This window comes from Streptococcus sp. VT 162 (genome assembly GCA_000688775.2).
Classification (GTDB): domain Bacteria; phylum Bacillota; class Bacilli; order Lactobacillales; family Streptococcaceae; genus Streptococcus.
In genome coordinates, this window is sequence record CP007628.2 from 346030 (window position 1) to 576715 (window position 230686).

Below are 230686 nucleotides of genomic sequence, written 5' to 3' on the forward strand. Positions count from 1 at the left end.
TTGAAAATGAAATCAAGAACCTGAAAGAAGCTCAAACTAAGCTTCAAGTGGCTATTGATAAATTGAGTAAGGTTTCAAATGATCGTAGTGAATTAGTAGGTAAAGAGTTGGAAGCAATTGCCACTGTTACTTACGATGAATCTCAAAACATTGTAACTCTTGAAATCAGCGATAAGGATGTTCTCGAAGCCTTGAAGGGAAGTAAAGTAACTCTCGTTCTTTATACCAACTTCAGAGAAGGAACAGATTTTGCACAATTCGCGACAGGTGTACCAAATACGGCAAAAGTAAGCTTTAACGATAAATCAAAAACTACCAACAAGGTTGTGGTGACACCACCGGTTCCGGTAACGCCACCAGCTCCAAATATCCCACCAGCAGAGGGGGATATTCCGAAAAAACCAACAGAACCAGGTAAAACATTGCCAAATACAGGTTCTGAAGTTTCTACAGTTCTTGAAGTAGTTGCAGCTCTTGCTGCAGGACTTGCAGGGCTTCTAGTTTGGAAGCGTAAAGCTGAACGTTAGTACCATATAGTAAGAGGAGAGTAGAAAAATTTACTCTTCTCCTTACTGTATATTGAAAGTGTTAAGGGAAAAAATAATGAGTAGAAAAAAATTATTAAAGTTAGGGATTTCTATACTTGCTTTAAATGCTCTTGGAGTAGCAACTTATCATGTAGCTCCTGACTTGTATCAAATTCCAACAGTGCATGCAGAAGAGACTCCGGCAGAAGATGAAGAAATTCCAGACGGACAAGAGCGAAACATTGCAAATACGTTCAAAAGAATGCTCAATAATATAGAATCTTCGATTAAGGATTATACAGATAGTCCAGATGAGGAGAATAAAGAACTCCTAGAGGGTGATGTAGAAGAAGCAAAGAATTTTTTTGAGACTGCAAAGAAGGCAATGAAGAGTCCAGAAGGTCAAAAAAGTTTTGCGGCACTTGAAGCTCGTTACAATGAGCTGAAAGCCAAGGCTGAGGCGCTTCTCACTGGGGGAGATTTAAAAGAAGAACATCAAGAAGTCACAACTACTGAGGAGATTCCTTACCCATCTCGGACAGAAAACAATGCGGACCTCGCTGAAGGTACTCGAAAGGTAAAACAAGCGGGAGAAAAAGGTCAGAAGAAAGTTGTTTGGGATGTTACTTTGGTAAATGGCGTTGAGAAAAAACGTGATAGAAAAAACCAAACGGTAATTAAAGAACCAGTAGAAGAAATCATCGAAGTTGGAACTAAGAAAACAGGTGTAGAAACTAAAGAAACAGTGACTGTAGAGGAAAAAGTTGCTTTCAAAGAAGAAACGAAAGTAGACCCAGCGCTGGATAAAGGTCAAACACGTGTTGAAGAAGGTGAAGAAGGTATCGATGAAGTCACTTATGAAGTGACAAAAGTGGATGGTGTTGAAAAATCTCGTAAAGAAGTTTCACGCAAGACCAAGAAAGCTGCAAAAAACAAGATTACCTATACCGGTGGGAAAGCTGTTGTAACGACTAAGGAAGTAACCAAAACTGAAGAAGTTGCCTTCCAGACTCGTGAGGTTGAAAATGCACTCTTAGCTGAGGGTGTTCGCCGAGTGAAAACAGCTGGTAAGAAGGGTGTTCGCACCATTGTTTATACTGTCACTTACACAGATGGCGTTGAAACAGGTCGCGAGGTGAAATCAAACACAATCACTACTCCAGCAGTAGACGAAGTTGTCGAAATTGGAACTAAGAAAGTAGTAGCCCCAGTTGTAACGACTAAGGAAGAAACGAAGACAGAAGAAGTTGCTTTCCAAGTCAAAGAAGTGCAGAACGCAGACCTTCCAGAAGGAAGTCGTCAAGTGAAAGCTGTTGGTAAGAAGGGTGTTCGTACGATTGTTGAAACTGTCACTTACACAGACGGCGTTGAAACAGGTCGTGTTGAGAAATCAAACACAATCACAACCCCAGCAGTAGACGAAGTTGTCGAAGTTGGAACTAAGAAAGCAGTAGCCCCAGTTGTAACAACTAAGGAAGAAACGAAAACAGAAGAAGTCGCTTTCCAAACAAAGGAAGTACCAAATGCAGATCTTCCAGAAGGAAGTCGTCAAGTGAAGACAGCTGGTAAGAAGGGTGTTCGCACCAATGTTTATACAGTGACATACACAGACGGCGTTGAAACAGGACGCGAGGTGAAATCAAGCACAATCACCACTCCAGCAGTAGATGAGATTGTCGAAGTTGGAACTAAGAAGGTAACTTCTATGACAACCAACGGTGATAAGAATGATACTGCAACAACAGGGAACCAAGCTGAAAGCACTAAGAAAGAAGAAACTGCAAGCCAAGATCAGAAAGTTCTACCAAGCACAGGTACAGCTTCTACCAGTCTTCTTTCAATGATTGGTTTATTTATCGCCGGTCTAGTAGGCTTTGTCGTTCGTAAGAAGGACTAAGGCTCTCTAATTGTACAAAAGCATCTTTTGTACGAGAAATACTAAAAAGAACCCAGAATTTATTCTTGGGTTCTTTTTTATAAAAAATTAAATATATTAATGTTTGCGTGTGGCTTGAGTACGTTACGAAACTCATGGAGTGATAATAGTTTCAACTATAAAACAGCTATTTACATAGTGTAAATGCCTGTTCTGAAATTTTGATATTTTAATTATTCTCACCGAAAATTGACAATCTGAAAATACAAAATAATAAATTTTCATCTATAATCTACTTTTAATTGCCCCCTTTTTGTGTTAGAATGAGGTGAACATTTCTTTTTAAAATGATTGTATATAAATCATTTTTAGTTTGGAGGTTAATTATGAAATGGAAAAATCGCATGAGAATACCTTTTTCTACTATTTTCAGTAGAAAAAAACAGGCTTTTCTCGGACTAGTCGTTTTACTTTTTTCTATTTTTCTTATTCCGCTTCAATCTTATGCGGCTTTAGAAGAAATAAAAAACGGAACGGATATCTCAACCTTGGATATTCGTAAGTTTAATTTGAACATCAACAATTTTAGTGTTTTATCTAAATCACAGGCTGTTGATCAGTTTCATTTATCGAATCCCCACTATGAATATCTCTGGGGTGGTGCCTATCCAGGCGAGATGGAGAACTTTACTCTTAAAGTAGATAAAAGTAAAAAACAGGATCAAGTTTTCGAAAATCCTCTTTCTCTAAAATTCACAAATATTGGGACAGTCAATGGTAAGCAAGTAGATGCTTATCTAAATTTCAATAAAGTAACCCTACACTATCTTAATACTGCTCAGGCAGAATCTGAGATGAATAGTGCTCAAAAATCTACTGTTGAATTTTTCTCAATTTCTGAATTATGGGAAAGTAGTGCTTTTGAAATTGGGAATGTTCCCTATGTAGATGCGGCTCATGACTACATTATGAATAAGGCTTTTTGGCTTGATGCGGATGTAACAGCAGAGTTGCGTTATGCAGATGGTTCCGAGACAGATTTGAAGTTGGTTATGAAGCCAACAGACATCGATGCAATGGATGCCAACAACTTGAAGGAAACCTTCTATGTTAAGGATTATCAAAATGATGTTAATCTTCGTTTGATGAATAATGCCAATGTCTTAAGACAGGAAGATCAAGGAGATCGAACTGCTTGGGTAGCAACTCAGATTACAAGCGGTAGCTATTCTGAGAACAATATCTCTGGTTTTGCCCTTCGATCAAATAGTAATAGTATGAATTTTGGTTACTCATCAACAGAGGTTGCTTCGGCCGTCTTTGGTCTTTATATTGAAAAAATTGATCCGAGCCCTGTTCTAGCAGTGGATCCTACAGAGATTCCAGCTAAGGAAGGACAAGATGTAACCTATAAAGCTACGTTTAAAGTTCCGGTTCCAGGTAAGGACATTTTAGCAACGCCTTCATCTATCGAAATGGTTCAGAAATTTGATGAGCGCCTTAATTATCAAGGACTTAAAGTGGAATCAGGTGGAGTGACTTTACAGGAAGGGCGTGATTATACTATTGAAAAGAATGGTCAAACTGTTACTGTTAAAATGACACCTGAATACATAAAAGCAAATTCTTCTGCTGAAATTATTGTAACTTATAATACTACTACAAACAAAAAAGTAGAAGAAAAAGGTTCTGGAAAGATTGACAATACTGTAACATTGCATGTTGATAATTTATCAGCTCCTTCTAATCAGGTAAGCACGGCCCTCCTTTATGAAAAACATCATGAGTTTGTGAGTGGAACCCCAGGCAAAGAACTTCCACAAGAAGTGAAAGACCTGCTTCCAGCAACAGAAAAGAACTTGTCTAATGGTAGTCAAGTAACTCCAACACAACCAAGCCAAACAGAAGTGAAGACGGCAGAGGGTACATGGAGCTTTAAGTCTTATGACAAGGCATCAGAAACCACAACTCAGCCAAGTAAAACGGAAGTGAAGACAGCAGAAGGCACATGGAGCTTCAAGTCCTATGACAAGACATCTGAAACTATTAATGGAGCAGATGCCCACTTTATCGGTACTTGGGAATTCACTCCAGCGCCAACAGTGACTCATAAGGCAACTCACGAGTTTGTCAGCGGAACTCCAGGAAAAGAACTTCCACAAGAAGTAAAAACTCTGCTTCCAGCAGACCAAACAGACTTGAAAGATGGCAACCAAGTAACTCCAACACAACCAAGTAAAACGGAAGTTAAGACAGCAGAAGGCACATGGAGCTTCAAGTCATACGACAAGACTTCAGAGACTGTCAACGGTTCAGATGTTAAGTTTGTAGGAACATGGGAATTTACAGCGAGCCCAGCATCAACAGTGACTCATAAAGCAGTTCACGAGTTTGTCAGCGGAACGCCAGGAAAAGAACTTCCACAAGAAGTGAAAACCTTGCTTCCAGCAGACCAAACAGACTTGAAAGATGGCAACAAAGTAACTCCAACGCAACCAAGTAAAACAGAAGTGAAGACAGCAGAAGGTACCTGGAGCTTCAAGTTCTACGATAAGACATCGGAAACAATTAATGGATCAGATGTTAAGTTTGTAGGTACATGGGAATTCACCCCATCCCCAACCTATAAGGCAACTCACGAGTTTGTCAGCGGAACTCCAGGTAAAGAACTTCCACAAGAAGTGAAATCCCTGCTTCCATCAGACCAAACAGACTTGAAAGATGGCAGTCAAGCAACGCCAACGCAACCAAGTCAAACAGAAGTTAAGACAGCAGAAGGTACCTGGAGCTTCAAGTCCTATGATAAGACATCCGAAACCATCAATGGAGTAGACGCACACTTCGTAGGCACCTGGGAATTCACTCCGGCCCCAATTAAAGATTCTGGAAATACTAGTCAACCAGAAGAAAGAAGTAGTCAAAATCAGAACTTGTTACCAAACACAGGCTCAGCAGTATCTGGTCTTCTTTCAATCATTGGCCTTGCCTTTGCAAGCCTAGCAGTTTTTGTCCTTCGCAAGAAAGACTAAGCAACTCTTAGGAAATAACAAAATGACTTCTTAATTCCTGAGTCTAAGAAGAGAGAACGAGAAATCGTTCTCTCTTTTTCTTGCATTTTATATCGAGATGTGATATAGTTTATATAACGAGGTGCGATATATCGAACTAAATAGGAGGTGGGGTTAAATGGAATTGACGGATAAGATTCGTCGGGTTTATCTTCCGATGACGGAAACAGGATTTTATATCTTGTTCTGTCTACAAAAGGAACGTCATGGTTATAGTATTACACAAAAGGTCAAGGAGATGACAGATTCACAAGTTTTGATTAGTCCTGGAACTATGTATGGAACCTTGTCAAAAATGGAAAAGGATGGCTTGATCTCCTTTGTCCGAGAGGAGGAAAAACGGAAAATCTATCAGATAACAGATTTGGGACGAAAGGTTTTGGAGATTGAATTGAAACGTATTGAACGGCTCTATAGAAACAGTCAGGAGGAAGTATGATGGAAAAGAAGGTTGTATATCGGATATCTACAATTGCGGATTATGATAGAGAGGCCTTATACCTTGGGGAAATGCATGCTAAGGGCTGGAAACTTAAGGAAGTAAGCTACTCTAACTTAGTAGTTGCGGTTAAGTATACTTTTGAAAAGTGCCAACCGGAGCAGGTGTCTTATCAGTTGGACTTTTATCCCATGAAAAAATCAGAGAGAGCCTCCTATTTACAACTATTTAAAGACTGTGGCTGGGAGCATATTACAGACTTTAATAGTTTTTCCTATTTTAGAAAACCACATTCTGAAATTGAATCGGATACTGAGTTTGAAATCTATAATGACGCTACAGGGAAGTTAGCTATGATCAAACGGATTTTAATAATGCGGATGCTTCCTATTTTGATTCTATTTTTAGCTCTACTACCGGTTTTCTCTAAGTTTGTCAGTGGAGCTAGTTCTTTCAGTTGGGGAATGTTTTTGATTGTCATAATAGATTGTGTTTTATTGATAGTTTTTGCGGTTCAGATTTCTTATATTTTTTGGAGCTTGTTTCAAAAGTGGAAAGAATTATCTGAAAAATAAAACCATGTATGTTTTCTGATTTGGAGGTAAGACAATGAATAGCAAAGTACAATTTCGGATTTTTAGCATTGTTGATTTGGACAAGGAAGAAGAATATTTACATGAGATGCACTTGAAAGGTTGGAGATATAGAACGAGTCGTTTTGGTTTTTTCTATTTTTGCCAATGCCAACCTGACGATGTCATCTACCGTATCTATGATTCTAGATTTCTTAAAAAGTATAAGCATGAACTACAAGATTTTAGAAATAGCGGTTGGGAATTGATAGAAACAGGTTTTTGTTCAATTCTTCGTAAACCAACTTCTGATATACTTTCAGAGGAGAAAGTCTATATGAGTAAGGGTCTCAGATGGGAAGTTATGCGGTCTAGACTTCGTTCCTGTATAGCCACTTTTTCAGGTGGTCTTGTTGTTTGCATGAGTTTGTATCGAGAAAACTTGTCTCAGTCTTTCTTTATTATTTTCGTTTTATACGCTTGCTTGATTTCTTATCTAATCTACGGTTTTTTCAGACTTAAAAGGAAATACCAAGTAGATGAGAAGTAAGATTCTAGGTCTGTAGACTGATTTTTAGCACTCTTGATAAAAGAGTGCTAATTTTTTTAAGTTTTTGTCTTGACATTCTCTTCTAAGGGTGTATAATAGAATCATGAGTTAGCACTTGAGTGCATAGAGTGCTAATCAATCGGACAGAGAGGAGTGATGAGATGGTTACAGAGCGTCAGCAGGATATTTTAAATCTGATCATTGACATCTTTACCAAAACGCACGAACCTGTCGGATCCAAGGCGCTACAAGAGTCTATCAATTCTAGTAGTGCTACCATTCGTAATGACATGGCAGCTCTAGAGAAGCAGGGTTTGCTTGAGAAGGCTCATACCTCAAGCGGTCGGATGCCAAGTGTCGCGGGATTTCAGTACTATGTGAAACACTCGCTTGCTTTTGACAGACTGGCTGAAAATGAGGTATACGAGATTGTCAAAGCCTTTGATCAGGAATTCTTCAAATTGGAGGATATCCTGCAAGAGGCTGCTAATCTACTGACAGACCTGAGCGGCTGTACGGTAGTAGCACTGGATGTTGAGCCGAGCAGGCAACGGTTGACAGCCTTTGATATCGTTGTTTTGGGGCAACATACAGCCTTGGCAGTATTTACCCTAGACGAGTCCCGAACGGTTACCAGTCAATTTCTGATTCCAAGGAACTTCTTGCAGGAAGATTTAAATCGCCTCAAGACCTTGATTCAAGAACGTTTCCTCGGTCACACGGTTCTAGATATTCACTACAAGATTCGGACGGAGATTCCGCAGATTATCCAGCGTTACTTCACAACAACGGACAATGTCATGGATCTCTTTGAACACATTTTTAAAGAAATGTTCAACGAAAACATTGTGGTATCGGGCAAGGTCAATCTCTTGAATTTTGCCAATCTAGCGGCCTATCAGTTCTTTGACCAACCGCAAAAGGTGGCTTTGGAGATTCGTGAGGGTCTGCATGAAGATCAGATGCAAAATGTTCGTGTTGCGGACAGTCAGGAATCCTGTCTAGCTAACCTAGCAGTGATTAGCAGTAAATTCCTCATTCCTTATCGAGGTTTTGGAATTCTAGCGATTATCGGTCCAGTCAACCTGGATTACCAGCAATTGGTCAACCAAGTCAATGTGGTCAATCGTGTTTTGACCATGAAGTTGACAGATTTTTATCGCTACCTCAGCAGCAATCATTACGAAGTAAATTAATTTTGAAATCAATAAAGGAGGCGAAAATGGCCCAAGATAAAAAAAACGAAGAAATGAAAGAAGAGGAAGTTGTGGAAACAACTGAAGAAACAACTCCTGAAAAGTCAGAGTTGGACTTGGCAAATGAACGTGCAGATGAGTTTGAAAATAAATACCTTCGCGCTCATGCAGAAATGCAAAATATTCAACGCCGTGCCAATGAAGAACGTCAAAACTTGCAACGTTATCGTAGCCAAGACCTGGCAAAAGCAATCTTACCATCGCTCGACAACTTAGAACGTGCACTAGCCGTTGAAGGTTTGACAGACGATGTTAAAAAAGGATTGGAGATGGTGCAAGAAAGCTTGGTTTACGCTTTGAAAGAAGAAGGAATCGAAGAAATCGCAGCTGACGGCGAATTTGACCATAACTATCATATGGCCATCCAAACTCTCCCAGCAGATGATGAACATCCAGCAGATACCATCGCCCAAGTCTTTCAAAAAGGCTACAAACTCCATGACCGCATCCTACGCCCAGCCATGGTAGTAGTATATAACTAGGCAATTCTGATGGTTGCTGAAGCAACTCGTCAGAAAACGGCAATCGCTATGGCGTTTGCCTAGCCTCCTTACTAACTCGTCGTCGAAATAATATCGATTTCGACTCCTCGTGTCGTAACATATATACATTGAAAACTTGTCCGAAACGACAATAAACTATGAAGAAGGATAAAAAGCAAGCCGGAGGCTTGCAAGGAAGATATTTCCCGCCGTGGTGAAAGTTTCAGTAGCTTTTGCTACTGAAACAGGGGATTTTTGAGACAATAGGCTCAAAAATAAGTGATGAAATCCCGTAGGGAGTTGCTCACGTCCCCACCACTTAAGGGGAATATCAAAAAATCAAAATTCGAATTAAACTTTAAGGAGAAAAACACATGTCTAAAATTATCGGTATTGACTTAGGTACAACAAACTCAGCAGTTGCAGTTCTTGAAGGAACTGAAAGCAAAATCATCGCAAACCCAGAAGGAAATCGCACAACTCCATCTGTAGTGTCATTCAAAAATGGTGAAATCATCGTTGGTGATGCCGCAAAACGTCAAGCAGTTACAAACCCAGATACAGTAATCTCTATCAAATCTAAGATGGGAACTTCTGAAAAAGTTTCTGCAAATGGAAAAGAATACACTCCACAAGAAATCTCAGCTATGATTCTTCAATATTTGAAAGGTTACGCTGAAGATTACCTTGGTGAAAAAGTAACTAAAGCAGTTATCACAGTTCCAGCCTACTTCAACGATGCGCAACGTCAAGCAACAAAAGACGCTGGTAAAATCGCTGGTCTTGAAGTAGAACGTATCGTCAACGAACCAACTGCAGCAGCCCTTGCTTACGGTTTGGATAAGACTGACAAAGAAGAAAAAATCTTGGTATTCGACCTTGGTGGTGGTACATTTGACGTATCTATCCTTGAATTGGGTGACGGTGTCTTCGACGTATTGTCAACTGCAGGGGACAACAAACTTGGTGGTGATGACTTTGACCAAAAGATTATCGACCACTTGGTAGCAGAATTCAAGAAAGAAAACGGTATTGACTTGTCTACTGACAAGATGGCAATGCAACGTTTGAAAGATGCGGCTGAAAAAGCTAAGAAAGACCTTTCTGGTGTAACTTCAACACAAATCAGCTTGCCATTTATCACTGCAGGTGAAGCTGGACCTCTTCACTTGGAAATGACTTTGACTCGTGCGAAATTTGACGATTTGACTCGTGATCTTGTTGAACGTACAAAAGTTCCAGTTCGTCAAGCCCTTTCAGATGCAGGTTTGAGCTTGTCAGAAATCGACGAAGTTATCCTTGTTGGTGGTTCAACTCGTATCCCAGCCGTTGTGGAAGCTGTGAAAGCTGAAACTGGTAAAGAACCAAACAAATCAGTAAACCCTGACGAAGTAGTTGCTATGGGTGCTGCGATCCAAGGTGGTGTCATCACTGGTGATGTGAAAGACGTTGTCCTTCTTGACGTAACACCATTGTCACTAGGTATCGAAACAATGGGTGGAGTCTTCACAAAACTCATCGACCGCAATACTACGATTCCAACATCTAAATCACAAGTCTTCTCAACAGCAGCAGACAACCAACCAGCCGTTGATATCCACGTTCTTCAAGGTGAACGCCCAATGGCAGCAGACAACAAGACTCTTGGACGTTTCCAATTGACAGATATCCCAGCTGCACCTCGTGGAATTCCTCAAATTGAAGTAACATTTGATATCGACAAGAATGGTATCGTATCTGTTAAGGCTAAAGATCTTGGAACTCAAAAAGAACAAACAATTGTTATCCAATCAAACTCAGGTTTGACTGATGAAGAAATCGACCGCATGATGAAAGATGCAGAAGCTAACGCTGAAGCAGATAAGAAACGTAAAGAAGAAGTGGACCTTCGTAACGAAGTAGACCAAGCTATCTTTGCGACTGAAAAGACAATCAAGGAAACTGAAGGCAAAGGCTTCGATGCAGAACGTGACGCTGCTCAAGTTGCTCTTGATGAGCTTAAGAAAGCCCAAGAAGACAACAACTTGGACGACATGAAAGCTAAACTTGAAGCATTGAACGAAAAAGCTCAAGGACTTGCTGTTAAACTCTACGAACAAGCCGCAGCAGCTCAACAAGCTCAAGCAGGAGCAGAAGGCGCACAAACAACAGGAAACGCAGGCGATGACGTCGTAGACGGAGAGTTTACGGAAAAATAAAATAGTCCAGTGGACTATTTTATCCCGAGCTTGAAAATCAGGAGAGCGAGGTCGTTAAGAATGACTAATCACTAAAGTGATTGCCAATCTACTACAATCGCTATGATGACTTTTGCGTTGTAAGTATAAGAAGAAATCCAGAGGTTGCAACCCAGCCTCTGTTTTTCGGTAAAAAGGGGCTAAACCCAATTTATTTGAGTTTTTATCATCAATATGAAAGAAAGGAATTGAACCCGACCTAGATTGAGGTTTTGTTCCGCAATATTAACAGAAAGGAATAAGGGTGTTCGAGTAACTGAACTCGAGCGGAAAGCTTGGAAATTAGATAAACCTCCTAAGAAATCAGGATTTCTTGTCGGTTTCCTAAATTTCAGTCGTTTTCTGTTCGCTCTTAGTATCTTGTATGAACAATACTGAATTTTATGATCGTCTGGGGGTGTCAAAAAACGCTTCGGCAGACGAGATCAAAAAGGCTTATCGTAAGCTTTCAAAAAAATACCACCCAGATATCAACAAGGAGCCTGGTGCTGAGGAAAAATACAAGGAAGTTCAAGAAGCCTATGAGACTTTGAGTGACGACCAAAAACGTGCAGCCTACGACCAATATGGTGCTGCAGGTGCCAACGGTGGCTTTGGTGGTGCTGGCGGTTTTGGTGGCTTTGACGGAGCAGGTGGCTTCGGTGGTTTTGAAGATATCTTTTCAAGTTTTTTCGGGGGAGGCGGAGCTTCACGCAATCCAAACGCTCCTCGTCAAGGGGATGATCTCCAGTACCGTGTGAACTTGACCTTTGAAGAAGCCATCTTCGGAGCTGAAAAAGAAGTTAAGTACAACCGTGAAGCAAGCTGTCGTACCTGTAATGGATCTGGTGCTAAGCCAGGGACAAGTCCAGTCACTTGTGGACGCTGTCATGGCGCTGGTGTCATTAATGTCGATACGCAGACTCCGCTTGGTATGATGCGACGTCAAGTAACTTGTGATGTCTGTCATGGTCGCGGAAAAGAAATCAAGGATCCATGTACAACTTGTCATGGAACAGGTCATGAAAAACAAGCTCATAGCGTACATGTGAAAATTCCTGCTGGTGTGGAAACTGGTCAACAAATTCGCCTAGCTGGTCAAGGTGAAGCAGGCTTTAACGGTGGGCCTTACGGAGACTTGTATGTAGTGGTTTCAGTAGAAGCCAGCGATAAGTTTGAACGTGAAGGAACAACTATTTTCTACAAGTTAAATCTTAATATTGTCCAAGCTACTCTTGGAGATACTGTGGAAATTCCAACCGTGCATGGAGATGTTGAATTGGTTATCCCAGAAGGAACACAGACTGGCAAGAAATTCCGTCTACGTGGTAAGGGAGCACCTAGCCTTCGTGGCGGTGCCGTTGGTGACCAATATGTTACTGTCAATGTCGTGACTCCGACAGGTTTGAACGACCGCCAAAAAGCAGCGCTTAAAGAATTCGCAGCTGCAGGTGACTTGAAAGTCAATCCAAAGAAAAAAGGCTTCTTTGATCATATAAAAGATGCCTTTGAAGGAGAATAAACTAAAAAGAGCCGAGTGGCTCTTTTTAAAGCGTAAACCAGCTATATCCCATCAACTATACACCACAATTGAGACAACTCATTCACCGTTTCATAACTAATACTCTTCGAAAATCTCTTCAAACCGCGTCAACGTCGCCTTGCGTATATATGTAACTGACTTCGTCAGTCTTATCTACAACCTCAAAACAGTGTTTTGAGCAACCTGCGGCTAGTTTCTTAGTTTGCTCTTTGATTTTCATTGAGTATAAATCAAATACTTTCCCAGACTTTTCGCTGTAATGAAAACACCTGAAACCGATTGATTTCAGGTGTCCGGACACTTTGAGGCCTAGGCTCAAAGTTTAGGTATGGAGCTTCGAAGAAGGTCGCTACCGTCCGTCATTACTTAAGGAAAGTCTTAAGAAATCTATAAACTAAAAAGAGCCATCGGGCTCTTTTTACTTATCCTCAAGCTCCTGTGTTTCTTTTACCACAGTTAGTCTAGTTTGGAAATCTTTTTCCAAGACTTTGAACTTGTAGGTCAAATCTTTTTGGTATTCCTTGATAAGGGCTTTTTGTTGGTCGATGATTTGTAGGCTGTTTTGGATGATATCCAAATCATCCTTGATAGCTTCGACGCGGTCAGTTGTATCTAGCACTTCATCCTGAATGGCTTGGCGATTTTTCACGACAAAATAACTTCCGGCTGCAGCTCCTGCAAATAGCAATAGATTGGATAGTTTCATGGCAACTCCTTAAGCGTTTTTAATGGTTTCAGCGACTTGGGCAAGTTTGTCAAAGTCAGGTTCGTGGGCGATAAAGTCAATCTTGAGGTCATCTTCTGCACCGTAGCGGGGTACGAGATGCACGTGAGTATGAAAGACTGTTTGACCAGCAACTTCCTCACAGTTGGCGATGATATTCATGCCGACAGCCTTGGTAGCCTTCATGACTTTTTGAGCCACTGTTGGCACTTGGGCAAAGAGTTGGCTGGCACTTGCAGCATCCATCTCCAAAAGATTGCGATAGTGCTCTTTTGGTACAATGAGGGTGTGTCCAGGCGTTACTTGAGAGATATCAAGAAAGGCAAGAACATGCTCATCTTCGTATACTTTTGAAGCAGGAATCTCCCCTGCGATGATCTTACAAAAAATGCAATCTGACATAAAATCCACCTCTACTGTATTGAATTTTGATATAATATAGCTACATTATACCAGATTCGGAGAAAATATGTTAGAAATTAAAAACCTGACAGGTGGCTATGTTCACGTCCCTGTCTTGAAAGATGTGTCCTTTACCGTTGAAAGTGGGCAGTTGGTCGGTTTAATTGGTCTCAATGGTGCTGGGAAATCAACGACAATTAATGAGATCATTGGTCTGTTGACACCTTACAGTGGGGAAATCAAGATTAACGGTCTCACCCTGCGAGAAGATGCGACCAGCTATCGCAAGCAGATTGGCTATATCCCAGAAACGCCTAGTCTGTATGAGGAATTGACCCTCAGGGAGCATATCGAGACGGTTGCCATGGCCTATGGTATTGAGCAAAAAGTGGCTTTTGATCGTGTGGAACCTTTGTTAAAAATGTTTCGTTTGGATCAAAAATTAGACTGGTTTCCAGTACATTTCTCAAAAGGGATGAAGCAGAAGGTCATGATTATCTGTGCTTTTGTGGTGGATCCGAGTCTTTTCATCGTTGATGAGCCTTTTCTTGGGCTCGATCCGCTGGCCATTTCTGACTTGATTCAGCTTCTAGAAGTGGAAAAGCAAAAAGGCAAGTCCATTCTCATGAGTACCCACGTGCTAGACTCAGCAGAAAAGATGTGTGATGCCTTTGTCATTCTCCACAAGGGAGAGGTTCGGGCTCAGGGGAATCTCCAGCAACTGCGCGAGACCTTTAGCATGCCTGAAGCGAGTTTGAATGATATTTACTTGGCTCTGACCAAAGAGGAGGAGCTATGAAAGACTTGTTTTTAAAGCGAAAGCAGGCTTTTCGTAAGGAGTGTGTCAGTTATCTGCGCTATGTTCTCAATGACCACTTTGTCTTGTTCCTGCTAGTTCTCATCGGTTTTCTAGCTTACCAGTACAGTCAACTCCTGCAACATTTTCCTGAAAACCACTGGCCTATTCTCTTGTTTTTAGTAATAGTATCTATCTTGCTTTTGGCTTGGGGAGGAATCGCGACCTACATGGAAGGACCTGACAAGCTCTTTCTCTTAGTCAGTGAAGAGGAGGTTAAGTCTCACCTCAAAGGGCAGACAGTGCGCTCACTAGTCTTTTGGCTCTTTGTCCAAACCCTTTTCTTGCTTTTATTTGCGCCCTTATTTTTAGCCATGGGTTATGGCTTGCCAGTTTTTCTGGTCTATGTGCTTTTATTGGGAGTAGTAAAATATCTCCTCTTTCGTCAAAAGGCCAGCAAATTTTGTACTGAAACTGGCCTCGACTGGGACTATGTCATTGCCCAAGAAAGCAAGCGCAAGCAAGTCTTGCTTCGTTTCTTTGCTCTCTTTACTCAGGTCAAGGGGGTTTCAAATAGTGTCAAACGTCGCGCTTATCTGGATTTTATCCTTAAAGCAGTTCAGAAAGTGCCGAGCAAGATTTGGCAAAACCTCTATCTTCGTTCTTATCTGCGAAATGGAGATCTCTTTGCCCTCAGTCTCCGTCTCTTACTCCTATCCTTGTTAGCTGTGATCTTCATCGAGCAATCCTGGATCGCGACAGCAGTAGTAGTTTTATTTAACTATCTCCTGCTCTTTCAGTTACTGGCCCTCTATCATGCCTTTGACTACCAGTACTTGACTCAGCTCTTTCCACTAGAAAAAGGGGAGAAAGAGAAGGGATTGAAACAGATTGTGCTTGGTGTGGGAAGTGCAGTTCTTTTGCTGGAATTGCTAGTCGGAGCAGTGGTTTTTCAAGAAAAAATAGCCTTGTTGGCTCTTGTAGGGGCTAGTCTCTTCCTACAATTGTTTTATTTGCCTTACCAACTAAAAAGATTGGTTGACGAATAGACCAAAAACTAGTAGAATAGTAAGGAAACTTTATACGGAGGAAAGAAATGGACTTGGGTGATAATGAGCTAACGCTGACCCCTATCCCTGGGAAGAGTGGCAAAGCTTATATGGGAAGCTACCCTGATGGGAAGCGCGTCTTTGTAAAAATGAACACCTCTCCAATCCTACCTGGGCTAGCCAGAGAACAAATCGCTCCTCAATTACTATGGACTCGTCGTTTGCCAGATGGCCGTGATATGTGTGCTCAGGAATGGCTGACGGGTAAAATCTTGACCCCTTACGATATGAATCGCAAGCAGATTATCAATATCTTGAACCGCCTTCACCGCTCGCGTCCTTTGATGAAGCAGTTGAGCCGTTTGGGATACACCATGGAAACACCAGTTGATTTGCTACGTTCTTGGCAGCAAGGGGTTCCAGAAATCTTGAAGCAGAATCACTATTTGAACAGTGTGATTGCGGAGCTAGGTAAGACGGTTCCAGGTTTTAGGGAAGACCATGCAACGATTGTGCACGGGGATCTTCGTCATAGTAATTGGATTGAAACAGAGAGTGGACTCGTTTATCTAGTGGATTGGGATTCGGTTCGTCTGACGGATCGTATGTTTGATGTGGCGCATTTGCTATGCCACTACATTCCGGATCATCAGTGGCGCCAATGGTTGAGAGACTACGGCTATAAGTACAATCAGACAGTGTTAGATAAATTGTATTGGTATGGTCAGTATTCTTATTTGAACCAGATTGCCAAATACTGTGAAAATCAAGATTTAGACAATGTAAACCGGGAGATTTATGCCTTGCGCGTCTTCCGTGACAAGTATGGAAAGAAGAGATGAGAGTTAGAAATCGTAAAGGGGCGACAGAATTACTAGAGGCCAATCCTCAGTATGTGGTCCTCAATCCCTTGGAAGCTAAAGGGAAATGGCGAGACTTGTTTGGAAATGATCATCCTATTCATGTAGAGGTTGGAAGTGGGAAAGGGGCCTTCGTATCAGGAATGGCCAAGCAAAATCCTGACATCAACTACATTGGGATTGATATCCAAAAGTCGGTATTGAGTTATGCCTTGGATAAGGTATTAGAAGTTGGAGTGCCCAACATCAAGTTGCTGTGGGTAGATGGTTCAGATCTGACCGACTACTTTGAAGACGGTGAGATTGATCGTCTCTACCTAAACTTTTCAGATCCCTGGCCTAAAAAACGCCATGAAAAACGTCGTTTGACTTACAAGAGTTTCTTGGATACCTTCAAGCGCATCTTGCCTGAGAATGGGGAAATCCATTTCAAGACAGACAATCGTGGCTTGTTTGAGTACAGTCTAGTGAGCTTTTCTCAGTATGGGATGAAACTTAATGGGGTTTGGCTAGACTTGCATGCCAGTGATTTTGAAGGCAATGTCATGACAGAGTATGAGCAAAAATTCTCCAGCAAGGGTCAAGTGATCTACCGAGTTGAGGCAGAATTTTAAGAAATAGCTTGAAAACCAGCCGTTTGAGTGCTAATGCTTTACATAAATTGACAAACGTGCTATACTGATAGTAAGAATATGAGAAAGAGAGGCGGGGAAATATCTTCGCCTCTTGCTTATGAGGAGGTGGACACAATCGCAACAATCGTAGAATTAGTCAGAGAAGTTGTAGAACCTGTCATCCAAGCACCTTTCGAGCTCGTGGATATCGAGTATGGAAAGATTGGCAGTGACATGATTCTCAGTATTTTTGTAGATAAACCCGAAGGAATTACCTTGAACGACACGGCAGACTTGACAGAAATCATCAGTCCTGTTCTAGACACCATCAAGCCCGATCCCTTCCCAGAACAATATTTCCTAGAAATCACCAGTCCAGGCTTGGAACGTCCTTTGAAAACCAAGGATGCTGTCGCTGGAGCGGTTGGGAAATACATCCATGTCGGGCTCTACCAAGCCATCGATAAGCAAAAAGTCTTTGAAGGAACCTTGGTATCCTTTGAAGAGGACGAGTTGACCATGGAATATATGGACAAGACACGTAAGAAAACCGTCCAAATTCCATACAGTTTAGTATCAAAAGCACGTTTAGCAGTAAAACTATAGAAAAGAAAGGATAGCTTTTGAGGATTCAAAAGTAAAAAGAACATGAGTAAAGAAATGCTAGAGGCCTTCCGCATTTTGGAAGAAGACAAGGGTATCAAAAAAGAAGACATCATCGACGCAGTAGTAGAGTCGCTTCGTTCCGCTTATCGCAGACGCTATGGTCAATCTGACAGCGTAGCTATCGACTTCAATGAAAAGACAGGTGACTTTACTGTCTATACTGTTCGTGAAGTTGTAGATGAAGTATTTGATAGCCGTTTGGAAATCAGCTTGAAAGATGCCCTTGCCATTAATTCAGCCTATGAGCTTGGTGACAAAATCAAGTTTGAAGAAGCACCAGCTGAGTTTGGTCGTGTAGCAGCCCAATCTGCTAAACAAACCATCATGGAAAAAATGCGCAAGCAAACACGTGCCATCACCTACAATACTTATAAGGAACATGAACAAGAAATCATGTCTGGTACAGTAGAACGATTTGACAACCGCTTTATCTATGTCAACCTTGGCAGCATTGAAGCCCAATTGTCAAAACAAGACCAAATCCCTGGAGAAGTGTTTGCTTCCCACGACCGTATCGAAGTTTATGTCTACAAGGTTGAAGACAACCCTCGTGGTGTCAACGTCTTTGTTAGCCGTAGCCATCCAGAAATGATCAAACGCTTGATGGAACAAGAAATTCCAGAAGTTTACGATGGAACTGTTGAAATTATGAGCGTAGCCCGTGAAGCTGGTGACCGTACGAAAGTTGCTGTTCGTAGCCACAATCCAAACGTGGACGCTATCGGGACAATCGTTGGACGTGGTGGTGCTAATATCAAGAAAATCACCAGCAAATTCCACCCAGCTCGTTACGATGCTAAGAGCGACCGCATGATTCCTGTCGAAGAAAACATCGACGTTATCGAGTGGGTAGCAGATCCAGCTGAGTTTATCTACAATGCCATCGCACCGGCAGAGGTTGACCAAGTTATCTTTGATGAAAATGACAGCAAACGTGCCTTGGTCGTTGTACCTGATAACAAGCTATCTCTTGCCATCGGTCGTCGTGGACAAAACGTTCGCTTGGCAGCTCATTTGACAGGTTACCGTATCGATATCAAGTCTGCAAGTGAATTTGAAGCTATGGAAGAAGCAGGTCAAGTTGATTACGCAGCTGCGGATGAATTGACAGAAGAATAAAAGCTGCTAGAGGAGGGAAAGATGAAAACAAGAAAAATCCCTTTGCGCAAGTCTGTTGTATCCAATGAAGTGATTGATAAGCGTGATTTGCTCCGCATTGTCAAGAACAAAGAAGGACAGGTCTTTATCGATCCGACAGGCAAGGCCAATGGCCGTGGCGCTTATATCAAGCTAGACAATGCAGAAGCCCTAGAGGCAAAAAAGAAGAAAGTCTTTAACCGCAGCTTTAACATGGAAGTGGAAGAAAGCTTTTATGACGAGTTGATCGCTTATGTAGATCACAAAGTGAAAAGAAGAGAGTTAGGACTTGAATAAGCAAAAGATAAGCAATCTCTTGGGACTTGCTCAGCGAGCAGGCCGGATCATATCAGGTGAGGAATTGGTGGTCAAGGCCATCCAAGACCAGAAAGCCAAGCTAGTCTTTCTAGCCCATGATGCTGGTCCCAATCTGACCAAGAAGATTCAAGACAAAAGTGACTATTATCAAGTAGAAGTTATAACCGTGTTTTCAACACTGGAATTAAGCATAGCAGTCGGAAAATCGAGAAAGGTTTTGGCTGTGACAGATGCTGGATTTACAAAGAAAATGAGGTCTCTTATGGAATAGAAGAGGAGGACATGATTTGTCTAAGAAAAGATTGTACGAAATCGCAAAAGAACTTGGAAAAGAAAGTAAAGAAGTTGTAGCGCGTGCAAAAGAGTTGGGCTTGGATGTGAAAAGCCACTCATCGAGCGTAGAAGCAGTTGCTGCTGAACAAATCGCAGCTAGCTTTAAACCTGCACCTGCTCCTAAGGCAGAAGCAAAACCTGCAGCACCAAAAGTAAGTGTAGAAAAGAAAGTTGAAAAGCCTGTATCAGCTAAACCAGTTGTCGCTAAGGAAGAAAGTAAACCAGCTACACCTGCAGCTCCTAAGGAAGAAAAAGTAGTGGCCGCAAGACCACAGAGTCGAAACTTCAAGGCGGAGCGTGAGGCGCGTGCCAAAGAGCAGGCAGAACGACGCAAACAAAACAAGGGCAACAACCGTGACCAACAACAAAACGGCAACCGTCAGAAAAACGACGGCCGTAATGGTGGCAAACCTGGTCAAGGTAACCGCGACAATCGCCGATTTAACGACCAAGGGAAAAAACCACAAGGTCAAGGAAATCGTGGCAATGATCGCCGTCAGCAACAAGACTTCCAGCCCAAGCAAGTTGGCCCACGTGTTGACTTTAAAGCCCGTGCAGCAGCCCTAAAAGCAGAGCAAAATGCAGAGTACGCACGCTCAAGCGAGGAGCGCTTCAAACAATCGCAAGCTGCCAAAGAAGCCTTGGCTCAAGCTAACAAACGCAAGGAACCAGAGGAAATCTTTGAAGAAGCTGCTAAGCTAGCTGAACAAACGCAGCCAGCCGTAACAGTAGCTCCTGTAGCGAAAGAAGCGCCAGTGGATACACGTCGTAAAAAACAAGCTCGACCAGACAAAGAACGTGACGATTATGATCACGAAGAAGATGGTCCTAGAAAACAACAAAAGAATCGAAGTAGTCAGAATCAAGTGAGAAATCAAAGAAATAGTAACTGGAATAACAATAAGAAAAATAAAAAAGGGAACAAGCAAAACAACCGTAACCAGACTCCAAAACCTGTTACAGAGCGTAAGTTCCACGAATTGCCAACAGAATTTGAGTATACAGATGGTATGACTGTTGCGGAAATCGCAAAACGTATCAAACGTGAACCAGCTGAAATCGTTAAGAAACTCTTTATGATGGGTGTCATGGCCACACAAAACCAATCCTTGGATGGAGAAACAATTGAACTCCTCATGGTGGATTACGGTATCGAAGCCAAACAAAAGGTTGAAGTGGATAATGCCGACATCGAACGTTTCTTTGTCGAAGATGGCTATCTTAATGAAGATGAATTGGTTGAGCGTCCACCAGTTGTAACCATCATGGGACACGTTGACCATGGTAAGACAACCCTCTTGGATACCCTTCGTAACTCTCGTGTAGCGACAGGTGAAGCAGGTGGTATCACGCAGCATATCGGTGCCTACCAAATCGTTGAAAATGGCAAGAAGATCACCTTCCTTGATACACCGGGACACGCGGCCTTCACCTCTATGCGTGCGCGTGGTGCTTCTGTTACCGATATTACCATCTTGGTCGTTGCAGCCGACGACGGGGTTATGCCTCAGACTATCGAAGCCATCAACCACTCAAAAGCGGCAAACGTTCCAATTATCGTGGCTATCAACAAGATTGATAAACCAGGTGCCAACCCAGAACGCGTTATCGGTGAATTGGCAGAGCATGGGGTCATGTCAACAGCTTGGGGTGGAGATTCTGAATTTGTTGAAATCTCAGCTAAGTTCAACCAAAACATTGAAGAATTGTTGGAAACAGTCCTTCTTGTGGCTGAAATCCAAGAACTCAAAGCAGACCCAACAGTGCGTGCGATCGGTACGGTTATCGAAGCGCGTTTGGATAAAGGAAAAGGTGCGGTCGCAACCCTTCTTGTGCAACAAGGTACCTTGAATGTCCAAGACCCAATCGTTGTCGGAAATACCTTCGGTCGTGTCCGTGCTATGACAAATGACCTTGGTCGTCGTGTCAAGGTTGCTGGTCCATCAACACCAGTTTCTATTACAGGTTTGAACGAAGCGCCAATGGCTGGTGACCACTTTGCCGTTTACGAAGATGAAAAATCTGCGCGTGCAGCCGGTGAGGAACGTGCGAAACGTGCCCTTATGAAACAACGTCAAGCTACCCAACGTGTCAGCCTTGAAAACCTCTTTGATACACTTAAAGCTGGTGAGCTTAAGTCAGTTAACGTTATCATCAAGGCCGACGTACAAGGTTCTGTTGAAGCCCTTTCTGCCTCACTTCAAAAGATCGATGTAGAAGGTGTCAAAGTTACCATTGTCCACTCGGCAGTCGGTGCTATCAACGAATCTGACGTGACTCTTGCGGAAGCTTCAAATGCCTTTATCGTTGGTTTCAACGTACGCCCTACACCACAAGCGCGTCAACAAGCGGAAGCTGACGATGTAGAAATCCGTCTCCACAGCATTATCTATAAGGTTATCGAAGAGATGGAAGAAGCCATGAAAGGGATGCTTGACCCAGAATTCGAAGAAAAAGTTATCGGTGAAGCAGTTATCCGTGAAACCTTCAAGGTATCTAAAGTGGGAACCATCGGTGGATTTATGGTTACTAGCGGTAAAGTTACCCGTGACTCGAAAGTTCGTGTTATTCGTGACGGTGTCGTTATTTACGATGGTGAACTTGCAAGCTTGAAACACTACAAAGACGACGTCAAAGAAGTTACAAACGGTCGTGAAGGTGGATTGATGATTGATGGCTACAATGATATCAAGACTGATGATGTGATTGAGGCGTATGTCATGGAAGAAATCAAACGATAATAGAGAAACGATAGCCAATTTGACTCGTCGTCAACAGCGCCTTGATGAACCTCAGTTCTATCTAAGGCTTGTTTCCTAGATTCAAATGGCTCTAGTTCCTCTATCTAACAGAAATAGCTAGGTCTGCTGGCCTAGCTTTTGGTTCAAAGTAGAGAAAGGAATATCATGGCAAATCATTTCCGTACGGATCGTGTGGGCATGGAAATCAAGCGTGAAGTCAACGAGATTTTGCAAAAGAAGGTCCGTGATCCGCGTGTCCAAGGTGTGACCATTACAGATGTTCAGATGCTGGGTGACTTGTCTGTTGCCAAGGTTTACTACACCATTTTGAGTAACCTTGCTTCGGATAACCAAAAAGCTCAAATCGGGCTTGAGAAAGCAACTGGTACCATCAAACGTGAACTTGGTCGCAATTTGAAATTGTACAAAATCCCAGATTTAACCTTCGTCAAAGACGAATCCATCGAATATGGAAACAAGATTGACGAGATGCTACGCAATCTGGATAAGAACTAATACTCTTCGAAAATCAAATTCAAACCATGTCAGCGTCGCCTTGCCGTACTCAAGTACAGCCTGCGGCTAGCTTCCTATAGCTTCCTAGTTTGCTCTTTGATTTTCATTGAGTATAAGAAAGAGGGGGTACCCCTCTTTTTTCTTGTCAGAGTAGTCCATCTGCTAATCATCAATATGTTGCTCTTGTAAAAGGCAGTTTAAAAAATTTGTAAATTTCAAATAGTATGATATGATAAAGCTTGATATAAATGAAAAACGGAGAGACATATGGCTAAACAAGATATAGCTATGCAAGTGCTGCAACAAGTGGTAAAATTACCCGTAGTCAAAGTTGATCGAGAGAAATTTTTAGTAGAAAAGTTTTCAAAGGAATTAGACCGTAAGGATATTCCAACTTTGATTGAACAAGGACCTACTTCTTTGTTGCCTCAGGAAAGCTTGGATCGAGTGGCCAAGGCCTGTATTAAGGATAATGTCTTGCTGGCTAGTGGAACATCGGTGCTGGCAGGTCTACCTGGAGGCCTTGCCATGGCGATCACTATCCCGACAGATGTAGCTCAGTTTTATGCTTTTTCATTGAAATTAGCTCAAGAACTAGGGTATATTTACGGATTTGATGATCTTTGGGCATCGCGCAATGAGTTAAGCGAGGAAGCTAAAAACACACTCCTACTGTATCTCGGTGTGATGCTGGGAGTAAATGGCGCAGGTGCCCTGCTTCGATCAGGCGGTGTGACAGTAGCCAAGCAAGTCATAAAAGTAGTGAACAAGAAAGCCTTGACAAAAACTCTTTGGTATCCAATTTTAGAAAAAGTTTTGAAAATTTTTGGTGTCAATCTGACAAAAGGAGGCCTAGCCAAAGGGATGGGGAAAGTGATTCCTATCCTAGGTGGAGTCATTTCTGGTGGTCTAACCTTTGCGACCATGAAACCGATGGGAGAAAGATTGCAACAGGAATTGTCCAAGCTAGTCAACTACAATGAAGTGCAATATCAAAGAGACGTTGATACTATCCGAAAAGAGGTCGAAATCATCGAAGGAGAGTAATATGGGATTCATTAAAATTCTAGCCAAGACTTACGGGAATTACTTTTTCGTGATGCAAAGCATCAAAGTCCTGAAGAACATGAAAAAAGACGACAATGCTCTAGTAGGTTTCGGGAAAGTACTGCTTGCTGACAAGCTGATGGATGTAGCCCAGTGGCTCGCAAAACCAGATGATAAGGAATAACTTGAAATGAAAGAAACTAGCAGGAACTCTTCTGCTAGTTTTTTAATCTCTTCCCATATGGTATAATATAAGCAGTAAAATCATTTTATACTCTTCGAAAATCTCTTCAAACCACGTCAGCTTCACCTTGCCTAGCTTCCTAGTTTGCTCTTTGATTTTCATTGAGTATTAGAACATACAATGGAGGTCGTCATGGACAATATCATCGATGTGTCAATTCCCGTTGCAGAAGTGGTGGACAAGCATCCAGAAGTTTTGGAAATCCTAGTGGAGCTGGGTTTTAAACCACTTGCTAATCCCTTGATGCGCAATACAGTCGGTCGCAAAGTATCGCTGAAGCAGGGTTCTAAACTTGAAGGAACTCCTATGGACAAGATTGTCCGCACGCTAGAAGCGAACGGCTATGAAGTGATTGGATTAGACTAATGGCAGATGAACGGATTCATATCCTACGGGATATTTTGTTAGAATTGCACAATGGTGCCTCTCCTGAGTCAGTTCAGGAGCGTTTTGATGCGACCTTTACGGGTGTTTCAGCCATCGAGATTTCCCTCATGGAGCACGAGCTGATGAACTCAGACTCAGGTGTCACCTTTGAAGATGTCATGGAGCTCTGTGATGTCCATGCCAATCTTTTTAAAAACGCTGTTAAGGGCGTCGAAGTAGAGGACACCGAACACCCTGGCCATCCAGTTCGGGTCTTCAAGGATGAAAATCTGGCCCTCCGTGCTGCCTTGATTCGCATTCGGAGACTGTTAGATACCTATGAGTCTATGGAAGACGAGGAAATGCTTGCGGAGATGCGCAAGGGTTTGGTCCGTCAAATGGGGCTTTTGGGGCAATTTGACATCCACTACCAACGCAAGGAAGAGCTCTTTTTCCCCATCATGGAGCGCTATGGTCACGATTCACCTCCAAAAGTTATGTGGGGAGTGGATGATCAGATCAGAGAACTCTTTCAGACAGCTCTAGCGACGGCTAAGGCACTACCAGAAGTGCCGATTAGCAGTGTAAAGGAAAACTTCGAAGCTTTTGCGACAGAGTTTGAAAGTATGATTTTCAAGGAAGAGTCCATCCTCCTCATGATTCTTCTTGAGTCCTTCACCCAGGATGACTGGATTCAGATTGCGGAGGAGAGCGATGCCTACGGCTATGCCATTATCCGTCCGTCTGAAAAATGGGTGCCAGAGCGCCAGAGTTTCGTTGAGGAAAAGAGCTCAGAGGAGCCCGTACAACTAGACACGGCAGAAGGTCAAGTGCAGCAAGTTATCGATACACCAGAAGGACAGTTCACCATTACCTTTACCCCTAAGGAAAAGGAAGCAGTACTGGATCGTCATAGTCAACAGGCTTTTGGCAATGGCTATCTCTCCGTCGAGCAGGCCAACCTCATCCTCAATCATCTCCCTATGGAGATTACCTTTGTCAATAAAGACGATATTTTCCAGTACTACAATGACAATGCGCCAGCTGATGAGATGATTTTCAAACGGACGCCGTCCCAAGTCGGACGCAATGTAGAACTCTGCCATCCGCCCAAGTACATAGACAAGGTGAAGGCCGTTATGAAAGGTCTTCGTGAAGGGGTCAAGGACAAGTATGAAATGTGGTTCAAGTCAGAGTCGCGAGGCAAGTTTGTCCACATCACCTATGCTGCGGTACACGATGAAAACGGGGAATTCCAAGGCGTGCTGGAGTATGTTCAGGATATCCAGCCCTACCGAGAGATTGATACGGACTACTTCCGTGGATTAGAATAAGGAGAATCAATGAGTTACGAACAGGAATTTATGAAGGAATTTGAGGCCTGGGTCAATACCCAGATCATGATCAACGACATGGCGCACAAGGAAAGTCAAAAAGTCTACGAAGAAGACCAAGACGAGCGTGCCAAAGATGCCATGATTCGCTACGAAAGCCGCTTGGATGCTTATCAGTTCTTGCTTGGTAAGTTCGAAAATTTCAAAGCAGGCAAGGGATTCCATGATTTACCAGAAGGCTTGTTTGGTGAGCGAAACTATTAAAATACAGATACTTTCTTGATTTTTTCCCAAAATCTTGATAGAATATCTTTATTAAATCCTTGTCAGAGCAGGGATTTTTTATTGAAAGGATTTTATCATGTCAAAGAAACTCCAACGTAAAAAACAATTGCGAAATAGCCTTCGTCGTTCAGGTGCCTTTTCAAGTACGGTGACCAAGGTTGTAGAAGAGACCAAGAAAGTCGTGAAACACGCAGAAAAGTCTGCCAGCGAAGCAGGAAAAGTTGTCTCTAAAAAAGTGGAACAAGCAGTAGAAGCGACTAAGGAACAAGCTCAAAAAGTAGCCAATTCAGTAGAAGATTTCGCAGCGACTTTGGGTGGCCTCTCAGTAGATCGTGCTAAGACTTTCTATGATGAAGGCATCAAATCAGCTGCTGACTTTAAAAACTGGACTGAAAAAGAACTCCTTGCCTTGAAGGGAATTGGTCCAGCTACCATCAAGAAATTAAAAGAGCACGGAATCAGCTTCAAGTAATCTTTCTTGAGCCTTGCATTTCCGAGAAAAACTTGCTACAATAAAGCCATCAGAGGTGTTTTGAATCCCACATTTTACAGAAAGTGGCGGTGCTGAGAAGTCCACAAATGTATCAAAACTGGTTGCTGATGGATGAAAAATGAAATAATATTGTCTTTTTATTATAAAGACGAGAGTTGCGGGCTCTGCCCGAAATTGGGTGGTACCGCGGATAAACACATTCGTCCCTGTCATGTAGATGGCAGGGGCGATTTTTTGTAGAAAGCGAGGTAGAAGGATGACAAGAGCAGAGTTGCCAGAACGTTTAGAAACCGAACGGCTAGTCTTACGAGTCCGTACCGTGGCTGATGTTGTGGATATCTTTGACTATGCCAGTAGGTCAGAAGTTTCCTATCCAGCAGGCTTTCCGCCCGTCCAGAGCTTGGAAGATGAGATTTATTATCTAGAGCATATTCTGCCCGAGCGTAATGAAAAAAACAATCTCCCAGCGGGCTATGGAATTGTCGTTAAAGGAACCGATAAGGTCATCGGCTCTGTTGATTTCCCTCGTCGTCACGAGGATGATGTCTTGGAGATTGGCTATATCTTACATCCAGATTATTGGGGTTTAGGTTATGTTCCAGAAGCGGCGAGTGCCTTGATTGATCTAGGTTTTAAAGATTTAGGCCTTCACAAGATTGAACTGGTCTGCTTTGGCTACAATGTCCAAAGTCAACGAGTCGCAGAAAAACTTGGCTTTACCCTCGAAGCTCGCATCCGAGACCGCAAAGATGCCCAAGGCAATCGCTGTGACGATTTGAGATATGGCTTGCTGAGGAGTGAGTGGGAGGTGATTTGATGCATCTTTTCATCATTGGGGCTCCAGCTTCTGGGAAAATGACGATTGGTCAAGAGTTATCTCGACTGACGAATGCTACCCTCTTTTATAACCATCAAGCCATCGATTTTGCACTAGAAATCTATCAGGACTATACAGAGGAAATGTGGGAATTTGTTCGTGGAATTACCTTTTCTTTCCTTGGAGCAAGTGCTAGGAATCAGCGATCTGTGATTTTAACAGACGTAATTGATTTTTCAAATCAGTACCAGCTGCTGTATTTGAAGCAAATTCAGGATTTGTTGGATGATTATCATCAAGAGATTCTGTTTGTTGAGTTGGAAACGACACTTGAAGAGCGCTTACGTCGAAATCGAACGGAGAATCGATTAAAGCATAAACCCTTAAAACGGTATATTGAGATATCTGAAAGAGAAATTTTGGAGACTGCTGAAACACTTCAATTAAATTCCCAACATCAACCGAATGAGTTGCACCACTACTTTAAAATAAATAATACAAATCTGTCTGCAGAAGAAGTTGCCAAGCAGATTCAAAATAAAATGAATACAATAGAGAAAGGACAAACACATGTCTAAAGAACTTTCACCTAAATACAATCCAGCCGAGGTTGAGGCTGGTCGTTACCAAAAATGGCTTGATGCTGATGTTTTCAAGCCTTCAGGCGATCAAAAGGCTAAGCCTTATTCAATCGTGATTCCACCACCAAACGTTACTGGTAAACTCCACCTTGGTCACGCTTGGGACACAACTCTTCAAGATATCATTATCCGTCAGAAGCGCATGCAAGGCTTTGATACGCTTTGGCTTCCAGGGATGGACCACGCTGGGATTGCGACTCAGGCTAAGGTTGAGGAGCGCTTGCGTGGTGAGGGCATTAGCCGTTATGACCTCGGTCGTGAAAAATTCCTCGAAAAAGTCTGGGAATGGAAAGACGAATATGCCACTACTATCAAGGAACAATGGGGCAAGATGGGCCTCTCTGTAGACTACTCTCGTGAGCGTTTCACCCTTGACGAAGGTTTGTCAAAAGCGGTTCGTAAGGTCTTTGTGGACCTTTACAAAAAAGGCTGGATCTACCGTGGTGAGTTTATTATCAACTGGGACCCAGCAGCTCGCACAGCTCTTTCTGATATCGAGGTGATTCACAAGGATGTCGAAGGTGCCTTCTACCACATGAACTACATGCTGGAAGATGGCTCACGCGCCCTTGAAGTTGCGACCACTCGTCCTGAGACCATGTTTGGGGACGTTGCGGTTGCGGTCAATCCAGAAGATCCTCGCTACAAGGACTTGATCGGTAAAAACGTTATCCTTCCAATCGCTAATAAACTGATCCCAATCGTTGGGGATGAACACGCTGATCCTGAGTTTGGTACTGGTGTCGTGAAAATTACGCCTGCCCACGATCCAAACGATTTCTTGGTTGGTCAACGCCACAACTTGCCACAAGTTAACGTGATGAACGATGACGGAACGATGAATGACTTAGCCTTCGAACTTGCAGGTATGGATCGCTTTGAAGCTCGTAAGGCAGTTGTTGCCAAGTTGGAAGAAATTGGTGCTCTTGTTAAAATTGAAAAACGTGTCCACAGCGTTGGTCACTCAGAGCGTACAGGTGTTGTGGTTGAGCCACGCTTGTCTACTCAGTGGTTCGTCAAGATGGACCAATTGGCTAAGAATGCCATTGCCAACCAAGATACAGAGGACAAGGTAGAATTCTACCCACCTCGTTTCAACGATACCTTCCTCCAATGGATGGAAAATGTCCATGACTGGGTAATCTCTCGTCAGCTCTGGTGGGGTCACCAAATCCCTGCTTGGTACAATGCTGAGGGTGAAATATATGTCGGTGAAGAAGCTCCAGAAGGTGACGGATGGACTCAGGATGAGGACGTATTGGATACGTGGTTCAGTTCTGCCCTTTGGCCATTCTCTACCATGGGCTGGCCGGATGTCGACTCAGAAGACTTTAAACGTTATTATCCAACATCAACTTTGGTGACTGGTTATGATATTATTCCGTTCTGGGTGTCTCGGATGATTTTCCAAGGTTTGGAATTTACTGGCAAGTCGCCATTCAAAAATGCCTTGATTCATGGTCTCATTCGTGATGAGCAAGGACGCAAGATGTCTAAATCCCTCGGTAACGGGATTGATCCAATGGATGTTATTGATAAGTACGGAACAGATAGCCTTCGTTGGTTCCTTTCAAACGGTTCTGCGCCAGGGCAAGACGTGCGCTTCTCTTATGAGAAAATGGATGCTTCATGGAACTTCATTAACAAAATCTGGAACATCTCTCGCTACATCCTCATGAACAATGAAGGCTTGACCCTCGAGCAAGCAACTGCCAATGTCGAAAAAGTTGTTAACAAGGAAGCTGGAAATGTCACAGACCGCTGGATTCTCCACAACCTCAATGAAACAATCGGAAAAGTCACTGAAAACTTTGATAAGTTTGAGTTTGGTGTAGCTGGCCATATCCTCTACAACTTCATCTGGGACGAGTTTGCGGATTGGTACGTTGAATTGACCAAGGAAGTCCTTTATAGCGACAACGAAGAAGAGAAAGTCATCACACGTTCTGTTCTCCTTTACACTTTGGACAAGATCCTTCGTCTCCTTCATCCAATCATGCCATTCGTGACTGAAGAAATCTTTGGACAAATCTCAGAAGGTTCTATCGTTACAGCAGCATACCCAACTGTCAACCCAGCCTTTGAAGACCTTGCGGCCCACACAGGTGTCGAAAGCCTCAAAGACTTGATCCGTGCCGTTCGGAATGCGCGTGCCGAAGTAAACGTTGCACCAAGCAAGCCAATCACCATTCTTGTTAAGACAAGCGATAGCGGCTTGGAAGCATTCTTTAACAGCAATGTCAACTACATCAAACGCTTCACAAATCCAGAACACTTGGAGATTGCATCCAACATCCCTGCACCTGAACTGGCTATGTCAAGCGTCATCACAGGAGCAGAAATCTATTTGCCGCTCGCTGACCTCCTCAATGTCGAAGAAGAACTGGCTCGTCTCGACAAGGAACTAGCTAAATGGCAAAAAGAACTGGATATGGTTGGTAAGAAGCTCTCTAACGAACGCTTCGTAGCCAACGCCAAACCAGAAGTCGTCCAAAAAGAACGCAACAAACAAGCCGACTACCAAGCGAAATATGATGCGACCGTCGCACGTATTGATGAGATGAAGAAGTTGGTGAAATAAACACAGAAACACGGTGTAATGCCGTGTTTTTTTGGTATAATGGTTTTACATTTTTTGATAGAGGTCACTGTAATGATAGAAAATTATACTTATGATTTCCATGAATTTGACTCACTAATTAAATTACCTAATAATATAAAAAAAATAGATGAGAGAATAAATTCAATATTGCTTCAATTGAATGACAAATCAGTGGATGAAATCATACATATAACTAAAGTTAGCAATATCGTTGGAGATTTAAGTTTAGGTAAAAGCAGAGATTATAAAAATCTATTATTTGAAAAAATTAGTTCATTTGTAGAAAATAAATTTGACCTAGAGAATAAATTGGTATGGAAAAAGTTCAAGAATCAAGCTTTAATTTTAGATAAATTATATTCAGATTTCATTATCTCAAGAGAAAATTATTTTCGTAAAAATCCTACAAAAGTAGAAATTGATTTATCGCTCATTTTAATATGCTTAGAAAAAGTCTTAAGAAGTTACAATAGAAATCATATTTCTGAAACTTCTAAGCAAAATGAGTCAGAATTTGAAGCTAATATACATATACGAGATACGTTAAAAGGATATGCAGCTGAGATACTTAAATATTTTATGTTTAAGGACATTTCTTCTAAAAAAACAAATAAAATATATTGTATAAAAGATGTTGAAATTATATGCAAGCATTTTGAATTTTATGATGAGTATGAAAGTATTAAAGATATTATGGAATATTTTAGATTTTCACAGCTTGAAATAAAAAAAGATTCTCATTTAAGTATTGATGTTATTGGGGAAGAATTTAATAGAAGTGTATTAATTTCAAATTTTCGAGAGAAGGGAGCCAGACATAATAGATACTCTCGTCTAATTAGCAACTATAGGAAATCTAATATAGAGAAAAAAATGGATTATGATATAAATGATTATTATAGTATGATTGAGCTAGAAAGAATATTGGGAGAAGAATGGAAGTCATATGAAATAGACGGAATTTCTGTAGATTATTGGAATAGAGCATATTTATTTGTTAGAAAAATATCCAATAAGAAGTTAAATAAAGAAAACGATATTAACCAACTTGATAAATTATGTATTGTAAAGAGTAGAACACAATGGGCATTAGAATTAAAAAAATTTCTTAAAGTATCTAAAGAAATCGCAGAAAAAATATTAGATAATTTAATATTCAGTAAGGAATCTTATGACTTAATTGATGCACCTTTTATTCAATTAGGAGACTATTTAGCAATTATTCCATCGATTTCTCAAGATACTATCAGTGCATTTGCTATCATTTCAAATTTTTCTAAACGCTTAAATAAATTGAATGATCTATCTAAGAAAGGTTATTTCTTGGAAAAAGCAATAACATCGGTGTTGAATGATGGAAATATGCGTGTAATTTCTAACCTAAAAGATAGTTATCTAGGAGAAAATTACGAAATTGATCAAATATTCGCTATCGGAGATATTGTATATTTAGTTGAGTGTAAGACTTTACCATATCCATATACAGTAAAAGAGCATGCTGAACAGTTATGTATGATTTACGGATATCTTAAAAAATTTGAAAGAAATATAGATTATTTTATAAGGAATAGTCAATTATTTATTAGCAAGTTAGGAATAGAGAGAGTCCGTGATTTTAAAAAAATTTTTATTACTTCTACAATGTTAGGAGCACCTGATAGTTATAATGATATATACATTGTTGATGAGTCTTCTTTTAGTGCTTTTTTGCGTAGGTATCCGCCAGTTATCTGGGATTTTTGTAGTGGCAGAAATATATTTACAAAAGATATTTCTTATTATACCGGAGAAATAACAAATTCTAAGATGTATCAGTTTTTAAAACAGCCTGCTCCGATAGATGCTATGAAAGAGAAGATCAAAAAAGTAACAATTAATTATAGCTCATTCACAATCAGTCAATATTCTTTAGAAAATCAATCAGAATTCATAAGCGTAGAAGATTTAGATTTAATAAATAGAGATAGCAATTTTCCTTGGATTAATCTTGTAGACTAGTTTGTAGTAATTATATGGAATAGGACATGTGATGTAAGTTTATGAGCTTTAAAAAGAATTTTTAAGTTTTCTAAAATTTATATATTTATTTTTAATATTAAATAAAGGTCAATGTTTCGCTCTACATTTTTATAGTGAAATTGTTATACTGGTATAGTAAATAGATATAGAAAGCAGATTACTACACGACAAATTCTGTAAGTTCGCACCGACCTGAGAAGTACAACATTGTTACTTAATTTCATATACCATTGCATCGAGTTCATCTGGATTGATATCGAAAATCTACCTCATGATGCCATCGGTTGGATAGCAAAGAAATAAAAAGTCCTGTCACTTTCTCCCATTTAACCTTTGACTATTCCGCAAAATTATCGTACAATAAAGAGTACATGATAAAATGAGGTCAGAGTCTGTTTGCTCTGGCGATAGTAGTAAAAATGAGGAGAAACGCTTTGGAATTAGAAGTATTTGCTGGGCAAGAAAAAAGTGAACTATCTATGATTGAGGTAGCGCGTGCTATCTTGGAACTTCGTGGTCGCGATCATGAGATGCATTTTAGCGATCTTGTAAACGAAATTCAAAACTACCTTGGAACATCAAACAGCGATATCCGTGAAGCTTTGCCTTTGTTCTACACAGAGTTGAACTTTGACGGTAGCTTCATCTCTCTTGGAGACAACAAATGGGGTCTTCGTTCATGGTATGGTGTAGACGAAATTGACGAAGAAATCATCGCTCTTGAAGAAAGTGATGACGATGAAGTAGCACCAAAAGCTAAGAAAAAACGTGTCAATGCCTTTATGGATGGTGATTCAGATGCCATTGACTACAATGCGGATGATCCAGAAGACGAAGATGCATACGAAGCAGACCCAGCTCTTTCATATGATGATGAAAATCCAGATGATGAGAAAAATGAAGTGGAAGCTTACGATGCAGAAATCAACGAAATTGCTCCTGATGACTTGGGAGAAGACGTGGATCTCAACGAAGAAGACGACGAGTTTTCTGACGATGATGCTGAAACGAGTGAAGAAGAGTAAAAGACTTCAAGGAGGAGATCACTCGGTCTCCTTTTTTTGTTCCTTGAGTAGTGTCATCCGTTTGGATGAGGATCTTTAGTTGGTTTTCTAAAGGCAATCTTCTTATTTTCAGGTTTTACTGATTCGGGTTGACAAATGTTCTGCTTTAAGGTATCATATTGTTCGGGCACCTCTTTTAGAGGTCGGGGCTCCCTAGTTACTAGGGAGCTATTTTTGTTTTTCAGGAAGTTTTCTTGAAAAGTCGTTATTCATAAGGGTCTTGTTTTCTATGTCCCCTCGTAGTTAACAAGGCCTTGAGCATTTTAGAAAGAGGAATTTATGTCTACGAAATATATTTTTGTAACTGGTGGTGTGGTATCGTCTATTGGGAAAGGGATTGTGGCAGCAAGTCTGGGCCGTCTCTTGAAAAATCGTGGTCTCAAAGTAACCATTCAAAAATTTGATCCTTATATCAATATTGATCCGGGGACCATGAGTCCTTACCAGCACGGAGAAGTCTTTGTGACAGATGATGGGGCTGAGACAGATTTGGACTTGGGTCACTATGAACGTTTCATCGATATCAATCTCAACAAATATTCCAACGTGACAACTGGTAAAATCTACAGTGAAGTTCTTCGTAAGGAACGCCGTGGCGAATACCTTGGGGCAACTGTCCAAGTCATTCCTCATATCACAGATGCTTTGAAAGAGAAAATCAAGCGTGCTGCTGTAACGACTGACTCTGATGTCATTATCACAGAGGTTGGTGGAACCGTTGGGGATATAGAGTCCTTGCCATTCCTAGAGGCCCTTCGTCAGATGAAGGCAGATGTGGGTGCAGATAATGTCATGTATATCCATACAACCTTGCTTCCTTATCTTAAGGCTGCTGGTGAGATGAAGACCAAGCCAACTCAACATTCTGTAAAAGAATTGCGCGGTTTGGGAATCCAGCCAAATATGTTGGTCATTCGTACAGAAAAACCAGCTGGTCAGGGCATTAAAAATAAACTAGCACAGTTCTGTGATGTGGCACCAGAAGCTGTTATTGAATCTTTGGATGTTGAACACCTTTACCAAATTCCATTGAACTTGCAGGCACAAGGTATGGACCAAATTGTTTGTGACCATTTGAAACTAGATGCAGCAGCAGCGGATATGACAGAGTGGTCAGCCATGGTGGACAAGGTCATGAACCTCAAGAAACAAGTCAAGATTTCCCTCGTTGGTAAGTATGTGGAGTTGCAAGATGCCTACATCTCAGTGGTCGAAGCCTTAAAACACTCTGGTTATGCCAACGACGCAGAAGTGAAGATTAATTGGATTAATGCCAATGATGTGACAGCAGAGAATGTGGCAGAACTCTTGTCTGATGCGGACGGAATCATCGTTCCAGGTGGTTTCGGCCAACGTGGTACGGAAGGGAAAATCCAAGCCATCCGTTATGCGCGTGAAAATGATGTTCCAATGTTGGGTGTCTGCTTGGGAATGCAGTTGACTTGTATCGAGTTTGCTCGTCACGTTTTGGGTCTTGAAGGTGCAAATTCTGCAGAACTTGCACCAGATACAAAATACCCTATCATTGATATTATGCGTGACCAGGTTGATGTTGAAGATATGGGTGGAACCCTTCGTTTGGGACTTTATCCATCTAAGTTGAAACGTGGTTCTAAGGCAGCAGCTGCTTACCATAATCAAGAAGTGGTGCAACGCCGTCACCGTCACCGTTATGAGTTTAACAACACCTTTCGTGAACAGTTTGAGGCGGCAGGTTTTGTCTTCTCAGGAGTCTCTCCAGACAATCGTTTGGTAGAAATTGTGGAAATTCCTGAAAATAAATTCTTTGTAGCTTGTCAGTATCACCCTGAACTGTCAAGCCGTCCAAACCGTCCCGAAGAACTCTACACTGCCTTTGTCACTGCAGCGGTTGAGAACAGCAATTAGCAAAATTCGAACCTTTGAGAATAATCTCAGAGGTTTTTTAATTCATTCAGGAACTCAGGCGCTTGGCAATAAGGATAAGTTGTCCTCTTTCCTCATTGAGGGAAGGGGATTTTCCTTACCTATATGCTACTTCCCTATTTGTCCTAGAGCCCTTTTTGTGTTACAATGAATGGTATGAAAGCTAAGAAATTATGGATGACTGGCTTGACTGTGGCTGGTCTAAGTGCCCTCGCTTTGGGTGCCAAAAAAGCAGCAGATAACCACAAACTCATGAAGACTCAAGAAGAGTTGACCGCTATCGTGCGCGAACTTTTCTCAGATATGGGTGAGATTGCGACTCTCTATGTTCAAGTCTACGAAAGTAGCCTAGAGCGACTGGTCGGAGGAGTCATTTTTGAGGATGGTCGTCACTATACCTTTGTCTATGAAAATGAAGATCTAGTCTATGAGGAGGAAGCCTTATGATTATTCCCAGTAATATAGAAGAGCTAGCAGGTTTTGTCGAGCAAGATGGCAAGAAGGTCTTCCTTTTTGTGGCGGACTGGTGTGGCGATTGTCGTTATATCTATCCTGCCTTGCCAGAGATTGAGGAGACAAATCCAGAGTTCACCTTTATTCGAGTGGACCGTGACCAGTACATGGATCTAGCCAAACTCTGGGATGTGTACGGGATTCCTAGCCTTGTTGTGCTAGAAAAGGACAAGGAAATCGGCCGATTTGTCAATCGCGACCGTAAAAGCAAGCAACAAATTAACGACTTTTTAGCAGAACTGAAATAGGAGAAAAGGAAAGAATGATTTTTACATATAATAAAGAGCATGTTGGCGATGTCCTTATGGTCATCGTGAAAAACAGCGGAGATGCCAAACTGGACGTGGAGCGTAAAGGCAAGGTAGCCCGTGTTTTCCTCAAAGATAATGGGGAAACAGTAGCTTGGAATATTTTCGAAGTTTCAAGTTTGTTTGAAATTGCAGAGCGCGGCCAAGTTTTTTTGACAGATGAGAAAGTAGCACGTTTGAACCAAGAGTTGCAGGCGGAAGGCTTTACAGAAGAAATTATCAACGATAAGGAACCTAAGTTTGTCGTCGGTGAGATTGTTGAGATGGTAGCTCACCCAGATAGTGACCACCTCAACATCTGCCAAGTGGCCGTTGCAAGTGACAAGACAGTGCAAATCGTTGCAGGGGCTCCCAATGCGCGTGTCGGTCTGAAAACTATTGTAGCTCTTCCTGGAGCTATGATGCCAAAAGGAAATCTCATTTTTCCAGGCGAACTTCGTGGTGAAAAGAGTTTTGGTATGATGTGCAGCCCTCGTGAATTGCATCTACCAAATGCTCCGCAAAAACGTGGGGTTATTGAATTATCAGAAGACCAAGTTGTCGGAACTCCATTTGACCCAGCCAAACATTGGATTGCCTAGGAAATTGTCAATATTTGATAGACCAGATAGAAGGAAATAAGATGGCAAAAAATGTGGTGATTACAGGGGCGACCTCAGGAATCGGTGAAGCGATTGCACGTGCTTATCTGGAGCAGGGGGAGAATGTCGTTCTAACAGGGCGACGGACAGATAGACTAGAAGCCCTCAAGTCAGAGTTTGCAGAAACTTTTCCAAATCAAACAGTTTGGACCTTTCCACTGGATGTGACGGATATGACCATGGTCAAGACTGTCTGCTCCGATATTTTGGAAACGATAGGGCAGATTGATATCTTGGTCAATAATGCTGGACTAGCTCTTGGCTTGGCTCCCTATAAGACTATGAAGAGTTGGATATGCTGACCATGTTGGATACCAATGTCAAAGGTTTGCTGGCAGTCACTCGCTGTTTCTTGCCAGCAATGGTAAAAGCCAATCGGGGGCATATTATCAATATGGGATCGACCGCAGGAATCTACGCCTATGCTGGTGCTGCTGTTTACTCAGCCACCAAGGCAGCAGTTAAGACTTTTTCAGATGGTTTGCGAATTGATACTATCGCAACGGATATCAAGGTGACCACCATTCAGCCAGGGATTGTCGAAACAGATTTTTCTGCGGTACGTTTCCACGGTGACAAAGAGCGTGCTGCCACCGTCTATCAGGGAATCGAAGCCTTGCAAGCTCAGGATATTGCAGATACAGTGGTCTATGTGACCAGTCAGCCTCGTCGTGTGCAAATTACAGATATGACCATTATGGCCAATCAACAGGCGACAGGTTTCATGGTGCATAAAAAATAAAAAATTTCTTCGAAAAGTTACAAATTTTTGTAACTTTTTTTGATTCCTTACGAATAGATAAGTAGGAGGAAGAAAATATGTATAATAAAGTTATCATGATTGGGCGCTTGACGTCTACACCAGAATTGCACAAAACCAACAATGACAAGTCAGTAGCGCGTGCAACTATCGCTGTGAACCGTCGTTACAAAGACCAAAATGGAGAACGTGAAGCTGACTTTGTTAATCTTGTTCTTTGGGGGAAATTGGCTGAAACCTTGGCAAGCTACGCAACTAAAGGTAGTCTTATCTCTGTGGATGGCGAACTTCGTACCCGTCGCTTTGAGAAAAATGGCCAGATGAACTATGTGACTGAAGTCCTTGCCACAGGATTCCAACTTTTGGAAAGCCGCGCCCAACGTGCTATGCGTGAAAATAACGCTGGACAGGATTTGGCAGACTTGGTCTTGGAAGAGGAAGAATTGCCATTTTAATACTCTTCGAAAATCTCTTCAAACCACGTCAGTTTCACCTTGCCGTAGGTATAGGTAACTGACTTGGTCAATCTTATCTACAACCTCAAAACACTGTTTTGAGCAACCTGAGGCTAGCTTCCTAGTTTGATCTTTGAGCATAAACATTGAAAAGTCTGAGTTGGTCTCAGACTTTTTATCTTGCCAAAGTCAGACTTTTTTCTTGACTATTTCTGACCAAGTGATACAATAGAACTATAAATTAGCACTCATATATAAAGAGTGCTAATAATATGTAGTTTATCATGGAGGAAAACAGATGTTGAAACCATTAGGAGACCGTGTGGTCTTGAAAATCGAAGAAAAAGAACAAACTGCTGGAGGCTTTGTCCTTGCGGGCTCAGCCCAAGAAAAAACAAAAACAGCCCAAGTTGTAGCTACTGGACAAGGGGTTCGTACCTTGAACGGTGACTTGGTTGCTCCAAGCGTTAAGGCTGGAGACCGTGTCTTAGTTGAAGCCCACGCTGGTATTGATGTCAAAGATGGCGATGAAAAGTACATCATCGTTGGCGAAGCTAACATCTTGGCTATCATTGAAGAATAGAAGGAGAAAGTAAGTATGTCAAAAGAAATTAAATTTTCATCTGATGCTCGTTCAGCGATGGTCCGTGGTGTAGATATCCTTGCAGACACTGTTAAAGTAACCTTAGGACCAAAAGGTCGTAATGTTGTGTTGGAAAAATCATTTGGCTCACCTTTGATTACCAATGACGGTGTGACCATTGCCAAAGAAATCGAGTTGGAAGACCATTTTGAAAATATGGGTGCCAAATTGGTATCAGAAGTAGCTTCAAAAACAAATGATATCGCAGGTGACGGGACTACGACTGCAACTGTCTTGACCCAAGCTATCGTCCGCGAAGGAATCAAAAACGTTACTGCGGGTGCCAACCCAATCGGTATTCGTCGTGGGATTGAAGCTGCAGTTGCCGCAGCTGTAGAAGCCTTGAAAAACAATGCCATTCCAGTTGCTAATAAAGAAGCCATCGCTCAGGTTGCTGCCGTATCTTCTCGTTCTGAGAAAGTCGGTGAATACATTTCTGAAGCCATGGAAAAAGTTGGCAAAGATGGAGTCATCACTATTGAAGAATCACGTGGTATGGAAACAGAGCTTGAAGTCGTTGAAGGAATGCAGTTTGACCGCGGTTATCTATCACAGTACATGGTGACGGATAGCGAAAAAATGGTGGCTGATCTTGAAAATCCATACATTTTGATTACTGACAAGAAGATTTCCAATATCCAAGAAATCTTGCCGCTTCTAGAAAGTATTCTTCAAAGCAATCGTCCACTCTTGATTATTGCAGATGATGTGGATGGTGAAGCTCTTCCTACTCTTGTATTGAACAAGATTCGTGGAACCTTCAACGTAGTAGCAGTTAAGGCCCCTGGCTTTGGGGACCGTCGTAAGGCTATGTTGGAAGACATCGCCATCTTGACAGGTGGAACTGTTATCACAGAAGATCTTGGCCTTGAGTTGAAGGACGCTACTATTGAGGCGCTTGGTCAAGCAGCGAGAGTAACTGTGGACAAAGATAGCACGGTTATCGTAGAAGGTGCTGGAAATCCTGAAGCTATTTCTCACCGTGTTGCAGTTATCAAGTCTCAAATCGAAACTACAACTTCTGAATTTGATCGTGAAAAATTGCAAGAACGCTTGGCAAAATTGTCAGGTGGTGTCGCAGTCATCAAGGTCGGAGCTGCAACTGAAACTGAGTTGAAAGAAATGAAACTCCGCATTGAAGATGCTCTCAACGCTACTCGTGCAGCCGTTGAAGAAGGAATCGTTGCAGGTGGTGGAACAGCTCTTGTAAATGTCATCCCAGCCGTATCTGATTTGGAATTGACAGGAGATGAAGCAACAGGACGCAATATTGTTCTTCGTGCCTTGGAAGAGCCTGTTCGTCAAATCGCCCACAATGCGGGATTCGAAGGTTCTATTGTTATTGACCGTTTGAAAAATGCTGAAGTTGGTACAGGCTTCAACGCAGCAACAGGCGAGTGGGTCAACATGATTGAAGAAGGAATCATCGACCCAGTGAAAGTGAGCCGTTCAGCCCTTCAAAATGCAGCATCTGTAGCCAGCTTGATTTTAACAACAGAAGCAGTCGTAGCCAATAAACCGGAACCAGCAGCCCCAGCTCCAGCAATGGATCCAAGCATGATGGGCGGCATGATGTAAAAGTAACTTATAAAAAACACAAAAGGAGGGAACATGCATCCCTCCTTTTATGGTTTTCTCTTCTAAAATTGATTTGAGCTCTCCTAACTTATATGATAAAATAAGACTAGAAGAAGGAGAAGAACATGATCGATGTAGAAGAAATTCTGAGCAAGATGAACCCCAATCAGAAGATTAATTATGACCGTGTCATGCAGAAGATGGTACAAGTTTGGGAGAAAAATGAGCAACGTCCAACTATTCTCATGCATGTTTGCTGTGCTCCTTGTAGTACCTACACCCTAGAGTATCTGACCAAGTACGCGGATGTGACCATCTATTTTGCTAATTCCAATATCCACCCTAAGGCAGAATACCACAAGCGAGCTTACGTCACCAAGAAATTTGTCAGTGATTTCAATGAGCGAACAGGCAATACGGTTCAGTACCTTGAAGCTCCCTACGAACCCAATGAATACCGGAAGTTAGTCAGAGGACTGGAAGAAGAACCAGAAGGCGGTGACCGTTGTAAGGTTTGTTTTGACTACCGTCTGGATAAAACAGCGCAAGTGGCTATGGATTTAGGCTTTGACTACTTTGGTTCAGCTTTGACCATCAGTCCCCATAAGAATTCTCAAACCATCAACAGCATCGGAATCGATGTGCAAAAGATTTATACCACCCACTATCTCCCAAGTGATTTCAAGAAAAATCAAGGCTACAAGCGCTCGGTGGAGATGTGCGAGGAGTATGATATCTATCGTCAATGTTATTGTGGATGCGTCTATGCAGCTCAAGCCCAGAACATTGACCTTGTTCAGATTAAGAAGGATGCCACGGCTTTCTTGTTGGATAAGGATGTTGAAAAAGATTATTCCCACATCAAGTTTACTGTCACTAAATTAGATATATAGCAATTAACCCAGCTTCCAGGCTGGATTTTTCAAATAAAAAAACCAGGGCTCTCACCCCGGTTTGACAACTTTACCGATTCTTTAGTTCTATGTAGCGTTTGTACCAAATGTTGACATAGGCCTCTGAGAAAGGACCGCGTCCATTGTTGATCCAATCAACAAGGATTTTAACATGCTCTTTCAAAATATAGTCTAAATCATCAGAATACTTCATTTTGCGTTTATGGCGCTCATACTCTTCAACGTCCAAGAGACGCTTTTCACCATCAGTGAAGACCTTGACATCCAAATCATAATCAATGTATTTCAGGGCTTCCTCATCTAGATAGTAGGGGCTGGCCATATTGCAATAGTAGGAAATCCCATTATCACGAATCATGGCAATGATATTAAACCAATATTTTTTGTGAAAGTAAACAATAGCCGGTTCTCGAGTCACCCAACGACGACCGTCACTTTCGGTAACAAGTGTGTGGTCGTTGACGCCGATAATGGCGTTCTCTGTTGTTTTTAGTACCATGGTGTCTCGCCAAGTACGGTGAAGACTCCCATCATGCTTATAACTTTGAATTGTAATAAAGTCGCCTTCTTTTGGAAGTTTCATAACTAACCAACTTTCTACAATTTATAAGTTTATCGTTTACTATTATATCATAAATCGGTCTAATTTTTTTGAATTTTACCTGAAAATGTTAAAGATATTCTCTGAGAGCGCTTGCTATATCCGAAAAATCATAGCCTTTTCTAGCCAAAACTTGAGTCAATCGTTGCTTTAGTTCGTAACCTTCATACTTTCGAGCATACTTAGCATATTGTTTGTCTAGCTCTTTAAAAATAAGTTCTTGAGTCTTTTCTTGGTCGACTTGACTGTCCAAGTCGTCAAAGGCATACTTAGCATCAGAATAGGAGAAGCCTTTGTTCGTTAAGTTTTGAATAATTTTATCCTGCAAGGCACGAGCGGGAAGCTTTCCCGTGTATTTTTTTAGAAGTTTCTCCGCCACACGTTGAGTAACCTCCGAAAAATCAAAATCCTTTAAAACATCTTCAATAGTCGCTTTGGCAATCCCTTTTTGAGACAGTTTTTGAGCTAGCACATAGGGTCCCTTATCTCCAGAAAGTTGATTTGCATTGATGATAGAATAGGCATACTGACGATCATTAATCCAGTTATCTTCTTTAAGATTGGCGATAACTTGACTTGTGATTTTTTTATCAAGATCATACTTTTTCAGATACTCACGAACTTCCTTTTCGGTTCGAGCTTTAAATGATAGATGGTAGAGGGCGAGATTCTTACCATAAGAAAACTGAGCAAAGCCCTGAATCTCGGTCAATTCTTCAGTGCTAACCACCTTATCTTTAGACAACATAAAACGGACAATGGTATCTTCCGTGATATAAGAGGTTTGTTGTCCATCTAGTTCCATCAAGTAGAGACGTTTTTTCTTTTCAAGTTTTGTGATTTTCATAGTTCTATTATACCCTAAAATGTGATAAGATAGGGGTATGAATCTGAAAGTCAAACAAAAAATACCTTTAAAAATCAAGCGGATGGGTATCAATGGTGAGGGAATCGGTTTCTACCAGAAAACCCTCGTTTTTGTACCAGGCGCCCTCAAAGGAGAAGATATCTATTGTCAGATTACTTCTATTAAACGTAACTTTGTTGAAGCCAAATTACTAAAGGTTAATAAGAAGTCGAAATTTCGAGTCGTACCAGCTTGTACCATTTATAATGAATGTGGTGGTTGCCAAATCATGCACCTCCACTATGATAAACAGTTAGAGTTCAAAACAGATTTGCTCCACCAAGCCCTGAAAAAATTTGCTCCTGCAGGATATGAAAACTATGAAATCCGTCCAACTATCGGAATGCAGGAACCAAAGTACTACCGTGCTAAGCTTCAATTCCAGACTCGAAAATTTAAAAATCAGGTCAAGGCAGGTTTGTATGCGCAAAACTCTCATTATCTCGTAGAGTTGAAAGACTGCTTGGTGCAAGATAAGGAAACCCAAGTAATAGCAAATCGCCTAGCTGAACTTCTTACTTACCACCAAATTCCAATTACAGATGAGAGAAAAACGTTAGGCGTTCGTACTATCATGGTACGTCGAGCAAGAAAAACGGGGCAAGTTCAGATAATCATTGTCACAAATCGCCAGCTTAATTTAACCCAGCTAGTAAAAGACTTAGTTAAAGATTTTCCAGAAGTCGTCACAGTTGCAGTCAATACAAATACAGCAAAAACAAGTGAAATCTATGGTGAAAAGACGGAAATTATCTGGGGCCAAGAGAGTATTCAAGAAGGAGTACTCGACTATGAGTTTTCTCTCTCCCCTCGAGCTTTTTATCAGCTTAATCCTGAGCAGACAGAAATTCTCTATAGTGAAGCAGTTAAAGCACTGGAGGTTAGCGAAGAAGATCATCTGATCGATGCCTATTGCGGTGTTGGGACGATTGGATTTGCCTTCGCAAATAAGGTCAAGAGTCTCAGAGGAATGGATATTATTCCAGAAGCCATAGAAGATGCCAAGCGAAATGCTCAGAGAATGGGGTTTGACAATACCCATTACGAAGCGGGAACAGCTGAAGAGATTATTCCACGCTGGTATAAAGAAGGCTACCGAGCGGATGCCTTGATAGTCGACCCTCCTCGTACAGGCTTAGATGATAAGCTGCTGGATACCATTCTGACCTATGTTCCAGAAAAAATGGTCTATGTATCCTGCAATGTTTCGACCTTGGCGCGAGATTTGGTTAAGCTGGTAAAAGTCTATGACCTCCAGTATATCCAGTCGGTCGATATGTTTCCCCACACTGCACGAACAGAAGCAGTGGTTAAGCTAGTGAAGAAAAGAAAAAATCAATTTCACTGAAAAAAGTCCTTGACAAAGGTAAAAAAGTAGGTGGACCAAGGTGTCGCAGGTTCGAATCCTGTCTTCCCGATTCATGGCGGTGTAGCTCAGCTGGCTAGAGCGTCCGGTTCATACCCGGGAGGTCGGGGGTTCGATCCCCTTCGCCGCTATATTGATCTTGTTGGACCTTTAGCTCAGCTGGTTAGAGCTCTCGGCTCATAACCGAGTGGTCGTAGGTTCAAGTCCTACAAGGTCCATTGTAAATAATGGAGGATTACCCAAGTCCGGCTGAAGGGAACGGTCTTGAGCTGAAGAGGACGGTTTGCTAAATCGTTAGGTCGGGTAACCGGCGCGGGGGTTCGAATCCCCCATTCTCCGTGAGTTAAGAGAGCTGTTAGGCTCTTTTTTTTGTAAGCAAATCCCCCTTCTAAATCATTAAAAGGGGATTTGTTTATTACCAATTTGTTAGTGATATTTCTCCGCTATTTAGCCAGATAGTATGTTTATCTTCAAGTTCGAGTTGAAGTTGACCTGATTCTGAGATTTCTTTTGCAAGTCCTTTTTTAAATTTTCCATCTAGCTGGAAGGTAACTTCTTTTCCAAGAACGATTGATCTTTCTTTATAGATATAAAGTAGCTCATCTGAATCCGTATTGTAGAAACAATTCCATATTTCGCTGATGAGATCATTACGACTAATTGGTGCTGGTGGCATAAATAGGCTGCCTGCTTTTTCTTTTAGGTCTTCTGGGAAGTCTCTTATAGAAAAATTTATACCCAGTCCGATAATGACGTCTGTAACCAAGCCTGTCTCAACTGATGTCATTGCTTCGGTGAGGATACCTGCTATCTTTTTATTTTTAAAGTAGATGTCATTTACCCATTTGATATCTACTTCTATCATAGTTAGATTTTTAATTGCTTTGTAGACTGCAGCAGCTACAAGGAGAGTATAGGATGGGAGTTTTTCATAGGGAAGATTGGGTTGTATATGCAGGGACATATAGATCCCACCCTGAGATGGAGAATAGTAGGGGCGCTGAAATCGGCCACGACCTGCCGTCTGACAGGTTGAAAGATAGAGTGTATTTCCTTTGTTTCCAGCTTCAATCCCTTCTTTTGCATCTGTTTGTGTTGATTTGGTCTCAGGTTTGTAGCGAATGGTTAAGTTGGTTTTCTCTTGAATCAAATCAGGCAATATCAGATCTCCTTGAATAAGCTTGTAGCCTCTATTTTTGATACTATCAATTTCTAGGCCTTCTTGTTGAAGACGTTGGATCGCTTTCCATATAGATGTACGGCTTAAATTCAGTTCTTCTCCGATTTTTTCTCCGCTAACATAATCGTTTTCTCTAGCTAATATTTGGTAGACTAGTTGGTGTGATTTCATTGATTTTCCTTTCTAGCTAAGAGGGAGTGAGAGTATTCCTTTCGAGTTTGACTAGGTGTTTTATGAAAAAACTGTTTGTAGGCTTTTGAGAAATGTAGTGGGTCTGAAAAACCTACAGAATATGCAATGACTTTGATCGTTTCATTTGTGTGTTCTAGTAACTGTTGCGCACGGTTCATTCGAACGAAAAGTAAATATTCTTTTGGAGAGAGTTGGTGAAATTCTTTAAACACACTAGTCAAGTAACTTCTATGAACCGATAGCTCTTTTGCTAAATCTTGAATGGTGAGCGATTGTGGATAGTGACTATCAATTAATCGTTTGCAGTCAAGATAGAGTTGGTGGGTTGATGAAATATTCTCTTTTTTCTGATTGGGAGCAATCGTTCCTAGATGAAACATTAGTTCATGGAGTTGTCCCATGATGTGGAGTTGAGCCAATTCATTAGTTTTTGTAATCTGAGCAAAGCGGACAATATCTGAGATGAGTTTTGCAGTTGTCTGTGTATGACAGTTATTTGACTGGATGAGGTAGGATTGGTCAGAAATTTGAGATAGAGCAAAGTAGTCGGGTGTCCTCCCTCCAGTGATCCCCAACCAGTAGTAAGCCCAAGGATCCTGGTTATCTGCTTGATAGAATGTTAATTCATCTGGTTTTAGTAAAAAGAAATCTCCTGCCTTTAAATCAACAATTTTCCCCTTATAATGGAATTGACCTTTTCCTTTAGTAATGTAATGTAGTACATAGGTATCTCGAATAGCTGGGCCAAAAGAATAGTTAGGCGTGCATTCTTCATAACCGTAGAAGCTAAGAGAAAGATCAATTGTTCCAGTCTGGTATTCTGAAAAAACGAGCATGGGTCACCTCCTACCTAACATTTTACCATACTTTAGAGACATTTTTCTATTTTAGAAAGCGCTTTTATTTGCTAAAATTTTATCAAGAAATGGATGAGGTACAATTTATGGGAGTTCGAATAGAGAATAATCTATTTTACGTTGAGAGTAAAGGTTTAAGTTTAATTATTGAAAATAGGGATGGGTTCTTATTATTAAAACATTTAGGAAAGACTATTAAGAACTATAGAGGGGCTAATAGTGTTTACGAACGCGATCATGCTTTTTCTGGTAATCCCATAGCTACTAATCGAGCCTTTAGTTTGGATACTCAACGTCAGATTTTTGGACAACATGGCTTAGGTGACTTTAGAAAACCAACTTTACAGGTTCAGCATGATGCAACTGAAGTAACAGACTTTCGATTTGTAGAAGCAAAGATTTTAAAAGGTCAGAATGGTCCACAGGGCTTACCTTCTCCTCACAGCATGGATGCTACAGAGACGCTTGTCTTGATTTTAAAAGATCCTCAAGCTAAACTTAGTCTGACTTTGTATTATACTGCTTTTGATAATGATGCGACAATTGCTAGTTACAGCAAATTGAAAAATAATAGTAATCAGGAAGTTGTCATTCATAAGGACTTTTCTTTTATGGCTGATTTTCCTGCTGCAGCTTACGAAATAGTAACTTTGCAGGGAGCTTATGCTCGTGAAAAGACTGTCCGACGTCAACAGGTAGAGCAAGGAATCTTTTCGATTAGTTCGAACCGTGGAGCTTCTGGGCATGCTCAAACACCAGCCCTTCTATTATGTGATCAAGGAGTAACTGAGGATGCTGGGAATGTGTTTGCTATTCAACTGATGTATAGTGGAAACTTTGAAGCTTTTGTCCAAAAGAATCAACTGAATGAAGTTCGGGTGGCTATTGGCATTAATCCAGAAAACTTTTCTTGGAAGTTAAATCCTGAGGAAAATTTTGAAACACCGGTAGCTTTAGTGACCTATTCAGATAAGGGATTAACTGGTATCAGTCATGAAAGTCAGAATTTTGTACTTAAGCACATTATGCCAAGTAAATTTTCTAAAAAAGAGCGTCCAATTCTAATCAATAACTGGGAAGCTACCTACTTTGACTTTCAGAAAGAAAAACTGTTAGAACTAGCTGATGAAGCTAAGAAAGTTGGAATTGAACTTTTTGTATTAGATGATGGGTGGTTTGGTAATCGCTTTGATGATAATCGTGCTTTAGGTGATTGGGTTGTGAATGAGAAAAAGCTGGGTGGAAGTCTAGAAAGTCTGATTTCAGCGATCCATGAAAGAGGTTTGCAGTTTGGGCTTTGGTTAGAACCTGAGATGATTTCTGTTGATAGCGACTTGTATCGTAAACATCCTGACTGGGCTATTCAGGTTCCAGGTTATGAGCATACCTATTCTCGAAATCAATTAGTACTTAATCTTGCCAATCCTCAGGTAGTAGAATATTTGAAAAATGTTTTAGATGAACTCCTCTCTCATCATGATATTGACTACATCAAATGGGATATGAACCGCAATATCACTAATCTGGGGAATGGTTCAGCCTACTTGGAAACCCAGATGCAGTCTCATCAGTATATGTTGGGGCTTTACGAACTCGTTTCTTATCTGACAGAGAAACACAGTCATATTCTCTTTGAGTCCTGCTCTGGTGGCGGTGGACGAAATGATCTCGGTATGATGCGTTATTTCCCACAAGTCTGGGCTAGTGATAATACTGATGCTATTGCACGTTTACCAATTCAATACGGTTCATCCTATCTCTATCCAACCATTTCTATGGGAGCTCATGTGTCAGCAGTACCAAATCATCAGATGGGACGAATGACACCATTGGAAACTCGTGGTCATGTAGCCATGATGGGAAATCTGGGTTATGAGCTTGATTTGACAAGTTTATCAGATGAAGAGAAGGATGAGATTGCTAATCAGGTGAACTTGTATAAAGAATTGCGACCAGTAGTCCAGTTGGGAAACCAGTATAGGTTAATCAATCCCGATGCTGAATCCAATGAAGCAGCAGTTCAATTTAACTATGAGGATCAAACGATTGTAACCTATGTCCGAGTCCTGTCAGTTGTGGAAACAATGGAAACCACCTTGAAACTGAAAGACTTAGAGGTGGAAGGGCTTTATGAGCTGGAAGGGACAAACATTGTTTACTCGGGTGCAGAGCTCATGTATGCAGGTTTAACTGTTACCCTATCACCAGGAGATTTTTTGAGTAGACAGTATAAATTCAAGAGACTATAATAAAAGCGTATAAATTTATCAAGGAGGCATTCCAATGAAATGGTATAAGAAAGCAGGTTTTCTTTTAGTAGCTGGGGCAAGTTTACTAGGCCTAGTGGCTTGTGGTCAGAACAATCAATCAGCTGATGGAAAGGTAACGATTGAGTTTTTTAACCAGAAGACCGAGATGGCAGATACCTTGCAAAGGATAGTGGATGATTTTGAGAAGGAACACCCTAATATTGATGTGAAGCTGACTACAGTACCTTCAGCTGGAATTGTGCTAAAGACTCGTATTTTATCAGGAGATGTTCCAGATATTATTAATATCTATCCTCAAAATATGGATTTTCAGGAGTGGGCGAAGGCAGGCTATTTTGCAGATATGACAGGAAAACCCTATCTTGAGAACATCAAGAATGACTATGCCGAAAAGTATGCGATTAATAATAAAGTTTATAGTGTGCCTTTAACGGCCAACCTTTATGGAATCTATTACAATAAAACGAAGTTTAAAGAATTAGGACTTGAGGAACCGAAGACTTTTAAAGAGTTTCAAGAGATTGTTAAAAAGATAAAAGATAGTGGAAATTCTCCGTTTGCGGTTGCAGGCAATGAAGGCTGGACATTAAATGGTTACCACCAACTTTCTCTCATTACTCTTACGGGTAGTGGAGACACGGCTAATAATTACCTTCGCTTTTCAAAACCAAACGCCATCTCATCAGATGATGCTATTTTAAAAGCAGATGCAGAACGACTCGATTTATTAGCAGATAATGCTCAAGATGGTTGGCGTGGTGCCTCTTATAATGATTCGGTGGTAGCATTTTCGAGTGAAAAAGCTTTGATGATGCCACAAGGATCATGGGCATTAGCCGCAATTAATCAACAGGATCCAAAATTTGAGGTGGGGATGTTTGCCTTCCCAGGCGAAGAAGTAGGAAAAGAAGTCACTGTTGGTGCAGGGGATATGGCATTATCAACTTCAGCTACTACCAAACACCCTAAGGAAACCGAAGAATTTATCAGCTATATGACTAGTCCAAAAGCTATGCAGTCATACTATGATGTAGATGGATCACCTGTTGCGGTAAAAGGCATACAGGAAAAAGAAGATTCAGCGCTTGCAGCTATTTCTAAACTGGCTTTTACGGACAAACATTATGTTTGGTTGGGCCAACGCTGGAACTCTGAAGAAGACTTTTTTAATCTAAGTGCAGGTTACCTGATGGATAAAAATCTGAAAAATATGGCAAACAATCTCAATGCTTTCTTTAATCCAATGAAGGCAGATTTGGACTAGAATAGGAGTTAAGATGATATGGCTATTCGAAAATTTTTAAATAAATACTGGGGTTGGACATTTTTGCTCATCCCGCTTGCTTTACAAGCTATCTTCTTTTACTTTCCAATGGTACAAGGTGCTTTCTATAGTTTGACTAACTGGACTGGATTGACCTATAATTATAAATTTGTTGGTTTGAATAACTACAAATTGTTGATGATTGATGGGAAATTCTTCACAGCCATAGCCTTTACTTTGATTTTAACTCTGGCATTGATTATTGGAGAGATTACGATTGGGATGGTTGTGGCACGAGCCTTAAATTCTAAGATGAAGGGGCAGACCTTCTTTAGAGCTTGGTTCTTTTTCCCGGCTGTTTTGTCTGGTTTGACAGTTTCCTTGATTTTTAAACAATTTTTCAACTATGGGCTTCCAACGATTGGAAGAATTTTAGGGCTTGGTTTTTTACAAGAGAGCCTATTAGGAACACCTGTCGGAGCGGTAGTGGCAACTATTTTTGTTCTTCTATGGCAAGGAGTAGCTATGCCAATCATTCTCTTTCTTGCTGGTCTTCAGAGTATTCCAAATGATATTTTAGAGGCAGCATCAATTGATGGTGCAACAAGTAAACAAACTTTTTGGAAGATTGAATTGCCCTATTTACTGCCAACGATCTCTATGGTTTTTATTCTGGCTCTTAAGTCCGGTTTGACAGCCTTTGACCAGATTTTTGCGTTGACGAGTGGTGGTCCAAATAATGCTACAACGTCTCTTGGACTTTTAGTCTACAACTATGCTTTCAAGAGTAATCAATATGGATATGCGAATGCAATTGCCTTGATTTTATTCTTAATTATTGGAATTGTTTCTCTGATCCAAATTAAACTATCAAAGAAATTTGAAATCTAATAGAGGAGTCCTACACATGAAAAAAGAAGAAAAATTGAATCAGTTTTGGAAATACGTCCTCTTGATAGTCGGTGGTATTCTTATACTTGTTCCTTTGTTGGTAACGGTATTTAGTTCTTTCAAGACAACTAAGGATATCATGAATCATTTCTTTAGTTTGCCCAATCCTTTTACCTTAAGTAATTATGAACGATTAATTTCGGATGGAATTGGAGGCTATTTCTGGAATTCAGCAGTTATTACGGTGTTATCATTGATTGTAGTAGCTTTCTTTATACCAGCTGCAGCTTATTCCATTGCTCGAAATATGTCCAAGAAAAAAGCCTTTGCAATTATGTATTCGCTCTTGATCTTAGGGATATTTGTTCCATTTCAGGTGATTATGATTCCCATCACAGTTATGATGAGTAAACTAGGTTTAGCAAATATGTGGGGGCTAGTAATACTCTACCTAACTTATGCTATTCCACAGACTCTCTTCTTGTATGTTGGTTATATAAAAATCAGTGTACCGGATAGTTTGGATGAAGCTGCGGAAATCGATGGGGCTGATCGTTTTACAACTTATCGTCGAATCATTTTTCCAATGTTGAAGCCCATGCATGCGACAACTTTGATCATCAATGCTCTCTGGTTCTGGAATGACTTTATGTTGCCACTCTTGATTCTGAATAAGGATTCCAAGATGTGGACTTTGCCTCTCTTCCAATACAACTACCAAGGTCAGTACTTCAATGACTATGGTCCAAGTTTTGCATCTTATATTGTGGGAATTGTAACGATAACCATTGTCTACCTCATCTTCCAAAAACATATCATTTCAGGAATGAGTAACGGGGCAGTGAAGTAACAAGATACAAAGCCCGTTAAAAGCTCACAGTGAAAATAGGGAATCTGAATAAGAAGCCTTGGCTTCTTGGAAGATTCATCTTTTTCACACAGAGCTTAGGGCGTGTTCAATTAAGATACAAAGGAACGGTTCAGCTTACTGACAATTCTATGTAGAAAACAAGAAAATAGTACTTAATTGCTTGCAGTCTATAGTAGTACGAGTTCAATATGAACAAAAACCTAAAAATATCTTTCATTTACGAAGCCAGGTCATATAAGACTTGGCTTTCATCAGAAAAAGGAGACCATCTATGACCATTCAAAATAAAACCATGTTGATTACTTACTCAGATAGTCTTGGAAATAACCTTAAAGACTTGTATGAGAATTTGGAAGAACATTTTGGCGATGCTATTGGAGGAGTTCACCTTCTACCATTTTTCCCGTCAACAGGAGATCGTGGATTTGCACCAGTTGACTATGATGAAGTGGATCCAGCGTTTGGTGATTGGGAGGATGTTAAGCGTTTAGGTGAGAAATATTATCTTATGTTTGACTTTATGATTAACCATCTTTCTCGTCAATCGAAATATTATAAGGACTATCAAGAAAAACATGAAGCTAGTGAATTTAAAGATCTCTTTTTAAACTGGGATAAGTTTTGGCCGGAAAATCGTCCGACACAGGCTGATGTAGATTTAATTTACAAGCGAAAGGACCGTGCACCAAAGCAAGAGATTGTTTTTGCAGATGGTTCAGTAGAACATTTGTGGAATACCTTTGGTGAGGAGCAGATTGATCTTGATGTGACCAAAGAAGTAACGATGGCATTTATCCGTAAGACGATTCAACATCTAGCAAGTAACGGGTGTGATTTGATTCGTCTAGATGCTTTTGCTTACGCAGTGAAGAAATTGGATACCAATGATTTCTTTGTGGAACCAGATATTTGGAATTTATTGGACAAAGTTCGAGATATCGCTGCTGAGTATGGGACAGAGCTCTTACCTGAGATTCATGAACACTATTCGATTCAGTTTAAAATAGCGGACCATGATTACTATGTTTACGATTTTGCCCTTCCAATGGTGACCCTTTATACTCTTTACAGTTCCAGAACAGAGCGTTTGGCTAAGTGGTTAAAGATGAGCCCGATGAAGCAATTTACGACACTAGATACCCATGATGGGATTGGAGTGGTGGATGTCAAGGATATCCTGACTGATGAGGAAATTGACTATGCTTCAAATGAGCTCTATAAGGTTGGAGCGAATGTCAAACGTAAGTACTCTAGTGCAGAGTATAACAACCTAGATATCTACCAAATCAATTCAACCTACTATTCTGCGCTTGGAGATGATGATGTCAAGTATTTCCTCGCTCGTTTGATTCAAGCTTTTGCTCCAGGCATTCCTCAGGTTTACTATGTGGGTCTATTAGCAGGAAAAAATGACTTGAAATTATTAGAAGAAACTAAAGAAGGTCGAAATATTAATCGTCATTACTATAGCAACGAGGAAATAGCAGAAGAAGTTCAACGTCCTGTGGTGAAGTCCCTTCTCAATCTATTTTCTTTCCGTAATCAATCAGAGGCCTTTGACCTAGAAGGGACTATTGACGTTGAAACACCAACAGCTCATAGCATTGTAATCAAACGTCAAAATAAAGACAAGTCTGTAACAGCAGTAGCAGAAATTGATCTGCAAAGTCAGACCTATCAAGTAGTGGAAAACGGCAGAAAAATTCAGTTCTAGTGCTATATTGATGATAGAATTTTTTGTGGTGAAAACGTGTTCATTGTTCCCAAATGACGGAAAAAATGGTAGAATATAAAGATAGTTTAGCATTTATCTTCTGGAGAAATCCAGAACAGAAAGGATCCGTTTTGAAATCAATTGGATTACTGGATAAGATAAGAGGGCTTTCGAAAAAAGATTTCTTTTTATATTTGATGATCATAAGTATCTTTTTACCTTTTTATTTATTCTTAGGGCTCTTTGCTTTATATTTGATAGGTTTACTTGTTACTGGGGAGATGAAGGGAATTATCAAAGGATTGGCCAAACATCCTGTACTTCTCTTTTTTATTGCCTACAGTAGTATCATCTCTATCGTCGCTAAGAATTGGCTTGGATTGGTTGCATCTTTACTGATGTTTCTCTTCCTCATTTTCTTTAGTTTCTACCAGAAACGTCTGACACATGCTTTCTTTCGACTGATACTGCAGACAATCTTGTTTGGTAGTGTGCTCTCTGCGGCTTTTGCTACTTTGGAGCATTTCCAAATTGTAAAGAAATTTAACTATGCCTTTCTTTCGCCCAATATGCAGGTATGGCATCAGAATCGGGCAGAAGTGACCTTTTTTAATCCTAATTACTATGGAATTATTTGTTGTTTCTGTATCATGATTGCCTTCTATCTCTTTACAACGACCAAGTTGAATTGGTTGAAGGTATTCTGTGTGATTGCAGGCTTTGTTAATCTCTTTGGATTGAACTTTACGCAAAATCGAACTGCCTTTCCTGCTATTATCGCTGGAGCCATCATTTATCTCTTTACAACCATTAAAAACTGGAAGGCCTTTTGGCTTAGTATCGGGGTCTTTGCGATTGGCTTGAGTTTCCTTTTTTCTAGTGATTTGGGAGTTCGGATGGGGACTTTAGATTCCTCTATGGAAGAACGCATTTCTATCTGGGATGCTGGGATGGCCTTGTTTAAGCAAAATCCTTTTTGGGGGGAGGGGCCATTGACCTATATGCACTCTTATCCTCGGATAAATGCTCCTTATCATGAACATGCTCACAGCCTTTATATTGATACGATTCTGAGTTACGGAATTGTGGGAACCATTTTATTAGCTTTGTCTTCTGTTGCTCCTGTTCGTTTGATGATGGATATGAGTCAGGAGTCGGGGAAACGTCCAATTATCGGTCTTTATCTATCTTTCCTTACAGTGGTTGCTGTGCATGGAATCTTTGACTTGGCCCTTTTCTGGATTCAGTCAGGCTTCATTTTCTTGTTAGTTATGTGCAGTATTCCATTGGAGCGTCGAACTTTGGTATCAGACATGACGGATTAAGTTTATAAGATTGAAATCTTCTACCTTGAGTAGGAGATTTTTTACTGAGAAAAATTAGTTCTAAATCGAAATAGTTGACAGTTAGAATAATAAGTATTATAATGGAATATAATTCGATATCGAAATAAATTGGAGGTGCTATGAAAGATAGTCATTTGGTAGCCCATCATATTCGTTTGTTAAATGGGCGGATTTTTCAAAAGCTACTGAATCAGGATCCTGAGACTCTTTATCGGAGTGAACAGGGAAAGATTTTAGCGGTTTTATGGAATAGTGAAACTGGCTGTGCAACTGCGACAGATATTGCGCTGGCGACTGGTCTTGCTAACAATACGCTCACAACCATGATAAAGAATCTTGAGGAGCAAAACCTGGTCATCATTAGCCCATGTGGAATAGATAAGAGAAAGAAATATGTCAAGCTAACGGAGCAAGGTTGGTCCCAGAAAGAAGTGGGCCATCGCATCAGTCAAAAGTTGGATGCTATTTTTTATAAAGGATTCTCTGAGGAAGAAATTCGCCAATTTGAAAGTTATCAGGAACGCATTTTGGACAATCTGAAAGAGAAAGCAAATGAGGAATAAAATATGTCAAAACAAGTTGAAAATGCACGAAATCTATATATTCATGCTATTCAAGACGGGCGAGTTGCTGAGACTCAAGCTCAGTCCGTTGGAGATACCTACATTCAACACTCGACAGGCGTGCCAGATGGGAAAGAAGGGTTTGCGGCTTTCTTTGCAAATTTCTTTGAGCGTTATCCCGAGCGTGAGATCAAGATTGTCCGTACTATTGAGGATGGCAATCTGGTCTTTGTTCATGTTCATCAATATCTCAATGGCGGGGGAGCTCAATGGGTGACAACGGATACTTTCCGTGCGGATGAGAATGGGCGTATCGTGGAGCATTGGGATGTCATTGACTACTATCGCGCTCCAGAAAATGGACAGTTAGACCAGATCTTTGGAGATTTTGAAATCACAGATTTGGATAAGACAGCAGAAAATAAAAAATTGGTTCGCCGTTTCTTGACAGAAATCTTTCAAAACGGCGAACTAGAGCAGTGGAATGATTATGTGGCAGAAGATTTGATTCAGCATAATCATGAGATTGGCCAAGGAAGTGCTGCTTATAAAAACTATGTGGCTGAACAGGGTGTCACTTTTGACTTTGTTTTCCAGCTTTTGGGACAAGGAAACTATGTGGTTAGCTATGGACAGACTCAGATAGATGGGGTGCCTTATGCTGAGTATGACATCTTCCGTTTGGAGAATGGCTTGGTTGTGGAGCATTGGGATAATAAGGAAGTTATGCCTAAGGTAGAAGACTTGACTAATCGAGGAAAGTTTTAAATAGAGGACAAAGAATGATTGAATATAAAAATGTAGCGCTACGCTATACAGAAAAAGATGTTTTGAGAGATGTTAATTTACGAATTGAGAATGGAGAGTTCATGGTTTTAGTTGGGCCTTCTGGGTCCGGTAAGACGACCATGATCAAGATGATTAACCGTCTCTTGGAACCAACTGATGGAAATATTTATATGGATGGCAAGCGCATCAAAGACTATAATGAGCGTGAGCTTCGTCTTTCTACGGGTTATGTTTTACAGGCCATTGCTCTGTTTCCCAATCTAACGGTTGCGGAAAATATTGCTCTCATTCCTGAGATGAAGGGCTGGACTAAGGAAGAAATTGCGAAGAAAACAGAAGAGCTTTTGGCTAAGGTTGGTTTACCGGTAGCTGAGTATGGGCATCGTTTACCTAATGAATTATCTGGTGGAGAACAGCAACGGGTCGGGATTGTCCGTGCCATGATTGGTCAGCCTAAGATTCTCCTCATGGATGAGCCCTTTTCAGCCTTGGATGCTATTTCGAGAAAACAGTTGCAGGTTCTGACGAAAGAATTGCATAAAGAGTTTGGTATGACAACGATTTTTGTGACCCATGATACGGATGAAGCTTTGAAATTGGCGGACCGTATTGCTGTTTTGCAGGACGGAGAGATTCGTCAGGTGGCGAACCCTGAGACGATTTTAAAGGCGCCTGCAACGGACTTTGTAGCAGACTTGTTTGGAGGTAGTGTTCATGGCTAATTTGATATCAACTTTTCAGGACCGTTTTGGTGATTGGGTAACAGCTCTATCTCAACATTTGCAGTTGTCACTTTTGACCTTATTACTAGCTATTTTTATTGCGATTCCCTTGGCTGTTTATCTTCGTTATCATGAAAAGATGGCGGACTGGGTCTTGCAGATTGCAGGGATTTTCCAGACTATCCCGTCTCTGGCCTTGTTGGGACTCTTTATTCCCTTGATGGGAATTGGGACCTTGCCTGCTTTGACAGCACTAGTGATTTATGCGATTTTCCCAATTTTGCAAAATACCATCACTGGGCTAAAGGGAATTGATCCAAGTCTACAAGAGGCTGGGATTGCCTTTGGGATGACCAGGTGGGAGCGTCTCAAGAAATTTGAAATTCCACTTGCCATGCCGGTCATTATGTCTGGTATTCGGACGGCAGCGGTTTTGATTATCGGTACGGCAACCTTGGCTGCCTTGATTGGGGCAGGGGGACTGGGTTCCTTTATCCTTTTGGGAATTGACCGCAATAATACCAGTCTGATTTTGATTGGGGCCCTTTCTTCAGCAGTGCTTGCCATTGCCTTTAACTTCCTACTAAAAGTGATGGAAAAAGCAAAATTGCGGACGATTTTCTCTGGTTTTGCCTTGGTGACCATATTGCTCGGTCTGTCTTATAGTCCAGCCCTCTTAGCTCAAAAAGAGAAAGAAAACTTGGTGATTGCTGGGAAATTGGGACCAGAACCCGAAATTTTGGCTAATATGTATAAATTGTTGATTGAAGAAAATACCAGTATGACTGCGACTGTTAAGCCGAATTTTGGGAAAACAAGCTTCCTCTATGAAGCTCTGAAAAAAGGGGATATTGATATCTATCCTGAATTTACTGGTACGGTGACTGAAAGTTTGCTTCAGCCATCACCTAAAGTGGGTCATGAGCCAGATCAGGTTTATCAGGTGGCGCGTGATGGCATTGCCAAACAGGATCATCTAGCCTATCTCAAACCCATGTCTTATCAAAATACCTACGCTGTAGCTGTTCCGAAAAAGATTGCTCAAGAATATGGCTTGAAGACTATTTCGGACTTGAAAAAAGTGGAAGGACAGTTGAAGGCAGGCTTTACACTCGAATTTAATGACCGTGAAGATGGCAATAAGGGCTTGCAATCAATGTATGGTCTCAATCTTAACGTAGCGACCATGGAGCCAGCTCTTCGCTATCAGGCAATTCAGTCAGGCGATATTCAAATCACAGATGCCTATTCGACAGATGCAGAATTGGCGCGTTATGATTTACAGGTCTTGGAAGATGACAAGCAACTCTTCCCACCTTATCAAGGGGCACCACTCATGAAAGAAGCTCTTCTCAAGAAACATCCTGAGTTGGAGACAGTTCTCAATAAATTGGCTGGCAAAATTACTGAAAGCCAGATGAGCCAGCTCAACTACCAAGTCGGTGTTGAAGGCAAGTCAGCAGAACAAGTAGCCAAAGAATTTCTACAAGAACAAGGTTTGTTGAAGAAATAGCTTGAGAATAGCAAACTCAACTTTGGCTAAACGACCATATAGAAAAATGCTCAGACAATCTTGTCTGGGCTTTTTTGATATTAGAGTTACTAAATGTCATTTAAAATGGAAAATAAGAGGAAATTTTCAGGATTTTCTAGATTTTCACTGTAAATACACTTGACTATTCACAAATAGGTGTATAATGTGTTGTGAACTACTTAACAAATAAAGATTTCCAGCTCATGTCGACTAAGGATGGAAATCTTGTGTATAGACAGTTCAGTAGATATATAATAGAGCGTTGCGTCCGAAAGTCTATCCAGACACGGCTCTTTAAAAACAAAAGGAGAAGATTATGAAAACAGAACCGATTCATCGTACCAGTATGTGGAAATTTAAGTTAAGTGCTGCCACCATGACTTTGATTCCCGCTGCCGTGGGGATTAACTATGTTGCCAAAGCCTTGGCGGAGGGGTTAAAGTTGCCCGTTTGGCTGGGGTCTTTGGGAACCTTTCTTACCAGCATGTTGGCTGGGCCGGTTGCCGGTGCCATTAGTGGTTTCATCAACAACGTGATCTATGGGCTGACCTTATCGCCAATTTCAACCGTGTATGCGATTACCAGCATCGGAATTGGGATTGCTGTCGGAGTTTTGCACGCCAATGGGTGGTTCTCGTCAGCGCGAAGAGTATTTGTTTCTGCTATTATTATTGCCATCGTTTCAGCTGTCATTTCAACGCCACTCAACGTCATCTTTTGGGGTGGTCAGACCGGTATCGCTTGGGGTGACTCATTGTTTGCGGTAATGGTCGCCAATCATGCACCAGTGTGGCTGGCCTCATTTACCGATGAGTTTGTCTTGGATATTTTGGATAAAGTCTGTGTGGCCTACCTGGCACTCTTCATCTATCGTCAGCTGCCGAAGCGGATGGTGCACTTCTTTAGCGATGATAAATGATGACTGATAAAACATTGATTTCTGGAGCGCCACGGGTCAAGCTCAAGTGGTACCAAGTGATCGATCCGATTACTAAGCTCTTGTTCATCTTGGACATGACGTTGTTGAGCTTTGCCAGTATGAATTTATTGCTTCAGGCCGGATTAATTCTTGTCGCAACACTGCTATTGTTATTTTCCAAATTGAGTTCTACCACCTTTAAGGCGCTGGGATTCAGCCTGTTTCTGATTTGCACCATGCTGATCATCCAAGGGTTATTTTACAGTCGGAATCAAACTGTGCTGTTTTCTGTGCTTGGGGTGTCGTTCTACAAAGAAGGCCTGATTTACGCCACCACTCTGGGTTGTCGAGTATTGGTGATTATTTTGACCAGTGGCTTTTTTATGGTGACCACGAGTATTTCAGAAAACGCGGCCTATTTGGAACTGTCCGGATTGTCTTATAAAACCGTCTACGTTCTGATGTCGGTGTGTTATATTTTGCCGGAAATGATGCGCAATATGCGGAAAATCCAGCAGGCACAAAAAGTTCGCGGAACCAATCCGCAAAAAACGTTGATTCAGAAATTAAAGTCAGTCCTGCCGGTTCTAATTCCATTGGTGATTAAGACCTTGGATCAATCGATGACGCGGTCGATTTCTCTCCAACTGAGAGGTTTTGATAATCTCAACCGGACTGTCAGAACCTCCCAGCGCGTGTATCGCCTGTCGCGGACGCTGCACATTGGTCTGACTGGATTGGCAATTTTATTGATTGGGTGGAAGATATGGACGAAGATAAACGGATTGTAATTGAAAATTTGACCACCCGTTATCCGGGTACTGAGCAACCACAACTGCGTCAGATTAACGCGGAGGTTCATACCGGCCAGGTGGTTGGTATTATCGGGAATAGCCACTCTGGCAAATCGACTTTGTGCCGTGTGCTGGCAGGGGTCATTCCCAAAATTGTGTCTGCTAAGATTGAGGGCGATTGGCACATGTTTGGCCAGCGAGTGTCTGACAATTGGCCCGTTTATAATGCCATGAATGGAGTTGTACTGCAAAATCCAGCTGGCCAACTAAGCGGGTTGGCAGACACGGTTGCCGATGAAATCGCCTTTGACTTGATTAATCAGGGAATGGCTGAAGGACTGATTCAAAAACGGGTTGAAGAAGTTGCCACGCAAATGGGGCTGATTGAACAGCTGAATTTGCGTCCCGAGAGCCTTTCCGGTGGTCAGATCCAGCGGTTGGCAATTGCCACGGCGATTGTGGCTAATCCGGCTGTTTTGATTATGGATGATCCGACCAGTGAGATGGATCCCCTTGGCCGCCGGCAATTTTTCCAATGGCTGGCCCAAGTCAAAGAGACGACTGTCTTCATTGTCACCAGTGAAATTGACGATTTGTGCGAAGTCGCCGACGTTGTGTGGGTGCTGCACGAGGGTCAAATGGTAGCCCAGGGCAGGCCGGGTGAGGTGTTTAATCATTTGGCAGCTGACTGGCAGATTCCAGCCCCGACAATCCAGCAACTTGCTCAAAAAATGGATTGGCACTTGGCTGATGGCCGGTATCCGGTGAATTACGCTGATCTGAAGGAGGTTCGTTATGTCCACAATTGAACTGAGCCACCTGACGTTCACTTATCCGGAACGGTCCTTTAGCTTGGATGTTGAAGACAAACACTTCGCCGATCCGATGGTGGCGATTGTCGGCCAAAATGGTGCCGGCAAATCAACGCTCTTCAAATTGTTGACGGGTTTGCTGACACCACAAACCGGTGTGATTAAGATCGATGGAGAAAATTTTAATGATCTTAAACCAGTCGAAAAGTTACTGAAGGTTGGGATTACTTTTCAGAATCCTGACGATCAGCTTTTCAACCCGACCGTTCTACGAGAGGTGGAGTGGAATGTCGCGCAGGTCATGGATGACCACGACACGATTACGAGGCGGGCTTTAGCGGCTCTAAAAAGAGTTGGCTTGGATGATAAAACAGCTGAAAGTCCATATGACCTGTCATTGTCGGAACGCAAGCTGTTGAGCGTTGCCACAGTTTTGGCAGTGGATCCGGCGATTTATTTATTTGATGAGCCGATGATGTCGCTTGATTGGGAAAGCCGGCGCAAGTTGACCGCAATTTTCCATCAGTTGGCTGATTCGGGCCACCAAGTTGTGACCATCACCCATGACATGGATTGGGTCGCCGCCGAGTTTGAGTCAGTGTATGTTATGGAACACGGGAAGTTTGGCTTCGCCGGCAGTCCACGGGAATTGTTCAGCAATCACGAACTTGTCCAGCGAGTGGGATTACTACCACCGCGGATTATGGACATAGCGGAGTCGCTGGGTGATTCACAGACATATTTATCGGTTAATGATTATTGCCAGAAAAATCGAGATGTATAGAAAAAGTCACCTCTGCGGGTTTTCCAGGTTGAAGGATTAACTTCAGCTTCTGGCAAGAACTCACATGGGTGACTTTTGTGTTTAATAACGTTTCATGATCATCGGGTGCTTCCTCAGATCACTCGGTTTGATTTTACTTTGTTTCATGGTCATAATCATATACCATTTCTTTTGGATTTTTTGTTTGACTAATACAAAATAGGTCTTCATAGGTCTTCGCATTTTTAGCGCCCATTAGGATCATCAGTATAATTTTCTGAATTAGGAGACTGTCCCATCACTATTCGAACTTCGTCTCCCAACTTACGCTGTTCCCATTCATCCGTGAATCCTTTAAATCGCAATTCTGGAACTTTCTTTTTAACTGAATCATCTATTTTCGCCATAGTCCCCACCATTTTATTGGTTTTTCTTGTTCTTCTATCCTTTTTTGATCTTTGATTTGTTCCTGTAAATTTTCCAACTTCTCTTTAAGAGCGTTCACTTCATCTTTATATTGATTGTCTAAGTGTTTGAATTCTGTTTCCTGTGAGGGCATTTTGAGGGCTTTTAAGTTATCATTTTCCGCCTTGTATTCTTCTAGCAACTTTTTATCTTGCAAGGCTAATCGTTGTTACTGGTCTAACAAATTAGTTAATTTTTCTATTTGTTGGTCTTTGGTATTTGATTTGCTACTACTTTCTACTTTACCTAAAATTATTTTTTCTGCTTTAGAATTTATTAGATTAGACCCATTGGAACTTTTAAGCTGTAATTCTTTTGGTAACCTTTGGTAGTGATATTGAATATTTTGTTTTGTAACACTCAACTCATCCGCCAGCTCTTTGATCGTTTTTAAGTCTTCACTCATGGTTTAAGTCCTGCCTTTTAACCGTTGGTAGATATTGTTCAATGGCTTTTTTGAGGTAGCGTGCGATATTATGCTTAGAATATTCTTCACGTCTGCTGGCAACATAAGACAAGTGGTCTTTAACACTATTTAGCCCTCTTAATTCTTTCAGTTCGTCATAGAGGGGGTAAACATGGACTTGCAATCCTGCCATGATTTTTGTATCTTGCATTTCAAACGGACTTAGCAACATATTTTCTAGCAATAGCGTGGTGTACTTGCTTTTCATTGCTTCAATAGCTAGCTTATCTTCGGTTTCTGCTTTGCGTGCTTTATCTTCTTGATAGGCGGTATCTTCTAATTTATAGCTGTTATCGTCTGCTCGACGTTTCTTTCGTAACCAGATATCCAATGTTAAACCGTCCGCATCAATCGCTCGATAGAGATAATGCCAACGCCCCTTAATTTTGATATAGGTTTCATCCATTTTCCACGAATAGAAGGACTGTTTATTTTTCTTTTTCCAGAGATGATAGAGGATTTTACTGTATTCTTGAACCCACCGATAAATCGTAGTGTGACAAACATTTATTCCACGGTCATAAAGCAATTCCTGAACTTCACGATAGCTCAGATTGTAACGTAGGTAATAACCAACAGCGACAATGATGACGTCTTGTTGGAATTGTTTGCCTTTAAAATGATTCATCTCTCAAGCCTTACTAACCTTTTTTCTGCTCTTTGAGAAGCTGAAGGTCGTGCTAGTAACTACCTTTTTGGCTTGATTAACTCTGTCATTTACCTTATTTTGGCTTTGCAGAAAGGCTTTTATGGTGAGGTGCTAACGACACTCTACTTTACGGCCATGCAGCCAATTGGACTTTTAGTGTGGATCTACCAAGCACAGTTTAAAAAGGAAAAACAGGAGTTTGTCGCACGTAAACTGGACGGCAAGGGCTGGACCAAGTATCTTTCCATTAGTGTTCTTTGGTTGTTGGTATTTGGATTCATCTATCAGTCTATCGGAGCCAATCGTCCTTATCGCGATTCCATTACTGATGCGACCAATGGGGTAGGGCAAATCCTCATGACAGCTGTTTACCGTGAACAATGGATATTCTGGGCAGCTACCAATGTCTTTTCTATCTATCTCTGGTGGGGAGAAAGCCTGCAAATCCAAGGGAAATACCTGATTTACTTGATCAATAGTCTAGTTGGGTGGTATCAGTGGAGCAAGGCAGCAAAGAGTGCTTAAAAAAGTAAAAAAGGATCAGATGATCCTTTTTTTGTGTTAGAGCAAGATGAATAATACCGTAATGATAATAGCGCTCGTTATACGAATAATGTGGTGCGATATATGTTGATTTTCTTGCTGTCGCCCGTTCCAGTAGGCACCATAGCAGACGATACTCGAACCCACAATCCATAGTAGAATGGTTGCCAGTGGGACGAAGTAAAAGATAGCTAGAGCCAGAGAAGTGATGCAACTGCCGACCAAGATGCACGTGTTTCCCAGACTGTAGTTCTTTTGTTTCATGGCTGAAAAAGCAGCAGCAAGGTGAAGTAATGAGAATGCGAGAGCTAGTACGATTGTTAATATTCCTAGAATCATCGAAGTTAACATAGTTGGTTCCTTTCTGAGTTACAGGCTTAGTTATCAAGTGGAGTTGTAGAGGTCATCTCCATTACATCAAGGTAAAATCTCACCACTTGCTCTTCGGTATAAGATTTTCCTTTTTTTAGCCACCAAGTTAGAGTCTCGATAAAGTTCGTTACAACAAAATGCTGGAGGTAGGAGGCTGGAATGTTTGGGTAGGCCTCTTGCAAGTCACCCGCCACCATGGGATAAACGTGGTGTTCGAGTTCCTTGTGTAGTTGGCGGAGGAAGTAGTCGTTTTTGGAAAAAAGGAGACTGGTGACATGGTCCTGGTTTTTCTGAAAATGTAAAAAGATATGTGCGAGGTAGTCCTCGGTCGTAAAGTGTCCTTCTCTTTCAAAGAGATGATGAAAGAGGTAGCGACAGAGTTCATCTAAAAGGAGTTCCTTACTCTCGTAGTGACAGTAAAAAGTAGAACGTCCAACATCTGCTAGGTCAATGATATCCTGGACAGTAGTGGCATCATAGCCTTTGTCGTTCAAAAGTTGTAAAAAAGCTTGATAGATGGCTTTTTTAGTCTTGTTGACTCGACGGTCTCTTTTTAGCATATAGACACTTGAGACAAACTGTTCAGAACTGAACATGGCTGACAGTTTGCTTCTATCCTTTCTTTGGATTTTATTAGATAATACAAATGAAAGAAGTATGTATATACCCATTATACCAAAGGAGGGAGAGAAATGAGTTCTAAAACATCAATCTGGTTAGCTTTTTTCTTAAATTTAAGCTATGCTATTGTTGAGTTTATCGCAGGAGGAATCTTTGGTTCGAGTGCTGTTCTTGCTGATTCTGTTCATGACTTAGGAGATGCTATAGCCATTGGCATATCAGCCCTTTTAGAAACAATCTCAAACCGAGAAGAAGATGGGCAGTACACCTTGGGTTACAAGCGTTTCAGCCTTCTAGGGGCCATTCTAACAGCTGTGATTCTTATGATAGGGTCTGTCCTAGTGATTTTGGAAAATGTCACAAAGATCGTTCACCCACAACCCGTTAATGAGGAAGGGATCCTCTGGCTGGGAATCATTGCAGTGGCCATTAATGTGCTAGCTAGTCTAGTAGTCCGTAAAGGAAAGACAAAGAACGAGTCAATTCTTAGCTTGCATTTTTTGGAAGACACCCTTGGTTGGCTGGCTGTCATTCTAATGGCGATTATCCTCCGATTTACGGACTGGTATATCCTTGATCCGCTTTTATCTCTGGTCATTTCCATCTTTATTCTAACAAAAGCTGTTCCTCGCTTTTGGAGCGCGCTCAAGATTTTCTTAGATGCTGTGCCAGAAGGGGTCGAGACAAGTGATTTGGAGAAAGATTTAGAGGCTCTACCCAATGTCAAAAGTGTCAACCAACTTAGTATTTGGTCCATGGATGGTCTAGAGAACAATGCTGTTGTCCACATTTGTATCTGGGATTGGGAACAGATGATGGAGACCAAAGAAGTGGTGCGTCAATTTTTAGAAGAAAGAGGCGTGCAGAATATCACTATTGAAGTGGATAGCAGTCAAAGCAATCATGCGCAACATAAGCGGAGGGTGAGAGAATTAGAGCAGAAGCATGGGCATCATCATTAGAAAAACGACCTCGCTAGAGGTCGTTTTGTTATCCTATTTATTCCTTGTACTTTCCCTCAAGGTCAGTCTGGTTCCCAGCATAGTCAGGCTAGGAATTTTGCGACCGTGGAGAACTTCCTTGTTAAGAATATCCATACCTGCTCGACCCATTTCTTCGGTATAGACGGTAATGCTAGAAAGAGGGGGATAGACCTGCTTGGTCAGACTAGTGTCGTTAAAGGAAATGAGGCTGACGCGGTCTGGTAGGCTAATTCCAGCTTCTTGAAGGGCACGAAGGGCACCGATGGCTAAACTATCGCTGGCTGCGAAAAATGCTGGTGGGAGTTGTTCTCCCAACTTGTGAATGGCCTCCTTCATCAAGTCATAGCCAGACTGGGCAGTAAAGCTCCCCTGAAAGACCAGTTCTTCATGGTAGATTCCATTTGCTTGGGTAATGTCTTTGAAATTTTCTAGCCGCTTATCCTGGATAATTTCTTCCTGGTCGGTTGTTTCTTCGAGACCTGTTAGAATCCCGATACGGTCCATCCCTTGGCTGAGGAAATGGTCTACAACTTGTTTCACAGCAGTGTAAAAGTCAGTGATAATACAGGTATGACCTAATGAGAGGGTATCGCTGTCTATAAAGACTAGAGGTTTTTGGTATTCTTCAAAGGCAGCAATCTGAGCTCGGCTAAATTTTCCGATGCAGAGAATGCCAATCACTTCCTCGCTCAGAGTAAAAGGATGGTCATTAAAATAGCGCAAGATGTCATAGTCCAACTCTTGGGCTCTTTTTTCAATACCGAGACGAATCTGGTAGTAGTAGAGGTCGTCCAACTCCCCTTGCTCGCTGACCCATTGGATAATGGCAATCTTTTGCTTGGGTTTGTGGGATTCGCCTGTCTTGAGATGCTTAGTATAGCCCAGCTCTTCAGCAACGGTTAATATACGGTGTCTGGTTTCTTCTGTAACAGATAGACTCTGGTCGCGATTGAGGACACGAGATACGGTCGCGATAGAGACAGAGGCTAGCTGTGCGATGTCTTTTAAGGTAGCCATAAATCCTCCTCCTTTTAGGTTAGTATATCATATTTTTCTGCTTTTTACTGATAGTTTAGTAAAAGTTTAGTAAAAAGGATTGACCTTGGCAAATGCCTTGGATACAATAGAAGAAAACGATTACACGTTAAGGCGACTTAACGGACAGTCAAAGGAGAATTCATATGACACAACATCTTGCTGCTGAAGCCCTTCGCAAAGACTTTCTTGCCGTTTTTGGTCAAGAAGCAGACCAAACTTTCTTTTCACCAGGTCGTATCAATTTGATTGGTGAACACACAGACTACAACGGTGGGCACGTTTTTCCAGCTGCTATTTCTTTGGGGACATACGGTGCAGCTCGCAAGCGTGACGACCAAGTCTTGCGTTTCTACTCGGCCAATTTTGAAGACAAGGGTATCATCGAAGTGCCTCTTGCTGATCTCAAGTTTGAAAAAGAGCACAGCTGGACCAACTATCCAAAAGGGGTTCTTCATTTCTTGCAAGAAGCTGGACATGTGATTGACAAAGGATTTGATTTTTATGTTTATGGGAATATCCCAAATGGTGCTGGTTTGTCATCATCGGCATCCTTGGAACTCTTGACAGGGGTCGTGGCAGAGCATCTCTTTGATTTAAAACTAGACCGTTTGGATTTGGTTAAAATCGGAAAACAAACAGAAAACAACTTTATCGGAGTCAACTCTGGTATCATGGACCAGTTTGCCATCGGAATGGGTGCTGACCAACGTGCCATTTACCTAGATACCAACACTCTAGAATACGACTTGGTGCCACTTGATTTGAAGGACAATGTCGTTGTTATCATGAATACCAACAAACGTCGTGAACTGGCGGACTCTAAATACAATGAACGTCGTGCTGAGTGTGAAAAAGCTGTGGAAGAATTGCAAGCTGCCTTGGATATTCAGACCTTGGGTGAATTGGACGAGTGGGCCTTTGATCAATATAGCTACCTGATCAAAGACGAAAATCGTTTAAAACGTGCTCGCCATGCTGTGCTTGAAAACCAACGTACTCTTAAAGCTCAAGCAGCCCTTCAAGCAGGTGATTTGGAAACATTTGGTCGCTTGATGAATGCTTCTCACGTTTCTCTAGAACATGACTATGAAGTAACTGGCTTGGAATTGGATACTCTTGTTCACACAGCTTGGGCTCAGGAAGGTGTTCTTGGTGCTCGTATGACAGGAGCAGGTTTTGGTGGCTGTGCCATTGCCTTGGTGCAAAAAGAAGCTGTTGAGGCCTTTAAGGAAGCTGTAGGCAAGCACTACGAGGAAGTCGTTGGATACGCTCCAAGCTTCTATATCGCTGAAGTTGCAGGTGGCACTCGCGTCCTTGACTAGTCAAAAGGAGGCTTTATAGTGACCTTAGTAGATAAATTTGTAACACATATCATTGCAGAAAGTACCTTTGAGGAAATGGATCGAATCTACCTGACCAATCGTGTTTTGGCACGAGTGGGAGAAGGTGTTTTGGAAGTTGAGACTGATATGGATAAATTGATTGACCTCAAGGACCAGCTTGTCGAGGAGGCGGTTAGACTAGAAACCATTGAGGATAGTCAGACTGCGCGTGAAATCCTTGGTGCTGAACTAATGGACTTGGTAACCCCTTGTCCAAGTCAGGTCAACCGTGATTTCTGGGCAACCTATGCCCAATCTCCTGAGCAGGCAATTGCGGATTTCTATCAACTTAGCCAGAAAAACGACTACATCAAACTCAAGGCCATTGCTAAGAATATTGCTTATCGTGTACCGTCTAACTACGGTGAACTGGAGATTACTATCAATCTGTCTAAACCTGAAAAGGATCCAAAGGAGATTGCGGCAGCCAAGTTGGTGCAAGCTAGCAATTATCCCCAATGTCAGCTCTGTCTAGAGAACGAAGGCTACCATGGTCGGGTTAACCACCCAGCTCGCAGCAATCACCGCATTATCCGTTTCGAAATGGAGGGTCAGGAGTGGGGCTTCCAGTATTCGCCCTATGCTTATTTTAATGAGCACTGTATTTTCTTAGATGGACAGCATCGTCCTATGGCCATTAGTCGGCAGAGTTTTGAGCGTTTGTTGGCTATCGTAGAGCAGTTCCCAGGTTATTTTGCGGGCTCAAATGCCGACCTGCCGATTGTGGGGGGCTCTATCTTAACCCACGACCACTATCAGGGGGGACGACATGTTTTTCCTATGGAATTAGCTCCTCTGCAACAGACCTTCCGTTTTACTGGTTTTGAACAGGTAAAGGCTGGGATTGTCAAGTGGCCTATGTCAGTGCTTCGCTTGACTTCGGATTTCAAGGAGGATTTGACCAACTTGGCTGATAAGATTTTGCAGGAATGGCGCCAGTATTCAGATCCTAGTGTGCAGATTTTAGCAGAGACGGACGGGACACTGCACCACACTATCACACCGATTGCGCGTAAGCGTGATGGACAGTTTGAGTTGGACTTAGTCTTGCGGGACAATCAAACCTCTCTAGAGCATCCTGACGGTATCTATCATCCCCACAAGGATGTCCAACATATCAAGAAGGAAAATATCGGCTTGATTGAGGTTATGGGCTTGGCTATCCTGCCTCCACGTCTGAAAGCAGAAGTGGAGCAAGTTGCTAGCTATCTTGTAGGAGAAGAAGTCTCAGTTGCCTCTTATCATCAGGAATGGGCAGACCAACTCAAAGTTCAACATCCAGACCTAAAAGATAAAGAAAAAGCCCTTGAAATCGTCAGGGACTCTGTAGGAGCTATCTTTGCGCGCGTTCTAGAGGATGCAGGAGTTTATAAGCAGACGGAACAAGGACAGGCAGCCTTTATGCGCTTTGTAGAACAGGTCGGAATTTTGCCAGACTAGGAGCTTTCTCCTTGCACAGTCCTATAAAAAGTAGTATCATAGTGTCGTTTGAACTATCAGGAGGAAACGATGAAAGATTTTCATTTTGACGCTATATCTGCCTTTGAAAATTACGAAATTGAAAAAATGAGAGATGGTCACGTTGTGGTGACGACGAAAGTAGTGGACTCGTCGCTCAACTACTATGGCAATGCCCATGGTGGCTATCTCTTTACCCTTTGTGACCAGATTAGTGGTTTGGTGGTTATCTCGCTGGGGCTTGATGGAGTGACGCTCCAGTCCTCTATCAACTACCTAAAGGCAGGAAAACGCGACGATGTGCTGACCATTAAAGGAGAATGTGTCCATCAAGGTCGCACAACCTGTGTCGTGGATGTGGATATTACCAATCAAGAAGGCAGAAATGTCTGCAAAGCAACCTTCACCATGTTTGTCACAGGCCAGCGGTCAGAAGACAGACAGGTGAGGATATAGAGAAATAAGAAAAAGAGGTCTACACCTCTTTTTCTTATTTCTTTTTCCGATTTAATACGGCATTGAGTACAATGGCGAGTAGGCTGGCTACGACGATTCCGTTTGAGAAGAACATTTGGAAGGCTGTCGGCATGCTGACAAAGAGATTACTGTTATTGAGTCCGACACCTGCAGCGATTGAAACAGCTGCGATAAGGAAGTTGTGTTCATTGTTAGCAAAATCAACGCGAGCTAGGATTTGCATCCCTTGAAGGGAAACAAATCCAAACATCACCAGCATGGCGCCTCCAAGAACAGGACTTGGAATGATTTGGGCAAGGGCACCAAACTTAGGTAGGAGTCCAAGGAGGACTAGGAAACCAGCTGCATAATAGATTGGCAGACGGGTCTTGATACCAGACAATTTGACCAAGCCCACGTTTTGTGAAAATCCTGTGTAAGGGAAGGTGTTAAAGATTCCTCCGAGAAGTACGGCCAAACCTTCTGCGCGGTAACCGTTGCGAAGGCGCGTGCTGTCGATTGGGTCATTGGTAATATCTGACAAGGCTAGGTAAACACCAGTCGACTCCACCATGGAAACCGTTGCGATGATACACATCATGACGATAGAAGAGATTTCAAAAGTTGGAGCGCCGAAGTAAAATGGAGTTGGAATGTGAACGAGTGGAGCTGCAGAGACTGGAGAGAAGTCTACTAAGCCCATGGTAGCGGCAATAGCAGTCCCAACGACCAAGCCAATCAAAATCGAAATCGACTTGATAAAGCCTTTGGTAAAGATGTTGATCAAGAGGATAATCAGAACAGTGATAGCTGCAAGCAAGAGACTCTGACCAGTTGGCTCTGGAACGTTATTTCCCATATTTCCGATAGCGACAGGAATCAAGGTTAAACCAATCGTGGTAATGACAGAGCCCGTTACGATAGATGGGAAGAGATTGGCTACTTTTGAGAAGATGCCGGAAATCAGAACCACATAAATCCCTGAAACGATAAGGGCACCAAACATAGCACCGCTACCGTGACTCTGCCCAATCATAATCAAGGGAGCGACCGATTGGAAGGCAACACCGAGAACGACTGGTAGTCCAACACCAAAGTGTTTGTTGAGTTGGAGTTGAAGGAAGGTAGCTACCCCACACATGAAGATATCTGTGGAGATTAGGTAGGTCAACTGTTCAGCTGAATAGCCAAGAGCTGTCGCAATCATAATAGGAACTAGGATAGAACCTGAGTACATTGCGAGAAGGTGCTGAAGCCCTAGAACCGCGGCTTGCGAGTGTTTTTCTTGTTGTTGCATTAGAGATCTGCCTCCTTAAATACGACCTGACCGTTTTCAAAACGTTCCAAACGAGCGAGTGATAGAACTGGATAGCCAGCTTTCTCGAGCAAATCACGACCATCCTGGAAGGATTTTTCGATAACAATACCGATGGCTTCGACTTTTGCTCCTGCCTGTTCGATGATTTGGATCAAGCCTTTGGCAGCTTGTCCATTTGCTAGGAAATCATCGATAATCAAGACCTTGTCCTCAGGTGAGAGGAATTTCCCAGCGATGGAAACCGTGCTCGTCACCTGCTTGGTAAAGGAGTAAACCTCAGCAGTTAAGATGCCTTCGTTCATGGTGATGTTTTTAGCTTTCTTTGCGAAAATCATGGGAACGTCTAAGGCTTCAGCTGTAAAAACAGCTGGGGCGATCCCTGAAGCTTCAATGGTTACAACCTTGGTAATGCCAGCAGATGCGAATTTTTCCGCAAAAACTTTACCAATCTCCCGCATCAAACGATAGTCAACCTGGTGGGTTAAAAAGGAATCTACCTTGAGGATGTTGTCCCCCAAGATATGCCCATCCTGAAGGATGCGCTCTTCTAATAATTTCATAAGACCTCCTAAAGTCTAAAAGATGCTTCATTTGCTTGTTTAAATGTTTCTATAGTGATTTAGTTTACTAATAATATATATGTATAATACTAGTGCCAGCGAAGCGAGTTTTACTAGATATTTCCCGCTGTAGTGGTATCATATACAATAATCTTGTTATTGTATATGACGGGATTTTTGAGAGTAAAATAGTTCGGGGAACTATTTTAGCCTAAGCCTAGAAATGAAAGAGCTAGGGGCTCAAAAATTAGGGATGAAATTCCCTGGATTCCTGAAATTATCCACAGGATAATTTCACCTCCCGTCCGCACTAAATAAGGGAAATATTAAAAATATTATATTTAACCTTGAAGGCTAGCCTTAGCAAAATACTAAAAAAGGACCTACTTAATCCCCTAAGTAAGTCCCCAAAATAGGCATGGCCAAAACCATACCTCCAGCTGACATACTCATTGTTAGGTGTTCCGGCACCTTGTAGAAACGTCGTGCCAATTCACGACATAAACAAGTAAAATGATATTCAATTTTAAACAGGCTGCTGCCAATGTTTATATTTTACACCAATTAGCTTTATAAATCAAATATTTTGTTAGTAAATAGATCATAAAAGCGAACGAATAAAAGGCTGCAATGCTAGATAGTATTGTAGCCTTTTATTCTTCTATTCGCTAAATCTTAAAAAATAGCCATCTGGATCCAAGACTGCAAATTCGTGAGGATAGATGTAGTGATCCCCAACACGAAATGTTCTCTTAGTCAAAGGACGATAAATAGGATAGTTGGCCTCCAGCAGTTTTTGGTGGAGCTGAGGGACATCTTCAATACCAAAGGAAATATTGACACCGCGCCCGAAAGGATAGGTTAGTTGGGCTAATTCTTCTGTGCTGCCTTCTTCTAGCATAAGTTGGCAGTCTTCAAGCGAGAGGAAGAGAAATTTCTCCTCTGGACGCTCGTATTCGACAGAAAATCCCAGCAAATCGCAGTAGAAGTGGCGTGACTTTTCGAGGTCAGATACTACAAATTCAGGAATGACAGCTTGATAGTCCATTCGTTTTCTCCTTAGAGCTCAATCTCCATGACAATGGGTGTATGGTCTTGGCGCGCACCGGAGTCAATCATATCAGACTTGGTTACCTTGTCAGCCACGCGGTTGCTGGTCAGCCAGTAGTCGATTCTCCAGCCTGTATTGTTGATTTTAGAAGTCTTGCTACGTTGTGCCCACCAAGTGTAGCGTTCTGGAACATCGCCATGAACATGACGGAAGGTGTCGGTAAATCCAGTTGCCAAAAGGTTGGTAAATCCAGCACGTTCCTCGTCGGTAAATCCAGGTGAACGGCGGTTGCTGGCAGGATTTGCAAGGTCGATTTCATTGTGGGCTACATTGTAGTCACCGGTCGCAAGGACTGGTTTTTCTTTGTCTAGTTCAGCCAAGTACTCCGCATATTTGACATCCCAGACTTGGCGTTCTTCCAAACGTTTGAGGCCGTCGCCAGCGTTTGGAGTGTAAACTTGGGTCACGAAAAATTCATCAAATTCTAGAGTGATGATGCGACCTTCTAAGTCCATGGTAGAAGGGGCACCGATTTCTGGAAAAGTGACAGTGGGTGTGAGTTCTTTCTTATAAAGGAACATGGTTCCAGCATAGCCTTTGCGGGCAGGTTCTTGAGAAGAACGCCACGTGTTTTCGTAGTTTGGAAAGAGTTCAGCTAAAATTTCCAAGTGTTTTTTAGTAGGACCCTTGGCAGAAAGCTTGGTTTCTTGGATAGCGATGATATCAGCATTTTCAGCGACCAAGGTTTGTAGTACTTCTTGGGACAATTTGGCACGAGTTGAGTCACTAGTTAGGGCAGCATTGAGGGAATCAATATTCCATGAGATGAGTTTCATAAAGTTACCTTTTTCATTCAGATTATAGATTTTATTATACCAAAAAAAGGTCCATTTCCCCAACGTATGGCTTGAAAAATCACTCTCTTTCGTTTATAATTAAGAATGATTTTATGAAAGGGAGTGAAAATAAATGAAATTTTACTCATATGACTATGTACTTAGCCAAATCAGTCAGCAAAATGGCATCATGATTGGCTTTGGGATTGTGCTCCTAGCTATCACAGGATTTTTTGCTTTTAAAGCCTATCGAGATAAAAAGGGGACTAAGTTTCGGGAATTGGTCATGATTTTGGCCTTGACCTTGGTGGCCATGCTTTTGGTGACAATCTCAAAATACCAGACCAATCAAGCCTCTAACAACCAATTTCAAACTTCACTTCATTTCATAGAGGTTGTTTCCAAAGACTTGGGAGTGGATAAATCAGAAGTTTATGTCAATACTTCTGCAGCCACTGATGGAGCGCTTGTCAAGGTAGGTCCAAATTTCTACCGCGCCATGAACGGGAGCCAACCAGACAAGTATCTTTTAGAGAAATTAGAATTGCATCAAACAGACGCTATTGAATTGGTGGAGGTAAATAAATGACACTCAATTATATGGAAATTTTAATCAAACTGGCCTTGGGTCTTTTCTCGCTTGTTTTTGTTATCAATGTGACAGGAAAGGGAAATCTGGCGCCTAACTCTGCGACAGACCAAATTCAGAACTATGTTCTCGGTGGTATTATCGGTGGGGTGATTTACAATAGTTCTATTAGCATTCTGCAGTACGCAGTGATTTTGATGATGTGGACGATTTTGGTCTTGACCCTCAAGTGGCTCAATAACAATGTTCGTTTTGTCAAACGCTTGATTGATGGAAAACCAACTCTCCTTATCAAAAATGGGCAGATTGACCCAGAAGCCTGTCGTTCAGTTGGTTTGTCTGCAGCAGAAGTTGCTCTCAAACTTCGTAGCCAAGGGATTTTCCAGATGAAACAGGTCAAATGCGCTGTGCAGGAGCAAAATGGCCAACTCATCGTGGTCCAAATGGGGGATGAAAATCCTAAGTATCCAGTTGTGACTGACGGTGTGATACAAGTCGATGTTTTGGAGTCGATTGGTCGTAACGAAGAGTGGTTGCTTGATAACCTCAGCAAGCAAGGGCATGACAATGTAGCCAATATCTTTATCGCTGAGTATGACAAGGGTGCGGTCACAGTCGTAACCTATGAATAAGAAAAACCTGGGGTCTTGGCCTCAGGTTTCTATTTGCAATCAGAAAGGGATGTTATGTCCATTATTCAAAAACTTTGGTGGTTTTTCAAGTTAGAAAAACGCCGTTATCTAGTCGGGATTGTGGCCCTGGTTTTGGTTTCCGTCCTCAACCTCATTCCCCCCATGGTTATGGGGCGGGTCATTGATGCTATCACATCGGGGCAATTAACCCAGCAGGACCTCCTTCTTGACCTATTTTACTTGCTTCTTGCGGCCTTTGGGATGTACTATCTGCGCTATGTTTGGCGGATGTATATCCTTGGGACTTCCTACCGTCTGGGACAGATTATGCGCTCTCGCTTGTTTGAGCATTTCACAAAAATGTCTCCAGCCTTTTATCAAACCTATAGGACGGGGGACCTGATGGCACACGCAACCAACGATATCAATGCCTTAACGCGTCTGGCAGGGGGAGGGGTTATGTCAGCGGTTGATGCCTCTATCACGGCTCTAGTGACCTTGTTGACCATGCTCTTTAGCATTTCTTGGCAGATGACCATGGTTGCCATTCTTCCCTTGCCTTTTATGGCCTATGCGACCAGTCGTCTAGGGAGAAAGACCCACAAGGCCTTTGGTGAATCACAAGCTGCCTTTTCTGAACTCAATAACAAGGTGCAGGAGTCTGTATCAGGTATCAAGGTGACCAAGTCTTTCGGTTATCAGGCGGACGAGTTGAAGTCCTTTCAAGCAGTCAATGAATTGACCTTCCAAAAGAACCTGCAAACCATGAAATACGACAGTCTCTTTGACCCCATGGTTCTCTTGTTTGTTGGTTCGTCCTATGTTTTAACCCTCTTGGTCGGTTCCTTAATGGTTCAGGATGGACAGATTACGGTTGGGAATCTGGTCACCTTTATCAGCTACTTGGATATGCTGGTTTGGCCACTTATGGCCATTGGCTTCCTCTTTAATATCACTCAGCGAGGGAAGGTTTCTTATCAGCGGATTGAGGAACTTTTGTCTCAGGAATCACCTGTACAAGACCCTGAGTTTCCTCTGGACGGTATTGAAAATGGACGTTTGGAGTACGCCATTGACAGCTTTGCCTTTGAAAATGAGGAGACACTGACGGATATTCACTTTAGTTTAGAAAAAGGGCAAACTCTGGGCTTGGTCGGTCAGACAGGCTCTGGGAAAACATCCTTGATCAAACTCCTCTTGCGTGAATACGATGTGGATAGGGGAGCTATTTATCTAAATGGTCATGATATTCGCGATTATCGTCTGACAGACCTTCGTGGTCTCATGGGCTATGTCCCTCAGGATCAGTTTCTCTTTGCGACCTCTATCTTAGACAATATCCGCTTCGGCAATCCTAATTTGTCCCTTTCGGCGGTCGAGGAAGCGACCAAGCTAGCTCAAGTTTACCAAGATATTGTGGACATGCCTCAGGGATTTGATACGCTGATCGGTGAAAAGGGAGTCAGTCTCTCAGGTGGGCAAAAGCAACGTCTGGCTATGAGTCGGGCTATGATTTTAGACCCTGATATCTTGATTCTAGATGATTCCTTGTCCGCCGTGGATGCCAAGACAGAGTATGCGATTATCGATAATCTCAAGGAAACGCGGAAGAATAAGACAACCATTATCACAGCCCATCGTCTCAGTGCAGTCGTCCATGCAGATTTGATTTTAGTCCTGCAAAATGGCCAAATCATAGAACGCGGTACACACGAAGACCTGCTAGCTTTAGATGGCTGGTATGCTCAAACCTACCAGTCTCAGCAGTTGGAAATGAAAGGAGAAGAAGATGCAGAATAAACAAGAACAATGGACTGTATTGAAGCGCTTGATGTCCTATCTCAAGCCTTATGGACTCCTGACCTTTTTGGCACTCAGTTTTCTCCTCGCGACGACTGTCATTAAAAGTGTCATTCCCCTTGTGGCCTCCCACTTTATCGACCAGTATCTCAGCAATCTTAACCAAATTGCTGTGGCCGTTTTGCTGGTCTACTATGGTCTTTATCTCCTACAAACTCTGGTCCAGTATGTCGGAAATCTTCTCTTTGCGCGGGTGTCTTATAGTATTGTAAGAGATATTCGTCGGGATGCCTTTGCCAATATGGAGAAACTTGGCATGTCTTATTTTGACAAGACGCCAGCAGGCTCCATCGTTTCTCGTTTGACCAATGATACCGAGACCATCAGTGATATGTTTTCAGGGATTTTATCCAGCTTTATTTCAGCAGTTTTCATCTTTCTGACAACCCTTTATACCATGTTGGTGCTGGATTTTCGTTTGACAGCTTTAGTCCTGCTCTTTCTTCCCTTGATTTTCCTTTTGGTCAATCTCTACCGGAAAAAATCAGTGAAAATCATCGAAAAAACCAGAAGTCTCTTGTCGGATATCAATAGTAAGCTGGCAGAGAGTATCGAGGGAATCAGGATTATCCAGGCCTTTAATCAAGAGAAGCGCCTGCAGGCAGAATTTGATGAAATCAACCAAGAACACTTGGTCTATGCCAACCGTTCTGTAGCCTTGGATGCCCTCTTCTTGCGCCCTGCCATGAGTTTGCTGAAACTCCTAGGCTACGCCGTTTTGATGGCCTACTTTGGTTACCGTGGTCTTTCTATTGGGATAACAGCTGGAACCATGTATGCCTTTATCCAGTATATCAACCGCCTTTTTGATCCCTTGATTGAGGTGACGCAAAACTTTTCAACCCTTCAAACGTCCATGGTATCTGCAGGTCGTGTCTTTGCCTTGATTGATGAGACGACCTATGAGCCTCTTCAAGAAGATGGGCAAGCCAAAGTTCAAGAAGGCAATATCCGTTTTGAACATGTGTGTTTCTCATATGATGGCAAACATCCGATTCTGGATGACATTTCCTTTTCAGTTAAGAAGGGTGAAACCATTGCCTTTGTAGGTCATACAGGTTCCGGGAAATCTTCCATTATCAATGTCCTCATGCGCTTTTATGAATTTCAGTCAGGCCGCGTTCTCTTGGATGATGTGGATATCAGGAACTACAGTCAGGAAGAGCTGAGAAAAAACATCGGTTTGGTCTTACAGGATCCCTTCCTCTATCACGGGACTATCAAGTCCAATATCGCCATGTATCAAGATCTTAGTGATGAAGAAGTCCAGGCTGCGGCTGCCTTTGTGGATGCAGATTCCTTTATTCAGGACCTTCCGCAGGGTTATGATGCACCCGTGTCTGAGCGTGGTTCGAGCTTTTCTACTGGCCAACGCCAGCTTCTTGCCTTTGCTAGAACAGTCGCCAGTCAGCCTAAAATCTTGATTTTGGATGAAGCGACAGCCAATATTGACTCTGAAACAGAAAGTTTGGTTCAAGATTCCCTAGCTAAGATGAGAAAGGGGCGGACAACCATTGCTATCGCCCACCGCCTTTCGACTATCCAAGACGCCAACTGCATCTATGTCTTGGACAAGGGGCGCATCATCGAGAGTGGAACCCATGAGGAACTCTTGGCCTTGGGAGGAACCTATCACAAGATGTATAGCTTGCAGGCAGGGGCCATGTCTTAATACTCCTTGATTTTCATTGAGTATAAGAAGGAAATTCTTCAAATTACAGATTTCTTGCACCGCCTTTTCCATTTTGTGGTATAATGAAAAATGTTGACAAATAGTATAATAAAAAACAAAGGAGAAACAGCATGCTGAAATGGGAAGACTTGCCCGTGGAAATGCAATCAAGCGAGGTTGAGTCTTATTACCAGCTTGTCTCTAAAAGGAAGGGTTCGCTGATTTTCAAGCGTTGCCTGGACTGGGTTCTGGCCCTGTTTTTGCTAGTTTTGACTTCTCCCGTCTTTCTTATCTTGAGCATTTGGATTAAGTTGGATAGCAAGGGACCTGTCATTTACAAGCAAGAGCGCGTGACCCAGTACAACCGTCCGTTCAAGATTTGGAAGTTCCGTACTATGGTAACGGATGCGGATAAAAAAGGAAGTCTAGTGACTTCTGCTAACGATAGCCGTATTACCAAAGTTGGAAATTTCATCCGCCGTGTGCGTTTGGACGAACTGCCTCAGTTGGTCAATGTCCTTAAAGGCGAAATGTCCTTTGTCGGTACACGACCTGAAGTGCCACGTTACACCAAGCAGTATAGTCCTGAAATGATGGCGACCTTGCTCTTGCCAGCAGGAATCACCTCTCCAGCCAGCATCAACTACAAGGATGAGGATACGATCATCAGTCAGATGACAGAGAAAGGTCTGTCGGTTGACCAGGCCTATGTCGAACATGTCCTTCCTGAAAAGATGCGCTATAACCTCGCCTATCTCCGAGAGTTTAGTTTCCTTGGAGACATCAAAATTATGTTTCAAACCGTGTTTGAAGTGCTAAAATAAAGTAGTCATGAGAAAATGAGTACAGATAAAAGGAGCAAATCAATGCCAAATTACAATATTCCATTTTCACCACCCGATATTACCGAAGCTGAAATTGCTGAAGTAGCGGATACCCTGCGCTCTGGTTGGATCACAACAGGTCCTAAGACAAAAGAACTGGAGCGTCGCTTGTCTCAATACACACAGACACCTAAGACTGTCTGCCTCAACTCTGCGACTGCAGCTCTTGAGTTGATTTTGCGTGTTTTGGAAGTGGGACCTGGTGATGAAGTCATCGTTCCAGCTATGACTTATACAGCTTCATGTAGTGTCATCACACACGTGGGAGCGACCCCTGTCATGGTGGATATTCAAGCAGATACTTTTGAAATGGACTATGACTTGCTTGAGCAAGCTATTACTGAGAAAACTAAGGTGATTATTCCGGTTGAGCTTGCAGGGATTGTTTGCGACTATGACCGTTTGTTCCAAGTCGTGGAGAAAAAACGTGACCTCTTTACAGCTGCTAGCAAGTGGCAAAAGGCCTTTAACCGTATCGTGATTGTCTCTGATAGTGCCCATGCTTTGGGATCTACTTACAAAGGGCAACCAGCTGGTTCTATCGCTGACTTTACTTCCTTCTCATTCCATGCCGTTAAGAACTTTACAACGGCTGAGGGAGGAAGTGCGACTTGGAAAGCCAATCCAGCGATTGACGACGAAGAGATGTACAAGGAATTTCAAATCCTTTCCCTTCACGGTCAAACAAAGGATGCTCTTGCCAAGATGCAATTGGGTTCATGGGAATACGATATCGTTACACCAGCCTACAAGTGCAATATGACGGATATCATGGCTTCGATTGGTTTGGTACAATTGGACCGTTACCCAGCTTTGCTACAACGTCGTAAGGACATCGTGGACCGCTATGATCGTGGTTTTGCGGGTACTCGTATTCACCCACTGGCACACAAGACTGATACTGTCGAATCTTCACGCCACCTCTACATCACCCATGTAGAAGGAGCAAGTTTAGAAGAACGCAACCTCATCATCCAAGAATTGGCCAAAGCTGGAATTGCAAGTAACGTTCACTACAAACCGCTTCCACTCTTGACAGCCTATAAGAATCTTGGTTTTGATATGGCAGATTATCCAAGAGCCTATGCCTTCTTTGAAAATGAAATTACGCTTCCTCTTCATACAAAATTAAGCGATGAAGAAGTTGATTACATCGTTCAGACTTTAGTGAGAATTTCTGAAGAAATCCTCGGTTCTGGAAAAAAATAATAAAAAATCTTGACAAAAAGCGGACAATAGCATATAATATTCTCAACAAATCAGAAAAGTAACTATTTTTGATCTTCAGGGAGCCTGTGGTGATTGTGAACAGGTGGTTGGAAGTAGTGAAAGTGGGCTGATTTTAAAAATGAATTTGAAACAATGAAAATTCGGTGCGCACACCTTACAGTGCAACTTGTTGTTAGACAAGGCAGAGATGTAAAGGGGAATAGTCCCTTTATAATTGAGGTGGCACCGCGTTACCAACGCCCTCACACGGAAGTAGATTCTGTGTGTGGGCTTTTTTCTTTCGGTCATTTTGTTTATCTTTTATTAGGGCGTTAAGTCGCTTTGATGAACTTGAGTTCTATCTGCAGCTCCTTGCCTACTACTAAAAGCAAACAAAAAGCCGAATTAATATGGAAAGAGGAAAAATTTATGACAACTAAAGGTTATTTTGGACAATTTGGTGGTAGTTTTGTACCGGAGCCGATTCAGGCTTTGTTGGATGAGTTGGAAATGACATTTGACAAATACAAGGATGATCCAGAGTTTTTGGCAGAATTTTGCCATTACTTGAAGGATTATTCTGGTCGCGAAACACCGCTTTATTTTGCGGAAAGTTTGACAGATCACCTAGGTGGGGCTAAGATTTATCTCAAGCGCGAAGATCTTAACCATCTTGGTTCTCACAAGCTCAACAACGTTTTAGGGCAAATCCTTCTTGCCAAACGTATGGGCAAGAAACGAGTGATCGCAGAAACAGGGGCTGGTCAGCACGGGGTTGCGACAGCTGCAGCTGCAGCCAAGTTTGGTATGGCCTGTGATGTCTACATGGGGGCAGAAGATGTGGAACGTCAACGTCTCAATGTTTTCCGTATGGAAATGATGGGAGCGACCGTTCACGCGGTTGAAACGGGGACACGAACTCTTAAGGATGCGGTCGATGCAGCCTTTGGAGCATGGATGAATGATCTTGAAGCTTTCTACGTTTTGGGATCTGCTGTAGGTCCTCATCCTTATCCTACCATTGTTCATGAATTCCAAAAGGTCATCAGTGAAGAATCTCGCCGTCAAATTTTGGAAAAAGAAGGACGCTTGCCAGACTACGTCATTGCCTGTGTAGGTGGTGGTTCCAATGCCATCGGTGCATTTTCTCAGTATGTGGCTGATGAAGAAGTCAAATTGGTTGGGGTCGAAGCTGCCGGTCACGGACTTGACACAGACAAGCACGCAGCCACTATGACAAAAGGTAGTGTCGGAATTGTCGATGGTATGAAGACTTATGCAGTCTTTAAGGAAGATGGAGAGCTGGCGCCAGTTTACTCTATCTCAGCTGGTTTGGACTATCCAGGGGTTGGTCCAGAACACGCCTACTTTAAAGACTCAGGTCGCGTAGAATATGTGGCAGCGACAGATGAAGAAGCTGTTCAAGCCTTGCTCCTTCTTAGTAAGACAGAAGGGATTATCCCAGCGATTGAAAGTTCGCATGCCATCGCAGAAGCAGTTAAACGTGCACCGAAACTAAGTAAAGATGAGATTATCATCATCAATGTCTCTGGTCGTGGAGACAAGGACGTAGCTGCGATTGCAGACTACCTAGAAGCTAAAAAATAAGAGATGGAAAAATTACAGTCTTTTCTTTCCCAGAGAGCTTGTGGTTGCTGGAAACAAGCAGAGAAAGCTGTAAGGTTGGGTCCATCTGAAACGAGAGAAGAAAACATAATTCTCAAGGGAGTGCCCTTTATCGCACAGCCTGTTACAGGAAGGTTCTGAGACAGGAATGAGAGATAGGAGAAATCCTATAATTGAGGTGGTACCGCGAATTTCGTCCTCACGCAAGTTATTTTGCGTGGGGATTTTTCATACAATCGCCACGGACTAGAAATAGAACTGAAAGGAAAATTACAATGGAACGAATCATTCATGGAGATGTCTTATCACCAATCTTGGCTTATATGCGCTTAAAAGGACAACACAAGGTGATTTTAGAAAGTATTCCGAGAGACAAGGAAACCGCTCGTTTTTCTATCCTAGCCTATAATCCTGTTTTTGAGATTCAGTTTAAAAATGGAGTCCTTTATCAAAATGGTCAAGTGATTGATCGGGATCCCTTGGATTTCCTTTATGAAGTCACTCATAAGAGTCAGCACCATTCAGATCTCCCTTTTGGTGGGGGAGCTATTGGCTTTGTTGGTTATGATATGATTTCGCTCTATGAAGAAATCGGTCAAATCCCCCAAGATACCATTGGGACGCCAGACATGCATTTCTTTGTCTATGAGAGCTACATGGTCTTTGACCACAAGAAGGAAAAAATCCATGTCATCGAAGATGCTCTTTATAGCGAGCGTAGTCAAGAAGATTTGGAAGAAGCCTTGAAGCAAGTGCTTGAGGAATTACGCATTCCTGCTTCAAATGAATTTGAAGACTTGGATCTATCTCCGCTGGACTTCAAACCCCATATCGCTCCTCAGAAGTTTGAGCAAATGGTAGAAACCGCTCGTGACTTGATTCGTAATGGTGATATGTTCCAATGCGTGCTCAGCCAGCGCTTCTCAGCGGAAGTCACTGGAAATCCATTTGACTTTTACAGAAATCTCCGCGTGACGAATCCTTCTAATTACCTCTATTTCTATGACTTTGGTGATTATCAAATCATCGGTGCCAGTCCTGAAAGTTTGGTTTCTGTCAAAAATGGCATCGTAACAACCAATCCGATTGCCGGTACACGACCAAGAGGAGCTACGGATGAAGAGGACAAGGCCTTGGCGACAGACCTCCTGTCTGATGAGAAGGAGACAGCAGAACATCGAATGTTAGTAGACTTGGGACGTAATGATATTGGTCGTATCTCTGAAACAGCCAATGTCCAAGTCACCAAGTATATGGAAGTGGAACTCTTCCGCTATGTCATGCATTTGACCAGCGTGGTCAAGGGACGTTTGCTTCCAGACCTCACTGCCATGGATGCCTTGAAAGCTACACTTCCAGCTGGAACAGTGTCAGGAGCACCAAAGATTCGGGCCATGAGACGGATCTATGAACTGGAAACAGAAAAACGTGGTGTATACGCAGGAGCAATCGGCTACTTGTCTGCGACGGGTGATATGGATTTCGCTATCGCCATCCGAACTATGATTCTCAAAAATCAAACAGCCTATGTGCAGGCTGGGGCAGGGATTGTCTATGACTCCATCGCCCAAAACGAATATCAAGAAACCATTAACAAGGCTAAATCTATGACTAGAATTGGAGAACTAAGACCATGATTTTATTGATTGACAACTATGATTCCTTTACCTATAACTTGGCTCAATACATTGGGAATTTCGCAGAGGTGCAGGTTTTGAGAAATGATGATCCTAAGCTGTATGAAGAAGCTGAAAAAGCAGACGGCCTGGTCTTTTCTCCCGGTCCAGGTTGGCCAGTTGATGCGGGAAAGATGGAAGACATGATTCGTGATTTTGCTGGGAAGAAGCCGATTCTTGGAATTTGTTTGGGCCACCAAGCCATCGCAGAAGTCTTTGGTGGGAAGCTAGGTTTGGCTCCCAAAGTCATGCATGGGAAACAGAGCAACATCAGCTTTGAAGCGCCTTCTGTTCTCTATCAAGGCATCGAGGATGGCCGTCCAGTCATGCGTTACCATAGTATTTTGATTGAAGAAATGCCTGAAGACTTTGAAGTGACAGCCCGTTCGACTGATGACCAAGCCATTATGGGAATTCAACACAAAACCCTTCCAATTTATGGCTTCCAGTACCATCCAGAGAGTATCGGAACGCCAGATGGCTTGTCTTCTATTCGGAATTTTATCGAGAAGGTTGTAAAATGAGGAAACTAGGATGAAAGAGATTATTGAAAAATTAGCAAAATTTGAAAATTTGACAGGTGTGGAAATGACGGATGTCATTGAGCGTATCGTAACTGGGCGTGTAACCGAAGCGCAGATTGCTTCTCTTCTCTTGGCACTTAAGATGAAGGGGGAAACACCGGAAGAGCGCACAGCCATTGCACAAGTCATGAGAGGACATGCCCAACATATTCCAACTGAGATTCATGACGCCATGGACAACTGTGGTACAGGTGGAGACAAGTCCTTCAGCTTTAACATTTCGACCACTGCAGCCTTTGTCTTGGCTGGTGGCGGCATTCATATGGCCAAGCACGGTAACCGCTCGATTTCTTCTAAATCGGGTTCGGCAGATGTCCTTCAAGCATTGGGCATCAATCTTGACCTCAAACCAGCTGAACTCGGTAAGGTATTTGATAGAACTGGCATCGTCTTTCTCTTTGCCAAAAATATGCACCCAGCTATGAAATACATCATGCCAGCTCGTTTGGAGTTGGGAATTCCAACGATTATGAACTTGACTGGTCCACTGATTCACCCAATGGCCTTGGAAACACAGCTTCTTGGAATTAGTCGTCCAGAACTGCTAGAAAGTACAGCTCAGGTATTGAAAAATATGGGTCGCAAACGTGCCATCGTGGTTGCTGGACCAGAAGGGCTTGATGAAGCTGGCTTGAACGGAACAACCAATATTGTTCTTCTTGAAAATGGCGAAATCACCTTGTCAAGCTTCACTCCAGAAGATTTGGGGATGGAACGTTACGCTATCGAAGATATTCGTGGAGGGAATGCTCAGGAAAATGCAGAAATTTTGCTTAGTGTTCTTAAAAACGAACCAAGCCCATTTTTGGAAACGACAGTTCTAAATGCTGGTCTTGGTTTCTATGCTAATGGTAAGGTTGCTAGTATCAAGGAAGGAGTTGCCTTGGCTCGTCAAGTGATTGCTAGTGGCAAGGCCCTTGAAAAACTCAGACTGTTACAGGAGTACCAAAAATGAGTCAGGAATTTTTAGCACGAATCTTGGAGCAGAAGGCGCGTGAAGTCGAGCAAATGGAGCTGGAGCAAATCCAGCCCTTGCGCCAGACCTATCGCTTGGCAGAATTTTTGAAGAATCATCAAGACCGCTTGCAGGTGATTGCAGAAGTCAAGAAAGCTAGCCCTAGTCTGGGAGATATCAATCTCGATGTGGATATTGTGCAACAGGCCCAGACTTATGAAGCAAATGGAGCAGTGATGATTTCGGTTTTGACAGATGAGATTTTCTTTAAAGGACATTTGGATTATCTGCGGGAGATTTCCAGTCAGGTGCAGATTCCGACGCTCAACAAGGACTTTATCATCGATGAAAAGCAAATTATCCGCGCTCGTAATGCAGGTGCGACAGTTATCTTGCTCATCGTCGCGGCCTTGTCAGAAGAACGTCTCAAGGAACTTTATGACTATGCTACAGAGCTTGGTCTGGAAGTCTTGGTAGAGACTCACAATCTAGCTGAACTAGAAGTAGCCCACAGACTTGGAGCGGAGATTATCGGGGTCAATAACCGCAACTTGACCACCTTTGAAGTCGACTTGCAGACCAGTATAGACTTGGCCCAGCACTTTGAGGAAGGTCGCTATTACATTTCTGAATCTGCTATTTTCACAGGGCAGGATGCGGAACGACTAGCACCATACTTTAACGGAATTTTGGTGGGAACAGCTCTCATGAAGGCAGAAGATGTAGCCCAGAGAATCAAGGAGTTGCAGATTGACAAAGGTTAAGATTTGTGGATTATCGACCAAAGAAGCGGTAGAGACAGCCGTATCAGCAGGGGCAGACTATATCGGTTTTGTCTTCGCACCCAGTAAAAGACAGGTGACCTTGGAAGAGGCTGCTGAGCTGGCAAAGCTCATTCCTGTTAACGTTAAAAAGGTTGGTGTATTTGTTTCACCAAGTCGGGCAGAATTACTAGAAGCGATTGACAAAGTTGGCTTGGACTTGATTCAAGTTCATGGTCAGGTAGCGGATGATTTGTTTGAGGATCTGCCTTGTAGCAGTATTCAGGCCGTGCAGGTGGATGGAGAGGGGCATGTCCCCAATTCTCAGGCGGACTATTTACTCTTTGATGCCCCTGTGGCTGGGAGTGGTAAAACCTTTGACTGGGGTCAACTGGATACGTCTGGACTAGCCCAGCCATTTTTCATAGCAGGTGGGCTTAAGGAAGACAATGTAGCAAAAGCAATTCAACACTTTACTCCCTATGCAGTAGATGTATCGAGTGGAGTGGAGACAGATGGACAAAAAGATCATGAAAAGATTAGAAGATTTATAGAGAGGGTAAAGCATGGCATATCAAGAACCAAATAAAGATGGATTTTACGGAAAATTCGGCGGACGTTTCGTCCCAGAAACATTGATGACAGCAGTTTTGGAGTTAGAAAAAGCTTATCGTGAAAGTCAAGCAGACCCAAGTTTCCAAGAGGAATTAAACCAGCTCTTACGCCAGTATGTAGGACGTGAAACGCCTCTTTACTACGCAAAAAACTTGACCCAGCATATTGGCGGAGCCAAGATTTACCTCAAGCGTGAAGACCTCAACCATACAGGGGCCCACAAGATTAACAATGCCTTGGGACAGGTTCTTCTGGCTAAACGCATGGGTAAAAAGAAAATCATCGCTGAAACTGGTGCTGGTCAGCACGGTGTGGCAACTGCAACAGCTGCAGCCCTCTTTAACATGGAATGTACCATCTACATGGGTGAGGAAGATGTCAAACGCCAAGCCCTTAATGTCTTCCGTATGGAGCTTTTGGGAGCTAAGGTTGAGGCCGTGACAGATGGTTCGCGTGTGCTCAAGGATGCGGTTAATGCAGCCCTTCGTTCATGGGTGGCTAATATCGATGATACTCACTATATCCTTGGTTCTGCCTTGGGGCCTCATCCTTTCCCAGAAATCGTTCGTGACTTCCAAAGTGTCATCGGTCGAGAGGCTAAACAACAGTACCGTGACTTGACAGGTGAAAATCTACCAGATGCTCTAGTAGCCTGTGTTGGTGGTGGTTCTAATGCTATCGGTCTCTTCCATCCATTTGTAGAAGATGAGTCTGTAGCTATGTATGGGGCTGAGGCAGCAGGACTTGGTGTGGATACAGAGCATCACGCTGCGACCTTGACCAAGGGACGTCCAGGTGTCCTCCATGGTTCTCTCATGGATGTGCTTCAAGATGCTCATGGTCAAATTCTTGAAGCTTTCTCTATCTCAGCAGGTTTGGACTATCCTGGTATCGGTCCAGAACACTCTCACTACCACGATATCAAACGTGCCAGCTATGTTCCTGTGACAGACGAGGAAGCCTTGGAAGGATTCCAGCTCTTGTCTCGTGTGGAAGGGATTATTCCAGCCTTGGAATCTAGCCACGCCATTGCCTTTGCAGTGAAATTGGCCAAAGAACTTGGCCCAGACAAGTCGATGATTGTCTGCCTATCCGGTCGTGGGGACAAGGATGTAGTTCAAGTCAAAGACCGCTTGGAAGCAGACGCAGCAAAGAAGGGAGAAGCTCATGCCTAAGACACTAACAGAAAAATTAAATGCTATCAAAGCGACTGGAAAGGGAATTTTCGTTCCTTATATCATGGCTGGGGACCATGAGAAAGGTTTGGATGGTCTCGCTGAAACAATCCACTTTTTAGAAGATTTGGGTGTTTCAGCCATTGAAGTGGGTATTCCCTTTTCAGACCCTGTTGCAGATGGACCTGTGATCGAAGAAGCAGGCTTGCGCAGTCTAGCTCACGGGACGTCTACTCAGGCTTTGGTTGAAACCTTGAAAATCATTCAAACTGAGGTACCACTTGTCATCATGACCTACTTCAACCCCCTTTTTCAGTACGGTGTGAAGAAATTTGTCAAAGATTTGGCAGATACAGCAGTTAAGGGCTTGATTATTCCAGACCTGCCTCATGAACATGCCAATTTTGTAGAGCCATTTTTGGCAGACACAGACATCGCCTTGATTCCCCTAGTTAGTTTGACAACAGGGATTGATCGCCAAAAAGAGTTGATCAAGGGAGCAGAAGGCTTTGTCTATGCCGTTGCCATCAATGGGGTGACAGGGAAATCAGGCAATTACCGAGCAGACTTGGACAAGCACTTGGCACAATTGCATCAAGTAGCCGACATCCCAGTCTTGACAGGTTTTGGTGTATCTAGTCAAGCCGATGTCGAACGTTTCAATGCGGTGTCAGATGGCGTTATCGTCGGTTCGAAAATTGTAAAAGCTCTCCACCAAGGAGAGCCGATTCAGGACTTTATCAAACAAGCAGTAGCTTACCAAAAATAATCACACAAGCAGCAAGTAAGAGGAAAGGCACAAAAGGAAGTCTTTCCTTTTTCTTTTGAGGGTATAAGTTCATGAATGACAGTTGAATATTAGTTTGGGTATTGCTTATGAATGGTATCTATATAGTTGGTGAAATGTTTTAGGAAATGCTTAGGAGATATAACAGTGATGTATTTTCCAAAAGCAAGCAAGGTATTGTATCCCCAATCATTGTCGTTTAACGGATAAATAATCTCGTAAATATCGCTATTAATAGGTTTTATGGCATTATAGCCTAAGAGTTCCACAAATCGATCAAGAACAATTTTCTGGACATGCAGGATGACAGGTACTTTGTTTTCATTCATCCATGTACCACCATCATAGGGAAGTGGTGTAAAATGTCTTTTTGAAAAAGTATCAGAGAGAGTAAGTTCACTAATTCTGGCAACTTTAAAAACAGAAAAACGCGCTTTTTCAGTATCGTAGGCATCCATATACCAACTCCGGTCCTTATAGACAATACGGTAAGGCTCACAATTTTTTTGACTCACCAGTCCTTGTGAATTAATATAGGAAAATTTTATTTTTACTCTACCTCTGATAGCTTCCAATAACTTAAAAATCAAAGTTCGTATTTCCAAGTTCCCTTGAGATAGAGATAAATCAATTTCGAAATCAGAGTATGTATTGGTAGCATTTAATTTCAATATAGCATTGAAAGTAGAGGCATCTTCCAATACTTGATAACGGCTTTTTAAACCAGATTCGATTGAAAGCCGTTCGGATTGGGTCAGGGGAGGTTTGTCAGTTTGGAAGTCTTCCATAAGAAAAATGCCTCCATTTTTTCCTTTCATTACATAGAGAGGAATGCCTGCAAGAGATAAATCATCAATATCTCTCATAATAGTTCGGGTGCTGACTTTAAAAAGTTCTGATAATTCTTTAGATGTTGTTTTTCGTTTATTTACTAAATGAGAAATAATCCCCATTTGACGGTCAATTTTCATAATTTTCTCCTTAAATATGACAGATAGTTGTCATATTACTTTTGTTATGATTATACCATAAAGAAAGGAGTTCATATAATGAAACATCAAACTAAACCATCGTTTACCTTAGTTGGCAAGAGTATTTTGATAGAAGGAACTACAGTTCATGAACATCACTATTCTAAAGAGAAAACGGCACTCTATACTCAGTTATTTAAAGAAGGAATGCTAGGAAAATTGATGCCCCATTCCATAGATAAAAGAGGCTATGCTTTGATAGTTCCTCATAAAGATGGTATACAATACTACGCAGGAGTTGCGGCAAATAATGCTGTGGCAGGTTACGAAAGCATTCTTGTCCCAGAGAAAGATTATTTAGTAAGCTCAGCCAGTGGTGATAAATCAAGACTCTTGTTTGATAAATTGGAGGATAACTTTTTTGAGGGAGAATATAGTTCGCTTTACAATGATGGAATTATCTTAGAAATACTTTTAAACGGTAATCCCATGGATGCAGAAGTTGAGCTTTGGGTTCCTAATTCAACAAACTAATAAGAACTGATAGAAAATTATTATAGTCGCAGCAAGTAAGAGGAAAGGCACGAAAGGCAGTCTTTCCTTTTTCTTTTGCGAAAGAAAGGCTAAAATCCCTGCCACAGAAGCAAACTGGACCAAGATGAGTAATTCTGTCACGCTAAAGACGAGCGCACAAGAAGCCAGAAAGAGAAAATCCCCTGCGCCCATGCGGATATCAATAAAATGAGCCATGATTCCGAGGACAAGAAAGAAGACCATAACCAGATTCCAACCACAGAAAGCCATGAGGATTAGGTGGAAAGTTAGCCAAACCATTAAGGGATATTCCTGATGGCGAAAGTCGTAGATTCCTAGGGTCAAGCCAGCAGTGATTAGGATGACTTGACCAAAGGAAATCCAACCCAAAGACCAAGTCAGAAAGAGGATTCCTAAGCCGAGTTCAAAGAGGGCATACCAGAATGGATAGCGAATCTTGCAGTAGCGACAGCGAAAGCGATTGAAGACCTGCGAAAGGATAGGAATCAAATCTAAGGGACGCAAGCGAGTCTGACAGGAATTGCAGTGACTAGCTGGTCGGATAATGGATTGCTCAGGAAAACGGTCAATGACTAAACCGAGAAAGGAAGCGAGAATGCTCCCGACAAGAAAAAAATAAAGATCAATCATACTTATCTATTCGTAAAAAATAGAAGAAGTAGTATAATAAAGAAACATTGATAAGATGGTGAGGTCAAGATGATGATTCGTTTTGAAGAAAATGTGAGCATAGAAAATGCTCAGCTCGTATGCCAATGGTCTAACTCCCTTGGCAAATCCTTTCAAGAACAATGGATGGGAACAATGATTCCTTTTCCCTTAACAATTCAAATCTTGCAAGATTTGGAAGGAATCTTTTCAATCTTTGATGGACAAGAGTTTGTGGGGCTTATCCAGAAAATCAGGCTAGAAGACAGGAATCTTCATATCGGGAGATTTTTTATCAATCCCCAGAAACAGGGGCAGGGCTTAGGTAGCCAAGCTTTAAGGAAATTTGTTAGTTTGGCCTTTGAAAATGAAGACATAGACACTATTTCTCTAAATGTCTACGAGGCAAATCAAACAGCTTACAAGCTTTACCAAAAAGAAGGATTTGAAACCGTTCAAATGGTTGAAGTACCTATACGAAAATACATCATGAAAAAGGGCAGATAACAGTCACGGGGGGCTAGAGTCCCAAGGATTTTTAAGGAAAAGGAAGTTCTCTTTCAAAGTTAGAAACAAGACTTCTATGATTTCTTAGATAGAGGAGATAAACACGTCGAGACCTAGAAAAATACGAATCTTGCTCGCTTCTGTACTTGCCTTAGTTGTTGGTATCACTCTTTATTCTCAGTATCAAAGCCACCAAGAACGGTTCCAATTAAAGACCTCCTTTGAAGAAAAGGACACTATAGCCGTCTTAAAACATTTAACGGCGTCAGGAAAATATGCGTCTGACATGCGAAAAGCTGGCTATATTGTTCCTCCCGACGGTGCCATTCGCTTGGATGGAGGAATTGACTCCATAGGGATAAAAGGAGACATCGATTTGAAAATGTCGAATCCTAGAAGGGATGAAGTCTCGGTTTTATTTGAAACAATGGTAAATGAGGAAAAAATAGATGCCTACTATATTTTAGATCATCAATTTACTCTAAAACGTAGTTACTATTCTTATATTAGTAATCAAAATAAAGAAAGTGTGACGATATCTCAAGCCGAAGAAGAACGCTTGTTAAAGATTGTTCAAAAAGAGTTGAAAGCTTTTCTAGATAAGATGTATCAGACTTTATATGGTTGATGGCACTATTGAGAAACTAACACGAGATCTTGTTTAGAATGTCAACGAAGATGAGAAAGGAGGTACAAGAATGTTCACAGAATTACTCTTTATTGTCTCTTTACTGTTACTTTTACGTTTTTTTAAAAGTAGGCGCTCACGAATGATTATTGGAGTCTTGTATAGTTTGCTATTAGTTTGGTTTGTCTTTTCCGTTTTGAACTATGGCAAATACACTCTTCAACCAGGTCAATCCGTCAATTTAAGAGTAAATCCCAGAACGCAAGATTTGGAATACTATTCACTCTTCATCTTGAAGAAAAATGATTCAAGTAAAATTAAATTAACTGGCTCTAGTGTTTGGAGTGAGAGTAATGGTGATGTTTACTATGAAGTAGAGGGACAAAAAATTATAAAAAGCCATGGTTTCGATGAGGAGGATGAAGAACTTCCAAACAATCAACCAGATATTTATTTAGAAAAAGATGGAGTTGTTGTGAGTTACCAAGGTGAAAAAGTATTTGACGCCACCAATAACAAGCCCTACACGATAACCATTACCAACGTAGACAAGAAACCAGCCCAATTTGAAGCACAGGTGGTGGATAAATAAGCCAGTCTAGTAGTGTGCAACCTTTTAAATGTTGTATCTTTAAAAGGAGCTATTATTTTAAACAAGCAAAAAAGTCTTGATTCCAAGGCTTTTTCTGTTGACAATACCTTTTAGCGAAAATTGGGAAGCGTGTTTAGAATCCGATCTACAAAAAAAGAGGACATTTACGGTCCTCTTTTTGACTACTATAATGAAAAGGTCAATTAACGTTTAGCCTTATTTTTCATCTTTGTGAAGCATGTTTTTAACACCTTCAATAGCGCCTTCGACAGCGTCTTTTGCATCTTCAGCAACTTCTTTTACTTTAGAAACAACTTTTTCAGCTGTTCCTTCTTTTTCCATTTTTTCATCGCCGATCATTTTGCCGACACCTTCTTTAATGGAACCTTTTGCTTGGTTTAATTTTTCTTCTGTTGACATGATTCTGCCTCCTTTAAATTGATTGATTTTGATTAGATGAATTAGTGTACGCGAGCATTTTCCTTTGTTTCGCCTTTAACGGCTTCAACACCTTCGCCTACTTTTTCTTGAACAGCAGCAACACCTGAACCGATACCAGATTTCACTTTTTCAAATTGTTCTGAAGCAAATTCTCCTGTTGAAGAAGCCACGTCAGTTACTCGGTCTTGGAGGCTTACTGAATCTGCTTCATGCTGTTCCTTCGTTTTGATATCAACAACATTCACATTGACTTCAACTACTTCTAGATCAGTCATTTTTGTAACTTGTGATACGACAACATCTTTGATTTCTTTGTACAAAGCAGGGACATTCTTTTGGTACTCAACAACAATGTTCAAGTCAACTGCAACTTGCTCTTTCCCAACTTCAACATTGACACCATGAGTGACATTATCTGTATTGATAATTTTTTCTGTTAGATTAGAGAAGAATCCTCCATCCACATCCAAAAGTCCAGGTACTTTTTCAAGTGAAAGACCAATGATTTTTTGGATTACTTTATCCTCATAAGTGAGTTCCCCTTTAACATCTTGAGAAACAACAGCGACATCTTTTTTTTCTACATTTTTATCTACGTTTGACATACGAGACTCCTTTATTTATTTAAATATTTTTCCTTAACATAGTATCCTGCAAATGCTCCTAAGGCTCCACAAATTAGTACAAATAGTGTTTTGAAAAAGCCAAAGGATAAGATAAAGCAAGCGAGAATGACACCTACTAAACCTGCAATAATTGGATACTGATATTTTTTAAACCATTCCATTTTTACTTCCTTACTTTACACGACTAACAGTCTTTTTGGTCGTTTTTTGAGGTTCAACTTCTTTTACTTTAACTTCAAGTTTTACCTCACGTTCAATACCAAAGAACTGCTTTAATCCATGAGTTATTTCATTCTGAATGACTAGACATCGATTTGAGATGTTGTCTGAAGGAAGAATTTTACCTTCTACAGTAACGAAACATTTATTTTTGCGGCTATTTACATGGACCGTTGGTTCTTTCATCAACTGATGATCAATAACCAAACATCGAACAAAGCCTTCGATAGCTGAATTTTTTAGTTTTAATGTATCTTCTTGAGTTTCTAATTGGATCTCTAGATATTGTTTAGGATAAAAGAGTATCACTAAGATTGAAATTAACACTAAAACAGATAGGACAAGTGTCCCCCAAAAGACATATCTAGCAATCAGGAATTCAGCGTAGAGTTCTCTCCAACTGAATAAGTGGATTCCTAAATCACTGACCTGATGATAATCTATGAGAATAGGAAGGAAAATAGTCAAGATTAAGATACAGAAAATAAGTAACAATATTTTCTTTGATTTTGACATATTAAATCCTTTCAAATGAAAAGCTTAAACCATAATTTTACCCGTCTACAGTATTCAAAATTATGGCTTATCACTTTTAATGTTCTACTAGGTAATGCTTATTTTTTACCAAATAGAAATGAAACGACTGCAACAACAATCACTGCACCTACGATTGACGGAATAATAGCCATTCCAGCCAATGAAGGTCCCCAGCTTCCTAGAAGTGATTGCCCTACAGATGAACCGATAAGACCTGCAAAGATATTTGCAATCAATCCCATTGAACCACCTTTTTTAGTGATTGCACCTGCGATGAGACCAATAAGACCTCCTACAATAATGGACCACAACATAGTGTATCCTCCTTTTCTATTTCTAAATCAAAGAATCAACATCTTTGATTGAACTAATTATATACTATCTCAACTTGGAAGCATAATAGTTCGTCTTAAAAACCGTACTGTAAACATGTACTCTAGATACGGATAAATAAGAAAAGCTTGATGCTACTGAGTTTCTAGGTGATGAAGCGAGTCTTTTCATCGCAAGCAAAAGTCGTTGTAAGAGGATAAATACACTCTATGTGGTATAATTGCATGAAGATTGAAAGACAATCATTTAGTTTATTATAAAGAAAGAAAAGTTATACATGAGAGATTTATTATCGAAAAAAAGTCATAGACAATTAGAATTATTAGAATTACTATTTGAAAACAAACGCTGGTTTCATATTTCAGAACTAGCAGAATTATTGCACTGTACAGAACGTTCCGTAAAAGATGACTTGTCCCAAGTCAGATCTTCTTTTCCTGACCTGATATTTCATTCCTCAACAAACGGCATCCGTATCATTAACACTGATGATAGTGATATTGAGATGGTCTATCATCATTTTTTTAAGCATTCAACCCACTTTTCAATTTTAGAATTCGTCTTCTTTAATGAAGGATGTGATACTGATAGTATCTGCAGAGAGTTTTATATCAGTTCTTCCTCTCTTTATCGTATCATCCGTCACATTAATAAAATTATTAAGAAACAATATCGTTTTGAAATAAGCCTCAATCCAGTTCGAATCACTGGAAATGAGATTGATATCCGTTACTTTTTTGCTCAGTATTTTTCAGAGAAATATTATTTCCTTGAATGGCCTTTTGAAGATTTTTCAGTAGAACCCTTGTGTAAGCTGTTGGCACTGGTCTATAAAGAAACTGCATTTCCAGTCAATTTCGCAACTCAACGAATGTTAAAGTTACTCCTCGTTACAAATTTATACCGCATTAAGTTTGGTCATTTCTTGGAAGTTGAGAAAAATTCTTTTAACAACCAATTGTTGGAATCTTTCATGCAGGCAGAAGGAATTGACGAGATTGTAGCGAGCTTTGACTCTGAATATCATATCTCTCTGAATAAAGAAGTGATCGGTCAATTATTTGTATCCTATTTTCAAAAAATGTTTTTCATAGATGAAGAAGTATTTCTCAACCATGCAAAAACAGACAGCTATGTGAAAAAATCGTATCAGTTATTGGGAGATCTAGTAGATCAGGTATCAAGAGAGTATAATCTCCAAGTAGACAATAAAGATAATCTGATTTGGCATATGCATAATACAGCACATCTGCATCGCCAGGAATTATCGACAGAGTTTATCCTATTTGATCAAAAAGGTAATACAATCAAGAACTTTCAAAATATTTTCCCTCGCTTTGTTTCAGAGGTGAAGGAAGGGATTGAACATTATCTAGAGGCTTTGGATATGGATCGTAATTCAATGAAGGTCAATCATTTGTCTTATACTTTTATCACTCATAGCAAACACTTGGTGCTAAATCTTTTACAAAATCAACCTAAATTAAAGGTTTTGGTCATGAGTAATTTTGATCAGTATCATGCAAAATCAGTAGCCGAGACACTTTCTTACTATTGTAGTAACAATTTTGAACTGGAGGTTTGGGGTGAATTAGAGTTATCACTTGATTCTCTAAAAGAATCACCATACGACATCATTATTTCTAATTTTATTATTCCTCCTATTGAAAATAAGAGACTGATCTATTCTAATAATGTCAATACAGTTGCTCTCATCTCTTTGCTTAACGCAATGATGTTTATTCGATTGGACGAGTAACTAAGATTAACAAAAAAGCCTTGAAATCAAGGCTTTTTCTGTTGATGTTTCTTTCCTTACACGAACTTTTACATTGAGAATCAACTAGTTTTGAAGTACCTTTACTTAGTCATTAAAGGAAAATAGAGTCAGACTACTCACTGTTTGGTTTGAAACAATTTGATTTTATCGTCACAGTAAGTGATTAAATCTTGAGCTTTTTCAAAATTATATCCTTTTTCAGAAGCTGACTTCACTTTTTTTTCATCAAAATAGTAGCCAGTCAAACCTGTAATTTCTTCTGATAAGGTGAGGTAGTAGCCTGTTTTAATTCCCTCGTCTAGATCTTTTGAAAATGACTTCATCAAGCGTCCGAAGAGAGACTTTTTCGTCTTTTCATCACAGGAATCATTCCCCAATTTGGTTGAAATTAAACCTGGATGGTAAGAATTGATGGTGATGTTTGAACCTCTTAAGAAGAACTTTCTGGCTAGATAGCGTGTCATCCAAATAGTGTAAAGTTTAGAATTATTATAGGCCAATCCGGGATTATAATTGTTCTCAAATCCAAAGTCTAAATCCTTGACCTTGGCAAAATGATGCATATAGGAGGAGGTATTAATGATACGACCGTCAGGCGCTTTTTCTAACAAGGGGCTTAGCTCAGTTGTTAACGTATAGGGAATGAGAACGGATAACATAAAAGTCAACTCGACATTTTCAGCACTCGCTTTTCGTTCTTTTCCTGCATACAGTCCTGCATTGTTAAACAAGACATCGATACTTTGAAAGTCTCGCTTGATTTCTTCCACAAATCGATAAACATCGTCTAATTTTGAAAAATCTGCAAGGTAACTAGAAACTCTGCCTCTCAAGGAAACTGCCCGAACCTCTTGAAGCGCCAACTCAAGTTTTTGAGGGTTTCGACCATGGAGGATGATCTGATGACCTTCACTGGCCAGTTTCTTTGCCAAATGTTTCCCAATACCGTCAGTAGCACCTGTAATCAGAATCGTTTTGACCATCTTAGTCCTCCAAGAAAGTAATGAGTTCTTTTGAAAATTCGTCTGCATATTGGAAGATCGAACCGTGCCCTGCATTTGGATAGATAATCAGCTTACTATTTTCGATTTTCTCATGCATGTCATAGGAATTTTCCGTTGGAACCTGCATATCCTTGTCCCCGTTGACGATTAAGGTTGGTTGAGTGATAAATGTTAGATCGTCTTGAGGATCTTTCCCCCAACGTTTAATAGCTTTGAGTTGAGTTAGGAAACCAGGCACACTCATGTCTTTATCCGCAAATTCCTTTGTTCTCATACCCATTCGTCCTAGAACTTTCAAAGCTTCAATTTTCCCTTGTTTATCATGATTATAGAAGATATAGCGTTTAGGGTCGATGCGCTCGAGTCCAGCTTTAAACATATACTTAAATGTTTTCCCTGTTACCTTATCGATCTCTTTTCCACCTCGAGGTCCTGTTCCTGCCAAGATGAGACGGTTGACTAGATTAGGCTTGATTCTGACGATTTCTTGTGCAATCATACCTCCCATTGAAAGACCTAGGAGGTTGATTTTATCGTAACCAAGGGCTTGAATAAAGGCAATTGTCTGCTCAGCCATTCCAGGAATCGTCGAAGCAACTTTTCCCTGGCTGGCTCCTACTCCAGGAAGATCGACTACAATGACATGGTGCTTTTCAGCAATCAAGTCTAATAGTCTTGGATCCCAGTTATCTAGAGTTGCTGCCAAATGGACCAGCATCAGAAGAGGTAGTTTTGATTTGCCTTTACTGAGTTCGCGATAGGCAATTTGATTTCCTTGGACAGTGATGTATTGATTTTTAGTTGTAAGATATGACATTGTGTTTTCCTTTTTATTTCTTAAAGCTGAGGACTGTTTTTCCACGCGAGCGACCATTAGCGACCTTGTCTAAGGCGCTATTCACTTCTTCAAATGGATAAACTGTATCGATAGAGGGTTTGATTTCTAATTTACTAAAGAGGTCAGCTACCTCTTGTAATTGAGCGCCGTTGCTTTCTACAAAGATAAAATGGTAGTGAACGCCGTATTTGTCAGCCATCTTATCAAATTTGCGACCAGCTAAGCCAAGAATCATCTGTTTCCATTTTGGCAGATTCATGCGTTTGGCAAAGGCAGCGTTTGGCATGGCACGAAGTGAAACAAGATGACCACCTTTTTTCATGATAGACATTTGTTTTTCAGTTTCAGCTCCACCGAGAGTATCGAGGACATAATCAACCTGGCTAACAGTTTTTGTATAATCCTCTGTTTTGTAATCGATAAAGCGGTCTGCTCCTAGTTTCAAGACACGCTCTGCACTATCTCCAGAACCGTTGGTAATGACTTTCAAACCTTTTGCTTTGGCAATCGGAATGGCCATTCCACCAACTCCTCCAGTACCACCAGAAATAAAGATTGTTTTCCCAGCTTGAGCGCCCATGAGGTCAAAAGCCTGTATAATGGTTAAGGCAGTAAGAGGAACAGCAGCAGCTTCCTCGTCTGATAGATAGTCTGGAACCTTGGCTAAGGCTTGGCTATCGACAGCTAGGTATTCTGCAAAGGCGCCGACATGATCAAGTGGCAGACGGCCAAATACACGATCTCCGACCTGAAAGTTGTCAACTTGCTTGCCAATGCTTTCAACGATTCCAACTACTTCGTTACCTGCAGTTTGAGGAAGTTTGTAAGGAACAATCATCTTGACTTCACCACGAGAGATCATGTTATCGAGAGGATTAACCCCAGCTGCGGTGACTTTGATTAAAACTTCTTTGTCTGTGATACTTGGTTTAGCGATTTCTGTTATGTTCAGTGTGATATTATTTTTGTTATAAGTAGTGTGTTGTGCGGCTTTCATTGTCTTCTCTTTTCTTTTTTAACGCGACTGAGTATACTTGTATCTAATACAAGTATATGTTGTTTCAGGTAAAAACTGATTTGTTATCAAATCAGTTTCGGACTTGTTTGGCTTGTTTATATAGATTGTCAATGACATCTTCTAAAGTTTGATTTGCTAATTCCTTCTCTAATTGAGATTCGGCACTAGCGAAAAGCGGTGAAACTGCTCCTTGGATATGTTTTCCAACAGGGCAATCAGGATTGCTATTTTGATGAACAGGGAATAAACTAATGTGATTGATTTCTTGAGTAGCATAGTAGATCTCTAGTAAAGTCATTTTCTTTGGAGACTTACTGAGTTGATAACCTGTTTTTCCTTGCTGGGAATGAATCAAATCTGCATTTTTCAATAAGGCAATCACCTTTCGAATGTAACTAGCGTTGGTCCCGACGCTCTCAGCCAGTGCTTGTGAACTTAAGGTATCCTTGCTTTCACTAATCATGGTTAGGATGTGCAAGGCTACTGAAAATTTCGTATCCATATAAACTCCTTTAGATAACTTGTATCTGATACAAGAACAAGTATAGCACAAATAAAAAGAAAAGCAAGACTTTTGTTTTAAATTAAAAAAAATTTTTTGAAGAGTGTCATCAGATTAGAGATGTTTGGTAAGAAAGTTCATAATCAAATGGGAGGATAAACTTGTTTTAAAGAAACAGAATCTCCCCTCTCTGCTTGATTAAACATATCTTAGTTTGTGCCTAGTAAACTTTGTTTCATAATCTAATTATATGTTATTTCATTCCGTTTTTTTGTTCTTTTCAAAGCGTTATGAGGACTTGAAACTTATTTTATAATTTTTAATTAGTAAAATGTTGAATTATAGTGAGTATTGTGTCACAATAGATAGTATATAAATCATTAATAGAATAGAAATAATACTTTCTTACCTTTACAAGTAGTATTGGTTACACATTTTTTCGTCTCAATTGTACTTATCTCTCAAGTTTAGTTAATTTTTATTAGCTTTGTTTTCGAATCAATAAAACAAATTTTAGAAGGGCATAAGACAAGATGGTGACATTACTACAGTCATTTCTAGTCACCATATGTTGCTGGCACAGGCTGTTTGTAGTGTTGGCTATTTACTAGTCAGTTTAATCGGAGTGTTTAATTTTTATTGTTGAAAGGTTTTTATATGGCGAAAATTCTATCTTTAGGTCTGACAGGTAAGAAATTACTTGCTCAGGGGTTCTTGTTTGTTCTGCTAGGTCTCATCTTGATGGTCACGGGGACTTGGTTGCCAGTAACGGTTATTCGACTGGTTCTGTTTTTAGCTTGGATAGCAACGGTCTTAGATTTAGTATTACGTATTTTCAAAAAAAGTCAGTCAACGGACACCTTGGGAGTTGCACTGGTTAAATTGTTAGTGCTGGGATATTTGCTTGGCTCCAATCTTGCGACGGATGTGCCGATTTATATTTTGGCTCTTGTGATTGGAGTTTATCAGATTTTTCATGCTAGTATTAACCTTGTCACCTATGTTCTCTACCGCAAAAACAAAATTCGACCTCGTTTTCGTCTCTTACTAGATGGACTCGTACTAGTTTTTCTTGGTGGGACTAGTCTTTTGTCCTCTACAGGAAATTCTGTCTTTCAACTCTTTGTATTAGGGGCTTATTTTTTCCTTTATGGTCTGTCCAATATCCGTGATGGTTTCTTGTTTGAGGAGGAAATTGGGAAAAACCATCTCAAACGTCGCATTAGAATTAGCTTACCTATTGTCCTAGCCGCTCTCATCCCTGCAAGAACTTTAGCAAAAATCAACAAATTCATGCAGGAAAATGCTGATGAGAGAGAGGATATCCATCTTGGAATGGTGAAGTCTGGTAAGACAGCGGAGCTTGAAATTTTTGTTCATACAGCTGAGACCTCTCTGTTTTCGGCAATTGGTCATGTGGATATCTGCTATCAAGGCCGTGTTATTTCTTATGGCAACTATGATCCGTCTTCTGAGACCTTATTTGGCATGGTAGGAGATGGTGTCTTATATTTCTGTGATCGTGACAAGTACATTGACCTATGTAAACGTGAGAGTCAAAAAACGCTTTTTGGTTATGGGATAGATTTGACGCCTGAAATGGAAAAAGCAGTTCAGAAAAAGTTGGCTGAATTGAAACAACTGACGATTCCATGGGAGCCAAGTGCAGATAAAATCATGACAGGTGATGGTAAGGAAGACTACACCTACGCTTATAAAATCAGACATGAGACAGATGGGGAACTTTATAAATTTATCAAATCTAAGTTTAAATCCTACTTTGTCTTATCTACAAACTGTGTGCTCTTGGCTGATACCATAGTCGGTCAGGCTGGCACCGATATCCTCTCACCCAAAGGATTTATCGCTCCAGGAACTTACCAAGCCTACCTTAATCGAGAGTTTGAAAAACCAAATAGTATAGTCGTATCTAAACATGTTTATTAAGGAGAATTTATGAACTTAGTAAAAAAATACACCCCGTTAATACTTTTTATAGGGCTGGTTGCTCTTGTAATTCTGAATGCATCGAGCTTTATATCAGGAGCAATCTCTCTCTTTGATGTAATATCAACCTTGATTTATGGTGCTGTTATTGCTTTTGTGCTTAATGTTCCTATGAAAAAAATTGAACAGTACTTAGTTAAATTGAAGGTAAAGGCAGAGTTGCGTCGTCCGATTGCCATGGTACTTGTTTTCCTAGCTCTTATCTTAATCGTGATTGCTCTTTTGGTTTTGGTGCTGCCAACCCTAGCCCAGACTATTAGTCAGCTGGGAACAGTCCTTTCAACAGTCCTTACTCAACTTGGGAAATTGCTAGGCAGCTCGGAATTTGTAACCAAAGACATGTTGTCAACTATCGTATCAGGCATACAGGGACAATCTAGTTCTATTAGCCAAGCTTTGATAGGTTTTTTATCAGGTCTGACTAGTAATATCGGCAATATTTTTTCAAGTTTGATGAATGCCTTTTTGATTATAGTCTTCACCTTTTTATTTTTATCCAGTAAGGAACATTTGGCAGCGATGACGAGTCGACTTCTAAAAGTTTTTCTTCCAGAGAAGGTGGTGATAAAGTTGACTTACATTGGACAAGTAGCACTAGAGACTTATGACCAATTTTTGATGAGTCAGCTGATTGAAGCAGTTATCATAGGAGTTATGATAGCGGTTGGTTACAGCGTGTTTGGGATACCCTATGGAGTAATGACAGGTATCTTTGCAGGAGTGCTATCGTTCATTCCTTATGTAGGGCCTATGATTGCTTGTGTTGTGGGAGCGATTTTTATCTTCACAGTGAGTCCTACTCAAGCCTTACTTTCTCTTCTTCTATATCAAGTTATACAGCTGATTGAAGGAAACCTTATTTATCCTAGAGTTGTAGGTCAGTCTATTGGTTTGCCAGCTATTTTCACGCTTGCGGCTGCTAGTATTGGAGGGAATCTTTTCGGACTACTTGGAATGATATTCTTTACCCCCGTATTTGCTGTTATCTATCGACTGGTTAAAGAATTTGTCGTTGCAAAGGAAAATCAGCTAGATTAAGAAAAACTAAATTTAATAAGATATACTGAGAAGAGAGTGAGAGATTCTCTTCTCTTTTATTTTTAAATACTTTTCTACAAAAAGCTATTAGACGTTAAAAAAAGCCTTGGTTTCAAGGCTTATTTCTGTTGATTTAGATGTGCCCCCTGCAGGGCTCGAACCTGCGCCCCATAGCTTAAGAGTCTACTGCTCTACCAACTGAGCTAAGGAGGCAACAGAAAAAGCTGAGAATGTAACTTCCCAGCTATTTTAATATGCCCAAAATGGCAGCTAGATTATTTACGAAAGGCATCAAGGATATAGGTGAAACCAACAATTAAAAATGCAAAGGCAACGACATAAACGACAAAGACACTTGTAGCTACTGGATTGAACAAAATCACTAGACCTAGTAAAAATGCAAGCAACGCTATCCACATGATATGGTTGCCAATAATAGGGAAAATCAATCCCAGACGATTGCCTTTAAAGAAAGCTATAATGGCTTCTACAATTAACCAAATTCCTAAAATAGTTGGAATGACAACTGGCAGCGTCACAAAGCCATAGGCAACGAGGTAAAGAGCTAAGAGAAGATTAACAATCCCTTGGAAAAGATGAGCTGGTGAGCGAAGCTCTTTTGGTACAGAGAAATAGCCTAAAATAGCTGCTATAGAAGAAACCAGTAAACCAAATGCAATCCACCAGCTGTAAGCAACAAGATTAGCTACTGGGTTTGTAAATAGGAAAAGTCCTAAAAGGACAAAAACAACTCCTGCAAGGAATAGCAGTAAACGATTAGAAAATTTCATTTCAATACCCCCTATATAGTATAGTCTGATAATAAAACTATTATACTTATTTTTATAGAAAATGTCAATAAAATAAATAAACAATTTGGAAGTTTCAGTCTGACTTACAAAAAGAAAAGGAGTTTCCACTCCTTTTCACAGATTGAAGACAAAGTCCTTATAAAAGTGTCTTCTAAAGATTTTAACTTCAATCTGAAGCGAGGTTATCCTCGCTTTTTCTATTTATCAAACAATTCCTTATTTTCAATTAAGAGTTCTAGTGGAGATTTATCCCTTGCTACAATAAAACCAGGTTCATATTGGTTATGAAGTGTTCTTTTCTGAGAAGTTGGATCAATATACAACTCATCTCCATCTTCTGTGTATAGTTGGTTGCCTCTTGTTAAGTAAAGTAAATCCTCTAAGTACTGTCCATCAGTTTCTAGAAAATCTTCGATGTATTTGACAGCTTTTAAAATCTCACTTACTTTATCAGAGTATTCATTAGATTCAAGAACACTCTTTTCTAACTCAATCTCTTTACTCGTTCCAAATAGTTGGGTTGGAGTTGCATTAAAATATTCTGCTATCTTATCCAAATTTGCAAAGGTAGGATAGCTTTTTTGTTTTTCGTAGAGGAGCAAAAGAATTTTTTTACACACAAAATATATCTTGAGCATCTGTTGATGGGACATAAGTAGGGAGGACACAAAAAAAGCCCTGATTCCAAGGCTTTTCCTGTTGTATTTAGATGCCCCCTGCAGGGCTCGAACCTGCGACCCATAGATTAAGAGTCTACTGCTCTACCAACTGAGCTAAGGAGGCAAAGAAAAAGCTGTATTGGTGCCGAAACTTCACGGTTTGTATTGAACCCGCGCAATTAAGCAGGTGGGCAACTCGCTCTAACTGAAGCTGTTTCCGTGTGAGACGGCCTACATGCTGTTAGAAGACTTTTGTTTCCCTAATAATACAAAAAATAGTCGGTCAACACTTAAGTGTGAAGTCGTACACCACAGCGTTTCTATGTTTATATGATACCACTTTTTCAAAAAAAATCAAGAGGAAAATTTATTTTTTTGAAAAGGATTTCACAAGTCCCGTAATTTATCAATGGTTTCCTTGCGTTGCGCCAAGGCCCGTTCGTACTTGCCAGTATCTTCTGGAGAGAAGTAGTGATGATCTCGAATTTTTTCTGGCAAGTAATCTTGTTTGACCCAGTGTCCAGGATAGTTGTGCGGATAGAGATAGTTTTGCGCATTCCCTAGTTCCTTGCTTCCACTGTAGTGGCCATCGCGCAGGTGTCGAGGGATAGGCAAATGCCCTGATGTTTTGAGATCAGCAAGGGCCTTGTCCATGGCCACATAGGCTGAGTTGGATTTTGGAGAGAGGGCCAAATCAATCACGACATTGGCAATGAGAATGCGAGCTTCTGGAAAGCCAATCTTTTGAGCAGCATCTAGAGCAGTTACGGTATGAATCTGAGCTTCAGGATTGGCCAAACCGATATCTTCATAAGCAATAACAGTCAAGCGACGAGCGAGACTAGGCAGATCCCCAGCCTCAATCAAGCGGGCCGCGTAGTGGAGACTGGCATCAACATCCGAGCCACGGATGGACTTTTGCAGTGCTGAAAGGACATCGTAGTGACCGTCCCCATCCTTATCCATGGTAATGTAACTCCTCTGCAGGCTGTTTTCCATGATATCAAGAGTGATATGACGGATGCCCTTGTCATTTTCGGGAGTAGAAAGAACAGCCAAGTCAAGTGAGTTGAAGGCAGAGCGAAGATCTCCGTTTGTAGAAGTTGCGATGAAATCCAGCGCATCCTCATCTAGCTCAACTGGAAAATCAAAACCACGCTCAGGGTCAGTTAGAGCTATCTGAAGAGCCTCTTTGACGTCTTGGTTAGACAGAGGTTCCAACTCAAAAATTTGAACACGGCTACGGATGGCAGGAGTGACAGAAAAGAAGGGATTTTCAGTCGTAGCACCAATCATGATGACCAGACCACTTTCTAAGAGTGGTAGAAGAAAGTCTTGCTTAGTCTTGTCAAGACGATGAATCTCGTCTAGTAGCAGTACAAGGCCACCTGAGAATTTAGCCTCTTCAGCGATTTCTTGCAGTCGCTTTTTACTATCAACAGTCGCATTGAAGGTCCGAAAGGCATACTTGGTCGTTCCAGCGATGGCAGAGGCGATACTGGTCTTTCCGATACCCGGAGGTCCGTAGAGAATCATGGAGGACAGGCGGTTGGCCTCCACCATGCGGCGGATGATTTTTCCTGATCCGACTAGATGCTTCTGACCGATGACCTGGTCGATGGTTTTTGGGCGCATGCGAAGTGCGAGATTGTCAGGCATAGCAGTCCTTTCTAACATGGATTTTCTGATGTATATGTGGTAAGATGGTAGTATCTATTTTAGCATAATTCCGAGTAATCGGGGCGATTTAAGAGTCGCATAGAAAGAGGACAAAATGGCAACATACGGATTTTTAGATGTTTTAGAGGAAGAGTTGGACAAGAACTTTCCATTTGACTATGAGATTAGCTGGGACAAGCGCAATCATGCAGTTGAAGTGAGTTTTTTATTGGAAGCACAAAATGCTGCTGGAGTGGAGATGCTGGATGAGGATGGAGAGGTCTCATCAGACGACATTCTTTTTGAAGAAGCGGTACTCTTTTACAATCCTGCCAAGTCAACAGTCAATGAGGAAGACTATTTGACAGTTATCCCTTATCTACCCAAGAAAGGTTTCTCTCGCGAGTTTTTAGCTTATTTTGCGCTTTTCCTTAAAGATACTGCCGAGGTTGGACTAGATGCTCTCATGGACTTTTTGGAAGACCCAGAAGCAGAAGAATTTGTCATGGAATGGAACCAAGAAGTCTTTGAAGAAGGGAAAGCAGGCTTGGAAGAGGGAGAATTTTATCCTTATCCGAGATACTAGGAGTTGGTTGGAGGTTTTATGAAGAAAATTGGGACTTATTTGATCTATGTGCTAGCTTTTGTATTTATTATGCTAGCTTTTGCTTGTGGAACCATCGCATTTGCAGAGTTGGGGTATGCCGCAGTTTTAGCCTTTACTTTTGGTTATGCCTTCGCTCTTTTAAGTATGTATTTAATCTTTATTCTTCATGAGCTGGGACATGCTTTTTGTGGCTACTTGACAGGCTATCGGCTGGTGGCTTTTGGATTAGGACATTTTATTTTGACCAAAAAGTCAGGCAGGTTTCATCTTAGTAGAACAGCCATTCTGAAAAATGTTGGTGCTCAATACATTGGTTTAAAAGAGGATGAGAGCGATCAAAGAATCATCCTGATGCTTTCAGGAGGCTTGATGGTTCATCTCAGCTTGATGTTATTGGCGATATTGTTTGGATTTTTGACAAGAAGCTGGTATTTTGCAGGGACTTGGATTTTTCTTAATTTGTCTTTCTTCCTAAATAACATTTTGCCAGTCGACATCACCGATGGAGCAAAAATATGGGAATTGCTACAACACCCTGAAAATACGAAATACGCCTACCTGATGTTGAGGCATTCTGCCCAGACCTTGCTAGCTCCTCAAGAATATGATTTAAAAGACTTTATCATTCCTGTTGCTGAGGATGCGAAAGGGAGTTTTGCAGAAAGTGTTCAGACTCTTCAGGGGTTGGTATTCATATTGGATGATAATATAGAACTTGCAAAGCAACAGTTGCAGTCTGTGCTAGAGAAAACAGACAATCCGATGTCTCAAACTCTTTCCCAATTATACCTTCTTCAAATTGCCTTGCTGGAAGGAGATTATGAGAAAGCAGAGGAATATGCAAGCAATCGAGGGGTCAAATCCTTTCTATCTATAAAAACAGCAGATATGCAGGTCATTCAAGCTTGGTACCAATTTAAGGTAAGGAAAGATGTAGTTCAAACTCACAAGGCTATGAAGATTGCTAGACATAAAATGAATAGCAGCCGGATGTTACGGGATGAGAAAAGCTATTATCAAAACTGGTTAGCCGAGCTGGAAAAGGAATTAACCGAAGGAGTCTAATATGGAAATAGAGATTTCTGATTTCACAGGCTGTAAGATTGCTTTGTTTTGTGGGGATAAGCTCTTGACTATCTTACGCGATGATAAGGCAAGTATTCCCTGGCCCAATATGTGGGAACTACCAGGTGGTGGACGAGAGGGGGATGAAAGTCCTTTTGAGTGCGCAGCGCGTGAAGTTTTTGAAGAACTGGGAATTCATCTGACTGAGGATTGTCTGATTTGGAGTAAGGTTTATCCAAGTATGCTTTTTGAAGGTCAGCAGTCTGTCTTTATGGTTGGTCAACTAAGTCAAGAACAATTTGACAATATTGTCTTTGGCGACGAAGGACAGGGCTACAAGTTGATGAGAATTGAGGAATTTCTAAATTCTAAACAGGCAGTACCTCAGTTGCAAGGAAGATTGAGGGAATATTTGGAGGAAGTAAAATGATTTTTGCAATTGCAACAACGACGTTAAATAAGGAAGTTAAACGCAAACTAAAAACTGGACAATATTCTAGAGAAGAAGCTACATTCATCTATATGGAATATTTAAAGTTAAAAAAACAAAGGGAAGGTGGCACTAAAGTAGCAGGGATTTCTATGGCCCTTATCTGGGGGTTGCTGTATGTTCTGTCTTTACAAGTTGAGAATACTCAACCACTTTCATTTTCAGTATATTTTTTATTTTTGATACTGCTTGCAGGAATTGTTCTATTTGTTTATTATCTTACGTTTGGTATTTTTAAACAGCAGATTCATAGCGCAATGAAAGAACACTATACAGATGTGATTGAAGAATTTAAGAAAAATAAGGAAGATTCAAAATGGAAACATGGCAAGAGTTAAAAGTTACAGTGAAGCGTGAGGGAGAGGAGCTGGTCTCCAACCTCCTGATTGAGCTGGGGGCGCAAGGTGTTGCGATCGAAGACAGCATGGATTATGTGGGAAATGTGGATCGTTTTGGTGAAATTTTCCCAGAGGTTGAGCAACAAGAGGAAGTCGTGGTGACAGCCTACTATCCTGAAACGGTTGATGTGGCAGTGGTTGAGGCAGATTTGCAGGCTCGTCTAGCAGAATTGACAGACTTTATGGATTTGGGTGAGGTCAAGATGGGGACGACTGCCTTGGCTGAGGAAGACTGGGCAGATAACTGGAAGAAATACTATGAACCAGCTCGCATTACTCATGATTTGACCATTGTGCCGTCTTGGACGGACTATGAGGCGACTACGGGAGAAAAGATTATCAAGCTGGATCCTGGTATGGCCTTCGGAACTGGAACCCACCCAACGACTAAGATGAGCCTTTTTGCTTTGGAGCAGGTTCTTCGTGGTGGTGAGACAGTAATCGATGTGGGGACAGGTTCAGGTGTTCTCTCTATTGCCAGCTCGCTGCTTGGTGCCAAGGAAATTTTCGCCTATGACCTAGATGATGTGGCAGTTCGTGTGGCTCAGGAAAATATTGAGCTCAACCCTGGCATGGAAAATATCCATGTTGCTGCTGGAGATTTGCTCAAGGGTGTGGAGATTGAAGCAGATGTCATTGTGGCTAATATCTTAGCGGATATTCTCATTCATCTGACAGAGGATGCTTATCGTTTGGTCAAGGATGAAGGCTACCTGATCATGAGTGGGATTATCAAGGACAAGTGGGACATGGTGCGCGAGTCGGCTGAGTCAGCTGGTTTTTTCCTTGAAACCCACATGATTCAAGGGGAATGGAATGCCTGTGTCTTCAAGAAGACTAAGGATATTTCAGGTGTGATTGGAGGCTAGCATGCAACAGTATTTTGTAAAAGGCAGTGCTATCTCTCCAGTGACTATCGGGGACAAGGAAACCAGCAAGCATATGTTTCAGGTCATGCGCTTAAAAGAAAATGATGAAGTTACCTTGGTCTTTGATGATGGCGTCAAGCGTTTGGCGCGCGTGATAGATGTGGAAGCGCGTCAGTTTGAGTTGGTTGAAGAATTAGTTGACAATGTGGAACTGCCAATCCAAGTGACCATCGCATCAGGATTTCCCAAGGGAGACAAGCTAGAGTTCATCACTCAAAAAGTGACGGAGCTGGGAGCCAGTCAAATCTGGGCCTTCCCTGCCGACTGGTCCGTTGCCAAGTGGGATGGCAAGAAACTAGGCAAGAAAGTCGAAAAACTAGAAAAAATCGCCCTTGGAGCAGCCGAACAAAGCAAGCGTAATATCGTTCCAAGTATTCAGCTTTTCGAGAAAAAAGCAGATTTTCTAGCTCAGTTTGACCAGTTTGACTCTATTGTAGTGGCCTATGAAGAATCAGCAAAAGAGGGAGAAGCCGCTGCGCTCTTACAAGCAGTCACTGGCCTTGAAAAAGGAGCTAAATTGCTCTTTATCTTTGGTCCAGAAGGCGGTCTCTCACCAGTAGAAATTGAAAGTTTTGAAGCTAAAGGAGCAGTCTTGGCAGGGCTTGGTCCTCGCATCTTGCGAGCTGAAACAGCACCACTTTACGCCTTATCAGCCCTTAGTGTTTTAGTAGAATTAGAGAAATAAGAGGAAGAAAATGGAACAAAAACACCGTTCAGAATTTCCAGAAAAGGAACTTTGGGACTTAACAGCCCTATACCAAGACCGTGAGGATTTCTTGCGTGCAATCGAGAAAACGCGCGAAGACATCAATCAATTTAGCCGTGATTACAAGGGCAATCTTCATACTTTTGAGGATTTTGAGAAGGCCTTTACGGAATTGGAACAAATCTATATCCAGATGAGCCATATCGGCAATTACGCCTTTATGCCTCAGACGACAGATTATAGCAATGAAGAATTTGCCAATATTGCCCAGGCTGGGATGGAATTTGAAACTGATGCCAGCGTAGCCTTGACCTTCTTTGACGACGCCTTGGTGGCTGCAGACGACGAGGTATTGGACCGTTTGGGTAAATTGCCTCACTTGACGGCAGCCATTCGTCAGGCCAAAATCAAAAAAGCCCACTACCTAGGGGCTGATGTGGAGAAAGCTTTGACAAATCTGGGAGAAGTTTTCTACAGTCCACAGGACATTTACACTAAGATGCGAGCTGGGGACTTTGAAATGGCTGACTTTGAAGCCCATGGCAAGACCTATAAAAACAGCTTTGTTACCTATGAGAATTTCTACCAAAACCACGAGGACGCTGAGGTTCGTGAGAAATCTTTCCGCTCCTTCTCAGAGGGACTCCGTAAGCATCAAAATACGGCAGCTGCAGCCTATTTAGCCCAAGTTAAGTCTGAAAAACTATTGGCTGATATGAAGGGCTATGACTCAGTCTTTGATTATCTCCTAGCTGAGCAAGAAGTTGACCGTGCCATGTTTGACCGCCAGATTGACCTCATCATGAAGGATTTTGCGCCAGTTGCTCAGAGATACCTCAAGCATGTTGCCAAGGTGAATGGTCTTGAAAAGATGACCTTTGCAGACTGGAAATTGGACTTGGACAGCGCCCTGAATCCTGAAGTGACTATTGATGACGCCTATGATTTGGTCATGAAGTCAGTAGAACCTTTGGGACAAGAATATTGTCAGGAAGTTGCGCGCTATCAAGAAGAACGCTGGGTGGACTTCGCTGCTAATAGTGGCAAGGATTCTGGCGGGTATGCGGCGGATCCATATCGCGTGCACCCTTATGTCCTCATGAGCTGGACTGGTCGTTTGAGCGATGTTTATACCTTGATTCATGAAATCGGGCATTCTGGTCAATTCATCTTTTCAGATAATCACCAAAGCTACTTCAATGCCCACATGTCTACTTACTATGTCGAAGCGCCATCAACCTTCAATGAATTGCTTCTCAGTGACTACTTGGAGCACCAGTCTGATGATCCACGTCAAAAACGCTTCGCTCTTGCTCATCGCTTGACAGACACCTACTTCCATAATTTCATCACCCACCTCTTGGAAGCAGCCTTCCAGCGTAAGGTTTATACATTGATTGAAGAAGGGGAGACCTTTGGAGCAAACAAGCTCAACAGCATTATGAAGGAAGTCTTGACGGATTTCTGGGGAGATGCCATTGAGATTGATGATGATGCAGCTCTGACTTGGATGCGCCAAGCTCACTATTACATGGGATTGTATAGTTACACCTACTCAGCTGGACTTGTTATCTCGACTGCGGGGTACCTTCATTTGAAACATTCAGAAACTGGAGCTGAAGATTGGCTCAATCTCCTTAAATCAGGTGGTAGCAAGACACCACTTGAGTCAGCCATGATTATCGGAGCGGATATTTCAACAGATAAACCACTCCGTGATACGATTCAGTTTCTGTCTGATACAGTTGACCAGATTATCGCCTACAGTGCGGAGTTGGGGGAGTAAAGAGGATTTAGGATAAGGATATGAACAGAGAATGGCTTTTTGATAAGTTACTAGAAATGTAGAGGTATTGACCATGTATCAAGAGTTACTTAGAAAAATAGCAGAAGAAAAACCGAGCTATCGTCAAGAAGAACTCCAGTGGTTACTTGATCACATAGGGGATCCCAATCCAGAGATTCGTGATGAATTGGTTTTTACTAGTTTGGCTAGAGGGATTCAGGAAGAGCTATTTACACAGGATCAATTTCATTTCATTGCTGAGGTGGTCTCATCTGATGGAGGACTAGATAAAGAGATTGATAAGATAGGCCTGTCAACACTTGAACGTTCTTTTAGGGCGCTAATTTATGCCAATCTCTTGTCTGCGGATGGTAACGAACACTCTCTTTTCTATAAAGGTTTAAAAACTGATATAAGAAATGCTATGCTATCTCAAGGTTTGTATTACCTTAAAAAAGAAAAGGATACGACAGGTTTTTCAAGTCAGTATGGTTGGGTTCACGCTTTTGCGCATGGAGCGGATCTCTTGACTGAAGTCGTTTGTCATCCAGATTTTCCTAGTAACAGAGTTTCTGAAGTATTTGATGTACTGGGTCAACTATTTAAAAGAATTACCATTCGTTTTACAAATGATGAGGATTGGCGGTTAGCGAGAGTACTTTATGAACCCATTTTGCAAGGGAAATTAGGGCAACAACAAGTAGCTTCTTGGATAAAAACGGTTGATTTTCCAATAGAAGAGAGGGAAGATTTTTATAAATTTTCCAACTTCAGATCCTGTTTGTTGGAAGTCTATGTTCAACTTGACCAGAGAAATAGTTTACAAGATGACTTGAAAGAAGCAATCCAGTCTTTTCAATACTAGAAAATAGCGAATAGTTCTATGAATTTCAATAAAATTTTCCAGTCAATTTTCTTGAAACCCTTTCCTTCTTTTGATAGACTAATACATAGTTTGAAAAAAGGAGACTTATCATGAAAAAATTTGTTGCTGAATTAATCGGTACATTTATGCTTGTGTTCATTGGAACAGGAGCTGTTGTTTTTGGAAATGGTCTTAATGGCCTTGGACACCTTGGAATTGCTTTTGCCTTTGGTTTGGCAATTGTAGTTGCAGCTTACTCAATCGGAACTGTTTCAGGTGCTCACTTGAACCCAGCGGTTTCGATCGCTATGTTTGTAAACAAACGTTTGTCATCTTCAGAACTTGTAAACTACATCCTTGGACAAGTAGTTGGAGCTTTCCTTGCGTCAGCTGCAGTATTCTTCCTCTTGTCTAACTCAGGCATGTCAACTGCAAGTCTTGGTGAAAATGCCTTGGCAAACGGTGTCACTGTCTTTGGTGGTTTCTTGTTTGAAGTTATCGCAACTTTCTTGTTTGTCCTAGTTATCATGACTGTAACATCAGCAAGCAAAGGCAATGGCGCAATCGCTGGTTTGGTGATTGGTTTGTCATTAACAGCCTTGATCCTTGTAGGCTTGAACATCACTGGACTTTCAGTAAACCCAGCTCGTAGCTTGGCACCTGCTGTCTTGGTAGGTGGCGCAGCCCTTCAACAAGTATGGATTTTCATCCTTGCCCCAATCGTTGGTGGCGTTCTTGCAGCACTTGTTGCGAAAAATTTCCTTGGAACAGAAGAATAATTGAAACTCAAAAAGCCTTGCTCCTCAGTTTGAGGAACAGGGCTTTTTCGTATATGTTTAACGGTTGTCAATTTTCTCTGGATAAAGGTCGTGCTGGAAGAGGCGTTGTTCTGCCAAACCTTCATACTTGCTTCCAGGTCTACCGTAGTTGTAGTAGGGGTCGATTGAGATGCCACCGCGCGGAGTGAATTTTCCCCATACCTCCAAATAGCGAGGGTTTAGTAGATTGACCAAGTCTTTCCCGATGGTGTTGATACAGTTTTCGTGAAAATCCCCATGGTTTCGATAGCTAAAGAGGTAGAGTTTGAGGGATTTTGACTCGACGCAGAGCTTGTCAGGAATGTAGGAAATATAAATCGTCGCAAAGTCTGGCTGAGCAGTGATTGGGCAAAGGGAGGTAAATTCAGGACAGTTGAATTTGATGAAATAATCATTTTCCACATGACGATTGTCAAAAGATTCGAGAACTTCTGGTTGATAGTCAAAAATGTAGTTGGTTTCTTTGTTGCCGAGGAGGCTAAGGTTTTTCATTTCTTCTTGTTGTGACATGTTTTTTTCTTTCTAATCTTAAACACCACGTTGGTTATCGTAGAGGAGGGTATGAAGTTGGGGAAGGACGCGGACATTGCCCCAGCTGTCGTCAGCAGCGACACGTTCCCAGAGTTCTTTGAGACGGTCTAGTTGGTCTTGGACAATATTGCCTGTAGCCTTGGGCTCAGGATTTCCAGCCGATAAGAAGAGGACATCTGGTTGATAGCGTTCTTGAATGCCTTTGGCAAAGGCTAGATCTGCATCATCAAAGACAGGAATTTTAAAGGTGACCTTGTCTGGATCCAGTTGGGAAACGATAAAGTCCAAGGTCTCGAAGTTGACTTCCATCTTGGATGAAGGAGGTTTGGGACTCAGAGTGACCTGGTCAATATCTTTTAACCAATTTTGCCAGCGGGAGCCTTGGGTCTCAACAGCCAGAGTGACACCACGTTCCTTGAGCTTGGTGACGAGTTGAGCCATGTTGGCTGCTAGGATAGCAGGATTTCCGCCAGATAGGGTTACATAGTCGTAGCTTCCTAGCTTATCTAAGGCAGCAATGACTTCATCAGCGGTCATGCGAGTTGGCTTTTCAGAACCATCCCAAGTAAAGTCAGAGTCGCACCAGTCGCAATGGTAGTCGCAACCAGCAGTACGGACAAACATGGTTTTCTGCCCGATGGCACGACCTTCACCTTGAAAGGTTGGGCCAAAGATTTCCAGAACTGGTAGTTTGAGGACACGTTCCCTAGTCATCTAACCACTCCCGTCTAAACTCTGCAAAGGCAGTCGGAGTCTCATAGAGACGAACGTATTCCATACGGAGACCGCGTTCGTCTGGCAACTCTTGACTCATGGTTTGGAAAATCCAGTAAACCATGTTTTCAGCGGTTGTATTCATATAAGGCAGGGTTTCATTGAGATAGCGATGATCCAAATGGGGCTCTAAGTAGTCCTTGTAGATAGCTTTGATATCTCCAAAATCGTAGGTCATACCCCGTTCATCTAAAAATCCACTGACAGCAATCTGCAGATGATAAGTGTGGCCGTGCAGGGATTTGCATTTTCCCTCATAGTGAAAGAGGTGGTGGGCAGCGTCGAAAGTAAACTCTTTTGATACCAAGGTTCTGTGAGGATTGTAGACAAGAGACTCCCCAGTTTCCTGTTTGATTTCTTTGGGTGCAAAAAACATTAGCCCACTCCTTTCTGTGAGAGATAAACATCAAGGCCATGCTGACGTAGATGGCAGGCTGGGCAATCTCCGCAGCCACTACCGATAATCCCATTGTAGCAGGTTAAGGTCTTCTCACGAACGTAGTCAAAGGCACCAAGTTGGTCGGCTAACTCCCAAGTTTCAGCCTTGTCTAGCCACATGAGAGGTGTTTGGATAACAAAGTCATAATCCATGGCAAGGTTGAGAGTAACATTAAGGGATTTGATAAAGACATCACGGCAGTCAGGGTAGCCTGAGAAGTCTGTCTCGCAGACACCTGTCACGATATCATTAATACCTCGTTGCTTGGCAAGAACTGCTGCAAAGGATAGAAAGAGGTGGTTGCGACCGTCAACAAAAGTATTGGGAACCTCTCCCTCTTTTTGCTCAATCTCCAGATCAGAGGTCAAGGCATTTTCAGTGATTTGTCCCAGCAGAGACATATCTAAGATGTGATGACGAATGCCCTGTTCCTTAGCGATTTCTCTAGCAACTTGAATTTCGAGATGATGGCGTTGGCCGTAGGCAAAGGTGACGGCTTCGACTGTTTCATAGTGTTCTTTAGCCCAAAAGAGGCAGGTTGTGGAATCTTGACCGCCACTAAAGACGACCAAGGCTGATTGACGTTTCATAGTACTCCTTCCAAAGTGGAAAATGTTCAGAGCACGCAAAAAGCTCCCTTTAGGGGAGCTAAAAAATACCAAGTAGAGGTTTTTTTTAGCGATGGCATGTCCCAAACATCGTAATATTCTACCTACAGTCTAGCATATTTTTTGAAAAATGGCAAAGGGCAAGAAAAAAGAGACCAAATAAAGTACTTGGTCTCTAGTATGATTAGCTCAATTCAGCAACGATGGCCTTGATTTGTTCTGCTGTGTGAACACCAGCAACTTGTTTCACCACTTGGCCGTCTTTTTTGAAGAGAAGGGTTGGGATAGACATGATTCCAAAGGCACGAGCCGTGTTTGGATTTTCATCCACGTCCATTTTAACGATTTTCAAGACATCTTCTGAAAGTTCTTCAGACAATTTGTCCAAGATTGGACCTTGCATACGACATGGACCACACCAAGTTGCCCAGAAGTCTACCAAGACCAAACCGTCTTTTGTTTCTTGTTCAAATGTTGCATCTGTAATTGCTTTTGCCATTGTATTTCTCCTTTTTAATTATATTGGCTTAAATCTTGTTTCATGAGATAGAAGAAGACATCTCCATAAGTCCCATGGTAGTCCAAATCATGACCATTGTAGGTTAATTTTTGGACAGTGTAGTAATCTGCGACGCCGATAAGGCAGGCATGTTGAGAACGTTCAAAGTCTTGGTAAGACTCGAAAGTCATGGTTCTCTCTTGCTTGCTGGCGTCTAGATAAGTAATTTCGATCATATAAAACTCCTTTGTTCGATCTTGACTTTATTGTACTCCTTGAAAAGAGGAATGTCAAGAAAAATGATTGCGCACGCAACTTTTTTAGGAAATCTGATTATGAAATGAAATCAAGACTCGTCTCCAGCCTTTCTTCGACAGCCTTTTGCAGGTAAGCTAGAGTTGTCTGTCCCTCGTCAGTCAGGCAGATAAAGCTAGCCCGTCTATCCTGATCGCAACACCGGCGACTAAGCAAACCACAGTTTTTCTCTTCTAGTCGAGCCACCATTCGAGAAACTGCGCTTGGACTGAGATGAAGCTTATCAGGTAAATCAATCTGGCGTAGAGATTTTTCTTGGGCCAAATCCAGATAGTAGAGCAGGTAAAACTCTTTCAAGGTCAACCTTTGTTCACTCTGCTGGGCAATAGTTTCTTCCAACAAGGCTTCCATTTCCTTTTGACGGCGGTTGTAGTCAAACCACTTTTCCAAATAGGTCATTGCTTTCTCCTTTCTTTTCAAAGTAAAAATCACAAAGTCATTACTGATTATCTTTGTAACACAAGATGATTGCGCATGCAATGATTATACTACTTTTAACTAATCCTTGCAAGAAAGAAGAATTTCAATATTTCCTTGAAATTTTCTGAAAAAAGAGTAAACTGGTATGCAAGAAGTTTATTTCATGGAGTTTAGGATGAAATTATATGTTCAATTGATGATTCTCTTTGTGATTTCTCTAATCGGTGAGGGAATCTCCAGTTTCTTTCATTTGCCCATCCCAGGCAGTATTATCGGCTTGATTATTCTCTTTCTAGCCCTACAGTTCAAGTGGCTAAGGACCAGACATGTCAACATGGTCGGGAATTTCTTGCTGGCCAACATGACTATTCTCTTTTTGCCACCAGCAGTAGGTATCATGGAAAAGTTTGATGTGATTGCTCCTTATCTTTTGCCTATCGTCTTGATTGTCTTTTTTGCGGCTGTCATCAACATTATTCTTATTGCCCTAGTGGTTCAGTTTATCAAGAGACGATTTGAGGGAGATTATGAGAAAGGAGATGCCAAATGAGTGAATTTGTATCCAATCCTCTGTTTGGGATTGCATTATCTATCCTAGCTTATCTAGTGGGGATGTTGATTTACAGACGTTTCCCCCATCCATTGACAACGCCCCTGCTTTTGTCAGCCATTTTTATCATTATTTTCCTTAAGGCGACGGGTATTTCTTATCAAGATTATTACCAAGGTGGGGTTTATCTGAACAACTTGATTGTCCCATCGACCGTGGCTCTAGGGATTCCGCTTTATAAGAGTTTTCACCTGATGAAGCATCATGCTCGCAGTATTCTCTTTGGTAGTCTGTTAGCAGTAGTTGTCAATACTTGTTTCACTGCCATAGTAGCGAAAATATTTGGTATGGACTTTTTCCTAGCCATTTCTCTCTTTCCCAAGTCAGTGACAACCGCCATGGCAGTGGGGATCACAGAAAAATTGCAAGGTTTGACGACTGTGACCTTGGTCGTCGTAGTGGCGACTGGGATTTTGACCAGTGTTATCGGACCAACCCTTTTGAAGTGGTTGAAAATTGATGATCCAGTAGCAGTTGGGCTTTCCCTTGGGGGAACAGGTCATGCTGTCGGAACAGGAACAGCCTTCCGATACGGCTCTGTAGCAGGAGCCATGGGTGGCTTGGCTATCGGTATTACTGGTATTCTCTACGTATTTGTAAGCCCCATCGTAGCTAGTTTGATATTGAGTTAAAAAGCAAGGAAGCTGAGTTCCTTGCTTTTTTCCAATTTTATTTTGTAAGGATTTACTTTTCTTTGCTTAAATGAATGACTTGGTCGTAGCGTTTTAAGTCCTCGTCTGTATAATGGTGAATGACTTCAATGACTGTCTGAGGTAGCGAGAAGAGGAGGTCGCTAATCTTTTTGCTATTCTCTAAGTCAAGATTGGCCTTAATCTCATCAGCCAAGATGAGTTGGCTGTCGTGATAGAGCGCGCGAGCGATTTCGAGTCGTTGTTTCTCGCCACCAGACAGGCTATCGTTGCTAAGAGTTCGATTTTTCAAATGTTCTAAACCAGTTGTCTTGAGGATATGATTCAACCTTTCTTGCTTTTTAGTCATTCCTAGAAGGATATTGTCTTCCAGAGACAGCGTGTCAAAGTAATGGCTATCTTGGAGGATATAGGAGCTAACGCTCGTGATTTCTTGGCGTGATAGGCTTTGGCCAGCAAATGCAATCCGTCCACTGGTCGCAGCCAACTCTCCATGAATGATATTGAGTAAAGTCGTTTTTCCAGAGCCACTTTCACCGATAATGGCAATCTTTTCTCCTTTCTTGATGTGCATGGAAAGAGGGGATAAAAGGACCTGTCCCTCTTTTTCTAGAGAGATATTCTCTAGTTGGACGGGATAAATGTTTTGGAAGGTGCTAGTAGAAATAGGACTAGAATTTGTGAAAAGTACTTGGTACTTTTCACAGAGGTATTGAGTTGCTTTTCGGGTGTTAGTAAAGTAGGCTAATTCTTGGAATTGATAGCCAATATTATGAGAAACGAGATAAATGGCTACAAAACTAGCTGCGTTTAAATAACCATAATAGGTCATAAAACCGCCAATGACAATAGGGGCAACGGAGCAAAAGGCATCGATGCTATTGATAAAGAGACTGTTTAGGGTACGTTGTTTCTCATATCGTATTTCCGCATCCAAACTAGTCTGTAACTGATTTTGATAGCGAGCAAAAAAGAAGTCCTGTCCCTGATAATGACGAATCTGTTGGCTACCGCCAATAAAATTTGTCAAGCTTGATAAGTAGCTCTGGTTAATAGTGGACCGCTTTTCAGAAAGTGAATCTAAACGCTTAGATCCGATGGCGCTACAGAGGACAGGGACGGAGTAGAAGAGAATAAAAATCAAGCCTAGGTAAAAATTAGTCCACAGGGCATATAGAATGGAGACGGTTGTGAAACCAAGAGAAGAAATAATGATAACGGTTGGCTCAATATAGCTCTTTTCTAACTGGTTGACGTCGTTTTCTAAATCAGACAAAATATCCTTTTCATCAATATCATAACCGCTGAGGAATCGCTTGAAAATAGCGCTTTTAATTCCATATCTGAAATCAGTAATCAAACGAGCGTAGTAATAGCGTTTTCCAGCTAGCCCCAGTAAGAGGATGAGGTTTCCAAGGATTCCCAGAATCAACACTTTCCAAAGAAGTTCCAGTTCTTGATTGGTAAAACTAGCAACGATACTCTGAATGAGCGCTGGCGTAATAATCGCTTCCAGCCATGTGATTGCAATCGAAAAGAAGTAAAGTGTTAAGTGTTTCTTTGCAACAAACGTTCTAAGCATAAAGAGCTCCCTCCTTATCAATATACAGTAATCACTTTTAAAATTATTATACTCCTTTTTATCCACATTTTCATACAATATATCTAAAAGAAAAGATCTAGCGATACAGAGTCGCTAGACCTTTAACTTATTGCAAGTTAACCTTGTTTTTCAAGATATAGTAGGTACCGAGATAGTAGATAGCTGATAAAAAGAGATCGCGCAGAATTTCTGTACCAATCATCATGTTAAAGTCATTTTCAATTCGGAAAAAGAGAGAAACATAACCAATGACGATGGCAATGACGATATAGGCTAGAATCCCCATAGCTGTTCGATACTCATTAAAGAGTTGTCCGATAGAGATGGAGAGGTAGATGGATAAAATCCATGCGATCGAACCTACAAACAGTGATAGCGCATACAGCCAGCCGTAGCTGAGGTAAGGGGAAATGAAGTTATAGAGGGCAGTGAAGTCTTTTTCTATTGGTGTTAAGAAGAAGATAATCAATATACTCAAGATAAAGACGATATAGCTTAAGATGGACCAGACAAGACCACCTAAAAGTTTTGCGATGATGATTTGGTGCTCAGAGACAGGCAAGGTCAGGGTCAAGTACCCTTGGCGGTCATAAACACTGCCCTTGAATCTTCGGATGATTAAAAAGATTGTTGCAATCCAAAGAGTGACGCTGAGTCCTCCAAAGACTAGTACTAAAAAGAAGATGAAATAAGCAGCATTGTTAGGATTGTAACTCTGGCTAAGGCTGCTAATAAAAGCTCCAATCAAAACTGAAATTGCAAGCACAGCACCGTAGAGTGCCAGATACCATTTATTGACATTTTTAAATTCATAACGAACTAGATTCCAAAACATAATAATCTCCTTTGCTTAGGCTTTAAATTCCTGGCGGAAGAGCTGGTCAATTGATTCACCTGACTCGTAACGAATATCATCAACATTTCCTTGGCGGACGACTTTTCCGTCTTTGAGGAAGATAATCTCATCCAAGATTGGCTCAATATCTGAAATCAAGTGGGTTGAAATTAGCACCGTAGAAGTTGGGGAATAGTTGTTGATGATGGTATTGAGGATATAATCACGGGCAGCTGGATCCACGCCTCCGATTGGTTCGTCCAGAACGTAGAGGCGGGCTTCACGGCTCATAACCAAGATGAGTTGGACCTTTTCCTTGTTCCCTTTTGATAGTTTCTTGAGGCGACTGTTTTCATCAATACCGAGATCGGCTAAAAGGTGTTGGGCTCTTTCGAGATTGAAATCCTGGTAGAAGGTTTTAAAATAGGTTAGAGCATCCTTAACCTTCATCTCTTCATTGAGGTAGGTTGTATCTGGTAGGTAGGAGACGATCGCCTTGGTAGCAGGACTTGGATCCTGTCCGTTAATGAGGACACGTCCTTTATTTGGTTGAAGGAGACCATTGATCAGTTTGATCAAGGTTGTTTTTCCGGATCCGTTTGGTCCAAGGAGCCCGACAATCTTTCCGGCTGAGATCTCTAGTGAGATATTGTCAAGTGCCGCGGTTGCTCCATATGATTTTGTTACATTTTCAAGTGCTAGTAGTGTCATAGTCTTAAACTCCTTTAATATAGTCGCTTAATACATTTGGCAGTTCTTCTTTTTTGTAGCCAAATTGAAGCATGCAAGAGACGAATTGTTGCAGTTGCTCCTCGGAAAGTTGTTTGCGGGACTGAAGGATGAGGTCCAAATCCTCGGTGACAAAACGACCAGTTGTCCGCTTGCTGTATACAAATCCTTCACGTTCAAGGTCAGACAAGGCGCGCTGAATGGTATTAGGATTGACCCCAGCCTCGCTCGCCAAATCTCTCACGGTAGGGAGCTGTTGGTTGGGTTCCAGTTCATGGGAAACAATCTGTAATTTGATTTTTTCCATAATCTGTAAATAAATCGGTTTTGTATTATCAAATGACCAGGACATCATAGTCTCCTTTCTTTGTCTTTGTTGTTCTAATTAAATAATACAATAAAACAAAAAACTTGTCAAGTAAAAATAAGAATTGTTTTGGGAATTGCTCAAAAAATGGTATAATGAAAAGAAAACGACAAGGAGGGAAATGCATGCGTTGTCCAAAATGTGGGGCTACCAAGTCTAGTGTTGTTGATAGTCGACAAGCCGAAGAAGGAAATACCATCCGTCGAAGACGTGAGTGCGACGAGTGTCAGCATCGTTTTACAACCTATGAACGAGTAGAAGAAAGAACGCTGGTTGTTGTCAAAAAAGACGGTACGCGAGAACAATTTTCGAGAGATAAAATCTTTAATGGGATTATCCGCTCAGCCCAGAAGCGTCCTGTGTCAAGTGATGAAATCAACATGGTGGTCAATCGCATCGAGCAAAAACTCCGTAGTCGCAGTGAGAATGAGATCCAAAGTGAATATATTGGTTCTTTAGTCATGGAAGAATTGGCGGAGCTGGATGAGATTACCTATGTTCGTTTTGCCAGTGTTTATCGTAGCTTTAAGGATGTGAGTGAGTTGGAGAGTCTGCTCCAGCAAATCACCCAGTCCTCTAAGAAGAAAAAGGAAAAATAGATGAAACCAAATGACCGTTTTTCTTTTCTAAAGAATAATCGGGTGTCGCAAGATACCTCTTCTCTGGTGCAGTGCTACCTCCCGATTATCGGTCAGGAGGCGCTGAGCCTCTATCTATATGCCATTACCTTTTGGGATGGTGGACAAAAGGAACACCTCTTTTCCCACATCCTCAACCACTTAAACTTTGGCATGCCGACCTTGCTCCAATCCTTCAAAGTCTTATCTGCCTTAGATCTGTTGACCCTTTATCAAAGGGGAGAAACTTATGAATTACAGCTTCATTCTCCCCTCTCCAGTCAAGAATTTCTAAGCCATTCTGTCTATAGCAGATTATTAGAGAAAAAGATTGGGGATACAGCTGTTTCTGCTATGAAGCAGGCTCCAAGTGAGGGAGAAGCACTCTCTGTTTCTTTGAGTCAAGTCTTTCCAACCCTGACTGAAGAAGTGACACCAAGCGAGTCTAAAAGCAAGTTAAAAAATGATTTTGACTTGGAACATTTCCAGCAGCTGATGGCTCGAGATGGCTTGCGTTTTGAAGACGAGCAGGCGGATGTTTTGGAATTGTTTGCCATCGCAGATGAAAAAAAGTGGACCTGGTTTGAAACCTATCAATTAGCTAAGGCGACAGCTGTAGCTCAGGTTATTTCTGTCAAACGCATGCGTGAAAAGATAGCACAAAAACCAGCTACTTCTGACTTTAGCCCCAAAGAAATGACCATTATCAGGGAAGCCAAAAATAAAACTCCCCTACAATTTTTAGCGGAAATCAAGCAAACGCGTAAGGGGAACATCACCCAGAGTGAGCGAGAACTCCTTCACCAGATGGCGTCTTTAAGCTTGCTGGACGAAGTCATCAATATCGTCTTGCTTCTAACCTTTAACAAGGTTGATTCGGCTAATGTCAATGAAAAATATGCCATGAAGGTCGCAAATGACTATGCTTACCAAAAAATTCGGACAGCAGAAGAAGCTGTGCTTCGGATTCGAGAGCGTCAGCAAAGAGGGCAGGAAGACCAGAAATCGAAAACTAGCTCGACTAAGACCAATGTTCCCAAGTGGAGCAATCCAGAATACAAGAATCAAACCAGTGAGGAAACTCGTCTGGAACTAGAACGTAAAAAACAAGAAATGTTAGCCCGATTAGAAGAAGGAGGAGACTAGATGGAAAGTGTGGGTGACGTTATCAAACGTCAGACAAGTCGTTTTCAGTATCAGGACCTAGTCCAGCAGATTATGAAAGACCCAGATGTAGCGGCTTTTATCCAGAAAGAATCCCTCAGTCCAGAGGAGTTGAATCGTAGCATCTCCAAGTTCAACCAATATATCACAGAACGGGACAAGTTTCTTCGTGGGGATGCGGACTATATAGCGCGTGGCTACAAGCCCATCTTGGTTATGAATCACGGATATGCGGATGTGTCTTATGAAGAAACACCAGAACTAATCGCGGCAGAAAAAGAGGCTGCAATTAAGAATCGTCTTAAGTTGATCAATCTACCAGCAAGTCTCAAGAAAGCGAAATTGGCTCAGATTGACCTGGATGATCTAGGACGGTTACCGATTTTTGAGAGACTCTATTCCTTTGTTGACCTTTACCCAAGCATCCGAAAGGGCCTCTATCTTTACGGAGATTTTGGTGTCGGTAAGAGTTTCATGATGGCAGCTCTGGCTCACGACCTATCTGAAAAACGTGGGGCCTCAACAACTATTCTCCACTATCCAAGCTTTGTCATTGATGTGAAAAATGCCATCGGTGAAGGATCTGTGAAAACTTTGGTGGATGACATCAAGTTAGCAGAAGTCTTGGTCTTGGATGATATTGGTGCAGAGCAGTCAACACCTTGGGTGCGTGATGAGATTCTCCAAGTTATTCTCCAGTATCGTATGCAGGAAGATTTGCCGACCTTCTTTACTTCCAACTTTAATTTCCAAGATTTGGAAAAACATTTTGCCAAAGGAAAGAATGGAAATGACGAGACTTGGGAAGCTAGACGGGTCATGGAACGAATCCGTTATTTAGCAGAGGAAACGAGACTAGAAGGAGAAAATCGCCGATGACAGAAACCATTAAACTGATGAAAGCTCATACTTCAGTTCGTCGCTTTAAGGAGCAAGATATTCCTCAAACAGACTTGGACGAGATTCTGACTGCTGCTCAAATGGCGTCATCTTGGAAAAATTTCCAATCTTACTCTGTGATTCGTGTACGCAGCCAAGAGAAGAAAGATGCCTTATATGAATTGGTTCCCCAGGAAGCCATTCGCCAGTCAGCAGCCTTTTTGCTTTTTGTCGGTGACTTGAACCGAGCTGAAAAGGGAGCAAGCCTTCATACGGACAGTTTCCAACCTCAAGGAGTGGAAGGTCTCCTTATCACGTCTGTGGACGCTGCGCTTGCAGGGCAAAATACCTTGCTTGCAGCAGAGAGTCTGGGATATGGTGGTGTTATCATCGGTTTGGTCCGTTACAAGTCAGAAGAAGTGGCAGAGCTTTTTAACCTTCCTGACTATACCTACCCTGTTTTTGGGATTGCCCTTGGCGTGCCAGATCAACAACACGATGTCAAACCAAGACTGCCTTTGAACCAAGTGGTATTTGAAGAAGAATACCAAGAACAGCCAGTAGCGGCGATTTTGGACTATGACAAAGTACAGGCAGACTATGCTGGTGCGCGTGCGACGACCTCTTGGAGTCAGCGTTTGGCAGAGCAGTTTGGTCAAGCCGAACCTAGTTCAACTCGAAGAAATCTAGAACAGAAAAAGTTATTGTAGAAAGTGAGAAAACATGGCCTTACCAACTGTTGCCATTGTAGGGCGTCCCAATGTTGGGAAATCGACCCTCTTTAACCGAATCGCTGGTGAGCGAATCTCAATCGTAGAAGATGTCGAGGGTGTGACACGTGACCGTATCTATGCAACGGGTGAGTGGCTCAACCGTTCTTTCAGTATGATTGATACGGGAGGGATTGACGACGTCGATGCTCCCTTCATGGAGCAAATCAAACACCAGGCAGAAATTGCCATGGAAGAAGCGGATGTCATCGTCTTTGTAGTTTCTGGGAAAGAAGGAATCACAGATGCAGATGAGTACGTAGCTCGTAAACTTTATAAGACCCATAAACCTGTTATACTTGCGGTTAACAAGGTTGACAACCCTGAGATGCGAAATGATATCTTTGATTTCTATGCGCTAGGATTGGGTGAACCACTGCCAATTTCGTCTGTCCATGGTATCGGTACGGGTGATGTGCTGGATGCCATTGTGGAAAATCTACCACACGAAGTCGAAGAAGAAAATCCAGATGTCATCAAATTCAGCTTGATTGGCCGTCCTAACGTTGGAAAGTCAAGTTTAATCAACGCTATTTTGGGAGAAGACCGTGTGATTGCCAGCCCAGTAGCTGGAACAACGCGTGATGCCATTGATACCCACTTTACAGATACGGATGGACAAGAGTTTACCATGATTGATACAGCTGGTATGCGTAAGTCTGGTAAAGTCTATGAAAATACGGAGAAATACTCTGTCATGCGTGCCATGCGTGCCATTGACCGTTCTGACGTGGTCTTGATGGTCCTCAATGCCGAAGAAGGTATCCGTGAGTACGACAAGCGTATCGCAGGTTTTGCCCACGAAGCCGGTAAAGGGATGATCATCGTGGTCAATAAGTGGGATACCCTTGAGAAAGATAACCACACCATGAAAAAATGGGAAGAAGATATCCGTGAGCAGTTCCAATACCTGCCTTACGCACCGATTGTCTTCGTGTCTGCTCTGACCAAGCAACGTCTCCACAAACTGCCTGAGATGATCAAGCAAATCAGCGAAAGTCAAAACACACGTATCCCATCAGCTGTCTTAAACGATGTCATCATGGATGCCATTGCCATCAATCCAACACCGACAGACAAAGGGAAACGCCTCAAGATTTTCTACGCAACCCAAGTGGCAACCAAGCCACCAACCTTTGTCATCTTTGTTAACGAAGAAGAACTCATGCACTTCTCTTACCTGCGTTTCTTGGAAAATCAAATTCGCAAGGCCTTTGTCTTTGAAGGAACCCCGATTCATTTGATCGCAAGAAAACGAAAATAAAATGATAAAAAGGATTAAGTCCTAGTAATCAGTGATGAAAGAGTAATTGTATATGATTGCTCTTTTTTACTAAACAATATTGAGTATTTAAACAATTTTTAAATTTTTATAGAGGTGGTGACTTTATTGAAAATCATTCTAAAAGAAGATATTGAACTATATCGTTATTTGATTGCAAAGGTAACATTCTTACAGACGCATAAAGAATACCATTTGGTGGAGTCCTATCTCGATAGTAATTGTTTTTTAATTGCCAACCGAGCAACAGAAGAGAAAGTGTTTGTGGCGCTCTTTAAACAACCGACTAGGAAAACGGTAGAGGTAGAGTGTAAGAAGGTTATGTTTATTCAAACCAGGAATACTAGGATTCCTGAAGGCTTTGAAATAGAGAAGGCGGAGAAAGATTTTAATGACCGGCTGTCAGAGAATATCAGACTGGGATTTTTAGAGCCAGATCGGTTAGTTGAGCAGTTTCAAGGGATGTTTAAAGAAGATCTTGAGACGTATTTTAAAAAGGCAGAAGCAACGATTCAAGCTGAGCGACAATATTTTGTGAAGTACTATGCCAAGGAAACGATTGAGAAGAATCCTTATCAGGTAGTTGAAGGGAATGTGTCGTTTAGCCATCCGAAGCATTTCAACGACCCGTTTGACTGTAATTGCTACTATGCGAACGGTCATTCAATGATGGATTTCTTCCGAGTCTTCTGCCTTACACACGCTACAGATAATATTTTAATGTGGTCTTATTACGCCAATAGTCACACAGGCTATGCGCTCAAGTATTCGTATGCGAGTCTGTTAGATAAAATTTATTCCTTAAGGGTAGATGGACTTTGTGTATACGGAGCAGTGGAGTATATTGATAAACGACCTAATACGAGAAGCAATAGCAATCAATTTTCTTATTCGAATCTAAACTTCTATATTAAAGCGACCTTTGCAAAATTTAAAGAGTGGCAACACGAGAGAGAATACCGCTTCGTGTGCATTTTGGATCAAAACAAAGAAGGCGCGCACGAAGTTCTTGGAGACTGGGTGGTCATTCCGCAAGTGGATATCGTGCAAGGATACGCTGGATGTAACAATGAAATAATTAAAGTAAGTGGGTATTACCCAATCAAAAAATTAGAAAAAGATATTTTAAATTACCAGTTAAAATCTTAATAGAAAAGTAAGTTCAATAAGAAAAAGAAAACACAAGGTCTTCTTTTTCTTATTAGGGTCGAGTTTTGGAAGACTTGTCATCAAATTAACATCAATTTCAGGATTGCTGTCACAGTTTTGTAATGAAAATGCACTTTCTTTGTAAAAATCAAAATGCTATAATTCCTTAAATCAATTTTCCTTTATCAGGGAGGTTATTATGAAAAAAAGCAGATTATTTAAACATAGTTTGTTGGTTCGCTTGCTTGGGTTGCTGATGGTCTTTCTCTTCTTGTCAGCATTCACAGCACCTGAAAAACCTGAGTACGGGATCTATGACCCGGATCACTATCTAACGGATGATACTATTCGTCTGATTCGGGGATTGAACAATGTCAATAGTAAAAAATCAGAAAAATTCCAGATGGGTGTTTACGTTGTGAAAAGCCTAGATGGAGAAACAATTGAAACTGTAGCCAATGAAACAGCTAGAGCTTGGAAGATTGGCTACTTGGGAGACAACAACGGCGCCTTGATTGTGGTCGCTGTTGAGGATAGAAAATCACGGATTGAAACCAGCAATAATGTGGCAAGTAAGATCACAGACTATCAGACCAATAGATTTTTGAAAACAGCACGACCTTACTTTCAAAAGGGAGACTACAGCAATGGAGTTCTTTCTATAGCAAACAATCTCAACTACATGTTTTATAGTGGATCGAGTACATCTGCTTCAAGTTCCAAAAGTAGTTACGGCTATACTACCAACTCTAGTCGCTTAAGGGAACTTGAAAGGTATGCTGGTGAGAGCAGTTCTTCGAGACGGCATCGAAAAAGCAGTTCGAGCGACGGAGTTATCGGATTTGGAGTTCTCATTTACTTCATCGTGATGATTATCGGATTTCTATTTGGTGGTCGTGGTGGCGGTTCCCGTGGAGATGATTCTGGCGGTGGCTGGTGGGGTAGTGACTCATCAGATTCAGGATCTTCTTGGTCTGACTCAGGCTCCGACTCATCTGGAGGCTGGGACGGCGGTGGCTTTGATGGCGGTGGTTCGTCTGATGACTGGTGAGTAATCATATATAGCTCAAACCGATTTCTCCATGCAGTAAGGTGACTCCTTTGCAAGAGTTCACTCCTTAATTAAAAATAAAAGCAAAGTTTGGGAAATTGATTTAAAATCTGAGTATTTTCTCAGAAAAGTTGATAAAAGAAAGTGTTAAGGTTTTGATATGAAACAAAATAAAGTAATTCTCTCAATAGTAGCGATTTTCTTTGGACTATTAGTTCTGGGAAGTTGTTCCGCAGTGACGACCTATAATGGTCTGGTTGGTGAACAGACTAAAGTGGAGCAGGCTCAGGCCGATGTCTCGACAGCCCTCCAACGTCGTTCGGACTTGATTGGTAACTTGGTGGAGTCCGTTAAAGGACAAATGAATCATGAAACCGAAGTCTTTACCAAGATTGCGGATGCTAGAGCTAAAATCGGTAGTAGCTCAGTGACATCGGAAGAAAACCAAAAGGCTCAGGGAGAGTTGAGTTCTGCTCTTTCCCGCTTGATTTCCTTGACGGAGAATTATCCAGAACTCAAGAGCAATCAAAATGTTGAGCAACTAATGGTCGAACTTTCAGGCAGTGAAAATCGTATCTTTGTAGCACGCAAGGATTATAATAAGGTCGCAGCTGAGTACAATCAAAAGTTGAGAAGTTTTCCAACCGTGCTTTTTGCGAATATGATGAACTTTAAAGAAGCTGAAACCTTTAAAGAAACAGAAGAAGCCAAGACAGTTCCTAAGGTTGATTTTGGAACCTCTTCATCAAGTCAATAAAGTGAATCAGCCTGTGAATAAAGGAATTTCTCTAGTATGACTAGTGATTTCAAACTCAAACCTGGAAAGCTTTTTCCAGGTTTTTTTGGTATAATAAAAGGGAAGAGACAGTGACTGAAATGGAGGTTGGCTATGGAGAAAACAAAAGCCTTTCTTGAAGCGCACTACAAGAGATATATTCTTACGATTTGCCTTCTCTGGTTCCTCATGTTTTTTCTTCCTTGGGATTGGCATATAGGAGGAGTTTCAATTTATTATTTCGTTATGAAAAAACTCTTTGTGGTTTTTGGCGTTTTATCTATCCTATACTCCGTGCTGATTAAAAAATTCAGTCTTCTCATCTTTGGAATTATCTTTTGCTTGGCCTTCTGGATCAATCTCTTTTGGTATTTTGGGATATTGCCTGTATTCTTGGGAAATTAAACATTAAAAAATGAAGGACTAGACTAGTTTCTAGTCTTTTTTCTTTCTTGTTAAAATAGTTGGAGATATAAAAATAATTTTGTTGACGGGCTGTCTGTATGATATAATAAGTCCTGTAAAATGAAGATTAAGGGATTTGAAAAATGGCTAAAAAAGTAAAAGATTATTATGACTTGGCTTATGCTAGGGATTTGAGTCGACGGTTGAAAGAAGCGTCCCCTGCATTTGATGAGCGAAAGTTTAGGTTGTTGGTAGAAAAAGACTTGGAAGAGTTGGAGTTTAGCCAGCGTCAAGAACTCTTGGCTAAAAGTATCAAAGATTGCCTTCCCCTATCTTATGAGGACTCTCTCAAGGTTTTTGAGAAAATTTTGGGTCCTGAGTTAGAGGGTGGTTTAGGTATGTTCTCAGAAGGATATTGGCTTTGGCCAATCGGAAAATATGTAGAGCTATATGGGGACAAGGAATTTGAATTGAGCGCGGCCTTTAGTAAGGAACTAACCAAGCGATTTACTGGAGAATTTTCTATGAGACCTTTGCTGGCTCGCTATCCTAAGGCTACAATGGCTTTGCTGTTAGAATGGAGTCGGGATGAAAATTTGCGCGTTCGCAGACTTGCCAGCGAATGTATGCGTATCCGTCTGCCTTGGGCTAAGAGACAAACCGTGGTATTGGATTATTTTGAGGATTTCACCACTATTTTGACCAATCTAAAAGATGATAGAGATAAGTCTATTCAAAAAAGTGTAGCCAATAATTTAAATGATTTGTACAAGGAAGATCCTGATAAGTTTGAAAGGATTCTTCAAACTTGGCAGAAAGGGGAGCTAAGTCCAAGTTGTGCTTGGATCATCAAGCATGCATCTCGGACAAAAAACAAAAAGGTAGCCACAGAAGATTGATGCAAAAAAAGCTGAATTTCAGCTGGCCTTTTCCGTTGTAAATTAAGGATTCTTTCTTGAAAAATAATGGTAAATATGCTAAAATTAAAAGAACATTCTAAAATATTCAGAATAAAAAGTAAGGAAAATCATGGCTAATATTTTAAAAACGATTATTGAAAATGATAAAGGAGAACTTCGTCGTCTGGAAAAGATGGCTGATAAGGTTCTTAACTATGAGAGCCAAATGGCTGCAATGTCAGACGAAGAACTAAAAGCGAAAACTGACGAATTTAAAGAACGATACAACAAGGGTGAATCACTTGATTCATTGCTATATGAGGCTTTTGCGGTAGTTCGTGAAGCTGCAAAACGTGTCCTTGGACTTTTCCCTTATAAGGTTCAGGTCATGGGTGGGATTGTTCTTCACCATGGTGACGTTCCAGAGATGCGTACCGGTGAAGGGAAGACCTTGACAGCGACCATGCCAGTGTACCTCAATGCCCTTGCAGGTAAAGGGGTTCACGTAGTTACAGTCAACGAATACCTAACAGAACGTGACGCGACTGAAATGGGTGAATTGTACTCATGGCTCGGTCTGTCAGTAGGGATTAACTTGGCAGCTAAATCTCCAATGGAGAAAAAAGAGGCTTACCTTTGTGATATTACCTACTCAACCAACTCAGAGATTGGTTTCGACTACCTTCGTGACAACATGGTCGTTCGTGCAGAAAACATGGTGCAACGTCCACTCAATTATGCCTTGGTCGATGAGGTTGACTCAATTTTGATCGACGAAGCTCGTACACCATTGATTGTTTCAGGTGCCAACGCAGTTGAAACAAGCCAACTCTACCATATGGCGGATCACTTCGTGAAATCCTTGGACAAGGACGACTATATTATTGACGTTCAGTCTAAGACAATCGGTTTGTCAGACTCTGGTATTGACAAGGCTGAAAGCTACTTCAAACTTGATAATCTCTACGATATCGAAAACGTAGCTCTTACACACTTTGTTGACAATGCCCTTCGTGCCAACTATATCATGATCCTTGATATCGACTATGTGGTTAGTGAAGAGCAGGAAATCCTAATCGTCGACCAATTTACAGGTCGTACCATGGAAGGTCGCCGTTACTCTGATGGCTTGCACCAAGCGATTGAAGCAAAAGAAGGTGTGCCAATCCAAGACGAGACCAAGACTTCAGCTTCTATTACCTACCAAAACCTCTTCCGTATGTATAAGAAATTGGCGGGGATGACAGGTACTGGTAAAACAGAAGAAGAAGAATTCCGTGAAATCTATAACATTCGTGTTATCCCAATCCCTACTAACCGTCCAATCCAACGTATTGACCACTCAGACCTTCTCTATGCAAGTATCGATGCCAAATTCAAGGCTGTTATTGAGGATGTGAAGGCGCGTTACCAAAAAGGTCAACCTGTCTTGGTTGGTACTGTTGCCGTTGAAACCAGTGATTATATTTCTAAGAAATTGGTCGCAGCAGGTGTTCCTCACGAAGTCTTGAATGCGAAAAACCACTATAGAGAAGCTCAAATTATCATGAACGCTGGTCAACGTGGTGCGGTTACTATTGCAACCAACATGGCCGGTCGTGGTACCGACATTAAGCTTGGTGAAGGGGTTCGCGAACTTGGTGGACTCTGTGTCATTGGTACAGAGCGCCACGAAAGTCGCCGTATTGATAACCAGCTTCGTGGACGTTCAGGACGTCAAGGAGACCCAGGTGAGTCACAATTTTACTTGTCTCTTGAAGATGATTTGATGAAACGTTTCGGTTCAGAACGTTTGAAAGGTGTCTTTGAACGCCTCAACATGTCTGACGAAGCTATCGAATCTCGCATGTTGACGCGTCAGGTTGAAGCAGCTCAAAAACGTGTCGAAGGAAACAACTACGACACTCGTAAACAAGTCCTTCAATACGATGACGTCATGCGTGAACAACGTGAGATCATCTATGCACAACGTTATGATGTCATTACTGCAGATCGTGACTTGGCACCTGAAATCCATGCTATGATCCGTCGTACCATTGGCCGTATCGTGGATGCACATGCTCGTTCGAAAGAAGACGAAAAATTGGAAGCAATCTTGAACTTTGCTAAGTATAACTTGCTTCCAGAAGATTCAATCAACCGTTCAGATCTTGCAGGTTTGTCAGACCAAGCTATCAAGGATGAACTTTACCAACGTGCCTTGAAAGTCTATGACAGCCAAGTTGCTAAGCTTCGTGACGAAGATGCAGTGAAAGAATTCCAAAAAGTCTTGATTCTACGTGTTGTAGACAACAAGTGGACAGACCATATCGATGCTCTTGACCAGTTGCGAAATGCTGTTGGTCTTCGTGGATATGCTCAAAACAACCCAGTTGTAGAATATCAAGCAGAAGGTTTCCGCATGTTTAACGACATGATTGGATCGATTGAATTCGATGTGACCCGTTTGATGATGAAAGCACAAATCCATGAACAAGAACGTCCGCAAACTGAACACAATATCAGTACAACTGCGACTCGTAATATCGCAGCGCAGCAGGCAAATCTTCCAGAAGATTTGGACTTGAGCCAAATCGGACGAAACGACCAATGCCCATGTGGATCAGGTAAGAAATTCAAGAACTGTCATGGTAAGAGACAATAATATGAGATAAGATACAGGCGGATACCTGGTAAAAGTCATTTTTGCTTGGTGTCCGTTTGCTTTATAAGGAGATGAATCATGGTATTTACAGCTAAAAGTCCTAAAATTAACATTGAAGAAGTTCGCGCCTTGTCTAAATTAGAGGGGGCGGCTCTTGCGAGAAAAAAACAACGTGATCAGGAATTGGAAGCCATCATTCGTGGGGAAGACCAGCGTATTCTCTTGGTGATAGGACCATGTTCATCTGATAATGAAGAGGCGGTTCTCGAGTATGCCAAGCGTCTATCTGCTTTGCAAGAAGAGGTCAAAGACCGCATTTTTATGGTCATGCGAGTCTATACGGCTAAACCTCGTACCAATGGAGATGGCTATAAGGGCTTGATTCATCAACCAAATGCTAAAGAAGCACCTAGCTTGATCAATGGAATCAAGGCTGTTCGTCATTTACATTACCGCGTTATTTCTGAAACGGGGATGACAACAGCTGATGAGATGCTTTATCCTGAAAATCTTCCGCTGGTGGATGATTTGATTTCTTATATGGCTGTCGGAGCTCGTTCTGTAGAGGATCAACAGCATCGTTTTGTAGCGAGTGGAGCAGATTTCTCAACAGGATTTAAAAATCCAACATCTGGAAATCTTAATGTTATGTTTAATGGGATTTACGCAGCGCAAAATAAACAGAGTTTCCTCTTCCTTGGTAAAGAGGTGGAAACAACAGGGAATCCATTGTCCCACGCCATTCTTCGCGGTGCCTTGAATGAATATGGTAAGAATATTCCTAACTACTACTATGACAATTTGATAGATACCATTGCCCAGTATGAAAAGATGGGCTTGGAAAATCCCTTTATCATCATCGATACTAACCATGACAATTCAGGCAAGCAGTACATGGAGCAAATCCGTATCGTTCGTCAGACCTTGATCAACCGTGATTGGAATGAGAAAATCAAGAAATACGTTCGTGGTTTTATGATTGAGTCCTATCTAGAAGATGGACGTCAAAATGAGCCAGAAGTTTTTGGTAAGTCCATTACAGATCCGTGTCTAGGATGGGACAACACAGAAGCACTTGTTCGCGAAATTTACCAAACGCTAGGAGAATAAGATGGCATTTATCGAAAAAGGTCAAGAAATTGATATTGAAGCAATCAAGGCTGCGACCCAGCTGTCAGCTGAAGCCTTGCGAAAAAAAGAAGCCCGTGATAGAGAGTTGGCAGCCATCATCTCAGGTGAGGACGACCGAATCCTTTTGGTGATGGGGCCTTGCTCTTCGGACAATGAAGAAGCTGTGCTCGAATATGCTCATCGCTTAGCAGACTTGCAGAAAAAAGTTGCGGATAAAATCTTTATCGTGATGCGTGTCTATACGGCTAAACCTCGTACCAATGGAGATGGCTATAAGGGTATGATTCATCAACCAAATACTAGCGAAGCGCCTAGTCTCATCAATGGTTTGCAGGCTGTTCGTCAGCTGCACTACCGTGTGATTACCGAAACTGGATTGACAACAGCTGATGAGATGCTTTATCCGTCAAATCTCGTTTTGGTTGATGATCTGGTCAGCTACCATGCTGTAGGGGCTCGCTCAGTGGAAGATCAAGAACACCGCTTTGTAGCCTCTGGGATTGATGCTCCAGTTGGGATGAAAAATCCAACATCTGGGAACCTCGGGGTTATGTTTAATGCCATCTATGCGGCTCAAAACAAGCAAACCTTCCTTTACCATGGCCAAGAAGTGGAAACTTCAGGAAATCCTTTGGCCCACGTTATCCTTCGTGGTGCCATGAACGAATATGGTAAAAATGAACCCAATTTCTACTATGAAACCCTCTTAAATGCCATCAATCACTATGAGTCTATGGGACTTGAAAATCCCTTCATTATCATCGATACCAATCATGACAATTCTGGCAAGCAGTATATGGAACAAATTCGCATTGTTCGTCAAGCCTTGCTGAATCGTGATTGGAATGAAAAGATTAAAAAGACGGTTCGAGGCTTTATGATCGAATCTTACCTAGCTGATGGTCGTCAAAACCAACCAGAGGTCTTTGGTTGCTCCATAACTGACCCTTGTCTAGGTTGGGAAAATACAGTAGCCTTGGTAGAAGAAATTTATACCACCTTAACAAAATAAGTGAAAAGGATGGAGTTGGGGGAATCTCAGCTCCTTTTATGAGTATGATAGTTGGACACGGAATTGACATCGAAGAATTGGCTTCGATAGAAAACGCAGTTACACGACGTGAGGGCTTTGCTAAGCGCGTGCTGACCCCTAAAGAAATGGAGCGTTTTGCCAGTCTCAAAGGGCGCAGGCAGATCGAATACTTGGCAGGCCGCTGGTCGGCTAAGGAGGCCTTTTCCAAGGCTATGGGGACAGGAATTGGCAAACTGACCTTTCAGGATTTGGAAGTTTTGAACAATGAACGAGGCGCGCCTTATTTTAGTCAGGCACCATTTTCAGGAAAGATTTGGCTATCTATCAGCCATACAGATCAGTTTGTGACAGCCAGTGTCATTTTGGAGGAAAATCATGAAAGCTAGTCCACATAGACCAACCAAGGCTCTGATTCATCTGGGAGCTATTCGACAAAATATTCAGCAAATGGGGGCTCATATCCCTGAAGGAACGCTCAAGTGGGCAGTGATCAAGGCTAATGCCTATGGTCATGGGGCTGTTGCCGTTGCCAAGGCTATTCAAAATGATGTTGATGGATTTTGTGTTTCCAATATTGATGAAGCTATTGAACTTCGTCAGGCTGGCCTCAGCAAGAAAATCCTCATTCTAGGTGTATCTGAGTTAGAAGCTATTGGCCTAGCTAAAGAATACGACATCACTTTGACGATGGCTGGACTGGAGTGGATTCGAGCGTTGGTTGCCACTGGGGCTGATTTATCTGGCTTATCGCTTCACCTCAAGATTGACTCAGGAATGGGACGGATTGGTTTCCGAGATTCCAGTGAGGCAGAGCAGGCTCAAGCCTTGCTCCAACAACACGGTGCTCGTGTTGAGGGGATTTTTACCCACTTTGCTACTGCAGATGAAGAATCAGATGCCTATTTTAATACCCAGTTAGAATGCTTTAAAGCTATTTTGGCAAGTATGAAGGAAGTCCCAGAGCTGGTTCATGCCAGCAACTCGGCAACGACCCTCTGGCATGCAGAGACTATTTTCAATGCAGTCCGTATGGGAGATGCCATGTATGGTCTCAATCCTAGTGGAGAGGTCTTGGACTTGCCCTATGATTTGACACCAGCCTTGAGTTTGGAGTCTGCCCTGGTTCATGTCAAGACAGTTCCAGCTGGAGCTTGCATGGGCTATGGAGCAACTTATCAGGCGGATAGCGAGCAAGTCATTGCGACGGTGCCAATTGGCTATGCAGATGGTTGGACACGAGACATGCAGAATTTCTCTGTCTTGGTAGATGGCCAAGCTTGCCCAATCGTCGGACGAGTATCTATGGACCAAATTACCATTCGTTTGCCTAAGGTTTACCCGCTAGGAACAAAAGTAACCCTGATCGGCACAAACGGTGACAAGGAAATCACAGCAACTCAGGTAGCGACCCACCGTGGAACCATTAATTATGAGGTGGTTTGCCTCCTCAGCGACCGCATTCCGAGAGAATATTATTAAAAAAGAAAGGAGTGGAGCATGAATCTACATAAACCCTTGCATGTCTTGCCTGGTGTGGGGCCAAAGTCAGCAGAGAAATACGCCAAACTAGGAATTGAAAACTTGCAAGACCTTTTGCTCTACTTTCCTTTCCGTTATGAAGATTTCAAAACCAAGCAGGTGATGGAGCTGGAAGACGGAGAAAAGGCTGTTCTGTCTGGTCAGGTCGTGACTCCTGCTAGTGTCCAGTATTATGGTTTCAAGCGCAATCGCCTGCGTTTTAGCCTCAAGCAGGGAGAAGTCGTTTTTGCGGTGAATTTTTTTAACCAGCCCTATCTGGCTGATAAGATAGAGTTGGGAGCAACTCTTGCTGTCTTTGGGAAATGGGACCGTGCCAAGGCCAGTCTGACTGGGATGAAGGTTCTGGTTCAGGTGGAAGATGACCTCCAACCTGTCTATCGTCTGGCTCAGGGAATCAGTCAGGCCAGTCTGGTCAAGGTTATCAAGACAGCTTTTGATCAGGGGTTGGACCTCTTGATTGAAGAAAATCTTCCCCAGTCTTTACTTGATAAATACAAACTCATGTCCCGTTGCCAGGCTGTTCGCGCTATGCATTTTCCCAAGGATTTGGCAGAATACAAGCAGGCCCTTCGCCGTATCAAGTTTGAGGAACTCTTTTATTTCCAAATGCAATTGCAGACGCTCAAGTCTGAAAATAGAGTTCAGGGAAGCGGTCTGGTTCTGAATTGGTCTCAGGAAAAAGTGACAGCCGTTAAAGAAAATCTGCCTTTCGCCCTGACCCAAGCTCAGGAAAAGAGTTTGCGGGAAATTTTGGCTGACATGAAGTCGGACCATCACATGAATCGTCTCTTGCAAGGGGATGTGGGGAGCGGAAAAACAGTGGTCGCTGGCCTGGCCATGTTTGCGGCGGTGACGGCTGGCTATCAGGCAGCTCTCATGGTGCCAACAGAAATCCTAGCAGAGCAACACTTTGAGAGTTTACAGAACCTTTTTCCAGACTTGAAACTCGCTCTCTTGACAGGTTCCTTAAAAGCTGCAGAAAAAAGAGAAGTTTTAGAGACCATTGCCAAGGGTGAGGCTGATTTGATTATCGGAACCCACGCTCTGATACAAGATGGGGTGGATTATGCTCGTCTTGGCTTGATTATCATCGATGAGCAGCACCGTTTTGGTGTGGGGCAAAGGCGTATTTTACGGGAAAAAGGGGACAACCCTGACGTTCTCATGATGACGGCGACACCCATTCCACGAACCTTGGCTATCACAGCCTTTGGAGATATGGATGTTTCTATTATTGACCAGATGCCAGCAGGGCGGAAGCCTATTGTGACGCGCTGGATTAAGCATGAACAGTTGCCTCAGGTCTTGACTTGGTTAGAGGGAGAAATTCAAAAGAGTTCGCAAGCCTATGTTATCTCCCCTTTGATTGAAGAATCTGAAGCTCTGGATCTGAAAAATGCCATTGCCTTATCAGAAGAGTTGACAGCTCATTTTGCCGGCAAGGCTGAAGTAGCTCTTCTACATGGTAAGATGAAGAGTGACGAAAAAGACCAGATCATGCAGGATTTCAAAGAGCGAAAAACGGATATTCTGGTTTCGACAACGGTTATTGAGGTTGGGGTTAATGTTCCCAATGCTACCGTCATGATTATCATGGATGCCGATCGGTTCGGTCTCAGTCAGCTTCACCAGCTCAGGGGTCGTGTCGGTCGGGGTGACAAGCAGTCATATGCTGTTCTTGTAGCTAATCCCAAGACGGAGTCTGGGAAAGACCGCATGCGCATCATGACAGAAACCACCAATGGATTTGTCCTTGCTGAGGAGGATTTGAAAATGCGTGGCTCTGGTGAGATTTTTGGAACCAGACAGTCAGGACTTCCAGAGTTTCAAGTGGCTGATATTATCGAAGATTTTCCGATTTTAGAAGAAGCCAGAAAGGTTGCCAGCTACATTAGTTCGATAGAAGACTGGCAAGAGGATCCAGAATGGCGCATGATTGCTCTCCATCTGGAAAAGAAAGAACATCTAGATTAATACTCTTCGAAAATCTCTTCAAACCACGTCAACGTCGCCTTGGATTATATATGTAACTGACTTCGTCAGTCTTATCTACAACCTCAAAGCAGTGCTTTGAGCAACCTGCGGCCTACAACCTCAAAGCAGTGCTTTGAGCAACCTGCGGCTAGTTTCCTTGTTTGCTCTTTGATTTTCATTGAGTATAAGCTTTCTCTAAGGAAAACTTAAGCTAGCTTTTAGGTTTGGGCCTTATACTAGAGTCATCAAAAAGAAACGAGGACTCTCACATGACTATTAAAGTAACCTACCAAAAAAAATTCCAAACCGTCAAACTAGAGAAAGGAGCTAGCACCTATTGATACATGAAGAGCGGAAACGCTCTTTTTATTTTTAAAACTACTTTCAGACGATAGGTTTGAGGAAAGAGAATCTAAAATCACTTTCTATTTAGCATTCTTTCTTGCATTGCTTTCTTAGATATGCTAGAGTTATGATAGCGATTACAAAACAAAAGGAGCATGCTATGAAAAATCCAGCTTTGTTAGAAGAAATCAAGACCTATCTAGGACGGGATGAGGTTCCAGAAGATTTTGATGCTTTCTGGGATGAAGCGGTCAAAAAAGTTTCATCTCTTCCAGCCTACCAGTTGGAGGAAAGAGATTTCCATATTCCTCAAGTCAAGTGCTATGAACTTACTTTTGAAGGAACCAATGAAGGCAAGGTCTATGCACGTGTCGTCCTTCCAAAGAGTGAGGAGAAGGTTCCGCTAATCTTCCATTTCCATGGGTACATGGGCCGTGGTTGGGATTGGGCTGACATGCTAGCCTATACTGTGGCTGGTTACGGTGTTGTTTCCATGGATGTGCGGGGCCAGTCGGGCTATTCGCAAGACGGCTTGCGCTCTCCACTAGGAAATACGGTGAAGGGGCATATCATCCGTGGTGCTGTGGAAGGTCGTGAGGATCTCTTTTATAAGGATGTTTATCTGGATATTTACCAGTTGATTGAAATTGTTGCCAGTCTGCCTCAGGTGGATGAAAAGCGACTTTCTAGCTATGGTGCCTCACAAGGCGGTGCTTTAGCCCTGGTTGCAGCAGCGCTCAATCCTCGGATTCAGAAAACAGTTGCTATCTATCCCTTCTTGTCAGACTTTAGACGAGTGCTTGAGATTGGCAATACCAGTGAGGCCTATGATGAACTCTTCCGTTATTTCAAGTTCCACGATCCTTTCCATGAAACAGAGGAGGAAATCATGGCAACCCTTGCCTATATCGATGTGAAAAATCTTGCCCATCGCATTCAAGGTGAGGTCAAGATGATTACGGGCTTGGACGACGATGTTTGCTATCCTATTACCCAGTTTGCGATTTACAACCGCCTAACTTGCGACAAGGCCTATCGCATCATGCCAGAGTATGCTCACGAAGCCATGAATGTTTTTGTCAATGACCAAGTCTATAACTGGCTCTGTGGCAGTGAGATTCCTTTTAAGTACGTAAGATAATGAATGAGAGAGCCCAGGAGCTCTCTTTTTTATGTCCAAAACCTGAAAGTACTTTTAAAAAATTTAAAATATTAAAATATTCTTAAAAGTAAAATCTATTCTGTAGGAACACAGATATAAATATAAGACTTTATTGTATAATAAAGGAAAAGTCACTTGTGAAAGGAGGAAAAAGGCTGCCGGGTGGTTAAAAACTCGGGCTCAGCAGAAAATGGGAGAGGATTGGGAGCTCTCATTAAGTTGGATACTTTCTTGGTAAAACTTGTCTCTTGAGAGACAATAAAAATTTTTAAAGAAAAAGAAAGCGCTTTATTTTATGAAAAATGAAAGGACAAACATGAATTACAAATCTTTAGATCGGAAACAGCGATACGGAATTCGAAAATTTGCAGTCGGGGCGGCGTCTGTAGTGATTGGTACAGTAGTATTTGGAGCAAATCCAGTCTTAGCTCAAGAGCAAGCCAATGCAGCAGGAGCCAATACAGAAACTGTCAAACCTGGTCAAGGTTTATCAGAGTTGCCAAAAGAAGTGTCCTCGGGAGATCTTGCTCATTTGGATAAGGATTTGGCTGGTAAATTGGCAGCAGCTCAAGACAACGGCGTTGTGGTGGACCAAGATCATTTGAAAAAAAATGAGAGTGCAGAATCAGAAACTCCATCCTCTACGGAAACCCCTGCAGAAGAAGCAAATAAAGAAGAGGAATCAGAGGATCAGGGTGCTATTCCTCGTGACTATTACTCAAGAGATTTAAAAAATGCCAATCCTATCCTTGAAAAAGAAGATGTTGAAACCAATGCAGCAAATGGTCAGAGAGTCGATTTATCAAGTGAACTAGACAAACTAAAGAAACTTCAAAATGCTACGGTTCACATGGAGTTCAAACCAGATGCATCAGCTCCACGTTTTTACAATCTCTTCTCTGTATCCAGTGACACCAAGGAAAATGAGTACTTTACTATGTCGGTCCTTGATAATACAGCTCTTATTGAAGGGCGTGGCGCTAACGGGGAGCAGTTCTATGATAAGTATACAGATGCTCCTTTGAAAGTTCGCCCTGGACAATGGAATTCAGTGACCTTTACTGTCGAACAACCAACAGCAGAGTTACCTCATGGTCGAGTTCGTCTCTATGTGAACGGTGTCTTATCCCGTACAAGTCTCAAATCTGGTAACTTCATCAAAGATATGCCAGATGTTAATCAAGCTCAACTTGGAGCAACCAAACGGGGCAATAAAACAGTTTGGGCATCAAACCTACAAGTTCGAAACTTAACTGTTTATGATCGTGCTTTAAACCCAGATGAAGTTCAAACACGGAGTCAATTATTTGAAAGAGGTGAATTGGAACAGAAACTTCCTGAGGGAGCAAAAGTCACTGAGAAAGAAGACGTATTTGAAGGTGGTAGAAACAATCAACCAAATAAAGATGGTATCAAGAGTTATCGTATCCCAGCTCTTCTCAAGACAGATAAAGGAACGCTGATTGCAGGAACGGATGAAAGACGTTTGCACCATTCTGACTGGGGAGATATTGGGATGGTTGTTCGTCGCAGCTCAGATAATGGAAAAACATGGGGAGATAGAATTGTAATCTCAAATCCTCGTGACAATGAGCACGCTAAACATGCAGAATGGCCATCTCCAGTCAATATTGATATGGCCTTGGTGCAAGACCCTGAAACAAAGAGAATTTTTGCAATTTATGACATGTTCCTTGAAAGTAAGGCAGTATTTTCATTGCCGGGGCAAGCTCCGAAAGCTTATGAACAAGTGGGAGATAAAGTTTATCAAGTTTTATATAAGCAAGGAGAATCAGGTCGCTATACGATTCGAGAAAACGGAGAGGTTTTCGACCCTCAAAATAGAAAGACAGATTATCGCGTCGTCGTTGACCCTAAAAAACCAGCTTACAGCGATAAGGGGGATTTGTATAAAGGGAATGAGTTAATCGGAAATATTTATTTTGAGTATAGCGAGAAGAATATTTTTAGAGTTTCCAATACCAACTACCTATGGATGTCCTACAGTGATGACGATGGGAAGACTTGGTCTGCACCAAAAGATATTACTCATGGGATTCGGAAAGATTGGATGCACTTCCTAGGAACTGGACCTGGTACGGGGATTGCCTTACGTACAGGACCTCATAAGGGAAGACTGGTGATTCCAGTTTATACAACAAACAACGTTTCCTACCTAAGTGGTTCACAATCATCTCGTGTAATTTATTCAGATGATCATGGTGAAACATGGCAAGCAGGGGAAGCAGTTAATGATAACCGCCCAGTAGGCAACCAAACTATTCACTCTTCAACCATGAATAATCCAGGTGCCCAAAATACGGAGTCAACTGTTGTTCAGTTGAATAATGGGGATCTCAAGCTCTTTTTGCGTGGGTTGACTGGTGATCTTCAGGTTGCGACCAGTCATGATGGGGGAGCAACGTGGGATAAAGAAATCAAACGTTATCCTCAAGTAAAAGACGTTTATGTTCAAATGTCCGCTATTCACACCATGCATGAAGGAAAGGAATACATTCTACTCAGCAATGCTGGTGGTCCTGGACGCAATAATGGTTTGGTCCACCTAGCTCGTGTTGAGGAGAATGGTGAGTTGACATGGCTGAAACACAATCCTATACAAAGTGGTAAGTTTGCTTACAACTCACTCCAAGAACTCGGAAATGGCGAATATGGTTTGCTTTATGAGCATGCGGATGGCAATCAAAACGATTATACTTTATCCTATAAGAAATTCAACTGGGATTTCTTAAGCAAAGACAGAATTTCTCCTAAAGAAGCAAAAGTAAAATATGCTATTCAAAAATGGCCAGGTATTATAGCCATGGAGTTCGATTCGGAAGTATTGGTCAACAAGGCTCCGACCCTTCAATTGGCAAATGGCAAGACAGCAACCTTTATGACCCAGTACGATACAAAAACTCTCCTATTCACAATAGACCCAGAGGATATGGGTCAAAGGATTACAGGTCTAGCTGAGGGTGCAATTGAAAGCATGCACAATTTACCAGTTTCTTTAGCTGGCTCTAAACTAAGCGATGGTATTAATGGCAGTGAAGCTGCTATCCATGAGGTTCCAGAATTCACAGGTGGTGTTAATGCTGAGGAAGCAGCGGTTCATGAAGTTCCGGAGTATACAGGTCCAATAGCAACAGTAGGTGAAGAACCAGCTCCAACAGTAGAAAAACCAGAATTCACTGGTGGTGTCAATGCTGAGGAAGCCCCAGTGGCAGAGATGCCAGAGTACACCGGTCCATTATCAACAGTAGGAGAAGAAGCAGCGCCAACGGTTGAAAAGCCTGAATTTACAGGTGGGGTCAACGCTGTTGAGGCAGCAGTCCATGAACTTCCAGAGTTTAAAGGTGGCGTTAACGCGGTTCTAGCAGCCTCAAACGAGCTTCCTGAATATAGAGGAGGTGCTAACTTTGTCTTGGCAGCTTCAAATGACCTTCCAGAGTATAAGGGTGGCGTCAATGGTGCTGAGGCGGCAGTCTATGAACTTCCAGAGTATAAGGGAGACACCAATCTAGTATTGGCGGCAGCAGACAACAAACTGTCTATAGGCCAAGATGTGACCTATCAAGCGCCAGCAGCTAAACAAGATGAACTTCCAAATACGGGAAGCAAGGAAACAAACTCACTGATTTCCCTTGGTCTTGCAGGTGTTCTTTTATCCTTGTTTGCATTTGGCAAGAAGAGAAAAGAATAATAAGTAAAAGCTTTTTGAGTAGGTCTCGGAAGAGGTAGCAGGTTTTCAAGCCTGCTATCTTTTTTGACGACATTCAGGTTGATTCAAAATCATAAGAAGTCTGAAACTACTTTCAGGATAGTCTGTTCTATAAAATAGTTTTGAAACTGAAATCTATTCTACTACAAGCTATTGAAAGCGCTTAACAAATGATATATAATAAGCCCATAAGAACAAGAAAGGGAGGAAAGAGGATGCCACAGATCAGCAAAGAAGCCTTGATTGAACAAATCAAAGATGGAATCATTGTCTCTTGCCAGGCACTTCCTCACGAACCGCTTTATACAGAAGCGGGAGGAGTCATTCCCTTGCTAGTCAAAGCGGCTGAGCAAGGTGGAGCAGTCGGTATCCGAGCAAACAGTGTTCGTGATATCAAGGAGATCAAGGAGGTTACGAAACTCCCGATTATCGGGATTATCAAACGTGACTATCCGCCACAGGAGCCATTCATTACAGCTACTATGAAAGAAGTGGATGAGTTGGCTGAACTAGACATTGAGGTCATTGCTCTGGATTGCACCAAACGTGAACGTTATGACGGTTTGGAAATCCAAGACTTTATCCGACAAGTCAAAGAAAAGTATCCACATCAACTCTTAATGGCTGATACCAGTACCTTTGAAGAGGGTATAGCAGCAGTCGAAGCAGGGATTGATTTTGTTGGAACAACCCTATCAGGTTACACTTCTTATAGTCCAAAAGTAGATGGTCCAGACTTTGAACTGATCAAAAAACTGTGTGAAGCAGGTGTGGATGTCATCGCTGAAGGGAAAATTCATACACCAGAACAAGCCAAACAAATTCTGGAGTATGGGGTGCGAGGCATCGTTGTTGGTGGAGCGATTACTAGACCAAAAGAGATTACGGAGCGCTTTGTTGCCGGTCTTAAATAACACAATCTCAAAACAGAGGAGAGTGGTTGATGCGTCGGACAAAATGAAAACGTATACAAATATAAACTTGCTCATTATCCAATATGGATACGCTTATCAATTAGGAGAATACAGATGAAATTTAGAAAACTAGCTTGTACAGTACTTGCGGGTGCTGCGATTCTTGGCCTTGCGGCTTGTGGTAACTCTGGTGGAAGCAAAGATGCTGCAAATTCTAGTAGCGATAGCGGAAAAACAGAAATCACTTGGTGGGCATTCCCAGTCTTCACACAAGAAAAAACTGGTGACGGTGTTGGAACTTATGAAAAATCAATCATCGAAGCTTTTGAAAAAGCAAATCCAGATGTAAAAGTGAAATTGGAAACCATCGACTTCAAGTCAGGTCCTGAAAAGATCACAACAGCCATCGAAGCAGGGACAGCGCCAGACGTACTCTTTGACGCACCAGGACGTATCATCCAGTACGGTAAAAACGGTAAATTGGCTGAGTTGAACGACCTCTTCACAGACGAATTCGTCAAAGATGTCAACAACGAAAACATCGTACAAGCAAGTAAGGCTGGAGACAAAGCTTACATGTATCCAATCAGTTCAGCTCCATTCTACATGGCTATGAACAAGAAAATGTTGGAAGATGCTGGAGTTGCAAACCTTGTAAAAGAAGGTTGGACAACTGATGACTTTGAAAAAGTTTTGAAAGCGCTTAAAGATAAAGGCTATACACCAGGTTCATTGTTCAGTTCTGGTCAAGGGGGAGACCAAGGAACACGTGCCTTCATCGCAAACCTTTATGGCGGTTCTGTAACAGACAAAGACGTAACCAAATATACAACTGACGATCCTAAATTCGTCAAAGGTCTTGAAAAAGCGGCTAGCTGGATCAAAGATGGTTTGTTGAACAATGGTTCACAATTTGATGGTGGAGCAGACATCCAAAACTTTGCCAACGGTCAAACTTCATACACAATCCTTTGGGCGCCAGCTCAAAACGGTATCCAAGCGAAACTCTTGGAAGCAAGTAAGGTAGATGTGGTAGAAGTACCATTCCCATCAGACTCTGGTAAACCATCTCTTGAATACCTTGTAAACGGATTTGCAGTGTTTAACAACAAAGACGATAAGAAAGTCGCAGCTGCTAAGAAATTCGTTCAATTCATCGCAGATGACAAAGAATGGGGTCCTAAAGACGTAGTTCGTACAGGTGCCTTCCCAGTTCGTACTTCATTTGGCAAACTTTATGAAGACAAACGTATGGAAACAATCAGTGGCTGGACTAAATACTACTCACCATACTACAACACTATCGATGGATTTGCTGAAATGAGAACACTTTGGTTCCCAATGTTGCAATCTGTATCAAATGGTGACGAAAAACCAGCGGATGCTTTGAAAGCCTTCACTGAAAAAGCTAACGAAACAATCAAAAAAGCTACAAAACAATAAGCACTAAGTCAGATTGATTCCCCCCTTTTCCCTGTGCACTACGGTGTAAGAAAAGGGGGACTTTTGTTTGAAATGGTAGGAACTGTCACGAAATTAAAATGAAGTTCTTACATAAGCGAATCTTAAAAAATTTCATTTTGGTTTTAAAACAGTTCAAGAAAATCAAAAACTATTCTATTTGAAAGAGAGGTGCCGACTGTGAAAGTCAATAAAATTCGTATGCGGGAAACAGTGATTTCCTACGCTTTCCTAGCACCAGTGTTATTCTTCTTTGTGATCTTTGTCTTGGCTCCTATGATTATGGGATTCATTACAAGTTTCTTTAACTACTCCATGACTAAATTTGAGTTTGTAGGCTTTGACAACTACATTCGCATGTTTAAAGACCCTGTCTTTGTGAAGTCTTTGATCAATACCGTTATCCTGGTTATTGGATCTGTTCCGATTGTGGTTCTCTTCTCGCTCTTTGTAGCATCTCAAACCTATCATCAAAATGCCATTGCCCGTTCTTTCTATCGTTTCGTCTTCTTCCTTCCTGTAGTTACAGGTAGTGTTGCCGTAACGGTTGTATGGAAATGGATCTATGACCCCCTATCAGGGATTCTAAACTTTGTCCTTAAGTCAAGCCACATCATCAGCCAAAACATTTCTTGGCTGGGTGACAAAAACTGGGCTTTGCTAGCGATTATGATTATCCTTTTGACAACATCTGTTGGTCAACCGATTATCCTTTATATCGCTGCTATGGGGAATATTGATAACTCACTTGTTGAAGCGGCGCGTGTTGACGGTGCGACTGAGTTTCAAGTCTTCTGGAAGATCAAATGGCCTAGCCTTCTTCCAACAACTCTTTACATCGCGATTATTACGACTATCAACTCATTCCAATGTTTCGCCTTGATTCAGTTGTTGACTTCTGGTGGTCCAAACTACTCAACAAGTACCTTGATGTACTACCTTTACGAAAAAGCCTTCCAATTGACAGAATACGGCTATGCAAATACCATCGGTGTCTTCTTGGCAGTGATGATTGCCATTGTCAGCTTTGCTCAATTCAAGATCCTCGGAAACGACGTAGAATACTAAAGAAAGGAGACAGTTATGCAACCTACACAAAAGAAACCCTTAACAGCTTTTACTGTTATCTCAACGATTATCTTGCTCTTGTTGACCGTACTGTTCATCTTTCCATTCTACTGGATCTTGACAGGGGCCTTCAAATCACAACCTGATACCATTATGATTCCACCACAGTGGTTCCCTAAAATGCCAACCATGGAGAACTTCCAACAACTCATGGTGCAAAACCCTGCTATGCAGTGGATGTGGAACTCTGTATTTATCTCACTGGTAACCATGTTCTTAGTCTGTGCAACCTCTTCTCTAGCAGGTTATGTCTTGGCTAAAAAACGTTTCTATGGTCAGCGCATTCTCTTTGCAGTCTTTATCGCTGCCATGGCTCTTCCAAAACAAGTTGTCCTTGTACCATTGGTACGTATCGTCAACTTCATGGGAATTCACGATACTCTTTGGGCAGTTATCTTGCCTTTGATTGGATGGCCATTTGGGGTCTTCCTTATGAAACAGTTCAGCGAAAACATCCCTACAGAATTGCTTGAATCAGCTAAAATCGACGGTTGTGGTGAGATTCGTACCTTCTGGAGCGTAGCCTTCCCTATCGTGAAACCAGGATTTGCAGCCCTTGCAATCTTTACCTTCATCAATACTTGGAACGACTACTTCATGCAGTTGGTTATGTTGACTTCACGTCAAAACTTGACTATCTCACTCGGGGTTGCGACCATGCAGGCCGAAATGGCAACCAACTATGGTTTGATCATGGCGGGTGCAGCTCTTGCAGCCGTGCCAATCGTAACGGTCTTCCTTGTCTTCCAAAAATCCTTCACTCAGGGTATTACTATGGGAGCGGTCAAAGGTTAAGAAAAGTAAATTAGTGTATCAAGATTGCAGAAGTGGTCTTGACATGCCATGGAAATATAGAGTTATAAGTGTCTACAAAATGGAGAGTATGCAGTTACTTCGTGAAGTTTTGTCAGACACTTATAAACTTAAGAATGAACTCTTTTCATGATACTAGTTAGAGTAGGTTCGTTTTATGGTAGCTATTTCCCGCTTTAGTGGTATCTAAGACAAGTATCTTACGCTTATCTTAGACGGAATTTTTGAGACTGACGATGAAGGAGTGAAAGGCTCAAAAATTAGGAATGAAATTCCGAAGGAATTTGCTTCCGTCCGCACTATTACAGGGAAATAGAGAAAGGATAATTCGAAACTGAAAAATAGTAACTATCAGAAACGAAGGAAACAGTATGATTTTTGACGATTTGAAAAACATCGCCTTTTACAAGGGAATCCATCCCAATCTAGACAAGGCTATCGACTATCTCTATCAGCACCGTAAGGATTCTTTTGAACTCGGTAAGTATGAGATTGACGGGGACAAGGTCTTTCTAGTTGTTCAGGAAAATGTCCTCAACCAAGCTGAAAATGATCAATTTGAGCATCATAAGAACTATGCAGACTTGCATTTGCTGGTAGAAGGACATGAATATTCGAGCTACGGTTCACGTATCAAAGACGAAGCGGTAGCATTCGATGAAGCGAGTGACATTGGCTTTGTCCATTGTCATGAACGCTACCCACTCTTGTTGGGTTATCACAATTTTGCGATTTTCTTCCCAGGAGAACCGCACCAGCCAAATGGCTATGCAGGTATGGAAGAGAAGGTTCGCAAATATCTCTTTAAAATTTTGATTGATTAAAAGAATCAGGAGGAGCAAACATGGCACAAAAAGGAGTAAGCCTTATTAAGGCAGCATTTGACACAGATAACTTTCTCATGCGTTTCAGTGAGAAGGTCTTGGATATCGTCACAGTCAATCTTCTTTTTGTCGTCTCTTGTTTGCCCATTGTGACGATTGGAGTGGCGAAAATCAGCCTTTACGAGACCATGTTTGAGATTAAGAGAAGCAGACGAGTTCCAGTTTTCAGAACCTATCTAAGAGCTTTCAAGCAAAATCTGAAACTGGGGCTTCAGTTAGGTTTGCTAGAGTTGGGCATTGTGTCATTAAGCCTTCTAGACCTCTATCTCTTCTGGGGCCAGACAGCTTTACCTTTCCAGATTGTGAAAGCAATTTGTTTGGGGATTCTCATCTTCCTCACTCTCGTGATGTTGGCTAGTTATCCCATCGCTGCGCGCTATGATTTATCTTGGAAAGAAGTGCTGCAAAAAGGGCTTATCTTGGCAAGTTTTAACTTTCCATGGTTCTTCCTCATGTTAGCTATTCTCTTTCTCATAGTGATGGTTCTTTATCTATCCGCCTTCACTCTCCTTTTGGGTGGGTCAGCCTTTATCCTCTTTGGTTTTGGTTTGCTGGTCTTTCTCCAAGCAGGATTGATGGAGAAAATTTTCGCCAAATACCAGTAGGATGACTAGTTTCTGAAACTACTTTCAATCGTTACAGTTTCTAAAATACAAGTAGAAACTAAAATCTAAGTGTATACAAGATATTGAAAGCGATTTTCACAAGGTGTATACTAAACTTGTAAAAATAGAACTGCTCTCAGCAGAAAAAAAGAAATCTTAGGAGAAAATCTATGTCAGATTTGAAAAAATACGAAGGTGTCATTCCAGCCTTCTACGCATGTTATGATGATCAAGGAGAAGTCAGTCCAGAGCGTACGCGCGACTTGGTCCAATACTTCATTGATAAGGGTGTTCAAGGTCTCTATGTCAATGGTTCTTCTGGTGAATGTATCTACCAAAGTGTGGCAGATCGCAAGTTGATTTTGGAAGAAGTCATGGCAGTTGCCAAGGGCAAATTGACTATCATCGCTCACGTAGCTTGCAACAATACCAAAGATAGTATGGAACTTGCTCGCCACGCAGAAAGCTTGGGAGTAGATGCCATTGCAACGATTCCACCGATTTACTTCCGTTTGCCAGAATACTCAGTTGCTAAATACTGGAACGATATCAGTTCTGCAGCTCCAAACACAGACTACGTTATCTACAACATTCCTCAATTAGCAGGTGTTGCTTTGACTCCAAGTCTCTACACTGAAATGTTGAAGAATCCACGTGTTATCGGTGTTAAGAACTCTTCTATGCCAGTTCAAGATATCCAAACCTTTGTCAGCCTTGGTGGAGAAGACCACATCGTCTTTAATGGTCCAGATGAACAGTTCCTAGGTGGACGGCTCATGGGTGCTAAAGCTGGTATCGGTGGTACTTACGGTGCGATGCCAGAACTCTTCTTGAAACTCAATGAGTTGATTGCTGAGAAAGACTTGGAAACAGCGCGTGAATTGCAATACGCTATCAACGCAATCATTGGTAAATTGACTGCTGCACATGGAAATATGTACGGTGTCATCAAAGAAGTCTTGAAAATCAATGAAGGCTTGAACATTGGTTCAGTTCGTTCACCATTGACGCCAGTGACTGAAGAAGATCGACCAGTTGTAGAAGCAGCAGCGCAATTGATTCGTGAAACCAAGGAGCGCTTCCTCTAATCCATAAGGAGGTATTTATGACACACTACGTTGCAATTGATATCGGTGGAACCAATATCAAATATGGTTTGATTGACCAAGAAGGCCAACTTGTTGAATCGCATGAAATGCCAACCGAGGCGCATAAGGGTGGACCTCATATCTTACAAAAGACAAAAGATATCGTAGCCAGCTATTTAGAAAAAGGCCCAGTAGCAGGTGTTGCCATTTCTTCTGCTGGGATGGTGGATCCAGATAAGGGTGAGATTTTCTACGCTGGTCCTCAGATTCCCAACTATGCAGGAACTCAGTTCAAGAAGGAAATTGAGACGAGCTTTAATATCCCTTGTGAGATTGAAAATGATGTCAACTGTGCAGGTCTGGCTGAGGCAGTATCTGGTTCAGGCAAGGGAGCGAGTATCACACTTTGCTTGACCATTGGAACAGGTATCGGTGGTTGCTTGATTATGGATGGGAAAGTCTTCCATGGATTTAGCAATTCGGCCTGCGAAGTCGGTTACATGCACATGCAGGATGGAGCTTTTCAGGATCTTGCTTCTACGACAGCCTTGGTTGAGTATGTAGCAACAGCTCATGGAGATTCAGTTGATCAGTGGAATGGCCGACGCATTTTCAAGGAAGCCACTGAAGGAAATAAAATCTGTATGGCAGGTATTGACCGTATGGTAGACTATCTAGGAAAAGGTCTGGCAAATATTTGCTATGTGGCCAATCCAGAAGTGGTCATTCTCGGTGGCGGTATCATGGGGCAAGAGGCTATCCTCAAGCCTAAGATTCGCGCAGCCTTGAAGGCGGCCTTGGTACCAAGCCTAGCTGAAAAAACACGATTAGAATTTGCCCATCACCAAAATACAGCAGGGATGTTGGGAGCCTATTACCATTTCAAAACAAAACAATCTTAGTTTGGAACTATAGAATTAAGAAAAACACTTAATCACTACTTGAGTGAAAACTGTTTTGCTTAATTCTTTTTTTATTGAAAAATTTGAGCCAAAGGATGTAATCGTGAGAAACTAGGAGAAAATAACCGACTTGCATGAGAAGTTAAGGAGAGAGCAATTCTATCATCCATTGAATTGTTATTTAGCTTGAGTAAATGAGAAAATGTGGAAAAGTGATATAATGAGATGGGCGAAAATTGGTAAATTAGAATTTGTAGAGGTGAAAAAAATGTAATGGCAACCTATTCACCTGAAGTCGAAATCATATAAAATTACGAGGAGATTGTAAGATGAGTAATTATATAAAATTAAATGAAGATAGATGGAATAATGTAAAAAACGACTATACTGAGCCATTGACACATGAAGAATTAGAAGAAGTTAGAAAGCATCCAATTTCTGTTGCCTTAACTGTTGGGAAAAAAGTTCCAACAGAATGGTTTGAAAAAGCCAAGGGAAAAAAGATATTAGGGTTAGCTTGTGGTGGTGGACAGCAGGGTCCCGTTTTTGCTGCAAAAGGTTATGATGTCACCATTATGGATTTTTCTAAATCACAATTAGAAAGAGATGAAATGGTTGCTAAAAGAGAAGGCTTAAAAATCAATACCGTTCAAGGTGATATGACAAAACCATTTCCATTTGAAGATGAAACTTTTGATATTATTTTTAATCCAGTTTCAAATGTATATATAGAAGATTTAGAAAACATGTATAAAGAAGCCTCTCGAGTATTGAAAAAGGGTGGACTGTTAATGGTCGGATTTATGAATCCCTGGATCTACATGTATGATGCTGACACTGTATGGGACAAACCCGATGAGGAATTACTTTTAAAGTTTGCACTACCTTTTAATTCAAGAGAGCTTGAAGAGGAAGGCAAAATCACCATCAATCCAGAATATGGATATGAATTTAGCCATACCTTAGAAACACAGATTAGAGGACAACTAAAAAACGGTCTCGCTATGATCGATTTTTATGAATCTTGTGACAAAAGACATCGATTATCACGGTATGGAAATGATTATATCGCAACACTTTGCATTAAACTATGATATTATAGAACGTACTTCTGAAGCATAGCTCGTTTTATTTTACGATTAGAATTTGTCCATCACCAAAATACCGCAGGGATGTTGGGTGCCTATTATCATTTCAAAACAAAACAATCCTAGTTTGGTTTAACCAAACTAGGATTTTCTAACACGTTTTTGTCTACGATAGCCATTGAGCTTTTTGTTTTCCCAATAACTATTAAAGATTTTTTCTTTGCTATCGCGATTGATTTCTAAAAAGTAGGCATAAATCAAATCTATTAAAATGAGCATAGGGAGTTGAGCGGAAATACGCTGGATGTAAGAAGATTGACTGTGGCTTGCGACAAGGACCGTTTCGGTATAGGCCTGACTGTTTTTGTTTGGAGCGCTGGTAAATAAAATGGTCTTGGCACCCATTTCCTTGGCATCCAACAAACTATCGAGGACGGATTGGGTAGTTCCTGATAGGGAAAAGCCAAGTACCAGACAGTTTTCATCCATGATACTGGTCGTCCAAGCAAAGCCATCCCGATCGGTCAAAGCTTCACAGACAACACCTAGACGCATAAAGCGCAGTTTCATCTCACGGGCAATCAGACCAGAACTTCCCGTCCCAAAAAAGTAAACTCGTTCAGCGTCATCGATTAATTGGGCGACGCGTTCCAGTTGTTCTTCGTCAATCAAATCCTGAGTTTGTTCTCGCATGATACTGTAGCTTCGCAAAACACGTTTGGTCAAAGGACTGTGTTTGTGCGAATGAGTGTCCGGTTTACTAGCCTGATGCTGGTATTGAAAGACGAACTCTCGGTAGCCTGTAAAACCACACTTTTTGGCAAAGCGGGTCAAGGCTGCTTGGGAGATATGTAATTTCTGGGTAACTTGCTGAGAAGAGAGATCATCTTGGATCGTTTCAGCTTGTAAAAAATAGCGAGCGATTTCTTGCTCGAGCTCGGTTAATTCTTCAAAATGGAGATCGATTATGGTTGCGATATCTGGCTTGTTCATGAGGCTCCTTTTTATGAGTCAAAGTCTTAAAAGTTAACGCTTTCCTAACTATTACTATCATTATATCATAGAAAATAGGATAACCAAATAAAAAGGCATTTTCAGTTAAAAGTCAAAAAATGCTTCGACTTTTCCAAGAGTTTCTCCGTAAAATATGGTACAATGAAATGTACTGAGATTCACCTATTTACTCTATTATTTTAGGGAAAATAAAGGTGGAAATCGGGAATTTTTCTAGAAAAGAGTCTTAGTTGTATGAGAAAATTTAATAGCCATTCGATTCCGATTCGGCTTAATTTACTATTTGCGATTGTCATCCTGCTCTTTATGGCCATTATTGGTCGTTTGTTATACATGCAGGTGCTCAATAAAGATTTTTATGAAACAAAATTGGCCTCAGCCAGCCAAACAAGGGTAACAACCAGTTCAGCTCGTGGACAGATCTATGATGCGGCAGGGAAACCCTTGGTAGAAAACATTGTCAAGCAGGTTGTTTCTTTCACACGAAACAATAAAATGACGGCAGCTGAATTGAAGGAGACAGCCAAGAAACTCCTCACATATGTAAATGTAACTTCCCCAGATCTGACTGATCGACAGATTGCAGACTACTACTTGGCGGACCAGGATATTTACAAAAAAACAGTCGAATCCTTGCCAAGCGACAAACGCCTGGATTCAGATGGGAACCGCTTATCGGAAGCGACACTTTACAATAATGCGGTTGAAAGCATTGACGTGAGTCAACTTAATTATACAGACGACCAGAAAAAGGAAATCTATCTCTTTAGTCAGCTCAATGCTGTTGAAAATTTTGCAACGGGTACCATTTCTACGGATGCCTTAGATGATACCCAAGTTGCTCTCGTTGCATCAGCGTCCAAGGAATTACCAGGTATCAGCATTTCAACCTCATGGGATCGTAAAGTCCTAGACACTTCTTTGTCAACAATCGTTGGTAGCGTTTCAAATGAGAAGTCAGGACTTCCGGCTGAGGAAGTTGATGCTTATCTCAAAAAAGGCTATTCTCTCAATGACCGAGTGGGAACTTCCTATCTTGAAAAGCAATATGAAGATGTTCTTCAAGGGAAACGTTCCGTCAAGGAAATCCACCTCGACAAACACGGAAATATGGAAAGTGTGGAAAATGTCGAAGAAGGAAGTAAAGGAAACAACATCAAGTTAACGGTTGACCTAGCTTTCCAGAATGGTGTGGACGACCTACTCAAGAGCTATTTCAACTCAGAGTTGGGTAACGGTGGAGCCAAATATTCTGAAGGGGTTTACGCCGTAGCCCTCAATCCTAAAACCGGTGCAGTTTTGGCCATGTCAGGTGTCAAGCATGATGTCGAATCCGGAAAATTAAGTTCAGATTCGCTTGGAACGATAACCAATGTCTTTGTACCAGGATCTGTCGTTAAGGCAGCGACCATCAGCTCTGGTTGGGAAAATGGAGTCTTGTCAGGCAATCAAACCTTGACAGACCAACCGATTGTTTTCCAAGGTTCGGCCCCTATCAATTCATGGTACACCTTGTCCTATGGCTCTTTCCCTATCACAGCAGTTGAGGCTCTAGAATACTCTTCTAATACCTATATGGTTCAAACCGCGCTAGGAATCATGGGACAGACCTACACACCAAATATGACAGTCGCAACGGGACAGTTAGAGACTGCAATGGGCAAATTGCGATCAACTTTTGGGGAATATGGACTCGGAGCTTCAACAGGGATTGACCTCCCAGATGAATCTACAGGATTTACGCCAAAAGAATTTGATTTGGGGAACTATATCAATAATTCCTTTGGTCAGTTTGATAACTACACACCTATGCAGTTAGCCCAGTATGTCGCAACCATTGCAAACAATGGCGTACGTTTGGCTCCTCACATCGTTGAAGGAGTTTATGGAAACAATGACCAAGGTGGCTTAGGCAGCCTGGTTCAAGAAACAGCCACTAAGGAACTAAACAAGGTCAATATCTCAGAATCAGATATGGCTATCTTGCAGCAAGGTTTCTATCAAGTTTCGCATGGAACGAGTGCTCTGACAACTGGTCGTGCCTTTTCAAATGGCGCAGCCGTTTCCATCAGCGGGAAAACGGGTACTGCCGAAAGTTACGTTAATGGCGGTCAAAAAGCCAATAATACCAACGCAGTCGCCTATGCACCGACCGAAAATCCTCAAATTGCGGTCGCAGTCGTCTTTCCTCATAATACCAACCTTACAAACGGTGTCGGACCTTCAATTGCACGAGACATTATCAACCTCTATAACCAACACCATCCAATGAATTAGAAAGGAACTTATGCTGTATCCAACACCTATTGCCAAGCTGATTGATAGCTATTCAAAGTTACCAGGTATCGGAATCAAAACGGCTACCCGCCTAGCCTTCTATACCATTGGAATGTCTGATGATGATGTCAATGAATTTGCCAAAAACCTTCTATCTGCCAAGCGGGAATTGACCTATTGTTCCATCTGTGGTCGCTTGACGGATGATGATCCCTGCTCTATCTGCACAGATCCGACTCGAGACCAGACAACGATCTTGGTGCTAGAGGATAGTCGTGATGTGGCTGCTATGGAAAATATCCAAGAATACCACGGACTCTATCATGTCTTACATGGTCTTATTTCTCCAATGAATGGTATCAGTCCAGATGATATCAATCTCAAGAGCCTCATGACTCGTCTTATGGACAGTGAAGTTTCAGAGGTTATTGTGGCAACCAATGCGACGGCAGATGGAGAAGCGACATCTATGTATCTCTCTCGTCTCCTCAAGCCAGCTGGCATCAAGGTCACTCGCCTAGCACGAGGACTAGCCGTGGGAGCAGATATCGAGTATGCGGACGAAGTCACACTCTTACGAGCCATTGAAAATCGGACAGAGTTGTAGAAGTCAGTTAAAACGTAGCTCTTTTTGACACATAAGACGAGCCCTAGGAATTTTTCTAGGGCTTTGTTTTTTCTGTTTCTCACCAGAGAAGAACAAACCTTGCTAATAAAACTACTCAAACTATAAGGCATCAGAAAACCGGTCTCCAAAATGACTAGTACCGTCTTTGTCAAACACATTCAGTGAGCGATAGAGTTTATTCTAAGGAGATGAGCGCTTTTGCCCTTAGGATTTGTTTTGAAATCATACTATTTTTGTGTTATGATATGGTCAATATACAATGAATAAGGGGAGTTTGAAGTATGGGTGGAAAGATAAAATCTAGCACGATAGCAGCAGAGGCAGCTATTAATGAATTGGTCGGGTATGACACGAGCAAGAAGCAAAATCAGCAAGTAGAATTTTCATATACTTCTGAAATTGCTGGGATGGAAGCGGGACGTCAGGCCTGCAATCAAATGCTTCAGGCAGTCAGTGATTTCAGCTCGGCTGTTTTGACCCAAGCAAATAAGTTTCCAGAAATTGCTCATAAGATTGAAAAACGCGACGTAGAGCTGGCTAAGAGATGGGAACATTAAAAATGGCAGATAAGAACGAAGAAAAACGCTACAAACTTTGGCGAGAAATTGTCAAGATTGACGATAAAGAAGAAAATCTTCAGACTCTAAAAAGACAATATGAACAGCAGCTAACTCACTTTCACTCAGAAATCCAGAGTATCCACCATCGTATGGCGACTCTATTGGCTATCTCGCCTAGTTCTCGTCAGGTGATAGAGCAAATCGAAAGTGAAAATAGAACCATTCAGCGACAGGTCAACTCCTATGTAGATGAGGAACTGGATGAATTGGGAAAACAAACGAAGAAGGCTCGTCGAACTTTCGATGAAGCCAGAGAAGAACTGATATCGGAAAGGAATCGGCTACCATGGGAGTAAAATACAGCGCACAAGAATCACAAGAATTGATTCAGGCCATGACGAACAACCTCCAAGTCGCAAATGAAGTCACGGACCGCTTATCTAGTGGCTGTGATCACCTGATTTCCTCTTTAGACTCAGGTGAGCTGACAGGAGCAGCCTACACAGCTGGTAAAGGTCTCTTCACAGAGATTATCATCCCCAGCATCAAGAAGTTACAAGCAGCGATAGATGATATCCAACTAGAGTTGACTTCCTACAAAAATGCGGATGCTCAGATCTCAGGATATGGTGATTTGGACCTGGACCAACTCAAGGAACTGAAAAAATTGAGGGAAGAGCAGTTAGCTAAATTGGGGGAAAGCCTTCTCTGAGAAGACCATCCTCTACAATACTAAGTCTCAAATCGAGTCGGGTATTCAGGATTTGGATGACAAGATTGAAAAACTAGAATTTTTTGTCTCAGAGGTTTCCCAGTATTTCAGAACTAGAATTTTTTGTCTCAGAGGTTTCCCAGTATTTCAGCGATAGTCTAGAAGTCCTTAGCTTAGCGATTCAAGGAGCTACGCAACTAAGTAAAATCATTGTCGATAGCGATGGCAACTACTATGTGGACGGTGTAGACATGAGCTGGGTGCAGAAGATGAAGGATGTGAAGATTGTTTCGCATGCCAAAAGAGATTTTCAAGACTCGGAAACTCGTGCCATCAATAAAGCTTCTAGGGATATGATGTTATCAGAAGATGGTGATGCCTACTATCGTGCCGAATTAAAGAAGCGCTTAAAAGGCCACGACAAGTCCGAATGGGATAAAATAATTGACGACTACAATCACACTCTTAAGATTGATGAAACAGGGAATATCATTGAAATTCATTCCTTGGAGCAAGGCTATGTCGTTTTAAAAAATGGGAAATATGATGATGATTATACTCATTTGATTAACAAAAAGCTTGATGAACTAAAAGCCCAAAACTTTGAAGCAAATTCAGTCGAATTTTGGAGTGGAGTAGCTCAAATATTCTCTGGTTTAGGAGTTTACTTTGCGAGTGGCGCTCTCGAAACATTGAGTATCATGGCTAGTCCACCAACAGCAGGGACAAGTATCGTAGCTGGTACGGCAGCATCTGTATCAGGGGTACAATATGGGAATGTACTGATAGCTAGTGGAGCAGTAACTAGCTTATCAGCTATCACAAAGACAGCCTTACAAAATGGCGAAATTCAAGTTGATTATTCTAGCAACTACGATAGCTGGCAGGCAAATAAACCGACGAGTAAGACCATTTCCGGCAGAGGTGGTAAACTAATTGAAGGCAGAGTGGGAAATCGGAAAGTAAAAATTCGAGTGGACTTGGAACCAAATAGTGGTGCAGGAGGTCAAGGTAAGCTTCAAGTTCAATCTGGAAGTGGAAAATCGGGATATGATATTAATAGACACTTAAATATTAATGAAATTACGGGAAAAGATTATATCAGGAATTGGGTAAATAAAACTGGTGATATAAAAAATCAAACGAAAAGTGTCAAAGAGGAAATAATCGAAAGGTTATGGAAGGGTTACCAGGAAATGGTGAATTAAGGAGAAAAGAATTATGAAACTTTATATAAAAGGCGATTTTACTAAAGAAATTCCGTTTGACTATTTAGAACTAGCGAAGAGAATGTGGTTTGAAAATTATCAAGGAGAAGGGGCTTCGTGAAGAATACATCAAAATCCATGGTGAACGTGTTTATGACTACGAGGAAGACGAGTGAGAATATATATCAAAAGTGATTTTAAGCAAAAAATAACCTTTACGACAAGAGAGCTTGTTTGGAAGATGTGGTTTAAGGAACGGAATGACAAGAAAATAAGTTTCTCCAATGTTGGTGATGATGAGATGTTACAGGATGATTTTTACTTTGGTGTTCGGTTACACAAATGGTCTTCAGTTGACGAAAGATGGGATAAGGCTCCTTTTATAATTCCTAGTAATCCTTGGTTGTCTTTGGAATATGAGAGTATAACACTTGAATTTGAAAAAACTTTCATTACAGAGTGGAGAGAACGTGAGTGGAGAGAACGTGGAGATTATCTACGTATCGCAACATCCCATATAGATGTTTTAACCGTAGATAAACGTGCTATGTATATCATGGCAGTCGAGGTAGCTTCTGCTATTGACGGGCAGATCAGTGAGGATGACAAGCAGACCTGGATGGATGTAGAGACATTTAAGGAGTTGCACAAGGATGTTCTTTCACTGACTTATGATGAAGTGGTTGAAATTAGTTTGGAAGAATTAAAGACAATGATACCAGTAAGAGATCCGCTATGGGAAGAAGAAGAACGGCTTCGCGAAGAATATATTAAAATCCATGGTGAACGTGTTTATGACGACTAGGAAGACGAGTGAGACTATATCTTAAAGGCAACTACGAAATTAGTATCTATCAGGCCTGTATGGAATTTCCTTGGAAAATGTGGTTCAAAGAACGCAAAGGTGTGGAAGTTGGTTTTTCTTACGCACGTGATGATGATTTCTATTTTAGCGTTAGTTTGGATAAATTTTCTTCGAATGATGAACGTTGGGGGGTGACTGATTTTAAAATAGGAGATAATCCATGGAACTCATTTAAATATGAGTATCTAATATTGGATTTTGAAGATTCCTATGAAAGCGATGGACGCAAGAAAGGTGATTATTTGCGGATTATTTCCACTCATCTAGATATTTTAACGGTTGACAAGCGTGCGATGTATATTATGGCGATTGAAGTAGCTTCTGCCATTGACGGCCAAATCAGCGAAGACGACAAAGAAACGTTTGAAACCTGTAGAGGAACCTTTGTGGGATGAAGAAGAGCGCCTTCGTGAAGAATATATCAAAATCCATGGCGAACGTGTTTATGACGATGAGGACGACGAGTGAGACTTTATATCAAAGGCGATTATACTAGAAAAGTGTCATTTGGCTACAGAGAACTCGCATGGAAAATGTGGTTTAAAGAAAGAAATGGTAAAAAAATAAGTTTCTCAAATGTCGGGGATGATGAGATGTTGCAAAATGACTTCTATTTATCTTTACGGTTAGATAAGTGGGGAGCAAGTGGCTCTCGTTGGAAAGATGTCAAGGCAAAAGGGGGCAGTGCAATCAATTCCCAAAAATATGAAAACATTGATTTGGATTATGAAGGAAGTTATGAAAGCGACGGTAGAGAAAAGGGTGCTTATCTAAGAATCGCTTCGAATTATCTAGATATATTAACAGTTGATAAGCGAGCTATGTATATTATGGCACTCGAAATTGCGACTGCGATTGATGGAAAAATTAGTGAAGATGATAAGAAAACATGGTTAAAAATCGAGGAGTTCAAGAAAAAGCACAAAGATATCTTATCTCTGACCTTTGACGAAGCAAATGAGATGAGTTTGGAAGAAATTCAGACGATTGACGCTATTGACGAACCCATCTGGGAAGAATTGGATAGGCTTCGTGAAGAATACATGACCTACGACGAAGCAGTCGATATTAGTTTAGAAGAGATAAAGGTTTTGAAAGCCATAGACGAGCCTCTCTGGGAAGAATTGGATAGGAAGCGCGAGGAGTATATCCGAATCCATGGAGAGGTAGAGTTGGACGACGAGGAAGAATGGTGAACGTGTGTATGACGACGAGGAAGACGAGTGAGAATTTACATCAAAGGTGATTACATCAAAGAAATTCCATTTGATTACATGGAACTAGCGAAAAGGATGTGGTTTGATACTAAAGATGGGAAGACAGTAGATATTTCTTATTTTGGGAATACTCGCCCATTTAAAACAGACCCAACTATTCACTTGAAATTGAATAAGTGGATGCATGATAATAGATGGAATAATGTTCAGTTGAAAGAAGGGATTATCAATAAATTTGGGAGTCATGTATATGAAAATCTTGAATTAGATTTTGAAGACAATCCAGCAACAGACTATCGAGAAAAAGGAGACTGTCTACGTTTAGCTTCTACCCACTTTGACCTTCTCACTGTTGATAAACGAGCTATGTATATTATGGCCATTGAAATTGCGACTGCTATTGATGGTCAGATTAGCGAAGATGATAAAGAGAGCTGGTTAAGTGTGGAGGAATTTAAAAACCGGCATGAGGATATCCTTTCGATGAGTTATGAAGAAGCTAATGAGCTGAGTTTGGAAGAAATTTCATTTATGGACCATGTGAGAGACCCAGTCTGGGAAGAAGATGACCGTAGAAATGAAGAATACATCAAAATCCATGGCGAGCCAGTTTATGATGATGAGGAAGGTGAGTGAGAATTTATAATCCCACCTATTTGAAAGAGAGTGTTGATAGAGGAAAGGCGAATGTTAGATAAAGTAAAACAGTTTAAGTGGTTGATTGTATTGTCCTTGTTCCTATTAGCGATTCCTTTATATTTTACTTACAATCATTTCCAACAATCTAGTGCTTTAAAAGAAGCTTTTGAAAAAAATGAAAGAATTGAAGTTCTTCATCGTTTGACATCATCAGAAAAATATGCGTCTGACATCCACAAGGCAGGATATACTATTCCTTCTGACGGAGCTATTCGATTGGATGGAGTTATTTATCCATTAGAAATAGAAGGAGAGTTACATTTGAAAATTAGCCCTCCCAAAAAGGATGCTAAGGATTTTCAGTTATTTTTCATTACACAGATTAATGAAAAACAAACGCATGTAGCTTTCATTTTAGATAAAAATCTGAATTTAATTTATTCCAGCTATTCTCAGCAAAATGGAAACGGGAAAAGAGAGATTGTTTCTGTCTCACAAGCCGAAGAAGATTACTTGTTGAGAAGTGTTCAAAGCGAGATTGATGACTTCATGAAAAAAATGTATCAAACCTTGTATGGTTAGATTGTTTGAGAAAGTAACTTCTTGCTCAACGCAATGCTGTATGAACAAGACTTCTAAGATTACTTAGACAGAGGGGGTGAAAAGAATGTCGGGACTTAAAAAAATACTGATCGTTATTGGTTCTGTAATTGCCTTAGCTACTGGCTTGAATCTTTGGATGGAGGAATTGACTCCATAGAGATAAAAGGAGACATCAATTTGGATATCTCAAATCCGGGACGGAATGGGGTTACTGTTTATTTTAGAATGGAGATAGATGGTAAAATAACTAGCGTACTATATGAATTGGATAAGAACTTTGATATAGTTTCTAGCAGCTACTTTCAATTTAATGAAAAAAATATAAAAGAGAGTGTGAACATCTCTCAATCCGAAGAAGAACGCCTATTAAAGATTGTTCAAAAAGAGCTTGATGGCTTCATGAAAAAGATGTATCAAACCTTGTATGGATAGTTTGCCAGAGAAAGTAACTTCTTGCTCAACACAATGCTGTATGAACAACACTTCTATGATTACTTAGACAGAGGGGGTGAAAAAAATGTCGGGACTTAAAAAAATACTAATCGTGATTGGTTCTGTAATTGCCTTAGCTACTGGCTTGAATCTTTAACTAGAATTTTTTGTCTCAGAGGTTTCCCAGTATTTCAGTGATAGCCTAGAAGTCCTTGGCTTAGCGATTCAAGGAGCTACGCAACTAAGTAAAGTCATTTTCGATAGCGATGGCAACTACTATGCGGACGGTCTGGACATGAGCTGGGTGCAAAAGATGAAGGATGTGAAGATTGAGAGTGCAAAATATGATTCTTCTAAGAAAGCTAAGGATTTGCATAAAGAATACCAGAAAATCTTAGATAAGTTGGAAAATGGAAAAGAACTGAGTGATAAGGAGTTTCAAATTTTAGAATCTTATGTACATCACCATCCTCAAATACAATTTCCTAAAGTTGTAATAGAAAAATTGAAAGCGGAGGCTACCAATAGAGCTAATCCAGAGAAACTTAAGGAAAAAGTTGAGAAAATTAAAAATAGCAATGGAGATTTGAATAAAAAAGCTGAACTAATTGTGAAAACTTATGAAGATTATCTATTTTATAATAATAAAGAAGCTTTTGAAGAATACTGGAGGAAGAGAAAGGAGTTAACAAAAGATAAAGATTGGAAGGATGTTGATAGCAAGATAAGAGATACTATTGAGTATAATCTTAATGTAGAATTAAAAAAATCAGGGATAGATATAAAGGAAGTATCTAATAATCTAGCTGATGATATTTTATCTATTCATGAAGGAGACATGAAACAAAGAAACTATCTAATTAACGAAGGTAGAAAAGTATGGAAAAGTCCTGGAGATGATATAATGATAAATTCAGCAGATTTGACACAGGTTGGTATTGACCTTACTGATTTTGTAAATTTGGTAAATACTGGAAAACCTTTAGACTTAAAGAGTAGAAATTATAATGATGAACTTGAATTTTCACTTTGGTCACGTAAGTGGGAAGGTAACTTAAGAGATGATTATTTAGGGAACTATCTGTTTGGATATGTAGCAAAAGGATATTTAGGAATGGAAGATGAGCAGATCAAAAATTATGCAGGTTTAGCTCAATTGGCCTCAGATAAAGATGTTGTTAAATTTTTCAAAAATAAATCAAATGGGAATTTTGGTGATAATGAAGGAGATGCTTCTGCAATCCAAGATGGTATAGATTCATACAAGGAGAATAATAAGTGATCAACAAGAGAAAACAACTTAATAAATGGAATCTAGGATGTTCAGGAGTAGTAGTTGTTGTAACAATCATATTTATATGTTGTATTTATTTGTACTTCAAAAATGAGAATTATACATTGAAACCAGGTGATTCTATAGTTTTAAAAGTTCCGACATCAAAACAAAAAGAATTCTCCCCCAAATTATATCTATCTAAGATTTCTGGCGGGAAATTAGAATTATCTGGGAAAACCTCATGGTGGCAGAAGGGAGAAGGAAATCTTTTAGGGACTAACTATGATGTTTTGAAGCAAGAAATTAGCGAAATCTACTCATCGTCAAGTAATATCCCAACAAAAATAAAAGAAAACGATACAAATAATAGTATATATTTATCAGAAAAAGGTGTAGTTCTTCAATCTAAAGAATCTTGGGAATTTGAGATTCCAAACGCAAAACAAATAAAAATAACGAATATTTCAGACAGAGACATTAGATTTGAAGCGCAGGTGACAGGTGAATAGAGGAAACTAGAAAAGTAAAATGAAGAAAAAATGATTATTTTTTCACTTTGATAGCTTTATTCTTGTCTTCTTTTCTTTGTAAAACTTAAGTTACCAATTTTACACTCCCCTTTTTTCTTTTAGTTCTATACTTCGTGAGGACTATTCATTTTCAGAGTTTCCTTTTTTAGTGATTACTAGGAATCTATTTGTGTAAATTCCCCATACCTCGTCAATAGTGATGGCAACTACTATGCGGACGGTGTGGACATGAGCTGGGTGCAGAAGATCAAGGATGTGAAGATTGAGAGTGCAAAATATGATCCTTCTAAGAAAGCTAAGGATTTGCATAAAGAATACCAGAAATCTTAGATAAGTTGGAAAATGGAAAAGCACTGGTGATAATGGAAGAGTCGATAATTCGATTGCTATAGGAAATGAGATTGGAGACAATGGAACATTTATAGATTTGGTTAATTCTAATAAACCGCTAGACTTAAAAAACCGAAAATACAGAGAAGATTATCCGTTCTCAATCTGGGGACGCCAGTGGAAACAAGGGATGAAGTCTGATTATTTGGGAAATTATCTCTTTGGCTATGTTGGTAAAGGTTACTTAGAATCGAGTGATGCATATTTGAAAGTTGGGGCAGGAGTGGCTCAGGGATGGTCAGATAAGAATCCTTTGAAATATTTAGAGAACATTATTAATGGAAATTATGGAGATAATCCAGGAGATGCTAAGATGATTCAAGACTGAATTAATGACTATAAGGAGAGTTACAAATGAACTTGAAGAGAAAATCAAATTGGAATTTAGGTTGTAGTTTAACACTTGTTGTAGTTTTGGCGGCCATTTTTTTCTTTAATCTATGGGCACAAAATCTTGGTAAGTATACTCTGCAACCAGGAGAGTCGGCTAACTTTACAGTAAATCCTCGGACACATGATGTAGAATACTACTCAGAATTAATCTTGAAAAAAAATGACACTAATAAGCTTAAATTATCAGGTAAAAAAGTTTGGTTTGAGATGGATAGCGATATTTTTTATGGTGTTGAAGAACAAAAACTTTTTAGAAGAAATCATTCAGAAAATGATGATGAAGAGCTTCCAAACAATCAAAAAGACATTGATTTAGTACAGGATGGAATTGTTGTCAGTTACAAAGGGGAAAAAGTTTTTAATGTGACTAATAACGAGTCCTACACGATCACTATCACCAATGTAGACGACAAACCAGCTTACTTTGAAGCTCAAGTGGTGGATAGGTAACATTTCAGCTCTCAAATGAGGGCTTTTTTAGATACAAGTTTCAAAAAAGAAGCAAATATGATATACTAAAGAACGAGTATTCTATTAGAATTAGGACAAGCAATATGAAACAAACGATTATTCTTTTATACGGTGGACGGAGTGCAGAGCGTGAAGTCTCTGTCCTTTCAGCTGAAAGTGTGATGCGTGCGGTCAACTACGACCGTTTCACAGTCAAGACTTTCTTCATCAGCCAGTCAGGTGACTTTATCAAAACACAGGAATTTAGCCAGACCCCAGGTCAAGAGGATCGTCTCATGACCAATGCGACCATTGACTGGGACAAGAAAATAGCGCCAAGTGCCATCTACGAAGAAGGTGCAGTAGTCTTTCCAGTCCTTCATGGTCCGATGGGAGAAGATGGTTCTGTTCAAGGATTTTTAGAAGTTTTGAAAATGCCTTATGTCGGCTGCAATATCTTGTCATCCAGCCTTGCCATGGATAAAATCACGACCAAGCGTGTTTTAGAATCAGTAGGGATTGCTCAAGTTCCTTATGTGGCCATTGTCGAAGGGGATGATGTGACTGCTAAAATAGCTGAAGTTGAAGAAAAACTGACTTATCCAGTCTTCACGAAGCCGTCAAACATGGGTTCAAGTGTCGGTATTTCTAAGTCTGAAAACCATGAGGAACTCCGCCAAGCTTTGGAACTTGCCTTCCAATATGACAGCCGTGTCTTGGTAGAGCAAGGGGTGAATGCGCGTGAAATCGAGGTTGGTCTCTTGGGCAACTACGATGTGAAGAGCACGCTTCCTGGTGAAGTGGTCAAGGATGTTGCCTTTTATGACTATGATGCCAAATATATCGATAACAAGATTACCATGGACATCCCAGCCAAGATTAGTGATGATGTGGTAGCTGTCATGCGTCGAAATGCTGAAACAGCCTTCCGTGCGATTGGTGGACTTGGTCTGTCTCGTTGTGATTTCTTCTATACAGATAGGGGCGAGATTTTCCTAAATGAGCTTAATACCATGCCAGGTTTTACCCAGTGGTCTATGTATCCACTACTTTGGGACAATATGGGAATCAGCTACCCTGAACTAATCGAGCATTTGGTTGACCTTGCTAAGCAAAGTTTTGACAAGCGCGAAGCGCATTTGCTATAAAAATGAAAGAGAGGGTAGAAGCCAGAACTATCACTGCATGGTGACTAGAGTTCTTGGACTTCAACCCTTTTTAAAGGAGTAGAAATGAAATTAACAATCCATGAAGTTGCCCAAGCTGTTGGAGCTAAAAATGACGTTAGTCTTTTTGCGGATGCTCAGTTAGAAAAGGCTGAGTTTGACAGTCGTTTGATTGGGACAGGTGATTTATTTGTGCCTCTCAAAGGTGCGCGTGATGGTCATGACTTTATCGAAACGGCTTTTGAAAATGGTGCAGTAGTAACCCTCTCTGAGAAAGAGGTTGCAAATCATCCCTACATTCTAGTAGATGATGTTTTGACTGCCTTTCAAACCCTTGCAGCCTACTATCTTGAAAAAACGGCAGTAGATGTCTTTGCTGTTACAGGTTCAAATGGCAAGACAACGACCAAGGATATGTTGGCCCACTTGCTATCAACAACCTACAAAACCTACAAAACGCAAGGCAATTACAATAACGAGATTGGCCTTCCCTACACAGTTCTCCACATGCCTGAAGGGACAGAAAAGTTGGTCTTGGAGATGGGGCAGGATCACTTGGGGGATATCCACCTCTTGTCTGAATTGGCTCATCCTAAGACAGCCATTGTAACCTTGGTTGGAGAAGCCCATTTGGCCTTTTTCAAAGACCGTTCGGAGATTGCTAAAGGGAAAATGCAAATTGCTGATGGTATGGCACCAGGTTCTTTGCTTTTGGCACCAGCTGACCCGATTGTAGAGGACTACTTGCCTACAGATAAAAAAGTAATCCGTTTTGGGCAAGGAGCTGAGTTAGAAGTCACAGACTTGATTGAGCGCAAGGATAGTCTGACCTTTAAGGCGAATTTTTTGGAACAAGCCCTCGATTTGCCAGTGACAGGTAAGTACAATGCCACCAATGCTATGATTGCTGCTTATGTGGCTCTACAAGAAGGAGTTTCAGAGGAGCAAATTCGTCAGGCCTTTCAGAACCTAGAATTGACCCGCAATCGTACTGAGTGGAAGAAGGCAGCCAATGGAGCAGATATTCTGTCTGACGTATACAATGCCAATCCAACTGCTATGAAGTTGATTTTGGAGACATTCTCTGCCATTCCAGCTAATGAAGGGGGCAAGAAAATCGCTGTCTTGGCAGACATGAAGGAACTCGGAGACCAGTCTGTCCAACTCCATAACCAGATGATTTTGAGCCTATCGCCAGATGTGGTGGATACCGTGATTTTCTATGGAGAAGATATTGCGGAATTAAGCCAACTTGCCAGTCAAATGTTCCCAATCGGTCACGTTTTCTACTTCAAAAAAACAGCTGACGAGGACCAATTTGAAGACCTAGTCAAGCAGGTTAAGGAAAGCCTCGGTGCCAATGACCAAATTTTGCTTAAAGGCTCTAACTCCATGAATCTAGCCAAGTTGGTAGAAAGTTTAGAAAATGAATGCAAGTGATTTTGCCAAGTATCTGCAAAGAATGCTAGCCATTACGGATACTGGATTAACCTTTACAAAAGATCCTTTCGACCGAGAGCGCTACGAGGACTTGCGAAGCCTGTTATCTGAAATGTTGAATCAGGGATCAGACCTCGATGCAGAAGAAATGGCAGAAGTCATGAAACCGACTTCCGCTTATGCAACTCCTCTGATGGACGTCCGTGCTTGGATTGTTGAGGATGAAAAAGTATGTTTAGTTAGAGGAAAAGGGGAGGATAGTTGGGCTTTGCCAGGTGGTTTTGGTGAAGTCGGATATTCTCCAACCGAAAATATTCTTAAAGAAATTGAAGAAGAAACCGGTTTTACAGCAAAAGCTGAAAGGTTACTTGCAGTTTTTGACACCAATCGTTTCCAACTACAGAGCAAACAATATGCAAAGTTTGTCTTTGAATGTAAGCTTCTTGATGGACAATTTCAAGAGAATCAAGAAATTGCTGAGCTTCAATTTTTTGCCATTGACCAATTGCCAGTCTTATCTGAAAAACGCATCACCAAGGAGCAAATGGAGATTCTTTGGAAAGTTTATAAAGGACAAAGAGACCAATATGTTGATTAGTTTATGCTAGAGAAGTTGACAAATCAAAAAAGGGTATCTGCAAGGTGCATTTCTGCAATACAAATGATATAATAGGTTGCGAATTTAAGATGCAAGTATTCTATGCATGGCATAGAATCAAGTTTTTTCAAAAAATTTAAAAGCTGGGGGGAGAGAATTTTTTTTACTGCCTCTAGCTAGATGAACGAGGAATAGAATATGAATTTGTGGGATAAATTATTTACCACACAGATATCAGAACCGCCCCAGTTTGAACTCCACTGGTACATTGGTTTGTTATGTTTATTGGCTCTTACTTTCTATGCTTCTTATCGTTTTCGCGACAAAGTTGCTTACCAGCGTTTTATTCAGATTCTTCAGTCTGTTCAACTGATTGTTCTGTATAGCTGGTATTGGGGCAATTTCATGCCTCTGTCAGAAAGTTTGCCCTTCTATCATTGCCGTATCGCCATGTTTGTGATGCTCTTGATTCCAGGGACATCCAAGTACAAACAATACTTTGCCCTTTTAGGAACTTTTGGAGCAACAGCGGCACTGGCTTACCCACTCTTTGATCCCTACCCATTTCCACACGTGACCATTTTGTCCTTCATTATCGGACATGTTGCCCTTTTAGGAAATGCGCTCCTATACTTGTTTAGAAACTATCAACCTTCCCTTCTCGATTTGAAGAATGTGGTGGTGATTACTTTCGCCTTAAATGGCTTGATATGGGTTGTCAATTTAGTTGTAGGTGGGGACTATGGATTTTTGAGTAAACCACCACTTGTTGGAAGTTTCGGCCAGCCCTTAAATTATCTCATTGTTTCGACTGTTATCGTGATAGCAATTCGCTTAACAGGGAAATTAGTAGAAAATTTTTTACAACAAAAATCGGAAGAATTTATTCAAGAGAAGATCTAAAATGATCTTCTCTTTTTTGGATTTTTAAGAAACAAAAAGGAAATTGTGAACGTTAACTTCAAATAATCTCTTAGAAGAAGAATTTTTCTAGAATTTTCTCAAAAAACATGCAGGAATTTTATCAAAAACTAAGCACGATTGGATTTTTTGTGTTATAATATTCTTTGAATAGCTATGCCCAAACATAGTTATTAAATAGAAGTGAGAAACTTGGAAGACAGAGAGGATGCGATGTAATGACTAGAGATGGTTTTTTTACAGGCTTAGATATCGGAACTAGCTCGATTAAAGTGCTAGTAGCTGAGCATAGAGATGGCGAAGTAAATGTAATTGGTGTAAGTAATGCCAAAAGTAAAGGTGTAAAAGACGGAATTATTGTTGATATTGAAGCAGCTGCTTCAGCGATCAAATCCGCAATCACACAGGCAGAAGAGAAAGCTGGTATTTCTATTAAGTCTGTTAACGTTGGCCTTCCAGCAAACCTCTTGCAGGTTGAACCAACACAAGGAATGATTCCTGTAACTTCAGATACCAAAGAAATCACAGATCAAGATGTTGAAAATGTTGTCAAATCAGCTTTGACAAAGAGCATGACTCCTGACCGTGAAGTGATTACCTTTATTCCTGAAGAATTCATCGTGGATGGATTCCAAGGCATCCGTGACCCTCGTGGTATGATGGGTGTCCGCTTGGAAATGCGTGGCCTGCTTTACACAGGTCCTCGTACGATTCTACACAATCTTCGTAAGACGGTTGAGCGTGTAGGTATTCATGTTGATAATGTGATTATTTCACCTTTGGCAATCGTGAACTCCGTTCTCAATGAAGGCGAACGCGAATTTGGTGCGACTGTCATTGACATGGGTGGAGGTCAGACTACTGTAGCGACTATCCGCAACCAAGAATTGCAGTTCACCAACATCTACCAAGAAGGTGGAGATTACGTTACTAAAGACATTTCTAAAGTCTTGAAAACATCTCAAAAAATTGCAGAAAGTTTGAAACTGAACTATGGTGAAGCTTACGTTCCACTTGCAAGTAACGAAACTTTCCAAGTTGAAGTAATTGGTGAAGTAGAACCTGTTGAAGTAACCGAAAGCTACTTGGCAGAAATTATCTCAGCACGCATCAAACATATCTTTGACCAAATCAAACAAGAGTTGGAAAGAAGACACTTGTTAGATTTGCCAGGAGGTATCGTCCTTATCGGTGGAAATGCAATTTTGCCAGGAATTGTTGAATTAGCCCAAGAAGTATTTGGTGTTCGAGTAAAACTTTATGTACCAAATCAAGTTGGAATTCGCAACCCTGCATTTGCACATGTGATTAGCTTGTCTGAGTTTGCTGGTAAATTGACAGAAGTCAATCTTCTTGCACAAAAAGCAGTTAAAGGAGATGAATTCCTTCGTCAAAAACCAATTAACTTTGGCATTCCAAATCAACGTTTGAATCCAGTAGCGCAACCAAGTCCAGCACAAACAGCTCCAGCTGAAACTGTGCAGGAAGCTCCAGTTGCTCCGAAGGAAGAATTCCAAGCAAGTTCTCAAAGTAAACCGAAGCTAACAGAACGTTTCCGTGGTTTGATCGGAAGCATGTTTGATGAATAAAAGAGGATAAGAAATTATGACATTTTCATTTGATACAGCAGCAGCTCAAGGCGCAGTTATTAAGGTAATTGGTGTCGGTGGTGGTGGTGGTAACGCCATCAACCGCATGGTTGACGAAGGTGTTGCTGGTGTAGAATTTATCGCAGCCAACACTGATGTACAAGCCCTTAGCAGTACGAAAGCAGAAACAGTTATCCAACTTGGTCCAAAATTGACTCGTGGTTTGGGTGCTGGAGGGCGTCCGGAAGTTGGACGTAAAGCTGCAGAAGAAAGTGAAGAAGCTTTGACGGAAGCTATCACTGGAGCAGACATGGTCTTTATCACTGCTGGTATGGGTGGTGGATCTGGTACAGGTGCAGCCCCTGTCATTGCACGTATCGCTAAAGATCTTGGTGCTCTTACAGTTGGTGTCGTGACACGTCCTTTCGGATTTGAAGGAAGCAAACGTGGCCAGTACGCTGTAGAAGGAATCAACGAACTTCGCGAGCATGTTGATACTTTGTTGATTATCTCTAACAACAACTTGCTTGAAATCGTTGATAAGAAAACGCCACTTCTTGAAGCTCTTAGCGAAGCAGATAACGTTCTTCGCCAAGGTGTTCAAGGGATTACTGACTTGATCACGAACCCAGGATTGATTAACCTTGACTTTGCTGACGTGAAAACTGTAATGGCCAACAAAGGGAATGCCCTTATGGGTATCGGTATCGGTAGTGGTGAAGAACGCGTTGTTGAAGCGGCTCGTAAAGCAATTTACTCTCCACTTCTTGAAACAACTATCGATGGTGCTGAGGATGTCATCGTCAACGTTACTGGTGGTCTTGATTTGACCTTGATTGAAGCAGAAGAAGCTTCAGAAATCGTCAACCAAGCAGCTGGCCAAGGTGTAAACATCTGGCTTGGAACATCAATTGACGAAAGCATGAAGGATGAAATCCGTGTTACTGTTGTAGCGACAGGTGTTCGTCAAGAGCGAGTGGAAAAAGTAGTTGGAGCTCGTAACAACCAACCAGTTGGACGTCCATCAACTAAAGCGCCACAAGCACACACATTTGACCGTCAATTCGACTTGGAAGAAACAGCAGAATTGCCTAAATCAAGCCCACGTCGTTTTGAAACAAACCAAGCGTCTGCTTTTGGAGACTGGGACTTGCGTCGTGAGTCAATTGTTCGCCAAACAGATCCAGTTGTTTCACCGGTAGAACGCTTCGAAACACCAGTTTCACAAGATGAAGATGAATTGGATACACCTCCATTCTTCAAAAACCGTTAATCAATGAATTTGAAAAAAAATACTGAATTAGTTTTTCAGCAAATAGCTGATGCTAGTCAAGAAGCCAACCGTGCTCTAGATGCTGTTTCAGTAATCGCAGTGACAAAGTATGTAGATGTACAAACAGCGGAAGCCTTGCTTCCGCTTGGTGTCCGTCATATAGGTGAAAATCGAGTCGATAAATTTTTAGAAAAATATCAGGCCTTGAAAGATTACCCAGTTACTTGGCATTTAATAGGAACACTACAGAGACGGAAAGTGAAAGAAGTAATCCCATATGTGGATTACTTTCATGCTTTAGATTCCCTTAAGTTAGCCCAGGAAATTCAAAAGAGAACAGATCATGTTATCAAGTGTTTCTTGCAGGTCAATATTTCTGGGGAAGAAAGCAAGCATGGGTTTTCAAAAGAAGAATTGCTAGAACTTTTGCCAGAATTGGCTAAGTTAGATCAGATTGAGTATGTTGGTTTAATGACCATGGCTCCTTTTGAGGCAGACAGTGATGAATTGAAAGAAATTTTCAAGGATACGCAGGCTCTGCAAGCAGAAATTAGAGAAAAACAAATCCCTAATATGCCGATGACAGAGCTAAGCATGGGAATGAGTCGTGATTTTAAAGAAGCGATTCAGTTCGGCTCAACCTTTGTTCGAATCGGTACAGCATTTTTTAAATAGGAGAGAGCTATGTCTTTAAAAGATAGATTCGATAAATTTATAGATTATTTTACAGAAGACGGAGAAGAAACGACTAACTACCAGACTCAACAAGAGGAAACAGTTAGCCCAGCCATCTCATCTTCTAAAGAATTACCAGCACCTGCTCAGTCAGGATCAGCAAAAGATGCAAATATTACTCGTCTTCATGCGCGTCAGCAAGAATTGGCAATGCAAAGCCATCGTTCAGATGAGAAAGTGACAATTGACGTTCGCTATCCAAGAAAATATGAAGATGCAACTGAAATTGTAGATTTGTTAGCTGGAAATGAAAGTATTTTGATTGATTTCCAATATATGACAGAAGTACAAGCCCGTCGTTGTCTTGATTACTTAGATGGAGCCCGTCATGTCTTGGCTGGAAACATGAAAAAAGTTGCGAGTACGATGTATCTATTGACGCCTGTCAACGTTGTCGTGAATATTGAAGATATCAAGCTTCCAGATGAATCACAAAGCGCTGAGTTTGGTTTTGATATTAAACGAAATAGAGCAAGATAATGATTTTCTTAATTCGTTTAATCCAAAATGCGGTCAGCATTTATTCCATCATTCTCGTTGCATTTGCTCTTCTTTCATGGTTTCCAAATGCCTATGAAAGCCAGCTAGGTCGCCTAGTTATCAGACTTGCTCGTCCAGTTATTGAGCCCCTTCGTAAGCTCAATCTACAATTTGCTGGCCTTGATTTTACGGTTTGGGCAGCGCTGATTCTGATTCAGTTTGTTGGAAATCTCTTAACACGACTAGTCCTATTACTATGACAGCAAATCGAGCCATTTATCAGCATTTTTCCCAAGATGATATTCCCTTTATTGATAAGGGATTAGAGTGGATCAAGCGGGTGGAAGATACCTATGCGCCGGTACTTACTCCTTTTATCAATCCCCATCAGGAACAGATTTTGAGGGTACTAGCTGGGACATATGGACTGGGTTGCCAAAGTAGTGGTGATTTTCTTCCGACAGAGTCGGTTCGAGTTCTTCTCTATCCAGATTACTTTGAACCGGAGATATCAGACTTTGAAATGGCCTTGTTGGAAATTTGCTATCCGAGTAAGTTTGAGCAACTGAGTCATGGAAGAATATTGGGAACAATTATCAACCAACTAGGAATTGACCGTAAATTATTTGGTGATATCTTGGTAGATGAAAAGAGAGCACAGATTTTTGTCAATCGTGATTTCATTCCTCTTTTTCAGGATGGAATAAGAAAGATTGGCAGACTTCCTGTATCGCTGGAGGAATGTCCTTTTACCGATAGGATTTTGTCTAAAATTGATTATAGAGAACGAGAAATTTTAGTTTCGAGTTTTCGATTGGATGCCCTCTTATCAAGTGCCTTGAAATTATCTAGAAACCAAGCTAGTCAACTGATAGAGAAAAAATCTGTCCAGGTGAACTATCATCTGGTTGAAAAAAGTGATTACCAGGTTGCAGTTGGAGATTTGATCAGTGTGAGAAAGTTTGGTCGTCTAAAAATTGTCAAAGACAATGGTCAGACCAAAAAGGATAAGAAAAAACTAACAGTCCGGCTACTTTTAAGCAAGTGAGAAAAAATATGTCAATTACACCACAAGAAATAAGTGATAAAGCTTTCTCAAGAACATTCAGAGGCTACAATCAGGAAGAAGTTGACCTCTTTCTAGATAAGATTTACTTTGAATTAGAGGAGATGATTCGATATAAAGATGAAACTGAACTCTATATCAAAAAACTAGAAGAACGTCTTTCCTATTATACGAATGATATTCCTAAGAGAACAGTAACAAGCGAGCAAGAACCAGAAGCAATTAATGATTCTATTTTTTATTAAGTAAGTGAGGAAAACTATGCCAATTACATCGTTAGAAATTAAAGATAAAACCTTTGGCACAAGATTTAGAGGTTTTGACCCAGAAGAAGTAGACGAGTTTCTTGATATCGTTGTTCGTGATTATGAAGACTTGGTTCGTAGCAATCACGATAAAGAGACACACATCAAGAGTTTGGAAGAACGTTTGTCTTACTTTGATGAGATGAAGGATTCCTTGAGTCAGTCAGTTTTGATTGCCCAAGATACAGCTGAGCGTGTTAAACAAGCTGCTCAAGAACGTTCAAACAATATTATTCAACAAGCTGAACAAGATGCTCAGCGTTTGCTTGAAGAAGCGAAATACAAGGCAAATGAAATTCTCCGTCAGGCAACAGATAATGCGAAGAGAGTGGCTGTTGAGACAGAAGAGTTGAAGAACAAGAGCCGTGTATTCCATCAACGCCTCAAGTCTACGATTGAAAGTCAATTGGCTATTGTCGAGTCATCTGATTGGGAAGATATTCTTCGCCCAACAGCTACTTACCTTCAGACAAGTGATGAAGCCTTTAAAGAAGTGGTGGGTGAAGTTCTTGGTGAAACTGTATCTTTACAACCAGAGGAAGAGCCTATTGATATGACTCGTCAATTCACACCAGAAGAGGTTGCTGAATTGCAAGCTCGTATCGAGGCAGGGAACAAAGAATTAGCTGAGTTTGAAGCTCAACAAAATCAACAGACAGAAGAAAGTGACCAGCATGAAGAGTCAGTTGAAGTAGAAGCTACTGCGGCAACTGAGAACGATGCAAATAAAGAATCTGTTCTTATCCTATAAAAAATGTGAGAACAAGATCCAACCAACTATATTTTCAGCGAGCGGGAGATGGTGAGAGTCCTGCAATCCCTAGTGGTTAGATTATCCTCTCAAGCAATCCAGTCCGAAAACAGTAAGACTGGACGTTCCCCACGTTACGGGAAAAGAGGAAAAGAGACCCTGTCTTTTTTCGAACAAAGGTGGTACCACGATTTTCGTCCTTTTTGCGAATCGTGGTTTTTATTTTGTCAGTTTAAATTAAAGGAGTAACAATGAAACTTAAAGAAACCCTCAATTTAGGGAAAACAGACTTTCCTATGCGTGCTGGTCTTCCAACTAAAGAACCAGTTTGGCAAAAAGAATGGGAAGAAGCAAAACTTTACCAACGTCGTCAAGAATTGAACCAAGGAAAACCGCATTTCACCTTGCATGATGGACCTCCGTATGCAAACGGAAATATCCACGTTGGACATGCCATGAACAAGATTTCCAAAGATATTATTGTTCGTTCTAAGTCTATGTCAGGATTCTATGCACCTTACATCCCAGGTTGGGATACACATGGTTTGCCAATCGAGCAAGTCTTGGCAAAACAAGGCGTTAAACGCAAAGAAATGGACTTGGTTGAGTACTTGAAACTTTGCCGCGAGTACGCTCTTTCTCAAGTTGATAAACAACGTGAAGACTTTAAACGATTGGGTGTTTCTGGTGACTGGGAAAATCCTTATGTGACTTTGACTCCAGACTATGAAGCAGCTCAGATCCGTGTCTTTGGTGAGATGGCTAAAAAAGGCTATATCTACCGTGGTGCCAAGCCAGTTTACTGGTCATGGTCTTCTGAGTCAGCCCTTGCTGAAGCGGAAATTGAGTACCATGACTTGCTTTCAACTTCTCTTTACTATGCTAACCGCGTCAAAGACGGAAAAGGTGTCCTAGATACAGATACTTACATCGTAGTTTGGACCACTACACCATTTACCATTACAGCCTCTCGTGGTTTGACAGTTGGAGCAGATATTGATTATGTATTGGTACAACCAGCTGGTGAATCTCGTAAGTTTGTAGTTGCTTCAGAATTATTGAATAGTCTTTCTGAGAAATTTGGTTGGGCGGATGTTCAAGTCTTGGCGACTTACCGTGGTCAAGAATTGAACCACATTGTGACAGTCCACCCATGGGATACGGCTGTAGATGAGTTGGTAATCCTGGGTGACCACGTTACGACTGACTCTGGTACAGGTATCGTCCATACAGCCCCTGGTTTTGGTGAGGACGACTACAATGTTGGTGTTGCCAACGGCCTTGAAGTTGCTGTAACAGTTAACGAACGCGGTATTATGATGGAAAATGCTGGTCCTGAATTTGCGGGTCAGTTCTATGACAAGGTTGTGCCGACTGTTATCGAAAAACTGGGCGATTTGCTCCTTGCTCAAGAAGAAATCTCTCACTCATACCCATTTGACTGGCGTACCAAGAAACCAATCATCTGGCGTGCTGTTCCACAGTGGTTTGCCTCTGTATCTAAATTCCGCCAAGAAATCTTGGATGAAATTGAAAAAGTGAAGTTCCACTCAGAATGGGGTAAAGTTCGTCTTTACAATATGATTCGTGACCGTGGCGACTGGGTTATCTCTCGTCAACGTGCTTGGGGAGTTCCCCTTCCTATCTTCTATGCTGAAGACGGAACGCCAATCATGACTGCTGAGACTATTGAACATGTAGCTCAACTCTTTGAGGAACACGGTTCTATCATCTGGTGGGAACGTGATGCTAAGGACCTCTTGCCAGAAGGATTTACTCATCCAGGTTCACCAAATGGCGAGTTCAAGAAAGAAACAGATATCATGGACGTATGGTTTGACTCAGGTTCATCATGGAATGGAGTAGTGGTCAACCGTCCAGAACTCAAATATCCAGCAGATCTATACCTTGAAGGTTCTGACCAGTACCGTGGTTGGTTCAACTCATCACTTATCACATCTGTTGCTAACCATGGCGTTGCTCCTTACAAACAAATCTTGTCACAAGGTTTTGCCCTTGATGGTAAAGGTGAGAAGATGTCTAAATCTCTTGGAAATACCATTGCTCCAAGTGATGTTGAAAAACAATTTGGTGCGGAAATCTTGCGTCTCTGGGTAACAAGTGTGGACTCAAGCAATGACGTGCGTATCTCTATGGATATCTTGAGCCAAGTCTCTGAAACTTACCGTAAGATCCGTAACACTCTTCGTTTCTTGATTGCCAACACATCTGACTTTAACCCAGCTCAAGACGCAGTAGCTTACGATGAGCTTCGTTCTGTTGACAAGTACATGACCATCCGCTTTAACCAGCTTGTGAAAACGATTCGTGATGCTTATGCCAACTTTGAATTCTTGACAATCTACAAGGCCTTGGTGAACTTCATCAACGTTGATTTGTCAGCCTTCTACCTTGACTTCGCTAAAGACGTTGTTTACATCGAAGGTGCCAAATCACTCGAACGCCGTCAAATGCAGACTGTGTTCTATGACGTTCTTGTCAAAATCACCAAACTCTTGACACCAATCCTTCCTCACACTGCAGAAGAAATCTGGTCATATCTTGAGTTTGAAGCTGAAGAATTTGTTCAATTGTCAGAATTGCCAGAAGCAGAAACTTTTGCCAACCAAGAAGAAATCTTGGATACATGGTCAGCCTTCATGGATTTCCGTGGACAAGCTCAAAAAGCCTTGGAAGAAGCGCGTAATGCAAAAGTTATCGGTAAATCACTCGAAGCACACTTGACAGTTTATCCAAATGAAGTGGTGAAAACTCTTCTTGGAGCAGTGGATAGCAATGTAGCTCAACTTTTGATCGTGTCAGAATTGAACATCGCTGAAGGTACAGCTCCAGAAGGCGCAGTTAGCTTTGAGGATGTTGCCTTTACAGTTGAACGCGCTGCAGGTGAAGTTTGTGACCGTTGCCGTCGTATCGACCCAACTACTGCAGAACGCAGCTACCACGCAGTTATCTGTGACCACTGTGCAAGCATCGTAGAAGAAAACTTTGCGGATGCAGTTGCAGAAGGATTTGAAGCCAAATAATCAGATTAGAAATATGTCTTCTCATAGTTTAAGATGAGAGGAAAGGTAAAAGAGAGAAAGTCATTTCTCTCTTTTTTGCTGGAAAAAGTTTAGAACAAAGATGCAGAAATCTAATAATTTTGGAGTTCGTTTTAAATTGATTTTTTGAGATTTTTTAAAAAGAGGAGTCGTTTTTCGGTACTTTTCAAAAGCATGTGTTGCTTCTAAAAATCGCGACAAATAATTTGAATAATCAAGTGAAATCAGGTAGAATAGAAAGGATTGAATAATATATTGAAGAGGAAATTTTGAGAATGAAACATCAATTTTATGGAGAAAAACGACAGCGTTTCTCTTTCCGAAAGTTGTCCGTTGGGCTCGTTTCGGCGACTATTGGAAGCTTCTTTTTGAATGGGCAAATGGCTGGGGGCTTGACTTCTGTGAAAGCAGCAGAAATTCAAAGTCAGCAGTCTGCTCAGGTTAAATACCACTACGTAGTGGAGTCTGAATTGACGGAGGTAGAGAAGAGTGCCTTGATCAGGGAGATTCCAAAGTATGTTGAGGATGCTTCAGAGACCTATTACTTAGTTTATCGTCCGACTACTCATGTGGATTCGTCTGGAGTATTGCCTAAGACAGGTCACTCCGGCCTTTGGGAATCAACTTTTACAGCGATGGGTCTTGCATTACTAGTGCTTGTAGTTGTTAGAGGCAGAAATGGGAAGAGGTATTTATCTTCGCTCTTGTTGGTAACTGGAATGGGATCCATGCTGCTATCTCCAACAGTCTTAGCAGTGACGAATATCGAACTTGCAGCATATAATCAAAGTCTTAACTTGGGTCTTGGAGATGCACTGCCAGCGCCATTGAAAATTGATGGTTACGATTATATCGGTTACTTAAAGAATGAAGAACAAAATGATAGTCATTTAGCTCCTTCTGCTCTGAAAGAAAATCCGGCACTTGACTTGGAGAAAGAGAAGGAAAGAGATCTAAAACCAAGTGAAACAAATCTAGATATGAAAGAGATTGTTTCGGATAAGGGGGATGATTTAACTGAGGAAGAAAGAGAAGCTATAGCTGCTAAGGAGAGAGAGTCTGCTCGTCTAAGCACCGTTTATGACTTGCCAGAGCTAAAAATTAGCGAGCAGGAGTCAGTTCATGAACTTCCTTATCAGACAAAATACCAATATACCGATGAATTGGCTCAAGGGCAATCAAAAGTTATACAATCAGGTGTTCGAGGTCAACGTACAGTTGTGACTCGTCATTATCATGAGAATCAAGAAATCGTAAAAAGCGAAATGATTTCTGATCAAGTGACGCTTGAACCTGTTTCTGAAATTATTTTAGTTGGAACAGCTCCAACTAACTCGATACCAAAAGAAACTCCAGTTCACGAAGTTCCGAAATTGTCAGAATATGGCACAACTCCAGAAACAGCACCAGTTCACGAGCGTTGAAAAAATCAACTTTAGCATTCGTGAAGAAGAAACCGATGAGCTTGTTCGAGATGCCCGCCAAATTGCAACTCCGGGTGTCCAAGGCGAACGAACTATCAAGACTCGAGTCTACAGTTCCAATGGTCAGGAAATCGACCGCCAAGAGTTATCTAATGAAGAAACTTTGGCGCCCGTAACACAGATCGTCAAAGTCGGAACTGCTAAACCAAGCATGGTACCAAATGATGCACCGAAAGCAGACGCTTTAGAGGAGTTCGATTTAATTTCACTGCATAATCTCTTGGCAGAAGCGGATCAGATTAAAGCTCAGGCCCGTTATTTCAACGATAGTCAGAGTCATCAAGCTAACTATGATGCTGCTTTGACGGCTGGTCAAGCGATTCTGAGCCAATCCCAAGCCAGCCAAGCAGAAGTCAACCAACTGGTGGAACAAATCAATCAAGCCAAGGCTCAATTAAGTGGTCTTGAGGTTGTCAAAACTGCTCTTCAGACTGAGTACGATTTAAATCCAAGAGTTAAAACTTCGGTTAAATATAAGAATGCGGATTCAGAAAAGCAGACAGCTTATACTGACGAATTGACCAAGGCAGAGGGAGTTTTGAACAATCAGACTGCTACACAAGTACAGGTCAACCAAGCTCTTGTTAGCTTGACAGCAGCCAAAGAAGCTCTAAATGGAGTGCCTAAAGTCAAGCCGACTGTTTCCATTCTAAGTCTGACTGAGAATGCTGATGATAAGTCGGTGACAGTCCAATATAGATTGGAAGACCAGACCAAATCCTTCCGTTCAGCGACTGCAGAATTGTACCAGGGAGATCAGCTGGTTCGCACTCTTCCGATTACTAACTTTGCTGGTAGCTTGAAGATTGGCGACCTAGACTATTACACAGGCTACACTCTAAAAACCAAGTTGACTTATGAACTGGATAATGGCAGTTTTACTGAGTTTGAGACAGACAGTCGTAACTTTGAGTTAGAATACAAGAAGATTGCCTTCCGTGATATTGATTCTGTTGAGTTTTATCATAAAGAAAATGACCAATACAAGCGCTTTGTATCGATGAGCTCTATGCCTACGGATCTGTCTACCTACTTCGTCAAAATCAAGTCAAGCGAATCCAAGGAAATTCTCCTACCAGTTCACAGCATTTCTGAAGCAGAGAAAGATGGCAAGGCAGTCTATAAGGTTAATGTAGCCCTTCCTGAACTCGTCCAAGAAAGTGAGACAGGATACAAGTCTGGGCACGACTTTTACATCAGTAAGGCAGTCCCAAGTCAGCAAAATGTCTACACCAGCTTTGCTGGATTGGTAGACGCTATGAAGCGAAATATGGCAGGAAATTATGTGTTGGGAGCTGATTTGGATGCGAGCGAGGTCAACCTAGCTCCTGCTGATTATGTCTACCTCAAAGGGAACTTCACAGGTAGTCTGACAGGTAGTCAAAATGGTAAGCAATACGCTATTTATAATCTAGCCAAGCCTTTATTTGAAAACATGAAGAACGGGTCTTCTATTACCAATATAGACTTTAAAAATGTGAATATCGTGGGTACCTATGACTCGGCTGCGCTGGCACGCAATGCGGAAAATGCTCGAATCACAGATGTTTCTGTTCAGGGGAAAGTATCGGTAGTAGGCAACGCTTCTAACGTAGCGGGTCTAGTAGTTAATGGAACCAATACGCAAATTACCAATAGTTCCTTTACTGGTACCATCCTATCTAACAGTCAACACATCAAAGCTTATAATGTAGGTGGTTTGGTTGCAAACCTTAAAGGAGGAGAGTCTCTTCTTAGCCAAAGTAAAGCAGATGTAACGATTGTTAGTGGTGCTCGATCAAATGAACAACGTATCGGTGGTTTGGTTGGACGTCTAGAAAACAATGCTCGAATTACCAAATCTTATGTGACAGGAAAACTATATAATGCAACCACTAACGGTCAAATCGGTGGAGTGGTCGGCTCGAACTACTTTAATGGTTTGGTTGATAATGTGATCAGCAATGTCAGTGGTACAAATGTTTACAGTATTTCTGGGGATCAGGGCTATAAAAACGACCGCATTACGCAAGCATATAAAGTTGCCAAGAGTGAAACCTTGAAAAACGATCAGTTTGTTACTTCTACTATTACTCAAGAAGAAATGGAAGAAAAACTGACTGCTATGGACATCACGACTAGCCTAGATGACACGAATCTAAATATGCGTTATGTCGACTATGGTGAGGTAAACAATGCTCAATTCGACCGCGGATATTCTTATGCAAATGTGGAGAAACTGCTTCCTTTCTACAATAAAGAAACCATTGTTTCGTTTGCTAACAAGATTCCGAAAGAACATAAGTTGAACAAGGAGTACCTACTGGATGTTGTTCCGATGAAGGGTGACCAGATTATCACTGATATCCATAGCAATAAAACAGCAATCAATCGTTTGATGCTTCACTACATGGACAATACCATTGACTATCTAGAAATATCTTATCAGGGAGATTTCGTCAACCAAGGTATTGCTGAATATAGGATGAAGGGGTTAGACCTTCTTTATACTCCAGAAGCCTTTGTATCAGATTATACAAGTATTCTAAATCAAGTCCTGCCAGAGTTAAACAAAGTCGTTCTTGATTCGCCAGCTATGCGTACAGCTCTCGGAGTAGCCGCAGATACTTCTTTGGATGAACTATACTTAGATACTGCATTTACGCAGGTGAAAAGCAAGCTATCAGGTGAGCTTCGCAAAGTGCTGGCTATGGATAAGGCTATCAATACTGAAGGAGAAGTAGTTAAGGATTATCTTGTTAAGAAGATTCTGGCTGATAAAGAAGCTTTCCTATTGGGTCTGACTTACCTTAACCGTTGGTACAATATCAACTATGACAACTTTAATGTTAAGGACTTGTCGGCTTACAAGTTGGATTTCTACGGTAAGAATGACGTTTCGGTTCTTGATACAATCATTGCTTTAGGGAAATCAGGACTTGAGAATCTCAAGGCTAAGAACAACTATACAGCGTATGATAATTCACTCTCTGAAGCAACTGGCAAGCGAGGACTATTCAATTACCTTGAAGACTACCGTCAGCTCTTCCTGCCATACAAGACCAATAATGAATGGCTCAAGACCAATACAAAAGCCTACATCGTTGAGGCTAAGTCCGATGTAGCAGAAGCGAGACAGCTTCAGGATGCAGCCGAGGGCAAGAGCAAGTACTCTGTCGGTGTGTACGGCAAGATTACTGCAGATAATTGGGAACACAAGGGCATGCTCCTGCCACTCTTGACCATGACAGAGAAAGGTGTCTATGCTATCTCCAATATGTCTACCATCTCAATGGGAGCTTATGATCGCTACCGCCTGGATGCCAATAACAGAGTGCGCACAGACGCAGAACTAGTTGAATATGTCGAAGACAGAGTGAGAAAAACAGCTGAATACCAGCGCGACCATTATGATTTCTGGTATAAGATTCTCAGTCCAGAAAGCAAGGACAAGCTCTTCCGTTCGGTTCTGGTTTATGATGGATTCTCATTGGTTGACAAGAATGGTCAAAGATATTGGGCTCCAGCTAATGACAAAAAATCACAGGCTATGCAGGAATTCTTTGGACCAGCTGGCAAGTGGTATCCAAGCAAGGGCTATAATGCCTATGCTACGGGTAGTGTAACTCACTTTGATGCTGCTAAATTGTTGGAAGACTATGGTAACTCAGTCTACACGCATGAGATGACCCATAACTCTGACGGTGCAATTTACTTTGAAGGTTATGGTCGTCGTGAGGGCTTGGGTGCGGAACTCTATGCTCGTGGACTCTTGCAATCTTCGCCAAGCCCAGATGAACCAACCATTACGCTCAATACTCTCTTCAAGGTGGATAAGGATTCTAAGACACGTATGCATACCTATAATTTCAAGGAACGTGTTCAAAATGAAGCAGACCTACAACACTATGTCCATGGTATGTTTGACATGATCTACACCTTGGACTATCTAGAAGGTACTTCTATGCTGAAGCAGAGTGATGCTGCCAAGTTACAGTGGTTCAGGAAGATGGAGAATTACTATATTACAGATAAGTATGGTAAGGAGACTCACGCTGGTAACCAGACGCGAAGCTTCACTGCTGAAGAAATCAAGCAGCTGAAGACCTTTGACTCCCTGATTGAAAATGATGTGATCACTCGTCGGGAGAATAAAGAAAGTGGGAAATATGGCCGAAATGGCTACCTCAGTCTCAGCCTCTTCTCACCGATTTACTCAGCCTTGAGCAATCCAAATGGAGCACCTGGTGACGTTATGTTCCGTCGCACAGCCTATGAATTACTGGCAGCCAAGGGCTATCATGACGGATTTGTCCCTTATGTTTCTGGTCAGTACTCTCAGGAAGCTTTCGATGAAGGGAAGAAAACGTGGGACGGATGGTCTGGAAGAGATGTTGGTCTAGTGACGGATCAGAAAGTCTTGGAAAATGTATTCAAAGGCGAATATGATTCCTGGGTAGCCTTCAAGAAAGCTATGTACCAAGAGCGGATTGATCAGCTGACCAAGCTGAAGCCAATTACCATTGAGTACGAGCTTAAAAATCCAAACAGTACCAAGAAAGTAACCATTCGTTCTTATGCAGAGATGCAGCAGTTGATGGACGCAGCCGTGGCAGAGGACGTACGTAACATTACCAATGCTACTAGCCGTGTCGAAGCTAGCTGGGTTAACCTGCTCAAGAAGAAGATTTACAACGCTTATATTCGTGAGACAGACGACTTCAGACAGTCTATTTTCAAGAAATAAGGAAACGATTCTGTTTGATTAAAATTTGAAAAATTCCTAGGTTTAAGGCTACCTAGGAATTTTTTCTGTGATTTCTCCCTGATCTTGTTTGTGCATTCAAGACCTGATAAGATAAGGATTTTGAAAGCGCAAATGAACTGAAAAGATTAGCAGTTTTTTGTGGCTATTATTTATAGCAAATAAATTGAATAATCTAGTAAATTTCGGTAGAATAGAGGGGATTCAAATCATGATGAAGGAAAGATTAGGAATGAAAAGAAGTTATTTAGGAGAAAAGCACCAGCGTTTTTCATTGAGAAAAGTTTCGGTTGGTTTGGTTTCTGCTTTGGTAGGGGGTTTCTACCTTTTTAGTGGAGGAGGTTCTCTTGCAAATGTAGCAGCCAGTGAACAGACGCCATCCGTCACAAAACAGATTCACTATAAGTACGTGACAGAGAGTGAGCTCACGGACCAAGAAAAGCAGTTGGTAGTCAAAGAATTGCCACAGTTTGCTGAGGAAACAGATGATACTTACTATTTGATTTATCGTCCGACGAGACAGCTGCCTGCAACTGGTCACAGCCAACTTATTAGCTCAATTGCAGCAGGGGCAGGCATTGTGCTACTGGTCGTAGCGATTAAACTGGGTAGAGATGATCGCAAGAAACTTGCTTCATTCATGCTTTTGACCAGTCTAGGAAGTCAGCTGATTGCGCCAACTTCCTTGGCTTTGACAAATCAAATGCTGGCAGACTATAATCAGGAATTGACTGTACAGGTCGGGGAAACATTGCAATCCCCACTTACGATTGAAGGCTACCAATATGTAGGCTATTTGAAATCTCAAAAAGAAGTAAACTCTCCAGTTGATGGCAAGAAAGAGTTGAATCATTCGGCTCCTATTGATACTCCAGTTCAAACTTCAAACGGAAGCCAAGCGCAGGAAGAGTATCGTGCTCAGAAACCAAGTGAAGCTCCTGTCTTTGAACAACCAGAGTTAAAGGTTGATAGTAAAGAAACGAGTCGTACAGAGATTATTCCTTTCCAAGTGGAGGAAGTAGAGGCAGCTGATTTGCCGCAAGGTCAAACTGAGGTGATTCAGGCAGGGAAAAATGGTAGTCGTACCATCGTGACCCGCAGCTACCTTTTAAATGGTCAGGTGATCCATACAGAGGAGGTTTCCAATCAGGTAACGACTGAGCCGACTTCTGAGATTAGAAAAGTCGGAAGCAAGGTCCCTTCTCCTACAAAACCAAGCCCAGGGGAGTCTGTTAGTGACAAACCAACAAACGCTCCAGTGCACGAAGTTCCGAGCTTAAACGTCGAAGAAAAGGATGTTACCACGACGGTAGCAGAACCCTACACTCGAGAACGAGTGCGACGCTGACGTGGTTTGAATTTGATTTTCGAAGAGTATAAGCATTTTACTGAAATTTTAGCAGGTAGTTTAGGATGTCAAATGACATTCCCTATCAAAAATGATAAAATAAGAAAAAATAATCCGAGAATCGAGGAAGAAAGATGCAAGAAAAGATTTTGGTAACTGGTGGTGCTGGATTTATCGGAACCCACACTGTTATTGAGTTGATCCAAGCAGGTCATCAAGTGGTTGTGGTGGATAATCTTGTCAATAGCAATCGTAAAAGTTTAGAAGTTGTTGAAAGAATCACAGGAGTTGAGATTCCTTTTTATGAGGCAGATATCCGTGACACAGATACACTCAGAGATATTTTCAAGCAGGAAGAACCGACTGGTGTCATTCACTTTGCGGGTTTGAAGGCTGTTGGTGAATCAACCCGTATCCCTCTTACCTACTATGACAACAATATCGCAGGAACTGTCAGCCTTCTAAAAGCCATGGAAGAAAATAACTGTAAGAACATCATCTTCAGTTCTTCGGCGACAGTTTACGGAGATCCTCACACTGTTCCAATCTTAGAAGATTTCCCACTTTCAGTGACCAATCCATACGGTCGTACCAAGCTTATGCTAGAGGAAATTCTGACCGATATCTACAAGGCAGACTCAGAATGGAATGTGGTCTTGCTGCGTTACTTCAACCCAATCGGAGCACATGAGAGCGGTGACTTGGGAGAAAATCCTAACGGAATTCCAAACAATCTCTTGCCTTATGTTTCACAAGTAGCAGTGGGCAAACTAGAACAAGTACAAGTGTTTGGAGATGATTACGATACAGAAGATGGAACCGGTGTTCGTGACTATATCCACGTCGTAGACCTAGCTAAAGGTCACGTTGCAGCTTTGAAAAAGCTTCAAAAAGGTTCAGGTCTTAATGTTTATAACCTTGGAACTGGTAAAGGTTACTCCGTTCTTGAAATTATCCAAAACATGGAAAAAGCAGTGGGACGTCCTATTCCTTACCGCATCGTAGAACGCCGCCCAGGTGATATAGCTACCTGCTACTCAGACCCAGCAAAAGCCAAAGCAGAACTGGGCTGGAAAGCAGAACTCGACATCGCCCAAATGTGTGAAGACGCATGGCGTTGGCAAAGCAAGCATCCAAATGGATTTGAAGACTAAGATGATGATTTCAATCATTGTCCCATGTCTAAACGAAGAGGAAGTACTTCCTCTTTTTTATCAGTCTGTGGAAGCTCTGCTTCCTGACTTGGGAGCAGAGGTCGAATATGTCTTTGTAGACGATGGCTCAAGCGATGGGACTTTAGAGCTTTTAAAGACCTATCGGGAGCAAAATCCTGCGGTCCGTTATGTCTCATTCTCACGAAATTTTGGGAAAGAGTCAGCCTTATACGCAGGCTTGCAGCATGCAACTGGAGACTTGGTGGTCGTGATGGATGCAGACCTTCAGGATCCTCCTAGTATGCTACTTGAGATGAAGGCCTTACTAGACCAGAATGCAGACTTAGACTGTGTTGGGACACGGAGAACTAGTCGGGAGGGAGAACCCTTTTTCCGTAGTCTCTGTGCGAACCTCTTTTACCGCCTCATGCAAAAAATTAGCCCAGTAGCCTTGCCCTCAGGTGTCCGTGATTTTCGCATGATGAGAAGGTCTGTAGTAGATGCTATTTTAACCCTGACCGAATCCAATCGTTTTTCTAAAGGACTCTTTGCCTGGGTGGGTTTTAAAACGCACTATCTGGACTATCCAAACGTTGAACGACAGGCTGGCAAGACCAGTTGGAGTTTTAGACAACTCTTTTTCTACTCGATTGAAGGGATTCTTAACTTTTCAGATTTTCCCTTGAGTATAGCTTTTGTAGCGGGACTCCTATCTTGTTTTCTTTCTTTTGTGATGACTGTTTTTGTAGTGTTTCGGACTCTTATTCTGGGAAATCCGACATCTGGTTGGACGTCTTTGATGGCTGTCATTCTCTTTCTTGGAGGGATTCAACTCCTGACGATTGGGATTCTCGGTAAGTATATTAGTAAGATTTATCTAGAAACCAAAAAAAGACCACTCTATCTCGTCAAAGAAAAAAGTGACCTTTCTGTTATTGAAGGAAAAAATAACCAAAAAAGACTATAATTTTACCTAGAAATATGCTAAACTAGTAAGTGTGGGAAAAATGAGAAAAAATCAATTATATTTATTCCCTGCTTCCTACGATGGATCTTTTAGAAGTGCTCTTGTAGGACAATTTTTGATGGCCTCCAGAACATCGCTGGTCTCAGCGATTTCTCTTTGCAATTCAACTGGATCATCGTAAAATCGAACGATTCCATTATCATGGTAATCAAAGAGTTCAGAATAGGTTTGGCAAAGCCCGCAGGCAATGCACCGTTCGGGTATAAGTGTGACTTTCATATTTATATTGTAATAAGAAAATGTAAAAAAAACAAGGAGTAAGGTATGGAAAAAGAACCGTGGCAAGAAGATATTTACGAAAACAATGAGGAAGAAACAAGATCAGAGCGTCGACACCGGAAACAAAAAGGGAAAGGCGTTGTTGCGAATCGTGTCTTAACGGTTCTAGCCAGCCTCTTCTTTGTAATCGTTGTAGCGATGGTAGTTGTATTGATTTACCTATCAACCGGAGGAAGCAATCGTACTTCATCTTTGAAGGACTTCTATGATGCATCGTCTCCTTCTACAAGTTCAAGTTCTAAAGTGGAAGCATCATCATCTTCAAGTAGCAAGGTAGAGGAAACATCTTCTTCTGAATCAACACCTTCAGAAAGCAGTTCGGAAGAACATGCAGAGGGTGAAGGAACACTTACAGTACAGCCTGGAGAGGGAGAGGCAGCTCTTGCTCAGCGTGCAGGGATTTCCATTGCCCAGCTAGAGGCTCTAAATCCTTCTCACATGTCATCTGGATCTTGGTTTGCCAATCCAGGTGATGTGATTAAGACAAGATAGGAGTCGGTCATGAAGACAATTCAAATTGCTATCGATGGTCCAGCTTCGAGTGGCAAGAGTACGGTCGCAAAGATTGTCGCTAAGGATTTTGGTTATACTTATCTCGATACAGGTGCTATGTACCGTGCTGCGACTTATATAGCGCTCAAACACCAGTTGAATGCAGGAAATGTAGACCAACTTCTTGAGCTTCTTAACCAACACCCCATTAGTTTTGGTCGTTCAGAAACAGGTGAGCAACTTGTTTTTGTAGGGGATGTTGATATTACGCATCCGATTCGTGAAAATGAAGTGACCAACCAGGTTTCAAGCATTGCGGCTATTCCAGAAGTGCGTGAGAAACTGGTCTCTCTCCAACAGAAGATTGCCCAGCAAGGTGGTATTGTCATGGATGGACGTGATATCGGGACAGTTGTTTTACCACAAGCTGAACTCAAGATTTTCCTAGTAGCATCTGTTGAAGAAAGAGCAGAGCGTCGTTACAAGGAAAATATTGCTAAAGGTATTGAGACGGACCTGGAAACTCTGAAAGAAGAGATTGCGGCACGTGATTACAAAGATAGTCATCGTGAAACCTCACCTCTCAAACAAGCAGAAGACGCAGTTTACCTCGACACAACTGGATTGAGTATCCAAGAAGTAGTCGAAAAAATCGAATCAGAAGCAAAAAAATATATGTCCTAGGGACGAGAGGAGCAGGCTAAATGAAGCCTGCTCCTTTTCTCTCTTTTGCGCGCGTTTCAAAACAGCCTTTTTGGGAGAATTTTGATAAAATAGTAGTATCAATAAAAAGGACGGAAGCATGACAAAGAAAATCATAGCCATTTGGGCCCAAGATGAAAAAGGTGTGATTGGGAAGGAAGATCGTCTCCCTTGGCATTTGCCAGCAGAGTTGCAACATTTTAAGGAAACAACTTTAAATCATGCTATACTGATGGGGCGAGTGACCTTTGATGGCATGGGACGTCGTCTGCTTCCAAAACGTCAAACCCTGATTTTAACGCGCAATAGCGAAGAAGTCATAGATGGGGCACTCGTATTTCAAGATGTGAAATCTGTTTTAGCGTGGTATCAGAGTCAGGAAAAAAATCTCTACATCCTTGGCGGAAAGCAGATTTTTCAGGCTTTTGAGCCCTATTTAGATGAAATCATTGTGACACAGATTCATGCTCAGGTGGAGGGAGACACCTATTTCCCTGAGGATTTTGACTTGTCTCTTTTTGAGACAGTCGCAAGTAAATCCTATACCCGAGATGAGAAAAATGACTATGATTTTACCATCCAATACCGAAAGAGAAAGGAAGTCTAATGGAGCGCAGTATATTTGGATTTTTTACAGCCTTTTTGTGCGTAATCTGTATTTTGGCGGGAGCACAGGCTTTTCGTAAGAAGCGCTATGGACTGTCTGCCTTACTCTGGTTGAATGCTTTTACCAATCTGGTAAACAGTGTCCACGCTTTTTATATGACCTTATTTTAGATAGAATGATAAATTAGAATGGAAGGAACTCATGCCTACAAATAGGAAAAATGATATGATGGTTTATTGCTCATTTTGTGGCAAAAGCCAAGAAGAAGTAAAGAAAATAATCGCTGGGAACAACGCCTTTATCTGTAATGAATGTGTGGAGTTGGCCCAGGAAATTATTCGGGAGGAGTTGGCCGAGGAAGTTTTGGCAGACTTGTCTGAAGTACCAAAACCAATCGAGCTCCTCCATATCTTGAACCACTATGTGATTGGTCAGGATCGTGCCAAACGTGCCTTGGCAGTGGCAGTTTACAACCACTACAAACGCATCAATTTCCACGATACGCGTGAAGAGTCAGAAGATGTGGATTTGCAGAAGTCAAACATTTTGATGATTGGCCCAACTGGTTCTGGGAAAACTTTCTTGGCCCAGACCTTGGCTAAGAGCTTGAACGTGCCTTTTGCTATCGCAGATGCGACAGCTCTGACTGAGGCTGGTTATGTAGGTGAGGACGTGGAAAACATCCTCCTCAAACTCTTGCAGGCTGCTGACTTTAACATCGAACGTGCAGAACGTGGGATTATCTACGTGGATGAAATTGACAAAATTGCCAAGAAGAGCGAGAATGTGTCTATCACACGTGACGTTTCTGGTGAAGGAGTGCAACAAGCCCTTCTCAAGATTATCGAGGGAACTGTCGCTAGCGTACCGCCTCAAGGTGGACGCAAACACCCGCAACAAGAGATGATTCAGGTAGATACCAAGAATATCCTCTTCATCGTGGGTGGTGCTTTTGATGGCATCGAAGAAATCGTTAAACAACGTCTGGGTGAAAAAGTTATCGGTTTCGGCCAAAATAATAAAGCGATTGATGAAAACAGCTCTTACATGCAAGAAATCATCGCGGAAGATATTCAAAAATTCGGTATTATTCCAGAGTTGATTGGACGTTTGCCAGTCTTTGCAGCTCTTGAGCAATTAACAGTCGATGACTTGGTTCGCATCTTGAAAGAGCCAAGAAACGCCTTGGTCAAACAATACCAAACCTTGCTTTCTTATTATGATGTTGAATTGGAATTTGACGATGAAGCCCTTCAGGAAATCGCCAATAAGGCTATTGAACGCAAAACTGGTGCGCGTGGTCTTCGCTCAATCATCGAAGAAACCATGCTAGACGTTATGTTTGAAGTGCCAAGTCAAGAAAATGTGAAATTGGTCCGCATCACCAAAGAAGCTGTCGATGGAACGGAAAAACCCATCCTAGAAACAGCCTAGAGGTGACTATGGAAATCAATACACACAATGCTGAAATCCTGCTCAGTGCGGCAAACAAGTCCCACTATCCGCAGGATGACCTGCCAGAGATCGCCCTTGCAGGGCGTTCAAATGTCGGTAAATCTAGCTTTATCAACACCATGCTCAACCGCAAGAATCTTGCCCGTACATCAGGGAAACCTGGGAAGACCCAGTTGCTCAACTTCTTTAACATTGATGACAAGATGCGTTTTGTGGATGTACCAGGTTATGGCTATGCCCGCGTTTCTAAAAAGGAACGTGAAAAATGGGGGCGCATGATTGAGGAGTATTTGACCACTCGGGAAAATCTCCGTGCCGTGGTCAGTCTGGTGGATCTCCGCCACGACCCGTCAGCAGATGATGTGCAGATGTACGAATTTCTCAAGTATTATGAGATTCCGGTTATCATCGTTGCGACCAAGGCAGACAAGATTCCTCGTGGTAAGTGGAATAAGCACGAATCAGCAATCAAAAAGAAATTAAACTTTGACCCCAGTGACGACTTCATCCTCTTTTCATCTGTCAGCAAGGCAGGGATGGATCAGGCTTGGGACGCAATATTAGAAAAATTGTGAGGGAAAGAAATGGCAAAAACAATTCATACAGACAAAGCTCCAAAAGCAATCGGACCTTATGTTCAAGGGAAAATCGTTGGCAATCTTTTGTTTGCTAGCGGTCAAGTTCCCCTATCTCCTGAAACTGGAGAAATTGTAGGAGAAACGATCCAAGAACAGACAGAACAAGTCTTGAAAAATATCGGCGCTATTTTGGCTGAAGCAGGAACAGACTTTGACCATGTTGTCAAAACAACTTGTTTCTTGAGCGATATGAATGACTTTGTTCCTTTTAACGAGGTTTACCAGACTGCCTTTAAAGAGGAATTTCCAGCTCGTTCAGCTGTAGAGGTTGCACGTCTTCCTCGTGATGTAAAAGTCGAAATTGAAGTGATCGCAGAGATTGGATAAGCTAGTTGAAGTTTGGCTCTGCCAAACTTTTTTTGATATAAGGAGAGATAGATGACAAAGAAACAACTTCACCTGGTGATTGTGACAGGTATGAGTGGTGCAGGGAAAACAGTAGCCATTCAGTCCTTCGAGGATTTGGGATATTTCACTATTGACAATATGCCACCAGCCCTCTTGCCAAAGTTTTTGCAGTTGGTAGAGACCAAGGATGATGACCACAAACTGGCCTTGGTAGTCGATATGCGGAGCCGTTCCTTCTTTTCAGAGATTCAGGCTGTTTTGGATGAATTGGAAAACCAAGACGATTTGGACTTCAAAATTCTCTTTTTAGACGCAGCAGATAAGGAATTGGTGGCACGCTATAAGGAAACTAGACGAAGTCACCCTCTAGCTGCTGATGGTCGGATTTTGGACGGCATCAAGCTGGAACGTGAACTTTTAGCACCTTTGAAAAACATGAGTCAAAATGTGGTGGATACGACAGAACTCACTCCGCGTGAACTGCGTAAAACCATTGCTGAGCAATTTTCAGACCAAGAACAAGCCCAGTCTTTCCGTATCGAGGTCATGTCTTTTGGCTTTAAATATGGAATCCCAATCGATGCAGATTTGGTCTTTGATGTCCGTTTCTTGCCAAATCCCTACTACCTCCCTGAACTCCGGAATCAGACAGGTGAGGATCAAGCAGTTTATGACTATGTGATGAATCATGAAGAGTCTGAAAGTTTCTATCAGCACTTACTCGCCTTGATTGAACCCATTTTGCCAAGTTACAAAAAAGAAGGCAAGTCTGTTTTAACCATTGCAGTAGGGTGTACAGGTGGACAACACCGTAGTGTTGCCTTTGCCAAACGCATAGCTGAGGACCTTGCTAAAAACTGGCCTGTCAATGAAAGCCATCGTGACAAAGACAGAAGAAAGGAAACGGTAAACCGTTCATGAGAAAACCAAAGATAACGGTAATTGGTGGAGGAACTGGTATCCCCGTCATTTTGAAAAGCTTGCGAGAAAAGGATGTTGAGATCGCAGCCATCGTAACGGTAGCTGATGATGGTGGATCTTCTGGTGAACTAAGAAAGAATATCCAACAGCTGACACCACCAGGTGATCTTCGCAATGTTCTGGTAGCCATGTCGGATATGCCTAAATTTTATGAGAAGGTTTTTCAGTACCGTTTCTCAGAAGAGGCTGGAGCTTTTGCGGGTCATCCACTGGGGAATATCATCATAGCAGGGCTCTCTGAAATGCAAGGATCTACCTACAATGCTATGCAACTACTCAGTAAGTTCTTTCACACAACAGGAAAAATCTACCCCTCAAGCGATCAGCCTTTGACACTGCATGCAGTCTTTAAAGACGGTTCTGAGGTGGCAGGTGAGAGCCACATTGCAGATCATCCAGGCATGATCGATCATGTCTATGTGACCAATACCTTGGATGATGAAACACCGCAAGCTAGCCGTCGAGTAGTCAATACCATTCTCGAGAGTGATATGATTGTCTTGGGGCCTGGTTCTCTCTTTACATCGATTTTGCCCAATATTGTCATTGAGGAGATTGGGCAGGCTCTCTTGGAGACTAAGGCTGAGATCGCCTATGTCTGCAATATCATGACCCAGCGTGGGGAAACAGAGTACTTTTCAGACAGTGACCACGTAGAAGTCCTCCATCGACACTTAGGTCGGCCATTTATTGATACGGTCTTGGTTAATATCGAGAAGGTTCCTAGAGAATACATGGATACCAACCGTTTTGATGAATATTTGGTTCAGGTAGAGCATGACTTTGCTGGTCTTTGTAAGCAGGTTCCTCGTGTGATTTCATCCAACTTCCTTCGTTTGGAAAATGGAGGAGCCTTCCATGATGGCGATTTGATTGTAGACGAATTGATGCGCATTATACAGGTGAGAAAATGAGTTTCACAGTAGCAGTAAAAGAAGAAATTCTTGGTCAACACCATCTCAGTCGTTATGAACTATCGGCCATTATCAAGATGTCTGGTAGCATCGGTCTCTCGACTTCTGGCCTGACCTTGTCTGTTGTGACTGAAAATGCCAAGTTGGCTCGGCATCTCTATGAGTCCTTTCTCCATTTTTATGAGATTAAGTCTGAGATTCGACACCATCAGAGAAGCAATCTTCGTAAGAATCGTGTCTATACGGTCTATACAGATGAGAGGGTGCAGGAGCTTTTAGCTGATTTGCGACTTGCGGATTCCTTCTTTGGTTTGGAGACAGGCATTGATCCTGATATTTTAGCAGATGAAGAAGCAGGTCGTTCCTACTTATGTGGGGCCTTTCTTGCAAATGGTAGTATTCGCGATCCGGAGTCTGGCAAATACCAGTTGGAGATCAGTTCCGTTTATCTGGACCATGCCCAAGGACTGGCCTCTCTCCTCCAGCAATTTTTACTGGATGCCAAGGTTATTGAGCGAAAGAAAGGTGCAGTCACCTATCTCCAACGTGCAGAGGACATCATGGATTTCTTGATCGTAATTGGGGCTATGCAGGCGCGTGATAATTTTGAGCGCGTCAAGATTTTGCGTGAAACCCGTAATGATCTCAATCGGGCTAATAATGCCGAGACAGCTAATATTGCTCGAACGGTTTCTGCTAGTATGAAGACCATCAATAATATCAGTAAAATCAAAGATAGAATGGGTTTGGAAAATTTACCCGTGGATTTGCAAGAGGTAGCACAGTTGCGGATTCAGCATCCAGACTACTCTATCCAGCAGTTGGCAGATAGTCTGAGCAATCCCCTAACCAAAAGTGGCGTCAATCACAGACTTAGAAAAATAAACAAGATAGCAGATGAACTATAAAACCACGAATCGTTGATTCGTGGTTCTTTTATTATAAACTGGTCGAGTGTTTGGGTTGTACTTTTTGGTCAGGGTCAATGTAGTTAATGGCATTGTTAACAGCTGTTGGAGCTTCACCCAGTCCTGTCGCAATTAAATCGATCTTACCTTCATAGTAGCAGCAGTCCCCGATGGCATAGATACCTGCTTGGCTAGATTCTTGCTTGCTATTGACAATAATCTTGTGTCGGTTGAGATCCAGACCCCATTTTTTAAGATTTCCGACAGAAGACTTAAAGCCGTAGTTGACAAAGAGGTGGTCTACCTCAATCGTTTCGGCTTCATCCGATTTGACTTTTGTGATTTCCAGTTTATCAAGTGTTTTTCCATCTCCAAGGAGTTGGCTAGGAACGAATGGTGTCTTGATAGTCACAGATGATTCTTGAAGAGCCTGCACACTGTGTTCCAAGGCGCGGAAGTTATCTCGACGGTGAACGAGAGTAGTTGGGGCGATTTTTTCAAAAGCCAATGCCCAGTCAACTGCTGAGTCCCCTCCACCAAGGATGGTCACTTTCTTACCAGCGTATTGCTGGATGTTGGAAACGTGGTAGTGGATATTTTCATAGTTTTCGACGCCATCTAATTCGAGCGGACGCGGTTTAAAGGCACCACCACCCATGGCAATGATGACGGTTTTAGTCAGGTGGCTTCCCTTGTTGGTTGTAATGCTAAATCCTTCATCTTGTTTCTCAATCTCAAGAACGGTTTCGTTGAGGTGAACAGGTGTGTCAAAGCCGTTTAGCTGTTCAATCAAGCGATTGGTCAACTCTTCCCCAGTTAAGTTTGGAAAACCTGGCACATCAAGGATTTGCTTTTCAGGGTAGAGGATGGCTGGTTGACCACCGAGCTGGGGAAGAGAGTCAATGATTTGGACTTTGGCTTGGCGTAGGTGGGCGTAAAAGGCAGCAAAGAGCCCAACAGGACCGCCACCTACAATAGTAATATCATAGAGTTGAGACATGATTTCTCCTTTGTTTTTTCTAGTCAGTTTATTTTATCATATTTTTGCTTAATTTAAAATGAGGTAGGATAGGGAAAAAATGGGCAAAAAATGGTATAATGGTACAGAAAGTGTTTTGACAGGGAGGAGGCCAGGGATGAATTTTCAACCATTATCCAATTTGCAATACTGGACGAGTTTGTTTTCAAGCCCTTGGACAATAGTCACCAATCTGATTGATATTCTCATTGTGACTTATATTTTATATCATTTTACCAAAGCGATTGCAGGGACCAAAATCATGATATTGGTGCGGGGTGTTCTGGTCTTTATTTTAGGTCAGATTCTGTCCAATATGATTGGTTTGACGACCATTTCCTGGTTGATCAATCAGATCATCACTTATGGGGTTATCGCAGCGGTGGTTATTTTTTCACCAGAGATTCGGACTGGTTTGGAACGATTGGGCCGGGCTACGGATTTCTTCTACAATGCCCCTATTAGTGCGGAAGAGCAAATGGTTCGTGCCTTTGTCAAATCAGTCGAGTACATGAGCCCCCGTAAAATTGGTGCTCTGGTAGCGGTGCAGCGCGTGAGAACCTTGCAGGAATATATCTCAACTGGGATTCCTCTAGATGCTAAGATTTCTTCTGAGTTATTGATTAATATCTTTATCCCCAATACTCCCTTACACGATGGAGCGGTCATTGTCAGAGAAGATCGGATTGCCGTAACTTCAGCCTACCTACCCCTGACTGAAAATACAGGAATTTCCAAGGAGTTTGGAACACGTCATAGGGCAGCGATTGGTTTGTCAGAAGTATCAGATGCTCTTACCTTTGTGGTTTCAGAGGAAACAGGAGGAATCTCAATCACCTATAATGGAGTCTTTAAGCATGATTTGACCTTGGAAGAGTTTGAATCGGAGTTAAGAAGAATCTTGCTTCCAACATCTGAGAAAAAACAAGGTCTGAAAGAGCGCTTGCTAGGAGGATTGAAACATGAGAAAAAATAGTCTTTATATTATTTCTTCCTTCTTTTTCGCCTGCATCCTCTTTATCTATGCGACTTCAACAAACTATCAGAATAGCAACAGTGCCAGACAGGTGAGGACAGAAACCTATACCAATACGGTACTCAATGTCCCAATCGATATTCAGTACGACAGCGATCAGTATTTTATCAGTGGTTTTACATCTGAAGTGACGGTCTTTCTGACAGGGTCAAACAGAGTTGCTTTGGCGAGTGAAATGCAGGAAAGCACTCGGAAATTCAAGGTCAAAGCTGACTTAACCAATGCCAGTGTAGGAACCATCGAAGTTCCTCTAACCATTGAAAATTTACCAAGTGGTTTGACGGCTGTTGCGACACCGCAAAAGATAACAGTCAAGGTCGGCAAAAAAGCAAAACGAGATAATGTAATCGTTGTGCCGGAGATTGACCCTAGTCAGATTGATTCTCGTGTGAAAATTGATACAGTCACTGTGTCAGATGAAAAAGTAACGGTTATTAGTGACGAGGAAACTCTCTCTAGAGTAGATCGTGTCATTGCCATCTTGCCGACGAGTGAACGGATAACAGGTAACTACTCGGCCTCTGTTCCACTACAAGCAGTTGATAAAAATGGGAATGTCCTACCAAGCGTCATTATGCCATTTGACACTACAATGAAAATTACAACCAAAACAGTATCGTCTAGCTCGAGTTCTTCGTCAACGACCTCGTCAACGGGCTCTTCAACCAGCAGTTCGTCTTCAACGAGTTCAGAAACGAAACCAGACTCGTCTAAACAGGACTAAATAAAATAGTAGAAAAGGATGATAAATAAAATGGGTAAATATTTTGGGACCGATGGAGTCCGTGGAGAAGCAAACGTAGAACTGACGCCAGAATTGGCCTTTAAACTGGGACGTTTTGGTGGTTATGTTCTTAGCCAACACGAAACAGAAGCCCCTAAAGTCTTTGTAGGACGTGATACACGTATCTCAGGAGAAATGTTAGAATCAGCCTTAGTGGCAGGTCTTCTCTCTGTAGGGATTCACGTCTACAAACTCGGTGTTCTTGCAACACCAGCAGTAGCTTACTTGGTTAAAACTGAGGGAGCCAGTGCAGGTGTCATGATTTCCGCAAGTCACAACCCAGCCCTTGATAATGGAATTAAATTCTTTGGTGGGGATGGTTTCAAACTTGATGATGAAAAAGAAGCAGAAATCGAAGCCTTGTTGGATGCTACAGAAGACACCCTTCCTCGTCCAAGTGCCGAAGGCTTGGGAACCTTAGTGGACTATCCAGAAGGTTTACGTAAGTATGAAGGCTACCTTGTTTCAACTGGAACTCCTCTTGAAGGAATGAAAGTGGCCTTGGACACAGCAAACGGTGCAGCGTCTACGAGTGCTCGTCAAATCTTTGCAGACCTTGGGGCTCAAATAACTGTTATCGGTGAGACACCAGATGGTCTTAACATCAACTTGAATGTGGGTTCTACACATCCAGAAGCTCTTCAAGAAGTGGTCAAAGAAAGCCAGTCAGCTATTGGTTTGGCCTTTGACGGAGATAGTGACCGCTTGATTGCTGTCGATGAAAATGGCGAGATCGTCGATGGTGATAAGATCATGTACATCATCGGAAAATACCTTTCTGAAAAAGGCCAGTTGGCTCAAAACACCATCGTGACAACCGTTATGTCTAACCTTGGTTTCCATAAGGCCTTGGAAAGTGCTGGTATTAACAAGGCAGTGACTGCTGTTGGAGACCGCTATGTCGTTGAAGAAATGAGAAAATCAGGCTACAATCTTGGTGGTGAACAGTCTGGTCACGTTATCTTAATGGATTACAACACTACTGGTGATGGTCAATTATCAGCTGTCCAATTGACTAAAATCATGAAAGAAACAGGCAAGAGCTTGTCTCAACTGGCATCAGAAGTGACGATTTACCCACAAAAACTGGTCAATATCCGAGTGGAAAATGCTATGAAAGAGAAAGCCATGGAAGTGCCAGCCATTAAAACGATCATCGAAAAGATGGAAGAAGAAATGGCAGGGAACGGTCGTATCCTTGTCCGCCCAAGTGGAACAGAACCCCTCTTGCGCGTCATGGCAGAAGCCCCAACAACAGAAGAAGTTAACTACTACGTAGATACAATTGCTGCTGTTGTTAAAGATGAAATCGGAATTGACTAAAGCCTAGAAAACTAGATGAAATGATAAAAATGTGGTACAATTGCATAGTAAATTGTAGCAATGGGAGAGAAAAATGAATCTTAAACGAGAACAAGAATTTGTTAGCCAGTATCACTTTGATGCTCGTAACTTTGAATGGGAAAATGAAAATGGAGCTCCTGAAACCAAGGTAGATGTGAACTTTCAGTTGCTCCAACATGACCAAGAAAATCAAGTAACTTCGCTTGTTGTTATCTTGAGTTTCATGATTGTTTTTGACAAATTTGTCATCAGCGGAACGATTTCTCAAGTTAACCATGTGGAAGGTCGCATTGTCAACGAACCAAGCGAATTTAACCAAGAAGAAGTCGAAACCTTGGCACGTCCATGTTTGAACATGCTCAATCGTTTGACGTATGAAGTAACAGAAATCGCCTTGGATCTTCCAGGGATTAATTTGGAGTTTTAGTCATGAAATTAGCTGTCATTACAGATTCTTCAGCCTATTTAGAGGAGAAGACGCTGCAAAGAGAGAATCTTTTTATCTTGGATATTCCTGTCAATATCGATGGAGAGGAGTATGTCGAAGGTGTCAATCTGACTGCTGAGGAATTTTATCAAAAAATGGCTCAGTCTGTAGAATTGCCTAAAACTAGTCAACCAAGTATTGCCAAATTGGATGAGATTCTTAGTTCTTTGAAAGACGTGGGTTATACCCATGTCTTAGGACTCTTTCTTTCGTCAGGAATTTCAGGCTTTTATCAGAACATCCAATACATGTTGGATGAGTATGATGGCTTGACCATTGCCTTTCCAGATACCCATATCACAAGTTCCCCTATAGGATTTATGGTAGAGAGTGCCTTTGAATGGGCAGAACAAGGCGATGATTTTGCCCAGATTCAGGAGAAGTTGGGGATTCAAATTGCTGATAATTCAGCCTTTATCATAGTAGATGATCTCGACCACTTGGTTAAGGGAGGACGTTTGTCAAATGGGGCAGCCGTCTTAGGGAATCTCCTCAGTATCAAGCCTATCCTTTACTTTAATGACCAAGGAGTGATTGAAGTTTACGAAAAAGTTCGTACAGAAAAGAAGGCAATCAAACGTTTGGTGGAAATCATCAAGGAGTTGACAAAAGATGGGAACTACCGTATAACAGTCATTCATGGGAACGCTCCTCAAAAGGCAGCGGATTTACGTCAGCTTTTGATGGAGAGTGGTGTGACTGCTGAAATTCCAATTGAAACTTTTGGTAGTGTCATTGGGACCCACCTTGGAGAAGGTAGTATCGCCTTGAGCTATACACCAATCCTCTAAATTGATTTTACAGACTTTGTATCTTAGAAATTGAACACGGCCTACCTGCCTCTTGAAAAAAGATGCCTGTCCTGCCTTTCATGGAAAGTCAGCGCCATTCCCTATTTTTCATGGGCAGCTAACGTCCTTTGTATCTTGATAATTGAACACGCCTGGAACCCTGTGTGAAAAAGATAGTTCTTCCAAGGAGTAGACACTCCTTGATTAGAACTCCTATTTTCACTTTGTGTTCTTACAGGCTTTGTATCTTAGACAGGAGTAGAGATGAGTATTCGAGTAATTATTGCCGGTTTTAAGGGAAAGATGGGCCAGGCTGCTTGTCAGATGGTCTTGGCTGATCCAGAATTGGACTTGGTCGCAGTTTTGGATCCTTTTGAGTCTGAGTCAGAATGGCAGGGAATTCCTGTCTTCAATGATAAGGCTGACTTGGCTGGTTTTGAAGCGGATGTTTGGGTAGATTTTACTACACCAGCTGTCGCCTACGAAAATACACGCTTTGCTCTTGAAAATGGCTTTGCTCCTGTCGTAGGAACAACAGGATTCACTAGTGAAGAAATTGCAGAACTAAAAGCATTTTCCCGTGAACAAGATTTGGGTGGTTTGATTGCTCCTAACTTTGCCTTGGGGGCTGTCTTGCTTATGCAATTTGCGTCCCAGGCTGCCAAATATTTCCCAAATGTGGAGATTATCGAGCTCCATCATAACAAGAAAAAAGATGCTCCGAGCGGAACAGCCATTAAAACGGCTGAGCTGATTGCGGAAGTGCGAGAGTCGATCCAGCAAGGTGCGCCTGATGAGGAAGAATTGATTGCTGGTGCCCGTGGTGCTGATTTTGATGGCATGCGGATCCACTCAGTTCGTTTGCCAGGCTTAGTAGCTCATCAAGAAGTTATCTTTGGCAATCAGGGAGAAGGATTGACCCTCCGTCATGACTCCTATGATCGCAGCTCCTTCATGACAGGGGTCAATTTGGGAATCAAAGAAGTTGTCAAGCGTCATGAGCTTGTCTATGGATTAGAACACTTATTATGAGATTAACGCAAATGCCTTCTGAATTTCAGAAGGCTTTACCAGTATTAGAAAAAATTAAAGAAGCAGGTTTTGAGGCCTATTTTGTTGGGGGCTCTGTTCGAGATGCCCTCCTCAATCGTCTCATCCACGATGTGGATATCGCGACTTCTTCCTATCCAGAGGAGACCAAGCAGATTTTTCCGCGAACAGCCGATATTGGAATCGAGCACGGAACTGTTTTAGTTTTAGATGGGGACGAGGAATATGAAGTGACGACCTTTCGGACCGAAGATGTCTATGTGGACTATCGCAGACCCAGTGCGGTTTCCTTCGTGCGTTCGCTAGAAGAAGACCTCAAGCGCCGTGATTTCACAGTCAACGCCTTTGCCTTGGATGAGACAGGCGAAATCATTGACTTGTTTCATGGTTTAGAAGATTTGAAAAACCAAGTCTTGCGAGCAGTTGGAGTGGCTAGTGAACGTTTCAACGAAGATGCTCTGCGGATTATGCGTGGTTTCCGTTTTCAGGCCAGTCTCGGTTTTAAACTTGAGTCAGAAACTTTTGAGGCAATGAAGACTTTGACACCGCTTTTGGAGAAAATTTCAGTGGAGCGCACCTTCGTTGAGTTTGATAAGCTCTTGTTGGCACCTTTTTGGCGAGTTGGTCTGGCTTCCATGATTGAGAGTCGAGCTTATGACTATCTTCCAGATATGGCAGGAAGCCAAGACAAGCTCAACAAACTGTTTGATTTGAAGACTGATTTCACTTTTGAGTCTTCCGAACAAGCCTGGGCGGCTCTATTGTGGGCTATGGAGATTAAAGATGCACAGCCATTTTTGAAAGCTTGGAAAACCTCACGACAGTTTGCCAAGCAGGTGCAGGATTTACTGACTATTTTGGCTTTGCGAGAAGAAGGTGAGCTGAGCAAGCGTGATTGTTACCGCTTTGACTTGGATTCCCTTCTACAAGCTGAAAGTCTTCGTCAGGCCCAAGGGAAAGAAGTCAACCCACAAACCATCAAAGAAACTTACCATAGTTTGACCATTCATGATAAGAAAGAAATCCAGATTAATGGTGGAATTTTGATTAAGGAATATGGTTACCAGCCAGGACCAGACTTGGGAGAGATTTTAACAGAGATTGAGTTTGCCATTGTCGATGGAGAATTGGAAAATGACCGTCAAGCCATCCATGTTTACCTAAGGGAGAAAAAATGAGTGATTTTATCGTTGAAAAACTAAGTAAATCCGTTGGTGACAAGACCGTTTTTAAGGATATTTCTTTTATCATCCATGACTTGGACAGAATCGGTCTGATCGGTGTCAATGGAACGGGCAAAACCACCCTTTTGGACGTCCTTTCTGGAGTTTCAGGCTATGATGGTGATGTTAGCCCTTTTTCCGCTAAGAATGACTACCAGATTGGCTACTTGACCCAGAATCCAGATTTTGATGATAGCAAAACGGTCTTGGATACGGTTCTTTCTAGCAACCTCAAGGAAATCCAGCTCATTCGTGAGTATGAGTTGATCATGCTCAACTACAGTGAGGACAAGCAGGCTCATTTGGAACGGGTCATGGCTGAGATGGATTCTCTCCAAGCGTGGGAAATTGAAAGCCAGGTCAAGACGGTTCTCAGCAAGCTAGGTATTCAGGACTTATCCACTCCTGTTGGGGAATTGTCAGGTGGTCTGAGAAGACGTGTTCAGTTGGCGCAAGTTCTCCTAGGAAACCACGACCTCTTGCTTCTGGACGAGCCTACCAACCATCTGGACATTGCGACCATTGAGTGGCTGACTCTTTTTTTGAAAAATTCCAAGAAGACCGTTCTCTTTATCACACATGATCGTTATTTCCTAGATGCACTATCAACGCGGATTTTCGAGTTGGACCGAGCAGGCTTGACCGAGTATCAGGGAAATTACCAGGACTATGTTCGCCTCAAGGCTGAACAAGATGAGCGTGACGCAGCTCTTCTCCACAAGAAAGAACAACTCTACAAACAAGAACTGGCCTGGATGCGCAGACAACCGCAGGCGCGTGCGACCAAGCAACAAGCTCGTATCAATCGTTTCCACGACTTGAAAAAAGAAGTTTCAGGTGGCGTTGCTGAAACAGACTTAACCATGAACTTTGAAACTAGCCGTATTGGTAAGAAGGTTATCGAGTTTAAAGATGTTTCCTTTGCTTATGAGAATAAGCCGATATTGCAACATTTTAACCTTTTGGTTCAAGCCAAAGACCGTATCGGAATCGTTGGGGATAATGGTGTTGGAAAATCAACTCTTCTTAACCTGATTGCAGAAAATCTTGAGCCGACAGCAGGTCAAGTTGTGATTGGGGAAACCGTTCGTATCGCTTATTTTTCTCAACAAATCGAAGGTTTAGATGAAAGCAAGCGCGTTATCAATTACCTGCAGGAAGTGGCAGAGGAGGTCAAGACCAGTGGTGGTTCTACGACTTCCATCGCTGAGTTGCTGGAGCAGTTCCTCTTCCCACGTTCAACCCATGGAACCTTGATTGAGAAATTGTCTGGTGGCGAGAAAAAACGCCTCTATCTCCTCAAATTGCTCTTGGAAAAACCAAATGTACTTCTCTTGGACGAGCCGACAAATGACCTAGACATTGCAACTTTGACAGTTTTGGAGAATTTCTTGCAGGGCTTTGCGGGTCCTGTCTTGACAGTTAGCCACGACCGTTATTTCCTAGATAAGGTAGCGACCAAGATTCTCGCTTTTGAGGATGGCAAGATTCGTCCTTTCTTTGGTCATTACACCGACTACCTTGATGAAAAAGCTTTTGAAACTGATATGGCCAATCAAGTGCAAAAGGTAGAAAAGGAGAAAGTGGTCAAGGTCCGTGAAGACAAGAAACGCATGACCTACCAAGAAAAGCAGGAGTGGGCAAGCATTGAAGGCGATATTGAAGCCTTGGAAAATCGTATCGCTGCTATTGAAGAAGAAATGCAGGCAAACGGCTCTGACTTTGGTAAACTAGCTACTCTTCAAAAAGAACTAGATGAGAAAAACGAAGCACTCCTTGAAAAATACGAACGTTATGAATACCTAAGTGAGTTGGCGTGATGGAAGAAAAAGTCATTAAACGTAGTCCCAAGAAAATCATTTGGAATGCCTTGTTTGGCTTGACTTCAGTGCTTTTTTTCTTGCTACCTCTCTCTTATCTCCATTTGTACTCGCAAAAGGGAACCAGACTTCATACGATAAGTCTGTTATTAATACTGCTTGTCCTCTTTTGTGCTGGAGTAGTCATTTATCAGACATACAGACTGTTAAGCTTGGATAAGGAGTATTTGAGATGTACTGTCGAGGGGTTTTACTACAAACAAAATCCAAAGAAACCTAGTCATTTCTACGCTTGGGCAGATGTAGAGGACTTTTCCTTCTCTCGGATTCGAGGGAAGTATAGGGATTCTTATCGGATTGAAGTCTATTTTAAAAACAAGGAAAATGTGAAATCCCAATCCTTTCTAGCTCTGTTGAAGAGAAGGATTCTCCCTTTTCATCCGTCAGCAGACTTAATTATCCCTATCTTTCTACTAGATGTAGGACTTCCTGAAAGGGTCTATGAGACCATGAAGTACTATGAAAGAGAATGGCGCATCGAGCAAAATCGCCAAGCTAGAAAACAGACAAAACAAGTTTCGAAAACCAAATCTTCCAAACCGTCATAGTCTGTCTTTGCTTAAAGTAGAATAATCAAAAAGGCCCTATCCACTGGATAGGGTCACTGTTTGTCTTCTTTTTTTGTTTCCTGATGGAAGATGTTTTGCCAAGTCTCATGGCGACGCCAGATACTGGTGTGGACGATGCCATCTAGCTCATAGCAAATGAGCTTGGTTTTCTGACTAATGGAGGTAATCTGAATGTTCTTAATCGTAGCACTAAGTTCTTTTTCAGCCTTATAAGTCTCTTTATCCATCTGCTCTCCATCTTGACGGATATAGAGAAAGTCCTCAGCAAGGAGTTCTTCTAGCTGATTTCCTTGGTCAATCAATTGCTCACGCATGAGCAGTTTTTTATAGACATTGTCTAAAATCTCGTCCTCAGGTATGGGAGCTGGCTCGATATGAACATCGGTATCAAAGACTCCAAAACGCTCTTCCAGCATGGATTCGACCTGGTCCGCAATCTCGTGACTTTCATAGACAGATAGGTCAGGATTCATCTCCAGGGTGATATCAAGGTAGATATTGCTACCGTAGGTCCGCCCTCTTTGGGACTTGACCTTACTAATCTTTGGAATTTCCATAATGGCCTTTTGGTAGTCTTCTAGCAAAAGGTCGTCAAAACCATCTGAAAGACTGAAGGAAGACTCGATAAAGATATCATAGGCTGTTTTTAAGATAAAGAAGGTGATGATGATAGCGACCAATTTATCCACGATAGGGTAATTGAAACTGCTGGCTAAGATAGCAATGGAAGTCCCAAGCGAGGTGACAGCATCGGAAAGATTGTCCTTAGCAGCTGCCTTGAGAGCCTTGGATTTGGATTTCTTACTGAGGCGTGTGTTATAGAGATAAACAGCAAACATAATCGCTGCAGAAATGATTCCTAGAGTTGCACCCAGAGGATCAATGGGTGTTTGTTCCCGACTGAGGATTTTCTGAATGGTGTCCCGAAGCACATCAAAACCAACATAGAACATGATGATGGAAGTAATCAAGCTAGCCAAATCTTCAATCTTCCAGTGACCAAAGCGATGGTCACGGTCTGCAGGTTGGCGGGCCATCCGAATCCCAATCAAGAGGGCAACGTTTCCGATAATATCGGATACGTTGTTGAAACCATCTGCCACCAAACTGGAAGAATGCAGGAGGTGACCAGTTGCCAATTTTGCCGCAGACAAGAGGAGGTAGGTTGAAATACTGATAATGGCTCCACGTTCTGCCAATTTGAGATTTGACATGGATTGGTTCATCGGGCTTCCTTTCTAGTCATATAGTATTCTACCATTATACTGGTTTTCAAGGGAAAATTCAAATTTAGTCTTGTTTCATCGGATTTAAACCCTTGAAAACTTTTCAAATTTTGATATAATAGTACTACTCAAGGGAGTAGCTGGCAGAAACCTGTGATAGTGTCGTCATTCCGAATTGTATACTGAAAAGTATGTTTTCCGGCACTATCTTAAACAGCGAGACTTGTTATGATTAACAGGTCTCTTTTTGTTTGTCATAAAACTAAAAGAGAACTTGTTTTGCACACAATGTCAAGGAGGAGACACATGTCAAAAGAACAAAAACGCCAAGCGTTTTACACTCAAAGTCCTGAAGAGGTCTTGAAGTCAGTTGAAGCAACTGAACAAGGTCTCTCGTCTAGCGAAGCGCAGAAACGTCTAGCTGAATATGGACGCAATGAACTGGAAGAGGGTGAGAAAAAATCTCTCCTAGTCAAGTTTATCGAGCAATTTAAGGATTTGATGATTATCATCCTAGTTGCTGCGGCTATCTTGTCAGTCGTAACTTCTGGTGGGGAAGATATCGCAGATGCCATCATTATCCTAGCCGTGGTTATCATCAACGCTGCCTTTGGTGTTTACCAAGAAGGAAAAGCAGAAGAAGCCATCGAAGCCCTCAAGTCTATGTCTAGTCCAGCTGCTCGCGTTATTCGTGATGGGCACATGGCTGAGATTGATTCCAAAGAATTGGTACCAGGTGATATCGTTGCCCTTGAAGCTGGTGATGTAGTGCCAGCAGACCTACGTTTGCTAGAAGCTAATTCTCTTAAAATTGAAGAAGCAGCCTTGACAGGTGAGTCTGTTCCAGTCGAAAAAGACTTGACTGTCGAGCTCTCTGCAGATGCTGGTATTGGTGACCGTGTCAATATGGCCTTCCAAAACTCAAATGTGACTTATGGTCGTGGTCTTGGCGTTGTTGTCAATACAGGTATGTACACGGAAGTGGGTCATATCGCTGGCATGCTCCAAGATGCGGATGAGACGGATACACCACTCAAACAAAACTTGAACAACCTTTCTAAGGTCTTGACCTATGCAATTTTGGTCATTGCCCTTGTTACTTTTGTAGTCGGAGTCTTCATTCAAGGTAAAAATCCACTTGGTGAGTTGATGACATCTGTTGCGCTTGCTGTTGCAGCCATCCCAGAAGGACTTCCTGCTATCGTGACCATCGTTCTTGCCCTTGGTACTCAAGTTTTGGCAAAACGAAACTCTATCGTTCGTAAGTTGCCAGCAGTTGAAACACTTGGTTCAACTGAGATCATCGCTTCTGATAAGACTGGTACGCTTACCATGAACAAGATGACAGTCGAAAAAGTCTTCTATGATGCAGTCCTACATGATTCAGCTGATGATATTGAACTAGGTCTTGAAATGCCTCTTCTTCGTTCTGTTGTTTTGGCTAATGATACTAAGATTGATGCAGAAGGAAACCTGATTGGGGATCCAACGGAAACAGCCTTCATCCAGTATGCCTTGGACAAGGGCTATGATGTTAAAGGATTTTTAGAGCAATATCCTCGTGTAGCTGAGTTACCATTTGACTCAGATCGTAAACTCATGTCAACGGTTCATCCATTACCAGATGGTAAATTCCTCGTAGCAGTCAAGGGAGCCCCTGACCAACTTTTGAAACGTTGTGTTGCTCGGGATAAGGCTGGAGATGTCGCTCCGATTGATGAGAAAATCAATGACTTAATTCACACAAACAACTCTGACATGGCTCACCAAGCTCTGCGTGTCCTTGCGGGTGCTTATAAGATTATCGATAGTATTCCAGAAAATCCTACTTCTGAAGAGCTTGAAAACAACTTGATCTTTACTGGTTTGATTGGGATGATTGACCCTGAACGTGCCGAAGCAGCAGAAGCTGTTCGTGTCGCTAAGGAAGCGGGAATCCGTCCAATCATGATCACTGGTGACCACCAAGATACAGCGGAAGCCATTGCCAAACGTTTGGGAATCATCGATGAAAATGACTCGGAAGACCATGTCTTGACTGGTGCTGAACTCAACGAACTTTCAGATGAAGAATTTGAAAAAGTCGTTGGTCAATACTCTGTCTACGCGCGTGTATCTCCAGAACACAAGGTTCGTATCGTCAAGGCTTGGCAAAAACAAGGTAAGGTTGTTGCTATGACAGGTGACGGTGTTAATGATGCGCCAGCTCTGAAAACAGCCGATATCGGTATCGGTATGGGAATCACTGGTACAGAGGTTTCTAAGGGGGCTTCTGACATGATTCTTGCAGATGATAACTTTGCGACCATTATCGTCGCAGTTGAAGAAGGACGCAAGGTCTTCTCAAACATTCAAAAGACTATTCAGTACTTACTTTCTGCCAATACTGCTGAAGTATTAACTATCTTCTTATCAACCTTGTTTGGTTGGGACGTCTTGCAGCCAGTTCATCTTTTGTGGATCAACTTGGTCACCGATACCTTCCCAGCTATCGCTCTTGGTGTTGAACCTGCTGAGCCAGGTGTTATGACCCACAAACCTCGTGGACGTAAGTCAAGCTTCTTCTCAGGTGGTGTTTTGAGTTCTATCATCTATCAAGGTGTACTCCAAGCAGCTATTGTTATGAGTGTTTATGGACTTGCAATTGCTTACCCAGTTCATGTGGGTGACAATCATGCCATTCATGCGGATGCCCTTACTATGGCCTTTGCAACCCTTGGTTTGATTCAACTATTCCATGCCTACAATGTCAAGTCTGTTTACCAATCCATCTTGACAGTTGGCCCATTCAAGTCTAAGACCTTTAACTGGTCCATCTTGGTATCCTTCATCCTTCTGATGGCGACCATCGTTGTAGAACCGCTTGAAGGTATCTTCCACGTAACCAAACTAGACTTATCGCAATGGGGTATTGTTCTAGCTGGAAGCTTCTCAATGATACTTATCGTCGAAATCGTCAAGTTTGTTCAACGTAAACTTGGTCTTGATAAGAATGCGATTTAAAAAGAAAGTCATCTTCGGATGGCTTTTTTTGCATTTGAGGGAAAGGACTAGAAGTCGCTCCCTTTTGTGCTATAATAAAGTAAAGTAGCAAGGAGTGAAAGAGAATGGAAAAGAAAATTGTCCTAGATGCCTTATTTTTGTCGCAGGTCTCAAAACCTGCAAGTCAGGAAGACCTTTATCTGGCTAGAGATTTACAGGATACCCTGCTGGCTAATCGCGAAACCTGTGTCGGTCTAGCGGCTAATATGATTGGCGTGCAGAAGCGCGTGATTATCTTTAATCTTGGCTTGGTTCCCATGGTCATGTTTAATCCCATTCTCCTTTCTTATAAAGGACCTTACGAGACCGAGGAAGGTTGTTTGTCCTTGACTGGTGTTCGAACGACGACTCGTTATGAAACGATTACGGTTTCCTATCGTGATAGTAAGTGGCAGGAGCAGACCATTACGCTAACAGGTTTTCCAGCTCAGATCTGCCAGCATGAACTGGATCATTTGGAAGGACGGATTATTTAGGAGGAACTCAGATGAAACGCATACTATTTGAACTTGTTTTTATCGCAACGACTTGGTATATCTTTTTACCGCCCTTCAATCTGACTAGTTGGGAATTCATCTTCTTTCTCTGTGGGCATCTGGTGGTGATGGGGATTTTGTTTAGTTTCCGAAAGGATACCAATCTCCTCAAAACTGTTCATGTACGCCATGGCAAGGCTGCCAAAGATCTCAATCTAGAAGGATTCCTTTTTACCAAACTTAGTAGAGGATTGTTTCTGACTGCAGGTATCATTTTTGCCCTTGCTGGTCTTGTTAGCCTAGTAACCTCTAGCTTTTTCCAAGCAAAAAATTATGCTAATGTGGTGTCTATCACAGAAAAAGATTTTAAAGATTTTCCTAAGAGTGATACCAGTAAGGTTCCAATTCTAGATCGGAGCACTGCAGAGAAGATTGGAGACCGTTATCTAGGCTCTCTGACGGATAAGGTCTCCCAGTATGTGGCAGCAGATACCTATACTCAGCTGACGGTTGATGGCAAACCTTATCGAGTAACTCCTTTGGAGTATGCCGACCCGATCAAATGGTTTAATAATCAGTCCAAGGGAATTGGCGAGTATATCAAGGTTGATATGGTGACAGGAAATGCGGAATTGGTGGATTTAAAAACGCCAATGAAGTATTCAGACTCCGAGTATTTTAACCGCGATGTCAAACGTCATCTTCGGATCAAGTACCCAACCAAGATTTTTAAAACGCCCTCCTTTGAGGTGGATGATGAAGGCAATCCTTTCTATGTAGCAACCGTTTATCAAAAGCAGTTTGGTCTAGGAGTTCCTCGCCCTTCGTCTGTTATTATCTTAGACGCCACCAATGGAGAAACCAAGGAATACAGCTTGGATGAAGTACCAAAATGGGTGGATCGTGTCTATCCAGCAGAAGAAACCATCCAGCAAATCAACTATAACGGCAAGTATAAAGACGGCTTCTGGAATGCCTTGATTTCTAAGAAAAACGTTACCCAAACGACCGAGGGCTATAACTATCTTTCTATCGGAAATGACATTTATCTCTACACTGGGGTGACTTCAGCCAACGCTGACGAAAGTAATCTAGGATTTATCCTTGAAAATATGCGCACTGGTGAAATCACCAAGTACAATCTAGCTTCAGCAACCGAAGAATCAGCCCGTGCTTCCGCAGAAGGAGCAGTGCAGGAAAAAGCCTATAAGGCGACCTTCCCTATCCTTGTCAATCTCAATGACAAACCGCTCTACATCATGGGATTGAAGGACAATGCAGGTTTGGTCAAGGAGTATGCTTTGGTTGATGCAGTAGAGTACCAAAACGTCATCGTAGCAGCTACAGTAGATGAACTCCTCAGCAAATATGCCAATAAAAACGACCTCGAGCTGGATAATGAAACGGTAGAAAACATCAAGGGAGTGGTTTCAGACCTTAAATCAGCTGTTATCAAGGGTGACACCGTCTACTTCTTCAAAGTTGATGGCAAGATTTATAAAGTCAAGGCTTCCGTGTCAGACGACCTTCCTTACCTTGAAAATGGGCAATCCTTTGAAGGTCAAGTTGGAAAAGATAATTATCTCAAGACCTTTAAAGTACAATAATACTCTTCGAAAATCAAATTCAAACTACGTCAGCGTCGCCTTGCCGTACTCAAGTACTGCCTGCGGCTAGCTTCCTAGTTTGCTCTTTGATTTTCATTTGAGAGTGATAGCTTACCAGTTGGCCAGACGAAGATAACCCAAGCTGGTCAAGATGGAGTGCGTACAATCGTCACCCGTCAGTACATGGTAGATGGAAAAGTAGAGAGAAGCCAGGAAATCTCTAATGAAGTGACAACTCCTGCAGTATCAGAAATCGTAACAGTTGGAACAGGCCCTGTTAGCGAGAAACCAACAGACGCCCCAATAAATGAAGTTCCAAGCTTAAACGTTGAAGAAAAAGATGTTACCACGACGGTAGCAGAACCCTACACTCGAGAACGAGTAGAGAGTGATAGCTTACCAGTTGGCCAGACCAAGATAACCCAAGCTGGTCAAGATGGCGTCCGTACGATTGTGACTCGTCAGTATTTAGTAGATGGCAAAGTAGAGAGAAGCCAGGAAATCTCCAACGAAGTGACGACTCCAGCGGTCTCAGAGATCGTAACGGTCGGAACAGCTCCTGTTAGCGAGAAACCAACAGACGCTCCTGTAAATGAAGTTCCAAGCTTAAACGTTGAAGAAAAGGACGTTACCACAACAGTGGCCGAACCCTATCCAACTAAGGAAGTGGAAAGTGCAGACCTGCCTTTGGGGCAAAGGGAAGTTAGCCAAGCTGGTCAAGATGGTGTCCGTACGATTGTGACTCGTCAGTATTTAGTAGATGGAAAAGTCGAAAATACAGAGGAAATCTCTAACACTATCACAAAAGAAGCAGTTCCTCAGATTATCAAAGTCGGTACAAAACCAATTTCTACAAATGTGGATCACGCTCCTGTGGAACCAGAAAAAGGAACTCTCGACCTCGAACCCTTACACCAATTAGTGGAAGAGGCCGATAGCATTCAGAAAACGCATCAGTATTTCAATGATACCACTGCAGATCAAGAGTCTTATAAACAGGCAGTCGCAAATGCCCAAGCTCTCTTTGAGGCATCTCATGCTAGTCAAGAACAGGTTGATTCTTTGAAAAAGGCCCTTGAAACTGCTAAGAATAATCTAGACGGCCAACCTGTTGATAAGAAAACTCTTGGAGTTGAATTTGACATGAAGGATGTGACTCAGTCTACAGTTGCTTACCAGTATGCTGATGAACAAGCCAAACTCCGCTATCGCCGTGCTCTAGATCAGGCCAAGCTCGTTTTGGACAATCCTTTGGCCAATCAAGCCTTGGTCGATCAAGTTCGGACGGATCTCGAGGCAGCTCGTCAAGCTCTGGATGGTGTCAAGAGAAAACCAATCCTCTCTCTAGTCCGTGTCGAGAAGGAAGAAGACAAACGCCAAGTTTCTCTTAGCTATCACTTGACGGATGCTACAGCTAGCTATCAATCAGCCAAAGTGCAGCTATACAAGGGTGAAACGTTAATTAAGGAAGTCGACCTTGCGGACCTCACTCAAAAATTGATACTTGGTGACTTGGACTACTATACTCCTTATACCCTCAAAACTGTCATGAAATATGACCTAGGTCAAGGGGAACAAACTAGTATAGAGGATCAACGTCCAGTTCAGCTAGATTATAAGAAGGTTGAAATCAAAGACATTGACCGCATCGAACTGTACGGTAAAGATGGCAGTCACTACCGACGTTACCTATCCTTGTCAGAAGTGCCGTCTGATTTGGACAACTACTATGTCCGCATTCAGTCAGACAAGTTCAAGGATATGCTCTTACCTGTTTCTAAGATTACTGATAAAGGCAATGCCTATTCCGTAACGGTATCAGCTAATCAGCTCGTCGAGGGAGAAGGGGATCATTATCGTCCAGATTACTCTTTTGAACTGCCGAAAACGCCTCTTAGCCAAGAAGGTGTCTATACGTCTTTCAAAGCGCTCATAGAGGCTATGAAGTCAAACCCGACTGGAAACTTCAAACTAGGAGCGGATGTTTCAGCAGATGAACTCCAGTTGGAACAGTCTGCGACAAGCTATGTACCAGAAGAATTTTCAGGTAGCCTAACTAGCCGAGTGGATGGCAAAGATTATACCATCTACAACTTGGCAAAACCGCTCTTTGCAACCTTGAAAAATGCCACCATCCAGCAACTGACCTTGAAATCGGCTGCAGTTACAGGTAAGGACTCTATCGGGGCCTTGGCTAGCAATGCTCAAAATGCAACGATTACGGATGTTTCTGTAAGTGGTAGTCTATCTGGGAACAAACATATCGGTGGACTCGTAGGAGTTGCCCAAAACACAAAACTAACCAATGTTGCCTTTAAAGGGTCTATCACCAGCACCCAAGATGGGGGGCAGGAGTACAATGTTGGTGGCTTGGTTGGTAATTTCCACGGCAACCAATCACTGGCGCAGAAGAGTCAGGCGGATGTATCTATCCAAGTAACGGGTCGAAATGGAGACCAGCGTGTTGGAGGCTTGATTGGTCGCTTGCAAAATGGAGCTAGATTAGAAACTTCTTATGTGACTGGTTCTATCCAAAATGGAGGTCATTCTGGCCAAGTCGGTGGAGCGATCGGATCTACTTGGAACAATGGACAGGTCCGAAATGTCTTGACTAGTGTCAAGGTTCAAAATGGTCATGCGATGACAGGAGATCCGTATCCTGAGGCCTCTGTTCGGGACTCTTATGTTCTTGAAGGAACTACAGCAAATCGAAAAGATGAGCGTTTTGTCCGTTCTATTTCAGAAGCCGATGCGCAAGCCAAACGTCAGTCCTTTGGAATCACTTCAAACTTGACGGACCAAGAGTCATTGCAGCAAGCTTACCAGCATCAAACAGACTATAGTCGAGTGAGGGGAGCCCAGGAGTCCAGAAAGCAAGCCTACGAAAATGTAGAAAAACTATTACCATTCTACAACAAAGACTTCATCGTTCATACAGCCAACCAATTAGCTGAAGATGATAAACTCAACAAAGTAGCCCTGCTAGATGTTGTTCCGATGAAAGATGAGACACTGATAACGGATGTCAACAGCCATAAGGGTGAAATCAATAGACTGATGCTGCATTATGCAGATAAGACAATCTCTTATCTTGATCTGACCTACAAGGGTGATTTTGCCAATGGCCAGATTGCAGAATATAGCATTGCTGATAAGAATTTGCTCTATACACCAGAGGCCTTTCTATCGGACTATCAGACCATTAAAGAGAATGTCTTGGATGAACTCAAAGCTGTGACTTATGACTCAACTGCAGTGCGTAAGGTACTGGGAATTGGTGAAACAGCTTCCTTAGATGATCTTTATCTAGAAAAAGCCTTTGAACAAACCAAGGCTGAACTAGGTCAGGAGCTCCTCAAGGTACTTTCAGTTGACAAGTCGATTAACACCCTAGGTTCTGCCGTAGCGGATGCGATTAGCCAAAAGATTCTAAAGAACAAAGAGGCCTTCCTGCTTGGTCTGACCTATCTCAATCGTTGGTACAATGTCAACTATGGAACGTTCAACACCAAGGACCTTAATGCCTATAAGTTTGATTTCTTTGGTAATCAAGCAGCTTCGACACTGGATACTATCATTGCTCTCGGGAACTCTGGAATGGGCAATCTTCGAGCGCAAAACAACTTCAATGCTTACCGACAATTCCTAGCCAAGGAAAAAGGCAAAGGAGACCTCTTTGCTTACTTAGAAAGTCTGCGCGAACTCTTCTTACCAAACAAAACCAACAGTGAGTGGTTCAAGGAAAATACCAAGGCTTATATCGTAGAAGCTCGTTCAAGTCTGCCAGAAATTCAGGCTAAACAGGACAATGCAGATCGTAAGAGTAAGTATACAATCAAGGTCTACGACAGACTGACTCAGGGAGATTGGGGCTTCAAGCAAATGGTCCTCCAACTTCTGACCTTACCTGAAAGAGATGTCTATATCATCAGCAATATGTCGACCATTGCCTTTGGTAGCTTTGGAGGCTACAGGAAAGAAGGTGGCAGAGTTCTCTCAGGTGAGGAACTCCATCGACACGTTGAAAAACTTGTGGATCAATCAGCTGAATGGCAACGAAACCACTATGACATGTGGTACAACATTCTAAGTCCAAACAGGAAAGACACTCTATTCAGACGGGTGATCGTTACAGACGGTTTCTTTCTTTATAATGATAAAGGCCAGCAATATTGGGCTCCGCGTAATGATAAGACCTCTGTTGCTATGTACAATTTCTTTGGCCCTGCTGGCAAATATCACGGAGACAATGGACTAGGAGCCTTTGCCAATGGTTATGAAGTCTTCTACGTCTATGACCAGATGCTGGGAGCTTCTGGAACCATGGTCTATACCCATGAAATGACCCACAACTCGGATGGTTCTATCTATTTTGAAGGACATGGTCGTCGTGAGGGTGAAGGACCTGAGAGTTTTGCTACAGGAATGTTAGAGTCTGTAACCAATGTTAGCGAAAAAGGTCTCGTGCTCAATAGCTTCTATCAGGGAGATAAAGATTCGACCACACGTTACCATACCTATGATCCTGTTGCCCGATTCTCCTCAGCAGATGCTCTTCGCGACTACATGCATGGAGTCTTTGATGTACTGAACCTTCTGGATTATGTAGAAGGGGATATTGTTACTGGAGTTCTAACTGATCAACAGAAAATGAAATGGTACCGTAAGGCTGAAAATTATAAATTTGAGAATACGTCTTATGGTAAACAAGCTCACGCTGATGATCGAATTGTCCCTATAACTGCCGAAGAAGCAGCCAAACTAAAATCTGTCGATGCTCTGGTTGACCATAATATCATTGGTCGTCGCGATGGTTGGGATAGAGCTAGCTTTGGACGAAATGGCTACTATGTCATCAATATGTTTGCTTCCTTCTATGCAGCTCTGGACAATCCAACTGGTGCACCTGGGGGACTTATGTTCCGCCGTAGAGCTTATGAATTGCTCGGAGACAAGGGTTACCAACAAGGATTTGTCCCATATGTATCTGGCCAATACGCTGGCCAAGCGCTTAAAGAAGGTCATAAGACCTACTCAATCTGGAACAGAGGAGATGTCGGAGTAGTTGGAGATGATTTGGTTTTCAAAAATCTCTATGGTAGCCAGTATGAATCATGGAAGGATTTGAAGAAAGCCATGTTGAATGAGCGATACAACAAGGCTCAAAACTTCCTTCGCCCTATCACTATCGAGTTTGAAGCAGGAAAACTAGATAGCAAACGACAAATTACGATTTCTTCTTATGAGGAATTACAAGATTATATGTACTTAGCAGTACTAGCGGATGCCTCAGCTAAGAACATTGATCGTGCCTTATCAGACAGCTCTAAGAGCAGTGTCGCCCAACTCAAGTATCGTATTTTCAATGCTTATCTACGTGCTACAGACGATTTCAGACAGTCTATCTTTGAAAGATAGGCACGAAAAAAGAAGATCCAAGTGATCTTCTTTTTTTAGGTGAATGGCTTGCTCAGTGGAGAAGACGAATGAATTTACAAACAATCTGATACATGACCTATTTTTTACTCTAAATGTCTGTTTAGAAATTGGAAATCATTCACCATCTAGTATACTCGTTTTGAAATTTCTTTTGTTTTTCATGAAAATGTGATAAAATGATAGTTGTAAAAATTTTTTAAGGAGATTTGGATGAAAACAAAAGCACTTGCTCGCGTAAATGCGATTTTTGGTCTTATTTCAGGTATCGTCTTGCTGTTGGCTCCAGTTGTTATGTTTATGATAGCTGTCGGTGCTGCTGCGGCAACGGAGGACTCGGATGCAACAGTTGGTCTATTGACGATTTTTTCAATTATTTTATCATTGGTGAAAATTGCAATCTTGGTTTTAGGAATTGTAGCTATTATTTATTACAAGGATGACGAGCGTGTGACTCCTGCACCTTCTGTCTTGTTTATCGTAGGTGGTGCTGTTGGATTGATCCCATTCTTGGGCTGGGTAGGAGGAATTCTGACAATCATTGGTGGATCCCTCTACTTTGGACTTTTGAAAAAATTCGAGATTCAAGAATAATGGCTTTTTGTTAGGAATATTTTGAAATAAGAGAAGGCGCTTAGCCTTCTTTTTTTGTCATCAAGCAGGGGTAAAATTGACAGGATAAATAAGCTTTGACATTCGTGAAATCTAAAGCATTTATTTGAGACAAGGAAGTATTTTTATAGTATAATGGTGGATGTGAAATACCTATATCAAAATATAATACTAGTTATTTTCTTGATAGAGGTTGAAAAGTTGAGAGGATATAGAATGAAAAAGATTTTTGGAGAGAAGCAGCATCGTTTCTCCTTACGAAAATTAGCAATTGGACTTGTGTCAGCTTCGATTTCAAGCCTATTTTTTGTGTCCGTTGCGAGTAGTGGGACCGTATTTGCTCAAGAAAATGCAGCTGTTCACTACAAATATGTGACGGAAACGGAGCTGAGTGGGCAAGAAAAGGACTTGATTGTCAAGGATATTCCGAAAATTGCTGAAGATAGTGAGAGTACCTATTATCTAGTCTACCGTATGGATGAGAAAGCTCAGCTAGGTCAGTTGCCCAATACAGGTGGGCAGAATAGCCTTACTAGCGTTTTATCAGGTGGAGTTCTGGCTTCGATTGGTTTCCTTATTTTTGTCGTATCGAAAAAGAAAGGCAAAAAGAAGGCTCTCTTGAAAGTTGTCTTGATAACAGGGATGGGCAGTGGTTTGGCTTCTTCAGTTCAGGCTATTGAAAATCAACTTTTGCTCCAGTACAATCAGGAACACCAATTATCCCAAGGAGATAGTCTGCCTTTGCCACGTGCCTTATCAGGTTATACTTATCTAGGCTATATTAAGCAAGACAAAGAGATTAATCAGCAAGAAACTGCTGCTAGGGATCAGAAACTTGACTATACAGTTCAACCTCATTTCCAAGCCAACGAAGGTGGACAAAAGGCAGGAGATGAGCAGAAAGCTCCGTCTTCAACAAGCCCTGCAGACAAGACAATCCCTTCTCAAGATTTATCTAATCAAAAGCCGTCTGGTATTGCTAGTGTAGATCCTCAAGACGAAGTCTTGGCTGGTCGCGTGAACAAACCAGAGCTCTTATACAAAGACCAAGAGATTGTAACCAAACTAGATGTTTCAGAAGTGGTGCAGGAAAATCCAGAACTAACAGAGGGAACCATCCATGTCAAACAAGAAGGTCGTGCTGGGAAGAAGATTGAGCTTGTTCGCATTTTCACTGTTGAAAACCAAGAAATTTCTAGGGAAGTTCTCTCGACTAAGGTAGAAGAAGCCTTGCCACGTATAGTAGAAAAAGGGACTAAGAAGGCAGTTGCTGCAAGTGAAGCACCTCAGTCTGCAAGAAAAGGAGAGCCTGAGACTCAGGCTCCATTACCAGAATACAATGGGAATCAAGCGGGAGCGGTTGTTGCCCCTGAAACAGCTGAAAGACCAGAATATACAGGCACCCAAGCAGGAGCAGTTGTTGAACCCGAGCAAGTCGCTCCGCTACCTGAGTATCAGGGAACCCAAGCTGGTGCCATCGTTGAACCGGAACAAGTTGAGCCAGAGGTTGGGGGTGTCCAGTCAGGAGCTTTGGTGGAACCAGAAACAGCTGAGAAACCAGCCTATACAGGCGAGCAGTCTGGAGCAATCGTAGAGCCTGAACAGGTGCCACCAACACCAGAATATACAGGAACTCAAGCAGGAGCGATTGTAGCTCCTGAAACAACTGAAAAACCAGAGTATACAGGCACTCAATCAGGTGCAATAGTAGCCCCAGAGACAACTGAAACACCAGCCTATACAGGCACTCAAGCAGGAGCCATTGTGGAACCGGAACAAGTCGCTCCTCTTCCAGAATATACTGGCAATACCGAGCAAGTAAAACCGGAAGCTCCGACAGAAAAACCAAAAGAAAAAGACCCAGAGAAGACGCTTGAGCTAAGAAATGTTTCGGATCTGGAGTTGTATAGTCAGACCAATGGTACTTACAAACAACACGTTTCTTTAGACGGTGTTCCAAGTAATCCAGACACTTACTTTATCAAGGTTAAATCTTCGTCGTTTAAAGATGTCTATCTACCAGTCGCTTCAATAGCTGCAGAAACGAAAGATGGTCAGCCAGTTTATAAAATCATAGCCAAGGCTGAGAAACTCCAGCAAGAGCTAGAAAATAAGTATGTCGATAATTTCACCTTCTACCTAGCTAAGAAGGCTAGAGAGGAAACGACAACCTTTACTTCCTTTAGCAACTTAGTCAAAGCTATCAACCAGAATCTCTCTGGAACTTATCATTTAGCAGCTAGTTTGAATGCCAATGAAGTAGAACTGGGACCTGATGATAGATCGTACATCAAGGGCGCCTTTACTGGTCAGTTGATTGGTGAAAAAGATGGCAAGCAGTATGCTATTTACAACTTGAAAAAGCCTCTTTTTGAAACCTTGAGTAGTGCCACAGTAGAAAAATTGAGTCTGAAAAATGTCTCTATTTCAGGGAAAGATGATATTGGTTCATTGGCCTATGAAGCTCAGAATGGCACAAAGATTAAGCAAGTTCACGTTGATGGTGTTCTAGCAGGTGAACGTGGTATCGGTGGTTTGCTGGCTAAGGCGGAGCAATCAAGTATCACAGAGAGCAGTTTCAAGGGAAGAATTATCAACACTTATGAAACGACTGCTGCCTACAATATCGGCGGTCTGGTCGGTCATTTGACAGGTGACAAGGCTTTACTTACTAAGTCAAAAGCGACAGTAGCCATTTCATCCAACACAAATAGTTCAGATCAGACTGTGGGTGGTCTTGCAGGTCTAGTAGATCAGGATGCACAGATCCAAGATAGCTATGCTGAAGGCGATATCAACAATGTTAAGCACTTTGGTAGAGTCGCGGGAGTAGCAGGCTATTTGTGGGATCGAAAAACTAATGAGGAACAGCATGCTGGAAGATTGACCAATGTTCTCAGTGATGTCAATGTAACCAACGGGAATGCCATTACCGGTTACCATTATAATGGAATGAAGGTGAAGGACACATTCAGCAGCAAGGCAAACAGAGTCTACAATGTCACCTTAGTCAAGGATGAGGTCGTCAGCAAGGAATCCTTTGAAGAAAGAGGAACAATGCTAGATGCTTCCCAAATTGAAAGCAAAAAAGCAGTCATCAATCCTCTCACTCTACCAACAGTGGAGCCCCTCTCAACAAGTGGCAAGAAGGACAGTGACTTTTCTAAGGTGGTCCATTATCAAGCTAAGCGAACTTTGGCTTATAAAAACATTGAAAAATTGCTACCTTTCTACAATAAGGCAACCATCGTCAAATACGGAAATCTGGTCAATGAGAACAGTCTCTTATATCAAAAAGAGCTCTTGTCAGCAGTCATGATGAAGGACAACCAAGTCATCACAGATATTGTTTCTAACAAACAGACTGCAAACAAACTCTTGCTTCACTACAAGGATCATTCATCTGAGAAGCTCGATCTCAAGTACCAGAATGATTTTGCCAAATTAGCGGAATATAGTCTAGGAAATACGGGTCTTCTCTATACACCAAACCAATTCTTGTATGACCAAAGCTCTATCATCAAACAAGTCTTACCTGAATTGCAGCAGGTGGACTACCATTCAGAAGGCATCAGAAAGACACTCGGTATTTCTCCAAAAGTCGAGCAGACTGAGCTCTATCTTGAAGACCAGTTCGCCAAAACAAAGGAACATCTGGAAGATAGTTTGAAAAAACTTTTGTCAGCAGATGCTGGACTTGCTGGTGATAACTCAGTTACCAAGGGCTATCTTGTAGATAAAATCAAACGCAACAAAGAAGCCTTGCTACTTGGTTTGACCTATCTAGAACGTTGGTATAACTTCAGCTATGGTCAAGTAAACGTCAAAGACCTTGTTCTGTACCATCTGGACTTCTTTGGTAAGGGAAATGCTTCGCCACTAGATACTCTGATCGAGTTGGGTAAATCTGGCTTTAACAACCTTCTAGCTAAGAACAACGTTGATACTTATTCTATTAGTCTAGCTAGCCATCATGGAACGACAGATTTATTTAGCACTCTAGAACATTACCGAAAAGTCTTTTTACCAAATACAAGTAACAATGACTGGTTTAAATCAGAGACCAAGGCTTACATCGTCGAAGAAAAATCTAATATTGAAGAAGTCAAAACTAAGCAAGGACAAGCTGGCACTAAGTATTCTATCGGTGTTTATGATCGCATCACGAGTGCCACTTGGAAATACCGCAATATGGTCTTGCCTCTCCTAACCTTGCCAGAGAAATCAGTATTTGTCATCTCGACCATGTCCAGCCTAGGATTTGGAGCCTATGATCGCTACCGCAATAGTGAGCATAAAGCGGGCAAGAATCTCAATGATTTTGTTGAAGAAAATGCGCGTGAAACAGCCAAACGCCAGCGAGATCACTACGATTATTGGTATCGCATTTTAGATGAACAGTCACGTGAAAAACTCTATCGTACCATCTTGCTTTATGATGCTTATAAGTTCGGTGATGACACAACATCTGGAAAAGCTACAGTGGAGGCTAAGTTTGATAGTTCCAATCCTGCCATGAAGAACTTCTTTGGACCAGTTGGCAATAAGGTAGTACACAACCAGCATGGAGCTTACGCAACAGGGGATGGTGTCTACTATATGTCTTACCGTATGTTGGACAAGGATGGAGCTATTACATATACCCATGAAATGACCCATGATTCGGATCAGGATATTTACCTTGGTGGCTATGGTCGAAGAAGCGGCTTGGGACCAGAGTTCTTTGCAAAAGGTTTATTGCAAGCCCCTGACCAACCAAGTGACGCAACCATTACCATCAATTCTATCTTGAGACACTCAAAATCAGATAGTACAGAGGGCTCCCGTCTGCAAGTCTTAGATCCGACAGAGAGATTCCAAAACGCTGCAGATCTTCAGAACTATGTCCATAACATGTTTGACCTTATCTACATGCTGGAATACCTCGAAGGACAATCAATCGTTAACAAACTGAATGTTTACCAGAAAATGGCGGCTCTCAGAAAGATTGAGAACAAGTATGTGAAAGATCCAGCAGATGGAAATGAGGTTTATGCCACTAACGTAGTCAAAGAATTGACAGAAGCAGAGGCCCAAAAACTAACTAACTTTGATAGTTTGATTGACCATAACATCTTATCAGCTCGTGAGTATCAATCTGGCGACTACGAGCGAAATGGCTACTATACGATTAAACTCTTTGCCCCAATCTATTCAGCTCTCAGCAGTGAGAAAGGCACGCCAGGGGACCTTATGGGACGTCGGATCGCTTACGAACTTTTGGCTGCCAAAGGCTTTAAGGATGGTATGGTACCTTATATCTCAAATCAATACGAAGAAGCTGCCAAACAAAAAGGTCAAACTATCAATCTCTATGGTAAAGAACGAGGATTGGTGACCGATAAACTTGTATTGGACAAGGTATTTGAAGGGAAGTATGCATCTTGGGCTGCCTTTAAGAAAGCCATGTATAAAGAACGTGTGGATCAGTTTGAAAACTTGAAACAAGTGACCTTTAAAGATCCGACAAAACCATGGCCAAGCTATGGGACCAAGACCATCAATCAAGTGAGTGAATTGCAAGCCCTCATGGATCAAGCTGTTCTCAAGGATGCTGTAAGTCCTCGTTGGAGCAACTATAATCCAGAGTATGATAGTGCCGTTCATAAGTTGAAGAGAGCAATCTTTAAAGCTTATCTTGACCAAACAAACGACTTCAGAACCTCTATTTTTAAGAAATAAGGGGTGGAAAATGAAAAGAGAGGATCAACAGATCTTCTCTTTTTATGTCAGGATGTATGAAAGCTGGTAGGTGATTTGTTTGTGACTGAGAAGGTCTTTTGTTTCTGGAGCAAATATGGTAGAATGATAGCTACGATAGAAGGAGGTTTTTATGGAGAGAGATAGATTGGTTCGACTTAATTGGAGACTGGGCATGCTGGCAGGTATAACCTTGCTTTTGGGACCTGTTCTACGATTTTTGCTATCCTATACTGGGGCCATCATCTATAAAGATCCTTCAAAAATGCTGGTTGTCACGGTTGCCTTTTCCCTGCTCCTGACATTTTTTAAGATTTTGATGATTGCATTAGGTACCTTTATGCTAATCTATTTCGAAGAGGATCAACAACTTCGAATGCTGCCATCTATTTTATTTATCATTGGTGGCGTGCTGGGCTTTCTTTCAGCGACCGAGTGGATAGGAGGATTTCTAATCATTAAAGGTGCTGTTACTTTTTCTAAATTTTTAAAAGAAGTTCGTGGCCTTGTCTGATAGTCTAGTGAAACAATCCGTTTGAGGGTTGTTTTTTTATTTAAAGAATTATCTGGCAAAAGAATATGTTAGCAAAATGCTTTTTTTATAAGAAAAAATGATGTAATACAACTTGAAAAAATAAAGGAGAATATTATGAAACAATCTTTCGTTACATCGTATTTAACATTCTATTTAAAAGCTTCCATTGCTTTATAGGGAGTCTTTATAAAAACTTCTAACCCTAATACTATTTTAAAAGTTATTCCACTGGGTTCTCAAAATAAAACAATTCCTGTTGATCATGTTGCAAGTGTAGATAGTTCATTTTGTCTTGATTTCAAATCATTTGCTTGGGGTATCATTTTCGCTCTTATTGGCCTTTCAATGATGCAAAATTCATTTATCGGAGGATTGATATTAGCGGTTTATGGTGTATTAACAGTGCTAATTGCTTTTAAAACTCTACTAGTTTTGCATCTTACTTCCGGTGGAACAAATGTTGTCAGTGTGGTAGTATTTGAAAAAGCTAATCTTGAAAATTGCAAAGAAACAATTGAAGGTCTAATTCATAATCGTTACAATGATACTAATGTAACTAAGAATACTGATCGTATAATTGATGCTTTAAATAACAAATAATTGCAATCGTTTCTTGATTGAATATAGCGAATTAATAATAACTAGATGAGAGGACACTGTTCTCTCTTTTTAGTTGATTTTAACTAGCTTTTTTGTGAAAAATTGTGTAAAATAGAATAGATAAACGAGGGAAACCTCGAAAAATAAAAGGAGAATCCATCTAATGGTAAAATTGGTTTTTGCTCGCCACGGTGAGTCTGAATGGAACAAAGCTAACCTTTTCACTGGTTGGGCTGATGTTGATTTGTCTGAAAAAGGAACACAACAAGCGATTGACGCTGGTAAATTGATCAAAGAAGCTGGTATCGAATTTGACCAAGCTTACACTTCAGTATTGAAACGTGCGATCAAAACAACAAACTTGGCTCTTGAAGCTTCTGACCAATTGTGGGTTCCAGTTGAAAAATCATGGCGCTTGAACGAACGTCACTACGGTGGTTTGACTGGTAAAAACAAGGCTGAAGCTGCTGAACAGTTTGGTGATGAGCAAGTTCACATCTGGCGTCGTTCATACGATGTATTGCCTCCAAACATGGACCGTGATGATGAGCATTCAGCTCACACTGACCGTCGTTACGCTTCACTTGACGACTCAGTTATCCCAGATGCTGAAAACTTGAAAGTGACTTTGGAACGTGCCCTTCCATTCTGGGAAGACAAAATCGCTCCAGCACTTAAAGATGGTAAAAACGTATTCGTAGGAGCTCACGGTAACTCAATCCGTGCCCTTGTAAAACACATCAAACGCTTGTCAGATGATGAAATCATGGACGTGGAAATCCCTAACTTCCCACCATTGGTATTCGAATTTGACGAAAAATTGAACGTAGTTTCTGAATACTACCTTGGAAAATAAAATTCAAAGGAGTCTTTAGACTCAAGATTAAAAAGTTTCTTGTTAACTACAGTGGTTGATGATAAACTAATATTGAGAGGGGACCAGTTTGGTCCTCTCTTTTTGGTTATATTAAAAAATGTTATTCAATTTATGAGTTGTTTGCCTTTAAAATATGAAATGTAAAATAGGATTAAACTGAATGAGGAGAGGGTAATGAAGTTATTACATACGTCAGATTGGCATGTAGGTCGAACGCTCAATGGTTGGTCTTTGTTAGAAGAGCAGGAGTGGGCCTTTCAACAGATTGTGGATTTAGCTATTTCTGAACAGGTGGATGGGGTTATTATTGCTGGTGACCTCTATGACCGTGCGGTTCCACCTGTGGATGCAATCAAGCTTTTTAATAAGACTTTGGCACGTTTGGTCTTGGAGGAGCAGATTCCTGTCTATGCCATTAGTGGTAATCACGATGGGGCTGAACGCTTGCATTTTGGGCGAGACTTTTTTCAACCTCAGGGTCTTCATTTAAGCACACGTTTGGAGGAAGCTTTTGAACCTATTGAGTTGGAGGATTGCCAGATTTTCTTGCTGCCCTTTATCGACCCTATTGATGCTCGTATTTACTATAAGGACGATAAGGATAAGAGGATTCAGGAAATTGGAGATGCCTTGGCCTATATTCTTGAGGATATGGAAAAAGCTTTTGATCCTAGCAAGTCCCATGTTTTAGTGACGCATTTTGCGGTTTCTAAAAAAGATGACAAGGACGGTAAAAGTCTACGGGAACTGATGTTTTCTGAAACGAGCAATACGGTGGGCGGTCTTACCAATGTGACCAGCGACCTTTTCAAGGCATTTGATTATGTGGCTTTGGGGCATATCCATACGCGCTTTGCCAGTCCGACAAAGCGCGTGCAATATTCAGGCAGTCCAGTCGCTTTTAATGTCAAAGAAGCTAAACGTAAGGAAGAAAAGGGTGTTTATATTGTTGAATTGGATGCGACTGGTAATTTGTCTCAGACCTTCCATTCTTTAGAGGTCAAACGGCCAATCGTGACCCTTCAGGAACCTTTTGAAATCTTGATGTCACCTGAATTTTATAGGGAACAGCCTTGTCAAAAGGTTTGGTTTGCCTTTGATATTCAATTATCCAGTCGTAAGGAATTAGAGGGTATCAACGTGCGTGCCCGTCTGGAAGAAATTTATGGGAAAGATATTGTAGAAATTACTTTCAGTCGTCTGGGTGATGTCAGTAAGGAAACATTAACTGTTGATCAGCACCTAAAAGATTTGGAAATGCAGTCGCCACAGGAAATTGTTTCTGATTTCTACCAGACAGTGACTGGGGGCGATGTCTTGTCTGAGAGACAAAAGGCCCTTGTGGAAAGTATTTTTGAGGAGATTGGAAGGAGCCAACAATGAGACCAGTCCAGTTAGAATTGACCAATTTTGGACCTTATCGTAAGGAAGTTATCAATTTTACCCAGTTTGACCACGCTCCCCTCTTTTTGATTGGTGGGGACACAGGGGCTGGTAAGAGTACTCTCTTTGATGCTATGACAGTTGCCTTGTTTGCAACGACCAGTGGCGATCGTAATGTCGAGGAGATGCGGTCGACCTTTGCTGGTCCAGAGGATGACTTGACCAAGGTGACTTTTTACTTCCAACAAGGCAACCACCTTTATCGCATTGAACGTGTTCTCCAGCAGGAGAGAGGCAAGCGAGGAGGTGGAACGACCATACAAAAGGCAACGGCTTCTCTTGTTATTGTGGATAAGATTGGTGGTCAAGAAATCGAAAAGCTCGGGGATAAAATCAAGGAAGTTAGTGATCAGATTGAGCAGATTTTGGGTCTCAATGCCGAGCAGTTCAAACAGATTATCCTTCTTCCTCAAAATGATTTCAGTCGTTTCTTGAAAGAAGATTCAAAGACCAAGACTCAAATTTTGAAGAAAATTTTTGGAACAGGTATTTTTGACCGCTTCCAAAAGAGCTTGGAAGAGCGTCTTCGTCAGAGCAATAAGGATATGGAGAAGCGCCAGGCTCAACTAGATGGCCATTTTGCCAGTCAGGTTTGGTCTGAGGAAGAATTAGCTATCTTGGCCCAAACACCAGCTTATGAAAAATTGGCACGTCTTGAAGAACTTTTGGCGCAACGGCAAGATAATCTTGAAGAGCAAAAAAGCATCTTAAAGGAAGCCCATGAGGATTTGGCTAAGCTGCAGAAGAGCTTGCAAACTGCACAAGATGTGGCAAGGATTTTCCAAGAATTGGATCTAGCCAAGGAGCGTTACCGTCTGGAAATTGAGGAAGGTGCTCAGGAACAGGCAGAAGCAAAAGCGCATCTGGAGGAATTGCAGTTTGCCCAAGGCTTGCAGGAAACCATTAGCAGTTTGAAGGAGTATCAGAAGCAGTTGTTTCAATTAGAACAAGACCTTGAAATCGCTCAAGAAGCACTAAGTGCTAAGTGGCAGTCTTTTGAGGAAGTTAAGGCTCAAAAAGAGGCACTGGAAGCTCAGAAGGAGGATTTTCTTCAAAGAAAAGAGAAACTGAAAGCGTGGGAAAAGGACATTATCTATGCCCAGAGTCTTGCCCAAGAGCAGGAGAAAATCAAACGTTCACGTACTAACTACAAGCAGTTGGAAGAAACCTATCAGCAGGCTTCGGAAGTGATTGAGTCTCTAAACAAGTCTTTGTCAGATTTGGAGGCCAATCGTCTTAGTTTAGAGAGTTTGCATGAGGCCGAAAAACTCCTCCAGTCTGTGGGTTACAGTGTGGATAAGCAACTGGATCAGAACCTAAAAGATATAGAGGACTTGAATCAGGAGTTGGCAAAGACCGAAAAACGTCATCAAAGGCTATCCTTGGAAATTGACCAAGCTCAAGAAATTCTCAAAGAATTGGAAGAGCAGTTAAGTAGGAGTCTAGAATCACGTCGTCAGCTCATGATTGCCCAGTTGCAGGCAGAATTAGAGGATGGTCAGCCCTGTATG

The 230686-nt window shown here is 41.7% G+C and carries 218 protein-coding genes, 4 tRNA genes, 8 pseudogenes and 5 other annotated features (2 of these 235 running past the window's edge); of the genes and pseudogenes, 183 read left to right on the plus strand and 47 right to left on the minus strand.

The window, feature by feature from the left end; all coding sequences use genetic code 11:
* The 10 genes from V470_10520 to V470_01705 form a co-directional block, all read left to right on the plus strand.
* On the plus strand, positions 1–527 hold the final stretch of the coding sequence (locus V470_10520) for a cell surface protein (GenBank protein ID AJZ74439.1). Its footprint begins 6187 nt before the window's first position; only the last 527 of its 6714 coding nucleotides appear in the window; its start codon lies beyond the left edge, outside the window; the stop codon is at positions 525–527.
* Positions 528–603: 76 nt separating this feature from the next.
* Complete coding sequence (locus tag V470_01665; protein AHZ47157.1) at positions 604–2424, plus strand: cell surface protein; 1821 nt, start codon at positions 604–606, stop codon at positions 2422–2424.
* Positions 2425–2789: 365 nt separating this feature from the next.
* On the plus strand, positions 2790–5432 hold the full coding sequence (locus V470_10525; protein ID AJZ74440.1) for a fibrillin: 2643 nt from the start codon (positions 2790–2792) through the stop codon (positions 5430–5432).
* Positions 5433–5589: 157 nt separating this feature from the next.
* Positions 5590–5910 carry a PadR family transcriptional regulator gene (locus tag V470_01675; protein AHZ47158.1) on the plus strand — a complete coding sequence of 107 codons (321 nt, stop codon included), beginning with the start codon at positions 5590–5592 and terminating at the stop codon, positions 5908–5910.
* Positions 5910–6485, plus strand: a complete 576-nt coding sequence (locus tag V470_01680) for a hypothetical protein (GenBank protein ID AHZ47159.1) — start codon at positions 5910–5912, stop codon at positions 6483–6485. The genes V470_01675 and V470_01680 overlap by 1 nt, the downstream gene beginning before the upstream one ends.
* Before the next feature lie 34 nt (positions 6486–6519).
* Positions 6520–7032, plus strand: a complete 513-nt coding sequence (locus tag V470_01685) for a phosphoglycerate kinase (GenBank protein AHZ47160.1) — start codon at positions 6520–6522, stop codon at positions 7030–7032.
* 161 nt (positions 7033–7193) lie between these two features.
* The gene (locus tag V470_01690) at positions 7194–8228 is read left to right on the plus strand and encodes an HrcA family transcriptional regulator (GenBank protein AHZ47161.1); all 1035 of its coding nucleotides are present in this window, start codon (positions 7194–7196) and stop codon (positions 8226–8228) included.
* Positions 8229–8254: 26 nt separating this feature from the next.
* Entirely contained in the window at positions 8255–8770 is a 516-nt protein-coding gene (locus tag V470_01695; GenBank protein ID AHZ47162.1) for a heat shock protein GrpE, read from the plus strand.
* 374 nt (positions 8771–9144) lie between these two features.
* On the plus strand, positions 9145–10968 hold the full coding sequence (gene dnaK / locus V470_01700) for a molecular chaperone DnaK (protein ID AHZ47163.1): 1824 nt from the start codon (positions 9145–9147) through the stop codon (positions 10966–10968).
* A gap of 403 nt (positions 10969–11371) precedes the next feature.
* Positions 11372–12508, plus strand: a complete 1137-nt coding sequence (locus V470_01705) for a molecular chaperone DnaJ (GenBank protein ID AHZ47164.1) — start codon at positions 11372–11374, stop codon at positions 12506–12508.
* Positions 12509–12947: 439 nt separating this feature from the next.
* On the opposite strand, the gene V470_01710 is transcribed toward V470_01705, so the two are convergent.
* Positions 12948–13235: a hypothetical protein gene (locus V470_01710; GenBank protein AHZ47165.1), complete on the minus strand. Its 288-nt coding sequence runs from the start codon at positions 13233–13235 to the stop codon at positions 12948–12950.
* A 9-nt stretch (positions 13236–13244) separates the two neighbouring features.
* A complete protein-coding gene (locus V470_01715; GenBank protein ID AHZ47166.1) occupies positions 13245–13655 on the minus strand; it encodes a histidine triad protein in 411 nt (136 codons plus the stop codon).
* A gap of 67 nt (positions 13656–13722) precedes the next feature.
* Here V470_01715 and V470_01720 point away from each other — a divergent pair, with 67 nt between their 5' ends.
* The 30 genes and pseudogenes from V470_01720 to V470_01865 all read left to right on the plus strand — a co-directional run bounded on the left by V470_01720 (position 13723) and on the right by V470_01865 (position 41293).
* Entirely contained in the window at positions 13723–14454 is a 732-nt protein-coding gene (locus V470_01720; protein AHZ47167.1) for a multidrug ABC transporter ATP-binding protein, read from the plus strand.
* Positions 14451–15500 carry a multidrug ABC transporter permease gene (locus tag V470_01725; protein AHZ47168.1) on the plus strand — a complete coding sequence of 350 codons (1050 nt, stop codon included), beginning with the start codon at positions 14451–14453 and terminating at the stop codon, positions 15498–15500. The genes V470_01720 and V470_01725 overlap by 4 nt, the downstream gene beginning before the upstream one ends.
* 47 nt (positions 15501–15547) lie before the next feature.
* On the plus strand, positions 15548–16342 hold the full coding sequence (locus tag V470_01730; GenBank protein ID AHZ47169.1) for an aminoglycoside phosphotransferase: 795 nt from the start codon (positions 15548–15550) through the stop codon (positions 16340–16342).
* Complete coding sequence (locus tag V470_01735) at positions 16339–16974, plus strand: tRNA (guanine-N7)-methyltransferase (GenBank protein AHZ47170.1); 636 nt, start codon at positions 16339–16341, stop codon at positions 16972–16974. Before V470_01730 ends, V470_01735 begins: the two co-directional genes overlap by 4 nt.
* 126 nt (positions 16975–17100) lie before the next feature.
* A complete protein-coding gene (locus V470_01740; GenBank protein AHZ47171.1) occupies positions 17101–17580 on the plus strand; it encodes a ribosome maturation protein RimP in 480 nt (159 codons plus the stop codon).
* Positions 17581–17622: 42 nt separating this feature from the next.
* Complete coding sequence (locus V470_01745; protein ID AHZ47172.1) at positions 17623–18759, plus strand: transcription elongation factor NusA; 1137 nt, start codon at positions 17623–17625, stop codon at positions 18757–18759.
* A 21-nt stretch (positions 18760–18780) separates the two neighbouring features.
* Positions 18781–19074 (plus strand): DNA-binding protein, encoded by a 294-nt coding sequence (locus V470_01750; protein ID AHZ47173.1) that lies wholly within the window; start codon positions 18781–18783, stop codon positions 19072–19074.
* Positions 19067–19366: a hypothetical protein gene (locus tag V470_01755; protein ID AHZ47174.1), complete on the plus strand. Its 300-nt coding sequence runs from the start codon at positions 19067–19069 to the stop codon at positions 19364–19366. Before V470_01750 ends, V470_01755 begins: the two co-directional genes overlap by 8 nt.
* Before the next feature lie 16 nt (positions 19367–19382).
* Entirely contained in the window at positions 19383–22169 is a 2787-nt protein-coding gene (locus V470_01760; GenBank protein ID AHZ47175.1) for a translation initiation factor IF-2, read from the plus strand.
* Positions 22170–22334: 165 nt separating this feature from the next.
* A complete protein-coding gene (locus tag V470_01765; GenBank protein ID AHZ47176.1) occupies positions 22335–22685 on the plus strand; it encodes a ribosome-binding factor A in 351 nt (116 codons plus the stop codon).
* Between the two features lie 267 nt (positions 22686–22952).
* Positions 22953–23732 carry a valyl-tRNA synthetase gene (locus V470_01770; protein ID AHZ47177.1) on the plus strand — a complete coding sequence of 260 codons (780 nt, stop codon included), beginning with the start codon at positions 22953–22955 and terminating at the stop codon, positions 23730–23732.
* A gap of 1 nt (position 23733) precedes the next feature.
* Positions 23734–23916 carry a hypothetical protein gene (locus tag V470_01775; GenBank protein ID AHZ47178.1) on the plus strand — a complete coding sequence of 61 codons (183 nt, stop codon included), beginning with the start codon at positions 23734–23736 and terminating at the stop codon, positions 23914–23916.
* A 192-nt stretch (positions 23917–24108) separates the two neighbouring features.
* Positions 24109–24342, plus strand: a complete 234-nt coding sequence (locus V470_01780) for a hypothetical protein (GenBank protein ID AHZ47179.1) — start codon at positions 24109–24111, stop codon at positions 24340–24342.
* Positions 24342–25676: a hemerythrin HHE cation-binding protein gene (locus V470_01785; GenBank protein AHZ47180.1), complete on the plus strand. Its 1335-nt coding sequence runs from the start codon at positions 24342–24344 to the stop codon at positions 25674–25676. The genes V470_01780 and V470_01785 overlap by 1 nt, the downstream gene beginning before the upstream one ends.
* 9 nt (positions 25677–25685) lie before the next feature.
* Positions 25686–25940, plus strand: coding sequence for an aldose epimerase (locus V470_01790; protein AHZ47181.1), 255 nt, complete (start codon positions 25686–25688; stop codon positions 25938–25940).
* Between the two features lie 97 nt (positions 25941–26037).
* The gene (locus V470_01795; protein ID AHZ47182.1) at positions 26038–26433 is read left to right on the plus strand and encodes a helicase; all 396 of its coding nucleotides are present in this window, start codon (positions 26038–26040) and stop codon (positions 26431–26433) included.
* Between the two features lie 40 nt (positions 26434–26473).
* Positions 26474–26665 (plus strand) — a sequence feature (T-box leader).
* Positions 26666–26710: 45 nt separating this feature from the next.
* Entirely contained in the window at positions 26711–27271 is a 561-nt protein-coding gene (locus V470_01800) for a GNAT family acetyltransferase (GenBank protein AHZ47183.1), read from the plus strand.
* Positions 27271–27849, plus strand: coding sequence for a shikimate kinase (locus tag V470_01805; GenBank protein AHZ47184.1), 579 nt, complete (start codon positions 27271–27273; stop codon positions 27847–27849). Before V470_01800 ends, V470_01805 begins: the two co-directional genes overlap by 1 nt.
* Complete coding sequence (gene valS / locus V470_01810; protein ID AHZ47185.1) at positions 27842–30493, plus strand: valine--tRNA ligase; 2652 nt, start codon at positions 27842–27844, stop codon at positions 30491–30493. The genes V470_01805 and valS overlap by 8 nt, the downstream gene beginning before the upstream one ends.
* A 72-nt stretch (positions 30494–30565) precedes the next feature.
* A complete protein-coding gene (locus V470_01815) occupies positions 30566–32512 on the plus strand; it encodes a hypothetical protein (GenBank protein ID AHZ47186.1) in 1947 nt (648 codons plus the stop codon).
* A gap of 455 nt (positions 32513–32967) precedes the next feature.
* Positions 32968–33558 carry a DNA-directed RNA polymerase subunit delta gene (locus V470_01820; GenBank protein AHZ47187.1) on the plus strand — a complete coding sequence of 197 codons (591 nt, stop codon included), beginning with the start codon at positions 32968–32970 and terminating at the stop codon, positions 33556–33558.
* A gap of 318 nt (positions 33559–33876) precedes the next feature.
* On the plus strand, positions 33877–35484 hold the full coding sequence (locus tag V470_01825; GenBank protein ID AHZ47188.1) for a CTP synthetase: 1608 nt from the start codon (positions 33877–33879) through the stop codon (positions 35482–35484).
* Between the two features lie 165 nt (positions 35485–35649).
* Complete coding sequence (locus V470_01830; GenBank protein AHZ47189.1) at positions 35650–35949, plus strand: hypothetical protein; 300 nt, start codon at positions 35650–35652, stop codon at positions 35947–35949.
* Positions 35946–36263 (plus strand): thioredoxin, encoded by a 318-nt coding sequence (locus V470_01835; GenBank protein ID AHZ47190.1) that lies wholly within the window; start codon positions 35946–35948, stop codon positions 36261–36263. The genes V470_01830 and V470_01835 overlap by 4 nt, the downstream gene beginning before the upstream one ends.
* A gap of 14 nt (positions 36264–36277) precedes the next feature.
* Entirely contained in the window at positions 36278–36904 is a 627-nt protein-coding gene (locus V470_01840; GenBank protein AHZ47191.1) for a tRNA-binding protein, read from the plus strand.
* Positions 36905–36945: 41 nt separating this feature from the next.
* A pseudogene (locus V470_10530) lies at positions 36946–37706 on the plus strand (L-allo-threonine dehydrogenase).
* 77 nt (positions 37707–37783) lie between these two features.
* A complete protein-coding gene (locus V470_01850; GenBank protein ID AHZ47192.1) occupies positions 37784–38179 on the plus strand; it encodes a single-stranded DNA-binding protein in 396 nt (131 codons plus the stop codon).
* Positions 38180–38477: 298 nt separating this feature from the next.
* The gene (locus tag V470_01855) at positions 38478–38762 is read left to right on the plus strand and encodes a molecular chaperone GroES (GenBank protein AHZ47193.1); all 285 of its coding nucleotides are present in this window, start codon (positions 38478–38480) and stop codon (positions 38760–38762) included.
* A 15-nt stretch (positions 38763–38777) separates the two neighbouring features.
* Positions 38778–40400 (plus strand): molecular chaperone GroEL, encoded by a 1623-nt coding sequence (groEL, locus tag V470_01860; GenBank protein ID AHZ47194.1) that lies wholly within the window; start codon positions 38778–38780, stop codon positions 40398–40400.
* A gap of 125 nt (positions 40401–40525) precedes the next feature.
* The gene (locus V470_01865; GenBank protein AHZ47195.1) at positions 40526–41293 is read left to right on the plus strand and encodes a DNA integration/recombination/inversion protein; all 768 of its coding nucleotides are present in this window, start codon (positions 40526–40528) and stop codon (positions 41291–41293) included.
* 70 nt (positions 41294–41363) lie between these two features.
* Here V470_01865 and V470_01870 read toward each other — a convergent pair whose 3' ends face one another.
* Both V470_01870 and recX read right to left on the minus strand, forming a co-directional pair.
* A complete protein-coding gene (locus tag V470_01870) occupies positions 41364–41897 on the minus strand; it encodes a hypothetical protein (protein ID AHZ47196.1) in 534 nt (177 codons plus the stop codon).
* Positions 41898–41985: 88 nt separating this feature from the next.
* Positions 41986–42762 carry a recombination regulator RecX gene (gene recX, locus V470_01875; protein ID AHZ47197.1) on the minus strand — a complete coding sequence of 259 codons (777 nt, stop codon included), beginning with the start codon at positions 42760–42762 and terminating at the stop codon, positions 41986–41988.
* 37 nt (positions 42763–42799) lie between these two features.
* Here recX and V470_10535 point away from each other — a divergent pair, with 37 nt between their 5' ends.
* The 3 genes from V470_10535 to V470_01890 all read left to right on the plus strand — a co-directional run bounded on the left by V470_10535 (position 42800) and on the right by V470_01890 (position 44406).
* The gene (locus V470_10535) at positions 42800–44170 is read left to right on the plus strand and encodes an RNA methyltransferase (GenBank protein AJZ74441.1); all 1371 of its coding nucleotides are present in this window, start codon (positions 42800–42802) and stop codon (positions 44168–44170) included.
* A gap of 75 nt (positions 44171–44245) precedes the next feature.
* A tRNA-Met gene (locus tag V470_01885) sits at positions 44246–44319 on the plus strand.
* A gap of 13 nt (positions 44320–44332) precedes the next feature.
* Positions 44333–44406: transfer RNA gene (locus V470_01890), tRNA-Met, on the plus strand.
* Positions 44407–44603: 197 nt separating this feature from the next.
* Here the strand turns inward: V470_01890 and V470_01895 are convergent.
* Together V470_01895 and V470_01900 are read right to left on the minus strand one after the other, a co-directional pair.
* Positions 44604–45539, minus strand: a complete 936-nt coding sequence (locus tag V470_01895; GenBank protein AHZ47198.1) for a biotin--acetyl-CoA-carboxylase ligase — start codon at positions 45537–45539, stop codon at positions 44604–44606.
* On the minus strand, positions 45536–46396 hold the full coding sequence (locus tag V470_01900; GenBank protein ID AHZ47199.1) for an AraC family transcriptional regulator: 861 nt from the start codon (positions 46394–46396) through the stop codon (positions 45536–45538). The genes V470_01895 and V470_01900 overlap by 4 nt, the downstream gene beginning before the upstream one ends.
* A gap of 107 nt (positions 46397–46503) precedes the next feature.
* Between V470_01900 and V470_01905 the strand changes: the two genes are divergently transcribed.
* From V470_01905 to V470_01970, 14 genes are all read left to right on the plus strand, one after another.
* Positions 46504–48666 (plus strand): alpha-galactosidase, encoded by a 2163-nt coding sequence (locus tag V470_01905; GenBank protein AHZ47200.1) that lies wholly within the window; start codon positions 46504–46506, stop codon positions 48664–48666.
* A 34-nt stretch (positions 48667–48700) separates the two neighbouring features.
* Positions 48701–49951, plus strand: coding sequence for a sugar ABC transporter substrate-binding protein (locus V470_01910; GenBank protein ID AHZ47201.1), 1251 nt, complete (start codon positions 48701–48703; stop codon positions 49949–49951).
* An 18-nt stretch (positions 49952–49969) separates the two neighbouring features.
* Positions 49970–50842, plus strand: a complete 873-nt coding sequence (locus V470_01915; protein AHZ47202.1) for a sugar ABC transporter permease — start codon at positions 49970–49972, stop codon at positions 50840–50842.
* A gap of 16 nt (positions 50843–50858) precedes the next feature.
* Positions 50859–51692 carry a sugar ABC transporter permease gene (locus tag V470_01920; protein AHZ47203.1) on the plus strand — a complete coding sequence of 278 codons (834 nt, stop codon included), beginning with the start codon at positions 50859–50861 and terminating at the stop codon, positions 51690–51692.
* Positions 51693–51984: 292 nt separating this feature from the next.
* A complete protein-coding gene (locus tag V470_01925; protein AHZ47204.1) occupies positions 51985–53427 on the plus strand; it encodes a sugar phosphorylase in 1443 nt (480 codons plus the stop codon).
* 131 nt (positions 53428–53558) lie between these two features.
* Complete coding sequence (locus V470_01930) at positions 53559–54752, plus strand: polymerase (protein ID AHZ47205.1); 1194 nt, start codon at positions 53559–53561, stop codon at positions 54750–54752.
* A gap of 140 nt (positions 54753–54892) precedes the next feature.
* A complete protein-coding gene (locus V470_01935) occupies positions 54893–55336 on the plus strand; it encodes a MarR family transcriptional regulator (GenBank protein AHZ47206.1) in 444 nt (147 codons plus the stop codon).
* A 3-nt stretch (positions 55337–55339) separates the two neighbouring features.
* Positions 55340–56104 carry a polyketide cyclase gene (locus V470_01940; GenBank protein ID AHZ47207.1) on the plus strand — a complete coding sequence of 255 codons (765 nt, stop codon included), beginning with the start codon at positions 55340–55342 and terminating at the stop codon, positions 56102–56104.
* Between the two features lie 14 nt (positions 56105–56118).
* Positions 56119–56847, plus strand: coding sequence for a glycine/betaine ABC transporter ATP-binding protein (locus V470_01945; protein ID AHZ47208.1), 729 nt, complete (start codon positions 56119–56121; stop codon positions 56845–56847).
* A complete protein-coding gene (locus V470_01950; protein ID AHZ47209.1) occupies positions 56840–58360 on the plus strand; it encodes a glycine/betaine ABC transporter permease in 1521 nt (506 codons plus the stop codon). The genes V470_01945 and V470_01950 overlap by 8 nt, the downstream gene beginning before the upstream one ends.
* A gap of 337 nt (positions 58361–58697) precedes the next feature.
* The gene (locus V470_01955; protein AHZ47210.1) at positions 58698–59300 is read left to right on the plus strand and encodes a membrane protein; all 603 of its coding nucleotides are present in this window, start codon (positions 58698–58700) and stop codon (positions 59298–59300) included.
* On the plus strand, positions 59297–60091 hold the full coding sequence (locus V470_01960; protein AHZ47211.2) for an ABC transporter permease: 795 nt from the start codon (positions 59297–59299) through the stop codon (positions 60089–60091). Before V470_01955 ends, V470_01960 begins: the two co-directional genes overlap by 4 nt.
* Positions 60067–60903 carry a cobalt ABC transporter ATP-binding protein gene (locus tag V470_01965; GenBank protein AHZ47212.1) on the plus strand — a complete coding sequence of 279 codons (837 nt, stop codon included), beginning with the start codon at positions 60067–60069 and terminating at the stop codon, positions 60901–60903. The genes V470_01960 and V470_01965 overlap by 25 nt, the downstream gene beginning before the upstream one ends.
* On the plus strand, positions 60890–61690 hold the full coding sequence (locus V470_01970) for a cobalt ABC transporter ATPase (GenBank protein AHZ47213.1): 801 nt from the start codon (positions 60890–60892) through the stop codon (positions 61688–61690). Before V470_01965 ends, V470_01970 begins: the two co-directional genes overlap by 14 nt.
* Before the next feature lie 224 nt (positions 61691–61914).
* Here the strand turns inward: V470_01970 and V470_01980 are convergent, their stop codons facing one another.
* The 4 genes from V470_01980 to V470_01995 are packed head-to-tail and all read right to left on the minus strand — an operon-like array spanning position 61915 to position 63006.
* Positions 61915–62088, minus strand: a complete 174-nt coding sequence (locus V470_01980) for a DNA-binding protein (protein ID AHZ47214.2) — start codon at positions 62086–62088, stop codon at positions 61915–61917.
* Positions 62064–62291: a DNA-binding protein gene (locus V470_01985; protein ID AHZ47215.1), complete on the minus strand. Its 228-nt coding sequence runs from the start codon at positions 62289–62291 to the stop codon at positions 62064–62066. Before V470_01985 ends, V470_01980 begins: the two co-directional genes overlap by 25 nt.
* A gap of 12 nt (positions 62292–62303) precedes the next feature.
* Positions 62304–62540: a plasmid replication protein gene (locus V470_01990; protein AHZ47216.1), complete on the minus strand. Its 237-nt coding sequence runs from the start codon at positions 62538–62540 to the stop codon at positions 62304–62306.
* A complete protein-coding gene (locus V470_01995; GenBank protein AHZ47217.1) occupies positions 62533–63006 on the minus strand; it encodes a hypothetical protein in 474 nt (157 codons plus the stop codon). The genes V470_01990 and V470_01995 overlap by 8 nt, the downstream gene beginning before the upstream one ends.
* Before the next feature lie 66 nt (positions 63007–63072).
* Between V470_01995 and V470_10540 the strand changes: the two are divergent.
* Positions 63073–63774, plus strand: a pseudogene (locus V470_10540) (nicotinamide mononucleotide transporter PnuC).
* 36 nt (positions 63775–63810) lie between these two features.
* Here V470_10540 and V470_02005 read toward each other — a convergent pair.
* Entirely contained in the window at positions 63811–64143 is a 333-nt protein-coding gene (locus V470_02005) for a glucuronide permease (GenBank protein AHZ47218.1), read from the minus strand.
* A 26-nt stretch (positions 64144–64169) separates the two neighbouring features.
* Complete coding sequence (locus tag V470_02010; protein AHZ47219.1) at positions 64170–64724, minus strand: TetR family transcriptional regulator; 555 nt, start codon at positions 64722–64724, stop codon at positions 64170–64172.
* Positions 64725–64856: 132 nt separating this feature from the next.
* Here V470_02010 and V470_02015 point away from each other — a divergent pair, with 132 nt between their 5' ends.
* Positions 64857–65747, plus strand: a complete 891-nt coding sequence (locus V470_02015; protein AHZ47220.1) for a cation transporter — start codon at positions 64857–64859, stop codon at positions 65745–65747.
* A gap of 33 nt (positions 65748–65780) precedes the next feature.
* Here the strand turns inward: V470_02015 and V470_02020 are convergent, their stop codons facing one another.
* Complete coding sequence (locus tag V470_02020; protein AHZ47221.1) at positions 65781–66785, minus strand: LacI family transcriptional regulator; 1005 nt, start codon at positions 66783–66785, stop codon at positions 65781–65783.
* 164 nt (positions 66786–66949) lie between these two features.
* Between V470_02020 and V470_02025 the strand changes: the two genes are divergently transcribed.
* From V470_02025 to V470_02035, 3 genes are all read left to right on the plus strand, one after another.
* Complete coding sequence (locus tag V470_02025; GenBank protein AHZ47222.1) at positions 66950–68128, plus strand: galactokinase; 1179 nt, start codon at positions 66950–66952, stop codon at positions 68126–68128.
* Positions 68129–68146: 18 nt separating this feature from the next.
* Positions 68147–69628 (plus strand): galactose-1-phosphate uridylyltransferase, encoded by a 1482-nt coding sequence (locus tag V470_02030; protein AHZ47223.1) that lies wholly within the window; start codon positions 68147–68149, stop codon positions 69626–69628.
* A gap of 69 nt (positions 69629–69697) precedes the next feature.
* Entirely contained in the window at positions 69698–70102 is a 405-nt protein-coding gene (locus tag V470_02035) for a thioesterase (GenBank protein AHZ47224.1), read from the plus strand.
* 34 nt (positions 70103–70136) lie between these two features.
* Here the strand turns inward: V470_02035 and V470_02040 are convergent, their stop codons facing one another.
* The 4 genes from V470_02040 to V470_02055 form a co-directional block, all read right to left on the minus strand.
* Positions 70137–71399, minus strand: a complete 1263-nt coding sequence (locus V470_02040; GenBank protein ID AHZ47225.1) for a xanthine permease — start codon at positions 71397–71399, stop codon at positions 70137–70139.
* Positions 71399–71980: a xanthine phosphoribosyltransferase gene (locus V470_02045; GenBank protein ID AHZ47226.1), complete on the minus strand. Its 582-nt coding sequence runs from the start codon at positions 71978–71980 to the stop codon at positions 71399–71401. Before V470_02045 ends, V470_02040 begins: the two co-directional genes overlap by 1 nt.
* Before the next feature lie 432 nt (positions 71981–72412).
* Positions 72413–72508: a binding site (purine riboswitch), on the minus strand.
* A gap of 133 nt (positions 72509–72641) precedes the next feature.
* Positions 72642–73028, minus strand: a complete 387-nt coding sequence (locus tag V470_02050) for a glyoxalase (GenBank protein ID AHZ47227.1) — start codon at positions 73026–73028, stop codon at positions 72642–72644.
* A gap of 11 nt (positions 73029–73039) precedes the next feature.
* Complete coding sequence (locus V470_02055) at positions 73040–73867, minus strand: exodeoxyribonuclease (GenBank protein ID AHZ47228.1); 828 nt, start codon at positions 73865–73867, stop codon at positions 73040–73042.
* A 133-nt stretch (positions 73868–74000) separates the two neighbouring features.
* On the opposite strand from V470_02055, the gene V470_02060 reads away from it, so the two are divergent.
* The 14 genes from V470_02060 to V470_02130 all read left to right on the plus strand — a co-directional run bounded on the left by V470_02060 (position 74001) and on the right by V470_02130 (position 88874).
* Positions 74001–74456 (plus strand): hypothetical protein, encoded by a 456-nt coding sequence (locus tag V470_02060; GenBank protein ID AHZ47229.1) that lies wholly within the window; start codon positions 74001–74003, stop codon positions 74454–74456.
* A complete protein-coding gene (locus tag V470_02065; protein ID AHZ47230.1) occupies positions 74453–75088 on the plus strand; it encodes a membrane protein in 636 nt (211 codons plus the stop codon). The genes V470_02060 and V470_02065 overlap by 4 nt, the downstream gene beginning before the upstream one ends.
* Positions 75089–75142: 54 nt before the next feature.
* Positions 75143–76888 carry a multidrug ABC transporter ATP-binding protein gene (locus tag V470_02070; GenBank protein AHZ47231.1) on the plus strand — a complete coding sequence of 582 codons (1746 nt, stop codon included), beginning with the start codon at positions 75143–75145 and terminating at the stop codon, positions 76886–76888.
* On the plus strand, positions 76878–78620 hold the full coding sequence (locus V470_02075; GenBank protein ID AHZ47232.1) for a multidrug ABC transporter ATP-binding protein: 1743 nt from the start codon (positions 76878–76880) through the stop codon (positions 78618–78620). Before V470_02070 ends, V470_02075 begins: the two co-directional genes overlap by 11 nt.
* A 131-nt stretch (positions 78621–78751) precedes the next feature.
* A complete protein-coding gene (locus tag V470_02080; GenBank protein AHZ47233.1) occupies positions 78752–79444 on the plus strand; it encodes a glycosyl transferase in 693 nt (230 codons plus the stop codon).
* A gap of 42 nt (positions 79445–79486) precedes the next feature.
* Complete coding sequence (locus V470_02085; GenBank protein ID AHZ47234.1) at positions 79487–80713, plus strand: capsular biosynthesis protein; 1227 nt, start codon at positions 79487–79489, stop codon at positions 80711–80713.
* Positions 80714–80755: 42 nt separating this feature from the next.
* Positions 80756–80981, plus strand: a sequence feature (T-box leader).
* A gap of 161 nt (positions 80982–81142) precedes the next feature.
* Complete coding sequence (locus V470_02090) at positions 81143–82321, plus strand: tryptophan synthase subunit beta (GenBank protein AHZ47235.1); 1179 nt, start codon at positions 81143–81145, stop codon at positions 82319–82321.
* Positions 82318–82543 (plus strand) — a sequence feature (T-box leader). Its footprint overlaps the gene before it by 4 nt.
* A 71-nt stretch (positions 82544–82614) precedes the next feature.
* Positions 82615–83976, plus strand: a complete 1362-nt coding sequence (locus V470_02100) for an anthranilate synthase component I (protein ID AHZ47236.1) — start codon at positions 82615–82617, stop codon at positions 83974–83976.
* Positions 83973–84539: an anthranilate synthase subunit II gene (locus V470_02105; GenBank protein AHZ47237.1), complete on the plus strand. Its 567-nt coding sequence runs from the start codon at positions 83973–83975 to the stop codon at positions 84537–84539. The genes V470_02100 and V470_02105 overlap by 4 nt, the downstream gene beginning before the upstream one ends.
* A 10-nt stretch (positions 84540–84549) precedes the next feature.
* Positions 84550–85554 carry an anthranilate phosphoribosyltransferase gene (locus V470_02110; protein ID AHZ47238.1) on the plus strand — a complete coding sequence of 335 codons (1005 nt, stop codon included), beginning with the start codon at positions 84550–84552 and terminating at the stop codon, positions 85552–85554.
* On the plus strand, positions 85551–86318 hold the full coding sequence (locus V470_02115; GenBank protein ID AHZ47239.1) for an indole-3-glycerol phosphate synthase: 768 nt from the start codon (positions 85551–85553) through the stop codon (positions 86316–86318). The genes V470_02110 and V470_02115 overlap by 4 nt, the downstream gene beginning before the upstream one ends.
* Positions 86305–86904 carry an N-(5'-phosphoribosyl)anthranilate isomerase gene (locus tag V470_02120; protein AHZ47240.1) on the plus strand — a complete coding sequence of 200 codons (600 nt, stop codon included), beginning with the start codon at positions 86305–86307 and terminating at the stop codon, positions 86902–86904. The genes V470_02115 and V470_02120 overlap by 14 nt, the downstream gene beginning before the upstream one ends.
* Positions 86882–88105, plus strand: a complete 1224-nt coding sequence (locus V470_02125) for a tryptophan synthase subunit beta (GenBank protein ID AHZ47241.1) — start codon at positions 86882–86884, stop codon at positions 88103–88105. Before V470_02120 ends, V470_02125 begins: the two co-directional genes overlap by 23 nt.
* Positions 88098–88874 (plus strand): tryptophan synthase subunit alpha, encoded by a 777-nt coding sequence (locus V470_02130; GenBank protein AHZ47242.1) that lies wholly within the window; start codon positions 88098–88100, stop codon positions 88872–88874. Before V470_02125 ends, V470_02130 begins: the two co-directional genes overlap by 8 nt.
* 89 nt (positions 88875–88963) lie before the next feature.
* Here the strand turns inward: V470_02130 and V470_02135 are convergent, their stop codons facing one another.
* The gene (locus V470_02135; GenBank protein ID AHZ47243.1) at positions 88964–89863 is read right to left on the minus strand and encodes a transcriptional regulator; all 900 of its coding nucleotides are present in this window, start codon (positions 89861–89863) and stop codon (positions 88964–88966) included.
* 27 nt (positions 89864–89890) lie between these two features.
* Between V470_02135 and V470_02140 the strand changes: the two genes are divergently transcribed.
* The gene (locus V470_02140) at positions 89891–90397 is read left to right on the plus strand and encodes a hypothetical protein (GenBank protein AHZ47244.2); all 507 of its coding nucleotides are present in this window, start codon (positions 89891–89893) and stop codon (positions 90395–90397) included.
* On the opposite strand, the gene V470_02145 is transcribed toward V470_02140, so the two are convergent.
* Positions 90386–91048 carry a peptidase gene (locus V470_02145; protein ID AHZ47245.1) on the minus strand — a complete coding sequence of 221 codons (663 nt, stop codon included), beginning with the start codon at positions 91046–91048 and terminating at the stop codon, positions 90386–90388. The genes V470_02140 and V470_02145 overlap by 12 nt on opposite strands.
* A gap of 69 nt (positions 91049–91117) precedes the next feature.
* On the opposite strand from V470_02145, the gene V470_02150 reads away from it, so the two are divergent.
* From V470_02150 to V470_02160, 3 genes are all read left to right on the plus strand, one after another.
* Positions 91118–91573, plus strand: coding sequence for a GNAT family acetyltransferase (locus tag V470_02150; GenBank protein ID AHZ47246.1), 456 nt, complete (start codon positions 91118–91120; stop codon positions 91571–91573).
* Positions 91574–91670: 97 nt separating this feature from the next.
* Complete coding sequence (locus tag V470_10545) at positions 91671–92201, plus strand: thiol-disulfide isomerase (protein ID AJZ74442.1); 531 nt, start codon at positions 91671–91673, stop codon at positions 92199–92201.
* 70 nt (positions 92202–92271) lie between these two features.
* Entirely contained in the window at positions 92272–92793 is a 522-nt protein-coding gene (locus V470_02160) for a hypothetical protein (GenBank protein AHZ47248.1), read from the plus strand.
* A gap of 216 nt (positions 92794–93009) precedes the next feature.
* Here V470_02160 and V470_02165 read toward each other — a convergent pair whose 3' ends face one another.
* From V470_02165 to V470_02185, 5 genes are all read right to left on the minus strand, one after another.
* A complete protein-coding gene (locus tag V470_02165) occupies positions 93010–93213 on the minus strand; it encodes a hypothetical protein (protein ID AHZ47249.1) in 204 nt (67 codons plus the stop codon).
* Positions 93214–93254: 41 nt separating this feature from the next.
* Positions 93255–93839, minus strand: coding sequence for a general stress protein (locus V470_02170; GenBank protein ID AHZ47250.1), 585 nt, complete (start codon positions 93837–93839; stop codon positions 93255–93257).
* An 11-nt stretch (positions 93840–93850) separates the two neighbouring features.
* Positions 93851–94021, minus strand: coding sequence for a membrane protein (locus V470_02175; GenBank protein ID AHZ47251.1), 171 nt, complete (start codon positions 94019–94021; stop codon positions 93851–93853).
* 10 nt (positions 94022–94031) lie between these two features.
* On the minus strand, positions 94032–94595 hold the full coding sequence (locus tag V470_02180; protein ID AHZ47252.1) for a membrane protein: 564 nt from the start codon (positions 94593–94595) through the stop codon (positions 94032–94034).
* A 98-nt stretch (positions 94596–94693) separates the two neighbouring features.
* Positions 94694–94930, minus strand: a complete 237-nt coding sequence (locus tag V470_02185; protein AHZ47253.1) for a membrane protein — start codon at positions 94928–94930, stop codon at positions 94694–94696.
* Between the two features lie 296 nt (positions 94931–95226).
* Between V470_02185 and V470_02190 the strand changes: the two genes are divergently transcribed.
* The gene (locus tag V470_02190; GenBank protein ID AHZ47254.1) at positions 95227–96708 is read left to right on the plus strand and encodes an aspartate aminotransferase; all 1482 of its coding nucleotides are present in this window, start codon (positions 95227–95229) and stop codon (positions 96706–96708) included.
* A gap of 137 nt (positions 96709–96845) precedes the next feature.
* Here V470_02190 and V470_02195 read toward each other — a convergent pair whose 3' ends face one another.
* The 4 genes from V470_02195 to V470_02210 all read right to left on the minus strand — a co-directional run bounded on the left by V470_02195 (position 96846) and on the right by V470_02210 (position 100091).
* On the minus strand, positions 96846–97712 hold the full coding sequence (locus V470_02195; GenBank protein AHZ47255.1) for a dehydrogenase: 867 nt from the start codon (positions 97710–97712) through the stop codon (positions 96846–96848).
* 1 nt (position 97713) lies between these two features.
* Complete coding sequence (locus V470_02200; protein AHZ47256.1) at positions 97714–98550, minus strand: alpha/beta hydrolase; 837 nt, start codon at positions 98548–98550, stop codon at positions 97714–97716.
* 13 nt (positions 98551–98563) lie between these two features.
* Positions 98564–99568, minus strand: a complete 1005-nt coding sequence (locus tag V470_02205) for an oxidoreductase (protein ID AHZ47257.1) — start codon at positions 99566–99568, stop codon at positions 98564–98566.
* 91 nt (positions 99569–99659) lie between these two features.
* A complete protein-coding gene (locus tag V470_02210; protein ID AHZ47258.1) occupies positions 99660–100091 on the minus strand; it encodes a transcriptional regulator in 432 nt (143 codons plus the stop codon).
* A 657-nt stretch (positions 100092–100748) separates the two neighbouring features.
* On the opposite strand from V470_02210, the gene V470_02215 reads away from it, so the two are divergent.
* Together V470_02215 and V470_02220 are read left to right on the plus strand one after the other, a co-directional pair.
* Positions 100749–102038: a membrane protein gene (locus V470_02215; GenBank protein AHZ47259.1), complete on the plus strand. Its 1290-nt coding sequence runs from the start codon at positions 100749–100751 to the stop codon at positions 102036–102038.
* A 9-nt stretch (positions 102039–102047) separates the two neighbouring features.
* On the plus strand, positions 102048–103136 hold the full coding sequence (locus tag V470_02220; protein ID AHZ47260.1) for a membrane protein: 1089 nt from the start codon (positions 102048–102050) through the stop codon (positions 103134–103136).
* Positions 103137–103276: 140 nt separating this feature from the next.
* Here V470_02220 and V470_02225 read toward each other — a convergent pair.
* The 5 genes from V470_02225 to V470_02245 all read right to left on the minus strand — a co-directional run bounded on the left by V470_02225 (position 103277) and on the right by V470_02245 (position 106266).
* Positions 103277–103349: transfer RNA gene (locus tag V470_02225), tRNA-Lys, on the minus strand.
* A gap of 62 nt (positions 103350–103411) precedes the next feature.
* Entirely contained in the window at positions 103412–103927 is a 516-nt protein-coding gene (locus V470_02230; protein AHZ47261.1) for a membrane protein, read from the minus strand.
* Between the two features lie 218 nt (positions 103928–104145).
* A complete protein-coding gene (locus V470_10550; GenBank protein ID AJZ74443.1) occupies positions 104146–104601 on the minus strand; it encodes an XRE family transcriptional regulator in 456 nt (151 codons plus the stop codon).
* Positions 104602–104658: 57 nt separating this feature from the next.
* Positions 104659–104731, minus strand: a tRNA-Lys gene (locus tag V470_02240).
* A 263-nt stretch (positions 104732–104994) separates the two neighbouring features.
* A complete protein-coding gene (locus V470_02245; protein ID AHZ47263.1) occupies positions 104995–106266 on the minus strand; it encodes a recombinase RarA in 1272 nt (423 codons plus the stop codon).
* Between the two features lie 115 nt (positions 106267–106381).
* Between V470_02245 and V470_02250 the strand changes: the two genes are divergently transcribed.
* The 9 genes from V470_02250 to V470_02290 all read left to right on the plus strand — a co-directional run bounded on the left by V470_02250 (position 106382) and on the right by V470_02290 (position 113891).
* A complete protein-coding gene (locus tag V470_02250; protein AHZ47264.1) occupies positions 106382–106852 on the plus strand; it encodes a hypothetical protein in 471 nt (156 codons plus the stop codon).
* 18 nt (positions 106853–106870) lie between these two features.
* On the plus strand, positions 106871–107938 hold the full coding sequence (locus V470_02255; GenBank protein AHZ47265.1) for a peptidase M50: 1068 nt from the start codon (positions 106871–106873) through the stop codon (positions 107936–107938).
* A 1-nt stretch (position 107939) separates the two neighbouring features.
* Positions 107940–108368: a DNA mismatch repair protein MutT gene (locus V470_02260; GenBank protein AHZ47266.1), complete on the plus strand. Its 429-nt coding sequence runs from the start codon at positions 107940–107942 to the stop codon at positions 108366–108368.
* Positions 108365–108766, plus strand: a complete 402-nt coding sequence (locus tag V470_02265) for a hypothetical protein (protein AHZ47267.1) — start codon at positions 108365–108367, stop codon at positions 108764–108766. Before V470_02260 ends, V470_02265 begins: the two co-directional genes overlap by 4 nt.
* Complete coding sequence (locus tag V470_02270) at positions 108745–109695, plus strand: ribosomal protein L11 methyltransferase (protein ID AHZ47268.1); 951 nt, start codon at positions 108745–108747, stop codon at positions 109693–109695. Before V470_02265 ends, V470_02270 begins: the two co-directional genes overlap by 22 nt.
* A gap of 1 nt (position 109696) precedes the next feature.
* Positions 109697–110440, plus strand: coding sequence for a 16S rRNA methyltransferase (locus tag V470_02275; protein ID AHZ47269.1), 744 nt, complete (start codon positions 109697–109699; stop codon positions 110438–110440).
* A gap of 10 nt (positions 110441–110450) precedes the next feature.
* Positions 110451–112247 (plus strand): oligoendopeptidase F, encoded by a 1797-nt coding sequence (locus V470_02280; GenBank protein ID AHZ47270.1) that lies wholly within the window; start codon positions 110451–110453, stop codon positions 112245–112247.
* 73 nt (positions 112248–112320) lie between these two features.
* On the plus strand, positions 112321–113112 hold the full coding sequence (locus tag V470_02285) for a hypothetical protein (GenBank protein ID AHZ47271.1): 792 nt from the start codon (positions 112321–112323) through the stop codon (positions 113110–113112).
* Between the two features lie 110 nt (positions 113113–113222).
* Positions 113223–113891, plus strand: coding sequence for a porin (locus V470_02290; protein ID AHZ47272.1), 669 nt, complete (start codon positions 113223–113225; stop codon positions 113889–113891).
* Positions 113892–113948: 57 nt separating this feature from the next.
* Here V470_02290 and V470_02295 read toward each other — a convergent pair whose 3' ends face one another.
* The 7 genes from V470_02295 to V470_02325 all read right to left on the minus strand — a co-directional run bounded on the left by V470_02295 (position 113949) and on the right by V470_02325 (position 117495).
* Complete coding sequence (locus V470_02295) at positions 113949–114440, minus strand: 7-cyano-7-deazaguanine reductase (GenBank protein AHZ47273.1); 492 nt, start codon at positions 114438–114440, stop codon at positions 113949–113951.
* 18 nt (positions 114441–114458) lie between these two features.
* Complete coding sequence (locus V470_02300) at positions 114459–115175, minus strand: 7-carboxy-7-deazaguanine synthase (GenBank protein AHZ47274.1); 717 nt, start codon at positions 115173–115175, stop codon at positions 114459–114461.
* A complete protein-coding gene (locus V470_02305) occupies positions 115168–115611 on the minus strand; it encodes a 6-pyruvoyl tetrahydrobiopterin synthase (protein AHZ47275.1) in 444 nt (147 codons plus the stop codon). Before V470_02305 ends, V470_02300 begins: the two co-directional genes overlap by 8 nt.
* On the minus strand, positions 115611–116264 hold the full coding sequence (locus V470_02310) for a 7-cyano-7-deazaguanine synthase (GenBank protein ID AHZ47276.1): 654 nt from the start codon (positions 116262–116264) through the stop codon (positions 115611–115613). The genes V470_02305 and V470_02310 overlap by 1 nt, the downstream gene beginning before the upstream one ends.
* 202 nt (positions 116265–116466) lie before the next feature.
* Complete coding sequence (locus V470_02315) at positions 116467–116781, minus strand: thioredoxin (protein AHZ47277.1); 315 nt, start codon at positions 116779–116781, stop codon at positions 116467–116469.
* Between the two features lie 14 nt (positions 116782–116795).
* Positions 116796–117017 (minus strand): hypothetical protein, encoded by a 222-nt coding sequence (locus V470_02320; protein ID AHZ47278.1) that lies wholly within the window; start codon positions 117015–117017, stop codon positions 116796–116798.
* Positions 117018–117114: 97 nt separating this feature from the next.
* Positions 117115–117495 (minus strand): MarR family transcriptional regulator, encoded by a 381-nt coding sequence (locus V470_02325; GenBank protein ID AHZ47279.1) that lies wholly within the window; start codon positions 117493–117495, stop codon positions 117115–117117.
* A gap of 196 nt (positions 117496–117691) precedes the next feature.
* Between V470_02325 and V470_02330 the strand changes: the two genes are divergently transcribed.
* Entirely contained in the window at positions 117692–118066 is a 375-nt protein-coding gene (locus tag V470_02330; protein ID AHZ47280.1) for an LrgA, read from the plus strand.
* On the plus strand, positions 118063–118758 hold the full coding sequence (locus V470_02335; GenBank protein ID AHZ47281.1) for a membrane protein: 696 nt from the start codon (positions 118063–118065) through the stop codon (positions 118756–118758). The genes V470_02330 and V470_02335 overlap by 4 nt, the downstream gene beginning before the upstream one ends.
* A 52-nt stretch (positions 118759–118810) precedes the next feature.
* Here the strand turns inward: V470_02335 and V470_02340 are convergent, their stop codons facing one another.
* The 4 genes from V470_02340 to V470_02355 form a co-directional block, all read right to left on the minus strand.
* Positions 118811–120358 (minus strand): ABC transporter ATP-binding protein, encoded by a 1548-nt coding sequence (locus V470_02340; GenBank protein AHZ47282.1) that lies wholly within the window; start codon positions 120356–120358, stop codon positions 118811–118813.
* A gap of 127 nt (positions 120359–120485) precedes the next feature.
* The gene (locus V470_02345) at positions 120486–121214 is read right to left on the minus strand and encodes a membrane protein (GenBank protein ID AHZ47283.1); all 729 of its coding nucleotides are present in this window, start codon (positions 121212–121214) and stop codon (positions 120486–120488) included.
* 15 nt (positions 121215–121229) lie between these two features.
* Positions 121230–121925, minus strand: a complete 696-nt coding sequence (locus V470_02350; GenBank protein AHZ47284.1) for a multidrug ABC transporter ATP-binding protein — start codon at positions 121923–121925, stop codon at positions 121230–121232.
* A 4-nt stretch (positions 121926–121929) separates the two neighbouring features.
* Positions 121930–122295: a GntR family transcriptional regulator gene (locus V470_02355; protein ID AHZ47285.1), complete on the minus strand. Its 366-nt coding sequence runs from the start codon at positions 122293–122295 to the stop codon at positions 121930–121932.
* A 140-nt stretch (positions 122296–122435) separates the two neighbouring features.
* Between V470_02355 and V470_02360 the strand changes: the two genes are divergently transcribed.
* The 27 genes from V470_02360 to V470_02490 all read left to right on the plus strand — a co-directional run bounded on the left by V470_02360 (position 122436) and on the right by V470_02490 (position 153745).
* Positions 122436–122909 (plus strand): NrdR family transcriptional regulator, encoded by a 474-nt coding sequence (locus tag V470_02360; GenBank protein ID AHZ47286.1) that lies wholly within the window; start codon positions 122436–122438, stop codon positions 122907–122909.
* Positions 122910–124073 carry a DNA helicase gene (locus V470_02365; protein ID AHZ47287.1) on the plus strand — a complete coding sequence of 388 codons (1164 nt, stop codon included), beginning with the start codon at positions 122910–122912 and terminating at the stop codon, positions 124071–124073.
* A complete protein-coding gene (locus tag V470_02370; GenBank protein ID AHZ47288.1) occupies positions 124074–124970 on the plus strand; it encodes a primosomal protein DnaI in 897 nt (298 codons plus the stop codon).
* Positions 124967–125680: a nitroreductase gene (locus tag V470_02375; protein AHZ47289.1), complete on the plus strand. Its 714-nt coding sequence runs from the start codon at positions 124967–124969 to the stop codon at positions 125678–125680. The genes V470_02370 and V470_02375 overlap by 4 nt, the downstream gene beginning before the upstream one ends.
* 13 nt (positions 125681–125693) lie before the next feature.
* On the plus strand, positions 125694–127004 hold the full coding sequence (gene engA / locus V470_02380) for a GTP-binding protein Der (protein ID AHZ47290.1): 1311 nt from the start codon (positions 125694–125696) through the stop codon (positions 127002–127004).
* A 114-nt stretch (positions 127005–127118) separates the two neighbouring features.
* A complete protein-coding gene (locus V470_02385; GenBank protein AHZ47291.1) occupies positions 127119–128171 on the plus strand; it encodes a hypothetical protein in 1053 nt (350 codons plus the stop codon).
* 199 nt (positions 128172–128370) lie between these two features.
* Entirely contained in the window at positions 128371–129222 is an 852-nt protein-coding gene (locus tag V470_02390) for a hypothetical protein (protein ID AHZ47292.1), read from the plus strand.
* A gap of 160 nt (positions 129223–129382) precedes the next feature.
* A complete protein-coding gene (locus V470_02395; GenBank protein AHZ47293.1) occupies positions 129383–129979 on the plus strand; it encodes a membrane protein in 597 nt (198 codons plus the stop codon).
* Between the two features lie 132 nt (positions 129980–130111).
* Entirely contained in the window at positions 130112–130402 is a 291-nt protein-coding gene (locus V470_02400) for a membrane protein (GenBank protein ID AHZ47294.1), read from the plus strand.
* A 143-nt stretch (positions 130403–130545) separates the two neighbouring features.
* Complete coding sequence (locus tag V470_02405; GenBank protein AHZ47295.1) at positions 130546–131301, plus strand: DNA alkylation repair protein; 756 nt, start codon at positions 130546–130548, stop codon at positions 131299–131301.
* A 130-nt stretch (positions 131302–131431) separates the two neighbouring features.
* Positions 131432–133945 carry a preprotein translocase subunit SecA gene (locus V470_02410; protein ID AHZ47296.1) on the plus strand — a complete coding sequence of 838 codons (2514 nt, stop codon included), beginning with the start codon at positions 131432–131434 and terminating at the stop codon, positions 133943–133945.
* Positions 133946–134023: 78 nt separating this feature from the next.
* A complete protein-coding gene (locus V470_02415) occupies positions 134024–135055 on the plus strand; it encodes a phospho-2-dehydro-3-deoxyheptonate aldolase (protein ID AHZ47297.1) in 1032 nt (343 codons plus the stop codon).
* Position 135056: 1 nt separating this feature from the next.
* Positions 135057–136088 carry a phospho-2-dehydro-3-deoxyheptonate aldolase gene (locus V470_02420; protein AHZ47298.1) on the plus strand — a complete coding sequence of 344 codons (1032 nt, stop codon included), beginning with the start codon at positions 135057–135059 and terminating at the stop codon, positions 136086–136088.
* 44 nt (positions 136089–136132) lie between these two features.
* A complete protein-coding gene (locus tag V470_02425) occupies positions 136133–136495 on the plus strand; it encodes a 4'-phosphopantetheinyl transferase (protein ID AHZ47299.1) in 363 nt (120 codons plus the stop codon).
* Positions 136485–137588, plus strand: coding sequence for an alanine racemase (locus V470_02430; protein AHZ47300.1), 1104 nt, complete (start codon positions 136485–136487; stop codon positions 137586–137588). Before V470_02425 ends, V470_02430 begins: the two co-directional genes overlap by 11 nt.
* Before the next feature lie 18 nt (positions 137589–137606).
* The gene (locus tag V470_02435; protein ID AHZ47301.1) at positions 137607–139622 is read left to right on the plus strand and encodes an ATP-dependent DNA helicase RecG; all 2016 of its coding nucleotides are present in this window, start codon (positions 137607–137609) and stop codon (positions 139620–139622) included.
* Between the two features lie 505 nt (positions 139623–140127).
* A complete protein-coding gene (locus V470_02440; protein AHZ47302.1) occupies positions 140128–141108 on the plus strand; it encodes an acetyl xylan esterase in 981 nt (326 codons plus the stop codon).
* 337 nt (positions 141109–141445) lie between these two features.
* Positions 141446–144838, plus strand: a complete 3393-nt coding sequence (locus tag V470_02445) for a sialidase (GenBank protein ID AHZ47303.1) — start codon at positions 141446–141448, stop codon at positions 144836–144838.
* 233 nt (positions 144839–145071) lie between these two features.
* Positions 145072–145770, plus strand: a complete 699-nt coding sequence (locus V470_02450) for an N-acetylmannosamine-6-phosphate 2-epimerase (protein ID AHZ47304.1) — start codon at positions 145072–145074, stop codon at positions 145768–145770.
* 114 nt (positions 145771–145884) lie between these two features.
* Positions 145885–147213 (plus strand): sugar ABC transporter substrate-binding protein, encoded by a 1329-nt coding sequence (locus V470_02455; protein AHZ47305.1) that lies wholly within the window; start codon positions 145885–145887, stop codon positions 147211–147213.
* Positions 147214–147411: 198 nt separating this feature from the next.
* Positions 147412–148299 (plus strand): acetylneuraminate ABC transporter permease, encoded by an 888-nt coding sequence (locus tag V470_02460; protein AHZ47306.1) that lies wholly within the window; start codon positions 147412–147414, stop codon positions 148297–148299.
* A 15-nt stretch (positions 148300–148314) separates the two neighbouring features.
* The gene (locus V470_02465; GenBank protein ID AHZ47307.1) at positions 148315–149154 is read left to right on the plus strand and encodes a sugar ABC transporter permease; all 840 of its coding nucleotides are present in this window, start codon (positions 148315–148317) and stop codon (positions 149152–149154) included.
* Between the two features lie 389 nt (positions 149155–149543).
* Positions 149544–149996, plus strand: a complete 453-nt coding sequence (locus V470_02470) for a beta-galactosidase subunit beta (protein ID AHZ47308.1) — start codon at positions 149544–149546, stop codon at positions 149994–149996.
* A gap of 20 nt (positions 149997–150016) precedes the next feature.
* A complete protein-coding gene (locus tag V470_02475) occupies positions 150017–150661 on the plus strand; it encodes a hypothetical protein (GenBank protein AHZ47309.1) in 645 nt (214 codons plus the stop codon).
* A 170-nt stretch (positions 150662–150831) separates the two neighbouring features.
* Positions 150832–151749 (plus strand): N-acetylneuraminate lyase, encoded by a 918-nt coding sequence (locus V470_02480; GenBank protein AHZ47310.1) that lies wholly within the window; start codon positions 150832–150834, stop codon positions 151747–151749.
* A 17-nt stretch (positions 151750–151766) separates the two neighbouring features.
* Positions 151767–152651: a hypothetical protein gene (locus V470_02485; protein AHZ47311.1), complete on the plus strand. Its 885-nt coding sequence runs from the start codon at positions 151767–151769 to the stop codon at positions 152649–152651.
* 329 nt (positions 152652–152980) lie between these two features.
* Complete coding sequence (locus tag V470_02490) at positions 152981–153745, plus strand: TetR family transcriptional regulator (protein AHZ47312.1); 765 nt, start codon at positions 152981–152983, stop codon at positions 153743–153745.
* A 135-nt stretch (positions 153746–153880) separates the two neighbouring features.
* On the opposite strand, the gene V470_02495 is transcribed toward V470_02490, so the two are convergent.
* Entirely contained in the window at positions 153881–154732 is an 852-nt protein-coding gene (locus tag V470_02495; GenBank protein AHZ47313.1) for an RpiR family transcriptional regulator, read from the minus strand.
* Positions 154733–154987: 255 nt separating this feature from the next.
* Here V470_02495 and V470_02500 point away from each other — a divergent pair, with 255 nt between their 5' ends.
* The 42 genes and pseudogenes from V470_02500 to V470_02805 all read left to right on the plus strand — a co-directional run bounded on the left by V470_02500 (position 154988) and on the right by V470_02805 (position 197400).
* Positions 154988–157030 carry a penicillin-binding protein gene (locus V470_02500; GenBank protein ID AHZ47314.1) on the plus strand — a complete coding sequence of 681 codons (2043 nt, stop codon included), beginning with the start codon at positions 154988–154990 and terminating at the stop codon, positions 157028–157030.
* A gap of 10 nt (positions 157031–157040) precedes the next feature.
* Entirely contained in the window at positions 157041–157637 is a 597-nt protein-coding gene (locus V470_02505) for a recombinase (protein AHZ47315.1), read from the plus strand.
* A 302-nt stretch (positions 157638–157939) separates the two neighbouring features.
* Positions 157940–158215: a type VII secretion protein gene (locus tag V470_02510; GenBank protein ID AHZ47316.1), complete on the plus strand. Its 276-nt coding sequence runs from the start codon at positions 157940–157942 to the stop codon at positions 158213–158215.
* A gap of 2 nt (positions 158216–158217) precedes the next feature.
* Positions 158218–158574 (plus strand): hypothetical protein, encoded by a 357-nt coding sequence (locus V470_02515; protein ID AHZ47317.1) that lies wholly within the window; start codon positions 158218–158220, stop codon positions 158572–158574.
* Positions 158565–160138: pseudogene (locus V470_02520) on the plus strand (virulence protein). The gene V470_02515 and the pseudogene V470_02520 overlap by 10 nt, the downstream one beginning before the upstream one ends.
* Positions 160139–160310: 172 nt before the next feature.
* Entirely contained in the window at positions 160311–160943 is a 633-nt protein-coding gene (locus V470_10555; protein ID AJZ74444.1) for a hypothetical protein, read from the plus strand.
* A gap of 8 nt (positions 160944–160951) precedes the next feature.
* Positions 160952–161471 (plus strand): annotated as a pseudogene (locus V470_10560) (hypothetical protein).
* Positions 161468–162049, plus strand: a pseudogene (locus V470_10565) (hypothetical protein). Before V470_10560 ends, V470_10565 begins: the two co-directional pseudogenes overlap by 4 nt.
* Positions 162050–162226: 177 nt before the next feature.
* On the plus strand, positions 162227–162856 hold the full coding sequence (locus V470_02545; GenBank protein ID AHZ47320.1) for a hypothetical protein: 630 nt from the start codon (positions 162227–162229) through the stop codon (positions 162854–162856).
* Positions 162857–162907: 51 nt separating this feature from the next.
* Positions 162908–163441 carry a thiol-disulfide isomerase gene (locus V470_02550; GenBank protein AHZ47321.1) on the plus strand — a complete coding sequence of 178 codons (534 nt, stop codon included), beginning with the start codon at positions 162908–162910 and terminating at the stop codon, positions 163439–163441.
* A 198-nt stretch (positions 163442–163639) separates the two neighbouring features.
* Positions 163640–163894 (plus strand): hypothetical protein, encoded by a 255-nt coding sequence (locus V470_10570; protein AJZ74445.1) that lies wholly within the window; start codon positions 163640–163642, stop codon positions 163892–163894.
* Between the two features lie 157 nt (positions 163895–164051).
* Positions 164052–164303, plus strand: a pseudogene (locus V470_10575) (hypothetical protein).
* Between the two features lie 869 nt (positions 164304–165172).
* A complete protein-coding gene (locus tag V470_02565; GenBank protein AHZ47323.1) occupies positions 165173–165679 on the plus strand; it encodes a hypothetical protein in 507 nt (168 codons plus the stop codon).
* A gap of 541 nt (positions 165680–166220) precedes the next feature.
* Positions 166221–166418 (plus strand): hypothetical protein, encoded by a 198-nt coding sequence (locus V470_02575; GenBank protein AHZ47324.1) that lies wholly within the window; start codon positions 166221–166223, stop codon positions 166416–166418.
* A 26-nt stretch (positions 166419–166444) separates the two neighbouring features.
* Positions 166445–166933, plus strand: a complete 489-nt coding sequence (locus V470_02580) for a hypothetical protein (GenBank protein AHZ47325.1) — start codon at positions 166445–166447, stop codon at positions 166931–166933.
* Between the two features lie 104 nt (positions 166934–167037).
* Positions 167038–168081 (plus strand): D-alanine--D-alanine ligase, encoded by a 1044-nt coding sequence (locus V470_02585; protein ID AHZ47326.1) that lies wholly within the window; start codon positions 167038–167040, stop codon positions 168079–168081.
* Positions 168082–168165: 84 nt separating this feature from the next.
* Complete coding sequence (locus V470_02590) at positions 168166–169539, plus strand: UDP-N-acetylmuramoyl-tripeptide--D-alanyl-D-alanine ligase (protein AHZ47327.1); 1374 nt, start codon at positions 168166–168168, stop codon at positions 169537–169539.
* Positions 169526–170137 carry an NUDIX hydrolase gene (locus V470_02595; GenBank protein ID AHZ47328.1) on the plus strand — a complete coding sequence of 204 codons (612 nt, stop codon included), beginning with the start codon at positions 169526–169528 and terminating at the stop codon, positions 170135–170137. Before V470_02590 ends, V470_02595 begins: the two co-directional genes overlap by 14 nt.
* Positions 170138–170335: 198 nt before the next feature.
* Positions 170336–171040: a membrane protein gene (locus V470_02600; GenBank protein ID AHZ47329.1), complete on the plus strand. Its 705-nt coding sequence runs from the start codon at positions 170336–170338 to the stop codon at positions 171038–171040.
* Between the two features lie 236 nt (positions 171041–171276).
* Complete coding sequence (locus tag V470_02605) at positions 171277–172647, plus strand: cell division protein FtsA (protein ID AHZ47330.1); 1371 nt, start codon at positions 171277–171279, stop codon at positions 172645–172647.
* A gap of 16 nt (positions 172648–172663) precedes the next feature.
* Positions 172664–173920, plus strand: a complete 1257-nt coding sequence (locus V470_02610; GenBank protein ID AHZ47331.1) for a cell division protein FtsZ — start codon at positions 172664–172666, stop codon at positions 173918–173920.
* A gap of 3 nt (positions 173921–173923) precedes the next feature.
* Entirely contained in the window at positions 173924–174595 is a 672-nt protein-coding gene (locus V470_02615; protein ID AHZ47332.1) for a cell division protein, read from the plus strand.
* A gap of 9 nt (positions 174596–174604) precedes the next feature.
* Positions 174605–175135, plus strand: a complete 531-nt coding sequence (locus V470_02620) for a cell division protein SepF (GenBank protein ID AHZ47333.1) — start codon at positions 174605–174607, stop codon at positions 175133–175135.
* Complete coding sequence (locus V470_02625) at positions 175135–175395, plus strand: membrane protein (protein AHZ47334.1); 261 nt, start codon at positions 175135–175137, stop codon at positions 175393–175395. Before V470_02620 ends, V470_02625 begins: the two co-directional genes overlap by 1 nt.
* Positions 175392–176183 (plus strand): RNA-binding protein, encoded by a 792-nt coding sequence (locus tag V470_02630; GenBank protein AHZ47335.1) that lies wholly within the window; start codon positions 175392–175394, stop codon positions 176181–176183. The genes V470_02625 and V470_02630 overlap by 4 nt, the downstream gene beginning before the upstream one ends.
* A gap of 8 nt (positions 176184–176191) precedes the next feature.
* Positions 176192–176446 (plus strand): cell division protein, encoded by a 255-nt coding sequence (locus tag V470_02635; protein ID AHZ47336.1) that lies wholly within the window; start codon positions 176192–176194, stop codon positions 176444–176446.
* A 16-nt stretch (positions 176447–176462) separates the two neighbouring features.
* Positions 176463–177257, plus strand: a complete 795-nt coding sequence (locus tag V470_02640; protein AHZ47337.1) for a cell division protein DivIVA — start codon at positions 176463–176465, stop codon at positions 177255–177257.
* Positions 177256–177462: a sequence feature (T-box leader), on the plus strand. Its footprint overlaps the gene before it by 2 nt.
* 46 nt (positions 177463–177508) lie before the next feature.
* Positions 177509–180301: an isoleucine--tRNA ligase gene (gene ileS, locus V470_02645; protein AHZ47338.1), complete on the plus strand. Its 2793-nt coding sequence runs from the start codon at positions 177509–177511 to the stop codon at positions 180299–180301.
* A 293-nt stretch (positions 180302–180594) separates the two neighbouring features.
* Positions 180595–186529 (plus strand): annotated as a pseudogene (locus V470_10580) (peptidase M26).
* 250 nt (positions 186530–186779) lie between these two features.
* Positions 186780–187895 (plus strand): hypothetical protein, encoded by a 1116-nt coding sequence (locus V470_10585; GenBank protein AJZ74446.1) that lies wholly within the window; start codon positions 186780–186782, stop codon positions 187893–187895.
* 134 nt (positions 187896–188029) lie between these two features.
* The gene (locus V470_02745) at positions 188030–189049 is read left to right on the plus strand and encodes a UDP-galactose-4-epimerase (GenBank protein AHZ47357.1); all 1020 of its coding nucleotides are present in this window, start codon (positions 188030–188032) and stop codon (positions 189047–189049) included.
* A gap of 1 nt (position 189050) precedes the next feature.
* A complete protein-coding gene (locus tag V470_02750; GenBank protein AHZ47358.1) occupies positions 189051–190016 on the plus strand; it encodes a bactoprenol glucosyl transferase in 966 nt (321 codons plus the stop codon).
* 324 nt (positions 190017–190340) lie between these two features.
* Positions 190341–190847 carry a 30S ribosomal protein S15 gene (locus V470_02755; GenBank protein AHZ47359.1) on the plus strand — a complete coding sequence of 169 codons (507 nt, stop codon included), beginning with the start codon at positions 190341–190343 and terminating at the stop codon, positions 190845–190847.
* Between the two features lie 9 nt (positions 190848–190856).
* Positions 190857–191531 carry a cytidylate kinase gene (locus V470_02760; protein ID AHZ47360.1) on the plus strand — a complete coding sequence of 225 codons (675 nt, stop codon included), beginning with the start codon at positions 190857–190859 and terminating at the stop codon, positions 191529–191531.
* 118 nt (positions 191532–191649) lie between these two features.
* On the plus strand, positions 191650–192156 hold the full coding sequence (locus V470_02770; GenBank protein ID AHZ47361.1) for a dihydrofolate reductase: 507 nt from the start codon (positions 191650–191652) through the stop codon (positions 192154–192156).
* Positions 192156–192326: a membrane protein gene (locus V470_02775; protein ID AHZ47362.1), complete on the plus strand. Its 171-nt coding sequence runs from the start codon at positions 192156–192158 to the stop codon at positions 192324–192326. Before V470_02770 ends, V470_02775 begins: the two co-directional genes overlap by 1 nt.
* Before the next feature lie 31 nt (positions 192327–192357).
* Positions 192358–193590: an ATP-dependent protease gene (locus tag V470_02780; GenBank protein AHZ47363.1), complete on the plus strand. Its 1233-nt coding sequence runs from the start codon at positions 192358–192360 to the stop codon at positions 193588–193590.
* A gap of 8 nt (positions 193591–193598) precedes the next feature.
* A complete protein-coding gene (gene engB, locus V470_02785; protein AHZ47364.1) occupies positions 193599–194186 on the plus strand; it encodes a GTP-binding protein in 588 nt (195 codons plus the stop codon).
* Positions 194187–194195: 9 nt separating this feature from the next.
* Entirely contained in the window at positions 194196–194576 is a 381-nt protein-coding gene (locus tag V470_02790) for a regulator (protein ID AHZ47365.1), read from the plus strand.
* 51 nt (positions 194577–194627) lie between these two features.
* On the plus strand, positions 194628–195518 hold the full coding sequence (locus V470_02795) for an ATPase P (protein AHZ47366.1): 891 nt from the start codon (positions 194628–194630) through the stop codon (positions 195516–195518).
* Positions 195515–196492, plus strand: a complete 978-nt coding sequence (locus tag V470_02800; GenBank protein ID AHZ47367.1) for a hypothetical protein — start codon at positions 195515–195517, stop codon at positions 196490–196492. The genes V470_02795 and V470_02800 overlap by 4 nt, the downstream gene beginning before the upstream one ends.
* Entirely contained in the window at positions 196489–197400 is a 912-nt protein-coding gene (locus V470_02805) for a sporulation protein (GenBank protein ID AHZ47368.1), read from the plus strand. The genes V470_02800 and V470_02805 overlap by 4 nt, the downstream gene beginning before the upstream one ends.
* 31 nt (positions 197401–197431) lie before the next feature.
* Here V470_02805 and V470_02810 read toward each other — a convergent pair whose 3' ends face one another.
* Positions 197432–198400 (minus strand): ferredoxin-NADP reductase, encoded by a 969-nt coding sequence (locus tag V470_02810; GenBank protein AHZ47369.1) that lies wholly within the window; start codon positions 198398–198400, stop codon positions 197432–197434.
* Positions 198401–198536: 136 nt separating this feature from the next.
* Between V470_02810 and V470_02815 the strand changes: the two genes are divergently transcribed.
* The 9 genes from V470_02815 (at position 198537) to V470_02855 (ending at position 207561) form a co-directional block, all read left to right on the plus strand.
* Positions 198537–199394 carry an ABC transporter permease gene (locus V470_02815; protein ID AHZ47370.1) on the plus strand — a complete coding sequence of 286 codons (858 nt, stop codon included), beginning with the start codon at positions 198537–198539 and terminating at the stop codon, positions 199392–199394.
* Positions 199381–200178, plus strand: coding sequence for a hypothetical protein (locus V470_02820; protein ID AHZ47371.1), 798 nt, complete (start codon positions 199381–199383; stop codon positions 200176–200178). Before V470_02815 ends, V470_02820 begins: the two co-directional genes overlap by 14 nt.
* Positions 200179–200208: 30 nt before the next feature.
* Positions 200209–201561: a phosphoglucosamine mutase gene (gene glmM / locus V470_02825; GenBank protein AHZ47372.1), complete on the plus strand. Its 1353-nt coding sequence runs from the start codon at positions 200209–200211 to the stop codon at positions 201559–201561.
* A gap of 73 nt (positions 201562–201634) precedes the next feature.
* Positions 201635–202009, plus strand: a complete 375-nt coding sequence (locus V470_02830; GenBank protein AHZ47373.1) for a transposase — start codon at positions 201635–201637, stop codon at positions 202007–202009.
* A 2-nt stretch (positions 202010–202011) separates the two neighbouring features.
* Positions 202012–202860, plus strand: a complete 849-nt coding sequence (locus V470_02835) for a hypothetical protein (protein ID AHZ47374.1) — start codon at positions 202012–202014, stop codon at positions 202858–202860.
* A gap of 264 nt (positions 202861–203124) precedes the next feature.
* Positions 203125–203892, plus strand: a complete 768-nt coding sequence (locus V470_02840) for a dihydrodipicolinate reductase (GenBank protein AHZ47375.1) — start codon at positions 203125–203127, stop codon at positions 203890–203892.
* Positions 203893–203903: 11 nt separating this feature from the next.
* Positions 203904–205088 (plus strand): tRNA CCA-pyrophosphorylase, encoded by a 1185-nt coding sequence (locus V470_02845; protein AHZ47376.1) that lies wholly within the window; start codon positions 203904–203906, stop codon positions 205086–205088.
* Complete coding sequence (locus V470_02850; protein AHZ47377.1) at positions 205085–206953, plus strand: antibiotic ABC transporter ATP-binding protein; 1869 nt, start codon at positions 205085–205087, stop codon at positions 206951–206953. The genes V470_02845 and V470_02850 overlap by 4 nt, the downstream gene beginning before the upstream one ends.
* Positions 206950–207561: a hypothetical protein gene (locus V470_02855; GenBank protein ID AHZ47378.1), complete on the plus strand. Its 612-nt coding sequence runs from the start codon at positions 206950–206952 to the stop codon at positions 207559–207561. The genes V470_02850 and V470_02855 overlap by 4 nt, the downstream gene beginning before the upstream one ends.
* 53 nt (positions 207562–207614) lie before the next feature.
* On the opposite strand, the gene V470_02860 is transcribed toward V470_02855, so the two are convergent.
* Entirely contained in the window at positions 207615–208808 is a 1194-nt protein-coding gene (locus V470_02860; protein AHZ47379.1) for a cation transporter, read from the minus strand.
* A 306-nt stretch (positions 208809–209114) separates the two neighbouring features.
* Here V470_02860 and V470_02865 point away from each other — a divergent pair, with 306 nt between their 5' ends.
* From V470_02865 to V470_02690, 11 genes and pseudogenes are all read left to right on the plus strand, one after another.
* Positions 209115–211811 (plus strand): ATPase, encoded by a 2697-nt coding sequence (locus tag V470_02865; GenBank protein AHZ47380.1) that lies wholly within the window; start codon positions 209115–209117, stop codon positions 211809–211811.
* Between the two features lie 104 nt (positions 211812–211915).
* Positions 211916–212326, plus strand: a complete 411-nt coding sequence (locus V470_02870) for a peptide deformylase (protein AHZ47381.1) — start codon at positions 211916–211918, stop codon at positions 212324–212326.
* Positions 212327–212337: 11 nt separating this feature from the next.
* On the plus strand, positions 212338–213933 hold the full coding sequence (locus V470_02875; protein AHZ47382.1) for a membrane protein: 1596 nt from the start codon (positions 212338–212340) through the stop codon (positions 213931–213933).
* Positions 213934–214035: 102 nt separating this feature from the next.
* Positions 214036–219351 (plus strand): annotated as a pseudogene (locus tag V470_10590) (peptidase).
* 231 nt (positions 219352–219582) lie between these two features.
* Positions 219583–219963 (plus strand): membrane protein, encoded by a 381-nt coding sequence (locus tag V470_02660; GenBank protein ID AHZ47340.1) that lies wholly within the window; start codon positions 219583–219585, stop codon positions 219961–219963.
* A gap of 234 nt (positions 219964–220197) precedes the next feature.
* The gene (locus V470_02665; GenBank protein AHZ47341.1) at positions 220198–225702 is read left to right on the plus strand and encodes a peptidase M26; all 5505 of its coding nucleotides are present in this window, start codon (positions 220198–220200) and stop codon (positions 225700–225702) included.
* A gap of 151 nt (positions 225703–225853) precedes the next feature.
* On the plus strand, positions 225854–226234 hold the full coding sequence (locus V470_02670) for a hypothetical protein (GenBank protein AHZ47342.1): 381 nt from the start codon (positions 225854–225856) through the stop codon (positions 226232–226234).
* Between the two features lie 366 nt (positions 226235–226600).
* On the plus strand, positions 226601–226855 hold the full coding sequence (locus tag V470_02675) for a hypothetical protein (protein AHZ47343.1): 255 nt from the start codon (positions 226601–226603) through the stop codon (positions 226853–226855).
* 163 nt (positions 226856–227018) lie between these two features.
* Complete coding sequence (locus tag V470_02680) at positions 227019–227711, plus strand: phosphoglycerate mutase (protein AHZ47344.1); 693 nt, start codon at positions 227019–227021, stop codon at positions 227709–227711.
* Positions 227712–227906: 195 nt separating this feature from the next.
* On the plus strand, positions 227907–229115 hold the full coding sequence (locus V470_02685) for an ATP-dependent dsDNA exonuclease (GenBank protein AHZ47345.1): 1209 nt from the start codon (positions 227907–227909) through the stop codon (positions 229113–229115).
* Positions 229112–230686 carry the beginning of an ATP-dependent dsDNA exonuclease gene (locus V470_02690; protein ID AHZ47346.1) on the plus strand. Its footprint extends 1605 nt past the window's final position, so the window shows 1575 of its 3180 coding nt (coding positions 1–1575); the start codon lies at positions 229112–229114; its stop codon lies beyond the right edge, outside the window. Before V470_02685 ends, V470_02690 begins: the two co-directional genes overlap by 4 nt.

Bases quoted from the DNA above. Each gene is read 5' to 3' on its own strand.
- V470_02080 (AHZ47233.1), top strand. From the start codon at position 78,752: ATGCTGAAATGGGAAGACTTGCCCGTGGAAATGCAATCAAGCGAGGTT.
- V470_02280 (AHZ47270.1), top strand. From the start codon at position 110,451: ATGGAACAAAAACACCGTTCAGAATTTCCAGAAAAGGAACTTTGGGAC.
- V470_01665 (AHZ47157.1), top strand. From the start codon at position 604: ATGAGTAGAAAAAAATTATTAAAGTTAGGGATTTCTATACTTGCTTTA.
- V470_02450 (AHZ47304.1), top strand. From the start codon at position 145,072: ATGCCACAGATCAGCAAAGAAGCCTTGATTGAACAAATCAAAGATGGA.
- V470_02755 (AHZ47359.1), top strand. From the start codon at position 190,341: ATGGAAAAAGAACCGTGGCAAGAAGATATTTACGAAAACAATGAGGAA.
- V470_01750 (AHZ47173.1), top strand. From the start codon at position 18,781: ATGAAAACAAGAAAAATCCCTTTGCGCAAGTCTGTTGTATCCAATGAA.
- V470_02820 (AHZ47371.1), top strand. From the start codon at position 199,381: ATGAGAAAAAATAGTCTTTATATTATTTCTTCCTTCTTTTTCGCCTGC.
- V470_01865 (AHZ47195.1), top strand. From the start codon at position 40,526: ATGATCGATGTAGAAGAAATTCTGAGCAAGATGAACCCCAATCAGAAG.
- V470_02185 (AHZ47253.1), bottom strand. From the start codon at position 94,930: ATGTTGTGGTCCATTATTGTAGGAGGTCTTATTGGTCTCATCGCAGGT.
- V470_01830 (AHZ47189.1), top strand. From the start codon at position 35,650: ATGAATGGTATGAAAGCTAAGAAATTATGGATGACTGGCTTGACTGTG.
- V470_02320 (AHZ47278.1), bottom strand. From the start codon at position 117,017: ATGATCGAAATTACTTATCTAGACGCCAGCAAGCAAGAGAGAACCATG.
- V470_02350 (AHZ47284.1), bottom strand. From the start codon at position 121,925: ATGACACTACTAGCACTTGAAAATGTAACAAAATCATATGGAGCAACC.
- V470_02220 (AHZ47260.1), top strand. From the start codon at position 102,048: ATGAACTTAGTAAAAAAATACACCCCGTTAATACTTTTTATAGGGCTG.
- V470_01675 (AHZ47158.1), top strand. From the start codon at position 5,590: ATGGAATTGACGGATAAGATTCGTCGGGTTTATCTTCCGATGACGGAA.
- V470_01780 (AHZ47179.1), top strand. From the start codon at position 24,109: ATGGACAATATCATCGATGTGTCAATTCCCGTTGCAGAAGTGGTGGAC.
- V470_02200 (AHZ47256.1), bottom strand. From the start codon at position 98,550: ATGTCATATCTTACAACTAAAAATCAATACATCACTGTCCAAGGAAAT.
- V470_02795 (AHZ47366.1), top strand. From the start codon at position 194,628: ATGACAAAGAAACAACTTCACCTGGTGATTGTGACAGGTATGAGTGGT.
- V470_02175 (AHZ47251.1), bottom strand. From the start codon at position 94,021: ATGGAATGGTTTAAAAAATATCAGTATCCAATTATTGCAGGTTTAGTA.
- V470_02615 (AHZ47332.1), top strand. From the start codon at position 173,924: ATGAATTTGAAAAAAAATACTGAATTAGTTTTTCAGCAAATAGCTGAT.
- V470_01770 (AHZ47177.1), top strand. From the start codon at position 22,953: ATGGCTAAACAAGATATAGCTATGCAAGTGCTGCAACAAGTGGTAAAA.
- V470_02640 (AHZ47337.1), top strand. From the start codon at position 176,463: ATGCCAATTACATCGTTAGAAATTAAAGATAAAACCTTTGGCACAAGA.
- V470_01990 (AHZ47216.1), bottom strand. From the start codon at position 62,540: ATGAGTGAAGACTTAAAAACGATCAAAGAGCTGGCGGATGAGTTGAGT.
- V470_02035 (AHZ47224.1), top strand. From the start codon at position 69,698: ATGAAAGATTTTCATTTTGACGCTATATCTGCCTTTGAAAATTACGAA.
- V470_02600 (AHZ47329.1), top strand. From the start codon at position 170,336: ATGAATTTGTGGGATAAATTATTTACCACACAGATATCAGAACCGCCC.
- V470_01920 (AHZ47203.1), top strand. From the start codon at position 50,859: ATGAAAAAAGAAGAAAAATTGAATCAGTTTTGGAAATACGTCCTCTTG.
- V470_02020 (AHZ47221.1), bottom strand. From the start codon at position 66,785: ATGGCTACCTTAAAAGACATCGCACAGCTAGCCTCTGTCTCTATCGCG.
- V470_02325 (AHZ47279.1), bottom strand. From the start codon at position 117,495: ATGACCTATTTGGAAAAGTGGTTTGACTACAACCGCCGTCAAAAGGAA.
- V470_02295 (AHZ47273.1), bottom strand. From the start codon at position 114,440: ATGTCACAACAAGAAGAAATGAAAAACCTTAGCCTCCTCGGCAACAAA.
- V470_02375 (AHZ47289.1), top strand. From the start codon at position 124,967: ATGACAGAAACCATTAAACTGATGAAAGCTCATACTTCAGTTCGTCGC.
- V470_02040 (AHZ47225.1), bottom strand. From the start codon at position 71,399: ATGCAACAACAAGAAAAACACTCGCAAGCCGCGGTTCTAGGGCTTCAG.
- V470_02470 (AHZ47308.1), top strand. From the start codon at position 149,544: ATGATTTTTGACGATTTGAAAAACATCGCCTTTTACAAGGGAATCCAT.
- V470_01720 (AHZ47167.1), top strand. From the start codon at position 13,723: ATGTTAGAAATTAAAAACCTGACAGGTGGCTATGTTCACGTCCCTGTC.
- V470_02335 (AHZ47281.1), top strand. From the start codon at position 118,063: ATGAGTGAATTTGTATCCAATCCTCTGTTTGGGATTGCATTATCTATC.
- V470_02230 (AHZ47261.1), bottom strand. From the start codon at position 103,927: ATGAAATTTTCTAATCGTTTACTGCTATTCCTTGCAGGAGTTGTTTTT.
- V470_02870 (AHZ47381.1), top strand. From the start codon at position 211,916: ATGGAAAAGAAAATTGTCCTAGATGCCTTATTTTTGTCGCAGGTCTCA.
- V470_01900 (AHZ47199.1), bottom strand. From the start codon at position 46,396: ATGCTCGTTTTTTCAGAATACCAGACTGGAACAATTGATCTTTCTCTT.
- V470_02210 (AHZ47258.1), bottom strand. From the start codon at position 100,091: ATGGATACGAAATTTTCAGTAGCCTTGCACATCCTAACCATGATTAGT.
- V470_02165 (AHZ47249.1), bottom strand. From the start codon at position 93,213: ATGTCAACAGAAGAAAAATTAAACCAAGCAAAAGGTTCCATTAAAGAA.
- V470_02775 (AHZ47362.1), top strand. From the start codon at position 192,156: ATGGAGCGCAGTATATTTGGATTTTTTACAGCCTTTTTGTGCGTAATC.
- V470_02750 (AHZ47358.1), top strand. From the start codon at position 189,051: ATGATGATTTCAATCATTGTCCCATGTCTAAACGAAGAGGAAGTACTT.
- V470_02865 (AHZ47380.1), top strand. From the start codon at position 209,115: ATGTCAAAAGAACAAAAACGCCAAGCGTTTTACACTCAAAGTCCTGAA.
- V470_10535 (AJZ74441.1), top strand. From the start codon at position 42,800: ATGAATCTGAAAGTCAAACAAAAAATACCTTTAAAAATCAAGCGGATG.
- V470_02045 (AHZ47226.1), bottom strand. From the start codon at position 71,980: ATGAAATTATTAGAAGAGCGCATCCTTCAGGATGGGCATATCTTGGGG.
- V470_02585 (AHZ47326.1), top strand. From the start codon at position 167,038: ATGAAACAAACGATTATTCTTTTATACGGTGGACGGAGTGCAGAGCGT.
- V470_01935 (AHZ47206.1), top strand. From the start codon at position 54,893: ATGAAAGATAGTCATTTGGTAGCCCATCATATTCGTTTGTTAAATGGG.
- V470_01825 (AHZ47188.1), top strand. From the start codon at position 33,877: ATGTCTACGAAATATATTTTTGTAACTGGTGGTGTGGTATCGTCTATT.
- V470_02170 (AHZ47250.1), bottom strand. From the start codon at position 93,839: ATGTCAAACGTAGATAAAAATGTAGAAAAAAAAGATGTCGCTGTTGTT.
- V470_02835 (AHZ47374.1), top strand. From the start codon at position 202,012: ATGAAATTAGCTGTCATTACAGATTCTTCAGCCTATTTAGAGGAGAAG.
- V470_02275 (AHZ47269.1), top strand. From the start codon at position 109,697: ATGCAACAGTATTTTGTAAAAGGCAGTGCTATCTCTCCAGTGACTATC.
- V470_02105 (AHZ47237.1), top strand. From the start codon at position 83,973: ATGATTTTATTGATTGACAACTATGATTCCTTTACCTATAACTTGGCT.
- V470_02160 (AHZ47248.1), top strand. From the start codon at position 92,272: ATGTTCACAGAATTACTCTTTATTGTCTCTTTACTGTTACTTTTACGT.
- V470_02420 (AHZ47298.1), top strand. From the start codon at position 135,057: ATGGCATTTATCGAAAAAGGTCAAGAAATTGATATTGAAGCAATCAAG.
- V470_01765 (AHZ47176.1), top strand. From the start codon at position 22,335: ATGGCAAATCATTTCCGTACGGATCGTGTGGGCATGGAAATCAAGCGT.
- ileS (AHZ47338.1), top strand. From the start codon at position 177,509: ATGAAACTTAAAGAAACCCTCAATTTAGGGAAAACAGACTTTCCTATG.
- V470_02595 (AHZ47328.1), top strand. From the start codon at position 169,526: ATGAATGCAAGTGATTTTGCCAAGTATCTGCAAAGAATGCTAGCCATT.
- V470_02860 (AHZ47379.1), bottom strand. From the start codon at position 208,808: ATGAACCAATCCATGTCAAATCTCAAATTGGCAGAACGTGGAGCCATT.
- V470_01705 (AHZ47164.1), top strand. From the start codon at position 11,372: ATGAACAATACTGAATTTTATGATCGTCTGGGGGTGTCAAAAAACGCT.
- V470_02790 (AHZ47365.1), top strand. From the start codon at position 194,196: ATGGCAAAAACAATTCATACAGACAAAGCTCCAAAAGCAATCGGACCT.
- V470_02605 (AHZ47330.1), top strand. From the start codon at position 171,277: ATGACTAGAGATGGTTTTTTTACAGGCTTAGATATCGGAACTAGCTCG.
- V470_02675 (AHZ47343.1), top strand. From the start codon at position 226,601: ATGATGCAAAATTCATTTATCGGAGGATTGATATTAGCGGTTTATGGT.
- V470_02290 (AHZ47272.1), top strand. From the start codon at position 113,223: ATGAAAAAATTTGTTGCTGAATTAATCGGTACATTTATGCTTGTGTTC.
- V470_01945 (AHZ47208.1), top strand. From the start codon at position 56,119: ATGATTGAATATAAAAATGTAGCGCTACGCTATACAGAAAAAGATGTT.
- V470_02145 (AHZ47245.1), bottom strand. From the start codon at position 91,048: ATGATTGATCTTTATTTTTTTCTTGTCGGGAGCATTCTCGCTTCCTTT.
- V470_10550 (AJZ74443.1), bottom strand. From the start codon at position 104,601: ATGTCCCATCAACAGATGCTCAAGATATATTTTGTGTGTAAAAAAATT.
- V470_01695 (AHZ47162.1), top strand. From the start codon at position 8,255: ATGGCCCAAGATAAAAAAAACGAAGAAATGAAAGAAGAGGAAGTTGTG.
- V470_02265 (AHZ47267.1), top strand. From the start codon at position 108,365: ATGATTTTTGCAATTGCAACAACGACGTTAAATAAGGAAGTTAAACGC.
- V470_02195 (AHZ47255.1), bottom strand. From the start codon at position 97,712: ATGGTCAAAACGATTCTGATTACAGGTGCTACTGACGGTATTGGGAAA.
- V470_02135 (AHZ47243.1), bottom strand. From the start codon at position 89,863: ATGAAAATTGACCGTCAAATGGGGATTATTTCTCATTTAGTAAATAAA.
- V470_01965 (AHZ47212.1), top strand. From the start codon at position 60,067: ATGGACGAAGATAAACGGATTGTAATTGAAAATTTGACCACCCGTTAT.
- V470_02850 (AHZ47377.1), top strand. From the start codon at position 205,085: ATGAGTGATTTTATCGTTGAAAAACTAAGTAAATCCGTTGGTGACAAG.
- V470_02810 (AHZ47369.1), bottom strand. From the start codon at position 198,400: ATGTCTCAACTCTATGATATTACTATTGTAGGTGGCGGTCCTGTTGGG.
- V470_02115 (AHZ47239.1), top strand. From the start codon at position 85,551: ATGAGTCAGGAATTTTTAGCACGAATCTTGGAGCAGAAGGCGCGTGAA.
- V470_02830 (AHZ47373.1), top strand. From the start codon at position 201,635: ATGAATCTTAAACGAGAACAAGAATTTGTTAGCCAGTATCACTTTGAT.
- V470_02065 (AHZ47230.1), top strand. From the start codon at position 74,453: ATGACACTCAATTATATGGAAATTTTAATCAAACTGGCCTTGGGTCTT.
- V470_02060 (AHZ47229.1), top strand. From the start codon at position 74,001: ATGAAATTTTACTCATATGACTATGTACTTAGCCAAATCAGTCAGCAA.
- V470_01785 (AHZ47180.1), top strand. From the start codon at position 24,342: ATGGCAGATGAACGGATTCATATCCTACGGGATATTTTGTTAGAATTG.
- V470_01895 (AHZ47198.1), bottom strand. From the start codon at position 45,539: ATGAAATCACACCAACTAGTCTACCAAATATTAGCTAGAGAAAACGAT.
- V470_02590 (AHZ47327.1), top strand. From the start codon at position 168,166: ATGAAATTAACAATCCATGAAGTTGCCCAAGCTGTTGGAGCTAAAAAT.
- recX (AHZ47197.1), bottom strand. From the start codon at position 42,762: ATGAAAATCACAAAACTTGAAAAGAAAAAACGTCTCTACTTGATGGAA.
- groEL (AHZ47194.1), top strand. From the start codon at position 38,778: ATGTCAAAAGAAATTAAATTTTCATCTGATGCTCGTTCAGCGATGGTC.
- V470_01690 (AHZ47161.1), top strand. From the start codon at position 7,194: ATGGTTACAGAGCGTCAGCAGGATATTTTAAATCTGATCATTGACATC.
- V470_02440 (AHZ47302.1), top strand. From the start codon at position 140,128: ATGAAAAATCCAGCTTTGTTAGAAGAAATCAAGACCTATCTAGGACGG.
- V470_01710 (AHZ47165.1), bottom strand. From the start codon at position 13,235: ATGAAACTATCCAATCTATTGCTATTTGCAGGAGCTGCAGCCGGAAGT.
- V470_02445 (AHZ47303.1), top strand. From the start codon at position 141,446: ATGAATTACAAATCTTTAGATCGGAAACAGCGATACGGAATTCGAAAA.
- V470_01910 (AHZ47201.1), top strand. From the start codon at position 48,701: ATGAAATGGTATAAGAAAGCAGGTTTTCTTTTAGTAGCTGGGGCAAGT.
- V470_02025 (AHZ47222.1), top strand. From the start codon at position 66,950: ATGACACAACATCTTGCTGCTGAAGCCCTTCGCAAAGACTTTCTTGCC.
- V470_02330 (AHZ47280.1), top strand. From the start codon at position 117,692: ATGAAATTATATGTTCAATTGATGATTCTCTTTGTGATTTCTCTAATC.
- V470_02745 (AHZ47357.1), top strand. From the start codon at position 188,030: ATGCAAGAAAAGATTTTGGTAACTGGTGGTGCTGGATTTATCGGAACC.
- V470_02010 (AHZ47219.1), bottom strand. From the start codon at position 64,724: ATGCTAAAAAGAGACCGTCGAGTCAACAAGACTAAAAAAGCCATCTAT.
- V470_02505 (AHZ47315.1), top strand. From the start codon at position 157,041: ATGCTGTATCCAACACCTATTGCCAAGCTGATTGATAGCTATTCAAAG.
- V470_01970 (AHZ47213.1), top strand. From the start codon at position 60,890: ATGTCCACAATTGAACTGAGCCACCTGACGTTCACTTATCCGGAACGG.
- V470_02410 (AHZ47296.1), top strand. From the start codon at position 131,432: ATGGCTAATATTTTAAAAACGATTATTGAAAATGATAAAGGAGAACTT.
- V470_02495 (AHZ47313.1), bottom strand. From the start codon at position 154,732: ATGAACAAGCCAGATATCGCAACCATAATCGATCTCCATTTTGAAGAA.
- V470_02685 (AHZ47345.1), top strand. From the start codon at position 227,907: ATGAAGTTATTACATACGTCAGATTGGCATGTAGGTCGAACGCTCAAT.
- V470_01685 (AHZ47160.1), top strand. From the start codon at position 6,520: ATGAATAGCAAAGTACAATTTCGGATTTTTAGCATTGTTGATTTGGAC.
- V470_01980 (AHZ47214.2), bottom strand. From the start codon at position 62,088: ATGGTGGGGACTATGGCGAAAATAGATGATTCAGTTAAAAAGAAAGTT.
- valS (AHZ47185.1), top strand. From the start codon at position 27,842: ATGTCTAAAGAACTTTCACCTAAATACAATCCAGCCGAGGTTGAGGCT.
- V470_01735 (AHZ47170.1), top strand. From the start codon at position 16,339: ATGAGAGTTAGAAATCGTAAAGGGGCGACAGAATTACTAGAGGCCAAT.
- V470_02190 (AHZ47254.1), top strand. From the start codon at position 95,227: ATGAGAGATTTATTATCGAAAAAAAGTCATAGACAATTAGAATTATTA.
- engA (AHZ47290.1), top strand. From the start codon at position 125,694: ATGGCCTTACCAACTGTTGCCATTGTAGGGCGTCCCAATGTTGGGAAA.
- V470_01840 (AHZ47191.1), top strand. From the start codon at position 36,278: ATGATTTTTACATATAATAAAGAGCATGTTGGCGATGTCCTTATGGTC.
- V470_02365 (AHZ47287.1), top strand. From the start codon at position 122,910: ATGAAACCAAATGACCGTTTTTCTTTTCTAAAGAATAATCGGGTGTCG.
- V470_01855 (AHZ47193.1), top strand. From the start codon at position 38,478: ATGTTGAAACCATTAGGAGACCGTGTGGTCTTGAAAATCGAAGAAAAA.
- V470_02125 (AHZ47241.1), top strand. From the start codon at position 86,882: ATGGCATATCAAGAACCAAATAAAGATGGATTTTACGGAAAATTCGGC.
- V470_01950 (AHZ47209.1), top strand. From the start codon at position 56,840: ATGGCTAATTTGATATCAACTTTTCAGGACCGTTTTGGTGATTGGGTA.
- V470_01915 (AHZ47202.1), top strand. From the start codon at position 49,970: ATGGCTATTCGAAAATTTTTAAATAAATACTGGGGTTGGACATTTTTG.
- V470_02840 (AHZ47375.1), top strand. From the start codon at position 203,125: ATGAGTATTCGAGTAATTATTGCCGGTTTTAAGGGAAAGATGGGCCAG.
- V470_02485 (AHZ47311.1), top strand. From the start codon at position 151,767: ATGACACACTACGTTGCAATTGATATCGGTGGAACCAATATCAAATAT.
- V470_02610 (AHZ47331.1), top strand. From the start codon at position 172,664: ATGACATTTTCATTTGATACAGCAGCAGCTCAAGGCGCAGTTATTAAG.
- V470_01790 (AHZ47181.1), top strand. From the start codon at position 25,686: ATGAGTTACGAACAGGAATTTATGAAGGAATTTGAGGCCTGGGTCAAT.
- V470_02130 (AHZ47242.1), top strand. From the start codon at position 88,098: ATGCCTAAGACACTAACAGAAAAATTAAATGCTATCAAAGCGACTGGA.
- V470_01680 (AHZ47159.1), top strand. From the start codon at position 5,910: ATGGAAAAGAAGGTTGTATATCGGATATCTACAATTGCGGATTATGAT.
- V470_02805 (AHZ47368.1), top strand. From the start codon at position 196,489: ATGAGTTTCACAGTAGCAGTAAAAGAAGAAATTCTTGGTCAACACCAT.
- V470_02575 (AHZ47324.1), top strand. From the start codon at position 166,221: ATGAAGTCTGATTATTTGGGAAATTATCTCTTTGGCTATGTTGGTAAA.
- V470_02250 (AHZ47264.1), top strand. From the start codon at position 106,382: ATGGCAACATACGGATTTTTAGATGTTTTAGAGGAAGAGTTGGACAAG.
- V470_01745 (AHZ47172.1), top strand. From the start codon at position 17,623: ATGAGTAAAGAAATGCTAGAGGCCTTCCGCATTTTGGAAGAAGACAAG.
- V470_02670 (AHZ47342.1), top strand. From the start codon at position 225,854: ATGGAGAGAGATAGATTGGTTCGACTTAATTGGAGACTGGGCATGCTG.
- V470_02490 (AHZ47312.1), top strand. From the start codon at position 152,981: ATGAGTAATTATATAAAATTAAATGAAGATAGATGGAATAATGTAAAA.
- V470_01960 (AHZ47211.2), top strand. From the start codon at position 59,297: ATGATGACTGATAAAACATTGATTTCTGGAGCGCCACGGGTCAAGCTC.
- V470_02315 (AHZ47277.1), bottom strand. From the start codon at position 116,781: ATGGCAAAAGCAATTACAGATGCAACATTTGAACAAGAAACAAAAGAC.
- V470_02360 (AHZ47286.1), top strand. From the start codon at position 122,436: ATGCGTTGTCCAAAATGTGGGGCTACCAAGTCTAGTGTTGTTGATAGT.
- V470_02370 (AHZ47288.1), top strand. From the start codon at position 124,074: ATGGAAAGTGTGGGTGACGTTATCAAACGTCAGACAAGTCGTTTTCAG.
- V470_02215 (AHZ47259.1), top strand. From the start codon at position 100,749: ATGGCGAAAATTCTATCTTTAGGTCTGACAGGTAAGAAATTACTTGCT.
- V470_01925 (AHZ47204.1), top strand. From the start codon at position 51,985: ATGACCATTCAAAATAAAACCATGTTGATTACTTACTCAGATAGTCTT.
- V470_02075 (AHZ47232.1), top strand. From the start codon at position 76,878: ATGCAGAATAAACAAGAACAATGGACTGTATTGAAGCGCTTGATGTCC.
- V470_02100 (AHZ47236.1), top strand. From the start codon at position 82,615: ATGGAACGAATCATTCATGGAGATGTCTTATCACCAATCTTGGCTTAT.
- V470_01815 (AHZ47186.1), top strand. From the start codon at position 30,566: ATGATAGAAAATTATACTTATGATTTCCATGAATTTGACTCACTAATT.
- V470_02090 (AHZ47235.1), top strand. From the start codon at position 81,143: ATGACAACTAAAGGTTATTTTGGACAATTTGGTGGTAGTTTTGTACCG.
- V470_02435 (AHZ47301.1), top strand. From the start codon at position 137,607: ATGAATCTACATAAACCCTTGCATGTCTTGCCTGGTGTGGGGCCAAAG.
- V470_02270 (AHZ47268.1), top strand. From the start codon at position 108,745: ATGGAAACATGGCAAGAGTTAAAAGTTACAGTGAAGCGTGAGGGAGAG.
- V470_02515 (AHZ47317.1), top strand. From the start codon at position 158,218: ATGGCAGATAAGAACGAAGAAAAACGCTACAAACTTTGGCGAGAAATT.
- V470_02500 (AHZ47314.1), top strand. From the start codon at position 154,988: ATGAGAAAATTTAATAGCCATTCGATTCCGATTCGGCTTAATTTACTA.
- V470_02510 (AHZ47316.1), top strand. From the start codon at position 157,940: ATGGGTGGAAAGATAAAATCTAGCACGATAGCAGCAGAGGCAGCTATT.
- V470_01940 (AHZ47207.1), top strand. From the start codon at position 55,340: ATGTCAAAACAAGTTGAAAATGCACGAAATCTATATATTCATGCTATT.
- V470_02625 (AHZ47334.1), top strand. From the start codon at position 175,135: ATGATTTTCTTAATTCGTTTAATCCAAAATGCGGTCAGCATTTATTCC.
- V470_02205 (AHZ47257.1), bottom strand. From the start codon at position 99,568: ATGAAAGCCGCACAACACACTACTTATAACAAAAATAATATCACACTG.
- V470_02815 (AHZ47370.1), top strand. From the start codon at position 198,537: ATGAATTTTCAACCATTATCCAATTTGCAATACTGGACGAGTTTGTTT.
- V470_02550 (AHZ47321.1), top strand. From the start codon at position 162,908: ATGTTAGATAAAGTAAAACAGTTTAAGTGGTTGATTGTATTGTCCTTG.
- dnaK (AHZ47163.1), top strand. From the start codon at position 9,145: ATGTCTAAAATTATCGGTATTGACTTAGGTACAACAAACTCAGCAGTT.
- V470_01730 (AHZ47169.1), top strand. From the start codon at position 15,548: ATGGACTTGGGTGATAATGAGCTAACGCTGACCCCTATCCCTGGGAAG.
- V470_01775 (AHZ47178.1), top strand. From the start codon at position 23,734: ATGGGATTCATTAAAATTCTAGCCAAGACTTACGGGAATTACTTTTTC.
- V470_02310 (AHZ47276.1), bottom strand. From the start codon at position 116,264: ATGAAACGTCAATCAGCCTTGGTCGTCTTTAGTGGCGGTCAAGATTCC.
- V470_01795 (AHZ47182.1), top strand. From the start codon at position 26,038: ATGTCAAAGAAACTCCAACGTAAAAAACAATTGCGAAATAGCCTTCGT.
- V470_02780 (AHZ47363.1), top strand. From the start codon at position 192,358: ATGCCTACAAATAGGAAAAATGATATGATGGTTTATTGCTCATTTTGT.
- V470_02770 (AHZ47361.1), top strand. From the start codon at position 191,650: ATGACAAAGAAAATCATAGCCATTTGGGCCCAAGATGAAAAAGGTGTG.
- V470_02015 (AHZ47220.1), top strand. From the start codon at position 64,857: ATGAGTTCTAAAACATCAATCTGGTTAGCTTTTTTCTTAAATTTAAGC.
- V470_02285 (AHZ47271.1), top strand. From the start codon at position 112,321: ATGTATCAAGAGTTACTTAGAAAAATAGCAGAAGAAAAACCGAGCTAT.
- V470_02005 (AHZ47218.1), bottom strand. From the start codon at position 64,143: ATGTTAACTTCGATGATTCTAGGAATATTAACAATCGTACTAGCTCTC.
- V470_02085 (AHZ47234.1), top strand. From the start codon at position 79,487: ATGCCAAATTACAATATTCCATTTTCACCACCCGATATTACCGAAGCT.
- V470_02845 (AHZ47376.1), top strand. From the start codon at position 203,904: ATGCCTTCTGAATTTCAGAAGGCTTTACCAGTATTAGAAAAAATTAAA.
- V470_02395 (AHZ47293.1), top strand. From the start codon at position 129,383: ATGAAACAAAATAAAGTAATTCTCTCAATAGTAGCGATTTTCTTTGGA.
- V470_01835 (AHZ47190.1), top strand. From the start codon at position 35,946: ATGATTATTCCCAGTAATATAGAAGAGCTAGCAGGTTTTGTCGAGCAA.
- glmM (AHZ47372.1), top strand. From the start codon at position 200,209: ATGGGTAAATATTTTGGGACCGATGGAGTCCGTGGAGAAGCAAACGTA.
- V470_02620 (AHZ47333.1), top strand. From the start codon at position 174,605: ATGTCTTTAAAAGATAGATTCGATAAATTTATAGATTATTTTACAGAA.
- V470_02340 (AHZ47282.1), bottom strand. From the start codon at position 120,358: ATGCTTAGAACGTTTGTTGCAAAGAAACACTTAACACTTTACTTCTTT.
- V470_02260 (AHZ47266.1), top strand. From the start codon at position 107,940: ATGGAAATAGAGATTTCTGATTTCACAGGCTGTAAGATTGCTTTGTTT.
- V470_02345 (AHZ47283.1), bottom strand. From the start codon at position 121,214: ATGTTTTGGAATCTAGTTCGTTATGAATTTAAAAATGTCAATAAATGG.
- V470_02425 (AHZ47299.1), top strand. From the start codon at position 136,133: ATGATAGTTGGACACGGAATTGACATCGAAGAATTGGCTTCGATAGAA.
- V470_02245 (AHZ47263.1), bottom strand. From the start codon at position 106,266: ATGCCTGACAATCTCGCACTTCGCATGCGCCCAAAAACCATCGACCAG.
- V470_02390 (AHZ47292.1), top strand. From the start codon at position 128,371: ATGAAAAAAAGCAGATTATTTAAACATAGTTTGTTGGTTCGCTTGCTT.
- V470_02180 (AHZ47252.1), bottom strand. From the start codon at position 94,595: ATGTCAAAATCAAAGAAAATATTGTTACTTATTTTCTGTATCTTAATC.
- V470_02665 (AHZ47341.1), top strand. From the start codon at position 220,198: ATGAAAAAGATTTTTGGAGAGAAGCAGCATCGTTTCTCCTTACGAAAA.
- V470_01955 (AHZ47210.1), top strand. From the start codon at position 58,698: ATGAAAACAGAACCGATTCATCGTACCAGTATGTGGAAATTTAAGTTA.
- V470_02110 (AHZ47238.1), top strand. From the start codon at position 84,550: ATGAAAGAGATTATTGAAAAATTAGCAAAATTTGAAAATTTGACAGGT.
- V470_01715 (AHZ47166.1), bottom strand. From the start codon at position 13,655: ATGTCAGATTGCATTTTTTGTAAGATCATCGCAGGGGAGATTCCTGCT.
- V470_02070 (AHZ47231.1), top strand. From the start codon at position 75,143: ATGTCCATTATTCAAAAACTTTGGTGGTTTTTCAAGTTAGAAAAACGC.
- V470_02875 (AHZ47382.1), top strand. From the start codon at position 212,338: ATGAAACGCATACTATTTGAACTTGTTTTTATCGCAACGACTTGGTAT.
- V470_02580 (AHZ47325.1), top strand. From the start codon at position 166,445: ATGAACTTGAAGAGAAAATCAAATTGGAATTTAGGTTGTAGTTTAACA.
- V470_02050 (AHZ47227.1), bottom strand. From the start codon at position 73,028: ATGGACTATCAAGCTGTCATTCCTGAATTTGTAGTATCTGACCTCGAA.
- V470_02400 (AHZ47294.1), top strand. From the start codon at position 130,112: ATGGAGAAAACAAAAGCCTTTCTTGAAGCGCACTACAAGAGATATATT.
- V470_02475 (AHZ47309.1), top strand. From the start codon at position 150,017: ATGGCACAAAAAGGAGTAAGCCTTATTAAGGCAGCATTTGACACAGAT.
- V470_02680 (AHZ47344.1), top strand. From the start codon at position 227,019: ATGGTAAAATTGGTTTTTGCTCGCCACGGTGAGTCTGAATGGAACAAA.
- V470_02415 (AHZ47297.1), top strand. From the start codon at position 134,024: ATGGTATTTACAGCTAAAAGTCCTAAAATTAACATTGAAGAAGTTCGC.
- V470_02430 (AHZ47300.1), top strand. From the start codon at position 136,485: ATGAAAGCTAGTCCACATAGACCAACCAAGGCTCTGATTCATCTGGGA.
- engB (AHZ47364.1), top strand. From the start codon at position 193,599: ATGGAAATCAATACACACAATGCTGAAATCCTGCTCAGTGCGGCAAAC.
- V470_01995 (AHZ47217.1), bottom strand. From the start codon at position 63,006: ATGGATGAAACCTATATCAAAATTAAGGGGCGTTGGCATTATCTCTAT.
- V470_02255 (AHZ47265.1), top strand. From the start codon at position 106,871: ATGAAGAAAATTGGGACTTATTTGATCTATGTGCTAGCTTTTGTATTT.
- V470_01850 (AHZ47192.1), top strand. From the start codon at position 37,784: ATGTATAATAAAGTTATCATGATTGGGCGCTTGACGTCTACACCAGAA.
- V470_02455 (AHZ47305.1), top strand. From the start codon at position 145,885: ATGAAATTTAGAAAACTAGCTTGTACAGTACTTGCGGGTGCTGCGATT.
- V470_01805 (AHZ47184.1), top strand. From the start codon at position 27,271: ATGCATCTTTTCATCATTGGGGCTCCAGCTTCTGGGAAAATGACGATT.
- V470_02300 (AHZ47274.1), bottom strand. From the start codon at position 115,175: ATGACTAGGGAACGTGTCCTCAAACTACCAGTTCTGGAAATCTTTGGC.
- V470_02405 (AHZ47295.1), top strand. From the start codon at position 130,546: ATGGCTAAAAAAGTAAAAGATTATTATGACTTGGCTTATGCTAGGGAT.
- V470_02800 (AHZ47367.1), top strand. From the start codon at position 195,515: ATGAGAAAACCAAAGATAACGGTAATTGGTGGAGGAACTGGTATCCCC.
- V470_02480 (AHZ47310.1), top strand. From the start codon at position 150,832: ATGTCAGATTTGAAAAAATACGAAGGTGTCATTCCAGCCTTCTACGCA.
- V470_01905 (AHZ47200.1), top strand. From the start codon at position 46,504: ATGGGAGTTCGAATAGAGAATAATCTATTTTACGTTGAGAGTAAAGGT.
- V470_02465 (AHZ47307.1), top strand. From the start codon at position 148,315: ATGCAACCTACACAAAAGAAACCCTTAACAGCTTTTACTGTTATCTCA.
- V470_02760 (AHZ47360.1), top strand. From the start codon at position 190,857: ATGAAGACAATTCAAATTGCTATCGATGGTCCAGCTTCGAGTGGCAAG.
- V470_02630 (AHZ47335.1), top strand. From the start codon at position 175,392: ATGACAGCAAATCGAGCCATTTATCAGCATTTTTCCCAAGATGATATT.
- V470_02055 (AHZ47228.1), bottom strand. From the start codon at position 73,867: ATGAAACTCATCTCATGGAATATTGATTCCCTCAATGCTGCCCTAACT.
- V470_02660 (AHZ47340.1), top strand. From the start codon at position 219,583: ATGAAAACAAAAGCACTTGCTCGCGTAAATGCGATTTTTGGTCTTATT.
- V470_02305 (AHZ47275.1), bottom strand. From the start codon at position 115,611: ATGTTTTTTGCACCCAAAGAAATCAAACAGGAAACTGGGGAGTCTCTT.
- V470_02150 (AHZ47246.1), top strand. From the start codon at position 91,118: ATGATGATTCGTTTTGAAGAAAATGTGAGCATAGAAAATGCTCAGCTC.
- V470_01725 (AHZ47168.1), top strand. From the start codon at position 14,451: ATGAAAGACTTGTTTTTAAAGCGAAAGCAGGCTTTTCGTAAGGAGTGT.
- V470_02635 (AHZ47336.1), top strand. From the start codon at position 176,192: ATGTCAATTACACCACAAGAAATAAGTGATAAAGCTTTCTCAAGAACA.
- V470_01870 (AHZ47196.1), bottom strand. From the start codon at position 41,897: ATGAAACTTCCAAAAGAAGGCGACTTTATTACAATTCAAAGTTATAAG.
- V470_10525 (AJZ74440.1), top strand. From the start codon at position 2,790: ATGAAATGGAAAAATCGCATGAGAATACCTTTTTCTACTATTTTCAGT.
- V470_02355 (AHZ47285.1), bottom strand. From the start codon at position 122,295: ATGTCCTGGTCATTTGATAATACAAAACCGATTTATTTACAGATTATG.
- V470_01800 (AHZ47183.1), top strand. From the start codon at position 26,711: ATGACAAGAGCAGAGTTGCCAGAACGTTTAGAAACCGAACGGCTAGTC.
- V470_10585 (AJZ74446.1), top strand. From the start codon at position 186,780: ATGAAAAGAAGTTATTTAGGAGAAAAGCACCAGCGTTTTTCATTGAGA.